The sequence below is a fragment of the Halobiforma lacisalsi AJ5 genome (assembly GCF_000226975.2).
GTDB classification, from domain to species: domain Archaea; phylum Halobacteriota; class Halobacteria; order Halobacteriales; family Natrialbaceae; genus Natronobacterium; species Natronobacterium lacisalsi.
In genome coordinates this window covers 1-216,196 of record NZ_CP019286.1, presented here as the reverse complement: position 1 = coordinate 216,196, position 216,196 = coordinate 1, and the positions used below count along the sequence as shown (strand labels likewise).

General features: G+C 56.4%; 160 protein-coding genes, 17 pseudogenes and 2 CRISPR repeat arrays. Of the genes and pseudogenes, 103 read left to right on the top strand and 74 right to left on the bottom strand.

Translation table 11 applies throughout. The features are described from left to right. The first annotated feature begins 97 nt into the window (after window positions 1–97). Window positions 98–403, top strand: a complete 306-nt coding sequence (locus tag CHINAEXTREME_RS22585; RefSeq protein WP_394329788.1) for an IS66 family transposase — start codon at window positions 98–100, stop codon at window positions 401–403. Here CHINAEXTREME_RS22585 and CHINAEXTREME_RS22580 read toward each other — a convergent pair. The 4 genes from CHINAEXTREME_RS22580 to CHINAEXTREME_RS21195 form a co-directional block, all read right to left on the bottom strand. After that, complete coding sequence (locus tag CHINAEXTREME_RS22580; protein WP_152423907.1) at window positions 362–496, bottom strand: zinc-ribbon domain-containing protein; 135 nt, start codon at window positions 494–496, stop codon at window positions 362–364. The two genes, CHINAEXTREME_RS22585 and CHINAEXTREME_RS22580, sit on opposite strands and share 42 nt — an antisense overlap. A gap of 221 nt (window positions 497–717) precedes the next feature. Then, window positions 718–1,155 (bottom strand): hypothetical protein, encoded by a 438-nt coding sequence (locus tag CHINAEXTREME_RS21205; protein ID WP_007143119.1) that lies wholly within the window; start codon window positions 1,153–1,155, stop codon window positions 718–720. Window positions 1,156–1,169: 14 nt separating this feature from the next. After that, complete coding sequence (locus CHINAEXTREME_RS21200; protein ID WP_007143120.1) at window positions 1,170–2,081, bottom strand: ParA family protein; 912 nt, start codon at window positions 2,079–2,081, stop codon at window positions 1,170–1,172. A gap of 452 nt (window positions 2,082–2,533) precedes the next feature. After that, window positions 2,534–3,841 (bottom strand): tyrosine-type recombinase/integrase, encoded by a 1,308-nt coding sequence (locus CHINAEXTREME_RS21195; RefSeq protein ID WP_007143121.1) that lies wholly within the window; start codon window positions 3,839–3,841, stop codon window positions 2,534–2,536. A 320-nt stretch (window positions 3,842–4,161) separates the two neighbouring features. Here CHINAEXTREME_RS21195 and CHINAEXTREME_RS22055 point away from each other — a divergent pair, with 320 nt between their 5' ends. Next, on the top strand, window positions 4,162–5,178 hold the full coding sequence (locus tag CHINAEXTREME_RS22055; RefSeq protein ID WP_193790386.1) for a hypothetical protein: 1,017 nt from the start codon (window positions 4,162–4,164) through the stop codon (window positions 5,176–5,178). A gap of 29 nt (window positions 5,179–5,207) precedes the next feature. Here the strand turns inward: CHINAEXTREME_RS22055 and CHINAEXTREME_RS21670 are convergent, their stop codons facing one another. Then, a complete protein-coding gene (locus tag CHINAEXTREME_RS21670; RefSeq protein ID WP_152423908.1) occupies window positions 5,208–5,498 on the bottom strand; it encodes a hypothetical protein in 291 nt (96 codons plus the stop codon). A gap of 52 nt (window positions 5,499–5,550) precedes the next feature. Further along, the gene (gene tnpC / locus CHINAEXTREME_RS21185) at window positions 5,551–6,987 is read right to left on the bottom strand and encodes an IS66 family transposase (protein WP_029601814.1); all 1,437 of its coding nucleotides are present in this window, start codon (window positions 6,985–6,987) and stop codon (window positions 5,551–5,553) included. Between the two features lie 191 nt (window positions 6,988–7,178). Between tnpC (CHINAEXTREME_RS21185) and CHINAEXTREME_RS21180 the strand changes: the two genes are divergently transcribed. The 5 genes and pseudogenes from CHINAEXTREME_RS21180 (at window position 7,179) to CHINAEXTREME_RS21160 (ending at window position 12,507) form a co-directional block, all read left to right on the top strand. Further along, window positions 7,179–7,568: a hypothetical protein gene (locus CHINAEXTREME_RS21180; protein ID WP_007143118.1), complete on the top strand. Its 390-nt coding sequence runs from the start codon at window positions 7,179–7,181 to the stop codon at window positions 7,566–7,568. A gap of 183 nt (window positions 7,569–7,751) precedes the next feature. After that, complete coding sequence (locus CHINAEXTREME_RS21175) at window positions 7,752–9,686, top strand: hypothetical protein (protein ID WP_007143117.1); 1,935 nt, start codon at window positions 7,752–7,754, stop codon at window positions 9,684–9,686. Window positions 9,687–10,130: 444 nt separating this feature from the next. After that, complete coding sequence (locus CHINAEXTREME_RS21170) at window positions 10,131–10,505, top strand: hypothetical protein (RefSeq protein ID WP_007143116.1); 375 nt, start codon at window positions 10,131–10,133, stop codon at window positions 10,503–10,505. Window positions 10,506–10,602: 97 nt separating this feature from the next. Further along, a pseudogene (locus tag CHINAEXTREME_RS22380) lies at window positions 10,603–10,907 on the top strand (type B DNA-directed DNA polymerase); the annotation flags it as partial. Between the two features lie 382 nt (window positions 10,908–11,289). Beyond that, the gene (locus tag CHINAEXTREME_RS21160) at window positions 11,290–12,507 is read left to right on the top strand and encodes an orc1/cdc6 family replication initiation protein (protein WP_007143115.1); all 1,218 of its coding nucleotides are present in this window, start codon (window positions 11,290–11,292) and stop codon (window positions 12,505–12,507) included. A gap of 327 nt (window positions 12,508–12,834) precedes the next feature. On the opposite strand, the gene CHINAEXTREME_RS21155 is transcribed toward CHINAEXTREME_RS21160, so the two are convergent. Next, a complete protein-coding gene (locus tag CHINAEXTREME_RS21155) occupies window positions 12,835–13,158 on the bottom strand; it encodes a hypothetical protein (protein ID WP_007143114.1) in 324 nt (107 codons plus the stop codon). Window positions 13,159–13,298: 140 nt separating this feature from the next. Here CHINAEXTREME_RS21155 and CHINAEXTREME_RS21150 point away from each other — a divergent pair, with 140 nt between their 5' ends. Together CHINAEXTREME_RS21150 and CHINAEXTREME_RS21145 are read left to right on the top strand one after the other, a co-directional pair. Then, window positions 13,299–14,225: a MarR family transcriptional regulator gene (locus CHINAEXTREME_RS21150; RefSeq protein WP_007143113.1), complete on the top strand. Its 927-nt coding sequence runs from the start codon at window positions 13,299–13,301 to the stop codon at window positions 14,223–14,225. Next, a pseudogene (locus CHINAEXTREME_RS21145) lies at window positions 14,222–14,892 on the top strand (DUF6036 family nucleotidyltransferase); the annotation flags it as partial. The gene CHINAEXTREME_RS21150 and the pseudogene CHINAEXTREME_RS21145, both read left to right, overlap by 4 nt. 78 nt (window positions 14,893–14,970) lie before the next feature. Here CHINAEXTREME_RS21145 and CHINAEXTREME_RS21140 read toward each other — a convergent pair. From CHINAEXTREME_RS21140 to CHINAEXTREME_RS21130, 3 genes are all read right to left on the bottom strand, one after another. Further along, window positions 14,971–16,659, bottom strand: coding sequence for a DUF4143 domain-containing protein (locus tag CHINAEXTREME_RS21140; RefSeq protein WP_007143112.1), 1,689 nt, complete (start codon window positions 16,657–16,659; stop codon window positions 14,971–14,973). Between the two features lie 90 nt (window positions 16,660–16,749). Continuing rightward, on the bottom strand, window positions 16,750–19,029 hold the full coding sequence (locus CHINAEXTREME_RS21135; protein WP_007143111.1) for an MBL fold metallo-hydrolase: 2,280 nt from the start codon (window positions 19,027–19,029) through the stop codon (window positions 16,750–16,752). A gap of 135 nt (window positions 19,030–19,164) precedes the next feature. Next, a complete protein-coding gene (locus CHINAEXTREME_RS21130) occupies window positions 19,165–20,157 on the bottom strand; it encodes a transposase (protein ID WP_076738695.1) in 993 nt (330 codons plus the stop codon). 155 nt (window positions 20,158–20,312) lie between these two features. Here CHINAEXTREME_RS21130 and CHINAEXTREME_RS21125 point away from each other — a divergent pair, with 155 nt between their 5' ends. Further along, on the top strand, window positions 20,313–24,488 hold the full coding sequence (locus CHINAEXTREME_RS21125; RefSeq protein WP_007143110.1) for an ATP-binding protein: 4,176 nt from the start codon (window positions 20,313–20,315) through the stop codon (window positions 24,486–24,488). 157 nt (window positions 24,489–24,645) lie between these two features. On the opposite strand, the gene CHINAEXTREME_RS21120 is transcribed toward CHINAEXTREME_RS21125, so the two are convergent. The 3 genes from CHINAEXTREME_RS21120 to CHINAEXTREME_RS21110 form a co-directional block, all read right to left on the bottom strand. Continuing rightward, a complete protein-coding gene (locus tag CHINAEXTREME_RS21120) occupies window positions 24,646–24,834 on the bottom strand; it encodes a hypothetical protein (RefSeq protein ID WP_029601792.1) in 189 nt (62 codons plus the stop codon). A 138-nt stretch (window positions 24,835–24,972) separates the two neighbouring features. Then, window positions 24,973–25,854: a biosurfactant protein 1 gene (locus CHINAEXTREME_RS21115; protein WP_029601793.1), complete on the bottom strand. Its 882-nt coding sequence runs from the start codon at window positions 25,852–25,854 to the stop codon at window positions 24,973–24,975. A gap of 94 nt (window positions 25,855–25,948) precedes the next feature. After that, window positions 25,949–26,875, bottom strand: coding sequence for a transcription initiation factor IIB (locus CHINAEXTREME_RS21110; protein WP_007143107.1), 927 nt, complete (start codon window positions 26,873–26,875; stop codon window positions 25,949–25,951). Between the two features lie 245 nt (window positions 26,876–27,120). Between CHINAEXTREME_RS21110 and CHINAEXTREME_RS21665 the strand changes: the two genes are divergently transcribed. From CHINAEXTREME_RS21665 to CHINAEXTREME_RS21660, 6 genes are all read left to right on the top strand, one after another. After that, window positions 27,121–27,582 carry a hypothetical protein gene (locus CHINAEXTREME_RS21665; protein WP_152423906.1) on the top strand — a complete coding sequence of 154 codons (462 nt, stop codon included), beginning with the start codon at window positions 27,121–27,123 and terminating at the stop codon, window positions 27,580–27,582. Then, window positions 27,551–27,961, top strand: a complete 411-nt coding sequence (locus CHINAEXTREME_RS21105) for a hypothetical protein (protein ID WP_007143106.1) — start codon at window positions 27,551–27,553, stop codon at window positions 27,959–27,961. The genes CHINAEXTREME_RS21665 and CHINAEXTREME_RS21105 overlap by 32 nt, the downstream gene beginning before the upstream one ends. Then, complete coding sequence (locus tag CHINAEXTREME_RS22375; RefSeq protein ID WP_238593407.1) at window positions 27,948–29,390, top strand: adenine nucleotide alpha hydrolase family protein; 1,443 nt, start codon at window positions 27,948–27,950, stop codon at window positions 29,388–29,390. The genes CHINAEXTREME_RS21105 and CHINAEXTREME_RS22375 overlap by 14 nt, the downstream gene beginning before the upstream one ends. Before the next feature lie 135 nt (window positions 29,391–29,525). After that, the gene (locus tag CHINAEXTREME_RS21095) at window positions 29,526–30,713 is read left to right on the top strand and encodes a restriction endonuclease (RefSeq protein ID WP_007143104.1); all 1,188 of its coding nucleotides are present in this window, start codon (window positions 29,526–29,528) and stop codon (window positions 30,711–30,713) included. A gap of 198 nt (window positions 30,714–30,911) precedes the next feature. Continuing rightward, on the top strand, window positions 30,912–31,538 hold the full coding sequence (locus tag CHINAEXTREME_RS22050; protein ID WP_193791291.1) for a hypothetical protein: 627 nt from the start codon (window positions 30,912–30,914) through the stop codon (window positions 31,536–31,538). Window positions 31,539–31,611: 73 nt separating this feature from the next. Further along, window positions 31,612–31,848 carry a hypothetical protein gene (locus CHINAEXTREME_RS21660; RefSeq protein WP_152423905.1) on the top strand — a complete coding sequence of 79 codons (237 nt, stop codon included), beginning with the start codon at window positions 31,612–31,614 and terminating at the stop codon, window positions 31,846–31,848. 424 nt (window positions 31,849–32,272) lie between these two features. On the opposite strand, the gene CHINAEXTREME_RS21085 is transcribed toward CHINAEXTREME_RS21660, so the two are convergent. From CHINAEXTREME_RS21085 to CHINAEXTREME_RS21065, 4 genes are all read right to left on the bottom strand, one after another. Beyond that, a complete protein-coding gene (locus tag CHINAEXTREME_RS21085) occupies window positions 32,273–32,653 on the bottom strand; it encodes a TFIIB-type zinc ribbon-containing protein (protein WP_238593406.1) in 381 nt (126 codons plus the stop codon). An 809-nt stretch (window positions 32,654–33,462) separates the two neighbouring features. Beyond that, a complete protein-coding gene (locus CHINAEXTREME_RS21075) occupies window positions 33,463–34,797 on the bottom strand; it encodes an IS4 family transposase (RefSeq protein ID WP_076738684.1) in 1,335 nt (444 codons plus the stop codon). Between the two features lie 151 nt (window positions 34,798–34,948). Beyond that, window positions 34,949–35,452 carry a winged helix-turn-helix domain-containing protein gene (locus tag CHINAEXTREME_RS22045; RefSeq protein WP_238593405.1) on the bottom strand — a complete coding sequence of 168 codons (504 nt, stop codon included), beginning with the start codon at window positions 35,450–35,452 and terminating at the stop codon, window positions 34,949–34,951. Between the two features lie 188 nt (window positions 35,453–35,640). Next, on the bottom strand, window positions 35,641–36,204 hold the full coding sequence (locus CHINAEXTREME_RS21065) for a hypothetical protein (RefSeq protein ID WP_007143101.1): 564 nt from the start codon (window positions 36,202–36,204) through the stop codon (window positions 35,641–35,643). Between the two features lie 1,036 nt (window positions 36,205–37,240). Between CHINAEXTREME_RS21065 and CHINAEXTREME_RS21655 the strand changes: the two genes are divergently transcribed. Continuing rightward, window positions 37,241–37,825, top strand: a complete 585-nt coding sequence (locus CHINAEXTREME_RS21655) for a hypothetical protein (protein ID WP_152423904.1) — start codon at window positions 37,241–37,243, stop codon at window positions 37,823–37,825. A gap of 251 nt (window positions 37,826–38,076) precedes the next feature. Further along, window positions 38,077–38,904, top strand: a complete 828-nt coding sequence (locus CHINAEXTREME_RS21650; protein ID WP_152423903.1) for a hypothetical protein — start codon at window positions 38,077–38,079, stop codon at window positions 38,902–38,904. 390 nt (window positions 38,905–39,294) lie between these two features. Here CHINAEXTREME_RS21650 and CHINAEXTREME_RS21055 read toward each other — a convergent pair whose 3' ends face one another. Both CHINAEXTREME_RS21055 and CHINAEXTREME_RS21040 read right to left on the bottom strand, forming a co-directional pair. Beyond that, window positions 39,295–40,155 (bottom strand): SOSS complex subunit B family protein, encoded by an 861-nt coding sequence (locus tag CHINAEXTREME_RS21055; protein WP_007143100.1) that lies wholly within the window; start codon window positions 40,153–40,155, stop codon window positions 39,295–39,297. Window positions 40,156–41,038: 883 nt separating this feature from the next. Continuing rightward, window positions 41,039–41,293 carry a HalOD1 output domain-containing protein gene (locus CHINAEXTREME_RS21040; RefSeq protein WP_007143098.1) on the bottom strand — a complete coding sequence of 85 codons (255 nt, stop codon included), beginning with the start codon at window positions 41,291–41,293 and terminating at the stop codon, window positions 41,039–41,041. A gap of 120 nt (window positions 41,294–41,413) precedes the next feature. Between CHINAEXTREME_RS21040 and CHINAEXTREME_RS21035 the strand changes: the two genes are divergently transcribed. After that, window positions 41,414–41,674, top strand: coding sequence for a MarR family transcriptional regulator (locus CHINAEXTREME_RS21035; protein ID WP_007143097.1), 261 nt, complete (start codon window positions 41,414–41,416; stop codon window positions 41,672–41,674). A 2-nt stretch (window positions 41,675–41,676) separates the two neighbouring features. On the opposite strand, the gene CHINAEXTREME_RS21030 is transcribed toward CHINAEXTREME_RS21035, so the two are convergent. From CHINAEXTREME_RS21030 to CHINAEXTREME_RS20980, 11 genes and pseudogenes are all read right to left on the bottom strand, one after another. Beyond that, window positions 41,677–42,186 carry a hypothetical protein gene (locus CHINAEXTREME_RS21030; protein WP_007143096.1) on the bottom strand — a complete coding sequence of 170 codons (510 nt, stop codon included), beginning with the start codon at window positions 42,184–42,186 and terminating at the stop codon, window positions 41,677–41,679. Then, entirely contained in the window at window positions 42,183–42,782 is a 600-nt protein-coding gene (locus CHINAEXTREME_RS21025) for a DUF7437 domain-containing protein (protein ID WP_007143095.1), read from the bottom strand. The genes CHINAEXTREME_RS21030 and CHINAEXTREME_RS21025 overlap by 4 nt, the downstream gene beginning before the upstream one ends. A 49-nt stretch (window positions 42,783–42,831) precedes the next feature. Further along, on the bottom strand, window positions 42,832–43,167 hold the full coding sequence (locus tag CHINAEXTREME_RS21020) for a DUF7558 family protein (RefSeq protein WP_007143094.1): 336 nt from the start codon (window positions 43,165–43,167) through the stop codon (window positions 42,832–42,834). Next, window positions 43,167–43,457: a hypothetical protein gene (locus CHINAEXTREME_RS21015; protein ID WP_007143093.1), complete on the bottom strand. Its 291-nt coding sequence runs from the start codon at window positions 43,455–43,457 to the stop codon at window positions 43,167–43,169. Before CHINAEXTREME_RS21015 ends, CHINAEXTREME_RS21020 begins: the two co-directional genes overlap by 1 nt. A 129-nt stretch (window positions 43,458–43,586) precedes the next feature. Further along, entirely contained in the window at window positions 43,587–44,132 is a 546-nt protein-coding gene (locus tag CHINAEXTREME_RS21010; RefSeq protein ID WP_007143092.1) for a hypothetical protein, read from the bottom strand. A gap of 181 nt (window positions 44,133–44,313) precedes the next feature. Next, window positions 44,314–44,754: a hypothetical protein gene (locus CHINAEXTREME_RS21005; protein ID WP_007143091.1), complete on the bottom strand. Its 441-nt coding sequence runs from the start codon at window positions 44,752–44,754 to the stop codon at window positions 44,314–44,316. Window positions 44,755–45,296: 542 nt separating this feature from the next. Next, on the bottom strand, window positions 45,297–46,823 hold the full coding sequence (locus CHINAEXTREME_RS21000; protein WP_007143090.1) for a primase-associated protein: 1,527 nt from the start codon (window positions 46,821–46,823) through the stop codon (window positions 45,297–45,299). Next, a complete protein-coding gene (locus CHINAEXTREME_RS20995; RefSeq protein ID WP_007143089.1) occupies window positions 46,820–47,704 on the bottom strand; it encodes a bifunctional DNA primase/polymerase in 885 nt (294 codons plus the stop codon). Before CHINAEXTREME_RS20995 ends, CHINAEXTREME_RS21000 begins: the two co-directional genes overlap by 4 nt. Beyond that, window positions 47,701–51,525 carry an ATP-binding protein gene (locus tag CHINAEXTREME_RS20990; RefSeq protein WP_007143088.1) on the bottom strand — a complete coding sequence of 1,275 codons (3,825 nt, stop codon included), beginning with the start codon at window positions 51,523–51,525 and terminating at the stop codon, window positions 47,701–47,703. The genes CHINAEXTREME_RS20995 and CHINAEXTREME_RS20990 overlap by 4 nt, the downstream gene beginning before the upstream one ends. After that, window positions 51,518–53,752, bottom strand: a complete 2,235-nt coding sequence (locus tag CHINAEXTREME_RS20985; protein ID WP_193790383.1) for a VirB4 family type IV secretion system protein — start codon at window positions 53,750–53,752, stop codon at window positions 51,518–51,520. The genes CHINAEXTREME_RS20990 and CHINAEXTREME_RS20985 overlap by 8 nt, the downstream gene beginning before the upstream one ends. Continuing rightward, window positions 53,736–54,200 (bottom strand): annotated as a pseudogene (locus tag CHINAEXTREME_RS20980) (hypothetical protein); the annotation flags it as partial. The pseudogene CHINAEXTREME_RS20980 and the gene CHINAEXTREME_RS20985, both read right to left, overlap by 17 nt. Window positions 54,201–54,357: 157 nt before the next feature. Between CHINAEXTREME_RS20980 and tnpC (CHINAEXTREME_RS20975) the strand changes: the two are divergent. Next, window positions 54,358–55,794, top strand: a complete 1,437-nt coding sequence (gene tnpC / locus CHINAEXTREME_RS20975) for an IS66 family transposase (RefSeq protein ID WP_076738807.1) — start codon at window positions 54,358–54,360, stop codon at window positions 55,792–55,794. Between the two features lie 222 nt (window positions 55,795–56,016). Here the strand turns inward: tnpC (CHINAEXTREME_RS20975) and CHINAEXTREME_RS20970 are convergent, their stop codons facing one another. The 4 genes from CHINAEXTREME_RS20970 to CHINAEXTREME_RS20955 form a co-directional block, all read right to left on the bottom strand. Further along, on the bottom strand, window positions 56,017–57,750 hold the full coding sequence (locus tag CHINAEXTREME_RS20970; RefSeq protein ID WP_029601801.1) for a hypothetical protein: 1,734 nt from the start codon (window positions 57,748–57,750) through the stop codon (window positions 56,017–56,019). A 27-nt stretch (window positions 57,751–57,777) separates the two neighbouring features. Next, on the bottom strand, window positions 57,778–58,191 hold the full coding sequence (locus tag CHINAEXTREME_RS20965; RefSeq protein ID WP_010546890.1) for a hypothetical protein: 414 nt from the start codon (window positions 58,189–58,191) through the stop codon (window positions 57,778–57,780). A 6-nt stretch (window positions 58,192–58,197) separates the two neighbouring features. Then, on the bottom strand, window positions 58,198–58,476 hold the full coding sequence (locus CHINAEXTREME_RS20960) for a hypothetical protein (protein WP_007143083.1): 279 nt from the start codon (window positions 58,474–58,476) through the stop codon (window positions 58,198–58,200). Between the two features lie 353 nt (window positions 58,477–58,829). Beyond that, complete coding sequence (locus tag CHINAEXTREME_RS20955; RefSeq protein ID WP_238593404.1) at window positions 58,830–59,762, bottom strand: hypothetical protein; 933 nt, start codon at window positions 59,760–59,762, stop codon at window positions 58,830–58,832. Between the two features lie 177 nt (window positions 59,763–59,939). Here CHINAEXTREME_RS20955 and CHINAEXTREME_RS20950 point away from each other — a divergent pair, with 177 nt between their 5' ends. The 3 genes from CHINAEXTREME_RS20950 (at window position 59,940) to CHINAEXTREME_RS20940 (ending at window position 66,939) form a co-directional block, all read left to right on the top strand. Beyond that, window positions 59,940–62,528 (top strand): protein NO VEIN domain-containing protein, encoded by a 2,589-nt coding sequence (locus tag CHINAEXTREME_RS20950; RefSeq protein ID WP_007143081.1) that lies wholly within the window; start codon window positions 59,940–59,942, stop codon window positions 62,526–62,528. A gap of 74 nt (window positions 62,529–62,602) precedes the next feature. Further along, window positions 62,603–63,937 (top strand): IS4 family transposase, encoded by a 1,335-nt coding sequence (locus tag CHINAEXTREME_RS20945; protein WP_076738801.1) that lies wholly within the window; start codon window positions 62,603–62,605, stop codon window positions 63,935–63,937. A gap of 341 nt (window positions 63,938–64,278) precedes the next feature. Continuing rightward, window positions 64,279–66,939, top strand: a complete 2,661-nt coding sequence (locus CHINAEXTREME_RS20940; RefSeq protein ID WP_076738806.1) for a DUF1156 domain-containing protein — start codon at window positions 64,279–64,281, stop codon at window positions 66,937–66,939. Here the strand turns inward: CHINAEXTREME_RS20940 and CHINAEXTREME_RS20935 are convergent. Together CHINAEXTREME_RS20935 and CHINAEXTREME_RS20930 are read right to left on the bottom strand one after the other, a co-directional pair. After that, window positions 66,936–67,310 (bottom strand): hypothetical protein, encoded by a 375-nt coding sequence (locus CHINAEXTREME_RS20935; RefSeq protein ID WP_029601778.1) that lies wholly within the window; start codon window positions 67,308–67,310, stop codon window positions 66,936–66,938. The two genes, CHINAEXTREME_RS20940 and CHINAEXTREME_RS20935, sit on opposite strands and share 4 nt — an antisense overlap. Window positions 67,311–67,312: 2 nt before the next feature. Beyond that, window positions 67,313–67,906, bottom strand: coding sequence for a hypothetical protein (locus CHINAEXTREME_RS20930; protein WP_007143077.1), 594 nt, complete (start codon window positions 67,904–67,906; stop codon window positions 67,313–67,315). Window positions 67,907–68,231: 325 nt separating this feature from the next. Between CHINAEXTREME_RS20930 and CHINAEXTREME_RS20925 the strand changes: the two genes are divergently transcribed. The 3 genes from CHINAEXTREME_RS20925 to CHINAEXTREME_RS20915 are packed head-to-tail and all read left to right on the top strand — an operon-like array spanning window position 68,232 to window position 74,563. Next, window positions 68,232–71,465: a DUF499 domain-containing protein gene (locus CHINAEXTREME_RS20925; RefSeq protein ID WP_029601777.1), complete on the top strand. Its 3,234-nt coding sequence runs from the start codon at window positions 68,232–68,234 to the stop codon at window positions 71,463–71,465. A 39-nt stretch (window positions 71,466–71,504) separates the two neighbouring features. Continuing rightward, window positions 71,505–74,132 carry a DUF1156 domain-containing protein gene (locus CHINAEXTREME_RS20920; RefSeq protein ID WP_007143074.1) on the top strand — a complete coding sequence of 876 codons (2,628 nt, stop codon included), beginning with the start codon at window positions 71,505–71,507 and terminating at the stop codon, window positions 74,130–74,132. A gap of 35 nt (window positions 74,133–74,167) precedes the next feature. Continuing rightward, window positions 74,168–74,563, top strand: a complete 396-nt coding sequence (locus CHINAEXTREME_RS20915) for a hypothetical protein (protein ID WP_007143073.1) — start codon at window positions 74,168–74,170, stop codon at window positions 74,561–74,563. A 13-nt stretch (window positions 74,564–74,576) separates the two neighbouring features. Here the strand turns inward: CHINAEXTREME_RS20915 and CHINAEXTREME_RS20910 are convergent, their stop codons facing one another. Further along, window positions 74,577–76,376 carry a hypothetical protein gene (locus tag CHINAEXTREME_RS20910; protein WP_007143072.1) on the bottom strand — a complete coding sequence of 600 codons (1,800 nt, stop codon included), beginning with the start codon at window positions 76,374–76,376 and terminating at the stop codon, window positions 74,577–74,579. Continuing rightward, window positions 76,369–77,604 (bottom strand): AAA family ATPase, encoded by a 1,236-nt coding sequence (locus tag CHINAEXTREME_RS20905; RefSeq protein WP_010546867.1) that lies wholly within the window; start codon window positions 77,602–77,604, stop codon window positions 76,369–76,371. The genes CHINAEXTREME_RS20910 and CHINAEXTREME_RS20905 overlap by 8 nt, the downstream gene beginning before the upstream one ends. Before the next feature lie 117 nt (window positions 77,605–77,721). Here CHINAEXTREME_RS20905 and CHINAEXTREME_RS20900 point away from each other — a divergent pair, with 117 nt between their 5' ends. The 9 genes from CHINAEXTREME_RS20900 to CHINAEXTREME_RS20850 all read left to right on the top strand — a co-directional run bounded on the left by CHINAEXTREME_RS20900 (window position 77,722) and on the right by CHINAEXTREME_RS20850 (window position 96,946). Then, entirely contained in the window at window positions 77,722–79,578 is a 1,857-nt protein-coding gene (locus tag CHINAEXTREME_RS20900; protein WP_007143070.1) for a DUF4143 domain-containing protein, read from the top strand. A gap of 832 nt (window positions 79,579–80,410) precedes the next feature. Continuing rightward, window positions 80,411–81,277, top strand: a complete 867-nt coding sequence (locus tag CHINAEXTREME_RS20890; protein ID WP_007143068.1) for a hypothetical protein — start codon at window positions 80,411–80,413, stop codon at window positions 81,275–81,277. A gap of 69 nt (window positions 81,278–81,346) precedes the next feature. After that, window positions 81,347–84,016, top strand: a complete 2,670-nt coding sequence (locus tag CHINAEXTREME_RS20885; protein WP_085946403.1) for a DUF1156 domain-containing protein — start codon at window positions 81,347–81,349, stop codon at window positions 84,014–84,016. Between the two features lie 1,180 nt (window positions 84,017–85,196). Continuing rightward, the gene (locus CHINAEXTREME_RS20875) at window positions 85,197–86,954 is read left to right on the top strand and encodes a DEAD/DEAH box helicase (protein WP_007143065.1); all 1,758 of its coding nucleotides are present in this window, start codon (window positions 85,197–85,199) and stop codon (window positions 86,952–86,954) included. Then, window positions 86,947–88,140 (top strand): hypothetical protein, encoded by a 1,194-nt coding sequence (locus tag CHINAEXTREME_RS20870; RefSeq protein ID WP_007143064.1) that lies wholly within the window; start codon window positions 86,947–86,949, stop codon window positions 88,138–88,140. Before CHINAEXTREME_RS20875 ends, CHINAEXTREME_RS20870 begins: the two co-directional genes overlap by 8 nt. A gap of 201 nt (window positions 88,141–88,341) precedes the next feature. After that, the gene (locus CHINAEXTREME_RS20865; protein ID WP_007143063.1) at window positions 88,342–89,619 is read left to right on the top strand and encodes a sacsin N-terminal ATP-binding-like domain-containing protein; all 1,278 of its coding nucleotides are present in this window, start codon (window positions 88,342–88,344) and stop codon (window positions 89,617–89,619) included. 148 nt (window positions 89,620–89,767) lie between these two features. Continuing rightward, on the top strand, window positions 89,768–91,204 hold the full coding sequence (gene tnpC, locus CHINAEXTREME_RS20860; RefSeq protein WP_029601814.1) for an IS66 family transposase: 1,437 nt from the start codon (window positions 89,768–89,770) through the stop codon (window positions 91,202–91,204). Then, on the top strand, window positions 91,188–95,927 hold the full coding sequence (locus CHINAEXTREME_RS20855) for a hypothetical protein (RefSeq protein ID WP_238593403.1): 4,740 nt from the start codon (window positions 91,188–91,190) through the stop codon (window positions 95,925–95,927). Before tnpC (CHINAEXTREME_RS20860) ends, CHINAEXTREME_RS20855 begins: the two co-directional genes overlap by 17 nt. Window positions 95,928–96,070: 143 nt before the next feature. Next, on the top strand, window positions 96,071–96,946 hold the full coding sequence (locus tag CHINAEXTREME_RS20850; RefSeq protein WP_007143061.1) for a hypothetical protein: 876 nt from the start codon (window positions 96,071–96,073) through the stop codon (window positions 96,944–96,946). 324 nt (window positions 96,947–97,270) lie between these two features. Here the strand turns inward: CHINAEXTREME_RS20850 and CHINAEXTREME_RS20845 are convergent, their stop codons facing one another. Genes CHINAEXTREME_RS20845 through CHINAEXTREME_RS22365 form a run of 3 tightly spaced genes read right to left on the bottom strand, consistent with a single transcriptional unit; the run spans window position 97,271 to window position 104,424 of the window. Beyond that, the gene (locus CHINAEXTREME_RS20845; protein ID WP_007143060.1) at window positions 97,271–100,132 is read right to left on the bottom strand and encodes a UvrD-helicase domain-containing protein; all 2,862 of its coding nucleotides are present in this window, start codon (window positions 100,130–100,132) and stop codon (window positions 97,271–97,273) included. After that, entirely contained in the window at window positions 100,129–102,717 is a 2,589-nt protein-coding gene (locus tag CHINAEXTREME_RS20840; protein ID WP_029601773.1) for a PD-(D/E)XK nuclease family protein, read from the bottom strand. Before CHINAEXTREME_RS20840 ends, CHINAEXTREME_RS20845 begins: the two co-directional genes overlap by 4 nt. Window positions 102,718–102,768: 51 nt before the next feature. Then, window positions 102,769–104,424: a hypothetical protein gene (locus tag CHINAEXTREME_RS22365; RefSeq protein ID WP_238593402.1), complete on the bottom strand. Its 1,656-nt coding sequence runs from the start codon at window positions 104,422–104,424 to the stop codon at window positions 102,769–102,771. A 271-nt stretch (window positions 104,425–104,695) separates the two neighbouring features. On the opposite strand from CHINAEXTREME_RS22365, the gene CHINAEXTREME_RS20830 reads away from it, so the two are divergent. From CHINAEXTREME_RS20830 to CHINAEXTREME_RS22660, 3 genes are all read left to right on the top strand, one after another. Further along, window positions 104,696–105,352 (top strand): hypothetical protein, encoded by a 657-nt coding sequence (locus CHINAEXTREME_RS20830; RefSeq protein ID WP_007143057.1) that lies wholly within the window; start codon window positions 104,696–104,698, stop codon window positions 105,350–105,352. A 78-nt stretch (window positions 105,353–105,430) separates the two neighbouring features. Beyond that, entirely contained in the window at window positions 105,431–106,657 is a 1,227-nt protein-coding gene (locus tag CHINAEXTREME_RS20825) for an IS701-like element ISHala4 family transposase (RefSeq protein ID WP_007143056.1), read from the top strand. A 189-nt stretch (window positions 106,658–106,846) separates the two neighbouring features. Then, window positions 106,847–107,014, top strand: a complete 168-nt coding sequence (locus CHINAEXTREME_RS22660; protein WP_449289601.1) for a DUF7563 family protein — start codon at window positions 106,847–106,849, stop codon at window positions 107,012–107,014. 15 nt (window positions 107,015–107,029) lie between these two features. Here the strand turns inward: CHINAEXTREME_RS22660 and CHINAEXTREME_RS22360 are convergent, their stop codons facing one another. The 8 genes and pseudogenes from CHINAEXTREME_RS22360 to CHINAEXTREME_RS20770 form a co-directional block, all read right to left on the bottom strand. Beyond that, on the bottom strand, window positions 107,030–108,262 hold the full coding sequence (locus tag CHINAEXTREME_RS22360) for a DsbA family oxidoreductase (protein WP_238593417.1): 1,233 nt from the start codon (window positions 108,260–108,262) through the stop codon (window positions 107,030–107,032). A 3-nt stretch (window positions 108,263–108,265) separates the two neighbouring features. Beyond that, window positions 108,266–108,826 carry a hypothetical protein gene (locus CHINAEXTREME_RS20810; RefSeq protein WP_007143052.1) on the bottom strand — a complete coding sequence of 187 codons (561 nt, stop codon included), beginning with the start codon at window positions 108,824–108,826 and terminating at the stop codon, window positions 108,266–108,268. A gap of 31 nt (window positions 108,827–108,857) precedes the next feature. Continuing rightward, window positions 108,858–110,160, bottom strand: a pseudogene (locus tag CHINAEXTREME_RS21320) (ISH6 family transposase). Between the two features lie 1,107 nt (window positions 110,161–111,267). Then, on the bottom strand, window positions 111,268–112,050 hold the full coding sequence (locus tag CHINAEXTREME_RS20790) for a hypothetical protein (RefSeq protein WP_007143051.1): 783 nt from the start codon (window positions 112,048–112,050) through the stop codon (window positions 111,268–111,270). Window positions 112,051–112,118: 68 nt separating this feature from the next. Then, window positions 112,119–113,165 (bottom strand): ABC transporter ATP-binding protein, encoded by a 1,047-nt coding sequence (locus tag CHINAEXTREME_RS20785; protein ID WP_007143050.1) that lies wholly within the window; start codon window positions 113,163–113,165, stop codon window positions 112,119–112,121. Window positions 113,166–113,328: 163 nt separating this feature from the next. Further along, the gene (locus CHINAEXTREME_RS20780; protein WP_007143049.1) at window positions 113,329–116,589 is read right to left on the bottom strand and encodes a type 2 lanthipeptide synthetase LanM family protein; all 3,261 of its coding nucleotides are present in this window, start codon (window positions 116,587–116,589) and stop codon (window positions 113,329–113,331) included. Between the two features lie 136 nt (window positions 116,590–116,725). Next, complete coding sequence (locus CHINAEXTREME_RS20775) at window positions 116,726–117,568, bottom strand: ABC transporter permease (protein ID WP_007143048.1); 843 nt, start codon at window positions 117,566–117,568, stop codon at window positions 116,726–116,728. Next, window positions 117,565–118,497 (bottom strand): ABC transporter ATP-binding protein, encoded by a 933-nt coding sequence (locus CHINAEXTREME_RS20770; protein ID WP_029601771.1) that lies wholly within the window; start codon window positions 118,495–118,497, stop codon window positions 117,565–117,567. Before CHINAEXTREME_RS20770 ends, CHINAEXTREME_RS20775 begins: the two co-directional genes overlap by 4 nt. A gap of 1,264 nt (window positions 118,498–119,761) precedes the next feature. Between CHINAEXTREME_RS20770 and CHINAEXTREME_RS20750 the strand changes: the two genes are divergently transcribed. From CHINAEXTREME_RS20750 to CHINAEXTREME_RS20695, 12 genes and pseudogenes are all read left to right on the top strand, one after another. Beyond that, window positions 119,762–120,613 (top strand): DUF4097 family beta strand repeat-containing protein, encoded by an 852-nt coding sequence (locus CHINAEXTREME_RS20750; RefSeq protein ID WP_007143045.1) that lies wholly within the window; start codon window positions 119,762–119,764, stop codon window positions 120,611–120,613. 304 nt (window positions 120,614–120,917) lie between these two features. Further along, a pseudogene (locus CHINAEXTREME_RS20745) lies at window positions 120,918–122,029 on the top strand (ISH3 family transposase); the annotation flags it as partial. 63 nt (window positions 122,030–122,092) lie between these two features. Then, window positions 122,093–122,535: pseudogene (locus CHINAEXTREME_RS20740) on the top strand (IS1/IS1595 family N-terminal zinc-binding domain-containing protein). A gap of 106 nt (window positions 122,536–122,641) precedes the next feature. Beyond that, window positions 122,642–126,212: a CRISPR direct-repeat array (repeat unit 30 nt; unit sequence GTTTCAGACGAACCCTTGTGGGATTGAAGC). A gap of 112 nt (window positions 126,213–126,324) precedes the next feature. Further along, window positions 126,325–127,146 (top strand): CRISPR-associated endoribonuclease Cas6, encoded by an 822-nt coding sequence (locus CHINAEXTREME_RS20735; RefSeq protein WP_007143043.1) that lies wholly within the window; start codon window positions 126,325–126,327, stop codon window positions 127,144–127,146. Further along, window positions 127,143–129,278 carry a type I-B CRISPR-associated protein Cas8b/Csh1 gene (gene cas8b / locus CHINAEXTREME_RS20730; RefSeq protein WP_238593416.1) on the top strand — a complete coding sequence of 712 codons (2,136 nt, stop codon included), beginning with the start codon at window positions 127,143–127,145 and terminating at the stop codon, window positions 129,276–129,278. The genes CHINAEXTREME_RS20735 and cas8b overlap by 4 nt, the downstream gene beginning before the upstream one ends. Window positions 129,279–129,298: 20 nt before the next feature. Then, window positions 129,299–130,324, top strand: a complete 1,026-nt coding sequence (gene cas7b, locus CHINAEXTREME_RS20725; protein ID WP_007143041.1) for a type I-B CRISPR-associated protein Cas7/Csh2 — start codon at window positions 129,299–129,301, stop codon at window positions 130,322–130,324. A gap of 21 nt (window positions 130,325–130,345) precedes the next feature. After that, window positions 130,346–131,146: a type I-B CRISPR-associated protein Cas5b gene (gene cas5b / locus CHINAEXTREME_RS20720; protein WP_007143040.1), complete on the top strand. Its 801-nt coding sequence runs from the start codon at window positions 130,346–130,348 to the stop codon at window positions 131,144–131,146. A gap of 14 nt (window positions 131,147–131,160) precedes the next feature. Then, entirely contained in the window at window positions 131,161–133,989 is a 2,829-nt protein-coding gene (locus CHINAEXTREME_RS20715; RefSeq protein ID WP_076738796.1) for a CRISPR-associated endonuclease Cas3'', read from the top strand. A 108-nt stretch (window positions 133,990–134,097) separates the two neighbouring features. Beyond that, a complete protein-coding gene (cas4, locus tag CHINAEXTREME_RS20710) occupies window positions 134,098–134,646 on the top strand; it encodes a CRISPR-associated protein Cas4 (RefSeq protein WP_007143038.1) in 549 nt (182 codons plus the stop codon). Between the two features lie 2 nt (window positions 134,647–134,648). Next, window positions 134,649–135,644 carry a type I-B CRISPR-associated endonuclease Cas1b gene (gene cas1b, locus CHINAEXTREME_RS20705; protein WP_007143037.1) on the top strand — a complete coding sequence of 332 codons (996 nt, stop codon included), beginning with the start codon at window positions 134,649–134,651 and terminating at the stop codon, window positions 135,642–135,644. Then, on the top strand, window positions 135,610–135,906 hold the full coding sequence (gene cas2, locus CHINAEXTREME_RS20700; RefSeq protein WP_238593415.1) for a CRISPR-associated endonuclease Cas2: 297 nt from the start codon (window positions 135,610–135,612) through the stop codon (window positions 135,904–135,906). The genes cas1b and cas2 overlap by 35 nt, the downstream gene beginning before the upstream one ends. A gap of 127 nt (window positions 135,907–136,033) precedes the next feature. Then, window positions 136,034–137,564: direct repeats of the CRISPR family, unit length 30 nt; unit sequence GTTTCAGACGAACCCTTGTGGGATTGAAGC. 182 nt (window positions 137,565–137,746) lie between these two features. After that, window positions 137,747–138,442, top strand: a complete 696-nt coding sequence (locus tag CHINAEXTREME_RS20695; protein WP_007143035.1) for a hypothetical protein — start codon at window positions 137,747–137,749, stop codon at window positions 138,440–138,442. A 43-nt stretch (window positions 138,443–138,485) separates the two neighbouring features. On the opposite strand, the gene CHINAEXTREME_RS20690 is transcribed toward CHINAEXTREME_RS20695, so the two are convergent. Next, on the bottom strand, window positions 138,486–138,935 hold the full coding sequence (locus CHINAEXTREME_RS20690) for a hypothetical protein (RefSeq protein WP_007143034.1): 450 nt from the start codon (window positions 138,933–138,935) through the stop codon (window positions 138,486–138,488). A gap of 112 nt (window positions 138,936–139,047) precedes the next feature. Then, complete coding sequence (locus tag CHINAEXTREME_RS20685; RefSeq protein ID WP_007143033.1) at window positions 139,048–139,374, bottom strand: hypothetical protein; 327 nt, start codon at window positions 139,372–139,374, stop codon at window positions 139,048–139,050. A 526-nt stretch (window positions 139,375–139,900) separates the two neighbouring features. On the opposite strand from CHINAEXTREME_RS20685, the gene CHINAEXTREME_RS20680 reads away from it, so the two are divergent. The 11 genes and pseudogenes from CHINAEXTREME_RS20680 (at window position 139,901) to CHINAEXTREME_RS20635 (ending at window position 148,322) form a co-directional block, all read left to right on the top strand. Then, complete coding sequence (locus CHINAEXTREME_RS20680) at window positions 139,901–140,161, top strand: 4Fe-4S ferredoxin N-terminal domain-containing protein (RefSeq protein ID WP_010546869.1); 261 nt, start codon at window positions 139,901–139,903, stop codon at window positions 140,159–140,161. Beyond that, on the top strand, window positions 140,154–142,643 hold the full coding sequence (locus CHINAEXTREME_RS20675; RefSeq protein ID WP_029601779.1) for a molybdopterin-dependent oxidoreductase: 2,490 nt from the start codon (window positions 140,154–140,156) through the stop codon (window positions 142,641–142,643). The genes CHINAEXTREME_RS20680 and CHINAEXTREME_RS20675 overlap by 8 nt, the downstream gene beginning before the upstream one ends. Further along, on the top strand, window positions 142,640–143,377 hold the full coding sequence (dsrO, locus tag CHINAEXTREME_RS20670; RefSeq protein WP_007139893.1) for a sulfate reduction electron transfer complex DsrMKJOP subunit DsrO: 738 nt from the start codon (window positions 142,640–142,642) through the stop codon (window positions 143,375–143,377). Before CHINAEXTREME_RS20675 ends, dsrO begins: the two co-directional genes overlap by 4 nt. Continuing rightward, window positions 143,374–144,750 (top strand): NrfD/PsrC family molybdoenzyme membrane anchor subunit, encoded by a 1,377-nt coding sequence (gene nrfD / locus CHINAEXTREME_RS20665; RefSeq protein ID WP_076738795.1) that lies wholly within the window; start codon window positions 143,374–143,376, stop codon window positions 144,748–144,750. Before dsrO ends, nrfD begins: the two co-directional genes overlap by 4 nt. After that, a complete protein-coding gene (locus CHINAEXTREME_RS20660; protein ID WP_007139895.1) occupies window positions 144,747–145,295 on the top strand; it encodes a TorD/DmsD family molecular chaperone in 549 nt (182 codons plus the stop codon). Before nrfD ends, CHINAEXTREME_RS20660 begins: the two co-directional genes overlap by 4 nt. 339 nt (window positions 145,296–145,634) lie before the next feature. Then, window positions 145,635–145,856: pseudogene (locus CHINAEXTREME_RS22575) on the top strand (SPL family radical SAM protein); the annotation flags it as partial. Further along, window positions 145,842–145,985, top strand: a pseudogene (locus CHINAEXTREME_RS22520) (radical SAM protein); the annotation flags it as partial. The pseudogenes CHINAEXTREME_RS22575 and CHINAEXTREME_RS22520, both read left to right, overlap by 15 nt. Before the next feature lie 95 nt (window positions 145,986–146,080). After that, window positions 146,081–146,332 carry an AbrB/MazE/SpoVT family DNA-binding domain-containing protein gene (locus CHINAEXTREME_RS20650; RefSeq protein WP_007139897.1) on the top strand — a complete coding sequence of 84 codons (252 nt, stop codon included), beginning with the start codon at window positions 146,081–146,083 and terminating at the stop codon, window positions 146,330–146,332. After that, entirely contained in the window at window positions 146,333–146,767 is a 435-nt protein-coding gene (locus CHINAEXTREME_RS20645) for a PIN domain-containing protein (protein WP_007139898.1), read from the top strand. 209 nt (window positions 146,768–146,976) lie between these two features. Next, window positions 146,977–147,732 carry a hypothetical protein gene (locus CHINAEXTREME_RS20640; protein WP_010546899.1) on the top strand — a complete coding sequence of 252 codons (756 nt, stop codon included), beginning with the start codon at window positions 146,977–146,979 and terminating at the stop codon, window positions 147,730–147,732. Between the two features lie 149 nt (window positions 147,733–147,881). Beyond that, complete coding sequence (locus CHINAEXTREME_RS20635; protein WP_007139900.1) at window positions 147,882–148,322, top strand: helix-turn-helix transcriptional regulator; 441 nt, start codon at window positions 147,882–147,884, stop codon at window positions 148,320–148,322. Here CHINAEXTREME_RS20635 and CHINAEXTREME_RS21645 read toward each other — a convergent pair. From CHINAEXTREME_RS21645 to CHINAEXTREME_RS21640, 3 genes are all read right to left on the bottom strand, one after another. After that, window positions 148,319–149,068 carry a DUF6338 family protein gene (locus tag CHINAEXTREME_RS21645; RefSeq protein WP_152423872.1) on the bottom strand — a complete coding sequence of 250 codons (750 nt, stop codon included), beginning with the start codon at window positions 149,066–149,068 and terminating at the stop codon, window positions 148,319–148,321. The two genes, CHINAEXTREME_RS20635 and CHINAEXTREME_RS21645, sit on opposite strands and share 4 nt — an antisense overlap. Beyond that, complete coding sequence (gene tnpC, locus CHINAEXTREME_RS20630) at window positions 149,052–150,488, bottom strand: IS66 family transposase (protein WP_029601814.1); 1,437 nt, start codon at window positions 150,486–150,488, stop codon at window positions 149,052–149,054. The genes CHINAEXTREME_RS21645 and tnpC (CHINAEXTREME_RS20630) overlap by 17 nt, the downstream gene beginning before the upstream one ends. A 582-nt stretch (window positions 150,489–151,070) precedes the next feature. Next, window positions 151,071–151,466, bottom strand: coding sequence for a hypothetical protein (locus CHINAEXTREME_RS21640; RefSeq protein ID WP_076738794.1), 396 nt, complete (start codon window positions 151,464–151,466; stop codon window positions 151,071–151,073). A gap of 263 nt (window positions 151,467–151,729) precedes the next feature. Here CHINAEXTREME_RS21640 and CHINAEXTREME_RS20615 point away from each other — a divergent pair, with 263 nt between their 5' ends. Then, a complete protein-coding gene (locus CHINAEXTREME_RS20615) occupies window positions 151,730–152,758 on the top strand; it encodes a PAS domain-containing sensor histidine kinase (RefSeq protein ID WP_238593414.1) in 1,029 nt (342 codons plus the stop codon). Window positions 152,759–153,205: 447 nt separating this feature from the next. Continuing rightward, a complete protein-coding gene (locus CHINAEXTREME_RS20610; RefSeq protein ID WP_076738793.1) occupies window positions 153,206–153,763 on the top strand; it encodes a DoxX family protein in 558 nt (185 codons plus the stop codon). Window positions 153,764–153,985: 222 nt separating this feature from the next. Here the strand turns inward: CHINAEXTREME_RS20610 and CHINAEXTREME_RS20605 are convergent, their stop codons facing one another. The 5 genes from CHINAEXTREME_RS20605 to CHINAEXTREME_RS20585 all read right to left on the bottom strand — a co-directional run bounded on the left by CHINAEXTREME_RS20605 (window position 153,986) and on the right by CHINAEXTREME_RS20585 (window position 158,891). Next, entirely contained in the window at window positions 153,986–154,564 is a 579-nt protein-coding gene (locus tag CHINAEXTREME_RS20605; protein WP_238593413.1) for a hypothetical protein, read from the bottom strand. A 69-nt stretch (window positions 154,565–154,633) separates the two neighbouring features. Beyond that, window positions 154,634–155,806 carry an RNA-guided endonuclease InsQ/TnpB family protein gene (locus tag CHINAEXTREME_RS20600; RefSeq protein WP_007139907.1) on the bottom strand — a complete coding sequence of 391 codons (1,173 nt, stop codon included), beginning with the start codon at window positions 155,804–155,806 and terminating at the stop codon, window positions 154,634–154,636. 2 nt (window positions 155,807–155,808) lie between these two features. Next, on the bottom strand, window positions 155,809–156,198 hold the full coding sequence (tnpA, locus tag CHINAEXTREME_RS20595) for an IS200/IS605 family transposase (protein WP_007139908.1): 390 nt from the start codon (window positions 156,196–156,198) through the stop codon (window positions 155,809–155,811). 143 nt (window positions 156,199–156,341) lie between these two features. Further along, window positions 156,342–157,562 (bottom strand): site-specific integrase, encoded by a 1,221-nt coding sequence (locus CHINAEXTREME_RS20590; protein ID WP_238593412.1) that lies wholly within the window; start codon window positions 157,560–157,562, stop codon window positions 156,342–156,344. 294 nt (window positions 157,563–157,856) lie between these two features. Continuing rightward, window positions 157,857–158,891, bottom strand: a complete 1,035-nt coding sequence (locus tag CHINAEXTREME_RS20585; RefSeq protein WP_007139910.1) for a Cdc6/Cdc18 family protein — start codon at window positions 158,889–158,891, stop codon at window positions 157,857–157,859. 452 nt (window positions 158,892–159,343) lie between these two features. Here CHINAEXTREME_RS20585 and CHINAEXTREME_RS20580 point away from each other — a divergent pair, with 452 nt between their 5' ends. Further along, the gene (locus CHINAEXTREME_RS20580; RefSeq protein WP_007139911.1) at window positions 159,344–159,637 is read left to right on the top strand and encodes a PadR family transcriptional regulator; all 294 of its coding nucleotides are present in this window, start codon (window positions 159,344–159,346) and stop codon (window positions 159,635–159,637) included. 307 nt (window positions 159,638–159,944) lie between these two features. Here the strand turns inward: CHINAEXTREME_RS20580 and CHINAEXTREME_RS22355 are convergent. From CHINAEXTREME_RS22355 to CHINAEXTREME_RS20560, 4 genes and pseudogenes are all read right to left on the bottom strand, one after another. Next, window positions 159,945–160,133 (bottom strand): annotated as a pseudogene (locus tag CHINAEXTREME_RS22355) (IS110 family transposase); the annotation flags it as partial. A 237-nt stretch (window positions 160,134–160,370) separates the two neighbouring features. Further along, entirely contained in the window at window positions 160,371–161,429 is a 1,059-nt protein-coding gene (locus CHINAEXTREME_RS20570; RefSeq protein WP_007139913.1) for an RNA-guided endonuclease TnpB family protein, read from the bottom strand. 31 nt (window positions 161,430–161,460) lie between these two features. Further along, window positions 161,461–161,667 (bottom strand): hypothetical protein, encoded by a 207-nt coding sequence (locus CHINAEXTREME_RS20565; RefSeq protein ID WP_007139914.1) that lies wholly within the window; start codon window positions 161,665–161,667, stop codon window positions 161,461–161,463. 283 nt (window positions 161,668–161,950) lie between these two features. Next, window positions 161,951–162,148: a hypothetical protein gene (locus tag CHINAEXTREME_RS20560; protein ID WP_007139915.1), complete on the bottom strand. Its 198-nt coding sequence runs from the start codon at window positions 162,146–162,148 to the stop codon at window positions 161,951–161,953. A 305-nt stretch (window positions 162,149–162,453) separates the two neighbouring features. Between CHINAEXTREME_RS20560 and CHINAEXTREME_RS20555 the strand changes: the two genes are divergently transcribed. From CHINAEXTREME_RS20555 to CHINAEXTREME_RS20435, 26 genes and pseudogenes are all read left to right on the top strand, one after another. Beyond that, window positions 162,454–163,116 (top strand): hypothetical protein, encoded by a 663-nt coding sequence (locus tag CHINAEXTREME_RS20555; protein ID WP_007139916.1) that lies wholly within the window; start codon window positions 162,454–162,456, stop codon window positions 163,114–163,116. Between the two features lie 103 nt (window positions 163,117–163,219). Then, complete coding sequence (locus CHINAEXTREME_RS20550) at window positions 163,220–165,127, top strand: FG-GAP repeat domain-containing protein (RefSeq protein WP_010546854.1); 1,908 nt, start codon at window positions 163,220–163,222, stop codon at window positions 165,125–165,127. 2 nt (window positions 165,128–165,129) lie between these two features. Continuing rightward, entirely contained in the window at window positions 165,130–165,732 is a 603-nt protein-coding gene (locus tag CHINAEXTREME_RS21635) for a hypothetical protein (RefSeq protein WP_152423875.1), read from the top strand. Beyond that, window positions 165,641–166,762 (top strand): annotated as a pseudogene (locus CHINAEXTREME_RS22570) (WD40 repeat domain-containing protein); the annotation flags it as partial. The gene CHINAEXTREME_RS21635 and the pseudogene CHINAEXTREME_RS22570, both read left to right, overlap by 92 nt. 27 nt (window positions 166,763–166,789) lie before the next feature. Further along, the gene (locus tag CHINAEXTREME_RS20545; protein WP_007139918.1) at window positions 166,790–169,426 is read left to right on the top strand and encodes a hypothetical protein; all 2,637 of its coding nucleotides are present in this window, start codon (window positions 166,790–166,792) and stop codon (window positions 169,424–169,426) included. 12 nt (window positions 169,427–169,438) lie between these two features. After that, on the top strand, window positions 169,439–171,016 hold the full coding sequence (locus CHINAEXTREME_RS20540) for a S8 family peptidase (protein ID WP_238593411.1): 1,578 nt from the start codon (window positions 169,439–169,441) through the stop codon (window positions 171,014–171,016). Window positions 171,017–171,021: 5 nt separating this feature from the next. Beyond that, entirely contained in the window at window positions 171,022–171,834 is an 813-nt protein-coding gene (locus tag CHINAEXTREME_RS20535) for a hypothetical protein (RefSeq protein WP_007139920.1), read from the top strand. A gap of 117 nt (window positions 171,835–171,951) precedes the next feature. Next, window positions 171,952–173,373 (top strand): DUF2808 domain-containing protein, encoded by a 1,422-nt coding sequence (locus tag CHINAEXTREME_RS20530; protein ID WP_007139921.1) that lies wholly within the window; start codon window positions 171,952–171,954, stop codon window positions 173,371–173,373. A 192-nt stretch (window positions 173,374–173,565) separates the two neighbouring features. Beyond that, the gene (locus CHINAEXTREME_RS20525) at window positions 173,566–174,276 is read left to right on the top strand and encodes a hypothetical protein (protein WP_238593410.1); all 711 of its coding nucleotides are present in this window, start codon (window positions 173,566–173,568) and stop codon (window positions 174,274–174,276) included. 4 nt (window positions 174,277–174,280) lie between these two features. After that, complete coding sequence (locus CHINAEXTREME_RS20520; RefSeq protein WP_007139923.1) at window positions 174,281–174,472, top strand: hypothetical protein; 192 nt, start codon at window positions 174,281–174,283, stop codon at window positions 174,470–174,472. A 59-nt stretch (window positions 174,473–174,531) separates the two neighbouring features. After that, window positions 174,532–174,789: a hypothetical protein gene (locus CHINAEXTREME_RS20515; protein ID WP_007139924.1), complete on the top strand. Its 258-nt coding sequence runs from the start codon at window positions 174,532–174,534 to the stop codon at window positions 174,787–174,789. Window positions 174,790–175,057: 268 nt separating this feature from the next. Next, window positions 175,058–176,326, top strand: a complete 1,269-nt coding sequence (locus CHINAEXTREME_RS20505; RefSeq protein WP_010546856.1) for a hypothetical protein — start codon at window positions 175,058–175,060, stop codon at window positions 176,324–176,326. Then, entirely contained in the window at window positions 176,323–176,634 is a 312-nt protein-coding gene (locus tag CHINAEXTREME_RS20500) for a hypothetical protein (protein ID WP_007139926.1), read from the top strand. The genes CHINAEXTREME_RS20505 and CHINAEXTREME_RS20500 overlap by 4 nt, the downstream gene beginning before the upstream one ends. Then, window positions 176,631–176,936, top strand: a complete 306-nt coding sequence (locus CHINAEXTREME_RS20495; RefSeq protein ID WP_007139927.1) for a hypothetical protein — start codon at window positions 176,631–176,633, stop codon at window positions 176,934–176,936. Before CHINAEXTREME_RS20500 ends, CHINAEXTREME_RS20495 begins: the two co-directional genes overlap by 4 nt. A 46-nt stretch (window positions 176,937–176,982) precedes the next feature. Further along, the gene (locus tag CHINAEXTREME_RS20490; protein WP_007139928.1) at window positions 176,983–177,222 is read left to right on the top strand and encodes a hypothetical protein; all 240 of its coding nucleotides are present in this window, start codon (window positions 176,983–176,985) and stop codon (window positions 177,220–177,222) included. Continuing rightward, on the top strand, window positions 177,219–177,887 hold the full coding sequence (locus CHINAEXTREME_RS20485) for a hypothetical protein (protein ID WP_007139929.1): 669 nt from the start codon (window positions 177,219–177,221) through the stop codon (window positions 177,885–177,887). The genes CHINAEXTREME_RS20490 and CHINAEXTREME_RS20485 overlap by 4 nt, the downstream gene beginning before the upstream one ends. After that, complete coding sequence (locus CHINAEXTREME_RS20480; RefSeq protein WP_007139930.1) at window positions 177,884–178,879, top strand: hypothetical protein; 996 nt, start codon at window positions 177,884–177,886, stop codon at window positions 178,877–178,879. The genes CHINAEXTREME_RS20485 and CHINAEXTREME_RS20480 overlap by 4 nt, the downstream gene beginning before the upstream one ends. 134 nt (window positions 178,880–179,013) lie before the next feature. Further along, complete coding sequence (locus CHINAEXTREME_RS20475; protein ID WP_007139931.1) at window positions 179,014–180,240, top strand: hypothetical protein; 1,227 nt, start codon at window positions 179,014–179,016, stop codon at window positions 180,238–180,240. A gap of 3 nt (window positions 180,241–180,243) precedes the next feature. Next, window positions 180,244–182,265 carry a hypothetical protein gene (locus CHINAEXTREME_RS20470; RefSeq protein ID WP_238593409.1) on the top strand — a complete coding sequence of 674 codons (2,022 nt, stop codon included), beginning with the start codon at window positions 180,244–180,246 and terminating at the stop codon, window positions 182,263–182,265. Window positions 182,266–182,270: 5 nt separating this feature from the next. Beyond that, on the top strand, window positions 182,271–184,751 hold the full coding sequence (locus tag CHINAEXTREME_RS20465; RefSeq protein ID WP_007139933.1) for a hypothetical protein: 2,481 nt from the start codon (window positions 182,271–182,273) through the stop codon (window positions 184,749–184,751). A 2-nt stretch (window positions 184,752–184,753) separates the two neighbouring features. Then, entirely contained in the window at window positions 184,754–185,692 is a 939-nt protein-coding gene (locus CHINAEXTREME_RS20460; RefSeq protein WP_010546857.1) for a minichromosome maintenance protein MCM, read from the top strand. Between the two features lie 386 nt (window positions 185,693–186,078). Continuing rightward, window positions 186,079–186,888 carry a hypothetical protein gene (locus tag CHINAEXTREME_RS20455; RefSeq protein ID WP_007139935.1) on the top strand — a complete coding sequence of 270 codons (810 nt, stop codon included), beginning with the start codon at window positions 186,079–186,081 and terminating at the stop codon, window positions 186,886–186,888. Beyond that, window positions 186,885–187,124: a hypothetical protein gene (locus CHINAEXTREME_RS20450; protein WP_007139936.1), complete on the top strand. Its 240-nt coding sequence runs from the start codon at window positions 186,885–186,887 to the stop codon at window positions 187,122–187,124. The genes CHINAEXTREME_RS20455 and CHINAEXTREME_RS20450 overlap by 4 nt, the downstream gene beginning before the upstream one ends. A gap of 3 nt (window positions 187,125–187,127) precedes the next feature. Beyond that, complete coding sequence (locus tag CHINAEXTREME_RS20445; RefSeq protein WP_007139937.1) at window positions 187,128–187,628, top strand: hypothetical protein; 501 nt, start codon at window positions 187,128–187,130, stop codon at window positions 187,626–187,628. Then, window positions 187,625–187,807 (top strand): hypothetical protein, encoded by a 183-nt coding sequence (locus CHINAEXTREME_RS20440; RefSeq protein WP_007139938.1) that lies wholly within the window; start codon window positions 187,625–187,627, stop codon window positions 187,805–187,807. Before CHINAEXTREME_RS20445 ends, CHINAEXTREME_RS20440 begins: the two co-directional genes overlap by 4 nt. 2 nt (window positions 187,808–187,809) lie before the next feature. Continuing rightward, window positions 187,810–188,172: a helix-hairpin-helix domain-containing protein gene (locus CHINAEXTREME_RS20435; protein WP_007139939.1), complete on the top strand. Its 363-nt coding sequence runs from the start codon at window positions 187,810–187,812 to the stop codon at window positions 188,170–188,172. 8 nt (window positions 188,173–188,180) lie between these two features. Here CHINAEXTREME_RS20435 and CHINAEXTREME_RS20430 read toward each other — a convergent pair whose 3' ends face one another. After that, a complete protein-coding gene (locus tag CHINAEXTREME_RS20430) occupies window positions 188,181–189,173 on the bottom strand; it encodes a HEAT repeat domain-containing protein (RefSeq protein WP_081605832.1) in 993 nt (330 codons plus the stop codon). Between the two features lie 136 nt (window positions 189,174–189,309). Between CHINAEXTREME_RS20430 and CHINAEXTREME_RS21630 the strand changes: the two genes are divergently transcribed. Further along, the gene (locus CHINAEXTREME_RS21630) at window positions 189,310–189,465 is read left to right on the top strand and encodes a hypothetical protein (protein ID WP_156875553.1); all 156 of its coding nucleotides are present in this window, start codon (window positions 189,310–189,312) and stop codon (window positions 189,463–189,465) included. A gap of 152 nt (window positions 189,466–189,617) precedes the next feature. On the opposite strand, the gene CHINAEXTREME_RS21625 is transcribed toward CHINAEXTREME_RS21630, so the two are convergent. The 4 genes and pseudogenes from CHINAEXTREME_RS21625 to CHINAEXTREME_RS22350 form a co-directional block, all read right to left on the bottom strand. Then, window positions 189,618–189,794 (bottom strand): eukaryotic translation initiation factor eIF-2-beta/eIF-5 family protein, encoded by a 177-nt coding sequence (locus CHINAEXTREME_RS21625; protein WP_156875552.1) that lies wholly within the window; start codon window positions 189,792–189,794, stop codon window positions 189,618–189,620. A 62-nt stretch (window positions 189,795–189,856) separates the two neighbouring features. Continuing rightward, window positions 189,857–190,903 (bottom strand): tyrosine-type recombinase/integrase, encoded by a 1,047-nt coding sequence (locus CHINAEXTREME_RS20425; protein ID WP_007139940.1) that lies wholly within the window; start codon window positions 190,901–190,903, stop codon window positions 189,857–189,859. Window positions 190,904–191,875: 972 nt separating this feature from the next. Beyond that, a complete protein-coding gene (locus tag CHINAEXTREME_RS20415; protein ID WP_007139942.1) occupies window positions 191,876–192,121 on the bottom strand; it encodes a hypothetical protein in 246 nt (81 codons plus the stop codon). A 97-nt stretch (window positions 192,122–192,218) separates the two neighbouring features. Beyond that, window positions 192,219–192,683: pseudogene (locus tag CHINAEXTREME_RS22350) on the bottom strand (hypothetical protein); the annotation flags it as partial. Between the two features lie 362 nt (window positions 192,684–193,045). Between CHINAEXTREME_RS22350 and CHINAEXTREME_RS22345 the strand changes: the two are divergent. Beyond that, window positions 193,046–193,843 (top strand): annotated as a pseudogene (locus tag CHINAEXTREME_RS22345) (ABC transporter permease); the annotation flags it as partial. A 196-nt stretch (window positions 193,844–194,039) separates the two neighbouring features. Then, complete coding sequence (locus CHINAEXTREME_RS22340; protein ID WP_238593408.1) at window positions 194,040–194,855, top strand: ABC transporter permease; 816 nt, start codon at window positions 194,040–194,042, stop codon at window positions 194,853–194,855. On the opposite strand, the gene CHINAEXTREME_RS20400 is transcribed toward CHINAEXTREME_RS22340, so the two are convergent. Continuing rightward, the gene (locus CHINAEXTREME_RS20400) at window positions 194,852–195,760 is read right to left on the bottom strand and encodes an ABC transporter ATP-binding protein (RefSeq protein WP_007139945.1); all 909 of its coding nucleotides are present in this window, start codon (window positions 195,758–195,760) and stop codon (window positions 194,852–194,854) included. The two genes, CHINAEXTREME_RS22340 and CHINAEXTREME_RS20400, sit on opposite strands and share 4 nt — an antisense overlap. Window positions 195,761–196,010: 250 nt before the next feature. Here CHINAEXTREME_RS20400 and CHINAEXTREME_RS20395 point away from each other — a divergent pair, with 250 nt between their 5' ends. Beyond that, on the top strand, window positions 196,011–197,351 hold the full coding sequence (locus CHINAEXTREME_RS20395) for an ISH6-like element ISHala2 family transposase (RefSeq protein ID WP_007139946.1): 1,341 nt from the start codon (window positions 196,011–196,013) through the stop codon (window positions 197,349–197,351). A 292-nt stretch (window positions 197,352–197,643) separates the two neighbouring features. On the opposite strand, the pseudogene CHINAEXTREME_RS21615 reads toward CHINAEXTREME_RS20395, so the two are convergent. Beyond that, a pseudogene (locus tag CHINAEXTREME_RS21615) lies at window positions 197,644–197,775 on the bottom strand (ISH3 family transposase); the annotation flags it as partial. Between the two features lie 225 nt (window positions 197,776–198,000). Here CHINAEXTREME_RS21615 and CHINAEXTREME_RS20385 point away from each other — a divergent pair. From CHINAEXTREME_RS20385 to CHINAEXTREME_RS20370, 4 genes and pseudogenes are all read left to right on the top strand, one after another. Next, window positions 198,001–198,969, top strand: coding sequence for a DUF2800 domain-containing protein (locus CHINAEXTREME_RS20385; RefSeq protein WP_007143133.1), 969 nt, complete (start codon window positions 198,001–198,003; stop codon window positions 198,967–198,969). A gap of 864 nt (window positions 198,970–199,833) precedes the next feature. Further along, window positions 199,834–201,114 (top strand): Cdc6/Cdc18 family protein, encoded by a 1,281-nt coding sequence (locus tag CHINAEXTREME_RS20380; protein ID WP_010546873.1) that lies wholly within the window; start codon window positions 199,834–199,836, stop codon window positions 201,112–201,114. 243 nt (window positions 201,115–201,357) lie between these two features. Then, window positions 201,358–201,615 (top strand): annotated as a pseudogene (locus CHINAEXTREME_RS20375) (transposase); the annotation flags it as partial. A gap of 162 nt (window positions 201,616–201,777) precedes the next feature. Beyond that, window positions 201,778–202,092, top strand: coding sequence for a hypothetical protein (locus tag CHINAEXTREME_RS20370; protein ID WP_007143130.1), 315 nt, complete (start codon window positions 201,778–201,780; stop codon window positions 202,090–202,092). A 495-nt stretch (window positions 202,093–202,587) separates the two neighbouring features. Here CHINAEXTREME_RS20370 and CHINAEXTREME_RS20365 read toward each other — a convergent pair whose 3' ends face one another. From CHINAEXTREME_RS20365 to CHINAEXTREME_RS20355, 3 genes are all read right to left on the bottom strand, one after another. Continuing rightward, window positions 202,588–206,256 carry a UvrD-helicase domain-containing protein gene (locus tag CHINAEXTREME_RS20365; protein WP_007143128.1) on the bottom strand — a complete coding sequence of 1,223 codons (3,669 nt, stop codon included), beginning with the start codon at window positions 206,254–206,256 and terminating at the stop codon, window positions 202,588–202,590. After that, the gene (locus CHINAEXTREME_RS20360) at window positions 206,249–209,437 is read right to left on the bottom strand and encodes a PD-(D/E)XK nuclease family protein (protein ID WP_007143127.1); all 3,189 of its coding nucleotides are present in this window, start codon (window positions 209,435–209,437) and stop codon (window positions 206,249–206,251) included. The genes CHINAEXTREME_RS20365 and CHINAEXTREME_RS20360 overlap by 8 nt, the downstream gene beginning before the upstream one ends. A gap of 326 nt (window positions 209,438–209,763) precedes the next feature. After that, on the bottom strand, window positions 209,764–210,510 hold the full coding sequence (locus tag CHINAEXTREME_RS20355) for a hypothetical protein (RefSeq protein ID WP_007143126.1): 747 nt from the start codon (window positions 210,508–210,510) through the stop codon (window positions 209,764–209,766). 100 nt (window positions 210,511–210,610) lie between these two features. Between CHINAEXTREME_RS20355 and CHINAEXTREME_RS20350 the strand changes: the two genes are divergently transcribed. Then, window positions 210,611–211,084, top strand: coding sequence for a hypothetical protein (locus CHINAEXTREME_RS20350; protein ID WP_007143125.1), 474 nt, complete (start codon window positions 210,611–210,613; stop codon window positions 211,082–211,084). A gap of 151 nt (window positions 211,085–211,235) precedes the next feature. Here CHINAEXTREME_RS20350 and CHINAEXTREME_RS20345 read toward each other — a convergent pair whose 3' ends face one another. Beyond that, a complete protein-coding gene (locus tag CHINAEXTREME_RS20345) occupies window positions 211,236–211,817 on the bottom strand; it encodes a hypothetical protein (protein WP_007143124.1) in 582 nt (193 codons plus the stop codon). Window positions 211,818–212,061: 244 nt separating this feature from the next. Here CHINAEXTREME_RS20345 and CHINAEXTREME_RS20340 point away from each other — a divergent pair, with 244 nt between their 5' ends. The 4 genes and pseudogenes from CHINAEXTREME_RS20340 to tnpC (CHINAEXTREME_RS20325) all read left to right on the top strand — a co-directional run. Then, a complete protein-coding gene (locus tag CHINAEXTREME_RS20340; protein ID WP_029601789.1) occupies window positions 212,062–212,970 on the top strand; it encodes an ADP-ribosylglycohydrolase family protein in 909 nt (302 codons plus the stop codon). A gap of 328 nt (window positions 212,971–213,298) precedes the next feature. Beyond that, window positions 213,299–214,459 (top strand): annotated as a pseudogene (tnpC, locus tag CHINAEXTREME_RS20335) (IS66 family transposase); the annotation flags it as partial. Continuing rightward, window positions 214,458–214,832: pseudogene (locus tag CHINAEXTREME_RS20330) on the top strand (ADP-ribosylglycohydrolase family protein); the annotation flags it as partial. The pseudogenes tnpC (CHINAEXTREME_RS20335) and CHINAEXTREME_RS20330, both read left to right, overlap by 2 nt. A 328-nt stretch (window positions 214,833–215,160) precedes the next feature. Next, a pseudogene (tnpC, locus tag CHINAEXTREME_RS20325) lies at window positions 215,161–216,195 on the top strand (IS66 family transposase); the annotation flags it as partial. Window position 216,196 lies beyond the last annotated feature (1 nt).

The following is a 216,196-nucleotide window of genomic DNA, read 5'->3' as shown; positions in this document are numbered from 1 at the left end:
AGACCGACCCCGAGTCTTCGTGAGAGAGCACAGATGCACCGCTCATGCCAGAACGGGCTTAGATCGCTCGTGGGGGCGGTCAGTAACCGACGAACCAGTGGCAACACTACTCGGGAAAATCGAAGGAGGGATCGACCACTGGCTCACCTTCGTCGGTGAGCCAGCGGTCTCCCCGACGAACAACGCAGCTGAGAACGCACTTCGTGAACCAGTCGTTCTCCGGAAAATCATCGGGACACTCCGTAACGATCGAGGTATGTTCGTTCACGAGACGATCTTGTCCCTGCTGGCGACATGGCGCCAGCAGGGACGCAATCCCTACGAAGAACTTCGCCGAGTCGTCAACAACAATGAGATGATATCACGGGCTCACACTGAACCGGCTGTTGAGACTTCGGGGTAAACACGTACCAATATCTGAAAGCGCCTGACCACATGACCCACAGTAGTGATGAATGTCTTTGACTTGGTCTCCGCAATTCGGGCAGTAGGGCATACAGACTACTGCAACTTGCGGCTACACAGACTTTGCTAAGGGTCTCTTTTCAGGACGGATCATCGATAGGGGGTCGGTCTGACCTTTTCCACCAACGACTCGATAGTATAGTGAATGACGATTTATTTTGGCCTTCAAAAGAACAGGAGAGGGCCGATTCTGAGATCCTCGTTCGATGCCGGGCCACCCTCATATCATTCCAGATTCAATGAATCACTGATTCACTGATCGACGTCTTCCTTGGCGAGTTCGCGAATCTTCTCCTTCGTTTCTTCCTGGTGCTCGCCGAACGCTACCTCGAAAACACCGCGGTAGAAGTGCTTGTTTTTCTCCAGCGTGATGTCCTCGCGTTTGAGCTGCTTTTTCAGGCGAGTGAACGTGATCTCGATGTCCTCGCTTTGCTCCGGTTCAACGTATATCGTGGCTGAATCCCAATCTTCGCGGATGTTCAGCGGTTCGTCATCTGTCTCTCCTGCCTCACTGGTCGACGAATCAGTATCGGTCGTGGATGCGGTTCTCTGTTGATCTGATCGATCCTCGGTCGCTGCCGCAGTTTTACGACCTTGTTCTTCCGATTCCTCCGACGTCTCTGTGGTCTCCTCGTCTGTGACCGCGTCCTCTTCCCCTTCGTCTGAAGGATCCTCGAATCGCTCATCCATTCCTCGAGGCATACTTACACCTCCACCTGCGTTTTGTCGAACGCCCGTTCCATCGTTTCTGCAACCTCGAAGAAGATATCGCGCTCTACTTGCTGGTCGTTCGCGTCCTCCCATTCGAAAATATCTCGTCCGTTGTCCCACGCACGCTGGATCGCAACCCGCATCGGGAGTTTGAAAATCGGCGCCATCGACGCGAAGGACTCGTCGAATGCGTTGAGGAATTTTTCTGACTGACCGTCGTCCCGGTACATGTTCGCCAGGAGTCCAACGATTGCGATCTCGATCTGCTGGTTGTCCTCGATGGACTCCAGCTGGTCCCACAGGTCGTCAAGTGCATCCCGTGATGTTGCTTGGGTCTGTGCAGCCAGGAAGACGTTCTGAGCCGCGATGAAGGCCGCGTCCGTCAGGACTGAGAGGTCGGGAGGGCAATCGACTACGATAAAATCGTAGTTGTATCCGTCGTCAACCATCTCTTCAAGGGCGAATTTCAGCGAGAGACGAGCATTCGCATCGTCCATCCAATCTCGAGCAAGGCCCATGTCCTTGTGACTGGGAATCAGGTCGAAGTTCAGATGGTCGTACTCGTCGGCTTCGATCACGATCTCTGAAAGACTAGTATCGTGCGTACGCGGATTGTCGACGAGTACGTCGAGCAGATTCTCGTCATCGGTGACTAGTGTGTTGGGGAGGTCGTTCTTCGGGCTTGACGGATCGTTGTCGTCGCCCGGACCCAGTCCAAGCCCTTTCGTCATGTCGGCTTGTGGGTCCATATCGATTGCAAGAACATCGTGGTTGCGAGTGGCCAGTGCCGCGGCACTGTTGATCGTCGCGGTTGTCTTTCCCGTCCCGCCTTTCTGGTTGCCGAAGGCGATCGTAGGGATGCCAGTCGATGGTGTGACGCCCCATCCACGAGGTGATTCGGTCATAGTTCGATCATTGAATCAATGACTCATAAATCCATGTCAGACACTCAGTTGTATCTCTCTCAATACGATTCCGTCGTATATCGGCGTTTGAGGGGATGAAGGTTATGATTCTCTCTTTTTCGAGAACTGTCTTTGAATCATTGACTCACAGATTCATTGATTCACAACGTCAGGATTTCACTGATTCATTGACTCAATAATTTCGTGATGTGGGTCTGGTGTTTCTGAGTCCTCTATTCAATGATTCATGTACTCACTGATTCAGTGACTCAATGATTCTATGAGTCGATGAATCGACTCTCTCCATGGTGGCAAATGACACTATGGATCATGGATTCTTTGACTCATAACTTCCAGAAGTCAATACTTCATTGAATCTGCGACTCTGTGACTCATTGATTTAATCACCACCGAGAACAGACATCTGGAATGGGTTGACAGATGGGTTGATGTTACGTTCTCTCTCCGAAGGCTGCGTTAAGTTGGTCTCGCATGAACTCTCGTCGAACTCGACGAGAACGCGAGTCAGACAGGTAATTTTGCATCACTACCTGAGGATCGCTACTGCCTTGCTCTGCAGCGATTTCGTCGACACCTTCGAGAACGCCCTCAAGGACTGCTGTATAGGTATCGTACCAGAATCGACGACAGAGCTGTGGACTTGGTCGTTCACCCTCGATTCGCTCGGGGAGATCTGCTTTCAAGGCAAGATTTTGGAACCAATTCCGGATTGTATCTCGGGTCACGTACGGCGTTTCTCCCTGAGAGGAGGGGAACAGGTATCCAGTCCATGTATCGTCTTCGGTTAGCTCGTCGATTCGAGAGTCGAGCACGTCCATTCCGTACAGGAGAGACACCTCACCGGGCCCGTTCTTGCGGCTCTCGAACGTGATGAAGGGGATGTCGTCTTCGGGAACGTCACGGTGGAACTGCGATACATGGAGTGCGGCAACCTCACTCGCACGAAGTCCCCAGCCAGCCAACGCCACCACGAGCAGTTGTTCTCGCGTTGTCTCCGACGCCTGCATCAGTTTCCGAATCTGATTCGCTGAAAGCGAAGGAGTGGGTGAATCTTCGACTTCCCACTTGAATTCGTCGTAGAGGCCGCTCGCAGGGTTCATCGAGGCGACCCGTCGACCGACCAGATGCTGATACCAAGCGTCGACGACGCGCCGCACACGCTGGAGAGTCTGGGCGCTGTATTCGCGTTTAGTTCCCTCATTCAACCAGTCGAATGCTGCATAGCACGCGTCAACGGCTTCGTAGTCTGGATTCTCTTGATCTCGTTGAATCGGTGTAAGGAGGTCATCTGTCCCGTTAGCCTCTCGATAAGCACGGACGTAGAGGTTCAATCGCGTACGGAGCGCGTCGACGGACGACGTCGCAAGGCTGTATCGTGATTTCCGCCGGTTGAGGAACTGTTCAAGGGCGTCGATTGTTGCATCATCCGTTGTTGCCCATGTGTAGCCCTCTTCATCATCACCGAGATCGAGGTCCTCGTTCCAGAACTCCCCGAATGAGCGATCGTGATGGCGACGAAGAGCCGCGAGGAATGACCGCGCATCGTGATCCCGAAACCACTGGTAGGTCGGCTTCTCGCTTCTCGGATCGATACCCTCTGCTTCGAGGCAGGGGGCAATCTCGTCCCAGTACAGGTCCTTGAAGTCCTCAAGCGAGTACGAGGTCCATCGGACACCATCGAATGATGGTACCCGCTCAGCGTCGGTCTTACCATCCTGCTCGGCATCCGATCGACTCATTGTAGCGATCTCTGAGGGACTTGACCGTCCGAAATTGGATTGGTGCAGAATTCGGTTAGAAACCTAGTCGCGGCCCAGTATAGCGATTCTAAGAGTGGCATATTCGAGTCGTTCAGCGTTTCAATCGGATTCCTTATCAGTTTGTGGGTTGGGCAGACCAATTCAGTCTGCTAAACCCACGACAAATTGCGCGATAAAATGAGTCATGGGAATAAACTGTATACCGCGATACGAATGTCTTAGAGGAATTTAGATTGAGGTCATAATATGTCATCTTTTCCGATAGGCATTTGACCACGGCTATTATTGAATTACAAAATATGGTGGATGTTGAGTCTGTTGCCGTATTCAGTTGCGAAATGGGTGAGGAAATCGAAAATCCGTCCCCAGATCTTGTTGGCACGCTTGATGAGGACGATCTAGTTACCGACGCTGGTGCAGAAGCCGAGCGAATTGTCGCAAGCATGCTGCGGGACACACTCGGGCGACGTTACAATAGTGACGACACGAAGAATGCTCGCAACCACATCTTCACGGATGCTGCTCGTAGTGCATCGGTAAACCTTGAGGATGAGGACCGTACAACTGTAGAATTACTCGAAAGAGTTCGAGATGGGAGTGACATCGAAAGTGTTGGAGAGTCTCTTTCCCAGCTTTATCTTAATGAAGCACGCTCTGTATCGGACCTTCTCATCTATACTCAATTTAGCGAGTACGACGAAACCTTCGCCGCGATTCTAAAAACCCCCTACTTAGAAGGCGCTCACGAAATCGACCTCGACCACGAAGACACAGAAGCAGTATTCACCGAAAACGAGCGCGTTATCCAAGAAGAGACGGACAAAAGCGTCGTCTATCCTAAGTACGACAAATACGAGGAGGTAATCGACGAAAATAGTGCACAGCTGTATCAGGAGGGAGGGGCACAACACTACGCCAAGTATTGGTACGGGTTCCTGAATCTCAAAGCAGCTCCGCATCCGGACGAACTAGTTGAGTCTGCAATCAAGCAACGTGCCAGCGAAAATGAAACCTCGGCTGCTTATCCCACGTATGAGGACTTCACTGATGGGGGCCCAATTACGTTGGATGATGCCGATGGAACGGAGGTAGACGTTGATCAGGGAGACGTTAGTGTTCGAATTGCAGGGAAATCGATCCGTGTATCAATAAGTGAGTTGCGTGAAAGTGATAACGTCCAACTCGCACGAGACGGTGATCAGTTCTATTTGCTACTGTCTGACCTTCAGCCAGAACTCACAGTTGGAAGTGGGAATGGAAAACGCTCATTAGTAGATGACTTGTCCAGTGTTCCTGACATCCGCGATCTGTTCTAAACTATTCATATGACGCCTCGTGAGTTCATTCAAAGGATAGTCGCAGTTTCGAGTACTGGATCAGTCAATGATGAAGCCATCTCTAATCTCTCGGTCCAATCAAGAAGTACATGAGTAGATTGAGGATCAAAATTAGATTTTGCCTCAAAGAATGCACTATCTGATGCTGTTTCATTAGCAGGAAGGGGACCCCCTTCGCTTAGCAATCGTACGGTAGTTGCTGGCTCCTCGAGGAAGCTTACACCTAGGCTTTCCCCTCCTACAGTTTCAACCCCTTCTGTTTCTTCAATTGCATTTCCGCTTGCGCTGAGCTGAAACATCTTGCGGTAGAGGAGGCGATCTGTTTCAGTGGTATTAGAGAATGGTACGTGTTTACCCCGAAGTCTCAACAGCCGGTTCAGTGTGAGCCCGTGATATCATCTCATTGTTGTTGACGACTCGGCGAAGTTCTTCGTAGGGATTGCGTCCCTGCTGGCGCCATGTCGCCAGCAGGGACAAGATCGTCTCGTGAACGAACATACCTCGATCGTTACGGAGTGTCCCGATGATTTTCCGGAGAACGACTGGTTCACGAAGTGCGTTCTCAGCTGCGTTGTTCGTCGGGGAGACCGCTGGCTCACCGACGAAGGTGAGCCAGTGGTCGATCCCTCCTTCGATTTTCCCGAGTAGTGTTGCCACTGGTTCGTCGGTTACTGACCGCCCCACGAGCGATCTAAGCCCGTTCTGGCATGAGCGGTGCATCTGTGCTCTCTCACGAAGACTCGGGTCGGTCTCCAGCCACGACTGGAGACCGACGAACATCTGCTTGAGATACCGGTAAACGGGTTCTGCCTCCTCGTGGTCACTAGCAGCGTCTTCAGCTTCTCGGAGAAGATGTGCCCAGCACCGCTGAAGGTTACTGCTGAACGCTGGATACGCCGTCCACCCATCGCAGATGACCGTTCCCGGGAAGTCCTCGCCGAGGACTTCCGCGGGAACATCACTTCCACGACTCTCCCTTACGGCGTATAGCGTGTGCTCGCTCGTCCGAAACGTCCAAATCCACGCCTGCTCACCCTCGCGTTTGATACCGGTTTCGTCAACGTGAACGATCTCTGCTTGCTGAATCTGTCTTCGAATCTGTTCGTATTCGCAGCGACCGGCGCGCGCAGCGCGCTCGGTCGCGTGCCACGCGGACGCGCCCGAGAGTTCTAATCCATGCAGTTGCTCGAACCGGTCAGCGATTTTCCGGTAGGGGAGGCGGTGATCGTACCGAGAAAGTGCTGCTTGAGAGATGACGTTCACCCCGAACTGCCCCTCATCGGGGCAGTCGGGGTGTGTAGCAACGGTTTCTGTTCCACAAGAGCTGCACTGGTAGTAGTGACGGTTGTACCGGGTGATTTCTGGTGGCTGTGGATCGGGAACCTCCTCGACGAGTCGGGGGCTGACGCCCACCGACTCGTCGAAGTGTTCGCCACACTCGGGACAACAGTCACAGGTGACATCGATCTCTTTGTCGGGATCTGCTGTTGCACGCCACTCAGGGTCGTGACCGTCCTTCCGTCCGGGAGTACCGCCATCGGTTCGAACATTCTCGTCTTCGTCGTCCTGCGAGGTCGGGGACTCGTCAGTCCCCGACCGTCGCTTACTGGGCGGTGTATGCGGATTTTCGTATTTGCGAAGGCGTGTTTCGAGTTCTTCTATCCGCTCGTCCTTCTGATCGATTTTCTTGTCCTTTCGCTTGTTCTCCCGTTCGAGTTCTTCGACTCGTTGCTCAAGTTGGAGAAGCCGAGAAAGGAGCTCTTCTTTGGTGAAATCGTCTGCGTTCACAGACTCCACCAACCAGTAGTGACAGCAGAAGTAACGGGATGGGCTCCGGTGCGGAGCCCATCCCTGAGAATCGTATCCGAGGTCTGCTGCCTGTTCATATCGCGTCCGTTGAACGCTTCCTACGAGAGAGTACCGAAATCAGCCCGGGCTAAACACATACAGATATTGCAGAGTCAGAAAACGAGCCTCCGATGGCCGTCGATCGTGAAGGCTTCCTCTCGTTGCGCTCACTCTCGTACGTCAACAACCTACTGAACGGAGAGCAAGAGCTGGACAGAGACTCAGTATCGTATACCCAATTGTCGCGAGAAGTGAGTGCTGCTTTCGCAGATTTAGCCCGTCTGGCGATGGTGAAGGAGTTAGATCTGCTCCAACTCTGGGCGGCTGGTTCCAGCTCTACAGCCTTGGACACGCCAGTTGAAGACATGAGTAGCAACCAGTTCCGCGACTGGCTGGCCGCTATTGGCCTTTCTCGGACTCTACGGATGTACGACGAATCTCTCCACACGGAGTTCGAGGACGACTTCAACGAGCGACTTCAGAAGCTCCTCGAGATTGCCGGGGAGGAACTCGATAGTTAGGGGTGTGCCCAGCGAGAATCCTTGCCTATGCACGCACTTGTATCGAGGGATAACGTACGGCGAACGTCCTGAATCAAACACTCTAACGCTGTACGTACATGCTCCACCCTCGAAGGAGTGATCAGTTTCTAACCAGTCGATCAATCGAGACGATTAACTCGTCACCACCCCATAATCAGATAGATGGCTGGTGCTGATCATGATGACTGCTGCCGGGGTGCTCACGCAGCTTCCCAACAGGGCGAGTTCACTCAAGCAACCGTCTGGGATGCGTGCCGAGATGGGATTCAAGAGGCAATCGAGACACAGCTCGACGACGAGCAGGCACCACCAGTAATCATCGACGGCCTCCCCACGATCGGAAAAACGCGACACGCAAAAGAGATCGCGTTCGACCTAGATGTCTCGGCCGCAATCCTCACGCACCGGTATGAGACGCGGGACCAACACCTCGGCCTCGCTGCCGAGCATCAGAAAACGGTAGTTGAAGTTCCAACGCTCGACCGGGACTGTCCAACCCGCCGAGGAGAGTACGGATCCGATTGGGCCGAGCGAATCAACGACTATCGGTTGCGGGGCGCCTCACCGACGTATCTTCACCACTATTTGCAGGATGTGCTGCCCTGTATGCAAGATGGTGACTGTCCATACCTCGCACGCTGGGACGCGGTCGAAGAAGCGGACGTCATCGTCGGCGGGCCAGCCCACGCCGCCCTTGACCGCGTCGTAGACGACCGCGTCGTCATCTTCGACGAAGACCCAGGAACCGCCTATCGAACGGAATTTGACGCAAATCAACTCTCAACAGCGATTTCAACCTTTCTCAGCAAGAACGAAGACTTGCCGATAGACGACCACTTTGGGTTGATTGGGGCTGCAACAAATGAGGGGATGGAGGCAATACGAGATGCGATTCGTGACGAACTCTCAGACAACACCTCTATTGCCCGTCCAACGGAGGCAGTCGACGATGATGACGGCCATGCCGAGGCCCCGACTGCAGTGCTCGCTATGCTCGAACTCGGCGGACCGATTATTGGTGATACCGCACCGACGGAGTATGACTGGGACGATCAGCTTCGGGAGGAAGCAGGACTTGATTATGTCGAGCTTCCAGACGGGTCACAGGTTGTCTACGATCACGCCGAATCACGGGTCGTCATCCGACGGCCGCCGACTCTTGATGCTGCCCGCGCAGTAGTTGGACTCGACGGAACGCCGGTCGAAGAACTCTGGCGCGGACGGCTTGGCGTCGACGAGATAGTGAGTTGGCGGATCCTCTGCGATGACTGTCGGGCCCGGTATCTCCGTGACGTCATCGGCTACGAGTTCGTACAAACGACCTCGCACGTCAAGCCATACAGCAGTGGTGAATACGTCAATCGACGGGGCGACTTCGGGGTGATCGAGGCGGTCGCAAATCGCCACGATACAACACCAGGCGTCATCACGACCAAGAGTGCAGCTGAGCGTCTCTTCGAAGAGCCATCCAGTGAGCCATTTATCGACATCGAACGAGTGACTGACCAAATTGCGGACGTCAAACACTACGGCGCGCTCCGGAGTAGCAACGACTTCACAGGGACGGAGGTGGGGGTCGTACTCGGTTCCCCCCATCCGGGAGACCGTCCGCTTCAGATTACGGCCGCACTGGAAGGCTTCACGGCGGTGAGAGGTGACGAGGGGAAGGGAACAGACCTCGACTACGGGATTCCTGAACGGCCGTTCCTCCGACACTATCGCGAACACAAGATTGCCCAAGCTGTCCTCCGGTTCGGCCGAACGACGGCTGCGACGGTCTACATCCACACAGGGATACTCCCTGAGTGGTTATCCGAGATGGTCACGGTCGGACCAGAGGCTGTCACGATCGAAGAACGCTCCGAGGGGCAACGTGGTGTGATTCGCGCGCTCCTGGACGAGGGCCCAGGGACAGCCGCCGAGATCGCGAATCGAGAGGGAGTCTCTATCGGTGAGAAGCAAACCCGGGACTGGCTGAAGCGACTCCGGTCGGAAGGGTATGTCTCCCGTGATGACTCCCAGCCATACACGTGGGGTGCCAACGGACTGGCTGACGCTCCGCATACCGCCCACGTGCGGCTACCTGAACTCGAGTAGTGGCGAAAGTATTATCACCCCCACCAATACGCTATCGTTTGATTCTCCGTGAAATCACAAGCAGCTCGCGGCGGCCCGCCTCGCGTCGGTTTCACGCCATCCGAATCCCCATCTCTAACGCTGAATCAGACCCTTCCTACGTCTGGAGTGTACTGACTTCCCTTCGCTAAACTGAGCCACTACGTATAGAGTTCTATACGTCCTACCTCAGACTTCCTGACCTTCCCTCTCTTTTCAATCGGAACTGGTCCAAAGCGACTCACTGTGACCTGTCCCTTTCTGAACGATGCCTGAACTTCCACCGTTGAATCGAGACATGCATGTCCATCGTTGAATTTCCCTGGGTGATTGGGCCATCGCGAGGCGGGCCGGCGCGGGGGCGCGCCTCACCGGAGGTGGAGCGCGCCCGTCGCGAGGTTGCGACGGGGCGCGCGGCCACCAACTATGAGCTCGAAACGCGACATCCGATCGACGGACACAACCGATGCACAGACGAACGATCCGACGCCCCGGTTCGAACAACCACTCAGTGACAACCAGATCTGGACGATGCTCCAGACGGCCGCGAACAGCGCCCGGATCATGCCGATCGTGAAGGGTGACTGGGAGTCGTCGACGCGCTCGTACGAGACGCGTGAGGATGCAGCCCGCGCCCTGATCTTCGACCTGAGCTTCTACTCCGACTATCGGCTTAGCCAGGTTCGCCGGCTGTTCCAGCAGACCGCAATGCGGGACGTCCTCACCAAGACGGAGATCGACGACATCGTTGAGGAGGCCTATGTCCAGCAGAACGGACGGAGCTATCCAACGTTCGCATAACGTTGAGGTAGGCCGGTTACGAAGTGCTTCTCACGGGGCGGGGCCTGCGGAGATTCCTAGAAGTCCGGGACTGAAGCAGGAGATCCGCTGACACCGAAAAGGCCACACACAGAAGACGCAAAACGTGGCGGCGCTCAAACGAGCTCGCGATCAGGATCTCACTGTCCATCCAGAACAAGACATCGAATATGTGGTCGTTGACAACGAGAAGGACTTGAGAGAGCGGATTGCATTGGCCCACGAAGAACTTCAGGCGTACGATCCAACTATGAGACGAAACTCGTTCGAGCCGTTGAAAGTGTACTGTCGCCGCTAGGCTGGGGTAGTACGGATATTCAACGGGAACTCTGCGAGACTCGTGAACTGGACCTAACGGTCTTCACAAGAACCAACAAGGATTAACCAACAGACCCTGAAGACACCCTGTTTGTTGGTTAAAACAAGTTGGTCAGAGATCGAAAAGGAACTAGCAAAGACACACCCCCCAGTGTGTCCAGTGTCTTTGACCATAGACAGAGTGAGAAGCTATTACCGTGCAGCTCTAGCTCTCAGCTACCTCAACAACGTGTTTTCTAGATATCGTTCGGACTAGTCTAGCGTTATCGGACTTAAATCTTTCCCGCGTTTAGAGTTCTTCGTGAAATAGAATACATCGTACTTTCCGTGAGACACTGGACATACTGGGGTGGGAGAGAACGGGTTTCGGCAGGACACTAGACACACTGGACACACTCGACGCGATGGTTTTATGTAGGTTCACAAATAGTCCCAAACAACGATCACTATGGGGTTGTTCCAACCTGACACAGACATCTTTCGTAACCGGGATGCTCTTCGGGAAGATTATCAGCCTGAGGAGATTGTCGGTCGGGATGACGAACTCCAGCAGTATATTTCCGCACTTCAGCCGGTCATCAACGGTGATCAGCCGCCAAACGTATTCTTATATGGGAAGGCTGGTGTCGGCAAGACTGCTTGTACCCGCTATCTTCTTAGCGAACTTAAAGCAGATGCCGCCGAGTACGATATTGATCTCACTACGATTCGGACTAACTGCGAGGATCTGAGTACGAGCTATCAGGTTGCGATTCAACTAATCAACAAACTTCGTGATCCTGACGATCAATTGAAGCCGACTGGGTATCCTCGACGTCAAGTGAACGAATGGCTATGGGAAGAACTCGATTCGATCGGCGGAACGATCATCATTGTCTTTGACGAAGTCGATCATATTGAAGACGATTCGATTCTCTATCAAATTCCCCGTGCTCGAGCGAACGGCAACCTAACGGAGTCTAAGGTCGGAATTATTGGGATCTCAAATGACTTCAAATTCCGCGAAAGTCTGAGTTCGAAGGTTCAATCAAGTCTGTGTGAAAAGGAACTTCAGTTCCCGGCTTACAACGCGAACGAACTTCGCGATATCCTCCGTCAACGTGCTGATATCGCCTTTTACGATGGTGTTGTACCGAAGGAAGTGATTGCGAAGTGTGCAGCGTTTGGTGCAAAAGATGCTGGTGACGCCCGCCAGAGCCTCGATTTGCTCATGGAAGCTGGTGATATTGCTGTTGAGCAAGGTGCTGAAGAAGTTACCGAGACGCACGTCGACGAAGCGCGGGCATCGCTTGAGCGCAGTCGCATCGTTGACGGCGTTGCAGGACTCACTCAGCAAGGGCATCTTGTCCTCTATGCGTTAGTGATGCTCCACGAAGAAGGTGAAACGCCGACTCGAGCACGCACGATTCAGGATCGGTACGAGATCGTCTGTGAACGAGCGGCGATTGATCCGCTTGTTCCCCGACGGATGCGGGATCACTTGAACGAACTCGCCATGTTGGGGATCGCGAGTCGAGTAGAGCGAAACAAGGGCGAGGTTGGTGGGCGGTACTACGAATATTCGCTCGATACGAGTCCTGATCTGTTGCTCGAGGCCCTTGATGAGACAGTGGACATGGTAGGGGTCACTGAGGCAATTCAGAAGCGGCTCAATCAGAGCTACTAGCCGTTAGACACTGGACACAGTGGGGTGTCTCCAAGGCTCGGTCAGTTGCAATCCAAACTGAAGTCAGACACTGGACGCACTGGGGTGTGATAAAATCGTCTCTGAAGACACTGGACATGGTGGGGTGTTCAGAGTTCTGCCGAACTGAGACACTGGACGCACTGGGGTATGTTTAATCGACACTGAACATACCGGGGCGCGTTGACAAGCAGTACGACCCACTAGGATACGAAGACACTGGACATACTGGGGTGGTCTCTCTCGAGTCCTGAGGTGCTTCTCTTCGCACACGGAGTGTGGTGAAATCGAAATCTCTCCAGTTGCCCCCTACTCGTCGGAATTGACTGGTCCTTTGTATTTGGACTTGATCTGATCCCCTTCTCGCCACTGCCAGTAGTAGTAGCGGTTGTCGTTGATCTCTTTGATCGTGATTGTCGCCTTTGACGGGACGTCATCTGGGAGATCATCCGGTCGTTCTTTGACCTCGTCTTCGCTGTCTTGCTCAGCGAGACGGGCTTCACGCTCGCGGTACTCGGCCAGTTTCTCAGCGTAGTTGGCGACGTGCTGAAGACGTTCGGGTGAATATTCGTCAAGCGTATCGACGATGTCGTTGGGGAGCTCCGATGGGGGCGTCGGTGGCTCGTAGGACATTGAGACCAATCCGTATTAACCAACACTAGACATCAGTATAGTTTTGTTGGTTAAACCCTCCGAGCTACCTATCAAAATTTCCACTGGTCGTAACACTACTTGAACCTTCCTTATAAAGAGGTTTCGTACTATGTTACACCATGCTCCGGCGCATCGAACTCGAGGTCCTCGCCACGGTCGACCGCGGCGACACGATCTCCGAACTCGCGACGAAGCTCGACCACAGCGAGAGCTACCTCTCTCGGGCCGTCAGCGACCTCGTCGAGAAGGGGCTCGTCTACACGGAACGCGACGGGCGGCGAAAACGAGTCATCCCGTCGGATGCTTGCACCGTCGAACTCTATCAGGACCTCGTCCGCCAGCACTCCCACATCGACTTCCCCGAACTGCTGACCGGCAAGGCACTCGAAGTGCTGTACTACCTTGACCAGCCGCAAACCGTCTCCGAGATCGCCGACCGGAGCGACAACTACCGCAACACGGTCAACCGCGTCCTCAAGCGGTTTCGCGACCGTGGGCTCGTCGGGACCGTCGACGGCCACTACGAGTTCAACGCCGATTTCGACCGCCTCCACGAGTTCGCCCGTGAACTCGCACATCATCTACATCGCCAGCGCCTCGAAGCCGTTGCCCCGAAGGGTACGATTCTCTGGGAGGACTACGACGAATTCCTCGCCCAGACCGAGACGGAGATCGACGCAGAGGCGTTCCACGAAACCGGCCTCACTCGGTTCGCAGCCTTCGACCTCCAGTTCCTGCTCACCGGCCACCGCTACTACGTCTCCTCCGAGGAACTTGACGAAGTCTCGCCGGCGGAGCTCTGCTGTCACACGCTGCTGATCGACGACGGCAGCCGCCACCGCTCGTACTGTCTCCTCCTGCTCAGCCACGTCGACGTCGACGAGGCGGACCTCCGAGAGCAAGCGGCGAAGTATGGCCTCGAAGACGAAATCGACGCCTTGCTCCACTACCTCGAGACGCACGGCGAGGTCGACGACGACCGGCTCCCGGAGTGGGACGAGTTCCAGGAGCTGGCGGCTGATTACGAGGTGGATCTACCACAATAAGACCAACATTCGGGCGCAAGTACATTGAGAACGAGTTCCAGCGAATCGCGGATGGCCTCTCAGCCCCGCTCACGGTCTACCTGATCGGTGGTGGCGCGATGTCGCTTCGCGACCTCAAGGGGGCGACGAAAGATATCGACCTGGTCGTCCCGAATGGCGACGCGTACGGCCAGCTGTGGGCCGTCCTGATGGATCTCGGGTATGCGGAGGTTCAGTCGTTGGATCCAGATTACCAAGCGCTGGGGCGACGAGCTGCGTCGAGAACGACGATGGGTGTCGGCTCGACATTTTCAATCAGCAGGTCGTGAACAAGCTCGTCCTCACCGATGGGATGCAAGAGCACGGAGAGCCGTTCCTCAACCCGGACCGACTGACGGTCCGGCTGGTCAGCAATGAGGATATCTTTCTGTTCAAACTGATCGCCGGCCGCGACGACGATATCGAGGACATGAATATGCTCGTACAGGCCGGTCTCGATTACGATGTCGCCCGGGATGAACTCGAAGCCCAGATCGAACGCCTGGGGGACGATCAGTTCGCCACGTTCGCGAATGAGGCCTTGGTCGAACTCGAGGAGCGGTACGGGGTGACCATGCCGATCGAGGGCCGCGTCCAAGAGCTCACGAATAGGTACTACCGGGGTTCGTACCTGTTGCCGGACGCGGACTGTACCTCGTAGCGGCCACCTTTCGAGAGGAGTGAGACGTCCATCGCTTCGAGTCGCCAGCGAAAATGAATTCAAGATTCAACAGATCAGTAAGAATAGCCAATATGGAAGATAGCAGACATCGCTATCGTCATAGGAAATACGCAGCGAACCCTGCTCGAGTATGTCTTTCGGAAGACTATCTGTGATGATGAACCGGCAGGGTGCTTTGTAGTTGTAGTCTTGTAGCTCCTCGCTACCGGGTTTCGTGTGTTGGCCGACCGCAGGATCGAATTCGATCGCAGTTTGTTCGGCAGCGTCCGTATTGGGATGGTAAGAGAGTACGAACGGCAGAACGTTTCCCTCGCACTGTAGGACGTAATCCACGAGTCCAGAGTTCGTCTCGCAGTATTCAACGTCGTAGGCGCCGACGGTGAATGCGAGACGCTTTGCGTGGTCGAACGCGACCGTTCTGGCCAATTTATACTCGAATTCGTGATTGAGTGTACCTTCGTGACTGTACTCCTCGAATCCATAGTGTTCTTGACGCTGTGATAGCAGAACAACGTGCCGGGGATTGCGGAGATACAGACGAGTTCGTCGATATCGACGAAGCGAGTAATCGTGGGACTCGGACACTGCAATTCCCTCATCCAATGCCTCGAGATAACTGTCGACAGTCCGACGATCGACACCGATTCGATCACTGATATCCGTGTATCGAAGTTCCTCGCCGGCTTGACTCGCCGCAATCGAACTGAGTTTGTGCAGATTTTCAGGCTTTTGAATGGATTCGTGCTTCGCTAACTCCTTGTACAGATACAGCAAGAAGTATGATTTAGTGAGTTCATTTCGTACTGACGCGTCACTGGCACGGTGTACCGTCCCGCCGATTTGCAAGTACTCACGAGACGCATCGTGGAGGTCATCTCGCTGACTCGGTGAGAGGTGTTCAAAATAGAGCTCATTGAGGGACGCGATCGCGTCATCGATACTAGCACCACCGTCTCTCAAATCGAGCGACCGTCGAACCGCTTTGATCGGTGCTGGTCCGGGTAATCCGTCTGACTGATATGCTTCAAGTTGCTCCCGGAATTCGGAGCCGAGGTCCACTTGGAGGCCACCCTCGCCGGAGCGATGTTGAACCGTATCAACGAATTTCATCGGGAGCACTGGTGTGGGGCCTTCGAATGCGTCTATTTCGTCGGCATCTGATCGAGTCTTGAGATCGACTTGCGAAGCGACGATTCCAGTGAGAAACAGATATGTTCGCTGGTCGACTAGATCGAGAAGCTCATTGTGTTCGTCTTCCTTGAGATTGAGCGCACCGATGTCGTCCAGAAATATGTACTTTTGACCTCGCCGCGGAGCAACGTGTGAGTCGAAGTAGTCTACGACTTGCTTCAACCGCGTAATCGCATCTTCTGGCCGCTCTAAGTGATAGAGCGACGCTTCGAGTGGGACATATAGTATCTGGCGTGGCGATACTGATCCTGCGATTTCGTGATCGCGTCCTCCTCCCGGAAAATCGGTTGTATCCAGCAGTGCCGCGATGAGCTGCTGGAAGAGAGTCGTCTTTCCCATTCCGGTCTGTCCGTAGATCTGGTAGACGAGATTTTCCGTGCCGTTTTGTCGCGCTTGGTCGACCGTTTTGAGAAGTTGGTGAAAGTCGGAACGCGGTGTGAGTGAGGCAGCTTCCAAGGCTGTCGCCGGTCGCTCCTCCCTCCACCACTCATTGTGGCGCTTAGCGTCGGCGATAAACTTCTCTTCACTACCTGCGTCGGTCATTGTCTCTCCTTTTTAGCGGTCAGCATAAATATTCGTGCATCTCAATTGCGCTATTTCGATTTTCTCGTAGATAGACTGTACTACTACCGATTACAAGACTTGTCGCACAAGAGCCGCTTGAACGACTTCGTCCTTCGTTTCGTGAGGGCAGTTCTCGTTCTCGGTCGTCGCAACGATGAGTTCGTCCATCTCCTCGAGGGTACTGACCGGTAGCTCGCGATCATCGACATCGAGACCGATCGCATCGCAGAGTGTCTGAACGACGAAGGACTCCGCGTCCGAGGCGTCATCGTTCGCAGCAGTAGTTGCGATGAGCTTCTCGAGTGCCGGATCGGCATCGATCGTGAGTTTTCGTTCTATGATTCCTTCCCATTCGGACCACGGCTGGTTGCCCCGTAGCACTTCCGTGAGGTACGTTTTGACTGCCGACTCGACGAACGCTGCGGTCGATTCGCCCTCGGTACTGGCCCGGCGTTCGGCGAGTGTTCGAATTGCGGGATCGATCCGAACTGTTTCGTCGGTCACCGTCCCTGTTGTCTCTTCAGCTATAGTTTTGCTCATTGTCGAATCCGAATCTTCCGTATTCTTGTCCTCGGTCTCGCTCTCAGTTTGCTCCGTGTACGAGACTGCAGTCGATTCATCAGTGGTTTCCGTCTCGGTAGCCGATTCGTCCTCTCCGAGGCTATCAGCATCTTTTCCGCTGGCTTCCTTCGATTCAGCTTTCGATGTCCGCTCGGCAGTAGTATCATCCGAGGAGGTATTGCTCTCCGTTGACGCCGACTCGCACAGCACGTTGACGACCGTCGGATTCACGATCTCGTCAGGCACCTTCGACGGATTCGGCGTCACATACTTGGTGTCGTTCGATGGCTGATCGACAGTTCGATACAATCCGCCATCGGTCGCATGAGTTGGAGCGACGTGTGCGTTCTGCGTGGTAGTTGTCTCCGTTTCGGGCTCTACGGATTGAGTCGCCACTGCCTCCTCGGGCTGAGATCGACCGATATGGAGTTCTTCGCGGAGCCGAGCGACGTCTACGCCTTCTTGTTCGAGGGTGGCCGTCCCTCGGCGCTCGAGTACCGGAACGCTCGCTGCCGCTTGCAGGATCCCGTCTCCGACGTCGATCGTGCTCCGTTGCTCGTCGCAATTACGCACACGTCGCTTCGCGGCATCACCGATCCAGTCCGGTGCACAGAAGTTTCCGTCCTGATACAACTGCTCCGTTCCGGAACTGCCGGTTGCCCACGTATATGCGTCCCACTTGTCTTTATACCGCTTCAGGGATCGGCCACGCTGGTGCGTGATGACGACGTGGGTCGGAGCGATCGTTTCGACGACCTCGTCGAGAACCGCTTCGGTCGGATGGTTCGAAAACGTGAACGACGAAACGGTGCCAGCGAAGTCGCCGGCGTCTTTCGCAGTCGTGGTTCCGCCCTGAACCTGTATCAGCGTCGCATTCCCGTCGTCACGTATCGCCTCGAAGAGCCGTTCGCTGCTTCCCTCGGTCGGAACCTCCGGCCCGGCGATAGTTACGGTCCCTTCCTCGAGGCAGTCGTGAGGAATCGCGAACTCTGGGATGGTCTCCACGTTCGGATAGTCATATTCCAATGCATCGTAGAGTTTCGCGACTTGTCCGACGAGAGTAACTGGAACTGAATAGCCGAGTTCGTGTTCGATCGAACCGAGAAGCGTTGCGAGGTGAACGCCAGTCAGTCCACTTGCCGTACAGAGCGTCTTCGAGCCAGCGTTGGCACGAGCGGCGAGCGTCTCGACGATATCAGTGATCGTCTCGTCGACGCCATCGTTCGTCGCGGCCGTGAGGAATAGTGCATCGACCTCGAGGAACTGTTCCGGATCGAATCCGATGTATCCGCCAGCGTCGCGTCGTGTGAAGTCCCCGGTAGCGAGCGCACGGAAACTCTCCTGTCCGTCGCGGGCTCGAATCAGGAATCCGCACGCCCCTGGCGTATGCCCCGCTGGCACGGGGGCTACACTGATGTCATCACCGACGACATCGGCCCAGTCGTCGATCGCTTCGACTCGTTCGAGTATCGAGTCAGGATCTGACATCGAATGGTGCCGTACACCTTCTGCTAAGACGTCCTCGAGGATCGCCGCTGTCCCGGGGGACGTGAAAATCGGTGCCCCGTCACGATGGGCCTCGTCCAACGATTGGTAGTGATCGAGGTGCGCGTGGGTGAGGAGTATCGCTGCCAAGTATTCGTCGTCACCGAGTAGTGTCGATGTGTCGACGCCGTCCCCCGCATCGACGAGAATGCAGGGAGTCTGCCGTTCGTACTCTCGTTGAACCCGAAGAAGAAACGACTCGTTGCCCGCCCTCGGATTCGCATGTTCGTAAGAAACCTCCATATTATGGATAACAGGACCTAGTCATATAGTTGTTTCTATTAGGGACATTTGAAACACGCTAAATACACAATAACCTCTCGAATAGGATACAGAGTCCACTCTGTAAGCTATAATGAGGGTGTCATAGAACTCTTCTCACACCGTGATGATGGTGCTTCCCGGATTGTCTCCGCGTTCATAGTTGGTGATGGCGACCACGAGGCGCAGACAGAGTGCGAGGAACACCTGCGCTCGTGCGTGGACGCGGCCTCGGGCGTGCGTTCGCCCGAGGCCGCAGTCCTTGACTGATTCGTTGGTTCGTTCAACCCCCGTACGGCGGTTGTACGTCTCATCCAACGTGGATTGCTTCAGTTGAACGTCTTCGCTGTGTTCGTCGATGCGGTCTTCGACTCTGTACTCGATATCTTTCGGCTCGTCGGTGTTTCGCGCGTTGTACGGAGCGACTGGCACGACCCCTGCGGCCAGCAGGTGGTCGTGCCAGTCGAGCGTGTCGTAGGCGCTGTCTCCAAGCATCCAGATCGGTGTGGAGACGGCGAGCGCGTCACGCGTGACGCGCATCGCCGTCTCCTCTGGCGCTTGCTTACTCTCTGTGAACTCCGCCGCAATCGGGATCTTTTGTCCGGTCGAGACGATCGTACAGCCGTAGCCGTGGTAGTACTCGTCGTCGGTTGGATCGTAGCACTTCGACGCGTCTTGATCGGCAGGCATCGCCCTCACGTCAGTTGAATCGATGCAGTAAGTCAAGTCGAGCAGGCCGCGGCGGGCGGCCTGCTCGACGAGTCGGCCAAAGACCTCGTCAACGACGTGTTCGAGGTCGGTGAGAAAGCGATCGACCGCGTCTCTGGACGGCGGTCGATCGAACCCACAGCTGAGCCAAACAACCGTGTTCCGAAGCTCTCGCTCAACCGGACGAATCCCGTAGATGTCCTTGTAGTAGCAGTGGAGGAAGCCACGCATCAACTCTGGTGGTTCATGCTCTCGTGTTCGCCCCGTCTGCGCCGGGGCGAACACGTCGAACTCTTCGAGAAACTCGAAGGAGAGGTGCTCGAACAACGCTAGCGTCTCGGTCTCCGCGACATTGAAGAACGACTCTACCGAAGGATCATCTTGCAGGGTCGCTGAGGCCATACCATCTCAGCATTCACCCTGCTCTTTGGTGTGGTAATCGTTCTATGACACCCTCGTAAAAAGTAGAATTCAGGTTTGAGGTCAGAAACGGCTAGCCTCCCCTTCCTATTTGTATCAGCTGTGCTAAACGGGAAGTATCTGGTGAGGTAGAGTATATGGGATCGTTCATCATGAGAGCTGGGAGGAAATTCAAGAACCTCATCGGGCGTGATCAGGAGGAAGAAGAGATCGATCCGTCTCCGTTGGCAGAAAGTTATGTTCCTCGAGAAGACGTTCAGGAACAGATAGCTCAGCGGTTAGACGGAGATGATACGCTGTTCCATGTTGCGGGGGAGCCAGGTGTTGGGAAGACTTATCTTCTTGATTGGGTTGAGGACGAGTTCGGTGACGAGTACTCCATCGAACGAGTCGAATTAGGCTCTCACCACAGTGTCCCAACAGTGGCACAGAAAATCTACCGAACAATCCTAAGCGATATCCCGAAATCAGTGAAGAAAGGCGACCGAGAAGTCACCGGTGTCTCTGGAAGTGCAGGCCCTGTCGGAGGCGGTCTCTCATGGACACGAAATCCTCCCGATTGGGCTGAAGACAGGTTTGAGTATATTGAGGCACTTGACCAGATGGCTGACCATGTTCCAGACGGTCACACGCGTCTCATCTGTCTTGACGACGTACACAATGTCGACGATGATGAGGAGAAAATCAAGGATGCCCTCGTCGAGATAGCCGAAGTTCTCGGACCGGAGGTCACCTTGCTTTCAGCAGGGCGACTGCAGTTTGCAGGCCAAGTCCCGGTGACTCGTCTTTCCACGTTCAGTGAGGCACAGTCTGTTAAACTTCTGACGAACGAAGTACCGGAGATGGAGCCAACCACAGCACGGGAATTGCATGACCGGCTGGGTGGCCATCCGTACTATTTGGGACTCTTAGCGGATATCGAGGACCCTGCATCCGCCATCGAAGTTCCTGAAGGGGAGATCCGTGATTATATCGAGGTGGAGTATCTGGATGCGTTGACCCGGGACGAAGAGCGGTTCCTCCAAGCGACATCCCCGCTCACCGAACTGAATGAACATGTGTGTAGCTCTGTGTTGGCGGACGAGGACCGGTTTGATCAGGTCGGTGTCCGCCGGTTGTTACGTGGCCTCAATAGGCGGGTGATTGTCCAAGATAGGGGGGATGGTTCCGACGGGACGACACGGTACGCGATCCACGACAAATTCCGGGAATTCTTGCTTCGTCAAGAGTCGGATCCTGGCGAAATCCATGCGGCAGCATTCAATTTTTACGCAGATCAGCTTCAAAGCCAGCTAGCTTCCGATGGAATTGATTTCGAACAGGGAACCCATTCCACCACGCTCTGTACCCATCATCTGTCAGCCCTGATTGAGTTGCAGGATCAACAGCAGACAGTAGCTGATTTTCTGAAAACAGCGTTAGGTGAGGATGGGTTGCCGTTCTATACGGCGACTGTCCTGCTTGATGAGCTCAAAGTATGGTCGACAGATGATGTGTCGGACACTGTCGTGTCGACGGTGCTGTCTGTCTTGGATGGACGGGAGCCGCTTGCAGGGTACTTTTTCGATGAGGAGGTTGATCGATCGTGGGCTGAACAACTCTACGATCAAGGGGTCTTCGCTGATCCGGATGTCCCTCACATGCAGTACCTGAACAGTATCGTTGACGTTCACCCGGACTTTGTGGTCAAGGTCATCACTAATCTCGACACCGATGATTCGAATACACGACGTTGGTTGATCAGTATCGCGGGCGATCTGCCGGCGGATGCAGCAGCCGAGACATCTGATGTTATTGAGTCATGGGTCTCTGAGTCAGAGTCATTCCAACAACTGGATTTCTATGCTATACAGCTCATCCAGCACTTGATCGAACACAACGAGACAGATGCCGCACTTACTATATTGAGAGGAGTGCTTCAGTCACCACAGCGTAGTACTGACGTTAACTGGCAACAGGATCGGCAGTCCGAACAGTACCAACTCCATGAATTGTTCCAAGAAACACGTGAGACCTTTGTCGAGGCGTGTGGCCGTGACTTCCTTGATGCATTAGAAGAGGCGTTACGACAGACGTTGGATACTGAAACTGATCCTGAAGGCGACTCAATTTATGAATCGGTGGCTAGCCGAACCCCAATCTCGGAACTTGATTATGGTGATGAAAATACCGGTGAGCGGAAGCATATTCTGTTCACGTATCTGAGCCGCGCAGCTAAGCAGTGGGTTAGTGCTGATCCGACTGGGAATGACCGGGAAGCTCTCATCATCTCCTATCTGGATGACACCATTCCTGCGTTCCGTCGGATCGGCTTGTTCCTCCTTAGCCAGCATCCAGATGTCTACCGAGAGATCATCGCAGACGAACTGGGCGAGGAATCGAACTACGACGATGACAGCATCCAGTATGATTTCTACAGGTTAGTGGAGATTGGGTATCCATACCTCGATACAGACCAGCAGGACCATGTCTATGAGGTTCTCCGCAACGGTCCGGGAGAGAGGAAATGGATTGAGGACCGGGCTGCCCAGGTAGCGCCTGACCGTGAGCAATCGAAAGAAGAGATTGTACAGGAACGTGTTGAGCGTTGGCGGCTCAAACGCCTGTACCTTCTCGACGGAGAGGTGTCAGACGATCAGCAGGAGTACATCGACGAATTGGTTGACAAGTATGGCGTTCCCGAACAGACTGCGTCCGAACCATACACGCCATCAGTTCGAGGAGGTGTTGTGAACGAGCGAGGGCCAGAGGAACTTGACACACTTCGTGATCGAGATGCTGAAACGGTCCTACAGAAGTGTGTGGATTGGGACCCGCCTGAGTATGGGAGACGGTTCTTCGTAGATGGTGAACGGGAAGATATCAGCCATTGGGGGTTCGCAAAGCAGCTCCAACAACTGGTCGAAGAACAACCGGCCGCGTATGCAGAGGCGATCCAGATCCTCGAGAAGGGGAAACCCCAGTACGCGGATGTCGTCCTCGATTCGTTTGTCGATGTACTCCAGGATGATGGACAGTTCCCTTGGCCACCGATCTTGGCATTCTGTGAGACCGTCGTTGATGAACCTGGTCGGTGGAGTTCTCGGTGCCGCACCTCGATCGCTCGGCTGGTCGGGCAGGGAATCCAAGCAGACCAGGCTGACTTCCCCATCCAGTATATCGAACGCGTTGAAGATCTGTTGATCGCATTAACATCTCCCGTTGACTTGGATCCTGATCAGGAGCAACCGCATAGCTGGATCGGTGGCGTCGGTACGACTGAACCGGAGGTCCGACAGCACGGGATCAGGACAATCGTCAGCTATCTCATCTGGCAGGATCAAAACGGCCGTTTAGAGAAGGACCAGTTAGACGCTCCGCTTCGCCAGGTGATTGAAGCGAAAATCAGTGAAGATACTGCTACCTCAGTACGGACCGCATTGGGCCGCCATTTCAGAACGTTCTGGGCAGCAGACGAAGAACTGATACGGACACATTTGGACGACCTCTTTCCAACACCCGAAACGGACGAGACGAAGGAGTTGTTCGCGGCGACATGGAACGGATATAGTCGGGGCAACCCGTTTCTTCTTTCAGCGTATCCCCATCTCAGACCGTACTACCAGTATGCGTTGGACCTGTTAGCGGAAGACGAGTCCGATGAAGGATGGATCACTGCCAAGTCAACAGCATCTCATGTCGCTATGGCATACATCTTCGAGGATGAGCCGCTTGAGGATGAGGACAGTCTGATAACCCGGTTCTACGAGATGATGAGTCCTGAAACCGCTGCGAACATTTCGCAAGCGTTGGCAAACGGTCTTGATAACGAGGACAGTGACTTCCACCAGCACTGGGATGCGATCCGGGAGCTTTGGGAGTGGCGTCTTGACCAAGTTGAAACACAGATTGATGGCATTGAGGACGGTGCTGCGTACCACCGTGAGTTCAGGTACTTCCTTCGGTGTCTCAAACATACCGATGCGAGTAACCTGGAAGACGAGCAGGTGCTTGTCGAACGCACTGCGCCCTTCCTTATCCATCAGGCCCCGCATGTACGGCTCCTTGAGGAATGGTTAGCCGAACAGTCAGCTACCTACCCGGCTGCAGCGATATCTGTTTACTACGTTATCGTTGAGGCGGTCCCTGACGACGAATGGTATAATGTCGCCCGTTCAAGTAAGGACGAAATGCGTGAGACGCTGTATACCAACGCGGTCCGGGCAGGGGATGAACCAGGATCCCACGCATACAGGGTCGCAAACCGGTTCGCAGCAGCCGGATACGAGATAGATAAGGAGTTTCTTGACAGCTACCTTAGTGACGACCCTTGATACCACTATCTCGCACCCTTCTTCCTCAACCTTGGTCACCACGAGTCCAATCCGGCCGAGGATGGCCACGTTGGACTTCGCGGGATTGCCTCCGCACGCCTGTCGCGGACGATAAACAGATGCGTGAAACCTCTGGAGGCGTGGCCGGCGCCTCCAGTTAGGGGTCTGTGTGGACGTCCGCCGCGGCTCCGTCGCCCGGCCACGTGAGAAGGCTCACCTTTTCCAGGAGGTCTCTCGCGGTCTCGACTCGCTCTCGATCCGCGCTATCCAACCGGTCGACGTCGAGTCGGTTGAGATTGCTGAGTACACGATGCATCCGGTAGCCCTGTTTGAACTCTTGCTCCATCGGAAGCACCTCACCGCTCGCCAGCGCGGAAAGACTCCCCATCGAGACTGGTGTCGGGCTTGCAGGTGATCACGGTCTTAACCAACGAACCTCGACGCTACGCGCAGGATGTTGGTTAATCGACGTCCAGCACTGGCCCTACTCGAGACTGGGTCCGTAGCGAGCCAAGCCACACACCCGGCACTTCCAGATTGGTTGCCCCGTCCACGCCTCATCCGGGACCGACTCGTGGGTATTGAACTGATGGTTGGTCGCCCGTCCACAGTTTTGACAGTCGAGTTCCTGCGTCGCCGGTACTGACGACACCTGGCGATCAGCCGCGGCCTCGCCAGTGGATTCGGTCAGCGCCATCGCTGGAACCAGCCACACCGCGTCGTCGGCGTCGTCGAGGACCGCGTCGAGACGCGACGCGTCGCGGATGCCGTCCCCACGCTGGTCGTAGAGCCGCGTCGGGGCCTGCTCCTGACGCTCCGACGCTCCCTGCCCGTGCCACCCAGTCCGGTCACGGGCGGCACTGAGAAGCTGCTCTCCCTCCTCTGACGACACCTGTACCGCGTCGGGGAGTGAGGGCCATTGCTCGGCCAGCTGGCGCGCCGGCGCCTCGTCGAGATCGTAGATGAGCGTGTAGTCGTCGACGGCCGGCTCCGCGTCGTTGGCGGTGAGGAGGTTCGCCGCGGCGCCGCCCTTCGCCACGGCGCCGTAGAACGTGGTTGACTCGACGACCAGGTAGATGATGCCGAGGAACGTCGTCGACTCTGACTCGTCCGTGTTGGTGGTGTCACTTCCGAGATGGTTGGTTAGACAGAACCGGCATTTCGTCTGGCCGTCTGGGACTGACGCCCTACACGACTGGCACTCGCCGTCGGTTACCGTCGGCGCATCGGGGTAGCCACCAGAGCTCGTCGCGACACGTTGCCGCCGGGGGGCACCCTCACAGCCGTCGTCCAGCCTCGTGTCCGGAATGTGGGACGCCTCGCCGGTCACCCGCAGTTCCTCAAAGTCGGAGTAACGACCGTTCATAGAGTAGTCTACAGAGAACATGGCTCGTCTTCGTGTTTAAATCGTAGCGTGGATAGAACGATGTGCAGTACAGACGGAGAGACAGTGGACTGCGTCAGGCGACCTGTTCCTCCAACGTATCCCGGTGTGCCCGAACAGTCGCCTTCGAGGCGTTCGCCACGTCCGCGGCTTCAGATTGCGTCAGCCATCGCCCCTCTTCGCGACCGGCCTTGTAGAGGCAGGCCGCTGCGAACCCGGCCGGATGGACGCCCGTCGTGACGCCGCTCTCTTCGGCCTGCTCTGCGAGGGTTCGGGCCCGCTGTCGGATCTCGTCCGGGCACTCGAGGTCCGAGGCGAGTCGCGGCACGAACATGCTGGGGGAGATGGGTTCAGCGGGGAGGCCCAGCTCTTCGTTCAGCGTTTTGTACGCGTTCGTGACCCGTGACTCCGCGACGCGGGCCATCTCGCTGATGTCGTCTACTAACCGCGAGAGGCCGTTGCACCGGCAGGCCCCGTACACGCTAGCCGCGGCGATGGCTTCGATGGATCTGCCACGAAGCAGATCCTCGTTCTGGGCGCTCCGGAAGAGATGACATGCCTGGTTGCGGACCGAAACGGAGAGCTCGAGCGCACTCGCCAACCGACGCACCTCGCTCAGTCCGTGGGCGAGATTCCGTTCCGCTTTCGACCGCCAACGACTACGGGTCTGCTCACGGCGCATCCGCGCGAGTCGCCGTCGCTTCTTCGCGGAGAGTTCGTTCCCCTTCGCGTCGGTGCCGCGACCGATTTCCGTCGACAGGCCGCGATCGTGGCGGGCCGCAGTGAGTGGGGCGCCCGTTCGTTCGCACTCCTCGCCGTCGTACGCCCGCCACTCCGGCCCGTGATCGATGCGCTGTTCATCGATGACCTGGCCACAGTCCTCGCAGACCGTTTCGACCGCGTTCGTCGTGACTTGGCCGTCGCACTCGGGGCATTGGTTCGCACTCGATTCCGTTCGGACGTCTTCGTCGAATCCGCTCTCGTAGATGTCTCTGGTTGTCATTGTTCTCACCGTGTTCAGGGAACCCGCCAGTACAGCGAGCCCCTCGCCCATTGAGGGGCCAAAAGACTCTCGCTCTACACGCTGAGTACGAAATCCAAGGTTGAACTATTGCTACAGCAACTAACGAATCGAGAATGCGTTGCTGATGTTCGGGTCTGTGTCTTCCCTAGACATTTCATACTGTTCTGATGACGACGAGACTATCCAATAATTAGAATTATAATACACAATGGCAATAATGTGGTATGGGAACGGCAACCCGGGGACGATCTGGGGCATCCAACGCTGGTTATGAGGATGCGAAACACGAATTAGCTGATGCTGCAGGTGATAAAGATGCTGCTAGGGCGAGTGAAATTTATTTCAAGATGATTCTGGCTGCTCAACCGAACGGTGCAGCCAAAGTTCCAGCATACCTAGCGGTCCGATATGGTTCGGAATTCATCATAAAAAGCCACCAGAACGGAGTTGAGTCCGCTACCAAAGATGTCGGTGCCTCTGTGACAAAAGAGGTCGTTGCAGCTGGTGCCTCTGAAGCCGTCGTTGAGCAGGCTTCGAAAGAGGCCGCTACTCGGGGCCTCGCAGAGGGGTCTCAAGGTACGGATCGAGCCTTTTCAGAGTCTGCAGAACGAGCAATGGAGAGTGCGATGGGTGACATCATGACCGAAGGAGCTGATGCTCTTGAACGACACCAAAATTCAAAATAATATTGACGAGTTCGTAGAGACACATGGCATTGAGGGATTCTTCCGGGTATACTTTCGGGAGTATCTATTTCAGTTGCTCAACGAGGAGATCGAGGCAGCTACAAATGATCCTGAGTCAGACTCTGCCCTTCAGCTTCACTTCAGCCAGAACGTCAATACAGATCAAGAGCTAGAAGAATTTGAAGAGCAGCTGCGAGACCAGTGTGCCAGTCGGGCAGATGAACTCGTCGAAAAGATCCAAGACCAGCCCGAACTCGCTCCAATTTTCGAAGATGCCAACGTAGAGCTACTAGAGCATGAGGATGTAGAGGAAATGATCCGAGATACTATGCACGAGATGATTGAAGCATGGGAGGACGAGGACTTTGAAGGGAACTAAGCGATTCTTGATCAAGTCCGGGACTGGCTCAAATCTTAGCGAAGCTGACTCGGACTACACAATCGTCGTTGACGATTATCGTACCGAGACTGAAACGGAGGATAGTCGTCTGATAAAGTACAAGAGGGGGGTTCTAAATGACCTGTTCGGACAGAGTCCCCCTCCAACAGTCACGGCATTAGTTGAGCTCGCACTCGGTACATACGCTGCAGATCGTTTGGTGAAGCGGGGTCCTAGTGGCGCGAAGGATGATGGGGAGGAAATGCTGAAATCACGGCAGATACAGATTTTGCACCCTGTTGCTGACGTGGAGAAATGGCGACCAATAGAGCCTGAATTGAACCACGCTATTAGCTTCATCTCGCGTGATAATTTCCAGTATCGGTTCATTGATGCGATCGACGAAAACCAGTCTATTGACGATGGTGCTGATGGATATCGTGATCAGCTGCCTGAGGCTGATTCTATCGCCCTTTTTTCTGGCGGGTTAGATAGTTTGGGTGGCCGATTTCACCTCGCTGAGGACGGGTACAATCCACACTTTGTCAGTGTAGATCATGGTCGAAACGTCGGTCATCTAGTGCGGAATTTTGACCATCTCTTTGATGGTGATCTGACCTCAATAGGTGTCGACGAAGAATTCTATGCATATGAGGATACGCAGTTCACTCGTTCGTTCATGTACTTCGCTTTCGCCGCCGCTGTCGCGGTGGCCCTCGATGTTGATGATATCTTTGTTCCCGAGAATGGCGTCCTATCGCGGTTCTCATCGCTAGAATCTGGCTGGACGACGACTCGCACAGTTCATCCGCTATTCGTAAAGAGCTTGAACCGCATTTTTGACGATCTATTCCCGGACCGTAAGCTGGAAATCAGCAATCCGTTCCTTGATTACACGAAGAAAGAGGTTGTCGACCGTATCCCAAACAAGGCGGATATTTTCTTCACTCGAACATGTCCGCATCCGCGTGAATTGTCACAGGGAAAGGACGCTTCCGGACACCCTTACAACTGTGGTGAGTGTATCCCTTGTCTTATCCGTATCATTGGTCTGGTAAACAGCGAACACAAAATACAGCCAGACGGATTGATGTTAGACAAGAATCATCTATTAGACTTCGATTTCTCAAAAGTGAATGCTGAGAATATTGCTCAACCCAACCAGAGTCGACAGTCTAGTTTGTCAGTGTTTTTGTTAGGCTTGAATGCTCATCTCTCGTTCGCGTACCGTATCCAGACTTCGACCCAAAGGGAGCTGGTGTCATCTAACCCCGAGCTTCTTGACCCCGATATATTGGGGCTCTATGAGCGATTTAGTAGAGAGATCTTCCAAACCGTGGAATTCTTCGCAGCTGATAACCCAACGCTGGAAAACTACGTTACAGAGTTTCTTTCATTAGAGGACGAAGAGCTCGCCAACTTATGTTAGTTTACGGATGATGTCTGATTGACATCCGTTACCCTTACGACTTTTGTGCTATCTCCGGGCCGTGTATTGGTGTCTACAGATGGATTCCGTCATTCCGACACCAATTCTAACATAACTGGAGTATACAGTAGCAATATGGCAACTGCACGCGATGTCCAGGTAAACCCGGATACGAATGAGGTCTCAGTCCAGTTTACCGTCCACGACGAAGACCTCGCCAACTATCTTGCAGAGTACGACGATTCAGAACAGGTCGACGTCGTCGAGCGCACACTCCGAGTGGGGATGATGACGCTCCAACTGAGCGAAACAACGAAAGACGTTGAGCACGTCAAGCGAGAGTTCGAGTCACTACAGTCGAACTTCGAGGAAGAAATCGAGCAGGTTCGCGACGAACTCGAGGAGACGTTCGGCGAGGACGGTGAGCTCGACGAATCTCTCACTGAGCACCTCGGAGAGGATGGAACACTCCGAGATCATATTGAGGACGCATTCGGCGAAGACGGTGAACTCACCGAGCGGTTAGAATCCGTCTTGGGTGAGGACGGCAGCAAAATTCAGGACGCATTAGATCCGGACGTGGAGGGAACCCCCACGTATCGACTGAAACAGGAGATCCGCGACATTCGCCAAGCACTGGAGCGGGAGGCAGGTCGTGAGGAGGAGCGTCAGCAAAGCTGGAAGAAAGGCGAGAGTTTCGAGGAGACGCTCGGTAATCTGCTTGATACGCTGGTCTACAACACTACCCACGAAGTCGAGCATACTGGTGACAAGGAAGGCGAAATTCCAGGGAGAGACGTCGGAGACTACGTGCTGACACTCGGAGAGACGGGCCAAGACATCGTCGTCGAAGCGAAGAGCGAGAAGGACTACTACGCTCAAGACATCAAAGATGAGATGGCGGAAGCTATCGAGAACCGGGACGCTGAGTACGGGATTTTCGTCACGGAATGCGAGTCGTATGTTCCAGACAAGGTCGGCTATTTCCAAGAATACGATCAGGAAATTCTATGTGTCGCTCTCTCCGCCGACGAAGATGATGACATCGATCCCGGCTTTCTCAACATCGCTTGGAACTGGGCGCGAATGCGAACGATCCAGTCCCATGTAGACACTGGGGAATCAGTCGATACAGAGACGATTCAGGCACAGGTCGAGGAAGTTCGTGACTCTATCGACCGATTCAGCAGTGTGAAAACGAAGTGTTCAGATATCGAGGAAACGGCCGGCGAAATCAAAACCCTGCTGGACGAAATCCGCGATGACGTACGGGCTGATCTCGATACGATTACGTCCGAATTAAGCAAGGCTGCAGACTCATGAGCCACCGCAACCGATCCGTGTGGCGAGAATGTCGCGAGTGTGGAGAGAATCAGAAAGTGAAGAAAGGAGGATGGGCGACGTGCCGGAACTGTGGCGAGAACTTCCGTGCATAAGAGCCCGTGGCTTGTGTAGGTATGAATTCGGTTGATCTTCTCTGAGAGTGACTAATTTAATCTTCTATCCTTGACTACCGCTTGTATGGAAACTGCATGGAAACCTCCGAAAACGAGGTGGGTAGGCGGAGCTGTGGTTCTACTAGGACTGCCCGTATGCCTATTTGCAGTCCGCACAACGTATCCTCAACGGAATCTAATATTAGTCGGACTCGGTCTTGACGTGCTGGGCGCTTTGGTCCTCGCAATTCCTGATGTCCATCTCGTCTCCCAATACTTCTACACAGGGCGGCTTCGTCATGGGTTGCTTACGGCAAACGACAGAGAATCGGGGTATAGTGGTTTATCAGACCCAAACTCTAGCGGTTTTGCGGGAGCCGCTAATTCTGAGGGATTCTTTGAGGTTATTGAGACTATGAGCGATCTCTATGATGATAAGGCTCTAGGCGAAGATGAGGAGTGGAAAGACATCTCGCTTCTAATGCCTATTTCAAAAACCAAGCAAGAGATAGATGGGGACTCCAGTGAAGTGGCTGAACGGAAATTTGTCGCATTTGATGACGATAATAACCGTCTGATCACCGTCGATGCGGTAGTCTTGCTCTCTGCTATTAGGCGACGAATCGAAAGAATAGAGGGCCGATTCCGACGTGGTGGACTTTTCATCTTGGTTAGCGGATTCGTAGTTCAGATCCTCGCCCAACTCCTGTAGAGTCAACGCTGTATCTTTCCTAGTTTAATATCCAGAGGTGGGTTATTTCTGCCTGTTTAGTTTCTAATACCGTATGGACGAACGTGAGTATCGAGAGCAGCCTGTTGCTCAGCCCACCGGTCAATGGATGGTGCCCTCTGACCGAATGATTCTCCATCGGTACAAGTCAATGGAACATTTTGATAGTGTTCTGGAAAATGGCTTTCGCGCTGCAAGAGCAGAAGATCACGAGCGGAGAGAAGGACGTGCCTCGAAACCAACTCGCGAATATGAGATGGAAGAGATGCAGCTAGAGGTATTGAAGGCCTGAAAGACGGAGGTGAGACGGATTTTCCACAGGGTATGTCAGAAGCTCGGAAAGCATCGCGTCACCATTACTTTCTCAATTGTTGGCGAATCGGGATCCGAGAACTCCCGAAGGTCCGGAAGACTCCCACAACATTACTGAAATACTATTTGTATGTTTTCACTCGAGGGCTGGACCACGGCGAGGAGTGCTACATCGGTTGCATTCCCAGACGGATGCTGATGAGACTGAGGCATTTGAAGCAGTATCACGGCTGTCGAAGACGTGAATTGTCTCTTCGTCGCAGTGGCGACAACTGAGTCGGGTCTTACGTGGAATGCTCGGTTCTGGTTGCGTAGTTTGATTCGATCGGGAGGATTCGTGTAGCGCAAGTGCGGGGACGAACCACTGATGTGGATCCTCGAGTCCAGATAATTCCTCGCGGTCGTCAATAGCGTCTCTCCCACTCGTCGTACAGAATCGGAAACTTGCTACCGACTGCTGACCATCTTGCACTATCCGCGTCCATGACGTCCTCGAGTTGCTCGAGCAACTGCTCCCCTGGTTCAGAGTTAAGACTTCCGCGATCGTGTCGCCCTGCGGTCAGTGGGGCACCCGTTCGACGCCGGCTCGAGTCTTTATCCGAGGCGAACCATTCGGGGCCGTGGTCGAACTGGTTTTCGTCGGCGATCAAGCCACACTCTCGACAGTACGCCTCGCGATTCGCTGTGACGAGTTTGCTACTACACTCGGGACACGACAGTGTCGATTGCGATTGTTGCGATGCATCTCGAGTAGAGCGACTGCGGACGGTCTGATCCGTAGCCATCATGTCTCTGACGAGGCACCTAACTGGTCGCCCCGTCACCCCACCTCGGGGCAACAAACCGTCTCGAGGATACGACTGATGTGACTGTTTGCGGAACCTACCTGAAGGCAAAATCCAGGCAGCAACTGGTCCGTCTATTCAATAACAGAAGCAGATGAATCGAATCCAATGGGGGTATGATCATCCCACTCGACAGCGTGGACGGCACTAGGGAGTTCTCCTAACCGTTGTTCGATAACATCGAGTGGATGTGAGTCGATGAACCGGGCTGGCTGATGATCAACCGCTAAGGATCCCCTATTTACTTGTAAATGAACTTGTCCGAGATCGGTGTGCATATCGTCTTGGTGCCAGCCAACTAGCAGACTTCGTTCGGGCTCGATCCAATTGAACCAGTAGTGCTCATATGGGTCACTTGTCTGGATCTGAAATCCGATTTCGATTCGAGCCGTCGTTGTAGGGTACGTCTCATCGTCGAGGAATTGACATGGGTCCACCTCTCCGACAACGCGATATGGGCCTGCCTCGCGTGGCTCGGCACGCCGCCGTCGAACGTTGTCGAATTCAGCAGTGAGTCGATTCTGGATACGATCCATCTGTTCTAGTTTAGCGACGGGGTGAAGCAGGATCTCAGCAGAGACTATACCAAATTGGAGTGGACTGGCTCAGGAGAGTGGGTCGCTGGAACAGGCAGTCACGGATTCGTCGTGTGATACCTTTGAGGCGGCGCACTCACGGCTGTGAGTGCGTCGCCGTTCCAGAGCTGCCGCTATTGAGACAGGGGGTTCCCCGGTCGTCAGGCGAGTTCGTTACCAGAACTCGCCTGACTTAACCTGATCACGTAATCTCGGACGATGCGGATTTGGATCACGTGACGCCCATAACAACAACTCATCTAAATCCGGGAGTTCGTACCCTAAATCGAGCATCACATACAACTGGATCAGGTGTGCGTGGCGTTCGACAGCGTGAGAACATCGCCGACGAGGGAGTTGCGGCGACGACGCTGCGGCGTCGTCGGCGCTTTCCTGTTGTTTTCTGTCTAGTTTCTGGAGTTCATCGACGATAACACGGCTCATCAGCAGTGAGATCGCGGCCATGATGACCAGCGCCTCGATGATGTACGGATCGGTCGTGTTGATCTCGTCAAGTCCGAAGCGCGATTTCAGTTCCTTGAATAGCAATTCGATCTCCCAGCGCGCCCGATAGAGCTGTGCGATATCGGGCGCGCTATAGTCGTCTTTCGAGAGATTCGTCAGATAGAGGTGGTACTCCTCAGTGTCCTCGTTCCAAACACCAACCAACCGGAACGTTCGGGGCGGGCTGGTGGACGACCCTCGCTTTCGCTCGAACGAGAGGGTAATGCGAACATCGATTTCCTGTCGCTGCAGGTCGTCAAGGACGTCCTGCAGCGACTCTCCTTCGAGCGGGATACTGTTGCCCCGCCACGTCCGGAGCTCTTCGACGATCTCGAAGTTTGCGTCGTCCTTCACACGGGAGACGAACCAGCCGTTATTCTGGTCAATGCGGTCGAACAACCAGAAGTCGTAGAAGCCGAGATCAAGCAGGATAAGTGCGCCAGCTACCCACTCGCCGGTGGGTAGCTGGCTCCGTTCTTGGGTTTTAGCGTCAGTTGTCTGGTACCGTGCCGGAAGGCCAGTTGAGAGTGATTCTGTTAGGTGAAGTTTCAGACCAGCCTGATCGTCACCGGTTGCAGCGTACACATCTGCAGCATCTTGATAGAGAGACACAATGCTCCCATCGACGATGAGGACGTCTCGAAACCGTTCGAGACGTCCGCTAAGGTCGGCACTTCTGGTATCGAGATTCTCGATGGCGTCATCGAGAATCTCTCGAAGGAGTGCAACGAACGGTGGAGAGAACCACCCGTGGAAGGTTGCATAGGAGAGTTCGTCACAGTCAGCCATCTCGACGAATCGTTCGAGAAAGGCCTGAATAGATCGGTCTGATCCAGCAGCGAAGCCGAGTGAAAGCGTGTAGAACAGCGCAACAGCGTCGAATTTCCGTTCACGCTCTACGAGATTCGTTGCGCGAGCGCGCTCGCGCAACTCATCGGAGGGAAACGCTCTTTGAATCCGATCAACAATCACTGAATCCGGTGGGGAGTAGGTCACACTATCCACCGGATTTCTCTGACTGGTAGTCACAACGATATCTAGTCAGACGGCGCTACACTCTGCTAAACTAGAACGAATGGCTAAACTAGAACGAATGGGATACGATCATGCAGGCGCTTGCTCTGCAAGTTAGCCCGGTTAGCGAGAAAAACGACCATTAGGCGAATGTCGAGTGAGAGCCACTTTCGGGTGAGGAAAGGCCAACAACGTCATCGTATAACTGGAGAGCGTGCTTTACGAGCCTGAGTTCCGTGTTGATTGCCTCCCAGGTTTCGACGACGTTGCGACGCTCACGAAGCTCCGCAGCCGATAGATCTTCTCCAGCGAGTTGTTCTCGAAACTCTGTGAGTGAACTGACGTCGTATTCTGCAGCCAACTCCTCTTGTTCCGTCTTCAACTCTGTAAGCTGGCTCTCGAGTTCGTCGCGCGAATACTCGTCGATCAGGTCAGTCACTTCGTCGAAGAGCATTCGAACAGGGTTCAAGTCGTACGCTTTCGTCCCATCAATCGTCGTTTCTCTGACCCAGTCGTCACTCTGCAGTCGCTGGAGTTCATCATCCGCTGTCGTGCGAGAGACATCTGCTCGGTCGGCAATCTCTTGGACTGGTGCTGGTTCGTCAAGTAACTCTACGACATGGCGGACGCGTTCACGTCCGTTCATGCTGTCTGTCCACGATCGCTGATCTGAGTCACCCATTCGTACTCGCTCTTGGATCCGCAATCTCAAATAATTTGGCTCGAGTCAATTATTCAAACCGCGGTCTCCGGGGAACCGTATCCTGCGATGAAGCGATTAGTTATGGTAGCGTGGTATCGTAGCTGAGTGCCGCGTCAAAATTTTTGAGAGTCTCATCGTTGGAAGGTTCCATCTGGACTGGGAACGAGTCCAGTCCGAATTTCGAGGTCGACACGTCGCAGATGCTTACAGCCGTCGTCTGGCCGGCGCTGTTCGAAATCGGGGCAGGTACACGTCTCCTCGTCGACATCGACCTCGTACGTGCTCTCGCTTTCGCTGACGACCTTGTAGATCGGCCCCGGCTGAGCAAAGTGGACATCGATTGCTTCGGTGAGTGCCCGTCGGGTTCGTGGCTCGTCAATCGAGTAGCCGCCGGCCTCGAGGGGAGTTGCTGATCGTGGTTCCTCACAATGGGTCATGAACTCGTCGCGATGGCTGCGTTCTTGGCCGCACTTCCTGCAGCGCCAGTAGCGGGTCCGATACTCATAGCTGTCCGTGAGATCGATGTCGTAGGGTGATGGCGCTTTGCCAGGAAGCCACTCGTCGATTGCGACGAGTTCGTGTCCGTTTAGACGGGCGGTATCGCCAGGATAGCTCTGGGATCGGTCGTTGGTGACGTCGTCGTCAGTCGAATGCTCTCGATGCGTCTCGCTCTGAATCGGTCGGTCAGTACTCATCACTGATCTCGAGGCGGACGGAGTCGCGCCTCACACCTCCTGGCGCACAAAAACCCTCACGTGGGGCCAGCAGAGAAATTAGTAATTCAGCCGCATTCTCGACCGACCAGAGCGCTAACGGGAACCTCCCGCAGTTACGGTTGAAGATATGGTTTGACTGCCTCCCAGATCGTCGCTACCTGAAAGCGAGAAAAGGGTTGAATGGATCGGTCAGGCTCCTCTGAACCACTGTCCAATTCCGTTACCTCTGTTCTTATCGTCGTGATTCCGTAACCGATACTCTTGGATGATGCTACGAAGCTGGCGGCAAGCATCAGTCGCTCGCTGTGCGCGTTCGTCTTCGCTCGAGGGGCAAAGCACTCGAGTATACCAGTCACAGGCGTCGGCGGCAAGTTCAAGCCATGCAATGCGAGTGGTGACGTAGCCATGATGGCGGCCAGCCATCCAGATCGTCGCGATCGTCTCGAGTCGGTCACCGACTGTCTCGTCGCCAGACTTTGTGAACCACTCACTGCGCAGTTCGCACGCTGATACGACTGTGTTGCAGAGTTCGGTATCCACTTCGAGGACGCTGAATGGTTCGCTCTTTCTGTCTAGATGCGTGTCGCCAAGGCGACAGCGCCAAAAAATTACAGCGCCTTACCCCTTCCTCCGCGCAAAAATTTCCAGTTGAAGCTCACGAAACGTAGGTCGATATTTCACGGAGTCAATTATCCGTAGAACTCAAATGATCTAGTTAGTACATATTCTGTACACTAGTGAAATTGCTGCCTCCACAAACTGGGCAATCAAATGATGGTTCCTCTACATCATCTTCAGTGGTCATAATGATATTACAGCTATCACATTCGTGAAATCTCCTACGTTCTATTGCCATATGATGATCTCTATGTTAACCGGGTTGTTAAATCAAATCCTGACTTAAGTAGGAAGGAGGTTTATTGCTGGTACGCTTCCTATAGAGATTCCAAATAATAGACGTGGATTAAAGAATATATTTATACTAATGTAGCCGTGACCGTCAATTTAGACAATAATGACCGATCAGACAGTGGCGATTCTTATACCATTGTTCTTGGCAGTAATGGTTGAGCTTTGTGGGTTTTCAAGAAATGATGTTGATCTACAAGGGGCTGCCAAGGAAAAGAGGATTTCTTTCCCACTTCCATTTTCAGCTGTACCCCTTGGAAGATTTGCAACGATTCATATTGTCAATGTGTTTTTCATTTTTTGGGGCATCTTTCTTGTGAGAACGGTTGGTGAAACGTTCCACGTAACATTTTTTGGCTTTATTACGTTAGCAATATTTCTATTGATGTTACCAGTATTGGAAGTTAATGAATATCATAAAATAGTCGACTCATCTGGATACCCTACCTCATATAAATTTCACGTACTTTCATCATTACTTCTGCCAATATATACATTCACCGGGACTGAAATAGAGATTTGGTTAATTGATATTCTAGTTCGGGAAGGATTTACATTATCCGGTTCAGTTGTTGCTTTTATCAACATCTTGTTTTATATCATTCCGATATTTGTTGGTGCACTCACGCTGTTGTTCATACACTTATTCTTAGTTAATCTCAGGAATGAACTATTAGAGATAGAGTCCTAGAAGTAACCTCTTGAGGTTGCATGTTGTCGGAATCCGTTTCCCGAATATATACACGAGATCGTGAAGGCGGTGTGCATATTGAGACACTTGTCGCAATGAATTCAGTTTGAGTAGGGAAGGTATGTGGCTAAGCCCAAGGTCCCAAACTAATCGTCCCGCCTCCACACATTCTCCCTACCTAGCGATCAGCGTTACTGAGTTATTCCATAATGCCCCATCACTTTTAGAGGATTTCCGCACTGAACAATGATATGGGAGAACGAGATGGATCCGACTCAGGAAAGTCTAATCAAGAGATAAAAGAGTGGTTCTCGCATGGTCATCTGGGAACTGCAGAATTTTTCAAAGATTGTGCTAAACTCCTTGAACAGGATGAGTTTGAAGATCCATTTGAATCCATAGTAGAGGGAGAGCCCATTGAAGTACGACATCGAATATTTGTCATATACTCAATAATCGCCTCAAATGCATTCCTCGAGGCACGTATCAACGAATTTCACGATGCTGCTTTAGATGCGGTTGAGCACTGGCCATATCATTATGACCAAGAGATGGGGTATGGACCAGTTGATGACGGACGGTTCATGAGACTTGTTAAGAATTTAAATCAGGTTGAGCAGCGTGATTTCTCGTATAAACCGACATTAAAGAAATATCAGGTAATTCTCACATATGCGGACGAAGAAACGTTTGACCCTGGTCAAAACCCCTATCAGGATGTTAAACTTGTTAGAGAACTCAGAAACTATTTTGTGCATTATCAACCGGAATGGCGGGGGATAGGGACTGATCAGGACACACATCGACTTGAATCAGGTCTCCAAGGGAAATACCAACAGAACCCATTGGCTGGGGAAGATGCATTACTCTTCCCTGACAAACTTCTTAGCGCAGATTCTGCTCGCTGGGCGAGAGAGTCGTGCCAAGAATTCGTGAGTGAATTCCTCGAGAGGATTAATGGAAGAGAAACCCACACGTTCAGAAAGATGCGGACACGAGGCCCAGATGGGCCACTCTCTGTTAACAGCGTGAAGAGTGCGGGATTCTATTCAGAAGATTCCACATCAGACTCTAACTGATAACTTCTATCAGATAGTGCCACCGCGGAGATGTGTAAAGGCACGTTCCACCCCCTGGGCAGACACTCTCTGAATACTACTCTCTAAGATATGCACACGAACTCCAGAAATCTGTGTTCATATTCATCTTTCACCCTTAGTCCGCAATTCAGAGCTAAGCAATCCATTATTTTATCTTAATACCTACTGATATAAATCTAATAAATACTAGAAAAACTGTATGTGTTCACATAGCAGCTAACAAGTGATCTACTAGTTACTCAAATCTAGCTTGGGAGAGGTCGTTGCTGCGCGCGCAGCGACCGTGGAGAGCGAGCACGGAGCGGAGGGTGGGGTGGCGGGGTTCGGGTTGGTCCGGCACACAGCAAAAATGAAGGGGAGACACAATGGCTACGCGTTCCACCAGCGGCCGCGCTCTGGGAAGTGGATCGTAGTCCACCCGGTGATTGCTAATGAGACGCGTCCCTCGTACCAGTTTTTCGCTGCCCCGCGAATGCGCACGCGCTCACTATCTTTGATCCACGGTGCCCGAGAGGCCTCCCAACTCGTCAGCTTCGTTCTCCCGCTATCGTCTTCGATCAACCCGACCTGCTGCTGGCTGGGACAGGCAGGCTCCCACAGTTCGATGATACGCCCTTCGACGCTGACCTCGCCACGGTCGATCTCCTCAAGTTTCCCGATCGGAACGATCATTCCGGCTTCGTTCAGCATCTCGTCTTTCGTGTCCAGAACAGCGTCGACCAGCTCGGCACCCTCGAGGATCCGACTGGCGATGCGCTTCGCGATGACGGCTCGTGTGTAGCTACTGTCGACGTCGTCGGCCAACCGCTGCGCGTATTGATTAACCTCCGCCAGCGTTTCCTGGTCGAGTTTTGCACGGGGATCGACCTGTGTGCCTGTCCGCTCGTCGCGACGCATCTCTTCCACCTTCTGGCGGGTGCGCCACGCACGACCATCCTGCTGCCCGAGCTCGGCCTGGGCACTGATTCGCTCGAGTTCCTCTTCTCGAGCCCGAATGCGCTCCTCCTGGGCTAGGGTTGCGCCATGGATCCGATCTCCACTGGTGTCTGCAATCCCCTCTGGGTGGTTCGCATCGACCTTTGCCTGTGTCTCCTGCTCGACCGTCGCCTCAAACTCCGGCGTCTCGTCGACGACCGGGAAGCGGCCTTCATCGACCGCCTGCTCGCCCGCTTGTTCGAATGCCTGTTCATCGACCGTAACGACCTTGCTACTCGAGTTGTTACTTGACATTGGATCTCACTGATCCGAAGGCGCTCACGCGCCGCCACCGCGATGCCCAAACATCGCGGTTTTCCGACGACTACGACCGACAGTCACATCTGCGCGCTCTCGCTCGCGCCTTCGCGAGCGCCCTACTGGGCGCGAGCGAGAGCGCGCCTAGTTGAGGTGTCCCCAACCAGCACCGCGCGCCGACCCGCCCGGAGCGAGCGGCCAGCGGAGTAAGCCCGCTCGTGTCCGGCCCAGACGGCGGGTCCGTGTCCAGCGCGACTGTCGCCGAGCACCCGCGCCGTCATATGGCGCGGGAAGCGCAGGCGGCACCAAGCGCTGGAACGCGAAAGCTCGCGAGGGGCGCAACCGACGGGCTTACCCGCTGGCGTCGAGGGCACATCCATTTTAGCCCGGCAGCCCGCCCGCTATGCAGGCAGGCAGCCCGGAATGGTCGGTCGCGAAACGGCGAACGAAGTGAGCCGTGCGCGACGCGGAGGGCGGCAGCGGCGAGCGGGGCGTGCCGGTTACGAGAGCTAACTACCGGCTACACTGTAGCCGACTAATCCTTCCACACGGGTGGGACTGAAAGGGGCTGGCGGGCTCGAGGAACCCCGCCGACGCAAGCACCGAAATTCCTGAGGAGCGCAGCGAGGCGCGGGACTCGAGCCCGTCAGGGGCTTTCAAGATGTTACCTTCCAGTACTAGCCAGAAGCACAATGACCTACTGACGATCCTCGCACTCATTGAACGATCGGTTCACCACGAGAAACCTGACTCAGAACTTAGGAACAGAGCCAGGCAACTCGCAGCTGATCGCCTCGTTAGCTACGATATCGACCTGCCTGAGGTCACTGCTGAACTCGAGATCAGCCAGAAGTGACCTAACGATGGGACATATAGACTTCTACTCTAATGTGCTGGCGGAGCCATCTTGGAGAACATCGACACCAGTTGACGTCACCGCAATTCGAACGCCGGCGATGGTGACACGAACTTCGACATCGGAATTTGAACCGGTGAGCAACTGCTCGAGCGCCTCAACATCGACGTAATCGTAGAGTCGGTACTCGTCACGATCAAGACCAGCCGCTTCGAGCGTCTCGACGAGTTCGACAACGAGATCAATCGAGGGGTCGTGCCCAGTTGGAGCGGAACTCATTAATTGGCTAATACTTCTGATTACAGGCTGTTAAAAGATTTGAAGTCAACTATAGAAGCGCATCGATCTTAGAGTTGACTTTTCGAGTATAGGATGATCGCAGCGCAAGCAGAGTAGAATATGCGCTTTGACGCCGACTGGATGTCTCGCGCTGATGACCGCATTCTAGAGCATCTCTCTGAAGCCGGCCCCGATACCCCAAAGGAAATGGCGGACAGTGATCGGGTTCGCTTCTCCCGCCAACACATCAATGCCCGCTGCAAGACGCTGGTTGAATACGGCCTCCTCGTCCACCTCGGGAACGGGGTCTACGATATCACGCGGACGGGAGAGCAGTATCTCGCCGGCGACCTCGACGCTCGTGACCTCGACCCCGAATAGCGTCAGCTGTCGCCGGCGACCAGGTCCTCGATGAACCGGAAGCCATTCACGAACGTCACCGAGTCACCGTACCCCTCGCTCGCGAGGACGGTTTCGGCTCCCTCGCCGGCCGCGATATCGGTCGTGTAGATGTACACATCGGTCGCCGTCCCCGCACTGAGGTGCTGGGCAGCTAAGGCGGCGAGGGCGGCATCGGCCCGCTCGACCTCGTCGGCGGGTCGGTCGTCGGCGTTCGCGATGTACCGCTGGACACCATCCATCACCCACGAGACGACCGGCTCGGAGAACTCGAGCGGCGCCGCAACCGTCGTCCAGCCCTCGTCGATAGCAGCGTCGATAGGTGGTGCCTCGACGTCGGGCTCGTCGATGGTCAGCTCCTCGTACACCCGTTCGGGCAGGACGAAGGTGATGTCGTTCCGGCGAGCGAACCGCCGAACGGCCTGGTACCGATGGTTCGACGGCTGCCCCATCGCAACGAACAGGCCGGTGTCGGCGATGTGGTGCCAGCTCACGCGTCGTCAGCCGCGTCGCCGTCGTCGATATCCAACTCGTCGAGTCCCGCCCCAGACTCCTCGATGTCGTAGTGTTCGTGGACGACGGGCCGGAGCGCCTGGAGGATCATCTCCGCAGCTAGCGGCGAGATGTCCAGATCCTCAGCCATCAGCCGGTGGGTCACCTCACCGCGTTCACGGGCGACGGCGTAGGTGAGTGCCGTTGCGAGGCCGGCGACGCCGTGGCGGTCGATGTAGGTGTCGATGTCGGCGTCTGTCTCTCGGTGGCCGACGGCGTCGATGAGCGCCGGCGTGATCGTGTACTCGCGGTCGCCCGCGGCCGTCGTCACGGTTAGGTCGATCTCCCGAGCAGCGTACCAGCGTGGCTGTTCGTCGTCGGTGATGTCGACGACGCCGGCGTCGACGAGCCGGTTGACGTAGCTGTAGGCCGTCCCCTGGGCGAGCTCGAGGTCGTCCATCACGTTCTGGACGGTCGCCTCCCCCTCCCGAGCGAGGTACGCGTACAGCTGGGCGAGCTGTGGTTCCTCGAGGAGATCGGCGACCGAGAGGAAGTCCTGGACGATGTCGCCGTCGGCGCGGTTTGAGGTGCGTGACACGATTCGGTCTTAATTACAGTTTACAGCGAAACAGTAAAGAGTGTTTGGGTCACTCCGCCGGCGTCGAGACGAGATGCTCCTCGAGGTCGCGCGTCCAGTACGTCGCGAGCCCGCCCGGGCTACAGCGGGCGCACAGCTGCAACGGGCCTTCCAGATGCCCGAGTTCCACCCGGAACCGCGTGAGCGCTGCGAGCGTGTCGACGACCAGCCCACAGCCGTCACAGGCGACATGATCGCGCCCGTCGGGATCCGGCTCGGTCTGGATGGCACAGTCGACGCAGATTGGGTGGGTGACCCGTTCATCCTGCCCCCAGGTGTGAGCCTCACCAGTTTCGGTGCCGGGCGGGGCATCACAGAACGCACAGCCAGTGAGCGTCTGCTGCATCACTCGCCCTCCGCGTCAGCGTCGCGGCCGGCCGTCCAGCCGCGATGGAAGACGGCCAGCTGCGTCGTCGAGTCGAACGCGGCGCCGCTCGGTTCGTGAACCAGAACTTGGTCTTCAGGAACCGGAGTGACGACGTCCGCGTCGACGAGGTCGTTGACCAGGCGCTGGGCCGTCGCGTCGTCGATGTCCACCGTGTCAACCCGGGCGGCGTCTCGGTCCTGGGCGAGCTGTTCCTTCTCGAACTGTTCGTAGTCAGCACTCGTGTCGTCGTGCGGATCGGGACCAGCCATAATGGGTCACGCAGCGCACACTGTCGCGCGCTGCACGCCTCCCGGCGTGCACGAGAAACAGCGTTCTCGTGCGCACACCAGAACGCGGAGCGTTCTGGGGACGCCGATAAACAGTCAGGAGTGCCAGCGTCAGTCAGGTCGCGGATCGCGATAGCCGATGACGGCGACGTCGTCGATGAACAGGACGCCCTTCATGAAGTCGAGCTTGGTCAGGCTGTGCCGGTAGAGGTTATGACGACCAAGGTAGTTTACTGGCACCACCAGACAGCCGAACTCGATTTTTGGCCGGCCGTCTTTCTGGGTGCGGTACCCCTTCTGGAACTTGAGGAGGTCGTCGCTGACGTTCTTCCGCTCGCTCTTCTCGACCTCGATGGCGATGCGGGCGTCGGCGTCGTAGAGGTCGACGCTGTAGTGAAACCCCTGATGCGACCAGAGCTTACAGTTCGGGTTGTAGCCGCCGGCGGCGTCCCCCTCGTACTCGTATTGCGAGAGCCCGTCGGCGATCGCGGCATCGAACCCACCGACCTCCGTGTGTTTCGTCGAGCCGTCGAAGACGCTGGCCGGGACGGCATCGACGGCTGCCCGAATCGACGCCAGCGCATCGTCCGGAAACGCCTCGGACGAGGTTTGGGCGCGGCGCTCGCTCAGTTTGGTGACCTCCTCGACAACGACCATACTCGCTCTCGAGGAGTAGCGGCCCGATAAAACCCGTCACGACGGCTGTTCGAGCCGACCGGCCGCCAGGATACACTCACTCGAGGTACTGGGCGGTGGGTGAGGGGAGGGGGTGGATCCAGCCCCAGAATTAACCAACACTGTGTCGGTATCGGTTCGGAATGTTGGTTAAGCCTAACCGCTACGGTGTTCGGAGCTCTCGAACTGGCTTCACGACGAAGGTATCTGGCTCGCTGGCTGCTCCTTCACCTGACCGCTTCGCCGGCGTCGAAGGCGACCGCGTGAGCTGGGTGATGAGCTCGTCGCGAACGGTTCGTCGAGGGACGGTGGTCTCGTGCCAGCCCAGTCGGTCGTCGAAGTGCCGTTTCTGGAACTGCTCGCCGACGTCGTCGGCGGCGACGTACTGCGTCCGCGTCGACCGCCCGACCTGGCGGGAGATGAAGACGGCCCCCACGGTTTCGTGCGTGAGTTCGACGAGAGCACACTCCACGAGGGCGACGACCGACGCGTGATCCCGGTCGGTCGGAACCGTCATCTCAAGGTCTCCCCACGGCGCCTTATCGTCAGGGGTGGTTTCTGCGTGATGCGCTGTCCGTGTCTTGCTGCGTCGTTCCGAAGCCATCGTCTATCGGGGGCACGTGATGCGCCCCGCCACCCCCTCGCGGGGGCGATAGACACCACCGAAACGCACGCCGTCAACCTATGCGCTAAATCTGATACGTCTGTGATTCCACTACCCCCGTGATGGCCCCTCGGCCTGAGAGAGCCGGCGGCCTTCGCACACTGCATATCGCCTCTTTCTTTGGACGAAAACCGCGTTATGCAAGACACTATAACGGCCTCAAATCGAAGAAAAACCCCGTCGGGCCGATTTGAAGCCGTAGAAAGTACCTCGACAAGTTCCGGGATAACCCTGTGGTTTCAAAAATTGCTCGACGGCGGGGTAACAAAGGTGATATCGGCTATATCTGACTTCCTTGGGGTCGCTGCTTCACCTATTCTGAGCCCCTCGAGGTTGTCCGTCTCGGCACTTCGAATTGTGGATCACCCCCGATTCTCTCGATTCTGGCCGTGTTAGCTGCTGAAAATTGCTCGACGGGGATTCAGAAGGGGGTATCTTTGGTCTACAAAACAATTCTCGACAATCTGAGAGAAGACTATGATTTAGAATTTCTCAGCGGGACCGGCGGACTGCTCGTCCACTTGCTCGTACATCTCATCCGGGAACGGGAGACTGCCCCAGATCGAGTAGGGACACTGGTCTTGGCCGATGCAGTAGCGTTGTAAATCGTCGTTATCGCAGTTCATCGGCAACGGCGTGTCGCCGTCGATGGTGTTCGAGAATTCGTAGCGGACCTGGTACTCGGTCTCCTGCTCGTCGTACCACGGCCACCGGGAGAAGATGTCCTTGAGGTCCGCGACGATCTCGTCGAGGCTGCTATCCTGGTACTGCGGGAGCCACATCACCATCCGCGCGAAGTTATAGAGGTCCTTCCGAACTGGCTTCTTCTCGTGTAGCCGCTCCTCCATATTCGCCATACAGGGGAGTTCGAAGAGATCCTCGATCTCTCGCACTTCGATCTGTTCAGCACCGGTCCCGGATCGCCCGATTCGGTACGTATTGACGCGCCCGTCGCGGTCGATCGTGACAGCCGAGTGGGATTCGTGGTCGGCCAAGTGCTTCGCGAGACTGCTTGGACTCGAGATCCAATCCCTCATAGAGGATTCCCACTCATCCTCGGCCTCATACGCCTCGACCGCTCGGTAGAGCTCCTTCGCCGTGTGGAACTCGCCCGTTTGCGCGACGTCATCGGAGGCATCACTCAGGGCCCGCCTGAGGACGCGGATCATCCGTTCCCCACGGTCCCAGTTCCGCCAGATTCGCTCGTGATGGCCAGCCTCGAGGAAGCGGTCGATCCGCTCCGTAATCGCCGACTCGTTCGTGGTCAGCCACGTCAGCTGGTCGTCGGAGAGCCCGTCTTCTTGCACCCGCAGGAGCTTCTTGAACGCCCGCTCAGCGTAGTCACGATACTTGCTATCGAAATCACCGACTGGGACGTACAGGTTGTTGTCTTTCACTCGCGTCAGTATCTCCCCGCCCTCGTCGGTCTCCGTCGACGACTTGCCCTCTGCTCGAACGAGACATTTGCGTGACGCTGCCGCCATCGGGATTTCGAGGTAGAGACCGTCCCCGAACTCTGGCATCTCCGTGATGCCCGTACAGACCCGCCCGGGATGTGGGCCATCCTCACCGGGCTCCTTGCTGTACAGCACGTCGGCGATGTCCTGCTGGAGTGCCCCATCGCCGTGGACGCGGATAAGGGAAGCGAGATTGTTGACGTACAGCTCTCGGATATTGTAGAGCACCTGGATGTTCCGTGGTGACGCGTGTTCGAACTTCGGGTGCTCTTTCACACAGATTGCACTCAACGTCGCGAGTACGGCAAGCGTCCCCGGCTCGTCGACGAACGGCTCTTCGGCGGCGTCGGCACGAACCTGCTCTTTGAACGCCGCCGTCCCGAACCGCTCGACGTCGTTCACGAGGTCCTCGGGTTGGTCCTCGCCGTCGACGACGTATCGATTGTAGCCACGCGTAAACAGCTGGTTGATGCGGGTCTCACCGTACTCTAGCGGGAGTGCCGCAACCCGATACGCCATGTCCTCGTCGTCGGTGGGCGTACTCGGACTCATTCGTCAATCACCTCCGGCGTCGCCGACCGAACGTCGAACGCCGGGCTCTCGATTGGTTGAACGATGCTACAGACGTCGGCGTGCAGCGAGTAGGGCAGGCGAGCGACACGCCGGCGGTCGGCCGTCACGACGGGGTCGATCGGGATGTCGTACGTCTCAAGGAGGAGGTCGTTCAACACCTCGCGACTCTGCTCGTCGTATCGGTGCGCCGGGTCGGTATCCAGCAGGTAGACGTGGACCCCCTGCCCGCTGTAGACAACCATCGTCTCCTCGGCGTCGAAATCGTCCTCGAAGATGTCGCGCACCTCGAACCCGTACTCGATGGCGCGGTCGATGTCTTCGAAGGCGTACGGATACCCCTCGGGAGCGGCGTCGAGGATCCCCGCAGCGTCGAGAAACGCATCGTCGTCCCGCTCGTCGACGTCCGCCGACACCAGCTCCTCCGCTCGGTCTCGGGCGATCTCTTTCGCGTCGATGTCGACGAGGAGGACCCAGGGTCGTTCCCAGTGATCCAGCGCGTAGTAGACGGCGTCGGGCCGTGGGTCCGGTTTCTCCAGCACTTCCGGATCAGCAAGCGCGAACTCGCTCCGCCCCAGCGGGTCGTTGCGCGCTGGATGCCGAATGAACGCAACGACATCCTCGAAGTCGTCGAACTCGGGCGTCGTTCGGTCGCCCGACGCATCTGTCTGCCATGTATCCCGCCGGATGAAGTCCTTGTTCGGTACCTCGTCTTTGCGAACCGGATGGGACTCTCGGAAGGCGACGGCGTACTGTTTCGGGCCGGTCGCCGTGATGAACTCGGGGAGGTTGTCGATGTAGCGCGGGAACTCCTCGGCGTAGTAGGCGTAGATCTCCTCACGAGTCGCCTGTCGCCACGTCATTGATTGACCTCCTGATCGAGATTTTTGAACCCTCGAACGGTGGTCATTCCCGCAGCATCGAAGTCCGCTACAGCGTCTTGGATCGTCGAGAACGACCGTGCATCCCGCCCGCTGACGCTCTCCTGGATCCGATCCGCGTCGGACAGCTTGTCCAGGACTTCGATGGCCGTCTCGCGGTTGTTGAATGCCCAGATTGCGTCTGCGTCTACCGAACGCAGCTTATCGTAATCGTCGACCGGCGCGTGGGTGTTGTTGCTCGGGAGTTCTGCTTCTCCGACCCAGACGAGTTCGCCACCCGCGTTAAAGCCGGCGACGTCGAACACGGTGTCGTCATCGTGTTCGTAGTACGGCTCGACACAGGTGACGTCGTCCCGCTGCTGAAGCCATAACTCGAGGAGCCTGACCCCAACCTTGTGCGGCGTTTTCTCGCCAATATCGCCCAGTCCGGGGCCCACCTGCAGCTTTTCGCCGAGGAGTTCACGCCCCGCTGGAAGGACAGTGTAGTATTTGCGACCACAGGCCGAGGCTTCCTCAACGAGGTTCTGGTCGATAAGGCGTTGGAAATTGAGCTCCTCGAACTCGTCTCGAAGCGCACGCATCGAGTCAAGAAGAGTGTACTCGCCGTCGTCCCTGTTCATCACGTCGAGGACCCGATTCAGGAACCGGACATCGTCACGGCTGAGCCCGCGTTGGCGGAGTTCGTCATCGGGAACGGGCACGCTGCTTTCCTGGATGGGCGTTGCCCCATTCTCCGGCTGCGCTGCTTGGTCGTCAGCTGGTTCCTCGTCCGTCTCGGTGGCCTGCCCGAACAGGGGGCTTATCTCTGTCTCGTCTGCATCAGGGTCGCTGTCAGTCTCGAGCTGCGTAGTCGACGTTGACGCGTCCTCGGTCGTCGATTCGCTGATGAACGCGGATTGCATTGGGTCGGTCGCTGCATCGTCGTCAGCAGCCGAGCCCGTCGTGTCGGCCCCCGAACTTCCCCAGCCAGTCTCCTCCGAGTTCGTGTTTGACCCAGCCGGCTCTGTAAGTCCGTACTGGGCCTGTGTACGCTCCATCATCCGTGGCCGGGACACGGACTCGAAATGGTCTTCCTGGGGCTCTGTGAGCGGCTGGTCGCTTTCTGGATGCCCCGGCGCAATCGGGAGCGGCTTCAGCGAAAACGGCGGCGGACCAGTCTCTCCGAACGACGGGCTCGGGAGCTGTGCGATCCACTCGCCACTTGGGAGCGTGTTGATTCGGTTGCGGAGTTCGGTCGGGCTGAGGTCCTCGTGCGCAAGCGACTCCGCGAGATCACGCTCGATCGAGATGTTGCCGATGAGCTTCGTCTTGATGTTATTCAGCACCTCGTCATAGGCCCGCTCGTTCCGGTTCCGCACCTGTTCGGGGAACTGCATCACGAGCCCCATACTCAGGCCGAACGATCGGCCCTGCGGCAGTAGCTGTTCGGAGACGAGCTTCGTCGACGCGACTGGGGCCGCCTCCTCGATGATGAGGTTCGTGAGCTTCTCGTAGTCGGTCTGGCCGTCGCGCCGGCGTACCTGGGCGGCGTCCCAGAGGTTGCTCAACAGCAGAAGGGTGATCGCCCGCTGGGCCTCTGGGCGGAGGTCGCCCAGGTCGAAGATGATGGTCGCATCTTCATCGAGGAACTCTCGGAAGTCAAAGCGGTTGTCGACGTACTCGCCGGCGTCGTTCTGCTCGGGAACGTGGCTGAAGATCCGCCGGAGATGCGCGTCCTCTTTGAGCTTGTCGAGGCGGTTCCCGACCGCGTCCATCGAGACCTGGAACTGACGGTCGTCCTTTGCGAAGTGGCGCGTCAGCGATTCCTCGATGTTCTGGTTGTCCGCTGAGACTGGGGGAATCGTCTGGTCGCGCTGCATCCGGAGGGCAGCAGCGAAGAGATCGTCCAGGCCAAACACGTCATTCCCGTACTCCTCGTCGAACAGTGCCTTGATCAGATAGCTGAGGATCTCGTTCGCGACGAACGCCTGGCCGTACTGCTCGCGGCCCATAATCATCCGGAGGATGTCGTGAAAGTGGTCGACTTTGTCCTGAATCGCGTCTTCCCGGTTGCGACCTGCTTCGAGCGCAGGGCGGATGTCGAAGAAGGAGAACGCGGGGATGGTCTCCGGGACGCGGAACTGGTAGACGTCGTCTAGGCCCCCGAACCGTTCGTAGTGGCAGCGCAGGTAGTTCTCGCACATCCCGTCGCCCTTAGGATCGACGAGGACAACGGGGCCACCAGTCGTCTCGCGGAGCGAGAGGGCGTCGTTGATGATGGCCTTCGACTTTCCACCGCCCGTTGACGCGAATCGGCCGTAATGCGTCGGCAACAGGTCCGGCGGGATCTGGATTGGGTCGGGTCGTGGCTCGCCGTTTTCGTCGAGCGCGTAGCCGATGGCCATCCCGTCTTGGAACTGCTGGATCAGATCCGGGTTCGGCCACGGTAGCGGGTTCCGACTCTGCTGTTCGGCCCTGGTCCCCCGCGACCCTTCGACGGTCAACTGTTCGGAGGAGGGGACGAGGACGAAGTTCGCGAGCTCCGTCCCACAGAGGACCAGCTCGGGGCGGGTCTTCCCCCTCCCCGTCGTCAGCTCGCGGTTGAGGAGGCGCTGAAGAGCGGCTTGTGCCTTCTTCTCCTTCGTTTTCTCACGGAAGCCGCTGTCCCGGAGGCGTTGCCCCTCGACCTCGTAGAACGGCCCATCAAGCGGGTCGAACACGGGGAGGAGCGAGTCCATCCGGCCATCGAGGTCGTCGCGGGTGTCGTCGGTAGGGACGCTGACGGCCCGAATGTTGACCGTGAACGACCGTTTGGCGTTCTTCGCGTCGATGTACTCGATCCGCTTCTCGACGGATTCACTAATCTGCCGTTCGTTTTGGTCGGTCCGCTGGTCCTCGACCTCGAGCAACGACCCGACGACCTCCTGGAAGAACGTGTCGCGGCCGTCGACGAGATCCTCTTTCCGCACCTCCGCGTCGGACTGCCAGCTGGCACGCCGTTGGAAGACGACCTGGAACGCGGTCGGCGCTGTCGCCTCCATCAGGTGGTCGATCAACGACGCCAGCGCCGCGCCCGGTTCGTCGACGGATGCGAGGTCGCCGTTCGTTTCCTCTGCCGTGAACGGCGTCAGCGAGGTCATCCAGTCCTGCTTTCGCGACGCGGAGCCACACCACCGGACACCGAGCGGCGAGACAGCGTCTTGTGCCGGGCGAGCCAGAATCGTTCCCGCCGGTGTCATCGTCGGCTTCTCGATGGCCCGTCGCTCTTCTTTGTCGTCTGGAAGTACATCGGGCGGCGCTAGTTCGAGGGCAGAGTCCCCGACAGTCACGTGATAATCAGGGACTCTGTTGGATGCCGTACCGCCGTCGACAACGGGGTCTGCGTCGGCTGACTCGGAGTCCACTGGTTCCTCGTCGACGATGTCGTACTGTTCTGCCGGGGCAAACTCGTACTGCAGCTGTCCGGCCTCGTAGTGGTCGACAAATTCCTGCGGTGTGAACTCGACTGGCTGAATGAGCCGAGCGGCGACATCGACGTCGACGCGCTCGATGTCGAACGTGGCCGGATAGATGGAACGGAGGCGCTTTTCGAGCGTATCGAGGTGCGCATCGGCCCCGTAGAAGAACTCCACCGGGTCGTCCGGGCCATCACTGATCGCGAGGAACTCAAATCGGGGTGGTGTCTCACTGTGGAGCGGGTTCAGCTTCGCCCCGAGGCCCGGCGAGCCGGGCGTGGTCAGTTTGTGGAGGCTGTCGAGGACTCGGGAGATACTCTCCAGATCGAGTCGCTCGGACGTCGGCGTAACGCGCAGGTACTCAGCCATCGTTCGTCTCCTCCGTAGATCCGCCATCTGGCTCAGCTTCGACGGCGTCTGGTTCCTCGTTCGGTGCGCTCGTTTCGTTCGTTCCGTTCGTTCCTCGGTGTTCGAGCTCTTCCTGGAACTCCAACATCTCAGTATCGACGGCGCTGTCCCCCGCTCCGGGTAGCGAGGAGCGAACTTGGGAGGTCGGGTCGAAGTCGATGACCTGCTTCTCCTTGGGCATCGCTTTGACCTGGATGCCGCGCCATTCGCCGTCGACGCCAACGAGCGCCTCGGAGAAGCCGGCGTCCTCGTTGCCTGGCACAGCATCTTGGACGAACCGCATCTGTGCGTAGTTCAGTCCGAACTCGTCAGCCCACTCCTCGTCCATCCCGTCGAGGCGGTGGAACTGCTTGACCGCACACTGGTCCAGAATCGCCTCGGATTCGGCGTGCTCGAAGAACTCGTCGACGGTCTGTGTGACCAGCCGGATCGAGAGGTCGTGATGCCGGTGATGGCGGAACACCGTCTCGAGGAATGCCAGACTCGCGGCATCCTGCATAATGTAGCGCGCTTCGTCAATGTAGAACACGACCTCCTTCTCCGAAACTTTCGCCCGCTCGTAGACCAACGAGATGAGTAGCTGCATCGTCAGCGCCGTGCTACTGTCGACGCTCCCTTCCTGCTGGGCGAGATCGAGGTAGATGACTTTCTCGTCCCGGATGTCGAAATCGGATTCCTGGCCAAGATTGGCGTGACGGCCACCTTCCTCGAAGGGGCGGAGCTGATCGAGAAGCCACGTCGCGTCCTTCTTGATCTTCCCGGCTTCCTCGTCGGACCGCACAACGAACTCTTCGGGGTTGTCGATCATATCCTCGAAGACATCCATCATATCACGAATCGTCGGGCTCAAGTTGCTGTGCGTCGAGATATCATCGGTGATCCCGTTGCGCTTGTATGCTCGCTTGAGTCCGAGTTCGAGCGTCGTCCGACGGTCGCCAAGCGAGATGCCGCGGAGCGCGAAGAAGTTCGTCAGGAAGCTCATCGCGTCGTCGAGCTTCTCGTTGAACGGGCTCGCGTCCTCGCCCATCGCCCGCTGGACGTGCTCGGGCGTCTCCCGAATCTCCAAGGGGTTCAGTCCGAGCGTCCCGCCGACGGTGATGCGTTTGGCGTCGAGGGCTTCGGCGACGCCGGCCCAGTTGTTCAGCGGCTCGAGGATGATGCCGATTCGGTCCTTGCTTTGCTCGATAGAGCGGATGAAGTTCTGCTTCGAACTGAACGATTTCCCCGACCCCGTATCGCCGACGGTGAACATCGCGTAACCGTTGTCCCGCGCGAACGGGTCGATGACCACCGGGCTCTGGTTGTCCTTGTGAATCCCGAACTCGACGCCGCCCTCCTCGAGGATCGTCGCGTTGTGCGGCGAGGAGAGCAACGCGCCGACGGCGCCGCCGAGCGCAATCGACGTCCGGCCGAATTCGTTGTCACCGATGGGCGCGGCGGACTGAAGGGCGAGATCCTGTCGACAGATCGCCGTCTTCGGCGTGAGGTTGGCCGGGTCGTCACGGAGCGCACTCTTGACCTTCTGGACGGCGTCCCTGAGCTCGTCCTTCTCGTCGGCCCGGACCGTGATGAACATTCCCTGGTCGAAGACGCTCGCGCCATTCTCGACGGCCGTGTACGTCGCTGCGGCTTCATTGGCACGCTCTTGTAGATAGGCACTCCGGACGCTTTGTTCGAGATCGGCGTCAACCTGGAGATCGTCGGCGATATCCTGCAGTTCGTTCCGTGCCCGTTCCTGATTCTTCGGGGTGATGTGGGCCGTCAGATCGAACTGGACGTCGGTCATCTCGAAAAGATCGCTCAGATAGCCATCGTTGGGATAGTCAGGATAGTCCGCGATGTACAGCGTCGTTGTCCACTGCTCGCCAACACGTGCGGCTCGTGTTTCCCACTCGATAGCGGCCGGGGCGGTGACCGTCTTGTGCGACTCGGCGATGTCGTCGAGTAACCGACGTTCGGCCCCGCCTTCCTCCAGCGTCTCTTCGTCAAGCAGATCCGAGAACTCGACCTCTTTTTCATCGTCCTCGGTATACCGGTCCCAGAGAAGTTTTCCACCGACGGTGAGAACGACTACGAGCCCGACGTAGAGGGCCGTACCTTCGGCTGAGGTCGGGTTCGATAGCCACTCCACAAGCTCGGCGACAGCACCGCTGCTCGTCTGGAGGATCACGTTACCCATCGTGGGCATCCTCCCGGCACGAGTGGCCGATAATCGGTTGTTCACGAACGACCCGTTCAGCCTCGTCATAGTCGTGTTCGCGGCCGTTCCAGAAGTCCATATTCATCACGAACAGCTCAACCGTGCTGAGCCGACGTGCCGACCACCCCGATGCCTGCTGAATGAATTCGGACCGCACATCGTTGACGCGGCTGTCGAGTTTCTCGAACATCTGGGCGCGACGCTCAACGTCGGTGAGATTCTCGCGTCGAGTAACGAACGGGTTAAACAGGAAACCGATGACGGGGAACTGAGTCAGCTTCTCGGCAGGGGTTCCCTCGTCGCGGAAGCGGTCGTAGACCTCCAGCGGCGTGACCTGAACGCCGATGTAATAGCGAACCTGCTGGATCCCCCGTTCACGCATCTCTTTCGGCCGCGTCTCCCGATACTCCTCGAGGAGTTCTTTGAAGATCGGGTATGTGTTTAGCCCGGGCTGATTTCGGTACTCTCTCGTAGGAAGCGTTCAACGGACGCGATATGAACAGGCAGCAGACCTCGGATACGATTCTCAGGGATGGGCTCCGCACCGGAGCCCATCCCGTTACTTCTGCTGTCACTACTGGTTGGTGGAGTCTGTGAACGCAGACGATTTCACCAAAGAAGAGCTCCTTTCTCGGCTTCTCCAACTTGAGCAACGAGTCGAAGAACTCGAACGGGAGAACAAGCGAAAGGACAAGAAAATCGATCAGAAGGACGAGCGGATAGAAGAACTCGAAACACGCCTTCGCAAATACGAAAATCCGCATACACCGCCCAGTAAGCGACGGTCGGGGACTGACGAGTCCCCGACCTCGCAGGACGACGAAGACGAGAATGTTCGAACCGATGGCGGTACTCCCGGACGGAAGGACGGTCACGACCCTGAGTGGCGTGCAACAGCAGATCCCGACAAAGAGATCGATGTCACCTGTGACTGTTGTCCCGAGTGTGGCGAACACTTCGACGAGTCGGTGGGCGTCAGCCCCCGACTCGTCGAGGAGGTTCCCGATCCACAGCCACCAGAAATCACCCGGTACAACCGTCACTACTACCAGTGCAGCTCTTGTGGAACAGAAACCGTTGCTACACACCCCGACTGCCCCGATGAGGGGCAGTTCGGGGTGAACGTCATCTCTCAAGCAGCACTTTCTCGGTACGATCACCGCCTCCCCTACCGGAAAATCGCTGACCGGTTCGAGCAACTGCATGGATTAGAACTCTCGGGCGCGTCCGCGTGGCACGCGACCGAGCGCGCTGCGCGCGCCGGTCGCTGCGAATACGAACAGATTCGAAGACAGATTCAGCAAGCAGAGATCGTTCACGTTGACGAAACCGGTATCAAACGCGAGGGTGAGCAGGCGTGGATTTGGACGTTTCGGACGAGCGAGCACACGCTATACGCCGTAAGGGAGAGTCGTGGAAGTGATGTTCCCGCGGAAGTCCTCGGCGAGGACTTCCCGGGAACGGTCATCTGCGATGGGTGGACGGCGTATCCAGCGTTCAGCAGTAACCTTCAGCGGTGCTGGGCACATCTTCTCCGAGAAGCTGAAGACGCTGCTAGTGACCACGAGGAGGCAGAACCCGTTTACCGGTATCTCAAGCAGATGTTCGTCGGTCTCCAGTCGTGGCTGGGGACCGACCCGAGTCTTCGTGAGAGAGCACAGATGCACCGCTCATGCCAGAACGGGCTTAGATCGCTCGTGGGGCGGTCAGTAACCGACGAACCAGTGGCAACACTACTCGGGAAAATCGAAGGAGGGATCGACCACTGGCTCACCTTCGTCGGTGAGCCAGCGGTCTCCCCGACGAACAACGCAGCTGAGAACGCACTTCGTGAACCAGTCGTTCTCCGGAAAATCATCGGGACACTCCGTAACGATCGAGGTATGTTCGTTCACGAGACGATCTTGTCCCTGCTGGCGACATGGCGCCAGCAGGGACGCAATCCCTACGAAGAACTTCGCCGAGTCGTCAACAACAATGAGATGATATCACGGGCTCACACTGAACCGGCTGTTGAGACTTCGGGGTAAACACGTACATTTGATCTATTTCCACCTCTGAGGAATATTCAACTACGAGATCCGTTCCTTCTACGGTGACTTGCTGGATGGTCTCTTCTCCACCTGACGGAGTTGAGTTTCCTTCACTGGTGGAATCTACGTTTGTATTCAGACAGCCGGCTACACTAGCGATAGTGGTGCCAGCGATTGTTCGGAGAGCGGTTCGTCTATTGGGATGTGACTTGTTTCGAGTCATGGTTCTTGTTGGAAAATGTCTTCTGGGCCAAGCATCCGCAGGAGTCGCTTGCCGGCGTAGAACATCACGAAAAACGGCAGGAGCTGCCAGCCAACTTCGAACACGAGGGCGAACCAGCCCTCAATGGTTCCGAGTGGGTGCCAGCGGGCCGTCGCGGAATCGCTCACATATGCGGGATCATGTCCGAGCCACGAGCCCGGATGGTAGTTGGCCGTGTAGATCCCCGGCTCGTCGATCGTCACGATTGCCACACCCGATTCGTTGGTCTCGACACGCTGATCTGCGACGGTGATGTATCCATTTCGAGTCGTTCCACGAATCGGATATTGGCGGGTATCGTCGAGCGTGATTGAGGCGCCGGTCTGATTGTCTTGCAGTTCGATCCGGAGTGTCGCCTGTGACTGGTTCTGCTCGAGGAGCTTCACGGTGAGGTTACTCCGCCGGAGCTGTCGCTCGGAGCCCCCGTCCGGTTCGGCGATCGAGGCATTCACGCCACGGACGATCCCTGCGACGTGGAGCGCCTCGCGGTCGACGGTCTCCGCCCGAACGGCGACGCCATACGTCGTCGTGTACGATTGGTTGACGATGTCGATGTTGACGTTATCCCCGATGGAATCGACCGGTGACGGGCGGTCAGTCCCCCACGTCTCAATGAGTTCGGGGCCGTCTCGAACCGGCTCGGCGCGCGGACCGATGCGTGAGGGATACGCGTGGACGTACACGGGAATCGCGTCAGACTCGACCGTGGTCCTATCCGTCTGATTAGACTGAACGAGCGTGTCCCAGTTGGTGTTCCGAACGGTGTAGAACCGCCAGACACCGCGGACCCGGGCATCGCCATCCTCAGTGAGAGTATAGCCTTGCCACGGGCGGGACTGGAAGATCGCTACGCCGGCATCGCCGTTGGGGTACTCAGCGTAGTAAGGATACGCCGAGAGGTCGTAGATCTCAACGGCGATCGCGTCCGAGACGTTGCGTGATTCCGTTCGGTAGGTGACGTCGACGTCCGTCCGGTTGCCTTGGTCGAACCGAGTGGTCTTCTTCAGACGGGCACTGATCTCCGCTTCGAGCGTGAGATTCGCGCTCCAGTCATCCTCGATCTGGTAGTCGAGGGCTGGCGTATGGGTCCCATCCTCCGTCGCGATGGTCTCACCGTCTTTCTTCAGCCGGACTTCCTCAATTTCGTGCTCCGTAAGCGACCACTCGATGGTCGTGTTCCCGGACGAACTCCCGTTCGGAACCCGAACTCGATAGTCGACGAATCCCCGCATAGTCCCGTTCGGCGCGATGTAGAGTGGGGTTTCACCGGACTCGAGGTGTCCACGAGTAGAAGGCTGGACCGCGAAGATCGTAGCGTGGGCATCATCAATGAAGACACCGTCCTCGAGGTCCGCGTGCGACGGATGCACGGACGTGTCTGCTCCGCCGGCGTCGAGGTCCTCGAAGTCGTTCCGAGTCCACGTCGCTGCGGTCGCCGGCGGTCGTTTGAACGTGACGTCGGCCCCATTCGCAACCTGGTGGACGGCGGAGCGATTCTCGCCGTACCGCTGGCGGTACTCTTCCTGGCTGATGTAGTTATCCGAATCACGTGACCAGAGTGTCGCAGACTCGTTCTCGGTAAGGCCGTTCTCCTCCGTACCTGGCTGCGGCGGGTCAGCGGCGACGATACCCGTGACTATGCTCGTCACGAGCAATCCGGCCATGAGTACGGAGTGCACTCGGTGGTTCATTGGCTCACGTCGCGGACAGTAGACAGCTTACCAGGGGACGAGATCAACGCACTGCGCCAGCGGGAGGCTCATCATTGACCCAGCGACCGTATACAGCGGGCCAAGGACGACGAGGACGACCGCGGACTTCATCGCTGAGCGCTTGTGGCGCTTGAGGCCTTTCTTCTGCTCGGGATGGAGGGTGAACATCTCGATGAGGGAGTCTGCCTGCCAGACGATGGCGAGGCCAACGATTCCTAGGGCGGTGGTGAGTTGGAAGAATCCCTCAATCATGCTCGGAAGGTTGTCCGCGCTACAGACCGCGTTACTCTGCGCAGTGACCGACTGGACGGCGAACAAACCCAAGAAGACGATCGTGAGCACGGCCTGTCGAGTGATTCTGCCGGTCAGGGGCGACCCGGTGCGATGCTCAAGGTCGGAAGGAGCCTTGTCTTGTGACATAACGGATTAACCATCAGTAGCGTCTTCAGCCGTTGGCCGGCTCTGCTGATCTTCAACGAGCGACTGGAGGTCGTCGAATCGGTTCGTATCCGCTGCGATCTCTTCAAGCGTATAGCCCTGCTCACGGGCCCGCTCTAGAAGATCGCGGAGTTCATTGGGGTCAACACCGCGGACTTCCATTTCCTTACGGAGGGCGCGGCGATAGAGAGCGGAGGCATTGATATGGTCGTTCCACATCAGGTACAGGTCATCAATCTCTTCGACGGTTACTGACCTCGTTATCATGTATGCGGGTATAGGTCTGCATTGGCTGAGTTCCGGTACATGTTTGCTGACTATCTTGAAATAGATAAATATTCTGTATTTCTGGGGTTGATATTATCTCTAATAGCTATCTGAAGATGGTTCGAGAGCATCCCGAGTAGAGCTTAACCAACACCTAGGGTAACGGTATCCAATCGTTGGTTAAACGCTCAAAATAGAGCCGGTTTGGAGTATTGCCGTGCAAATCTGAAAGACACCGCTTAGTTAGAGTCAAGGGAATGGACTTGGTGAGCTTCTGACTCGAGCTTCGTTGAGGGGATTGAACTCGATTAGAGTCCTATCGTGTATAGCAGGGACCTGATCTTGAATCGCTCTCAGAGCGAGTCTCGGATTAAATCGTCGAACTTAATCAGTATCTGCTCGGGGACAAACTGTTCGAAGGTCACCCACCCATCCGGAAATCCAATTGTTACTCGCGGATGCAGCGGTTCGCCGTGCTCCATTGAACGGACGTCAGTCGGGACTGTGACGAGTCCCGTCGCCGCGTTGAGTTCCGTGTCACCACGCCGGAGGAGGTCCTCGACGATCGCGTCAGTACGAACATCGGCTACGTTCCCAGCTTCTGGGTCCTTTGACCGGATCTCGATCTCCCGTGAACTGTCTCGAGAGTTCGTATTCCTTAGACGGAGTGTTGAATACCCATCCACGCATGCATCCTCGAACCGTCCACGGAACCCGGTATCGAGGAAGGAGATTCGGGTTGCATCGTCCAGTTCGAGATAACTCAGTACGGCCTGTACGGTTGCGTCCGCGGTGCCGTCGTCGGATGCCCGAACGGCGAGGAGCTGTGTTCTCGGTTTGAACGTCGCGACGGTCGTCGGCCGGTTTTCCTTCGAGATCGTCAGTTGCGTCTGTGACCCGGTATCGGGGACGTTGCAAACGACGTAGATACGGTTGTGGTCCCTGACGGCGGTCTGGACTTCGGGTCCGTACGCGCCCGGGGAGCCCATATCCCCGACTCGACCGGTCGCACCGTCGGGTGAGACCTGGCGCAGTCCATCGACTCGGTAGTAGTAGACTGTCCGGGCGCCCGCAAAGCGGAGCTGTGACGCTGCCCGCCGGAGTTCGATCTGAGAGAGTTCATCGAGTGTGTCAGCGAAGCTTCGATCGTCGACGTTGATGGAGATATCGGCTGCCTGGAGGACGCGACGGCGGGCGGCCTGCGAGGGGAGATTGCGAATGAGTTCTTGTGGTGACGCGTCGTTTTGTGTTGGGTCAATCGGGAAGTCCATATTGGGATCAGACACGTACTACCTGTCGTAGTGTCCCTGTTGGAATTTATATGTTAAGAACTTCTGATTTATCACCAATCAATGGAAGCTAGCAATCCAGACCAATTAGTACGGAGAATTCGAGAGCAATATCTGGCCGATTCGCCTGATCTTGTGAGAACAAGTCTCCACGGTCACTCGAATGTCGTTCAGATGAACTTTGCTTCGACATATTTCCCACTTGAATTCATCCAAAACGCAGACGATGAGGGTGCCAGTGCAGTCCGTTTTCAAGTCCGGCAGATCGGCGGCGACTGGTGCTTAGAAATTCTTAACAACGGGCGTAAGTTCACCGACAGCGCACTCGAAGGCCAGGATAGAGATACTGACGATGTCAAGGACGACGTAACTGGACTGTGTGCAGCTGGCGTCTCACCGAAACATCCCCGTGATCACATTGGCTTCATCGGAGTAGGATTCAAATCGATCTTCGAGATCAGTCAATGCGTCGAGGTCCACTCCGGTCAATTCCACTTCTCGTTCGATAGAGAACGTGCGGAAAAACACGGTGATGAGATCCCCTGGAGAGTCGTTCCCTGGGAATGTAACGCTACGAAGGAAACAGAGGTCCCTACGGAGATCGATGGAACTGAGTATACTACCCGGTTTGTTGTTAGACTGGACGAACGGGGCCAGGAATTGCTTTCGAAGGACGAACTCTTCGAACCCCTCCATTCTGAGAACATCGACCGGCGTGTATTTCTTTTCTTGAAAGATGTGCGTGAGTTATCTATCGAAGATCATTACTCGGACAACTCACGGCATATTAGCCGGACAGACAACGTTCATGATGATGGGTTAGCGTCGTCTGTTGAGAGAGCGAGACAGCAATTCCCCAGCTCAAAGCAAGAGACAATCAGAGACGAGGCAGACGCGGAGTTCGATCCTATCGAAGTTGTAGAACTCGAGGAGTCGTTAGCAGATGGGACGAAGGAGGCGGATACATGGGTACTGTTCAAACATCTTTGGAAGGTGCCGGACAGCATTCAGGAAGACCCAAAGACGGAGCAGTATATGCGTGGGGGTGTAGATTATCGCGAGGTGTTCATCGCCTGTATCGTAGACGATGATGGGGGATTCGCCCGGCCGGAAAGCGGGACTCTGCACACAGGCGTATTCAGCTATCTTCCTCTCAAAGAACTCGAGACTGACTTCGACTTTCTCGTTCACGCAGACTTCCTCACGCCTGCTGATCGACAGACGATCAAGCAAGAGCTCCCCTGGAACCGCGAGATCGCACAGGGCGTAGTTGAGTGTGCGAAGGATGTCCTCGATGTTGTTGCTGGTCACGACGATTGGTGGACTGACCTTGGAGTATTCGTACCAGAAGGGCAGGGAGACACATTCGTAACAACGGAGATCGTTAACAGAATTCACGAGTATGTCGAGAGCTCAAGTTTAGTCCGAGATCAAGCGGGGCAACGAATCAAATTAGACGACTGCCAAGTGGTTGACGAACACATCCGCGAAGCTTTCGACGCTGATCAAGTAGAGGAAGCGGGTGCTAACCGTCCCATTCACGAGGAACACGAGGAGATCTACCAAACGATCGAGGGCAGAAAATCGCTCGGCATCCATCAGTTTCTCCAAAACTATGATGTCACGACGACGCTCGAGGGTGTCGACGGTGTGGAGAGAATGAACACCTTCGAGCGAGTGTTCGAGGGGATTTCAAGCAAAGCTTCGTTTAGACAATCAAATATCCTCAGCACAACCGCTGTGCCATTAGAAGATGGGCGAGTAGTTGGAACTGATGACGTAGAGCAGGTCTACCTTCCACCTACTGGGATAGACTTAGATGAGTTCGAGACTGCGCGCCCGCTACAAGAGGCCCGGTCCTCTCTCAATATCGTAGATAGTGACCTTGCCGAAAAGGAGGAGATTCGGTCGGTGCTGGATGGGAACGATGTAGAAGAGTTGACCGAAGGAGCACTGATCGAAGAATGGCTTCATACCGTCGACTGGGGATCACTCTCGACGAACGACCGATACCTCGTAGCGGCAATCCTCTGTCGAGCATCGAGTGATGGCGAGTGGGAAGTCGGTGAGGATCCGCCAACTCTCCGACTACAAACAGAAGATGGCTCCTGGCTCTCGCCATCTCAACTTCTCCTCGGTGAAGCCTACGATCCGGCTGTGGCAGACGATACAGATGCTCCGAGTCAAGATCTCCAAGCCGCTCCCTGGTTTACCACGAACACGGTGATCGAAAATCGCGGTATCTTCGCTGAAGCAGGTGCTGACGCCCTCAGAACTGGACCTCGATACGTGAGTGAAGCGTACCTGGAGACGTTCGACGAACTCGACGTCGACGACTGGAGGCCGTTCCTTCGGAAACTTGGGGTCGACTCGATGCTCGATGAGAAACACACTATCGGAGCACTGGGTGAGCTCTTCGTGAAGCTGCAACTGGAGGCGAAGCAAGACGTCGACGTCAGGCAGGCAAAAATCGGCCGGGATTTGGATGTCGGCTCTATCAATGACCCCGATGGACAGATTGTCGAGGTCAAATCAACAAAAGAGTCGAAACAGAATTTCGATCTGAATACCACGCAAACGCAACTGCTCGAAGCAGAGTCGGAGCGATATCGTGTGTACAGGGTGACCGAGGTTCTGTCGACGGATCCGATTGTTCGCTATGCAGATGCGGAGACAGCCCGTAGTACAGGAACGTTCAAATTGGAGTTCTCAAGTAGCGACTGGCAGCGGGACTCTATTACAATGGCATTCGTTCTAGTTTAGCCATTCGTTCTAGTTTAGCAGAGTGTAGCGCCGTCTGACTAGATATCGTTGTGACTACCAGTCAGAGAAATCCGGTGGATAGTGTGACCTACTCCCCACCGGATTCAGTGATTGTTGATCGGATTCAAAGAGCGTTTCCCTCCGATGAGTTGCGCGAGCGCGCTCGCGCAACGAATCTCGTAGAGCGTGAACGGAAATTCGACGCTGTTGCGCTGTTCTACACGCTTTCACTCGGCTTCGCTGCTGGATCAGACCGATCTATTCAGGCCTTTCTCGAACGATTCGTCGAGATGGCTGACTGTGACGAACTCTCCTATGCAACCTTCCACGGGTGGTTCTCTCCACCGTTCGTTGCACTCCTTCGAGAGATTCTCGATGACGCCATCGAGAATCTCGATACCAGAAGTGCCGACCTTAGCGGACGTCTCGAACGGTTTCGAGACGTCCTCATCGTCGATGGGAGCATTGTGTCTCTCTATCAAGATGCTGCAGATGTGTACGCTGCAACCGGTGACGATCAGGCTGGTCTGAAACTTCACCTAACAGAATCACTCTCAACTGGCCTTCCGGCACGGTACCAGACAACTGACGCTAAAACCCAAGAACGGAGCCAGCTACCCACCGGCGAGTGGGTAGCTGGCGCACTTATCCTGCTTGATCTCGGCTTCTACGACTTCTGGTTGTTCGACCGCATTGACCAGAATAACGGCTGGTTCGTCTCCCGTGTGAAGGACGACGCAAACTTCGAGATCGTCGAAGAGCTCCGGACGTGGCGGGGCAACAGTATCCCGCTCGAAGGAGAGTCGCTGCAGGACGTCCTTGACGACCTGCAGCGACAGGAAATCGATGTTCGCATTACCCTCTCGTTCGAGCGAAAGCGAGGGTCGTGCACCAGCACGACCCGAACGTTCCGGTTGGTTGGTGTTTGGAACGAGGACACTGAGGAGTACCACCTCTATCTGACGAATCTCTCGAAAGACGACTATAGCGCGCCCGATATCGCACAGCTCTATCGGGCGCGCTGGGAGATCGAATTGCTATTCAAGGAACTGAAATCGCGCTTCGGACTTGACGAGATCAACACGACCGATCCGTACATCATCGAGGCGCTGGTCATCATGGCCGCGATCTCACTGCTGATGAGCCGTGTTATCGTCGATGAACTCCAGAAACTAGACAGAAAACAACAGGAAAGCGCCGACGACGCCGCAGCGTCGTCGCCGCAACTCCCTCGTCGGCGATGTTCTCACGCTGTCGAACGCCACGCACACCTGATCCAGTTGTATGTGATGCTCGATTTAGGGTACGAACTCCCGGATTTAGATGAGTTGTTGTTATGGGCGTCACGTGATCCAAATCCGCATCGTCCGAGATTACGTGATCAGGTTAAGTCAGGCGAGTTCTGGTAACGAACTCGCCTGACGACCGGGGAACCCCCTGTCTCAATAGCGGCAGCTCTGGAACGGCGACGCACTCACAGCCGTGAGTGCGCCGCCTCAAAGGTATCACACGACGAATCCGTGACTGCCTGTTCCAGCGACCCACTCTCCTGAGCCAGTCCACTCCAATTTGGTATAGTCTCTGCTGAGATCCTGCTTCACCCCGTCGCTAAACTAGAACAGATGATTACAATGGAGACGAGGACCTCTTACTGACAGCAATACCACCACTGTCGAATTCCAACTTCGTCTGTGACAGGCAAGCGTAGTACCAGATTTATATGTCTCTCGTGAAAATGGAAGGATATCAAATGTCTGAGCAGCAACCACGAGAGGAAGGTCGTTCTGAACTCCCTATCGAACGTGGCTTCCCGATTGAGCGGGTGAACGAAATCGCTGAGAAAGAGGGGCTGGCCAAGCAGCATTACCGGCCTATATACACGATGCATAAATGGTGGGCACGTCGCCCAGGATGCCTTTTTCGTGCTATTACACTCTACACGCTCCTCAACGACCGGACTTCCTCTGAGGGGATAGATGTGTATGATCCAGGTGAAAATCAAACGCTCGGTAACAATGGTCTCGGCAAGGATGACCTCATTGAGGCAATATCGCAGATATCTATGGATGATCCCGAATCGCTCTGGGATTTTTACACTAAAGATGTCCGGATTAAGAATCAGAAAATTCTCGACCCCTTTATGGGAGGAGGAACCTCTCTGGTTGAAGCATCTCGATTCGGCGTGGAATCTGTCGGTATAGACCTGAATCCTGTCGCATGGTTTGTCACGAAAATGCAACTTGAAGCCGGACAGACTAATGTAGACCAGCTTGAAGAAGCATTTGAAGAAATAAAAGAGGAGGTTGCCAACGAAATTCAAAAATACTATCGAACATCTTGTCCTCACGGCGACCACGATGCTGATGTGATATACAACTTCTGGTATAAAGAACTAGATTGTGTTTCATGTGGTCACACAGTCCCGTTGTTCAAAGATTATCGCGTAGCCAAAGGTCGGTATGGCGAAAATAAAGACAAATATTATGTATCCTGTCCTGATTGTGAAGGAGTTACGCTAGTGGATGATTGGCAGGATAAAAGTGAATGCGATCACTGTAACAACCAATTCGTCCCGAAAAACGGTCATGTTACTCGGGGGGGTTACTACACCTGTCCCAAATGTGGCCAAAAGGAATCTATAACCGATGCTATAGCCTCTCAGGGGAAACCCAACCAACGTCTCTATGCTGTGGAGTATTATTGTTCTGAGTGTGATACACAGGGCCATTCGAAGAGCGAGTACAAAAGCTACAAAGGGGCTGATGGGCGTGATAAGAATCTGTTCGAAGATGCTAAACGCGAATGGCAAACTCGTACTGATCTACATGAATTTGTTCCACATGAACCGATCCCTGAGGGAGCGATTACAGCGGCCTCTTCGGTAAGTGGAAATGATGTCTTTCAACATGGTCTGGAAGACTGGACAGATATGTTTAATGAGAGGCAGCTGCTTTGCCTCTCAAAGCTGATGAAGTCTATTGATGATATAGAAAATCCTGCTAGAGAATATTTACTACTAGCTCTATCTGAAGCACTAAACTATAATACCATAATGACTTCGTATAATCCTGGCAAAAATCTCATTTCTAATCTATTTAATAAAAACTCGTTTGTCTCCCCCCAACTTCCCGTGGAGAATAATGTTTGGGGTACTAAATTCGGGACAGGAACGTTCACCGCAATGTGGGATATGGTAAAGAACGGTGTCGAATATGCTGGTTCCCCCACTGAACGATATAGGGAAGATGGAGAAACTCTCGAAACAGAAGAATTCTCTCAACCGATAGGTTTGAACGCCCAAATATATCAGGATGATATGCGTAATATTACTGCTGAATCTGAATTTGATGCTGTTATCACTGATCCTCCGTACTATGATAATATAATCTACTCGGAGGTTGCTGATTATTTTTATGTCTGGCAAAAGATCCTTCTGGAAGATGTTTATCCCGGATTTGATCGGGATCAGACTCCGAGAACCGAATCTATCGTAACTAATCCACATCTTGATAAGACCGCTGATGATTTTGAACACGAGATGGGAGAAGCACTGAATGTCATAAATAAGGCCCTCAAGGAAAACGGTGTTCTCGCGTTCACATATCATCACAGTGACGAAGAGTCTTGGGGTGAACTTCTGAAATCGCTTTGTGAGAACGGCTTTGAAGTGACAGCCACTTACCCAATAAATTCTGATCTGAACAAGTTCAATAAAGACGAAGCTGTAGCTTTTGATATCGTAATTGTAGCTCGTCCTATTGATTCTACTACTCCGATTTCTTGGAATTCTTTGCGTCGTCAAATCGTAAGAACGGCTCAAGAAACACGTGAAACACTTGAGAAAAATAGGGATCTTACCGGAGGGGATATCGGTGTGATCGAGATGGGGAAGTGCTTCCAAGAATATTCTAAGCATCATAATCAAATCAGAGGAGCTAGAGAAGGTATGACGGCGAAAGAAGTCGTCGATGAAATTTACGGAATCATACAGAAGGGGGAACGTGGTGAGCAGGATGTGTATCTGGATCTTCTTGAGGAACGACAGCCTACATATGATAGTCTGAATAAGCACCTCAAACGCTCTGACGCCGCTGAAAAATCCATGAGAGAGATGGTGCTATTCGATGTGGACGGTGGTGACTTCAATCTCTGTGATTGGGCTGACAAAAAACGCCAGGCCTACGTCCAGAGCAAGGTCCAGGAGGACAATGGTGATCTCACTGCTCTCGATAAAGCACACTTCCTCCGGTACCGCTTCGAACAGGACAAGTCGACGAGTGAATATCTCGAGCAGTGGGATACTGACGAACTCCAAGACGTCTGTGAGGGACTTGCCGAGGCTACGGGTGACGACACATACCTGAAGATGCTCGGTGTCGATACGTCTCTGCTCGAGTTCACTGAGGACTAGGGCTGGTCGTCGAGGACCTCGAGGGCGATCGCGTTTGCGGAACTTTCTCGAACGTCAGTCAGCTTTGCCTGGACGGTAGCACCACTCGGCAGATCCTGCCCCGCCGGGTCGACGAATGTGGCGACTCCCTCTATTTTCGCGAACGCGTCCGGCCCTTCCTCGCCAGGCGGACTCTGAATGACGATCGTCCGTACCTCGCCAGTCTCAAGCTTTTCGCGGGCATCGCGACGTTTGGCTTCCTCGTGGCCCTGCTGTTTCCGCCGTGCCCACTCGAGTATCTGGTCGTCGTGGAGGCGTTCAAGTGTAGCTACTCGTTGCTCGAGTTCTGCGATTCGTTGCTGTTCATCTTGGTGCTCGATTTGCGATGACATCGTTATTCCAGTTCACCGACCCGCTCTGCGAGTTCCTTGATCTTCTTGCAGATGTCTTTTCGACTATACTTCGTCTCGAGATAGACCCCATCAGTGACCTCGACGTCCTCTGCCATCGATCCTCCCTTCTGATGAAGCGGTTCCGTATTGATCAGGTACCGCTTCCAGCCGCTTTTGATCGGGAGATCGCCTTCCGTGAGGTATCCGTTGACGAGCAGGAAGTCGACAAACGCGACCAGGTTATCCTTGGCGTTCTTATTCCCACTGAGTGTGATCTCTCCGTCCTCGTATGTGATTCCCGTCTGTTCGTACACCTGCTCCCAGAAGTCGTCCGACGTCGACGCTTCGGTTTGGGCATCGGATCGCTCCAGACGTTCTACTTCGAACTCCAGGGCTTCTAGCGCGGTATCGTCTTCGTCACTCAATTGCGGCCAAATATTCGTAACCTCCATCGTGAGGTTCTCGATCGGGAAATCGTCCCACTCGAGCTCGTCGATAGTGACGTACTTCGTATCGTTCGAAAGCGGTGCTTTGCGCTCTTCCTTGACGGTAATCCCCTCGCTGGTGAACACGACGGATCGTTTCTCTGTCGTCATACCTCTACCAATACACTACTAAGTAATAGTTTTTACTAACCAGTTTAGAGTCTACTCAGTAGAGATTTGGAAAACTAATTGACAGCTGTCTACGGTGGACCCTGAATAGACACACAATAGGCCTCAACTTGGTAGAGTTCCTTTCTTCTGTGTCGATCGTATGGTGTTCTCCACGATAACTGCCCTGAGAATGGTCTAATAGACATTATAATGTTGAATATATTCTTTTAGGCTAATCTGAAATCGGTAACAGCTGGATAGCTGAAGTTGACAGCGGTAAAGATACATACTTTCATAAGATGGTCGGCCATTGTGTCAGACAGATATGAGCGCAGAAGGAACTCTCAACACAAAAATCGATGACGTGCTGACGCTCAGCCCAGAACTTACTGAGGGCGGCAGCCTGATCAAAGGTCAGATTCGCCTCTACGATGTCGACAGTGATGCCGACACGCTGGAATCTGATGCGGAGAGATTTTTTGATCGCACGCTTCTGACTGGTGGGTTGGAGGACTCGATGAAGCGCCTCCGTGACACCCTTGAGGGAGAGGACAACACGCGCATACACGAGATGTACGGTCCGTACGGGACCGGTAAATCTCACCAGATGGTGGCGATGTACCACTGTTTCCAATCCCCCGATGTCGTCAGCGATTGGGCCGATGGCCGAATCGAGGGCCTCGGTGATGCGCTTCCTGACGACGCTGTTCCGATCGTCGTCTCGCTCCAGAAAAAACAATACCAGTACCTCTGGGAGCCGCTGTTCGACGCACTTGACTACGAACCAGATGAAAGCGAATACGACGACGAGGGAGGCTACCCTACGATAGACGTCATCAAGGACGCGGTGGGTGACCGTACGGTTGCGTTCTTCATGGATGAGCTCGAGGACTTTTTCCAGGCGCTCAAAGGCCAGCGCAAGGGTGCAAACAAGGGCTTTCTCCAGGCTCTACTCGAAACGTCCACGAGCCCCGATACTGAACTCTATTCGTTCGTTTCCGTCCTTCGCGAGGGGTCGGACGTCCATGATATCCTGTCGCGCCAGCAGCGCGTCGAGGTCAACATGTCCAATCAGGTCGACATCCGGGAGGTCCTCCGTCACCGACTCGTTGACTCTATCAACGACCGGTCGGCGATGCGCACGCTCGTCGACCAGTACATCGAAGCCTACGCGGATACGGACTACGTCGATCTTCCGGACGGCCTCCGCGAGGAAATGTACGATACCTACCCGTTCCACCCGATCCTCATCGACTCGCTGAAAACCCGCTACTTCGCGGAAACCGAGTCAGGGGCAACCCGGGGGATGCTCTATCTCTTCGCGAAGGTACTCGTTGACCAGTACCAGGACACTGACCTCATCACGCACGGCGCAGTCGACGCCGTCGAGTACAATGACGAACTCACCCGGATCAACGTCGAACATTCCCGGCCGGATCGGTGTTACGACGACATCCGAGAGCGCCTCGCGGACGCGGACATCTCCTACGGCCGGCCTATCCTCAGTACCGTTCTCATCTACTCGCTCACGCCGGGACTCGCGGAAGGCGCGACCACTTCCGACATCGTCATCGGAACCTATCACGCTGGCGACCGCATCAACGACATCATCGTCGACCTCGAGCGCCTCCAAGGCGAGGTCTACCACCTCTGGCGCTCCGACGACCGCTACGTCATCCGCGAGGATGAGAACCCGCGCTCGCTTGTGAAAAACGCCGCCCGTGACGTTGACGACGAAGACGCGATCGAACTCGTCGGCGACAAGGTCGAAACGCTGTTTGGCTCGGGCGCACACGCGGTCGGGTTCAACGTCGACGGCGAACTCGAGAACGTTCCCGACAGTCAGAACATAAAAACCGTCGTGAAAAACGGTCCTTGGGATGAGGATAGCGTCGGTGAGATCATCAAGAATCAGCCTGCTGGTCGGCAGTGGCGGAACACGCTCGTATTCGTCCAGCCGAAAAACGGCAAGACGATCTCGCCCACCTCGCAGCAGGAGAAGTTCCTTGGGAAAGCCAAGGAGGTCATCGGTGCGGAGATCCGAAAGCAGGACGAAAACTTGGCCGATGAGATCCGCGAGGAGATTGCAAAGCTTCACGACGAGTACGAGGACGACCTCCTAGAGCGCCTGGAGAGCGCCTACGGAGAAATCATCGACGGTGACGACCTTCTCAATGAGTTCGACTACGCGGCCGAGATGTCGCTGGAGAACTTCGTCGCTACCGAGCCCGTCCTCAACGCCAGTAACATCGCTGCAGCGGCGGAAGCGGACCCCTTCGACCTCCAGCGCCACGTCTGGGATATCGTCCGCGATCGCCTCGATAGCCGTTCCGAGACGACCATCGACGACATCTACGAGCAGTTCCTAATGGACCCAACGTATCCCATCCCGGGGAGCGTCCAAGCGGTTGTCAACGCCGTCGAAGACGGGCTAGAGGATAAACCGATTCTGGCCCACGACGGCAGCGGCTTCAAGGACGAACTCCGTGGTCTGACTCAGGACACGGTGCTCGTTCTGGAGAACGACGTCGAGAAGTGGTCGACCGAAGAAGTCGAATCCGAACTCCGTGGTCGATTCGGTGCGGGAAAGAAGGAGGTCGACCTAGAGCAGTTCGAACTCGACCTTCGCAAGCGTACTGATGTATGGATCCACGATCAGGACCCGAAAGACGCCGTCATGATGGCTGCTGGGCGGCTGACAAACGAGGACCACTACGTCCTCGTCAGTGGGAATGAAATCCTTGACAAGGTGCGCTGGGACGCAACGCTCCGCGACGTCTCGGACGCTGAGACGATCGGCCCGAACGAGGTTCGTGATCGCTTCGAGGAGACGGTTGATGCCGCCGGAGAAGCTGACACCAGCCAGGTGCTGACGACCATTCGCAACGACACGGAAGTGTATCTCCCGCAGGACAACACCGAGTCTGCGTTCCGCAGCGCAGTAAGTACGCTCCTCTCCGAAGGATACAAACTCAAAACCGGAGGTGACTATGTCAGTACCCTCGGCGATCGTGATCCGACCTCTGTTGTCGTTGCTCCGATGGTTCCCGATGACATCGGTGAGCGCATCCTGAACTATATCGGCGACCTCGAGGAGGAAGCTACTTTCCAGGTGCAGTCGATCCAGAGTGACTGCGCGGCAGGGGAACCCGAAGCTGCAGTCAAGCACTTCCTGCTCTCCAACCTTGGGAAAGAGGACCCGCACTACGTCGTCGGCGCGACGGGTTCGGAGGATCCAGCAGACTGGTTCCCCGGCGCTGGCTTCCGTATCCCTCCGGAAGAGGGCTGGACCTTCGAATATCAGGGCGACAGTCCAGCTGAGATGCGCCAGGAGTGGAACGAATCACACGAGTCTGGCTCTGTCTCCTACGGATCGCTCTCGTTCAACACTGAGGGCGAAGACGCAGCACCAGGCGGACTCCAAGGTGTCGCTGAGTTCCAGCAGGCACACACGGATCTTCAGCTCGAACTCGGACAATCTCACGAGATCGTCGCCGACATTCTGGAGAACATCCCCGAGTCTGCCACGAGCATCGACATCACCATCCAGTTCGAATGACGCCAATCTTCAAATACGAAAGCGGGGCCACCATCAATCATGTCTGACCCGGATGCGAACTCGCGGGATACGCTCCCTATCGAACGGGGATTCCCTATCGAGCAGGTGAACGATCTCGCTGATCGAGAGGGACGCGCCAAGATGTACTATCGGCCGCTGTCCACCATGCACAAGTGGTGGGCCAGACGGCTCGGGAGCGTGTTCAGGGCGATCTCTCTGTACTCGTTAGTCGATGATCCCAGCGCCGTTGAAATCCACACTGCAGATCAGGAAAATCTGAATCTATCCGATTTCGGCGACGGAGATTCAGAAGACATCGCCGCTGAGGATCTCTCTGATCTCATCGAGGCGGTCAGTCTCACTAATCCAGACGCGCTCTGGGAGCTGTATCCGAAAGACATTCGCGTCGACGGGAAAACCGTCCTCGATCCGTTCATGGGTGGCGGAACGAGTCTCATGGAGGCCATCCGCTTTGGGGCTGACGTCACCGGTGTCGACCTGAATCCGGTTGCATGGCTCATCTCCAAGAAGGAACTCGAAGCTCATGAGGTCGATATTGACGAGCTTCAACGGGCCTTCGAGGATGTCAGAACAGCTGTCGCTGACGAACTCCAGTCCCACTACAAGACAGCCTGCCCTCACGATGAAGATCACGTTGCAGACATCGTCTATGCGTTCTGGGTACGGAAACTAGACTGCACGTCCTGTGGGGAGACGATTCCACTATTCAAAGATTACCGTGTCGCAAACGGTCGCTACGAGAATGATGACAAGTACAACGTCTACTGTCCTGAGTGTGAATCGGTCTTCCTGACCGATGATTATCGTAGTGAGTCTATCTGCACCGAGTGCGGACACGAGTTCGTTCCAGCGAACGGCCCAGTGACGCGAGGCGGTAATTACGGTTGTTCGTCGTGTGGCTTGCAGTACCCCATTGTTGACGCGATTGCCGACGGACAATCGTATACTGAAGAGCTCTATGCGATCGAATACTACTGTCGGTCATGTGAGGATGAAGGCAAAGAGCGGTCTACCTACAAGGGTTACAAAGCGGCGACCGAGGAAGACCGTACCAAGTTCGATCGCACCAGCGAGGCGTGGCACTCTGCAGAGGACCTGAAGGCGTATGTCCCACAGGGCGAAATCCCCGAAGGCGCGATCACAGCAGCATCTCGAATAAATGGAAACGATGTCTTCCGCCACGGCTACGAGACGTGGTCGGACATGTTCAATGATCGCCAGCTCTACTGTCTTTCGACGCTGCTCTCTGCAATCGATGACGTCGACGATCAGACTATCAAGGAGTATCTCCTCCTCGCCTTCAGCGATTCCTTGATGTTCCAGAATAACTTTTCCATCTATAATATCTCCGGAACGAAAATCGAGGGGATCTTCAGACAGAACACCTACCAACCCCAGGTTGAGTATGCGGAAAACAACGTCTGGGGAACCAGAGCTGGCCGAGGCACGTTCAAGAATACATGGGAGAAAATCGTCAATGCCGTCGAGTTCGCCCACCATCCGACGGAACGCTACCTCGAGGACGGAGAGCTTAAAGAGACGGCTTCGTTTGAGAACCCAGTCGGAGGCGAGTACACACTCCACCAAGGCGACGTCCGGGACGTCGAGCTCGAATCGGAGTACGACGCTATCATCACTGATCCCCCATACTACGACAATGTCGTCTATTCAGAGGTCTCAGACTTCTTTTACGTCTGGCAACGGCTGCTTCTAGCCGACGAGTATCCCTGCTTCAACCCCGAAACGACGCCTCGCGAAGAGAGTATCGTCGCGAATCCGGCTATCGACAAAGACGGAGCTACCTTCGAGAGGGAGCTCAAGCAGTCGTTCTCGCGGATGGGTGACGTGCTAAAAGACGATGGCATCCTCGCCTTCACGTATCGTCACAGCGGGAAAGAGTCCTGGGGGATGCTCCTAGAATCACTGTGCGACGAAGGATTTGACGTAACTGCGACGTATCCAATTTCGGCCAATCTCAGCGAGTTCGTAATGGGTGACGGGCTCAGCTTCAGCGTGATCGTGGTCGCACGACCTGCGTCGGATCGCGACCCGATCAGTTGGTCTGCACTCCGACGGCAGATGCACAGGACTGCTCAACGGACACGGGAGGAGATTCGGGAAGGACAAACCATCTCCGAAGGCGATATCAACGTCGTCGAACTTGGACGGTGTTTCCGTGAGTATTCAAACCATCACGGAAAGGTCCACCGCGACGGAACGGTCATGTCCGCTAGTGATGTTGTCGCCGAGATCTATGACATCATCGCCGGTGACGTTTCTCCCGACGAAATCTATCTGAGTCTCTTAGCAATGAAGAACCCCACACTTAACGATGTGAACCGCCTGTGCAGAGGAACACAGATTAGCCCAAATGACCTCCAGGAACGGGCGCTTTTCGACACCGCAGACGGCTTCACGCTGTTACGATGGCACGATGAGCAACGGCTTTCCTACCTCCAAGCTAAGGACCCTGACGAACTCTCTGCTCTTGGACAAGTACAGCTCCTCAGATACGACGCTGATGACGAAACCAAACTGAGGGATGGTCGCCGTGAACTGGAGGTTACTGGCGAAATGATGGACGTTGCATCTGAACTTGCGGACATCACTGGGGACGAGACGTTCCGTCAGCTCCTCAGAGACTAACATATTTTACACCCCTGTGAGACGTTGGTGGTGGCATGAGCAATATCGACGCAGTGGCGGGGATGTACAATATCATCGTTAGCGGTGAGCGAGAGTCTGCCGAATACCGAGTTCCTGTCGAAGAGTTCGTAACGAAGCTCGAGAATCGAGATCTCCCTGACGAGATCTGCGTAGCGGGACTCGAGGACGTCCTTACAGACGACGATGATCTTCGTGACCAGCTGGTTTCCACGATGCGACAAGAGATGGATTATCTCAACAGCCAGCGTCCGTTACCAGCGATTCAGTTCGTTGTCGACGGTGATGTCCAGGGTGCCGGTGACTCGTTCGACGTAGAAATCGATGATGAGTTCTACTCCTTGGAGCCAATTTTTGGTCGGCAAATCAAGAAGCGGGATTCGGGATGGCTCGTTGCACCGTTTCGCGTGTAACACCATCAACGACTTACATCAGGGGAAATGGCCCTTCTGTGCTTACTGAGGTTCCCTCTTGGTCTGACTTGAGGAAGTGCAAAGTCACAGTCCCATGGTCGTCATTCCCGCCAGGATCGTATATCGGAACGCACGTCGTCTCATGTTGCGGGTATTTTGGATGGTCTTCCTCATCGGTCTTTGCACATGCCTCTTTGATTCGGGACTTTGTCCACCGGCCCTGATTCTCTAGTTCCGGTTTGTTTGGTCCATAGGACGCAAATGCAATCGCCGCGATGACCCGGTCAGCGAACGTGGCGGGATTGCTGATACTAAACGGGCCGTTCGTATCGTGGACCTCCGAGAGGGCCTCCTCTGAAACGCCACTGAGACTGAGGTGCGCATCGGTCGTCGCCTCGAAAACGTGGAGCTCAGGATAGCTGATCGCCAGCGTCTCCAAAATATACTTTCGGATCCCATCCTCGTAGTCCTCACAAGTGAAGTCACCGTCAGGCGAAACGACCTCTATCTCTGCCCCAGTGTGTTGTACGGGTAGCCGAACATTGCGATACTGGGGGCAGAGGAATGCCATCCGGTCGGTCTCTGTGAGATAGGCGTACGCAAACATCCTCGATCGGGACCCAGAATCGTTAGCTGGATTCTTGCCCTCCCGATAATACTTGGAGTCCAGTACCGCGAGCGTTTCTTCCCCGTCCGTGAGGAGGTGATCAGGTTGATGTCGGGCGTCGGCGTTTCCAGCAAAGGGATAGATCAACGGCTCAGGTTTACATTTGACTCCCGACAGCTGGTCCAGATAGTCGATCCGGCGTAGGGCTTCGATTTTCCGGTTGAGAATTCGATTGGAATAATCCTGGAACAGTATATTCATGCTCAGCGCATAATCGACGAGGAGTTCCTCTGGGCCACCGCCAGCCTGACCAAGCAACGTCGAGGAGAGAATTGATTGGGCAGTGTGGAAGGCTCGTCGGTAGTAATGGCGCTGTCGGGGGAGATCTTGGAGGGAGAGCCGGCGATAGCCGCCGATTTGCTTCTGACTACTCTGAATTCCCAACTCTTCCATCCGTTCCACCTCCTGATGAACCATGGAAAGAAGCACATCCTGACGGGGGTGCTGATGACCGTCTTGGTCTTGCTGGAGCAGTCTGAGGAGGAGTTTCCCGGCCATATGAATCGCCGAATTCACAGGGTTAGCGTACTCGACCTGTGTTTCGACCCAGGTCGGGGCCGGATTCCCGGTAGCGTGATTCATAAGCGTCTGCTCGACATCGATTGAGCCCAGTCCCTCGAATCCGTTTCGACGATGAATATTGAGGTCCCGAATGAACCCCTCGCGTCGGATCGTTCGGACGCCACGAACATAGTTGATCGCCAGGATGGCGATAATGCGAGCGGATTCAATGCCGCTGGACACCAGTTCGTCGAGTGGAACCCCATAATACGACTGCGTCCTGTCGATGTCGTAGACCGTAAGGAGCATCTGGATGACGTGCTCCCAATCGACTTTGGGTTCGACCTGAACACTCATCCCCGGGACGAGCCTCACGATGCCGACGATGTCTGAGGGCTTGACATGGAGTGTGTCACCTACGAGGCGTACCGAAAGAACCTGAAGCGCATCCGTATCGGTATTTCGCCCGGATCGAGTCCGTAGTCGAGGCCGCTTCTTGACGAATTTGCTTCCTTCTCGAACAAAGTTCGCCGCCCGAAGTTCGGTATTGATCGTATCCGGATCGCAGTCCTCGATGATGAGCTTTCGATTCTCCTGGACGGAGCAGAGCGACGTTCCGTAGTCGTAGCGGACAGCCTTACTCATAGGCGCTGACGCCCATCTCGCGTTCCTCAGCCTCTGCTTGCTGGTTCGCGAGGTTCATAGCGGGACTGAGGTCGAATGCTTCAAACTGGTTGTCGAGCGTCTCGTAGTGACTCGCAAGGCGATTGATCTGGGGCAAGGCCGCTGTGTTCAGGAGACGGGGCGCAATATAGGTCGCAAATGCCTGCCCGACCGCGACGTCTTCTTCACCTGTGTACGGTCCACCGTTCCCACAGGCGTGCTTGAGGAACTGGGTGACGTCTTCGTAGTGCATCGGCCCGAACTCCATAATTCCGTCCTCACCGCTCGTGGTTGTCCCCTCATTGATCCCTTGGTGGTGGCTCTCGAAGAGTTCCTGTAGTTTGTCGCGATCAATGTCCACATCGGATCCGAGTTCTCCGATCCAGCGGTCAAACAGGGAGGCCCGTTCCTCGTCACCGTAGCGACTGAGTTCTATCATCGCGAAGCGACGGGTGATTGCATTGTCGAGCTCGTTCACCGTCCGGTCCGACATATTCATTGTACAGATGATCTTGACGTCATCGGTGAGCGTGAGCGGGTCTCCGTCGTCATTACGGAATATCACCTGGTCTTCGTCCTCGATGGCGGTATACAGCGGACCGAACACCTGGGAGATATCAGCCCGAGTGATTTCGTCGATAATGACTCCCCAGTTGTCTTGATACTCGTTTGCTTTCTCGATGCCCTGTGAGACGCAACCAGCCTGACGACGGTACTTGATATCCCCATCCTTGTCCGTCTCCGGTTGGATGCTACCGGTGATATCTGCAGGCGTCCACGTTGGCGTCGCAGTGTGGATAGAGTAGTCGATGCACGCCTCCAGTGCAAGCTGCTTAGCGAAGTATGTCTTTCCGGTGCCGGTCGGGCCGTAGAGAACGATCGGCTTCCCGACTTCGATAGCTGTGAGCGCGTTCTTCTTGACTGTATCCGGGACGAGTGTCTCACCCAGGTTGTAGTTCCGTTGTGCGACAGTCTGTTTAACTTCAAATGGTGTATCCGTCGAGGTTAGTAATGCTTTCCTGACCTCATTATTATCACCAGAAACGTTTCGATCAACCGTGAGTTCTTCAACCACATATCTCAATGCTTTCGGATCAGAAGATTTATTGATGAAATTTGTCGCCGTTGAGGCTGACCCAAGTATGAAGCCGCTATACTTCTCCGCTTCCTCGCGGTCATAATTTTCCCATCGAGGCTTCTCGCTACTCATTGGCTTACGAATACTGGGGAGGTATTATAAAACAACATGTATAGCGGAAAGGACCTGAGATAGTGGGATGCGAAGAAACATAGCTATGTGGATTAATGGTAGAATTGAGACTGAATTATGGAATTTGACTCGGAGTCCTTCACTTCTGGGCAGATTCTCATCCAGCGACTTGAGGAATACAACCCGTGGTGGGAGCGTAGCCGAGAGGCGAGCCTAACGGGGGAATATTCATCGCTCCAGAATATTTTTCACCAGACATACGACGACCTCCATCAGCAGCAACGGCGGTTGATTCCCATTACCGGGCCTGACGGGGCTGGGAAAAGCGCCCTCCTCAAGCAACTAGTCTCTGCGCATATTGATCCGGATTTCGTAGAGAAGTTCGTTCGAGATGCAGATAGGCGTGAACAGGCTCAAGACCACCTCGTACCCCCATCGAACGTTCTGTACATTCCTCTTCGAGATGATCCGGTATTCCAACTTCAGCCGGAAGACCAGCTCCGAGCAGCCGTGGACCACTTCGAGACGCACGTCCTGCGGCGCCCTCGGTCGTCGCCCCACTACATACTGTTAGATGATCTCCATACGATTGAACGTCCGAACAAACGCGGAAATCAAGATATCGGTCGCTGGGAACGTCTTCTTACAGACTTGATTGCTGAGCACGATGAACGCCGGATCGTGTTCACGGCGCTTTCGAGAGGAGCCGTACGGGAACGATTCGAGGAGACCGACGTTGCAGAAGTGAACGAGGGGCCACTCGGGGAGACACGCGAGCTGTATCCCATGGGCTTCTCCGATTTCCTCAAGATGCGATACCGGGATATCGAACTCGCACCATCAACTGAACGATTCGATGAGAACGCAGTTCGAAAGGCGTTGCGAGAGGCTGTCGAAACGGGGGACGCTGACCGATTCGTAGCCGAAATTGAAGCCCAGAACGGCGACGCCATTACTGACTCATCGACAGTCCGGCGGGAGATCGCGAATTACTGTACGAGCGGGGGAACGCTGACGCTCCGGATCGCCGGAGACGACGTCTCGATTGACGAGGAGCAGTTTGTCGACATAATCCGTGGACGAGACGACGTCGATTTCGAATCCCATCAGCGAGAGCTACTCACGGACTTCAGAAACGACCTCCTTCATGCTACGACGAATCTTGGAGGGGTAAAGGACGCGCTCGGCTTGGAGCGGTTTTGTGCCCTCACCGCTCACGAACACCCGACCGGGGATGTACGCTTCGACGAGCTAACCGACGTTCTCGATGTCGATCGCCGAACCCTCCGAGATAAGTATCTCCGTGTACTTTCACGCCTTCACCTGCTATCGGCAGCACAAGAGTACGATAATCAGCGTCCGCGGAAACTCCGATTTTACCTGCGGGATCCAGGAATCACGAACGCGTTCTGTCGGAATGATCTCAATGACGTGCTCCGGCGTGAGCCCGGACTAGACGAGGCACTGGCGAAGGCGGTCGCGTTCGATCACACGATCCGGCTGTCGAACGAACTCAATCATCCACATGATCCGAAACGCGGTGTAGTCAAGTTCTGGGCCGGATCGAAGGAATCCGTCGACTTTGTATTCAAACTGAATGGTACCCCAATTCCAATGCTCTGGTCCTACAATCGAGGTCTCGACGAACTCCAGCGGAGTGTAGATACCCCTGAATTCGATGCGCTTCAGGAGTTCCTTGAGGGGGACGCCTGGGAGAGCGAGCAGGATCGCGTCGATGAACTCTTGTACAGTTCCGTGCCGGACTCATTTGCGAAGCAGCGCCGGGAGTACGTACAGGATGAGCAGTATGCCGGAACACTCGACGATGGCGGAACGTCTGTGCTTGATGGCGAACCAGCGTTTGGCGTGGTACTGACGAACGCTCGAGAATCGCTAGACGATGGAATTTCTGTCGTTGATGACGGAGCCAAACCAATCATTCAGATTCCGCTCTGGGTGTATCTCAGGTTATAGACGATCTCGGGAAAACATTCTTGTCAGCTGCCAATGTGTGAGGACTAATCGGGCTGCTATTTCTCGGTGAATTCCGTCTCGTCCAGGCTTTGTGCGATATCTCTGAGTGACTTCTCCGAATTCGATCTCGAGGATCGCTTCGACTTGGGCGGCGTGTAGTCTTTTCCGAGTTCGGGCGCGCCGTGAGTTTTCGGATCGAATTCTCGGTCCTCGAGTGAGGCAAACGCGTCGTTCACACTCCGAGTCTGTCCCGCGCCTGCACCGTCGTGATGCAGCGGGGGTGCGCTCGCGCCAGCTTCCTCGTACATCGGAACTGCGGTGTACGTACTACCGTTCTTCGAGGAAATCTTTACTGCCACTGTATCGCCTTCGTCCCAGGACCCTGACCTGAGTAAGGCAAATGAGCCCTTCGAGTCACCTTCGATGACAGCGTTCCCAGAATTACTGATTCGATCGATGCCTCGAAAATCGCACCAACTTTCAATTGAGGCATTCATAGCGATATTGATACTACACCCATATGAATGTTAACCACAAACAAGATTGAGAAATCTGTCTCAAAGTCTAGTTTCGCTTTCTGTATATCGGAACTAGAGACATATCTCTAAGACATCAGTGGATTGATTGTATAGGCTTCAAACGACAGAACATGGGTCGGAGTCACGATGTTCGAACGATGTTTGCTCGGCACAAGCTCGGTGGAACGACAGATCACGTTCGATGGGTCCGGGAGAATCACTACGTTGCGATCAATTGGGACGACTCTCCGAGTACTGACGAGACCGACTACGGGAATGATGGACGATCTCGAGCGTACCAAGAAGTTCGACGAATGCGGAAAGTCGCTCGTGACGAGGAGCGACCAGTTGTCGTCAGTGCGTATTACGGGAATCGAGTAGACCAGTACGGGAATTCGATACTCATCGGACGAGTCGATCCCGAGGCCGACGTCCACATTATCTACTGTCAGAAGGGGGAGGCTCCAGTTGTCTACGAATCAGAGACGGCCGCACGAGAGGCCGGTGTACCCGATGAGAACGACGGTGATGAACTCGAGGACGAATGGGTATTCAAAGCGCTCCCACTGATTGGATGCGATGCGTATGACGAACCGAAGTCGTTTTCATTTACCGACTATCCGCTGCTTTCGGCGGTAAGACCACGACATCACTCGTTTTGCAACTGGTACGCCGCTAAGGAACACTTGCGAGCAATCGATATGGGTGCTGACTCGCTTCGGGATATCGAAGACGACGTCGATGATCCGAGTTCACTTCTCGCACCGGCGCAACTCGAGGTCCTCTGCAACGAATACCTACGTCTCGAAGAAGCGTACGATGAGTACACGCAGACTCTACCAGTAGGCCGTACGATGCGAGACGTAGATATTGTAGGCCAGTATGACGGTGGGACGCTCTTCGCGCAGGTAACGCAGGCAACCGGATCGGATCTCGAGGAGAAAGCCGAAAAGCTGGCAGCGTATGCTGACGAGAACACGGTCTGTATCTTATTCGGGCCAAGTGGAGAGGTAACTGAAATCGATGTAGAAGGCTACGAAATCCTTCAAGAGCCGAACCCGACTGCGCTCAGCGCGACAGAAATAGCATACGAGCCAGTGTCGAAAGTAGTCTCGACAGTAGATACGGAACGTGCCGATCTACTCGAGACGATGTATGAATTACCGGACCCAGCACAATAGTGGATCGCCAACCGGCGACGACTCGAGTAGATTTATATCACCGCACTGTCTGTGACGTACACATCAACGATGTCGCAGGATCACCAGTCCGGTGACCGGACCGAACTCCCTATTGAACGCGGATTCCCGATCGAACGGGTCAATGAGATCGCATCAAAAGAAACGACCGGTGGGGCACGCGAGTACTATCGGCCGATCTATTGTATGCACAAATGGTGGGCTCGACGTGCAGGATCCGTTTTTCGAGCAATCTCTCTATACACCTTGCTCGATGAGGAAACGGAGTTCGAAGTTCGAGATCCTGGTTCGAACGGTACGCTCGATATGTTCACTGAAAGCGACGATATCCGAGAATCAATTCGTGATATCGATCTCTCGAATCCAGAGGGAATCTGGGATCTCTATTCAAAGGACGTTCGAGTGAGTGACAAGAAGGTCCTTGACCCATTCATGGGTGGTGGGACATCGCTCGGAGAGTCATCTCGATTTGGTGTTGAAGCAACGGGATACGACATTAATCCTGTTGCGTGGTTCATAACAAAGAAAGAGATGGAAGCTCATTCAACGGATCCTGAAGAGTTGGAAGAAGCCTTCCAAGGTATCAAAGAGGCGGTCGAAGATGAAGTAAAGCAGTACTACAAGACATCATGTCCGAACGGTGATCACGAAGCTGACGTGATGTATTATCTATGGGTAAAAGAATTAGACTGTATCTCTTGTGGTGAAACCGTTCCACTGTTTGAAGATTACCGTGTTGGCCGTGGTCGATACGAAAACAAGGGTAAATACAATGTCTACTGCCCTAAATGCGAATCAATTACACTCGTCGAGGATTGGCAAAATGACTGCGAATGTAACCATTGCAACCACAAGTTCGTCCCTAAGGATGGTAATGTGACTCGGGGAGGTAACTATACGTGTGAAGAGTGTGGTCAGAAGTATGGTATCAGAGATGCAATAAACGAACAAGGCGATTATGATCTACGTCTTTATGCTCTTGAGTACTATTGTTCCAGTTGCGATGATAAATCAAATGTAGATAGATCAAATATAAAGGGATATAAAGCGGTTGATTTGCGTGATCACGAACTCTTTGAATCGGCACAGGATTCATGGAAACAGCAGGAGAATCTCCATAACTATATTCCAACTGAAAAAATCGCTGATGGTTGGTATACTGCATCCACAAAATTTGAGGGATCTGCCCCAGGAGCCCACGATATCAAAGAGTTTGGATATGAAAATTGGGCAGATATGTTTAATGAACGCCAACTCTTATGTCTTAGTACTATATTACGAGAAATTGATAAAATAGAAGACCAGAATATTAAAGAATATCTTCTATTAGCATTCACTGGATGCCTTAACAGAAATAATATGATGGTTGGATATAATTATGTCCATAATCAAATTACTAACATCTTCAAATCTAACTCGTTTGATCCACCCCAGCGACCTGCAGAAAATAACGTCTGGGGTCTAAAGCACGGAACTGGACCGTTCTACCGGAAGTTTGAATTGATAAAACGAGCTGTCGAATACGCACACGCTCCGACTGATAGGTACATTGAGGATGGAGAAACCATTGAAACCCCAGGTTTTGATACTCCACTCGGAGAAAATACGAATGTCATCTGTGACGATCTGAGGAATATCGACGCCGAAAACGAGTACGATGCGGTGATCACTGATCCGCCGTACTACGACAACGTGCTGTATTCCGAACTCTCAGACTTCTTCTACGTGTGGCAGAAGATTGTCCTCGAGGACGAGTATGACTGCTTTAGTTCGGACAAGACTTCGAGGTCCGAAATCGTCGCTAACCCTGCTCAAGATAAGGGGGTCGAAGAGTTCGAAGCTGAGCTGCGAGAGGCCTTCGAAGTCGTTCACAAGGCATTGAAGGAAGATGGTGTTCTAACGTTTACGTATCATCACAGTGACTCTGAGTCTTGGGGTGAACTCCTCGAAGCGCTATGCGATTCGGGATTCGTAGTCACCGCAACGTATCCTGTTACTGCAGATCTTCAGAAGCTAACTAAGGGAGAAGCAGTTTCATTCGATATTATTGTCGTAGCCAGACCAGCAATAGAAAGAGAACCAATCAGTTGGACATCCCTTCGACGAAACATCGTTCGAACTGCAGGAGTCACGCGAGAGCAACTAGAGGCGGAACGTGACCTTTCGGCAGGAGATATCGGCGTCGTTGAAATGGGAGAATGTTTCGCGGAGTATTCGAACCACCACGGCGAAGTCCGTCGGGATGGTGAGACCATGTCCGCAAAGGAGGTTGTCGACGAAATCTATGGAATTATCCAAGAAGAAAGTGACCTTGGTGAGATTGATGTTTTCCTTGATCTTCTTGAGGAGTGGAAACCGACGTACAACGACCTAAACAAGCTCTGCCGTGGGACCAACGCTACCCCTGATGGGCTCAAGGAGATGCGACTCTTCTTTATGGACGGGAATGACCTCATCTTAGGTACGTGGGACAACCAAAAACGCCAAGCGTATATTCAGGACAAGGTCAGTGATGAAGACCGTGATCTCAACAATCTCGATAAAGCACAATATCTCCGCTACCTGTTCGAAGAGGGTAAATCCTCGACAAAGTATCTGGAGCGCTGGGAAACAGACGATCTCGAGGAACTCTGCGAAGGACTTGCTGAGGCAACTGGAGACGAGACGTACCTAAAGATGCTTGGTGTCGATACGTCGCTGCCTGAGTACACTACCGAATAGAACTTCACTGTCTCTTCTCTACGAACAGCCTATTATTCCACCCAATCGAGTGTTTCCATACTTCTCTACCAGAGCACGCGGGATTTTAGATCGGAAAGTTTCCGTCGAATCGATGTTCGCGGGTACGACGTTTCCGGATCCCATACGACGATTGGCTGATCGCCACGATCGATAACAGCAGCGTTGTACGAATCGTCCCCGAACGTCAATCTAACATAGATCGATTCGCTTGAGCGAGTTCGAATCGTGAACCTGTGTTCTGCGGTTTCCTGGATGTGGATGTCGTCTTCACTCCAGTCAATTTCGTTCGCAAACTCGCGGTTCGACTCGCCCCACCAAGAGGGGGTCTCCGATAGCTGAATGTTACGCGTCAGGTCGAAATAGACGGCTTCGAACTGCCAAAGGAATCCGTTCCCGTCACAGTTCTCACAGTCAGTCACTCCGGTTCCGCTACATCCATGACATCTGGTGTGGCCCTTTGCATCACAGTGCGAGCATGGGACCTCGCTCGTAAGCTGTCCACTGCCATCGCATTTGGAACAGTCCCTGTTCCCCGAATCTCCGTCACAGATCGGGCAGCGTTGTGACTCCGTCCGAAATTTAGTCCCACCACATTTTCGGCACTTCTCCCTTCCGTTCCCGTTACAATCGTAACACTGGACCTGCCCCGATTTCGCGCACGCGTTACAGGGGATCTCTTCCTCTGTCGCGGGGTCAGGGACCCTATGTGACGTTTTACCCGAAAACGGATCATCAAGAAGCCAATCTTGAAGGCGCTGAATCGGTTTTCGGTTGCCGGTTTGGTGCCACCTACGCGACTCCCTTTCGACGGATCTAGAACTGGAAACGGTCACTGTAGCACGCACGAATAATTGTTGTCGGATGCATTCACGGATCTCTCCATGTCGCTCAAAGGCGCTGCTCGAGACCATCCATCGTGAAGAATCGAGATGATCTTTGATCACTGTCTCCGCATCTTCCACTGGGATACTCACGGTGACCGGAGGTAACCAATAGTCAATCATAATGATTATGCTAATGTAATTTCCAAGAGTTGTAGATGGCATACTTCTGATTGTAGGACTGGACGATCGATACATGCTGATAGACGGATAGTAGAAACCAATCAGAAGAGGGCAACTGGGAAATCTATTTGTGGATAACCCGTCCCTTTGATATCATGAACGAGCAGGACCTCGTCGACATCGAGGTCACACACGATGACCCGGACGATCTTGTTGACTCCTATTCCTCGGGAATCTCTGATTTTCCCTTTCACCGGCAGACCGTCGTGGCGAATCGCCTTCTTGCGGGACAGCCGGACACCGAATTACGATCGCTCTCTCGCGTCGACGAAGAGGAGGTCAAACTCCTCGAACACCAGGTCGACGCTGCTCACAGGGCCCTCTTCGAGATGGATGGGAAGGCACTCCTCGCTGACGAAGTTGGCCTCGGAAAGACGATCGAAGTCGGCATGATCCTGAAGGAGATGCACTACCGCGAGACTGACGATTCGGTGCTAATCCTCACTCCGGCGCAGCTGGCCAAGCAGTGGCAAGGCGAACTCCTCGAGAAGTTCGGACTCGAGTTCGTCTGCAACTACGACGACGAGTTCCAGGGGTTCGACGCACACAATCGCATCATCGCCAGCATCGACACCGCGAAGAGCGACCGACACCGGGCCATGGTCCTCGCTCGAGACTGGGACGTCCTCGTGATGGACGAGGCTCACTATGTGAAAAACGAGGAGACAGATCGCTATGACCTCATCGATAAACTCACCTACGACTACGCGTTCTTCCTTACGGCAACGCCTATCCAGAATGAGCTCACTGACCTCTACAATATCGTGTCCTTGCTCCGCCCCGGATTATTCGGCAGTCGGGATACGTTCCATCAATACTTCATAAACAGCAATCAGGAGACGTTAGTGAACCGGGACGAGTTACAGCGGCGGTTGGGCCAAGTGATGATCCGAAACCGCCGTGAGGACACGGACATCGACTTTACAGACCGTATTATCGATACACGAACCTTCGAGCCGAGCGAGGCGGAGCAAGAACTCTACGACGAAGTGACAGAGTATGTCCGCGGCGCCTACAGCCAGGACAGCGGCCAGAAGTTGGTGTTGATGCTGCTCCAGAAAGAGGTCGTCAGTAGCCCAGCTGCACTCGAACAAACGATTCTCAAACAGCTCAACGAACAGAACGAGCTGACTCATCGGAACGAACTCGAGACCATCCTCGACAAGATCGACGCGATTGACACCATCACAAAGCAGGAGCGACTGTTCGATATCGTGGAAGAAGTCCGTGAGAACGTCGAGATGGGACGCGTTATTGTATTTACCCAGTTCCGACCAACCCAGCGTCAGGTTCTCCAAGCGTTGGACGAGCAAGGATACACCACTCACGCGTTCCACGGCGGACACTCGAGCCAGGAAAAGGAGGACATCGTAAACCAGTTCCGGGAAGAGGGTGGCGTTCTCGTCTCTACCGACGCGATGAACGAGGGTCGCAACCTTCAGTTTTGCAATATCATGGTGAACTACGACCTCCCATGGAATCCAATGAAGGTCGAACAACGGATCGGGCGGATTCACCGGATTGGCCAGAAGCGAAAGGTCTACGTGTTCAATATGGGGCTGAAAGGCACTATCGAGGAGTACGTACTAGAACGGCTCTATCACAAGATCGATCTCTTCCAGCAGACGGTCGGCGAGCTGAGCACGATTCTCACTCGGCTCGAGGACTCCGGGCGGAGCTTCGAAGACGAAATCTTCGAGCGGCTAACCAACGCAGACTCCGAGGTTGATCTCGAGAACGACTTCGACTCGATGGCGATCGATCTTGAGGAACAACAGGACCTCTCACAGAAGGTCGAGGAGTTCAATAGCGGCGTCTTCGAGAGCTTCGATCTGGGAGCAGACGATGACTGATGTGACTCATGCGGTGACGCAATCTGCGTTGGAAGCCTTCACTCGGGAGTACTTGAACAATCTCGGTGCGGCTATCCGTGAGGACGGAAACCGATGGCAGGTGCGATTACCTACGCACGTAGACGTCGATTTTAGTGACCGCCGCGAGTTCGAAATCACCCTGGATGGTGAAAAACGAGACCAGGGAGAGGACTCTGTTTGCGTGCTCACGCCAGAGAGCGAATTTACCCAACAGCTACTCGATGAAGCGGCAGCGATGGCCACCGTTGGACAACTTGCCCTGACGGACACGATGATTGATGACGACTATCGGTATCCTCTGTGGATTGTAGAGAGTGATGTAGAAGTTGTAGACGCGGCGTTCAGTCCATACTATGACCGGACAGCCATCTGCGTGTTCGTCCGTATTGACGTCGAGACAGTTAGCGAGTACCAGACCCAATTCTTGGAAGCTGTGACGATCGACGTTGAGTCGAACGATCAACTCCCTGGTGTTACAGAGATACTTGTCGACGAGTTTTTCAGCCCAAAATCGGACTGGCGTGACGATGTGACTGTAGGGAGTGACCAGAGCGACGTGACGATTGCTCCGGATAAGCTGGCAAACGCAATCACTACTGGACAGAAAGCCGCTGTAGAAGGGGTTCAGGAGGAGATCGACGAAATTCGTCAGTCGGCATCTCATGCTGCTGATTCAGAGTTTGAAGAGTACCGGCAGCTTCAGGAACAGCGAATTAACGACCATCGCAGCGAGATAGATGCTCTCTCGAACCGTCTTCAGAACTTATCCACGGACGTCGACGACGCAGACTCTCAGCAACAACGTGTAGAAGCACTTGAGAAGCGGCGTGAACTCAAAGCCGAGAAAGAAGACCTCGAAACTGAGCTAGAGGAACTCCTACAAAAGAAGGAACAAGGATATGCTCAGAAACAGCGGGAAATTTATCGCCGACACGCGATAGAGGTGAATACCAAACCTTCTGCCTTCACGCTTGTGACATACGAACGCGGGGAAATCGAATTCACAGTAGGTAATAGTGATCGAACCGACACTGTCCGTGCACCGTATGCGATCGGTGCTGGTGTAACCGACGAAGTTCACTGTGAGAGTTGTAATACGCAGCTCTCAGAGGAGAATTCGATCAGCATGGTTGCGGGAAGACTTGGCTGTCAGAGTTGTTGGTGACTCCGATGAGAACACATCTTCAGGTAGAGATCGAACAGAGATTCTCCAGGAACTCGCCGAAACACGGGAGTTGAATCTGACGGAGTTCACAGCTGTTGAACCCGGATAACCAGCCATCGGTAGAGGATCAAACCCCTCACTTCACGATTATCGGCAACGTCTCCATGGAATTTATTAACTATTTGCGCATCTGTCGATAGCATGGCAAGTCAATCAGCGGTCGTAGACCACCTTTCGGAAGCGGAACTCTTCGAGCGGTGGAGCGATCGTTGGGACCATTTCCTCGATGACTTTTCTGCGGCGTCGTCCTCAGGCACGGTTTCTGAACGCCTCCGAGACAAGGTGAAAAGCGGGAACGCAGAGCGAGCAATCGCCGGCGGTCACGAAGGGCGAGAAATTCTGGAACTCCTCCAGAACGCCCGTGACGCAATCCCTGGAGACACTGATGGTGGCCGCGTCTACGTTGGAGTGTACGACGAAGGCGTTCTCGTCGCGAACACCGGCCACCCCTTCGATATGTTCGACCCGGATGTCGAGGATGCCGTCACGATGATTGGCGAATCCTCGAAGGGGAACAGCGACCAAGAAATCGGACATAAGGGGGTTGGGCTGAAGTCAATACTCGCTACTGGGGATGCATTCGAGATCTGGACACGCCACGAGAGTGCTACAAATGAAACGCTTCGCGTCAGGCTCAGTCGGTCGTACGTCACTGCTGCGTTGCTCTCGTCGTTAGGGTACGATACGTCTGCGTTCGATCTTCGTGGTGCTGTCTCGAACGAAGCGATCCAGGCACTCACCACGGCTTCGAATGCTGATCAGCGAACCGAGGAGCTGACCCAGGCCGCTCGGGAGGACATCGGTAAACTCCCGCTCTTCGATTTTCCGGTCCCCTTGACAACAGCCTCTGGGGCAGACGATCCTGTTGCAGACCGAGCATCGGCGCTCCTCACTGGCGATGTCGACGAATGGTACGGTGACCCCTTCCGCACAGCTGTTTTCGTTGAGTTCGAGGACACGGAGTGGCGAGACCTCCTCGAGGAGTTCGATATTCCACTGCCTGAATCGTCCGACAGAGGTAGTGCTGGTCGGGCCGAACGGCTCTGGTCGTATCTCTCGAAGGAGGCTGACGGTGAAGGCACGACGAGTGAAACGCTGACACCCGAGACGCTCATCCAGTTTGGCGGGATCGAGTCATTGCTGCTCGAACGCGTCGACGGCACGGAGCAACCAAGCCGGGAGCGGTGGGATGTCGACCGTACCCCTGGGCCACTCGATAGCGAGACAGTGCGTCATGAGACAGTTACGGTGGCTGTCAGGGGAACGGACACATCGTTCGCGGACGAGCAGTTCGACCAGTTCGGGTTTGCTGACGACGACGCACCCACGCAGTTGCTCGTTCCGCAGACGAGAACTGAACGAGAGCGGCCACAGGAATATCCGCTATACCTCTACTATCCGATCGAGGTATGTGTTTAGCCCGGGCTGATTTCGGTACTCTCTCGTAGGAAGCGTTCAACGGACGCGATATGAACAGGCAGCAGACCTCGGATACGATTCTCAGGGATGGGCTCCGCACCGGAGCCCATCCCGTTACTTCTGCTGTCACTACTGGTTGGTGGAGTCTGTGAACGCAGACGATTTCACCAAAGAAGAGCTCCTTTCTCGGCTTCTCCAACTTGAGCAACGAGTCGAAGAACTCGAACGGGAGAACAAGCGAAAGGACAAGAAAATCGATCAGAAGGACGAGCGGATAGAAGAACTCGAAACACGCCTTCGCAAATACGAAAATCCGCATACACCGCCCAGTAAGCGACGGTCGGGGACTGACGAGTCCCCGACCTCGCAGGACGACGAAGACGAGAATGTTCGAACCGATGGCGGTACTCCCGGACGGAAGGACGGTCACGACCCTGAGTGGCGTGCAACAGCAGATCCCGACAAAGAGATCGATGTCACCTGTGACTGTTGTCCCGAGTGTGGCGAACACTTCGACGAGTCGGTGGGCGTCAGCCCCCGACTCGTCGAGGAGGTTCCCGATCCACAGCCACCAGAAATCACCCGGTACAACCGTCACTACTACCAGTGCAGCTCTTGTGGAACAGAAACCGTTGCTACACACCCCGACTGCCCCGATGAGGGGCAGTTCGGGGTGAACGTCATCTCTCAAGCAGCACTTTCTCGGTACGATCACCGCCTCCCCTACCGGAAAATCGCTGACCGGTTCGAGCAACTGCATGGATTAGAACTCTCGGGCGCGTCCGCGTGGCACGCGACCGAGCGCGCTGCGCGCGCCGGTCGCTGCGAATACGAACAGATTCGAAGACAGATTCAGCAAGCAGAGATCGTTCACGTTGACGAAACCGGTATCAAACGCGAGGGTGAGCAGGCGTGGATTTGGACGTTTCGGACGAGCGAGCACACGCTATACGCCGTAAGGGAGAGTCGTGGAAGTGATGTTCCCGCGGAAGTCCTCGGCGAGGACTTCCCGGGAACGGTCATCTGCGATGGGTGGACGGCGTATCCAGCGTTCAGCAGTAACCTTCAGCGGTGCTGGGCACATCTTCTCCGAGAAGCTGAAGACGCTGCTAGTGACCACGAGGAGGCAGAACCCGTTTACCGGTATCTCAAGCAGATGTTCGTCGGTCTCCAGTCGTGGCTGGAGACCGACCCGAGTCTTCGTGAGAGAGCACAGATGCACCGCTCATGCCAGAACGGGCTTAGATCGCTCGTGGGGCGGTCAGTAACCGACGAACCAGTGGCAACACTACTCGGGAAAATCGAAGGAGGGATCGACCACTGGCTCACCTTCGTCGGTGAGCCAGCGGTCTCCCCGACGAACAACGCAGCTGAGAACGCACTTCGTGAACCAGTCGTTCTCCGGAAAATCATCGGGACACTCCGTAACGATCGAGGTATGTTCGTTCACGAGACGATCTTGTCCCTGCTGGCGACATGGCGCCAGCAGGGACGCAATCCCTACGAAGAACTTCGCCGAGTCGTCAACAACAATGAGATGATATCACGGGCTCACACTGAACCGGCTGTTGAGACTTCGGGGTAAACACGTACCGATCGAGAATACACGGGACGTTTCGCTCCCGTTCTGTCTCCATGGGCACTTCACGGTCGAGACGAATCGGAAGGATCTCAGTCTCAACAGCCTCGATGAGAATCAGGCAGTCCTCGAACGAGGAGTGGAGCTCGTAGCTCGAGTTGCCGAAGCAGCTGGCGGGAGCAACTTTGGCGACCGCTATCCGTGGATCCTCCTCCCGCCACCACCGAAGAGCTACCCGGACAACCCGAGTTCACAGGCGAGCTTGCTCACATGGTTCCGTGCCGCAGTCTATGAAGAACTCCGTGAGCGGCCGTGCGTTCCCACAGTTAGCGATGAAGACGGGATATCGACACCTGTTGTACCCGGGGAGTCGCTTCTGCACTGGGACGGCACCGTGCGCGATGGCTTCCTCGCACTGTTCGAGGTGACCGACTCGCTTGATGAATCAGTTTCCGACGCTGTCGTTGACCGCCACTTCCCGACGAAGAAAACACTCGAAGGTTGTCGTTCCGTCCCGGCCACATGGGAGGAGAGGATCGAGGCGCTCCTCTGGGTTGACGATGCAGAACAGTTCTCAACCGAGATTGCCCGTTCATGGGGGGCTATCCTTGGCAGCCATCTCGACCGGCAAATGGTCGGCCAGGATACGTCACATCTCGTCTGTAACTCTAGTACTGCTCGGGCATTATTTGTCGGTACTATCGAGACGATACTCCGCTCTGGCTCGAACGACGATGAGCTGTCAGCAACGCTCGACATGCTCTCCTCGCACCTGGAGGGAGTATACCTCCTCCCCTGCCGTCGCACGAGCGAGAACGGAGTAGTCGGTGACGACTCCGATGGAACGCACTCTGAGAGTGGTGCGGCGGATAGTACCCTGCTCGTTCCCATCGAAGCACGATCGGGACCAAATCCGAACGAGCGTGGGACGAGCCGCACACGGTCAGTCATCTGGGATGTCAACTCACCGGAACGAGACACCCAACCGCCTGAAGTACCGCGTGAGAAGTCGAGTTTCCGAGTCTACTTCTTGGATCGAGCGGTCGAACAGAACGAACGGGCCCGTCGCGTTCTTGACCTCGCTGGTCGACCGTGGGGGGTCCGTGTCTACGATGGCACGCCGAGCTACTTCCGCGAACTCCTGGACACATTCGCAATGGATGACTCGGCGCGTGTGAAGGCACTAGACTTCTACTTCCTTGCGAAGCAGATCAATAAACTTGGGAGCGAATCGACGGACCTTCAGACGGACGAGGGCTCGTTTGTTCCGACTGAATACGTGAAATCCGCGGTTGCACGATCAGATGGTGACCAGCGGCAAAACCTCCGCCGACGTCTGAACCTCCGAAATAATCGTCTCACCCTCCCGCGAGATGGAGGCACCCATACTATCCGGGAAACGATACTTGGCGACGATTGGCAGCGTATCCGGGCACTAGCCCACGGAGAGGATGCGACTGAAGACTGGGACACGTTCGATGGAGATGCAAGTACGACATGGCCAGCACCGACTGAAGAGGCGTGGGTTCCTATTGCCGGTGCGCTTGAGACTGACGACGCTCACGAGCGAATCGCGAAAACACTCTCGTTGTTCGGTGTCTCGGTGCTTCCCGATATCCGGACGGTGTGGATGTATGGACCCGGACATCCACGAACACGAGGCGACGCATCCTGGGATCCCGTCAAGTGGTCTGCAGACGACTTTCTGGCGGGTGACGGTGTCCCAGAGAGTGCTGGCGCACTCCAGCGTTCTCTAGCAGACGCAGGAAATGTCTATCAACAGTGGATCACGGCGCCAGGAAGACATCCGCAGACGACTGCCGAGCACTCGAACAAATGTAACGTCAAGACAGATGGCGTCCTCAGAGACGTCTTCCTCGCAACGTGGATCTGGTTCGACGACCTAGACGCAGTTCAACAGCTCGGCGAAGAGAATCTGCTCGAACTCCTTCACCGGTACGAAGGCCAGTTCACCAAGTCGATACTTGAGACGGGATGGACCTGCTCGCATGGTCATCAGCGTGACGGCTACGGATGGTCGAAATCAGTTCCGACACTCCTGAACTGGCAGCTTCGCCAGATGACAGTCTGGGACACAACTGTAACAGTGAATCCAGAACTCCAAGGCCGCTGGGGAGATGACGCTGCCCGATTTGCCTATACAGTCGTAAAGACGGGGTCGCGTGGTGCCCGGGCCTCACGACTCTTCCCGCACATCGATCCTGATGATCTTGATCTCTCTGAAGAACTCCTCCGAAAGCTGGGGGTGAAACCAGTCGGTTCGTTCGATGCAACTGAAGCTGCGTGGCACCTGCACCGGCTCCTCGAAGTCCTCGCCGTCGACGGCCTACGCGAGGAACCGGTCGCTCTCGATATCCCTGACGACCGGGATAATGATTGGAACGCGGCCTATACGGCGCTCCTGGAACCGATTCTACGTCAGCTGCCTGCAGAGGACCCAGCAGCGAAGGACGTCGACATACCGTTTCTCTCTCACCTCCCGATTAAGCGTAGCGGTGAGTGGCAAGTCACGTCGCTAGAGTGGCTGGCAGAGAACGCCGACAAGGGTCGCTACTACGAGGATCAGTCACCGAAGCCGTGGGAACGCCGTGCCGTCGAACAGGGCGGTCACTGGCTCCTCCCCCGAACTGCGTCAGGGCCGTTTACCCGTCTCACCAACGCTCTCGGGATTGCTCGGGTCGACGCGTCGAAGCCTATCTTCGAAGCGGACGAGCTGACATTCACGGACGAGTCAGTCGCCGAATTCCGTTCGGCGCTCCGTGATCGGATGGTGCTCCTCGTTGCATCACTCGAACAGCGGAGTGAGGACCGTATCCGCGAGTTTGCAGATGATTTAGACGCCGCAATCGCAGAACTTCGAGTGGCTGAACAGTTCCCCGAGGTGATCGAGGACGATCTTGACACCCCGAAATCGGGCCTCTACGCGCCTCGAGACGGTGAAGAAGCCTTCGTGTTCAATTCAGCAGCCTTCGACGACGGGCTCACCCTCGACGGGCTTGCGAACGCTGTCTCGCTCCTTGCCGAACAACCGACGACGATCGCGACGTTCCGAGAGGCACTCGACGATGATCTCTCTCCGGCAGAGCTCACGAAGCGTTGGCAGCGGCGAACCTTCCCCGTCGACGACGTCGCACGCATTCTGGGTACGAGACGGCGTCGAGACCTCCGGCAACGGCTTGACGCCATTGTCGCCTTGGTTGAGCGCTTCGACGGCGTGGTCGCTCCGACAGTCGACGAAGTCGTTGAAGCAATCGAGCGCGAGGAGGACATCGCTGTTCAAGACTTCAAGCGGGCCTTGTGCGGCGATGAAGCCACTACTCTGGACGGGACATCGCCCCAAGGAATGTTCGTTCGCGACGTTCGAGAGAGTCTTCCTCACGAGCTTAGATTCGTTCTCGATCGGCTCTTTGGCGAGGATCGGCGACCGTGGCGGGAGATAATCTTGGAGTCCGAAAGCGGCCGCGAATCGGACGTGATTGATTGGCTGGCGAAGAACGCGAGAGCGCTCGACGCGACAGCATGTTTCCCACAGTCAGTTCCGTCCGCCTACGTCCGTGTGCTCGCTGTGATGAACGTCTGGGATCGGACGGAGACGACGGATCTCAACGACGTCGATGTGTGGCGGTCGCGGCTTCGCGCCTTATCGACGGAGTCAAACGTTCAGTGGGTGGACCGACTCCCTGACCGATTACAGAATGAGGACGCAGACGGCGAGCTGTTATTCTACTATTCACCCGAAGACCGGTTCCGGTCGCAGGTCGTCACTCCCTTCCTCGAGGGACTTTCCGGAGCTATCGCGAACGAAACAGGGGATCTGAAGACAATGCTGCGACGGTATATCCTTGAGGGAGAGTTACCGGAAAATGAAGCGACGGTCTCCGCTGCTGACCACCAGGACGGCGCACTTGCTGACCTCCAGTCTGCGGCCATAAGTGGACAGCAATTCTCAACCGAGAGCCTTCTCGATGCAGGGTTCGAGGTGCAAAGCGCCTCAACGCGGACGACCGGGAGTGGCGGCGGTGGCGGTAGTACGCAGTATCGTGGTCGCGGTCAGCAAGGCGAGGCTGCGACGCTCGTCGCGATACTGGATGATGCTGCAGTCTGGCTTGACGACCAACCCATCGGAATGATTCGGACGATTCGCTCGACGTTCCGTGCGCTGCACGACGATCAGCAGAATGGGAATCACATCTGGCACCTCGACCGAGTCTGGGAACAGGAACTACTGCCGCTATTGTCGGGCGGTGGGTTAACGCGGGAATCTATCGTCGACTGGCGTGATCACCTTGAAGATGGACGGCTTCGGGACCACCCATTGGTCAGGCTCTGTAACGTCACGCTTGAACAGGGCCCCGGGTTCGACGTGATCGACCCGTTCGGTCCATTGTCAGGTCCACGTGGAGAATTCGGTATCGACCAGTTCGTTCCCGTGGAGGTGAAAGCAGTCGGCGGCCGAACCCCACCGTTCCACTTCCGACTAACGACCAACGAATACCGTCGCTGCAAGGCATTCCTCCGAGAAGATCGCTCGTATGTGATTCGGCTTGTTCACGTTCCTGAGCCAGGGACACCCAACTGGGCGTCAGAGACGCGGTTCGTCTCTGAGATAGTACTCGAAGATGTGTCGGACGCTGAATCCCTGGTTCGTGGAGATCCCTTCGAGGAAGTCGTTAAAGGCGGCTACATGAATATGAGCATAGATCAGTGACTCACCCCATTATTGTTGGTTGCGAATAGATTTTCACCTCCAAAATCACGCAGAACACAATCGCCAGCACAACGCTTTACATATAAACCCCCTGTTCGACAAACTGGGTTAATAAGTACTGACGAAAGAGTATAGCATACCAGATGGGCCACGTCTACTACCACCATCCCGGTGACAAGCAATTCTCTCTTGACTTCGTCCATCCGGACCCTGGTGAAATCGTCTCGCAGATCGTCGGTTACGATGACGACGTCGCAGTGAAGGTTCAGGAATACGATATCGACGAAGAATTCTACGTCGTCTATACGTCCCGCGTCGGCGGTGAGCCTGTTCGTGAGATCGATTTTAACCTGAATGAGTCACTCGCGAAGATGAGCGAGGACAACAGCACCATCGTCGTTCGTCTACTCGAGATCTACCGCGCCCTCATCGCTCAAAACGAGAAAGAAGAAGGTGTTCCTGTCGAGGCGTACAAGAAAATTGACGTCGACGCGCTGCCGGACGTGCTTGATCGGACGTCGTGGGAGGGCCCAGCAACAGCCGTTGCAGGCCGACTCGCCTCGAACCTGATTCTGAAACACGCACTTCCGAACGCCAACCACCGGACGGCTGTCGCACTGATCCAGTTCTACCTCCGACGTCTGAATCCGAATTTCTCCATGCCGGAAACGTCTATAGAAGTCGATCCAGAGACGTACGACTGGCGGGAATGGGTTAATGAGTACATCAACGAATCGAAGCGGCTGTTGACCGTTCGACGGAAGAATGTCCTCTTCAAGCACCTGTACCGCTTCGGCGCGAGAACACTTGAACGGAAACACGCCGTCGAAATCGACTTGACCGCATACGAGCTGGATATGTACCCGAGTGAGGCGAAGATCGTCTATGCGGAGCAGCACGAAGACCTCTGGATCGAGTTCGTCGAGGAGGCCGTCGAACGCGCAGGCTATCCGGAGCTGAAGGAAACGCCAGGGCTATCGAAAGCAGAGTTCGCTGAAAAGATTCGGAACCTCGACTAAGAAGTGCCGTTAGTCTTGGAGTGTGGCGACTGTTCGGCCCGTTTCTTCGGCCTCTTGGCTGCGCGACATATTGTACGTCGCGAGCGCTTCGTCAACCGCCTCATCAAGACTCATTGGTCAACCTAATCTTGACTCTTCTACCGTATAAACGCTTGCATGGCTCCAGACGAGTATCAAACAGCCTCAGTTCACCTCGATCAGTGCTGAGTGCGCAGATGTTCTTCCCACTCTGAAGGCTCCGTTGCCGTCGAACAATTTGTCCCCGAACAAAGTCCAACTATGTTCGAAGACGTTGTGTAGGAAACATCTGGATTTGCGGTACGACTACTCGAGAACGCTGGCTTCCGAACGCTGTTCTTGACTAATCAGCACGACTAGGTCCGCTTTCGAGAGTGGATCAATATCAACACGGACCCCTTGTGCAGTATAGAAGATCCCTGTGGTCACCTCTCGACCAGGGAACCATTCATTCAGCACGTGATAGTACACGCTGAGTTGCTTCCGATACTCATTCTCGGCGTGCCGCCCGAGGTCAGTTTTGAAGTCGATGATTTCAACGGCATCGGGACGAAGGTGAACGAGGTCGACGATTCCTGAGATGGTGACCTGCTCTCCGTCGACAGTGAGTGGCAGATACGTATCCTCCTCAACTCGAAGCTCACCATCGAGCGAGTCTATGAACGACTTGATGTGACGTTCGTCGTCGTTCGAGGGCTCGATGTCTCCTTCCAGTACGTACCGCTCAGCGAACTCGTGGGTCTGCGTTCCGAACGCTGTCCCTCTCCCGCCATCGACATCCTCGAACACATCGTCACGCATCAGCGTATGCGGCGAGTGACCGACTGGACCATCCGGCGTCGGCACAGCAATCTGCAAGTGTGCCTGTGTCGTCTCGTCGATATCATCTTCCTGAACGTTGGGTTCTAGTTCCTCGAGGTCGACCGGGAGCTCTTCAATGAACGTGTTCGGGCTCTCGCCTGCAGCGAACACGAGGTGGCTCTCAGCCCGCGTCATCGCGACATAGAGCAAGCGTCGTTCCTCATCGTATCCACGCGGCAGGCACTTTCGAAGGACGTCGGCTCGCCAGTTGTCGTGGATGTGAGGATACCCGTGATCGTCGGCGTAGAGTTTCCGCTGGCGTATCCCGATCGGATCGTCGAACGTGATCGCGTTACTGTTCCCACCTGACGGTGGGAAACAATGGGAGTTCATGTTCGCGAGCACGACAATGGGGTGCTCGAGTCCCTTGGCCGCGTGGATGGTCTGGACCGTCACCGAATTCATACCGGCGCTCGCGTGGACCTCGTGGGTGCTTCCGTCCTCGATGCCGCGTTCGATGAATCGAATGAGGTCACCTCGTGTCAATGTCGTCGCGCTGTGGACGGACTGAATCGTCGTCAGCAGCACGTCGGCATAGGCCCCGTCGTAGTCGTACTGGGAGAACACGCGCTGGGCAACCCCACCGACCGTCTCCAGCGACGCAAGCTCCGACTTGAACGCCTGCATGTTGGTGGGGTACTCCTCACTATCGAGCACGTGTTTGACTTCGTCGAGCGGGTAGCCAGCTTCCTCAAGCACGACTGCCCATCCTCGCTCCGCGTCGGATTCGAGGATTCGCAGCCACGCCAGGAGAAGCTTCGCCGGGTCAGACCGGAACAACTCGATGCCTCCTTCGTATGCCATCGGCAACCCATACGCCTCGGCGACAGAGAGGAGTTCTCGGCCGAAGTCACGAGTCCGGGTGAGGACGGCGATGTCACCGTACTCTGGCAAACGAAGTTCCCCATCCTCCTCGACCTGATACGCGTCGTTCCCGACGATCTCCTGAATCTTGGTCAGAATGGCTTCGTGTTCGTCTTCGTGTTGAATCGCCTCTATCTGAGAATTCTCGTGCGAGGCGTTCGAGGAGAGCGACACAACTCTATCTCGCACAGCCGTCTCGTCGACGTCGTCCGTGCTCGCCGCGGGTGTCACCAGGCTGTGCTCGGAGAAGTCGAGAATGTCCTGCGTCGACCGGTAGTTCTCGACGAGCTCGATATCGATGATCGGGCGGGTTGGCCACGACACTCGTTCGTGGTCCTCGTTGAGCTCGTCGACGAACCGATCCAGGCGGGACTCGAACTCGGTGATGTTCTCGACGGCGGCGTACTGGAACGAGTAGATGCTCTGTTTCCAGTCGCCGACGACACAGACATTGTTCGTGTCCGCGAGCAGGAGTGCGAGTTTGAACTGGATCTCGCTAGAATCCTGGAACTCGTCGATCATCACGTACTCGAACGCGACGTCGTCGCGGAGTCGATGGTCGTCACAGAGCAGGACGAACGCAAATAGTTGAAGAAAGCTGAAGTTGAGGTAGTTCCGACTGAGTGCGAACTCAAGGTATTCGTGGTAGACGTCGTGAACGAAGTTCTTGAGGGCCTCTCGCTGTTCGTCAAACACCAGCTGTGCGACGCCATCAGGAACCTGCTTCTCACCCCATCCACCACGGATCTCGTCCTCCTCGGGCGCGTCTGGGAGATAACACTTGTCATCCCCATAGCCTCCGAGTTTCGAGCGAAGCTTCGACTGCTTGTTCCCGTCGTTTCGGGGCTGGTTCAATTCGTCGAAGATCTCGCGGAACGCCTCGAAATCACCGTCCAAATACCGCTCGCCGTTGCGATACCAGCCTTGAGCCGTCGGGAAGACACCTTTCGCTGCAAGCTGATTAATTAACCCGAGGAGTTCGACTGGTTCCTCGACGGCGCGGAAGAAGTCGTCGTACTCGGGATGGTCGTCGCTGAACCGACGGATGAACTCGCGGAACTGCGCCTTCTCGACGTTCTCGTCTTCGAGGACACGTGTGGACCCCGTGATGCGGTCGTCGATGCCGAGGAGCGTCGGTGCCTCGAAGCCGTGCTCCATGAGGATGTCGTGACAGAGGCTGTGGAACGTCTGGATCGGTGCGTCCGAGAGTTCACGCATCCCGTAGTCACAGTGGGCGACGATTCGGTCCTTCATCTCCGTCGCCGCGTTGTTGGTGAACGTCACGAGGAGGACGTCCTCAGGTTCGACATCGTCTTGGTCGACGATTTCGGCGTAGCGACGGGTGACGGTGAACGTCTTTCCAGTCCCTGCGCCGGCGTCGACGACGTGGATGCCCTGTTTGCTGTCGATGAGGTCTTGCTGTTGGTCGTTTGGTGCAGTCATCGCGACTCACCCTCCAGGATGCAATCGCGGTTGTCCACGTACCGATAGTTTGGATCGCCACCGAGTCCCTGAACCGGGAAGCGCTCATCACCGGCACGACGGTCGTTCAACTCCGAAAGGCGATCTTGGACGAACTGCTCGAATGCATCCACATCGCCGGTGAAATAGTTCTGGTTGCGAATACGGAGCAGGTGTCTCAGGGCCTGCTTACAGCCGTTTTTCACGTACTTGTAGTCCCCAACATCAGCAATCAATCGCTCTGTGAGCGCGTCTCCGAACTCGGATCCGATGAGTTCGTCACTGTCGTTGGTGTCCGGGAACTCGTACGCATCCAACACCGCTCGGTAGACTTCAAATGTCGACTTCGAGAAGGTCTTGTTACAGTCGTTCGCGGCGTCTTCCTGCAGTTCCATGAAGACAGCTGGGCTCGCGATGTATTCCTCGAAGGTGACTGGATAGTAGGTCACCGTAGTGAGGCAGTCCTCGAGAGATCCATCCCCAGTCACCACATCGTCAAGCGTTTCGAGGAAGTGGAAGAACGTGAATCGCAGTTCCTCATCCGGGTGCTCAGTCCGCTGGTGAGCGAGATACAGCAACGCCTGGAAGTTCGGTTTATCGCTCGGTGGATCAATCGCCGAATGCTTTACAATCGAGTATGCTGACTTCTTTGAGCCACTCTTATAGTCGAGGAGTCGGGTCGGGCTGTGAACGAGGTCGATCTTGCCCTTCAACCCGAGATCAGTGTTCTCGAACCAGCGTTCGGTGTGCGACGCATCGATGGGGCGGTCGTAATACTCGGCGAAGAAGTTCTCTCCCCGACCACCGTCAGGCGTCACCAGGGTGTCACCGTGAGGAGAGTTTGCATTCAGGTATTCAACGATGGTCTGGAGACCGACACGGTACTTAGTGAGTCGGACTTCCTGGTCGACGCCCCGGAGGAACGGGTCGACTTCGTCGAGAATGGTTGCGGCTACATCGTCGAGTGTATCAGACGTGATGGCGTCCGGATGCGAGACATAGAACTCCGCGAAGTCGTGGAACAGGTTCCCTTCCCTGAAGTGATCCTTATCCGGATTGTCGACGAGTCGGCTGAAGAAGTAATCGCGGGGTGAATTGACGTAGGAGTTCAGGCTCGACTGGCTGAGTGCGGTGACTTCCTCGGGGGAGACATCGAGTGGTTCTTTTTCGAATCCGTCCTGTGTCGTTCGAGACGCCCGTGAATGCTGCAGTGAGTCCAAATCACTGAATCGGTCGAACTCCTCATCGAACAGTTCCTCAAAGTATAGGCACGGGGTGACGGGCGTTCCACCGGCGGTGTCCTGCACGAGGTAGTACTGGTCGACGCCGTTCTGCAGGAGGAGCTGGAACTGCCGGATGTTCCGCTCGAACTCCTGATTTCGGTCGACCCACGGGCGGCGGGGCGACGAATGTGTCCAACCTTCGTCAAGGGCGAGATAGAACACGACAGCGCGGTCGACGTGAGCAGCCGATTTTGCATCTGCCAATAGGACACCTTCGTTCTCCCGATCCACAGGAACTTCGTACGACTGTAGATAGAACTCGAGACGGTCAACTGCCGGTTCGATGACAGCGTCGTCAAGGAGGCCGAGCGTCGCGAGTTCCTCTCTGAAGGCGTCAATAGAGGCGTCCGTGACTGCTTCGTATTCGTCGATGACCTCCTCGAATGTGCGGGACCGAATCTCATCACGGAACTCAAGGAGCCAGTCTACTTCCGGGCGGTCAAGGTCGTAGAGACGCTTCTCGTCGTGCTCGATGTCGACGGGCATCCCGAGCTGGGTGAGGAGTGGTCGAACGTCGCCTACTCGCGTATCCCGGCCAGCGTGGGCACTTCGAAGGAGCTGTAGGAATGCGCGGTGACGAGCATCGTCATTGAACCCCGGACCACCGTAATATGGAATCTCTGCAGCTTCCAGCGCCGACTCAATGAGCGAGGAATACTGACTAGCTGCATCGAGGACGACAGCCACGTCGTCGGCGTTCTCCGGTGTGACCGTATCGAGGACCGCGTCGACGATTGCGGCCGGTGAGTCGAGAATGCGGAAGGGTGGATGATCGAATGACTCGTCGGTGAACGGGTCGACCGTCTCGTAGTCTGGGGGAAGGATCGAGCGTTCGAGTTCGGTAAGTTGCTTGAAGCCGACGACAGCGACCGACGTGTCGGCTTCGATACTGTACTCAGTGAGACGGTTAGACGTCGTGTCCATCTCTGTGATACAGTCGACAGCAGTGTGCGTTGCCGTCGTCGCGAACTGCTCGTAGTCCAGAATAGCGTCAGCCGTCCCCTGATACTCCCAGCACTGGAGGATGTTCCCGACCGCATAGGACGTCTCCTTCCAGTTGAGGTCAGTCGTCTGAATGATTTCGAGGAACGCGAGTCGATCTTCGGCCTGTTCTCGACGTCGGGCAGCCAGGCGCCGTGGTGTGATCGCGAATGGTCCGAAGTGAGGTTGGTCAAGACGCCGGTTCAGGGCGCTCGCCATCGGCGCATCCGGCACAAGCACAAGGTCGAAATCCTTGCATTCTTCATAGAGAGAATCGATAGACTTCGCTCGTATAATTGACACAGACTATCAGACTCAGGTGGGTTTCAAAAATGTGTCGTCGGAACAGTCCAATCAGAAGTTCTGGATGCTTCCGATAGACAGCGGAAGTAGGGGGTAAGCGAACGAAAGGAAGATGATGACAAGAGTGACTACCGCCGCACTTCTGCTGAAATAGTCGTAACCGCCGTGACCGAACGGCCCATCAGTGGGGGCAAAAGAAAGGATGGCAAGCACTACACCAGAGAACGCTAACGCAAGCGACTGCGGTTGTCCGAACGAATATGCGAACCCAGACCAGATGGCCAATCCGCACCAAACGGTGAGTAGAGCGTAGAAGACTCTTCGAAGCTGGGTTTGTGCCCGCTGGCGTTGCTTTTCAGCTAACTTCACGTATGCTGATTTCCGATCTTCAAGATCACCAAACCGGAATAGGTCCTTGTTGAACCGGCGAATATGCTTCTCGTAGAATTCATAGTCGTTCTTCACTTCTGTGATTGTGTGGTTCAGATCCTCAATTCTTCCTTGAATGAGGGGGAGGTAGAATCCAACAATCACAATAAGAACAAAAAGCGAAAATGGTGGCACTAGACTTCGGTCGCTCCATCGAAGTACCAAGAAGATGTTCGCGACGATTGCACCAAGGAGTGTAAACGTCAATCGTTGAATATCTTGAGAAGTTTCATTGGCTGCCGATGAAAGCCGATCAGTTAATCCAGCCATTAAAGTCTGCGTGTCTTCAAGTACGTCACTCAGAGCTTCGAAGTTTTCTTCGACAGCAGATACCTGGAGGTCTTGGTAACTCGATTTAACATCCTCAATGACCTCTGGAAGCATTTCGATACCACGCTCTGTACCTCGACAGTGTTCAGTTATAGCTAACTGCCAGAGATCTCGAAATGCATCTTTTTTCTCTTCAGCTTCAAACGATTGGTGGAGATCTCGAATTGCACATATTCCGTCATTGCCCCACTCTACACATTGCTCAGACAAGTCAAGCCGAGGATTGAATTCAGGTTCATTAGAGAATTGGAACTGCATCATCTGGCCGTCATGGTCAACAGCTGCGGAGAGAACACCTAACAGAGAGTATGAATAGAGAGGAGAAACTTGTTCGCTATCGCAGGTTTCCCAAAGACCCTCAACTATCGAAGGGTGGATTGGTGAAAGGTCTCCACGCCAGTGAGTGAACTTTCGGGAAGCAGACATACAGTCAAAGTACTGGTCGGCAGCCTCCTCAAGTTCCTCTTTTGGGAGTGCTTCAACGCTACTCGCAGTCCACATTGTAACAGGAAAGACCTCATCAGGAGCATCCTGAAGAAAGAGAAATACAGGGAAGGACTCGTATTCGAATAGCTCAGCTGCAACTTCATGTGGGCTGTGACTTCCGATCCATCTGAACAGATCCGATGGCGCCCACCAAAGGAGAGGATTCAAATTTAAATCGGAGGAGAACTCCTCGCTGAGGAGCTCCGAGGCAATTCGCCCCTTCTGAAGGCCAAGTTCGATGGTGACGGTAGTGTTCGCATCGTTGAGTTCTGATGCAAATCCATAAAGCAAACCAGCAGCGTTCCGGATCTCGTCTGGATAGTACCGGTCGAACCCGCCACGATAATAATCGATGTCGACTGCAGGGTCCAGATCGCGTTCAACGAGGGCTTCTAACCCCTCATCGTTTACGCTGAGTTCTCTTCCGGACAATTCGAACAACCGCTGATCATCAGCTATCAAGCGAAAACCGCTAAAATACGCAGGAAACGAATCCCAAGCCTCGAATAGATTTTTGAATGTATCCTCGGACAGAGTGCTAACCTCAGTATTAATCGAGAGGGAAAAACGAGAACATGATGAGTATGGCTAATTGAATCGGAGATTCTCAATACAAGTCAGATTGTATTCGACTGAGTCTGAAACGTCAATACACCAATATCAAACGTTCCAATTGATTGGAATATTTTGAATGACCAACAGAAATATAGTATTTCGTTAACCAGTTGATTGCATGAGCGAACAAACGATCGCTTATATGAACGAACGCGGGAGTGTCACAATCGACTCCGAGATCCGGGATTTACTTGATATCACAGATGGTGATCTCGTTAGACTCTCTGAAATCAAGGTCGTGAAAGTCGAAGACGAAGGAATCGACGTCAAACAGTTGCCGGACGAAACTTGTAGCACTATTTCGCGTATCAACGACCGGGGAGTCGTCAGGATTGACAAGGAGGTGCGAGAGGTACTGGGAATCGACGACAAGAAAGTGAAGCTCAAAATCAGCGGGATCGAAGTGGCCAAGATAGTTAACGAGTCGACCAAGACTCGCAGTGCTATCTCGCTGGTTGCTGTTGCTTCCTGGTACGCGACTGTAGCGGCCTCATGGAGCCGTGCGAAGTCTGTCTTCATGAAGGCTCACCCGGAGATCAAGTATCCGCCAAACAGGTCCACCGCGACAATGATCATCGGAAGCTGGGCACTGATCGCAGCGGTTGCCACTATACTGCTGAGCCAGAACGGCGCAATCGAGAGGCTTGCAGCTGGCGATCCGGTCGAGTGGGCCGGTCTGATCACTGCCCTTGCCTTCGGCGCGATCGTGATGATCCTCTTACTCCCGGATCGCAAGGAAACAGTCCGCAAACTGGCCAACATGCCATCAGAGTAGAGTAACCTCGATTCTTTCCTAACCAACTCAGCTTTGCACGTTGAAGTAGGAGCGTGACGTAGGAAGTGCCAAAGACAGATGATGCCGATCACGGATTTCCTGTCGTGTACGCGCGTGTTCGACGAGTTCGACTCGCTGTCACCGGCACAACGCCGTCATGCCAAAACCTACGCCACAGGTCTTGTTGCGGCCAGCAACAAGACCGTGGCGGGCATCGCACGCGAAGTTCTTCCAGCCAGCGGCAAACGCGCTCTCAACAAGTTCCTCACCGAGTACGACTGGGACGAACAGCAATTTAACCACGAACGCCTCGAAGAACTCCAAAAACACGGCGAAACACGTTGGTCGAAGGATGGCTACATCATCCTCGACGACACGATCACCGAGAAAGCCGGGGACGAAGTCCCCGGCGTCGGACACTTCTATGATCACGCCGAAGGTGACACTTTCTGGGGCCAAGACCTCATCTACGCCTTCTACGCTGACGACAAAACTGCCTACCCACTCACTTTCCGCCTCTACGAAAAACAGGACGAAGATGACCAAAACCACGACACCAAGTACGATCTCGCCCGTGAGATCGTCACCGAACTCGAAGACGAGGTAGGTGTCCCGGCGGACACCTACCTCTTCGACTCGTGGTTCGCTCACGATTCTGCCCTCGTCGAACACATCGAATCCTACGGTAACGACTGGATCGGCCCGCTCCGGAGCAACCGACAGGTAACCTACGCCGGCGAAGAGATCAGCGTCGATGCGCTGGCAGAGCGCATCGACACCGTCGAGCGTAACGTTGAGGACGAGACCTACCACATCTGGACGAAGAAGCTTCCCGTCTCCCAACTGGGAGACGTGAAGCTGGTCATCGCCGAGAAAGAAACTGACGAAGACGACGAAGAGAACCCGGTCAAGTACCTCGCCACGAACAAAATCGACGCACCGACCCAGCACGTGATCCGCTCCTACGGGATGCGGTGGCGCATCGAGACGTTCTTCGAGGACTCGAAGCAGGATCTCGGCCTAGGAGACTGCGAGATGCAGACCGACGAAGGTGCCAGTCGGCACTGGCACCTTCTGATGGCTGCCTACAGTCTCGTTCGTCTTGATCCTGAGTCGAGCGCCTTGGGGACGGTTCGCTCGAAAGCGTCATCGCTTCGAGCGAACCTCGAACATTCGCTGAAGGAAGCCGTCTACAACCTTCTCTCGTGGGTTCGGGACAACGATGATCGTGGCGTCGATGACCTCATGGAAGAGATCGACCACCTCTTCGTTCACTCAACCACCGACGCTAACGTGCAAAGCTGAGTAACCAACACAAAAGAGGCTCGGAGCTACTGTCTAGTCATCTGGCAGAGAGTCGTGCTTTAGCACCTGTCGCAGTGCCTCAGATACAATAGAAGATCATCAGTAATAACACAAAGCCCTTTCCGAGAACCTCAATACACACCGGTATCTACCCCTCCACAGTTTCCGAAGATTTCACTGGCGAACTGACTGGCCTTACCAAACCTGCGTTGTGATAACTGCGGCCACCACGTCACTGACCAATACAAGCGAGTATTCGCTGACAACGACGGCACCCTGCACGCCTGCTCACACTGCCGATCACAGAAAGAAAATGTTCAGAGAAGCAGGAATCGACGAATAAATCTCACCTGCTAAAGGATTGACTCCAAGCTACTCGAGATACCAGAAGCGCTCGCCGCCGGCCTTGAACGACGAAACACTATCCAGATCCTGGAGACGTTGCACCGCCTCCTGACGCTGGATTCCGTAGACCTCCATGACCTCGGGCGTGGCTACAGGACCATGCTCCTCTACGAAGCCCTGCAAGTCCTGAGGACTTTGCTCGTCGATACCCTGGAACGTGAACTGAGTCTTGAAATCCGTGTACCGGACACGGCCATTCTTCGGCACCGGCTTCCCCTGGATCTCCATAAACGTGAACGGAAGCTCGTCACGCTCACCAGACTCCAGTTCCACCTCATCTAAATCGTCCTCGAAACGCTCCCGATCCATCCCGAGATCTGACGCCAGGTCGATCAGGACCTCCCTGTCGTTGATGTCATGGCCAGTTGCAACACCTTGCTGCCACAACGCCCGGATATAATCCTCTCCACGGTACTGCTGGATAGCTGCCTCGAACGCCTTGTTGACCAGGTCCGTGGACTCCGGTGGATCCTCGTCGCAGAACGAAGGATCAACAGGCATACCCAGCTGCTGACCGACGTCTCTCCACTTCTGTTTCTCCTGCTCAGGATCGATCTCTCGGACAGGAGCAGGTTTGTAGAAGACCTCAACGTCTTCGCCGTAGCACTCCTCAACACGTTTCATCACAGGCTGGACGCCCCAGGACATCGCGCTCAACGCATCGACTTCCTGGACCACGACTACTGTCTTATCTTCGTCCTCGTCTTCATCCTCTTCGTCTTCTTTGTCGGCGTCTTCCTCTTCTTCCGTATCCTCTTCAACGTCGTCAGACTCGTCAAAATCGTACTCTTCTTCCGTGTCTTCCTCTGTCTCAGGCTCATTGATGTCGTCTTCCGGCTCCGTTTCCGACTCTTCGAGATCTGGTTCTTCTATCTCCGGTGATTCAGGCTCTGACTCCTCTTCGTCCTCACCCTCTTCAGGATCTTCTTCTTCCGGTGGTTCGACAACAGTACCAGCACCCGTACCGGCACCTGAAGCAGCACCACTAGCGGCACCAGCACCAGCTGCAGCACCTGCGGCACCGGCCGCACCTGCAGCAGCCGCACCGCTATCAGAATCATCGACTTCTTCACCATCTCCGCCGAAATCATCAATACCTGTCTGAGACTGGTCATCTGTCGATCCTCCATCCTGCGAATCATCGTCATCCGACGAACCTCCTCCGCCGCCTCCGCTGTACGAACCAAGGAATACAAACATTGTTCAGTTGTCCTCTTTCTTGTCGCTGAACTCGTTTACAGGCCGCTGCTCCTGACCGTCATTAACTGCAAGCTTGGCCTCCCGATTCTCCTGGAACTCCGGCCACGGATCCTGCGAAAGCCCGTCCCCCGTAGAACAGGCATCTTTCCACTGCCGAAGTCCGGTAGCCCCACGAACACGCGGAGCAAAATCAAACAGGTCGTCCCCCGCAAGCCGTCCAATCAGGAAAATATCCTTCATGTCTATGGCGGCGATGGAGTTCCTGACATGGCTATGTAACACGTTGATCGCGTTCCCGGCATCACCGCCGGTGTATTGGACAGCGTAGAACGCGAACTCCTCGTAATCGAACTCGTTGTATAATTCCCGGTACTCTACGAAGTGCTCGTACTTCCAGCCCTTGTTTGTCGGAATCAATCGGACATCGAAGTCCTGCTCGATAATCTCCTTCTGGAGATCTCTGACATGGCCGATGTATGCCTCGATAGCATTGTCTTGAATCTCCTCGTCCATCCAGTTGTAGCTGTAGACCACGTCGGGAACGTAGATCGCCGGCTGAACCACCTCCAATAAATCGGTCGCGTCGCAAAGCGGTCTAGAGTTTGCCTCTGGTGCTCTCAATTGAGAGGACACAGCTCATTGCTGTTTTGGTCGATCGCTGGAGCAGTTCATCGAGGAACGACTGGTAGTGCTCTGGATCAGCGTACTTCACCAGCCGAAGCTGGAGTATCGCCTCTAATCCCTCTGTTGTCCATCGCATCCACTGGTTCTTGCACCGCTTGCTGACTTCGCCCATCAACCGTTCGACGGGGTTCGAGGTCCACGGCACCTCGAACCCCTCGACAGCCTGCTCGGCAAACGTCACGATCGAGGGCAGCCACCGCCGAAGATACCCCGCTGCCTTCTCGGACCCGTACTGATTCAACTGCCACGCTGTCTTCTCGATACGCTCGGTCGTTCGCGCGATCCGCTCGCGGATCGCCGCGAACTCCTCGTCTGGCCGGTGCTTGGCGACCGAGTTCTTCAGATGGAACACCTCGTCGATCACCTCCGAGACAATCTCGTTTCGCCGGTCCAAGGAGAACACACCGTCGTCCCAAAGGTTGTAATCAAGCGTCCGACCGACGTGGACAAGATCCAGTTGGTGAGTGCGATTTTCGTCGGTAAATGCCGTGACGATACCCTCCTCAGCGTCACTGACGACCGTCGCGTCGTCAGTGACTGCGTCGATGTCATCGAGGTCGGCGGCTGTCTCGTCCCAATCAGCGTTCACCGAGAGATCCAGCAGAGAGCGTGACTCTTCGGCAATGTCTTCGCCGAGCGTGGCCTGGACAGAGTGGTACGCACGGTCGTCGTCTTGACTGTGACACTTCGTGCCGTCAGGAATAACCGCATCAGCATCTGTGTCAGCGACACACTCTGGAAGGAACTGCTTGAGCTTGCTGCCGTACTCTTTAGCGCGGCGATTGATGGTGGTCGGCAGCGTCACGATAGCTGAGCGAGGTGGCGAGATCGACGCTTTTCGCGGCGATGTCCTGCTGATAGCGGTTTTCCCCGTCGAAGCTGAGAATGCCTTCGACGGGGCGAAAGTAGCTGGATTCGTCGTGGCCAGCGGCGGTATCTTCGACGTAGTGAAGGTCGAATTCGTGTTCACCGGCGGTTGTAACGGCTGTGCGGGTGTCGGTACCAGCGCGTTGGAAGCGACGATCACCGTTGCCAGTCGCGTGTTTCTGGCCACAGAGCGCCTCGACGCGGCTCGCGTCGAGGCTCTCGACCATCGATTCGAGCAGTACAGATTCGATGTTCTGCTCGGTAACGAACTCGGCAAGGGTGGCGAGCGGTACCGTTTTGTCCTCGTCGATGCTAATCGTGAACCGCACGTCGATTGTGGCGTGCATGGGACACCTCTTGGGTGGACACCAGAGGCGTCCCGTTCCTCACGGGAACCAGTTGCTACTGAACTCTAGAGGGCTTTGGGACGGGACCAAGATTTCGCGTCCCGACGGCCTCGACCGCGCAGTCCCGGTTCGCCGTCCGCTCGAACGCGTTCCGGGTCGCACTGTCGATGTTCTCTGCGAGCTTATCGATCTCGCGTCGAAGATCGGTACCCTTCTCCGCTATGTTAGAAAAAATTAAGTATTTCAAATACAATTACCATTCTGATGTCGGTCAACGAAATAACATTTGGGATGAAATACGGCACGTCGGGACGAATCGACGAGCGAATTCGATCGATATTCGACGAAAAGTTCGAGACGAATTACCTCAGCATTCTCGGACTAACGATAACCCCGGGCCCTTGCAGCACCGGCGCTCCAACCCTTCTTTGTCCGGACACCTGCTCGTGCGGTTGTTCGATCACCTGCGAAGGGTCGACCTACGGGTGCGACTGTTAATCGCCCGTCTGTTACGTTGACGGACGACGCGACTCGGCGAACCCGCACTGACGTCTCGCGCGTCGGCGACGCCGGGTACGTGTTTTCTACCGCTTTTAAATAAATATTTTGATAGATAATATTAAGTATAACAAATATCTAACGATACGTGATGTCGGCTACCCAACAGTCGTTCGGAATGTCGTACGACGTCACAGATACGAGCCTCAAAACCGCCTTTGACGAGCGGTTCGGTGCGGAAGACGTGACCGATCTGCCGTTGTCGCTGACGATCGATTGGAGTTGTTCGTGCGGGTGTTCGATCGGTTGTAACTGTAATTCCTGCGGGTGCGGGTGTTAACGGATCGTCCCGCTTTTCGTCCCCTCGCTCGCGTCGGGGTCGGGTCGAGTCGTGAGACGGGTCCACTCGGGCGAGGATTCGTCCCGACGGTACCGGCCTCGAAGACCCGACGCCGACCGGGCGACCACTCACGACCGTCAAGCGGTCGGGATGAAATCGGTCGAGACCGTGTTCGTTGCTTGTAGCAGTTGATTCGGCCTCGAGATCCGGCCGGTTCCGACCGGACTTGGAGTCCGCCTCGAACGACGCCCGCACCGATGCGGTTCGGATCAGTAGTGCGCCATCACGCCGCGTCTCCGAGCGACACGCGAACAGAACATGAATAGTACGTATCCTGCGGCCCAGTATACGAGCGCCGTTACGACGAGCACCCCGATCTCGGGCATCGGGAACTGCCAGAACCGAACGCCGTCCCGCATCGTCTCCTGTAACATCGCCGACCCCTGTACGAGCGGTAAGACCCGTAGCAACGGAACGTCGACGGCGGGTGCCGCGATGAGACCGACCAGCCCGAACTGCGCGATCTGCCTCACGCTCGAAATCTTCTTGTAGATGAGCGTCAGGCCGGCGAACACGTATCCGAGCCCGATTGTCGTCATTAACGTCAGTATGACGACCGGAACGACCGACAGGAGATCGATTGTGAGCGTCCGGCCCGTCGTCACGATCATCAGCGATAGCATGATGCCGCCCATCAGTAGACTCGTGAGAACGTTTACGACGACCTTCGTCGTCAAAACGACTCCGAACCCGTGGGGCGACATGAACAATTGCTCGAGCGTTCCCCATCGTGACTCTTGTGTCACCTCGCTCGACAGACTCGAGTACGAACTTACGGCCATCGTCCAGAGAAACCAGCCGACGATGATCGCGTCGAGCGTATCGCCGATTACTCCTGTACCGCCCCCGCCGATGCTCCCGACGGCGGCCCTCCCGCCAAAGAAGAGGACGACAAAAAAGAGGTACATCGTAATGATCTGCGCCACGAAATCCACCCGATATCGGATCATCAACAGAACCTTCATGCGGAGCATCGTCCACAGCAGCAACATCGGGCCTGCGTCACGATCGGAAGTGAACTGCGGTTTCAACCGATCGATCGTCTCATGAGCGCGGTTGCTCACGAGTGTTTCACCCCCTCCGCGTGCGATCGGTCAGTAGATAGCCGTAAAAAGATCTCGTCGAAATCCGGTTCGAGGTCGGTGATCGAGTCGATAGTCACCCCGGCCCGTTCCAGAGTCCCCACCAGATTATAGAACTCCTCGCCGGTAATCTGCGCTTCGAACTTCGTCGTCTCTGGACGCTCTTCGACGTTTTTGAGGACAAAATTCGATTCGAGTTGCCGTCTACTCCCCGCGTCGAGTCGCCCTTCGATCACCACCTCGTACATTTGCGTATTGAATAGTTCGATCAGGTTATCGACTGTATCGTCCGCAATGATTCGGCCCTGGTTCATGATGATAACCCGATCACAAACGTCTTCGATGACGTCCATATCGTGGCTGGATAACAACACCGTTCGGCCGTCGTGATCGGCCAGCCGCCGAAGTTCGCGCCGGAGTTTCCGAGAACTCTCGACGTCGAGTCCCAGTGTCGGTTCGTCGAGGAACACGACGTCGGTGTCCCGAACCATCGTGCAGGCCAGCGATACTTTCTGCTTCTGGCCGCGAGAGAGCTCTCGAACGGGCGTGTCTTCTTTCTCGCCGAGTTTGAATTGTGCGATGAGCTCGTCGATCCGCGCGGAATTTTTTCGGTAATCGTTTCCGGCGATCACGGAAAAGATCTCGAGGTTCTCGCGGACGGTGAGCCGCCAGTACGTGTTCCGTGCGCCTTCGAGCATCGCCCCCATCTTCTCGTACGCGGCGCTGGTGTTTTCGTGAACGTCGATGCCGTCGACCGTAACCGTCCCCGACGTCGGAACGATCAGCGCGAGTATCGATTTGATGACCGTCGTTTTCCCGGCGCCGTTGTGCCCGAGAATACCCACCACCGTCTCGGGCTGAATATCGAAGTCGACCCCCTTGACGGCCTCAACCGCGTCGTCCCCCTTACCGTATACCTTTTCGAGGCCGCTTACGGTCACGATGGGATCGTCGGATTGCTCCCTGACGGGACGTTGCAGGGAGTCCTGGGAGTGATCCGAAAGGAGTTGTTCCTCTGTAACCATTGTAGTACTGGTTAAATTATGAACAGGATGGTAATAGGTTTACGGTATTGTTGACACTTTTTGATGGTACGCGTCGCTCGAGCGCAATCGTCGAACCGACGGAGCGACTCGTCGGACGTGCGAAGGAACCCGGTGCGACGACGGCACCCGAAATCCTCGGGAGTTACTCCCAGAGGAGGACCGACGGAAGTGCGTCCGGCTCCAGTATCCGCAGTAAGGTGTATCCGATACCGGAGACGCCGTGGAAGAACGTCGGATTCGGGATCTGTCTGGTGTGTGCTGTCGTTCGGTACGTCCCGTTCCGTCGTTTCCGCTCGAGTACCGTCCCGATGGCTGCCCGCGCTTCGCCGCGCCGCTTTCCAAGTCGTCGTTCGACCTCCAACAGGAACTCGGCTCGGCCGGCCTCCCCGCAGCAGAGGTGATCCAGTTCGTCTATCTCGCCCGCCGGCATTCCGTCGACCGCGCGTTCGATGCCGCGCGTAACCCGATCGTCAGTAACGTATTCCGACATTCCGAGCCGTGCGAGCCCGATACCGCTTCGGCCGTAACACCACTGATCGAGGAAGTCGTTGTTCGTCCAACTCCGGAGATCCGGCCAGTTTCCGGCCGCCTCCGAGTAGGTCTCCGACTCGTATTCGAGCGCTTCTAGTGCGGCGTCCGCGTATGCCTCGGTTCCGGTTACATCGGCGAGCCGAATCAACGCATACGCAATTCCGCTCGCGCCGTGGGCGTACCCGGTCAACGGCGGCGAGTCGTCGAACGATTTCCAGGTGCGGACGTTCCCTTCGGTCTCGACGCGCGACTCGAGGAGGTGGTCACCGCACTTTTCGGCTGCCGAGAGCAGTTCCCCGTCGCCAGTTCGTTCGTAGAGTTTCAGCGTTCCGAGGATTGTTCCGGCGGAGCCGGCGGCGACGTCGTACATCGTGTCGTCCTGGTACTGTTCGTCGGGGAAGTTCTCGACGAGTCGCACCGAATTCTCGAGTACTGATTCGTCCGAGAGGAGGTCGCTGATGGTGCTGAGTCCGTATGCTACCGATCCGATCCCGCTGCAGGCTCCGTGGTTGTAAAGCGTCGCAGTCCCGGTTTTCGACGTTATCGCGTCGTAAATGGGATCGATAGTGTCCAACACGAACTCGCGATACCGTTGCTCGTCGGTGACGCGGTAGAGAGCGGCTCCGAACAGTGCGATACCGATCCGTCCCGAGTACAGCGATTCGTTCGCAGGACGAACCGTGAGACGCTCCGTCTCGTTTTTCGGAGCGATCGATCCCCAGTGGTATACCCCGCTGGTGGCCTCGAACGCAGCGTCTTTCGTCTGTTCGAACAGATCCGTCGCCTCGGTCAACAGTTGGTCGTCGTTCGCTTGCGCCGCCTCCGTCACCGACACGACGGAGTCCCGCCGCGTCGGGTCCGGCGATTTCCCGAAGCACCCCCGGATGAACTCGATCTGTTTCCGCATATCCGCTCGTGTTGCGGCTTCGATCCGCTTTCGACTGCGATCCATTCCGGACGCGTCCACTTTGACGCCGAGATTCTCTCCGTTTCGTTGAATCTCGGTCGCGTCCGGTTGACTCGTGATTCGGGGCGGATCGAGGCGTTTTATCGCCGCTCGTTCCGCTTCGTACAGGTGCCACGGGCGCGGCTTGCTGACCTGCTCCGTACAGAGCGGCACCGAGAGGGCGTCGATCGTGGCGCCGAAGTTCGCACCGTTGTGGAGATTCTTCCTCGACGAGAGGGACTTAATAACGGCCGTATAACGCATGGTCGGCCGGTAGACGAGGCGGTTCTCGATCGTTTCGAACGCGTTCGGCATTCCGATCTCGTCCGAGAGCCGGCCGTCGTCCCGAAGTTCTAGTACCGTTTCGTAGGTCGTCTCGAATCCGTCGACGATCTCGTCGATATACTCTTCGGGGGGGTGATCAGTGCTGTCAACTTTCGGGATGTTCTCACTTCGATCGGCGGACGCCGTCTCCCGCTCGACCGACATCACGTCAGTGTTCGGCCACTTGATCACGGAGTACTCGACCCCCTCGAGGTCCGTCGGATCGGACGCCACGCTGAATCCGGAAATCCGCGACGGCATATCTCCTGGTGCGTCCTCACTGGCGAGGTTCTCGATGCTGTACGGCAACAGCAGCGTCAAGAGAACGCTGTCGTCGGTCACCGCACTCGTACCGGTCGCCGTCGGTTTCCGATCGGGGATGATGTAGGGGTGCAGTATCGTTTCGGCATCGACCAGAACTGGATATTCGCCCGAAACGATGAGATTCTCGAACTGGCAGTCCGTGAATTCGAGGAAATAGCCGATACAGAGCAGCGAGCCGGCCCGTTTGTAGTATCGCTCAACGGCACTCTCGTCGGGACACTCCGCCGATTCGATCCACTCCATCCATCCGTACCCGTCGCGACAGAGATAGTTCGGGCGTTTGAAGTCCGGCAGCGGTAGGTGGTCCTCGATCCGGTCGAGGACTCGATAGAACGTCTCCCCGGCGTCGACGCTCCTCGGTTTGTAGACGACCGTAACCCCGGAATCGAACTCGACACGCATAATCGCACGTCCGTCACCGTGCGTGTCGTCGGCGAGCGGTTTGAGATCCGTTACGGGACCGAGCGAGTGTCCGTCGCTGAATCGCTCCCGGAGTCGCTCCCGATCTGCCTCTAAGCGCTCGCAAAACTCCTCAAGGTGGGCGACCCACTGCTGGATCTGTACCGCCACCAGGCGCGCGAACATCGGGTACTCCTGACACAAGTCGACGAATCCGCCCGTAAAGAGATACTCGATGAACCGTTCGTAGTACTCCGTCGGGAGTTCCTCGAAGTCGTCGGCGTCGGCGAACGCTCGGTCCTCGTCGTGTGCCGCGGTGAACGTCTTGAATTCGACGAAGAGGATCCGGATGAACCGTTCCTCGAACCGGATCTGGAACCACGACGTCATCTCCTCGATCGCCGTTTCGGAGAGGATCTTGCCGACGCGTTCGTCCGCGAGTCGAGTGCGGGTGTACGCTCCCACTGCTGCCGACAGTTCCGGAAACGGACGTTCGTCCGTGTCACCGGAGTCCGGCTCGTCCGCAGCGGTCGACGGTGCCCGGTAGTCGTCGGGGTCGCCAGCGAGGATCCAGGCGGCTAAGTTCTCGACTTGCTCTATCCACTCGGGTAGCGGTTCGTCCTCTGCGAGCTTGTCGGAGGCGATGGCGTCCTCGCATTCCGCTTTCGTAATACCTTCCCGTTCTAACCGTCGTTCGAACGCTTCCTCGCTGGGAAACAACTCTTCCCACTCCTCGAAGATCTCCTCGTTCTCGTCCTCACTCAGCCCGCTCGGCTCCAGCGAGTCTCCCGCATCGATCCGCTCGAGGAGCGTTTGTGCACGACCGACGATCAACCGCTTGTGCTCGTCGGAGAATACGCCAGATTCCGTCTTCGACATAAATTCAGGTAAATATACAAATTTTGAATATAAAACATTTTCTTAATTGTAGCCTGTATAAGATGTTCTCGCCGACGTGTCGCTCTCGCGCACCGCTCGAGCGGGTAACGATCAGCGGCGGGGCGCGTTTCGTTTTTCACACGGAATCGGCGCTCCGGAACCGAAGGTAGCCGATGCTGAGCGGCACCACCAGCCAGACGAGCAGCAGGACGAGCATGAACCAATCCTGGAGGTACACCGGATGGCCGTCGGTGTAGTGTCCCGCGTAAATCTCCGGATTGTCGTCCCTGATTCCGAGTGCGAGGCCGTTGGTGGCGATGATGTACGTAAACGACGGACTGAGGTGCAAGACGAAATCGTACAGTTGCGGTGCGGGATCGAGTCCAAGGACGGTTTCCACGAGGTAGGCGAAACTGGCCTGCGGAGTGAGCTGGGGGACAGCCCACAGGATACCGCCGCCCAGGTAAATCCCCAACATCGCGGCGAGCGCCCGTCCGCGGGCGGCACACATCGCCGAAACGCCGACGCTGATCCCAATCCAAATGACCGTAAAGTACAGCGTCAAAAGTGCAAAACCGGCGTACTCGAGCATCGGAAAGCTACCGTGCCAGACCCGAAGGACGACCGCGCTGACGGTGAGGAGGATCGAAACCGCGACTATCGCGATCACTGTTCGTCCGATAACCTTGCCGGCGAACACCTCCAGCCGCGTGTTCGGAAGTCCGAGCAAGTATTTGATGCTCCCCGACTCCCGTTCACCGGTGATCGCGGGATAACCGATCGCCAGGATCATGAGTGGTAAGAAAAACGAGAGGATTCCGACGAGACTGGAAAGAGCCGCCGTGTCGGGCGCCGTTCGTCCCTGCCCGCTCACGAGTATGAAACCGAGGAAGACCGCGAATCCCCCAACTGCCCCCCACAACGCTTTCGACCGTCGGACGTCCCGAAACTCCCTTCGAGCGATGACGACCCAGTTCATGATTCCACCTCCCGTGCGCGCCGATTGCCGTCCATATACGCGGTAAAGAGATCCTCTAACGAGGCTTCGTCGACCGAAAAGTCGTCAACGGTGATGCCGTCGTTCTCGAGGGCCGCCAAGACGCTCGCCTTTTCGCCGCGGTCGACCGACGCACAGAAACGGTCGTCGTCCTTCCAGACATCGGAAACGGCCTCATGGGCTGCTAGCACGTCGAGAGGGTCGCAGTCGGCGTTTCCGACTACGATCGAGAGCGTCGTTTCGGGTGCTGCGACGGCACGGAGTTCATCGATCGTGTCGACGGCTACCAATTGGCCGTCGTTGAGGATCCCGATGCGGTCACAGAGCTCCTCGACCTCGGACAGGATGTGGCTCGAAAAGAACACGGTGGCTCCGGCCGCCGCTCGCTCTCGGAGTAACTCTCGCATTTCGGAGATGCCCGTCGGATCGAGTCCCGACGAGGGTTCGTCGAGGATCAGCACGTCCGGGTCGCCGACCAGGGCCATCCCCAGCCGGAGTCGTTGGGTCATCCCCTTCGAAAACTCGCCTACTTTTCGATCTGCAGCCGGCACGAGGCCGATATCTGCGAGGAGTTCGTCGATATCTTCCTCGACACCCTTACAGTCGGCGACGAACTCGAGGTGCTCGCGCGCAGTTAATCGAGCGTACGGGGGCACACCTTCGGGAAGGATTCCGACTCGTTTCCGTACTCGAACGGATCGTGCGCTCACCTCGCGCCCGAGCAGGTACGCTTCGCCCGATGTCGGTGTGAGAAAGCCAAGTAAGAGATCGATAGTCGTCGACTTTCCCGCCCCGTTCGGACCCAAAAATCCGAATATTTCCCCCCGTTCGACCTCGAAACTCACGTTCTCGACTGCGACTATCGATCGTCCAAACCGTTTCGTCAGTCCGTCTGTTCTAATCGCGGGCATCGTTACTATTGATGGTAGTGGTCTTAATATTATGATCGTGTCTATCGTATACTGTCTATAATCGGCTTCCTATTTCCAAACCTGACTTTCATTATTGTTAATATTCTATCGTGTAATAAAATTGGTTGAATTTGGGAGGGTCGCAGCGGCTCTTAATTGCATTCTCCGCCGCACGTCTCGCAGTCGCAACTAAGCGAACAGAGACACGAGCCGGTACAATCCAGCGTCGCGATTCCGGCCTTCTTGGTCCAGTTTTCGAACTGGTCGTCGAAAATCGCCTTCAGTTCGCTGTCTCGCTGCTTGTGCGCCATTCCGAAGGATGCCTGCTGAGTAGACATCGGCCGATAGTTGTACGATAATTAACTTTAGTTTTTCTATAATTATTCTCAATACACATGTAGCTGGTACTGCGAACGCAAAGCGCGACGGATTTAAAAATGGATTAGGGCTCTCGATGGCGGTGCGGTTCAGTCAGCACTCGCCGCCGCACGTCTCGCAGTCACAACTAAGTGAACAGAGACACGAGCCGGTACAATCCAGCGATGCGATTCCGGCTTTCTTGGTCCAGTTTTCGAACTGATCGTCGAAGATCACCTTCAGTTCGCTGTCTCGCTGCTTGTGCGCCATTCCGAAGGATGCCTGCTGAGTAGACATCAGCCGATAGTTGTACGATAATTAACTTTAATTTTTCTACCATTATGCGACCGCAGTTTCGCACGGTTCCGCTGTCAGGTCTGAAACGTCAACAGCCGGCGGTTCGCCGGCGGAAGGATCGGTCGCGCTCGTCGGGTCTATCTTCGGTCGAAGCGGGGCCGACGGGCTCCAGAGCGACGCTCCGATCGCTAGCCGGTACACTCGTTGCAGGACGGTTCGCAGTCACAATCAAACACCGTACAGAGACACGATCCGGTACAGCCGTTCGAGATAATCGGCCCCGCCTCTTTCGAGGGGAATGCTCCGAATCGCTCGTCGAATATCGCTCGTAGCGCATCGTCGCGTTCGTTGTACGTCATACCGAACGAGGACTGTATTCCTGACATCGATCAAACGTTAGTATCACAATACTTTATTCGTTTCTATCATCAGTAATCGAACGAACAGGAGCGGCGGACCGAGTGTGTGCTGGCGGAGCGATCCGTCGGCAGGTGCGGGAACAGTTCCGAGTGAAGTTGTTTCAGTTACTGTCACCGGACTTTTGTTGTCTGACTATAAAGTTATTTGACCGAGGGCGTCTACTGTTAGCCTACGAAGGTGATCTCCCCGTATGAATTTCGATATCACTCGTCGACGAGCCGTTATTGCAGGTGCTGCCGTCTCAGTCGGCGGACTCGCGATCGGCGGGATCGCGTCCCGGCAACTGGCTGACGAGAAAAGCGAGGAACACACGACGGAAACGTTCAACGAAACCTATGATGCCGCCGAAATCGACATAGCTACTGACGTTGGTTCCGTTTCGGTAATCGGTGCTGACCGCGAAACGGTCGAACTCGAAGTCGAACAGTCCGGTTCGGTACGTTCTCTAGACCGGACGACGTTAACGGTTGACGGGAGTACCAACACCCTTGATGTGACGGTCGACTACGAGCAAACGATCACGGAGCGACTCGGGCTGACGCCCGACTCCAGACCGGACTCCGAAATCGTACTTACTGTGCCACACGAACTCGAGCGGGCGGTACTCGAGACGGTAAACGGGGCTATCGACGCGCGGGATATCGAAGCGACCGTAACCGCGAGTACTACCAACGGAACGATCGACGTGGATAGCTCGAATATCGCGGGTCTCAACTCTACGAACGGTGATATCGACGCCGTCGTCGAGGCCCTCGCTGCTGAGACAGTGATCGAGACGACGAACGGCGACGTCGCTCTCGAGACGGACGAACTCGACGGCGACGTGACATTCGAGTCGACGAACGGAGAGATCGACTGCACGCTCGGTGATGCCGTCGATACGACCGTCACCGTCTCGACGACCAACGGCGAGATCGAGTTCGAGAGCGACCGGGCGAGCGTCGCAACCCGAACCGACGAGGAACTCGAAGCGGTTATCGGCGAGGGGACAAACGATTTGCACTTTGAGACGACCAACGGAGATATTACGATCGTCGACTGAGATCCGCTACAGGGGCGTCATTGGTCCAGCAATTGTCCCCGGTCAGATTTTCCAACCGACTGAAGCATGGTTCGAGTCGGCTCTATTCACGGAACTGTTCGGGATTTCCGTCCAGTCATCCCCAGATATCCGACCTGCGTTCGAGCCGTTCAGTGCGCAGTGATCACCGACGACAGTGCTTCATGCTCTGACACAAATTCGCTAGTTGTCCACTCTGGCTAAGCGGCCAGTTGGCTAACACGTAGTGATGAGGGAAGCGGGTGAATCAGAAATCTGATTCATCCGCTGTCCGGATCCGCACCTGATGAACATTCCAAAACTCAAGCAGGTACTTACTGATCCAGACGAGTTCATTTCGAACCGGCAACTCAAGGCTCTTTCTCTGGAGCTGCTCCTGTTGATTCCGATGCCGGGGATCGAGGGTTCGCCCCTCGATCCCGGCGATATCATGGAAGTCGTTCTTCGAGCCGCTGCTGGGACAACCTCTGTCAACGGCGTCACGACCAACACAGAGGAAACGCCCAATAGAGAGCCCGTCATGGATTGGCTCCACACGATCCAGAAAGACCCGATGCTAGACTCCGTCAACGATATTCTCGCTACGCTGGCGATGACGGTTCTCGACCGCCACAGGTCGAGAACCGTCTGCATCGACTTCATGGACAACCCGTTCCACGGAACTCCCAGCAGTGACGGCGAGACCAGACGGATGGCTGCTCGGGACGGGACTACCCAGTGTCATCGTTACTGCACAGCGTTCGTGATTGCGCAGGGAAAGCCGCTGACACTCGCGGTTGAACCGGTTGCTGGCGAAGATAGCAAGGCCGACGCGGTCGAGCGCCTGCTCGCCCGCGTCGAGACGTATCCATTCGAGATCGACCGCATTCTCATGGATCGAGACGCCTACGTTGGGAAGCTGATTGGCGTCCTTCGGGAGAGTGCACCGCCAGTCTTCCCGGTCAAGACCGGGAAGGCGTCGATCCGAAAGAAGCTCTCCGTAACAGCGTCATACATGACCGAGGAGACGATTTGTGAGGGGAAAGAGCACGAACAGACGTTTCCGATGGCAGTGAACGTTACCTACCAGAACGGTGACCGTGGAAAGTCTGGCGTGAAGGCGACCGGATACGCGGCGTACGGTCTGAAAGACCGGACGCCGGCGCAGGTTGCGACGATCTACAACAAGCGATCACGGATCGAAAAGAGCTACGAGAAGTTCCGTGAGGCGCGTGCAGTGACGACAACACCGTCAACGACGATTCGTCTCTTCTACGTGGGGGTCGGCTTCTTGTTAGAGCAGTTGTGGCTGGTCTTACAGTGGCCGTGCTCGCCCGGCCACGCCGTGGCGGGCGAGCACTCCCCGTTGAGTTCACGTTCGGAGATGCGTTTCTCCACGGGGTCGTCCGGGAGTTAAACCGCGATCCGCTCATCCCGACCAGTCGTAACTTCCAGTAGCGAGGAGTTCGTTGGTTGCTGTTGATGGACAGGGACTCGGTAGAAGTGTTCCTTCCCAATCCGGACGACTGCTACGAGCGACTCCGTCGCGCCCGATTCGGCGCGACGGTGTCGTGTGTCTACTGCGGGGAGAGCAACCCAGTCATCAAGAAGGGGACGACGGGGAAAGGCGCTCAACAGTACCGTTGCAAGGGGTGTGAGACATATTTCAACGACCTCACGAATTCGGTCTTCGAGCATCGGAAGTTCCCCATCGAGGAGATGTTCTACATGATCAAGGAGATGCGATCTGTGCCGACGACACAGATCGCGGCGAGACCCGCCATAGCTTCCTTCGCCAGTGGCTGGCGAAGTTCAGAGGTGTCTCGAAGCATCATCTTCAGGGCTATCTCAACTTTCTCGGCCTCTTGCTGAACGATGACACCGACTGGTTCAGCAAAATCCTGAGTTACGAGTCATCGGGATGAGCGAATTTCCATCGACCCCTCGGGGGTAGAAGGGGAATTGAGGGTCGATGGAAATGACTTTGTGAGACCGCCCGTATTATCCGCTTATCCGCCGGAATGTTGGCGGGTTTCAGACGAACCCTTGTGGGATTGAAGCTGGTACGAGCGCTTCGAGGCCGACGGCGAGCACGGTTTCAGACGAACCCTTGTGGGATTGAAGCACCTAAAAGGGGCAGGGTGGGGTGGGGCAGTCACCGTTTCAGACGAACCCTTGTGGGATTGAAGCGGCTTCGAGCAGGAGTTCCTCGGTGAGCTCGTCGTGTTTCAGACGAACCCTTGTGGGATTGAAGCACGCGCCGCGGAAATCGACCGTGTTACCGTCGTTGGGTTTCAGACGAACCCTTGTGGGATTGAAGCTCGCTCGAGGAGTTGCGCGACGGCGGTCGGGAGATCCGTTTCAGACGAACCCTTGTGGGATTGAAGCGATCTCGAGCCGGGAACGCTCGAGTTGGTCGCGGAGTTTCAGACGAACCCTTGTGGGATTGAAGCTCAAAGAACTCCCCTAACACACTATCATACTATCGTTTCAGACGAACCCTTGTGGGATTGAAGCACCGTTACGGCCGTCTCTACGTCCGCAGGTGGAAACGTTTCAGACGAACCCTTGTGGGATTGAAGCTACTCTTGCCTTGGTGAGACGGCCCTAACGAACGGGGTTTCAGACGAACCCTTGTGGGATTGAAGCTGTCAGTGTCGAAGCGATTAAGCCCAGCCCAGTCAGCGTTTCAGACGAACCCTTGTGGGATTGAAGCTCAATCACCTCGTAACCTCGTGCACAAGCGCGCGGGTTTCAGACGAACCCTTGTGGGATTGAAGCTCGGTGTACGCCGCCTTTCCGGTGAAACCCTCCAGTTTCAGACGAACCCTTGTGGGATTGAAGCGAAATAGAAACGTCGGTTAGCGACTACTAATCAGTGTTTCAGACGAACCCTTGTGGGATTGAAGCTGGATCAGTGCCGGCGATGCAACGAGGCGAAGGTCCGTTTCAGACGAACCCTTGTGGGATTGAAGCGAGAACCGTGAGGGCGTCTCGTGGCGAGTCTATGAGAGTTTCAGACGAACCCTTGTGGGATTGAAGCGGACTCCGAGGGACTGACCATCGGGTCGTCGCGATGGTTTCAGACGAACCCTTGTGGGATTGAAGCTGGGTCTGCCTGCCGCTCTCCCTCCGGAACGCAGGTTTCAGACGAACCCTTGTGGGATTGAAGCGGCGTCACGGACCTCGCGAGTACACTGCTTTTCCTCGTTTCAGACGAACCCTTGTGGGATTGAAGCGAACCGTACCAGTGCGAGATGTGGGGCCGCGTGATGGTTTCAGACGAACCCTTGTGGGATTGAAGCCTGCCGTGCGAGTCGACCGCGAAGTCGAGGGAAGCGGTTTCAGACGAACCCTTGTGGGATTGAAGCGGCCGTTCGGGTAGGACCCTCGTGTATGAAACGACGTTTCAGACGAACCCTTGTGGGATTGAAGCTGCCCCCACTCGTCGGTGAACCGCTGGTAGACGTCGTTTCAGACGAACCCTTGTGGGATTGAAGCGGGACGTCGGCTTGCTCGAGGCGCTGCTGGAGAGTTTCAGACGAACCCTTGTGGGATTGAAGCTCTGACCCGCGCGGGATTGGGGGTCCACTCTGACCACCGTTTCAGACGAACCCTTGTGGGATTGAAGCTTGAGCTCGAGGCCGCCGGTGCCGCCCTCGTCGCGGTTTCAGACGAACCCTTGTGGGATTGAAGCGGACTTAACGGTAGTCCCACGGACGAACCGGACGGTTTCAGACGAACCCTTGTGGGATTGAAGCGCACCGAAGGCTGGCGACTGGGGCGTGTACGAGAGTGGTTTCAGACGAACCCTTGTGGGATTGAAGCACAGGCGCGGCTAGGGGACGTTTCCGAAGGCACTCGAGTTTCAGACGAACCCTTGTGGGATTGAAGCAGCCCGCGGTCGACCTTCTCAACGAGGTCGTCGTCGGTTTCAGACGAACCCTTGTGGGATTGAAGCCACTACTCGGATTGCATCGTCAAATGCGAGTGTGGTGTTTCAGACGAACCCTTGTGGGATTGAAGCTCGCTGCCGACCTGCGTGACGAGGTGTTCAGTCCCGTCGTTTCAGACGAACCCTTGTGGGATTGAAGCACGCAGACGGATAGCTAACCGATCAACCACGCACGAGTTTCAGACGAACCCTTGTGGGATTGAAGCGAAGGACGACCTCTCGGTCACCGTCGACGAAGGCATTTCAGACGAACCCTTGTGGGATTGAAGCAACCTGACGTCGTCGACGTCGGTCGCGAGGTCGTTTCAGACGAACCCTTGTGGGATTGAAGCGCAACCGAACCGATCGACTCGAGTGATAGTCGTCGGGTTTCAGACGAACCCTTGTGGGATTGAAGCTGAGCGAAACTGGCTACGAGGATTCGGGGCTCTATCGGTTTCAGACGAACCCTTGTGGGATTGAAGCAACGTCAGTAAGACGTACGCGAGCGACCGCACGGGTGTTTCAGACGAACCCTTGTGGGATTGAAGCGCGGGGTGGTCGCCGTGACGCCGTCAGACGTGACTTGTTTCAGACGAACCCTTGTGGGATTGAAGCACGTTCGATCAATTCCTTAGAGGGACGAAGGTGAGTGTTTCAGACGAACCCTTGTGGGATTGAAGCAATTCCCGCTGATGATGTTATAACCAACATCCGAGTTTCAGACGAACCCTTGTGGGATTGAAGCGCATGAGCGACGAGAACATCGACGATATCGACACGGTTTCAGACGAACCCTTGTGGGATTGAAGCTTGCCTCGATCGACCTGCTCCACGAGGCCGTGGTCGGTTTCAGACGAACCCTTGTGGGATTGAAGCAACCTGAGCGAAGACGTTGACGAAGGAACGATCAAGGTTTCAGACGAACCCTTGTGGGATTGAAGCTCCGGTTTCGAAGGACGGACCATCGAACGGGGCTCGTTTCAGACGAACCCTTGTGGGATTGAAGCGGCGACGAACCGGAGGACACGCTTGTCGGCATCATGTTTCAGACGAACCCTTGTGGGATTGAAGCTCGTGATTCGGGTCCAGGCCGGCTGCCTCGAGTGCGGTTTCAGACGAACCCTTGTGGGATTGAAGCATGTTCGTGCACGACGAGTCGGAGTGCAACGCCAAGAGTTTCAGACGAACCCTTGTGGGATTGAAGCGTCTATGAAGGCTATTCTATAGAGGAAACGTATAGGTTTCAGACGAACCCTTGTGGGATTGAAGCAGCCTCGAGCGGGCGATCGACAAAGACCTCGTCGGTTTCAGACGAACCCTTGTGGGATTGAAGCGGCGAGTGGCCACAGGAGGTCTACCGGCTGTACGTCGTTTCAGACGAACCCTTGTGGGATTGAAGCATGTTCGTGCACGACGAGTCGGAGTGCAACGCCAAGAGTTTCAGACGAACCCTTGTGGGATTGAAGCGAGTGGCCGGTCCACATCACCACCTGGTCAGGGACCGTTTCAGACGAACCCTTGTGGGATTGAAGCGAGTTCTTCCTCGGGGACAAGGTCGAACGGCCGCTGTTTCAGACGAACCCTTGTGGGATTGAAGCCTCGCGGTCGCCGGTATCAGCGCCACCTCGAGAATAGGTTTCAGACGAACCCTTGTGGGATTGAAATGCAGTCGCGGCGATGAAATCGATTCCAACCTCGGCCCAATAGTTTCATATGTTAGTAATTTAGTGATATCAACGTGGCATTAAACAGTAGGAATAATCAGGTGGTCTGACGGATGCGTATCGAACTCGCACTGGATGCGGTCGCGGATGCAGCCTACGATACTGCTGCACATCACAAAATCCGGGGCCGCATTTGGCGTGCACTCGAGAACACGGATGAATACGCTGAGGTCCATGACACACACCATGGGGTCGGCTTTTCGTTCTCGAATATCTTTCCGTGGGGCCCAATTGAAGAGGGTGATCGTCGGTATATCCGAATCGCTTCCCCGCGTCGCGACCTCTTGGATGAACTCATTGCCCATTTTAGCCGGAACCGTGAGTTCGAGGTCGGGCAGATGCGTTTTGAAGTGGCGGATATCACCGGCCATGCACCCCAAGTTGGTGAAGCAGGCTCGACTGGCCGTATGGATACTGGGACGGGCGTATTCTGTGCACTCACCCGCCAGCTAGCGGAAGAACATGGGTTGGATACCACGGAAATAGAGTCCGGCGAGTCAGAGACCAAGCTCTTCTGGAGACCAAAGCACGGAATGGAACCCCTCCAAGCGACAATCCGCCGATCGCTCCAGCGAACTCACGAGCAATTTGGTGATGAATACTACGATGGTCCGACTGAAGTAGACGAACCCCTGTTTAACCAAATCGAGCCGATCAAAGACGACGTCACATACTCGATTCACTTCCAACCGGCCACAGCTGTTGATCGGACAGTCATCCTCTCGAAGTGGCGGCTTGGCTATCGAGTCCGGGACGAAACACATCGGTATCACCTAAATCTAGCGCTAGATGCAGGGATCGGACAACGTCGTGAACACGGGTTTGGGTTCCTCAACCTCCGGGAACAGAATCCACCACGGGCAGATACATCATGAGTGATAATCCAACCCCCGGAGATTTCCAAGCGGCTCTCGACGAATATTGGCATGATCGTCCGCCCGCGAGTCTCGAGGACGTCATGGCCCTGTATGGAGTCCTCGCGGTAGTCGAAAGCGGCGGGGGCCTCTATACGACGCCCAGTAAGCTTGAGCCGTTCATAGACGATGGTCGTCTCGTGACGATCTCGATAGACCTAACTGAGGATTCACCAGCAGTGGTCGGTCTGGACCAAGATGTACTCCGTGAGGAAGACGTTCCTAAGCTTGGTTACTCGCACAAATCCTCTGGGCGTGGTGCCAAGTACAGCCTGACGCAGATCGGCTCAAAGAACGGTAATGACGCAGAGGGCGTCAGCAGTACAATCTTGGGACGAATCCGCTCGTGGACTGAACAGGACAGTGTCCAGAGCCTTACTGGCGAGAATGGGCATCCTGATGGGTGGCTCATCGAAACGCTCGCAGAGGTCTTTGAGAAAGACTCGAAAACGCTTGAAGCCCTGGAAGAGAATATTATCGACCTCCTGCCGGCTGATGAGTCCCTTCCCTACGTAATGACAATTCGGCTCAAACTCGATTCTAGGGACGTTGAGTCAGCAAACGCAACCAACCAGCAGTGGTTCTATCCTGCTGAAATCGGTGTTCTCGAAGAGGCCATGAAGCGATATGCAACCGCCAATGCCGCCGACAAAAACATCGACAAAGGCTCCTCTGAGGGACAAGGCGTAGGCGTGGTCACTGGCGAAGAGGGCCGTGTCGTTGGGACACCGGAGAGCCCACTGGGTGTCTTTTCTGTGAAACACCCTGATGCACAGCCGGGTCTTCTCCAGACTGAATCTTGGCGGCACTATCCAGTCAGCGATGACGTGGCCATGCTGTTCGCCAAGGGACAGGATCTGATCGAGCGCTGTGTCTATCGAAATGGCGGAATGGAAACATATGCGCTCCCGTACTTCGCCGGTGAAATGACTGGAGAGAAGGCCCATGCCCTCTACCTGGCTATCGCTTCTGTAGATGCTGATCGTGAGGTTGACGAGTCTGCTGATCCACCGATGTCCCAGGTTACATTCCACCTCACCGAGAACGAGGACGAAGCCATTCGGGAACTGGCTGAGCAAGAACTCCGGTTCTATACCGTTTCGATGCCGATTAGCGATGATAAGAACGTTGTCGCTGAAGAACCAGCGGCATCGATCTACTGGCCAAACGTCCTTTCAGAGGCGTTCCGGGAAACGGTCGAAGGTCCGACACTGGATCTATCGAAGGGTGGCTTCCAGGCGTTCGATAAGTGGCCACTGCTGACCCTTGACGGGACAGATACAATGCAGAAACGTCGGTTGGCGTTCATGCGGATTACGAATCACGAGTTTACGGACGCTGTGTTCGCCTATCGAGATGACGAAGAAGGTGATGACTTCCGTCGTATTGTCGATCATCGACTCCTCTCGGGAACACCAATCAACGTGAAGGTACTATTCGAAGAGTATCTGCAGCGGTATGCCGATGCTGCAGAGGACGGTGAGCTTCCACCACACCAGATCGTTGTCCAGCAGCTCGTTCACCTCGAGACACTCTCACGAGCGGGGCTGCTGGAGGGAATCGATACGCCAATCGAACCAACAGAGACCATGACTTCAGAACCCATCGACACGAGCGATATCGCAGCGATACGCGAACAACGCCTCGAGGCCTTCCTCGAACGGCCACTGTTCGACGAGACAACGCGGAAAGCAGCTGCCCTTGCAGGTGTTCTTGTTGGGCAGATTAGCTGGCACCAAGATTCAGTTCGTGGTGTCGGCCGTCCACTTGATGCCGGGACGAAGGGCGATCAGCTCACGAAACATGGGCTAGAGAATGCACTCACAACTGCACTAGAGAAGGCAAAAGTCTACGCCCAAGACTCTGACCGGTCGTTTGACCGCGACTTGCTCTTCCCAGAAACCGTCGACCAACTGCTGGAAGAAACTGAGGCACTCCCTACGGAGTGGGATATCGATAAGCGTGAACTCCAGTTCTGCTATGTGCTGGGCCATGCACATGGTCGACGGTCGATGCCGGTTGCCTTCGAAATGTACGACGGCGATGAGACGGAGAGTCCTGAGGCCGCCACTGTAGAATCAACTGCCAACTAAACTCATCCACCTGAATACCAATGACGACACCAAATCGTTCCGAACTGCTGTTCGTTTACGACGCACAGGACTGCAACCCCAATGGCAACCCGATCGGCGACAATCGCCCTCGACGTGATCCGGATACCGGTCAGGGGATTATCACTGACGTTCGACTCAAGCGTTACCTTCGAGATCAGCTGCTTGATGACGGATACGATATCTACGTCAAGAAAGTCGACGGCGAATCAAAGACCAGGACGACTCTGATCAAGGATGTCCTGAATATGGTCGGTGATGCTGAAGAGATCGAGGAAGTCGAAGATCTCGGGACTGACTTCCTACAGGCCGCAACTGACGTTCGGTACTTTGGAGCAACTCTCAGCTTCGAGGCTAGTGATGATGAGGAAGACGAAGCTTTCCGAGAAGGGCTGAATAGTGCACTGCCGAATCACTATCAGGGCCCAGTCCAGTTCCTCCCTTCGAAGTCCCTGAACGAGGTCGAAGTCAACGAAGAGTACGACTCGCTCACGAGCGTCATCTCGACCGGAGAAGAGAACCGACAGGGCGGCTTCGATCTGGACGATAAGCGGATCAAGTACGGCATCTTCCCGTTCTGGGGGCTCGTCGACAACAATGGGGCCGAAACAACGCAGTTGAGCCAAGAAGACGTCGAACGGCTCGACACACTCTGTTGGCGGGCGCTGAAGAATCAGACGACATCTCGCTCCAAGCTAGGCCAGGAACCACGGCTCTATCTCCGTGTTGAGTACGAGGAGGGGAACTATCACGTCGGTGGCCTTCATGAGATGCTCGAACTCGGGGAGGAGAGCGCTGAGTCGCTCCGCTCGGTGCGTGATGTGGTCGTAGATGCGACGGACCTAGTGGCCGCACTCGAGTCCGTAAGTGACCGTATCAAGACGATCCATACTGTCGGCGACGACCGTCTCACCATCAAGATTGATGGCGAGACGATACAAGGCGATGCATTCGCTGACTACCTCGAGTCGGACGGACACCATGTCCACCGGATCGATGTGATCGAAGAACGAGATCTCGTGGCCTGAATACTGGACGTGAGTCAGCAGATGTCACCACAGATCGACGACGATGGGGTCCCTGATCGCTGCCTGTCGTTCACCGTTAGGTCCACCTGGGGTCATTTCAAGCGCGTTGGCCGAAGCGTTACCAAGCAAACGTACCGGGTCCCACCACGGACGACCGTCGCAGGTATGCTGGCAGCCATCGTTGGCGCCGAGCGAAATTCATACTACGATGTCTTCGGCGCTGATAATGCTGCCATCGCAATTACACCGCTGTCCGACATCCGGACCGTAAACATCCCAACGGTCGGCCTCGGAACTGATCCCGGGCAAGATGTAACGACGACTGTCGGAAACTACTACAGTGAGTACAACCTCACCTACCAAGATACGACCAAAGATCGGCAACTCCACGCATACGAGGTGCTGGCCGATCCAGCGTATCGAATCGATGTAGCACTGGAGGACGAAGCGTTCTATGACGAGCTTCGAGACCATCTCGAGAGTGGGACCGCTGTTTATCCACCTAGTTTAGGGAAATCAGAATACCTCGCAACGATTGAGGATATCGAGATCGATCGCCCCCCGAGTAGAGTAGATACTGACGGCGTCGTCGAGATAGATTCTGTCGTTCCTGGATCGCTCTCGGATGCCATCCCACAAGGCGGTGTAACCTACGGTACCGAACGGTCTCCGGCCGTAATGGAACGGGTTGATGGCGGTCGACGAACAACGAGATTCGACGACTACGTTTACACGAATCAAGCCGATGATGTGGTCCAGATCCGGGCTGATGCAGATCCCGTTCCTGTTTCGGTTGGATCACGAACCGTCGTATTCCGCTGATCTGACCCCCATTTATGCGGCTTCCACTCATTTCACACCCGGCCCGAGACGAAGAGACGAACACCTACGCTGATGCCCACCTCACTGACCAAGGGGATCTTCGACTCACTGCCCACGCTCAGGTCGTAGCGGATCGAGCAGTCCAGTTGTTCGGAGAGAGTGATGATACGGCGGAATACCTCCGTGCAGCTGCTGTGCTACACGACTTCGGCAAAGCTACTCCACAGTTCCAGGCTTATGTGCGTCCTGACGAAACGGTCGACTGTCCCGACGAGGAAACGACACATGCCCGCCTTGGGGCGTTAGCAACATGGTACGTGCTGGGCGAGCTAGATGCACCTGATCGTGACCGTCTTGCAGCCACTCTCGCGGTTGCTCGGCACCACCAAGCCCTTCCTAACGCTGCCCAGTATACTGCCGAACCGTTGGCCCGTGCGTTCGAAGAACAAGACGGCGTGATCCAGGCCCAACTGGACGCCATCGACGAGAAATGGCCTGAAGCAGCGTTGGAACTACTCTCAGAAACACAGCTATCTGATGCCGAGTGGGAGTCCTTCTATTCGTGGGCCGTCACCGGCAATGTGGCCTCGGAGCTACGAGAGATAAGTGCACAGCAAACGCTCGGTGGCTATACCCCAGATTCAGGGGCACTTCCCAGAAAGCTCTATGACCGGACTCTTCGGTACTGGTCGGCCATCACGTTAGCAGATAAGAGCCATGCGATGGACATTCCTGAGGACTGGTTATTCGATCTGGATACTCTGGACCGTGAAACCATCGAGAACTACATTAGGGATATCCGGGACGACCCCTCAGAAAGTGAGTTAGAAGCCCGGTTGAACGATGAACGTGAGCGTGCTCGACGACAGGCTATTCGAGGCGTACACGAGTGGGTGCACAACGGTGACTCGCAGATCGCGACGCTCACTCTTCCGACGGGGCTGGGGAAGACATTCACCGGCTTGTCAGCGGCTTTTGAGGCTCGGAATCTCCTTACCGCTGATGATGGTTCCACACCGAGGCCAATCATCTATGCACTCCCCTATACGAGTATCATCGAACAGACACGGGAACTCTTCGAGGATCCAGATCTCTGGGGTGCTGATCCAAAGCGATCAGCTCTGACAGTCCATCATTATCTCAGTGAAACCGTTGTTCATCGCGACGAGTACGCGAACAAGGACACAACAGTGACCGATGACGATGAGACTGCTGAACTACTCGGGGAGGCGTGGCGCGATGGGACGATTCTGACGACATTCGTCCAACTCTTTGAGAGTCTCACTGGCCCGACAAACAGGCAAGGATTGAAGCTTTCAGCACTCAACTCGAGCCTTATCATCTTAGACGAACCCCAGGCACTACCAAAGGATTGGTGGGATGGAGTCGAGCGACTGCTGGGGGTCCTCACCGACGAATTCGATGCTCGAGTCATCGCCATGACCGCAACTCAGCCTAGTTTGGTTCGTAATCTGCAGACGGAATCACTGTTGACAGCTGGACAGAACCACAACCTCACTACTTGTCCAGCATGTCGAGAAGGGCCCGCTTACGAGGTGACTCTGCCGCCGGCTCCCCGTGACGAGTACTTTGCAGAAGCTGAGCGCGTTCGGTACACGATTGACCCAACGGCATTAAGTCGTCAAATCGGGGTTTCTGAGACTCATGTTGGATATGATACGGCTGCCAATCGGATTCTCGAAGCCACTGGCGCCGGTGGATCGACCCTAGCAGTGTGCAACACGATTAGCAGCTCGAGAGAACTCACAGATGAGCTTCAAAATCGTCCTGGTGTCGCCCACTTGGGCAGCGAAATTGAGTCCGTACTAGAAGAGACTGGCGTGAATGCGATCAATCCAGACCTCACACCGAAGCAAGTCGTCAATGAGGTGGTGGGACGCCTCAGTCTCGATAGTGGAATTTCCCCGAGAGACGATCTGGCTACCCCAAATCAAACACAGGAATCAACTAACGACCCTACGGCATACCTGCTCACGTTGAATTCTCGGTATCGGCCGTTCGACAGACGGATCCTGATCGAACTCGCCGACCGCTTTTCGACCGGTGAGACGCCGTTCATCCTCGTATCAACCCAGGCTATCGAAGCAGGTGTTGATCTCAGTTTCGAGACCGTCTTTCGAGATCTCGCTCCATTAGATAGTATCGTTCAGGCTGCGGGCCGATGTAATCGGTCGTATGAATGGGGACAGAACGGCGGTCGAGTAATCGTCTGGATGTTGGCTGATCCAGACGAGGAAACGCCACACGATCCTTCGAAGAAACCGCCCGCCTATTACGTCTACGAACGGGGGGCAACCGATGCTGGCGTCCCAGATCATCTCAGGATTATCTCTAGGGTGCTCAGCGAAATTCCGAATCCCGATGATGTGGCTGACGTGACGCTGTCTCGAGACGCCGTAACTGCATATTTTGACGCGCTTGACAGCAGATCGCTCTGGAGCGGTGAACTCCGAGACGCCATTGATACGGCTAAAGCTCGTTGGCTCGGTCGCCAATCCTTGATCAGTGGGGCCCAAACGTTAGACGTCTTAGTCGCACTCACAGATGCTGAAAGAGCAGAAATTGAGCAGATGTCTAATCTTCTCATGAATGGTGATCCTGATGGCTATGCTCGACTTCAAAACGCGTCTGCTCTTCGGGTCTCTCTTCCAAAATCCATTATCGAAGAATCACCACGACTCTCTAGAATCGACCATCAAGAGCGCGATAGTGATGGTGTTCAGGTCTTCCGATACTCTGGAGATGGCGATCTCGAGTATGGCTTCGCTGCAGGAGGATTGGAGCAAGCAACTGAATCGGTATCAAATCGATTTACGCTTTAATATACTCAATTTCCTCTGTGGGTAGAGCAAGTAATAAGTATTAGAAAGTGAATATCATATCAGGTAATAATTGATGGCCTTGAACTCAAATTGTCATTTTATCTTCTCATGACAAGTGAATTAGCTGAAAAATACGCTAGGGATGAACGACAACCTGAGAGGGAACCAGAAGTCAGGATTACGGGCTTGATGGTCCAGTATTACCATGTTTGTAAACGCGAACTCTGGTTTATGTCTCGAGGAATCGATATTGACCGTGAAACTACCAACATCCAACGTGGAACACATATAGACGAAACTAGTTACCAAAATGAACGCCATTCCTTTATGATCAACAATCGGATTCAATTAGATGTCCTCGGCTCAGGAGATATAATGGAAGTCAAAGCATCCTCAAGATTAGAAGAACCAGCCCGCATGCAGTTATTATTTTATCTATGGTTTTTACAGGAAATATATGGCATCGAAAAAGATGGTATCTTAGCATATCCCACAGAACGGAAACGAGAAACGATCACACTCAACTCTTCAACCATAGAAAAGGTTGAATCGACTATCACTGGAATTCTGAAGGTAGTGGATCTGGATACTCCCCCAGAATTGGAGAAGAAAGCATACTGCGACTCTTGTCTGTACCAAGATATTTGTTGGATGTGACTATGACAAAACCAAATCACCATATTTTCGCTGATGGAGAGTTATCGCGGAATGAAGGGACACTACGGATCGATACATTAGACGGGGAGACAGAATACCTCCCCATTGAATCCATTGATACATTGTATTTGCACGGACAGATCGATTTCAATACGCGTGCACTTGGTCTGTTGAATGAGCACAACGTACCTCTACACATATTTGGATGGAAAGACTACTATCGTGGTTCCTACCTCCCGAAACGAGGACAGGTGTCGGGGAATACCGTCGTTGAACAAGTTCGAGCATATGATAATCTAGACCGGCGACTTCAGATCGGTCAGACCATTATCGAAGCTAGTATCCACAATATGCGAGCGAATCTCCGATATTACAATGACCGACAAGGCAATTTCTCAACTGAACTTGAGGATCTCGAGGAATTGAAAAATTCTGCTGCTGGGACAACAGATATTAACGAACTTCGTTCGGTCGAAGGACGTGCCCGAAAGACCTACTACGGATGTTTTGACCGGATTCTTCGTAGCCCATTTACGCTAACTCAGCGAAAATATAATCCTCCTACAAATGAAGCAAATGCAGTAATATCGTTCCTGAATGGAATGGTATATACTACCAGTGTTTCGGCCATTCGGAAGACAGCGCTCGATCCGACGGTGGGTTTTGTTCATGAACCTGGAGAACGCCGATTCACACTCTCCCTCGACATTGCAGACATATTCAAGCCGATTCTAGCTGATCGGCTACTATTCCGGTTAGTCAATCGAAAACAATTGTCTATTGATGACTTTGAAGAAGAACTCGAGGGCTGTCTGTTAGATGAAAAGGGACGAATGACCGTCCTTGAAGAGTTTGAGGAAACTCTTGATAAGACTATTGATCACCCTCGTTTGAATAGAAAGGTAAGTTTCAAAACGCTGGTCCAGACTGATGTTTACAGTCTGAAAAAGCATGTATTAACGGATGAACCTTACCACGCAACTGAACGGTGGTGGTGAAATGCACGTAATAGTTGTCTATGATGTCTCTAGCGACCGAACTCATATCTTTCGAAAATTATTGCGGCGAAGGTTGGAGCATGTTCAGCAGTCGGTATTCTTTGGAGAACTTACGGAAGGACAGGTCACATCAATGAAAAATGAAATTGAAGAGAAACTAGTACCGGAAGATTCAGTGGTTGTTTTTGAGTCAACGAGCCCTGCTGCTTTTGATTTTACCACGTTCGGTGCGAGTCAAGAACCAGGCAGTCGGTTCACCTGATGGAAATTAGCTTGTAGTACATGCAAATTCCATCGACCCCCTGGGGGTAGAAGGGGAATTGAGGGTCGATGGAAATGACTTTGTGAAATCGCCCGTATTATTCGCTCGTCCACCAGAATGTCGGTGGGTTTCAGACGAACCCTTGTGGGATTGAAGCTCGCCATTAGGCGGTCACCTCCTCGTCGTCGGGAGTTTCAGACGAACCCTTGTGGGATTGAAGCTCGTTGTGCGTCGGATGGATGACGGCGACGGCCTGTTTCAGACGAACCCTTGTGGGATTGAAGCGACGCCGATCCTTGTCTCGTGCTCATGTGCCTGTGTTTCAGACGAACCCTTGTGGGATTGAAGCCTCGAAGACGGCGCGCACGTCCTGATTTCGGGGGCGGGTTTCAGACGAACCCTTGTGGGATTGAAGCCCCTCTTCGACGATGCGTGCGCTCAGTTGGCCGTGCGTTTCAGACGAACCCTTGTGGGATTGAAGCGCACGCCGGTCGTAGTGCGCGTTCGACTCCATGAACGTTTCAGACGAACCCTTGTGGGATTGAAGCTCGGAAGTAGCGTACTGGATGCGCCAGATTGTCGTTGTTTCAGACGAACCCTTGTGGGATTGAAGCGTTCTCTCCCACTGCGCGGTCGACACCAGGGGCGGTTTCAGACGAACCCTTGTGGGATTGAAGCACGTCTCCGCCGGGGTAAGTCGGATTGAACGTTTTGTTTCAGACGAACCCTTGTGGGATTGAAGCATCGACGACGATGAACACTCGCAGATAGATCCGCGTGTTTCAGACGAACCCTTGTGGGATTGAAGCGAGCCCGCGCACGGCCTCGCCACCCTCGACGCCTGCGTTTCAGACGAACCCTTGTGGGATTGAAGCGCGCAAGTCCCCCGGCACCCGTCGGGGCGTGCTCGTTTCAGACGAACCCTTGTGGGATTGAAGCGTCGACGACGGCGACGGGCCGGGAGAGTCGGAGCAGTTTCAGACGAACCCTTGTGGGATTGAAGCAGTTCGACGCCGATGTACTGGGCGACCAACAGCGCGCGTTTCAGACGAACCCTTGTGGGATTGAAGCTCGAGTACGCCGTACACGGCGGATGGAGAACGGCGTTTCAGACGAACCCTTGTGGGATTGAAGCGACCTTTACCTCTACGACTCCGGAGCCCCCGAGCAGGGTTTCAGACGAACCCTTGTGGGATTGAAGCGAGCCGCGAAGCGACGGCGGCTGGATCCTGATCGTTTCAGACGAACCCTTGTGGGATTGAAGCCCTGACGAGGCCCCGCTCGAGGAACTCCCCGAGACCTGTTTCAGACGAACCCTTGTGGGATTGAAGTACCTCGATCGACGTCCACTCCAGCGGAACCTCCGCGTTTCAGACGAACCCTTGTGGGATTGAAGCTCGGCCCCCTGGAACCTCGTTTTCGTGAGTAATTGTTTCAGACGAACCCTTGTGGGATTGAAGCCAAGAAGGGCGACGTTCCGATTAGCCAAGACGACCAGAGTTTCAGACGAACCCTTGTGGGATTGAAGCTCGGCGTCGCGGTACTCGAGTTGCAGTTGCTCGGTTTCAGACGAACCCTTGTGGGATTGAAGCGAAGACCCGATTCGGGACCTTCAGGGCGTGAACGCGGTTTCAGACGAACCCTTGTGGGATTGAAACCGATCGCCGGATTGAGATCACTATGTCGACCCTCAGTTTAGTCAGGCTTTCTGGAATTGAAGAATAGACCAGAGCCATTTCTCTGTTTTTCTTCTGAAAATATACTTCGACCCATCTCAAGACAGTCCTGCCCACCCCATTCCGACACCTACTTTTTCCAACCACAACCACCCACAACCAAGATGCCTCGAGCGGGCCCACTCAAACAGATCCTCCGGACACTGACGGTCGCCGAACTCCGCTCTCTGCGCCGCACCCACTGCCCACAGGTCACCGAGTACGACGGCAACAAAACCGCCTTCGTCGACCGCCTCCGCAACTCACTGAAACGCTCGATCGATGACGGCGAGCTCACCTACGAGGACCTCGTCGAGTTCCTCCGCGACGAGTTCGAATCCAACGGGCCCGAACGAGCGACGACCTGCATTCGCCACACTTTAGAAGACCTCACGATCTCTCCCTGTGCCGGCTACAGGGACGGCCGCGCCGTCAGGGAACGCTGGATCAGCTCAGAATGCTACCAGGCGCTCCAGTACGAACTCGCGGACCTCCCGTACGAGATCACGCAAGAAGCCACGTTCGGCCGCAGTAGTATCGACCTGCTCGTCAGCCACGCCCACGACGATCGCAACTACCTCACCGAGGTCAAACTCGCGGGCAACTACAACAGCCGCGAACGCTTGCTCTCCCAACTGCGCAAGTACCGAAAGAAGGTGCCGTACCTCCGCCGCTCGTTCGTATTCATGGTCGCCGAACGCGAGCGCGATCTCCCCGCGAACAAGGAGTCCGTCGAGCACGTGATCCAGGAGGCCGAAGACGAACCCCAAACCGAGATCGTCGTGAAGCCGCCCGCTGGACTCGAGTACAGCGCCGGATAACCTCCCCAATCCCCACACAGACCTTCTCTGTGGGTACCAGCCGTCACTTCTCACCAGGCAGTGCTCCATCAGGAATGTCCTTTTTGGCGATCTCTAGAACTTCGTAGAGGCACTGGAGGGCAAGTTCTGCATCCTCCTTCACAATCCGCTTGGGGCGTTCGTTAGCTCCCGTCGAGCGCTCGAGCATACTCTCTGCGGGGTCACTCGGCCCTTTCTCACCGCGATAGTGGACGTGGGCGTTTCGAAGCTCGTGGAGATCTGAAAACCGAGCAGCAGCCTCCGAGCCGAGAAGGTCCTGTTCCTCTGCTTCAGTAACGATTGTAGAGAAGTAATAGTAGTCGGAACTGTCCGGGAGTTGCTCGCGAAGGATTTGCTCAATAGTGGCTGTTGCCGCCAAGAACGATGCAAAGTAGTGCCCATCTATGAACGCACCTTCCGCGTTTTCGACGCCAACTAGCGACCCACTAGTCAGGGCTCTGACCTCGGGTCGCATTTCTTCGATCCAATTTGCTCGGGATATACGATGGGGGAGTCTGTCGAGTAATCTTTTCTCGATATCGGTTGTCTCAAACATATAGGCTAGATATCGTCGACGTTGATTCCTTCTATTTCGTCACTCCAGTTGATCGCAGCTCGACGAACGGCAACACGCCGTTCAGCAATATCCCGATTCGGCGGTCAATGCTACTGATTTCCTCTTCGAGTTCGTCTTGATCCTCGATCACGTAGTACCCGTTGCTGCCGGAAGCAACTGGAATCTCCTCTTCGTAGAGTACCTGACGGACATATTTTCGCGTTTTCGGAAACGAGCCGACACTATCGACTTCGATTACCTCATTGATCTCTCTGGAGGAGATTGGATTGTCTCGGCCGCGGTGTTCCAGAAGTAGTTCTTTCACGGTCTCGAGCTTCTCTGGATCCAAACCCGTCATGAAAGCTACTTGTTAGTGAATACACAAAAAGATTGGCGACTGATCGACGTATTAGACTCCGAGTTTTTGTTCGTAATAGAGTGACGAGAGTTCGCATTCCAATAGGTGAGTCAAGTACTCGTGATCTGCATTTTCGGCAGCTTCGAGGGCCTCCTCGAGCGCTTGGTCTAATTCTTTAATCGCTTCCTCATCGTAGGATCGACTTTCGGGAATATCACGTGTATCTGACTCTCTGATCGTGTTGCTTGGAGTATTCGAACTGGTGGCCATAGGAACAAAATTGTAGTCGGGCCTACTAGTCCTTTCGGTCGTTCCCGAATCTAGTACCGTTCCAACCGTCGACTGATGGGTCGAACCGGCCCACACGAGCGGATTCGACCCATCAGTTCAGGCTTGGACCGCCACTAGCTGTGATTACAACCAACTCTGATATCCAGTTCCGATACCGACCCTCATATAAAAGTGTGAACTGTTTGCCGCCGGGGGTTCCGGCCGAGGACCGCTATCCACGAACGGTGAGCCGACGATGGGAACATCAGACGACGAGCAACCGATCGAAGAGGACGCCGCCGGCGTCGATCCCGCGGTCTGGGAGGAGACGGCCGATGACCTCCTCGAGGAGAGTCCGTACGATACGGACCTCGGCAAGGAGATGAGCAGGGACGCCGTGCGGGTCAGCGCGGGTCGCATGTCGGAAGCGGAGTTCCACGAGAAATATCACGACGCCGTCCTCGAGGAGTTCGGCGTCGACGACCGGCCGCTCGAGGGGGGTGACGACGATGAGTAAGCAGGAAGAGCGGACTGAATCAGGAGTGAGCAGACGGTCCGTATTGCTCTCGGCTGGAGCAGCCGCCGGGGTGCTGGGGATCGGCGGCAAGCAAACGCTCGACTCGCTCACTCGAGACGCAACGAGCGGATCCGTCGACGGGTTGTTCGACGAAACGCAGGTCCTCAATACGGCGTGTGCACCGAACTGTCGCGGGAAGTGCCCGCTCAACGTCCACGTCAGGGATGGTCAGATCAAGTTCGTCGAACCCCAGATGACCGACGACGAGCAGTACCGGCGTGGATGTCTTCTGGGTCAGTCCCACGTCCAGCGGGTCTACAGCCCGAAACGGCTGAAGTACCCGATGGTGCGTAGCGACTGGTCGCCAGGCGATCCGAACCCCGAGGGTCGGGGCGAGGGTGCCGAGTTCGAACAGGTGTCCTGGGACGAGGCACTCGACTACGTCGCGGAGGAGATGCTCCGGGTTCGTGAGGAATACGGCCCCGAGAGCGTTTTCTTCCACACGGGGTCCGGCGATAACGGAATGGGGACGACGATCTTCGGCCGACTTGCGTCGATGTTCGGCGGCACCCAGCAGGGGTGGTCGATCGACTCCAACGTCGGTATCGGATTCAACCGCGTTACCGGGTACGGGTACTTCCTGCCCCCGACGAACGAGTCCGAGGACTGGGTCAATGCGAACACGATCATCGTCTGGGGCTCCGACCTGCTGGCGAGCCAGTTCCAGAACGACGCTTCGAAGGTTCTGGATGCGATGGAAAGCGGGGCCAAACTCGTCGTCGTGGATCCCGTCTACACGACGACGGCCGCGAAAGCCGACCTCTGGCTGCCGATCAAGCCCGGGAAGGACACGCACCTCGCGCTCGCAATGATCAACGAGGTGCTCACCGAGGGGATCTACGACGCGGAGTTCCTCCGGGAGCGAACGACCGCCGGCGCGCTCGTCCGGGACGATACCGGGGAACTGCTCCGGATGGGCGATATCGACGGTAGCGACGACGATCGCGTCGTCGGCGTCCACTCCGAAACCGGCGAGCCGGTTCCGCTCGAGCCCGATACCTACGCCGACGTCGAACTGTTCGGCCAGTACGAGGTCGACGGCATCGAAGCGACGACGGGGCTGACGCTGCTCGAGGACCACGTCCAGGAGTATTCACCCGAAGCCGTCGCCGACGTCGCGGAACTCGATGCGGAGGACATTCGAACCGCCGCTCGGTGGTTAGCAACTCGAGGTCCCGGCGGAATCGCCTCGAGCTACGCGCTTGGCCGGTACAAGTACGGTCACGTGTTCGGGCAGACGTACGCGATCCTGCTCGCGCTGACCGGCGACTACGGGAAATCCGGCACTATTCACGCCCAGCACCCGTTGGGCGCTTCGCTCTCGAGCGGGGACTACGGGAGCCCCGAGGGTGCCGAAGGCGCTCAATCCTTGCGGATGCACGAGGTTCCGGACGCGCTCGAGAACGGGGAGCCGTACCCGATCAAGGCGATCTACGGGATGGAGTCGAACATGCTGGTCAACCAGTTCCCGGATCGCCAGCGCTGGATGGACCTGCTCGAGAACGTCGACATGTTCGCGATGGCCGACATCCACCGGACCCCGACGGTCCAGCACGCGGACATTCTCCTGCCAGCGGCCCACTGGTTCGAGCGAGAGGACATCACCGACGCCTGGGGGTCGCATCCGCACATCTCGTATCGGACCAAGGCCCACGATCCGCTGTGGGATGCCCGTGACGACTACTACATCATCAACGACCTCGGGGAAAAGCTGGGATACGACGACCTGTTCCTGAACGATAAGCGCGCCGAACTGGAGGAGATCGCGTCGAACGACGACCGGTTCGATTTCGACGAACTGCGCGAGAAGGGGAACGTCAGAATCGACGTGGACGTCATCAAGTACCAGGATCCGTTCCCGACGGACACCGGCCGCATCGAGATCTACGACGAGGACCAGCCCGTCGAAGACGAGGGAACGGTCCTCGATCTCCCACGTCCGATCGAGGACCGGACCACCGACGACCACGAACTCGCCGACGAGTATCCGCTGATGTTCATGCAGAAGCACTCGAAGTGGCGGATTCACTCCCAGTGGGCCGACAACGCGATGGTCCGGAAGATGAACCCCGAGCCGACCCTCGACGTCCACCCGTCCGATGCCCGGGAACGCGGGATCGACGAGGGCGACTACGTCCGCGTCTACAACGATCGCGGCGAGGTCGTCGTGCGCGCCGAGTACAACGAGGGCATGCAGCCGGGCCTGATCAACATCGATCAGGGCTGGTGGGCCGAGGACTTCGTCGAGGGAAGCTTGCAGGACCTCACCCACATGGAAGTCAACGATCTCGCGCCGACGTTTGCGTTCTACGACGTCCGTGCGGAGATCGAACCCGCGCCCGACGTGGACACGAGCATGTACACCGATCCCGAGTCAGCCGACTGGCTCGGCGACTACCCCAGCGAAGGTGATGCACAATGACGAACTACGGAATGGTAATCGATCTGGAGCGGTGTATCGGCTGTCACGCCTGTGCCGTGAGCTGTAGCCAGGAGAACAACGTCTCGCTTGACCAGCAGTGGAACCGGATCCTCACCGAGGGCGGGGATTCGATGGATACGCCGGAGGGCAAGTACCCCGAAGACGGCCGGGACGGAACACTCTCGATGAACCACCTGCCGATGGCGTGCCAGCACTGTGAGAACGCACCCTGCGTAAAGGTGTGCCCGGTCAACGCGACCTACAAGCGCGACGACGGCATCGTCGCGATCGACTACGACAAGTGCATGGGCTGTCGCTACTGCATGAGCGCCTGTCCGTACAACGCGCGGGTGTTCAACTACGACGAGCCGGAGACGCTCCCTGCCGAGGGCACGGGCAACGTCGAGCAGCGCGAACAGGGCGTCGTCGAGAAGTGTACGTTCTGTAGCCACCGGGTCGAGGAGGACCTCGATCCAGCCTGTACCGTCGCTTGCCCAGCCGACGCCCGGATCTTCGGCGACCTCGACGACGAGGAAAGCACCGTCTCGCGGTACATCAACAAGTACGAAACGGATCAACTCCTCGAGGAGCTAGAGACCGACCCCAACACCTACTACGTTCGTGGCGACATGACCCCCGGTCGGAAGCGACACGGAAACGAACTCGAGGGGACCGAGAAGAAGGAAGTCGGCAACCCTGACGGTGTCGCAACCGACGGAGGTGAGAGCGAATGAGCACCCAACGGGATTCCGGTGTCGTCGTCCCGCAGTTCGGCACCCGAGGGAAAGCGTGGCTCGCTCTGCTGGGGATCGTCATCGTCGCGGGCCTCGCCGCTTGGGGCTACCAGCTTAGCCGCGGACTCGCCGTCACCGGCATGGACAACGTCTTCTCCTGGGGGCTATACATCATGCTGTTCGTCTTCTTCATCGGCCTCTCGGCCGGCGGCCTGATCATCTCGAGTGCGCCGAAGTTCTTCCACTCGAAGCGCTACGACAGTCTGGCGGCGCTGGGCGTGTTGGTGAGCCTGGGCTGTATCGTCGTCGCCGGGCTGTTGATCCTGCCGGACCTGGGCAAGCCGAGTCGCGTCACCGGGTTCCTGACCTCGCCGGACTTCCGGTCACCGATGGTCTGGGACTTCGGGATCGTGCTCCTCTATGGGCTGTTCAACGTGGGCTACCTCTGGCTGTTGACCCGGCGCGACCTCGCGAAGATGGGGTCGCAACTGGCGTTCGGCGTCGAGGATACTCCCGCAGGCCGCGAGCGCGACCGAAAGCTCGCCTTCTGGGCGGCCGCCGTCGCGATGCCGCTGGCGATCGCGTTGCACTCGGTGACGGGCTGGATCTTCGCGACCCAGATCGGCCGCGGCGACTGGTTCAACCCGCTGGTCGCGCCGATGTTCATCATGAAGGCGCTGGTGTCTGGACTGGCGCTGTTGCTGGTGACGGCGATCGTCGTCGACCGAGTCACGCGGTTCCGGATGCCTCGCGAACTGGTGCCGGAACTCGGGAAGGTGCTCGGCATCTTCGTCGCAGTCCACGTCGTCTACCTGGTGGCTGCCGAGCGGCTGCCCCACGCGTGGGCCGCGAACTTCGAGTTCTGGTCGATCACGAGCGCCTTTTTGGTCGGCGACACGGTCCACTTCTGGCTGTGGACGGTCGTCGGCGGCGCGGTGCCGATCGCCCTGCTTGCGGTGCCGTCCTGGCGGCGGAAGGTGGGCGTCGTCTTCGCGGCCAGCGTCGCGGCGATCGTGGGCATCCTCTTCGAGGGGGTGTACCTGATCTTCACGGGCTACCGTGACCTGAACATCGACGCCTCCCCCGGTGTTACGACCGGTACTGACTACACGGGCATCGGCTCCGACGTCTGGGCGACGGTCGGCAGCTACACGCCGACGCTGATCGAGTTGCTGGTGACGCTCGGCATCGTCGCTGTCGGTGCGCTGATCGTCACGCTCGGCCTGCGGTTCCTGCCCGTCCAGCCCGGCGGCCGCAAGCCCATGCCCGCCGCGCGAGACGAGGCGAGCGACCCCGACGCGGAAACACCGCCAGACGCGGCCGTCGCGGACGGCGGCTACGTCGCCGACGGAACGGACGGTGATCGCCGATGAGTGGCGTGCGTTCCGAACGGGCGGAAACGGAACCCGCGGCCGCGGAACTGGCCACCGGCTACGCGATGCTGGCCCGCTGCTGGCGGCAACCGACCGCTGACGTGGTCGACGCGGTGACGACCGAACTGCTCGAGGAGGTCGACTCCTCGACCGCAACTACGGACGTTACGGGCCTTCGGACGGAACACGCACGGCTGTTCGTCGGTCCCGGTGACCCACCGTGTCCGCCCTACGAGAGCGTCTATCGCGACGACGGCGACGTGCTGGGGCCGACGACCCGCGCGGCCGTCGAGTGGTATCGCGCCTACGATCTGGGCCTCGAGCCGGACTGGCCCGACCTGCCCGACCACATCGCGACCGAACTCGAGTTCGCCGCGCACCTGCTCGAGCGCGGGGAGGTCGACGCCTGCGAACAGTTCCTCGACGAACACCTCCGCCAGTGGACCGGGGAGTTCCTCGAGGCTGTCAGGGTGGAGACACACGAGCCCTACTACGAGGCGCTGGCGACGGCGACCGAGGCCGCGATCAGTGCTGAGCAGCGCTGATCCAGCCTGTCGTTGGGACCGTCACTCGTCTTCAGGACTAATTTCACTATCTCGTTCTCGGCTATACAGGCCCATGAATAGTGATCACGCCGATTAGTGGCCATCCACGCTGGCGCAGTACTATTCGGATTATACCTCGTATAGAACGGTATGAGTGCTGAGAGCCGCGAGAAGGCCAAAGAAAAGGGACAAAAAAGCGGAAAGGGCTCCCAGCTCGTTTCCAGGGTCATTGACAGGGCGATCGGATGCGACGACCGGGACTGCCACTGAGCACAAAGGACTCCTGTGGACATGGATCCTCGACAGACTAACGAGTAAGACCACCACCTCAATATCTGAGACCACGTCGTCACCGTCGCGACGGACTGTCGTCACGGCTGTGAGTTCTGTTACGTGCCGACCACGCCAGCGATCGACAACCGGGACGAAATGCTCGCCGATCAAGCCGACGTCGACGATCCTCAGAGTGACTGGGGCAGGTACCTGCTCTACCGCGACGACCTCCCGGAACGACTTGCAGGCATCCTCGAGGACCGCGACCCGAGCGACCAAAAACAGACTGCTCTCAACAGCCTTCCCGTTGTTCGGAAGGTGCGACGGCAGGCATCGGGGGCCGTGAACGCCCCGACCGTGACCCACGACGCCGTTCGAGGCTATCAGACCGATGGTGTCGCGGGAGTATCTGACTAATCCACGGGAAGCCACGGGCCACCGTGCCCGTGGCGGTTCACTGAGCAGTGTGGCTGCACACTAGACTTTTCCGGGCTGGTCACCTATCAGGGGATATGAGCAGCGACCGAATCGACGCCGAAAGCAAGGTCTCAGGGAATCAAGCAAACATCCCTGCCCGCATTCGACGTGAACTCGATATCGACGACGGCGACCACCTCCGCTGGCACCTCGAGGAGGATGGAAGCATTCGAGTTCAGGTTATTCAACAGGAAACAGGTACGTTCTCCGATTTCGACGGCTACGCCGGTGAGGAGACGACCGATGTAACAAGAGACCATGACGCCTGGGGCATCGACGTCGAGTAAATGCCCCGCGCACTCATCGATACGTCGGTCCTGTTTGCAGCCACGTACAAGCGAGACAGTTCACATGACGCCGCACTCCCGGTGCTCCACGGCATCGACGATGGAACACTTCCAGAAGCAGTCGTCGTCGACTACGTACTCGCCGAGACGCTCAATGGCCTCACGACCCATGCCGGTCCAGGCGCAGCTGTTGATCTCCTCGATCGAATCGAAGAAAACGCCCGCTTCCATATCGATTCACTCACTAGCGACGCCTTCGCAACAGGGAAGGCCCACTTCCGTCAACACGAACCTCTCTCCTTCGTCGATGCCTGTATTATCGCATACATGCAAACCGAGGGGCTTGGATACCTGTATGCATTCGACGATGACTTCGACGCAGTCGAGGACGTCTATCGACTTGACACAGCGACGAACCCCTACGATCCAAACTAGCGGCTCTGCCGAAACCTTAGAACAGAATGGGATTAGCCCCCCTTTGCGGTAAGTACAGAGGATAAAACTCCGTCCAAGACGCCGAAGACGAACTCCAGAGGTCGTCGTGAAGTCGCCCGCTGACTCGAGTACACCGCGAGATAGCTTACAACGGCAGTTCCGACTAGTAGCATCCGAAGACACTTATCGCTCGCCTCTCAGGCCTCCGTATGAATCGACGGGCGCTGCTCGCCGCGACGACGGCCACTCTGGCGGGGGCTGCCGGCTGTCTCGCAAATATGGGCGACTCGTATGAACCGTGTCACGAGAATGTTCTCGTCTACGACCGGCTCCCTGACCCGGTGAAAGCTGAGGTCGATACAGCGCTCGAGGAGGGCGCATATGAGACCACGAGTTTCCTCGTAGAAGACGAACTACGGTACGAGCGGGTCGCGGGCCGATCCGTGGACGCGCTCCGGAAGGACGGCACCTACTACGAGGCTCGCGTCGAGTCGTCTACCTCGTGGGCGGGGCTGGGACGGACGCGAACGCTTTCGTTCGAGGAAACAGCATTCACAAGCGACACTCCGGCGGAACTCCTTGTTCGAAACGTTACTACTGACCTGTGGACTGGCGTCATTGCAATCGACGATCCGGCTGATGAGCGTCTGCTCGAGGAGCGACTGACGATCGAATCCTATCCGCGCGAGGAGACCCCAGACCACTACACGGAAGCCGATCGGGACCGGATCGTCCAGCTCCCAGTGACGAACGAATACGGCCGCTACGAGGCGACGTTTGATCCCGATAACGGCGAGCCAGAACGCGTCGACGTCTGGTTCACGATGGGCTACCCGCCGCGACGAAATCGATACGCGATCACCGACAACGGACCCGAATACGACGAAACGCTGTACGGCGCCATCGGGCGTCCCGGCCACCCGTCCACACCGTGTTCCTGGGACGACGAGGGCAATCTCATCTAGTCCTGCAGGTGATCACTTAGTGAGGATGTCGGACACAGACTGCCCACGATCTTGTCGACAATTATTCCAAGATATCAGTACATTTTATTACACACAAACGAAGTGTCTTTTCCATAAGAGCCGTATATGCGTGGAGGAAAGATAGAAGCATGAACCCGACGCTCCTCCCACTGGCGCTATTGGAAGCCAATGATGAGGAGCCGGTAGAAGGAATCACGCGATTCCAGAAACTCGTCTTCCTCTTCGACCGCGAAATACACGAAGAGGAGGACATTTACCAATTCCGACCGGACAAATACGGTCCGTTTTCGAAGCGGTTATACGACGATCTCGACTGGCTCGTCGAAGAAGGACTCGTCGAGAGGGATACGACGAAGTCGCCGTTCGGGAACGATACGCAACGATACAAGCTAACGAGCAAAGGCAAACGCGCTCTACAGCGGGCACGCGACGAAGGCCAACTTGAGTTCGACGAGCAGCAACTTTCGAACATCAAAGACGATTACAACGATCAGAATCTGTGGAATCTCCTCGAGACAGTCTACGAAAAATACCCCAGAATGGCCAAGAACAGCAAGCTAAATATTTAATTCCGCGGTTGAGTCGACTTCTCCTCTCGCGTCGTATCACCCTCACTCGAATCATCCGACCGAGAGCCTTGGTGAGCGTGACCGTCAGTCTCTGTTTCTGTTGATCGGCCATCGGTTTGCCCCTCTGATGAGGATGTACTAAATGGACGAAGCTTATCCCCGAGTCGGGACAGAAATCCGTTTTCACCAGACTCTTCGACGGCAAATGCCGCGACTTCGTTCCGGTCACTTTTGATATCTTCTTCCGAAGGGCCCTGTTCATCAAATTGAATCTCTTCACCATCTTTGCCGTCTTCTTCGTCGTCAAGAACCTCCTCAGCGTCCGGCAACTCATCAATTTTCACGTATGAGATATCTTGATTGTGGATATAGACTGCCCCAGTCCACTTTTCAATAGTCTGAACCTCCCCGTCCTCGGTAATAGAGACAGTGCGAGGTTTCCGTAATGTGATATCTCGTTTTCCGGCAGACTCTCCGTACTTATCGATCCGACCCTCGATCTTGGTGCCATCAGATGTTACAACACGCAATTGGAATTCATCGTCTTCGACCTTATTGAAATAGTTCTCCCAGATACGGTTTTCTGCCCATAGTGGTGATTTCCGACGTCGACTGATGATGCCAAGAGCGATCCCAAGTAAAACACAGATAGTGACTACAAGAAGGTACAGACCACCAATAACGTGGATTTCGCCACTACTGAGAAATGATTCTATATCGGGTACGTGTTTACCCCGAAGTCTCAACAGCCGGTTCAGTGTGAGCCCGTGATATCATCTCATTGTTGTTGACGACTCGGCGAAGTTCTTCGTAGGGATTGCGTCCCTGCTGGCGCCATGTCGCCAGCAGGGACAAGATCGTCTCGTGAACGAACATACCTCGATCGTTACGGAGTGTCCCGATGATTTTCCGGAGAACGACTGGTTCACGAAGTGCGTTCTCAGCTGCGTTGTTCGTCGGGGAGACCGCTGGCTCACCGACGAAGGTGAGCCAGTGGTCGATCCCTCCTTCGATTTTCCCGAGTAGTGTTGCCACTGGTTCGTCGGTTACTGACCGCCCCACGAGCGATCTAAGCCCGTTCTGGCATGAGCGGTGCATCTGTGCTCTCTCACGAAGACTCGGGTCGGTCTCCAGCCACGACTGGAGACCGACGAACATCTGCTTGAGATACCGGTAAACGGGTTCTGCCTCCTCGTGGTCACTAGCAGCGTCTTCAGCTTCTCGGAGAAGATGTGCCCAGCACCGCTGAAGGTTACTGCTGAACGCTGGATACGCCGTCCACCCATCGCAGATGACCGTTCCCGGGAAGTCCTCGCCGAGGACTTCCGCGGGAACATCACTTCCACGACTCTCCCTTACGGCGTATAGCGTGTGCTCGCTCGTCCGAAACGTCCAAATCCACGCCTGCTCACCCTCGCGTTTGATACCGGTTTCGTCAACGTGAACGATCTCTGCTTGCTGAATCTGTCTTCGAATCTGTTCGTATTCGCAGCGACCGGCGCGCGCAGCGCGCTCGGTCGCGTGCCACGCGGACGCGCCCGAGAGTTCTAATCCATGCAGTTGCTCGAACCGGTCAGCGATTTTCCGGTAGGGGAGGCGGTGATCGTACCGAGAAAGTGCTGCTTGAGAGATGACGTTCACCCCGAACTGCCCCTCATCGGGGCAGTCGGGGTGTGTAGCAACGGTTTCTGTTCCACAAGAGCTGCACTGGTAGTAGTGACGGTTGTACCGGGTGATTTCTGGTGGCTGTGGATCGGGAACCTCCTCGACGAGTCGGGGGCTGACGCCCACCGACTCGTCGAAGTGTTCGCCACACTCGGGACAACAGTCACAGGTGACATCGATCTCTTTGTCGGGATCTGCTGTTGCACGCCACTCAGGGTCGTGACCGTCCTTCCGTCCGGGAGTACCGCCATCGGTTCGAACATTCTCGTCTTCGTCGTCCTGCGAGGTCGGGGACTCGTCAGTCCCCGACCGTCGCTTACTGGGCGGTGTATGCGGATTTTCGTATTTGCGAAGGCGTGTTTCGAGTTCTTCTATCCGCTCGTCCTTCTGATCGATTTTCTTGTCCTTTCGCTTGTTCTCCCGTTCGAGTTCTTCGACTCGTTGCTCAAGTTGGAGAAGCCGAGAAAGGAGCTCTTCTTTGGTGAAATCGTCTGCGTTCACAGACTCCACCAACCAGTAGTGACAGCAGAAGTAACGGGATGGGCTCCGGTGCGGAGCCCATCCCTGAGAATCGTATCCGAGGTCTGCTGCCTGTTCATATCGCGTCCGTTGAACGCTTCCTACGAGAGAGTACCGAAATCAGCCCGGGCTAAACACATACTATATCGGTAATCTCTAAAAAGTCAGTAGGAAGGTAGCCCTCGCGCCCTTTCTGCTGATAGCTAAACGCTACATACAGAATGCCCATCGAAACGAGACTGAGGCCAAAACTGATGCCAATCGTATCTAATTGATTGAATCGATCAGACTGGTTAGTTATCCATAACAAGACTTTGATACCGGCAAGTCCGGGGATAAGGAAGAGAACGACTTCGAGGAGACCTAATTGGCTAATCTCCCCAAATACCATCAGTGGTGAGTGATACTAACTCGTCGTATATAATTCGTTCCGATTGAACTCTATGCTCTTCTGAAAATACTGATCCCGGCTCCTCTGAGTTCTTTAAGACGAGGTAGGGCTACCAGAGAGGGGAGTCCACAGTGGCGGGCAAAAATCGACAACTGGTGCAACCGACCCTGACCCTACTCGCGTTCAGCTACCCACTGGCCATCTGGTTCCCCGTGGCGAACGATCTTTGCCCGGGAAGTGAACTCCTGATCTCCGTAAAACGGAGAGCTTGTGGTGAATGGGAGTGCAATGGTGCGCTCAGTAAGATCTGCAGGCACAACGAATGTTTGCGTACTCACGTGATCATACGCTTCGTCAATCAGAAGTTCTGCCCTCACCGTCACCTCTCCTCGTCTGCCTTCTTGTTTTTCAACGACTCCAACTACGAGAGCCATCCCCTCGTCTGTTATATATGACCGAATATTCCGAAGGGTAAACTGTGGGTTCTGCTGTCTCTCTGAGAAAAGGCAACCAGCAGTACCCATACAAGCTATCGCCCCCATTATGGATAGCGCGGAGCGACGGTTCATATTGCTTATTGGCCGCTTCTATGCCGTAAACGGCGTGGAATCCCACTATGGAGTTTTAAGCACAGTTGCGGATGTCTCCTCTGGCCTGGTGGTTGGAACGTTCGTGAACCGCCTCGGGGTCAAGCCCCGAGGCACTCGCCTTGCTTTCTCTGTAGAAAGCGACAAGATGTTCGATAACTGATGTTATGTTATGTTATGTTATAAAGTCGCCTCCCACTATTTTTATCCGATAGCTACGGCTATTGGCAACATACTAGATTACCGTGACTACCCACATGTTGCCCCCATTTCTCGATAGTCTCGAGACAGGTATTTCGATCCACGACCCGGAAACGGGCACTATCCTCGATGTGAATGACCAGTTTGAAGAAATCTTCGGATACTCTCTTACGGCCTTGCGCGAACAGCCGATGGCGACGTTTACTGCCCCATCAATGCAAATGACATCGGAGGAGGTCCACCAGCACGTTCGGTCAGCAGCAACTGGCGAACCGCAGTCGTTCGAACTGCAGATCGAACGGCCAAACGGAGAGTATCGCTGGGTGGATATCCAACTGACCCAGACAGCGATTAGTTCAGAAAAGTACGTTCTCGGCCAGGTCTCCGACGTTACTGAGTATAAGGTTCGTGAACAACTGCTGCGACTCCTCCACCGGGTACTTCGGCACAACCTCCGCAACGACATGAACATCCTCATCGGGTACGCCGACCGGGTCAAAACCTCGGTCGAAAGCGAGCAACTCGAGGACCAGATCGAGACGATTTTGGATATTGCATCGGAGGTCGGAGCGTTGAGCGATTCACTTGATCAGATCGAACAGATCGTCCAATCCGATGCGACAGAACGTGAAGCGATTAATCTCCACAGGATGGTCACAAACCGTGTACAGGAGTTTCAGTCAGCCCACTCATCCGTGACGTTTACTGTTGAGGGAGCGTCGGATGTCTGGGTCACTGCAGATTCTGGGCTGCAATACGCGATCGATAACGCGATCGAAAATGCAATCGTCCACAACGATCAGGAGACGCCGGAGGTGGCGGTGACCGTCACCGAGGATACCGAAACCGATCAGGGAGTGGTTCGAATCGCTGATAACGGGCCTTCGATACCGGACATCGAAATCGAGGTACTGCAGGATAATACCGATATCCACAGTACGTTTCACGGCTCCGGAATCGGACTTTGGCTCATGAAGTGGTCGGTCGATTCACTCGGTGGTGAACTCTCGTTTGGAGCAAACGACCCTCGAGGGAACGTCGTTGAGATCGCGATCCCGAACACAAAACAGTGACTCGAGACGGCTACCCAACTTGATCTTCCGGCGGTAGCAGCCTACGTGTTGGCACTGACGCCGTTTTGAGAGAAAATCGGAATCAGTCATCAGCCGAGCCACAATTGGGACAACGGCTGTTGACGAATTCGTTGTACATCCGGCCACAATGCAAACATTTCTGTATGTTGTCCCCAATTCTTTCCCCCATACTGGTTGTTTATAAGACGATTCTCCTTCACTAATATAGTCTTTGAAGTCATTCAGCGGTTGAGAGATTCACCAGATTTTGGACCCGAAAAATTGGCTCGAGGTCGAACCCAGTGATACTCGATCCGCCCTCTCTGGAAACCGCCGTCTCGACACCGAAAATGGTCGGCGATAGAACTCTCCGGCAACCCATCAAATAAAGGGTATTCGATCATCTCCGTTCAGCTCGTCTCTTCAAATACAAGAGGTCACCCGATCATGTCCACTACCACTCGAAATAAGCTCGAAAGCCGGTACGGAGGAATCACACTCGAAGGACGACCCCACGCGCTGAGCGCGTGGTTCGTCGTAGCGCTGCGGTTCGTAATGGGCGGAATGATCCTGTTTGCGGGCCTGGGGAAGGTCCTGGACTGGCCGTTCGACGCCAGCGGCTTTCTGGTCCACGGCGTCGACCCGGCAAGTCCCGTCAGCGGTCTCTACGCCGCGATGGCAGCCAACCCCGCGCTGATGGAGGTCATCAACGTCGTCGTGCCCGCAACGCAGGTGCTGATCGGCGTCGCGCTGCTCGCCGGCGCGTTCGTCCGCCTGGCAGCCCTGGGCGGGGCCATACAGATGGTCCTGTTCTACCTCGGCGGCTGGGAGGGACAGTGGCTCGCGCTGTTCGACTCGACGCTGATCTACGCCGTCGCGTTCCTCGCGCTCGGCGCCTTCGCAGCGGGCCGCATCGCCGGTCTCGACCGCTACATCGAAGGAATCAACGTCGGTGGCCAACCGCTCCTCGAGCGGTTCCCCAGGCTCCGGTACGTCCTGGGCTAATCGGTTCGACCACCGTTCGACGACTGGATGGGTAGCGGTTCCGATGAGCGTGCGCTTACACAGCGGGACGTTGAACGTGAACGTGAACGGAGGCCATTCTCTTGCCGAGGTCGTTCGAGACCGCGAAGCCGTCTCGTGATGACGAGAGACCCCCGGTCTCTCGAACCAAATTGGCCAGAACGGGAGTCCACGCTGAATCCCACCGCTAAAGCGGTGGGTAGCTTACAGGTCAGTCCAATCTGTGATACCCGTGACCGTCTCTGTTTCAAGATTCACTGTGATGGAGTAGTGCGTCTCATCGCTACTGGGATCTAATACCCTGACACTCACTTCATCCTCGAGGTAGGTGGGTTCACGGTCGATAGTCACACTCTTGTTCTGCCCTTCAGTCGAGACGGAGAAGGTTGTTGTCTCCGTGCTGTTATTCGTCGACGTTTCGTTGAGGCCGGAGATCGTCGTTGTCTGCATCGCGTCAGCTGAGATTTTTTGAATCGGGTTGACGCTCATCTTGTACTGCTCAACATCCGCCAGTGCTTGTTGAACGGTCTCGTTGTTTCGAGCGATCGCCTGTGCGTCTCGGCGGTCACTTTCGGTCAGAGGCTGCTCTGTAGTCGTATTGACGTGGAACGTACCGCCGTCTTGGCGTTCGATCTCGATCTGGTTGACATGACTCATATCCTCGACGACGGCCGCCCGTTCGTCACCGTGCTCGAGTGTGACGTTCTCCTCTGAGACAACGAATGTTGAATTCGGCTGAGAATCGGCGAGGGGGGTGGAGACACCCACTGCAGTTCCAACCACAGCGAGTCCAACACCGAGGAGGGCCAACCCACCGAGAAGAATAATTCTGGACTGTGACTTCTCCCACGACTACAGTCGTGGGCTTCCCTCACGGAGGGTTAGGCCCACGTTGTCTGGGGAGTTCGCAGGTTCCATCTCACCATTGGTTCCTTTGGGTACGACCTGCGTTTCGGGCTGAGCCACAACAGCCCCCACCGTCGATAGCGGACTCTGAATGTTCTTACCGACGGCTCGTTTGCCGATGTTCGTCGCGCCATTCTTGTCGCCGTTGTCGTCCAGTCCACAGTCGTGGCATTCAACACGCCCCTGTACTTCCCGCGATGTGTTCTGTGACCCACACCGCCAACACGTCACGGACGTGTCGTACTCCTTGACCGGAACGCACTCTCGTCCGTCGAGGTGGGCTTTGTACGTGAGGATGTTCGTCATCTTCGCATACGGCATCTTGTGGGTCTTGTCATTCACGTACCGTCCCTTGTCGTTGTCGAAGCGCAACCCGGTCATATCACCGAACACGATGACGGCGTTGCGTTCGCGGGCGCGAGCGACGAGTTCGTTCGCCACTTGGTGCAGTTCGTGTTCGACCGTTCGGGATTCCTTGTCACCGAGGCGTTCGATGACCTGCGCTCCCGAGCGAACCTTCGCCTTCCCGATGCTCTTGCGGAGTTGCTTGTAGTGTTCACGGACGCGACGGACTTCCGCGCCGTGGAACTGCGTGTCGCGGTCAGAGAGGAACGTGCTGACGGCTATCCACTTCGCACCCATGTCAACAGCAAGAACATCGTCGTACTCGTCTGAGACGGCCACAGACCGCTTGCAGACGAGATGGATATACCACTCACCGTCCCGGTGGACGAGTTCCGAGTCGCGGATGTACTCGTCGGTGAGCAGGTGCGTATCCTTCTCGGGGACGCGGACGGGAACCCAGATGCTATCTCCGCGTTCTTTCTCGGGGTTGTAGACGGGGAGTTTGAACCACCACGACGAGAGAACCGTGTCCTCGTCGTGTTCGATGGTGATGCAGTCGTTGCGGAGGACGACAGGCTGTTCGGTGTCCTCTCGCGGGTTCTTGTTCGACCGGACTTTGTCCGCCTGTTGCTTGGTGGCGGAGTAGAGGTTCGCGTCGTCGTCACCGTGAACGGCGTCTTGGAACGCGGAGTATTCGCGTTCGACGAATCGGGTTTTCCGCTCGGTGAGTGAGTGGAGTTTGACCCGTACCGTGGTGGTGACTTCTCGGCGCATCGTTATCGTCCAGTCTGTGCTTCGATGTACTCCTCGATGGTCTGACTCGACACCTCGCCTGCTGAGGAGACGAAGTACGAGCGCGTCCATAGCGAGGGGAGGCCGAAGTCGAACTCATCACGGAGGTTCCGCGAGGTGTAGCCCTTGACCTGTTGGACGATTTTGTTCGGGGCGAGTTTCGGGTCGCCCGTGATGAAAAGGTGTACGTGGTCGGGCTGGATTGCCAGTCGGAGGATGTCGAGGTTGAGTTCGTCGGCTTTCTCCTCGATGAGTTGTTCGAGGCGGTCGGCAACCTCGTCTGTGAGTACCGGCTTGCGGTACTTCGGGCACCACACGAAGTGGTAGTGGAGGTTGTGTACCGACGTTCGCTCTCGACTGTACCCGCGTGGCATACGATTAGATAGACGCCAATCTATATTAGATGCTACCACTACATCAACTCTCGGTCGGCTATCGAGGATGGTTTGTGTCGTGTGTGGTCGGATTCATCCCACGACTGAAGTCGTGAGCTTTCTCCTCGATTTTGTGTAACCGACTACTGCGACGATTCAGTCGGCACCTCGAGATCGCCGATACTGCAGTATGCGATCCAACATGATCCCACCACCAGCACAAATACTAGCTCCGGCGCGACCGAGACGCTGCCCGTAATCGGATCGATGGTGAGTGCATCCAGGTGATTCAACAACCCCCCGTAGGCGAGTAGCCAGGGTACAAACAGCGCGCTTGCGATCACCGGATCGCCTTCCGTTCGTGCCTGTTCGAGCGCACGGGGCCCATAGTATCGAACAGCTCTGATCTCATCCCGAAGTTGGGTGATGCCAAGCCGGGCCCACGTTGTGATCGCGCCAAGCCCCGTGTCCGCAAGAAAGTCAGTGACTCGTTTTTGATCACTGTCATCGAGCTGCTCCTGCCAGTGTTTGAACTGTCCCCAGTCGTCTTTATCGAGTGCGGCGACCTCCCGATAGTTCACGTCGTACTTGCTGATCTTCCGGTCGGCCTCGACTAGCTTCCGCAGCCGGCGCACTTCCTCGTGGAGCCGCTGCAGCTCGGTTTCCCGAGGTGGGGCTGGCGCATCGACCTCGAGGATCCCCGCGCGTGCGAGTTCGTCCTGGATCTCTCGGGGTTGGTAGACGTCGAGATAGGGTTTCATCGCCTTTCGACTCTCCCAGCCGCCGAGGTCCATTACGATCTCGAGTTTGACGTCGTACCGCCGCAACATCGTCGTGGCGTAGTAGCGACGTCCATCCTGTGGCGTGATGTGTTTGTACGCCTCGATCCCGAACTGGTCGGCAGCCTCCTGCCCGGCAGCCTTGATGAGGCCCCGCAGTCGTTCAGCACCGATCTCGAAAAGGGGCTCGTCCGATCCAATATCATTTCGATCACAGTACTGCTCGATGGCCTCGTACAGAGAGCGCGGGACCCACGTCGTCCGCGCTTTCCCGTCCTCTGTGTCGCCGCTGGTGTCTTTCGTGTTCGTCAGTTTCAGCAGGATGATTTCGACATCCGGGTCAGTCGGCTCGACGAAGTCCCCGCGTTTGATTTCGACGATCCGCCCGACTCGGGGCGAACACTCACCAGCAATGCGGAAGCCGAGGTAGGCTCGTTCATCCTGGTCTTTTGCCACCTCGAGGAACTGTTCGTACTCGTCTGGATCGAGATAGACCGCTGGTGAACGGCCTATCAGAGGGCGCAGTCGCATTGCACAGGATTTGCCAACCGCCGCTATTGAAAGTATGTCAGACGCTGTGTACAACAAAAGAACATATCATATATTGATAATTCCCCTGTGAGATCGGATGCTCTGTCGTTTGGGAGAAGAGACGGACTCCCAAATAGCCTGACGACAGTACAACCCCGACATTGTCGTTTGGGAGTCCTTCGTTTCTGTGAGTTTTGCAAAACCGCGGGAAAGAAGTCAGCTGCTGCTCGAAATACTATTGGTGACTTAGATGATGCCCCCCCTCTCAGCCGAAGAGGATAATCAGGTATAGTTTACATAAAATCCAGCTGCAATCGTTGAATCAGTGGCGTGTGTCCCCCGAGTCGGCTAAGCGGATATCCCCAGTTCCTCGAGGACGATTTCCCGGACCTCGTACTTGGGTACGTGCTCCGGCCCGGTATTGGTCACGAGTTCGTATTTTTCGAACTTCGAGAGCCAGTCTCGCAGTGCGCGATCGGTGACCGGATCGTCACTAGCGCCCTCATAGGCGTCGTACAGCGTTCCGCTTGTCACCGGCCCACTCTCTGCTAGCACCTCGAGTGCCAGTCGTTGCTCTCGAGAGAGCGCGGACAGCCGCGATCGGGTGACGTGACTGCGGGCATCGCCTTTCGATCGATCGACCAGCGTCGGGGTCACGTCGCGGTTATTCAGTTGCGCGTTGCGAACAGTGTGGTACAGCAGGGCGATCGCCTGCCGGGCGTCACTGTCGGACTCGCGAGCGATATATTCGAGAACCGCATCGTTGACGACGCCACGTTTGACGCCGACCTGCCGCCGCTGCTCGAGAATCGAGACGAGCTGGGCGTCGGTGTAGCTCTCGAAGCAAATTTCTTGCAGTGAAGTCATCCGCGAGTTGAGTTGTGGGTTCTCTGCTCCACATTCGGCCCACGGCTCATTCGAAATGAGAATTAGCGTCAGATCGGAGGTGCCGTACAATTCTTGGACGACCTGCATATCATCGAGCTGGTCTGCCTCGTCCAGCACCAGGACCGTCGGCTTATCGATCGCCGCTCGAATCTGTGGCACGAAATCGTCGGTTGCGACCGATCGATACTCGAGAGTGGTCCGATTCTCGAACGTCGCGAGGATACGCTTCAGGACGGTCCGCCGCGAGTGTGTCGAGAAACAGTTGACCCACGCGGTCGCGACACCCGCTTCCTCCTCAAGGTCGTCGACAGCGAGTTGCGTGACGAGCGTCTTCCCCACACCTGGTGGCCCGGAGAGGAAAGCCCCGCCCGGCGCGACACCGTGGGTCAACGGTTCGAGGACGCCGGTCAGGTAGTCAATTTCGGTGTCCCGATGAACGACGACCTCCCGATCGGGTTGGACGTCGGGTTGGAGGACCTCGTAGTCACTGATCATGGCTAATGGTAGACGTGATACTCATATAATCTGAGCGGCCAGCTGCTTTGCCTCGTGACCGTGTCGGAAGACACTCGGCTTGTGCTTACTGTGGGAGATATTCGAGGCAAGGCGAGATGATTTTCTGTTTCAGATACTCGAGTCTTGTCGTCTGGCGCGATCTCAGAGGAACCGCTCCACGGCGAGTTTTGGCGACGAGTCTATTAGAAGCACCCCACGAAAGGAGTGTCAGTCACAGGCCGTGGGGCGGACAGGGGTGGTTTTTTGTGTCCAATCTGGCAACGACTGGTCCCCCCATCCCCTGTCACGCTATACTATAACATTCTTTGTTGAATACTTGTTGGCCGACTAACTTTTACTATCAGGGGGTATTGGCCACTTAAACTGTTGATGATCCCATCTGATTATTCGATACAATACACTTTTATCATCCAACACAACAACGGGAAGATATGTACGATCTCACTGGCTTTCAGCGCGACCTGCTGTACACGATCGCTGGGCAAGACGAACCACACGGACTCGCGCTCAAAGAAGAACTCGAGGACTACTACGAAGGCGAGATCCACCACGGGCGGCTCTACCCGAACCTCGACACCCTTGTCGACAAAGGCCTTGTCGAAAAGGGGCAAGCCGATCGGCGGACGAACATCTACATGGTTACTCGGCGTGGTCGCCGAGAACTCGAGGCACGCCGAGAGTGGGAAAACCAGTACGTCGGTGAACTGCTCGATTCGGGCGGATAGGGATTGACATCCTCCTCCGCGTGAACGCGGAGAAATCCCGAGCGGATGGAAATCAAAGATTTCCGAGCATCGCGGAATCTTCGATTCCGCTCAGCGGTGGGAGTTTCACCTATGGAAACGCTGCTGTCCGAACAAACCACCGCTGGCGACAAAATGATTACGCCGTCCAAGAATCTGCTACTTTCCCAGCCGATATGCGGTCCCCATCGTGATGCGGTGCGGTCGCTGTCTGACGAAAGCAGTCGCTCTTGGAGGGCCTCGGCCGACCACTGAGGGCCGCCGGCCCGGCGGCCCTCAGATCCCTCGTCTATGCGCTCACTCCTGGCGGATCGTACACTTCGCCTCGGTCGAGCATGTGATAGATAGACACCAACATCTTCCGTGCTGTCGCCACGATTGCTTTTTGTGAGTTCTTCCACCGTGCTAACCGGTCGTAAAACCGACTCAAATACTCGTCATTACTGTTGTGGACTGCGTTATGGGCAGCTTGGACGATTGACCTCCTCCCACCCCTAAAGGGGTGGGATTCCCCGAAGGGGATATTCAGGTTGTGCGTTTCCTCGGCGGTGAAGTACGCTTTCGCGTCCCGCGTCAGCGGTCGCCGTCCGGTTACGACCCCGGACGTACTTTTCAGCGCGTACAGCCGGGTCAAAGCGGCCTTCCTCCCCGGTCACGCCGGGCGTCTGCGAAGCAGACGGTGGAGTGTTCAGTCCACGAGGCCGCACGGGTCGCGTCACCCGAAGTGCTGCGCCGTGCATGGTTCTCCCTCCCGTTGACGGATGTTCTCGGCGGCGTTCAGGTCGGCGTGGCGGCCACGGTCGCAGTCGGAACACGAGAAGTAGTCGCCGTCACGCGACCCTTCAGCACCGCAGGCCGAACAGCGTTGACTCGTCTCGAACGGGTCAACTTGTTCGACGCGAATCCCGGCTTGCTCGGCCTTGTAGACGATGAACTCCTGCAACTGATGGAAGTGCCACGAGTGAACGCCACGCCAGTCGCTTCCCTCTCTGATACCTTCCAAGTCCTCGATTTTCACCACGGGATTCTCGAACTGTTTGGCCCAATCGATGAGGCGACGGGAGGCTTTGTGGTTGAGATCGCGAATCCGCCGCTCCTCTTTGTTACCCACGCGGTTCCGTGCGCGAAGCGCACCCGCTTCTTGAAGCGACTCGCGTAGGGAACGATATTTGCGGCGGACGTATTTCGCCTCATGACCGGACACCAGCATCGACTCGCCCGTTTCAGCGTCGGCGGCGAGCAGGTGGTTGTGGCCGATGTCCACGCCGATTGCCGTCTCCTCGCCTGTCTCGGCGTCGTACTCGACGGTGAACGTACAGAACCAGTCGTCTCCTCGGCGGTACACCTGCAATCGGGACTTGTCGGCTTCACCGTCCACGAGCCGGGCTACGTCGTCGGCTATGTCGTCGTACACGTCGATAGGCGTGTACCACCAACCTGAGATACAGGGGAACCCAACGACAACGGAACCGTTCTCGGTGCGGTCAATCTCCCAGTTCTGGTTGTTGACCGCGAACGGCTGGCTGGCGTGGTATTCCACGATGCCGTCCTTTTTGTAGTCAGACTTGGCTTCGCGGATGGCCTGGTTCTGGATGGCTGAGTAGAGTGGATTATCGATGCTGGCCGTGGTCACGTTCATCCCAAACCTGTCGGATTCCCACCCATTGATGCAGAATTGCTTGGTGTCGCGGTACAAGTGGGTGGCGCGTTGCCACTCCCTGCGGCGGTCGCGGGATGGGTTGTGGAACGTCGTGGTGACGGTCGTCGTGACCACGGTTACAATTGTAATGTATGCCTGGATGACCTTAAAACGTGGGAATATCGGGCGGGCTGATGCCCGTGGTTTGCTTCCCAGTTGTCGGCTTCATCCCACCCCTGAAGGGGTGGGCTTTCGCCTCGCTACCGCTGTAATGACTTGTCGCAAATGAGAGTTCGTTTTCCATGAACGTCAGAATTGCGTCGAACGCATCGGCCGGCGTCGTTGTTTCCGCCGTCCCGTCCCGTCTTTTCATGGGTCTTGATTCCTTCCTGTTAGCTTATTATTTTCCCCTATTCCAATGACCTTGGAGCTAAGACAATTGGTGTTGTATGGGGTGTTTCCCCGTCTGACTGATTATGGGAACCAGAATGTGAGAATGGTGGTACGTTTCCCAGAGTGACGGCGCGTATCCACGCTGTGAACGGCGTGGTATTGCGCCTGCTCAACCCATAACGACCGACCGAACGCTTTTCCACGATCGACGGCGTAGCCACTCACGAACCCCGACTCCCGGCCAAGGACTTCGGGGCTCCAGCTTACTCCTCGGTTTCGTCGGCTGACGAGTCGCCAGTCTCGAGTGCGTCGTGAATCGCTGCTCGAACTCGTTCCGGGTCGTCGAGCGCGTGCGGATACTCTTCCTCGAGCGCCCGGAGCGTCCGCCGTTTGAGCGTCACGTTTCGCGATTCAGTTTCATCAAGCGACTCGTCGTCATCGCCGACGGGCTCATCGCCCATACCCGTGTGTGTCACAACCCGTGACTGTTAAGCTATGGCTTCCCGCCGATTGGATCGGATCTATCTCGAAATGGATTGCTGTCGATCAACGTCGATGAGAGTGTAGTAAGCGGTAGTTTCTTTATGTTTGGCCTGTTTGATTCAGATATCTGCGTACGTCGGAGCGGCCCCGAACGGGGATACGGTACTCAGCGGTGAGGTACCAACCAACCGGGCTCGTCGAGTCACGGAGGTAATCGGCCACGCGGCCGACCGATTCCGGCGGCGATCTCACAGCCGAATCTATCCTCAACCGATCCACACCCATGAGTTCCAACAGTGACAACACCGTCGCGCTCGGCGCACGCACGAACATTTTCGACAGCGAAACCGGCGAGTTCGACCTCGAGCGGTCGCCGAAAGACGAAACGCAACCCACACACGACGAACCCGAAGGCGACCCCGAGGACGACCCGGATATCCCGTCGATCGACGAGATGCTTGGCCGCGGGGACACCCACACGCAGGTCCAGGGCGTCAATCGGGACGCATGGGTGGCCGGATCAATTCTCCGGAGCTACGGCAACCCGCCGCTGTTCTGCCCGGAGTGTTGGTACGAGTACGACGCGGCCTGCGAACTAACCGAACCGGAACATCACCTCCCGCGGGTTGAGGTCGACTTCGAGTACGATCCGACGAGCCTCGAGTCGGCACTCGAGATTACGAAACACGACCACCGCCGCCACCGGCACTGTCCCGAGTGTGGAACGATCTCATTCGGCGGCGTCCTCGGCGATCGTGGCCGCGAGGAGTTCACCGAGGTCGTCGACTTCGTGCTCGAGGCCGTCGACGAAGTGATCCCGAGCCGGCGGCGGCGACTGCGGGAGAACGCCCTCGAGCGGAAGGCGGCCGGCGAATCGGACGAATCGAACATGGAAGAACTGGTGCGGGAACTCCGGACGTCGGAGTTCGACGACTCCTGGGGCTGATTTTCATGACAGGAACAAGACGTTCAGAGAAGTCGCATAGCGACCGCAGTGGCCTGCGGGCAGTGATCAACTTATCCGTGCTGTTGGCCGGGAGGTGTCCGCGATGACGTGGGATTTCACTCGAAACACGATTCAAAGCGGTCAAGCATATGACGGCATGGTCATGGCAGACATGACCAACGACGGAAACCTCGATATTGTTGTTGGTGGCGACGAGTCGGGGTACGTTTTCTGGTACGAAAATCCAGGCGATCCGTCCGGTACATGGAGCGAGTATGAAATTGATTATCAGAGTACTGGCGAAATCGAAGGCACCGAAGCAGGTGATATCGACGGGGACGAAATTGTGGAAGTATTTTCTCTTAATCAAAATGATGGGGTTCTGACGATCTATAAACCGTCGGGCGGTGATCCGACCGATGAAGCCAGTTGGGAATCGACAATTCTCGACGATAATGCACCATACCTCCAGGATGCGTATATCTGCGATCTGACTGGCGACGGTGAAGAAAACGACCTAATCTACACACACGACGGATCACAGGCCGATGAGGGGGCTCTCAGATGGCTCGAGTTTACTGGAAGCGACCCGATGGACCCCTCTGATTGGGCGCTGCATGAACTCGTCCAACAGGAGGGGGCACATGGTCTCGTTCGAGACCAACTCGACGTATCTAGGAATGGTCGCGGTGATCTCGTGTTTTCTGCCCGAACTGGATGGAACAGTGATGCAGACGGTGGGCTGTGGTGGGTCGAAAAACCATCTGACCCGTATGACACCCCGTGGACTGACCATCAAATAGGTCCGCTTGGAAAACGGAAAGGGATAACAAATGCGGATCTGTCAGGGCACGGCGAGCCGCTTGACATTCTGTGTGATAACCTGATCGATCAACCCGGGGAAAATGCTGGCGATGGGATGGGCTTCTACCGCTACCCTGGCCCGTCGGATGTAACCGACCCAAATGCATGGCTCGAGGTTGAAGTCGATTCTGGAAGCAACTGGCGCAACGTAGCCGCTCACGATTGGAAGGGGTCGCCTCGAGATCAGCTAATTACGCTGGAGGGATCGGAGGATCAGTTCTACCTCTGGGAATATGATGAAGATACTGGGACTTGGGTCGATTCCCTCCAGGGTTCAATTGGAAAGGCGGACGACAATATCTGGTTTGTCGATCTTGACGGCGATGGCGACGCCGAGATGGTCACAGCTGGCGAGTCGAACGAAAATGAAGTTGCGTGGTGGGATGTCCAGTATCCTGAGCCGAGCTACGTGGCGTCACTAATGACGACTCCTACTACGGTATCCACCTCTCCGTTAACGCTGTCTTCACAAGATGATTGGCAGGACTATGAGAGCAAAGATGATCAAATAGAGATCACTGATGGAGGTATTGTCAGACGTGTATTCGAAGAGACTGGAGGTATAGTTGATGACTTCGAAACGGCCAACCTCGATAGCTACTCTGTTGGGACTAGCTATTGGGAACTCGAAACTTCAGAAGTCGTCGAAGGCGACCAAGCTCTCACTGCATCGTCCCCAGAATATCGGCTTATCTCACGCCCTGGCGACGGTCTTCAAAACTATCCCTCTCCGGGCGACGTGTATTCCGTAAAGACCTACACAGGAAGTTCTCGGCCGACTATTTGCTACGGTGTTGATGCCAACGACAACGATCATTACGGAATTTTCTTCAAATCTGCTGATGGCGTCATTCGAATCTCTCGGTATGATTCTGGTGCCCGGACTGATATCGTTGATACAGCAGCGTCTGTCAATATCAATACTTGGTATGACGTCGAGATCGCGTGGGGGTCCGATGGTAGCCATGAGATAACGGTCTACGAACTTGACGCGGATGGAAACAGAGCTGATCAAATATTCGCGGAGGCTATCCAAGATAGTACGTATCCGACAGACGGGACTGATCCGGGAATTGGCTTTTACTCAGAAAATTCGGATTCTAGTCTCGTTTTTGATCATGCGCGGATCACGGAGGGGATGAAGTAACCATGTCAACGACGGAATCAGCCACCTGTATAGAGCGCCGTGCCGTTCTGCAAGCAGGTGCCGCGGTAGGTGTTGCCGGATTACTCGGGTCGGTTCCGACATTGTCCGTTGCGGATACCGGGTATCATGAACTTTCGGCTACAGCCACGGTGCCAACCAATACTGGTCTTGCGATTACCGTTCATGAGTCTGTCAATGGGGCCGAGAATTCTGAGACGATATATGTCAAAGACGGAACTCAGACGTATCTATTAGCAGATTTGGAACGTTCGGTCGACGATGCCGCGGATTACTGGTTTGATATTACTTTAACATCGTCAGAATATGGATCAACGCCCGAACTTGACTCATTAGAGCTTGCGATCCCTGATGGTTCAGGGACTGACAGCGACGATAAGGATGAAGATGGGAGTGATGCGGAGTTAGTAGATGAGTCTTCAGAAGGCGGGTTCTTCATTTTCGGCGGTGGAGATAGTCTGTTCTCGTTTGATTTTGATTGGTGGCCGTTCGGTGATGATGGAGATAATCGCGACGATGACGATGGTCTGTTCTCGTTTGATTTTGATTGGTGGCCGTTCAGTGACGATAAAGATGGTAATAATTAGATCCATGAAACCAGAAATCAAACCCACACGACTGACGTACTGGCGGGAAAGAGCAAGCAACCGTGTTCAGATCCGATCCGTTCTGATCGCGTGCATTCTCATCTTTAGTCTTGTTGCGGTTCCTTTCAGTGTTGGTGCTGCTGACACGAATTCTAATTTGGAAAGATTAGACCCGGCCTCTGATCCCACAAACACACTCGCCACGGAATTAAATCTCGACTCTGTTGGTGGTGAAACAATTTATACAGCGTCCGCAGATGGCTCTGTAAAGGCTTTTAACGCAGGAAACCAGGAAGAACAATGGAAGTCGACAGATCCGTTTGGCTCTGCTCCTCGGTCCTTAACGCCAGCTCCTGATGATCAGTATGTGTATGTTGGTGATGACTCCGGAACCGTTACACAACTCAGTGCGGACTCAGGTGATTCTGGGTGGACGTGGGATTCAGGCTCAAGTCGGGTAGAGGGCCTTGCCACATCCCCTGACGGAGAGATGATCGTGGCAGGGACTCACGGAAATGAGGTCGTTGCTCTTGATGCAGACACCGGTGACGTGATTTGGTCCGATGGGGACGAGCATACGGACCGCGTGTATGAAACGTCGTTCTCTCCGGAGGGTGACATAGTATTCTCATCAAGTAGTTCTGGTGATGTAATCGCATATGATGCGGATTCAGGCGACCATCTCTGGACTAATAGTGACGCAACTGTCTCAGTTCGAGCGTTAGCGGCGGGACCAAACGGTGACTACGTCTATGCTGGTGACAGTAATGATCAGGTAAGGGCTCTTCACGTGACCACTGGTAGCCAGGAATGGGTGAATGGAGGCCACACAGACCGGCTGTTCACTATTTCACCGTCTGTTGACGGCACGAAAATATTTACGGGCAGTAGGGATTCGACTGTTCGATCTATTAAAACCGGCGGTGGAGACGAGATGTGGTCTACCGACGAGCCCACTGGCGATGTTTGGGGTGTCGCGACTTCAGTAGATTCCGAGACGGTATTCGCTGGTGGTGATGATAGTATCCTCAGAGCATATAACACAGATAGCGGTGATTTGACCTGGGATATCGAAGCTCATGACGATCAAATCCGGGATGTAACTACATTAGGAACGATCTACACTGACGTTTCCTCGATCACCGGCCAAGTCGTTGATCAACACGGCGATCCTGTCGAGCAAGACAACATCACCGTCGAAGCCTGGGGCGTTGACGAACCCGCACTCGACGAGGCTGACCTCGGCGAGCTCGAGGACGACATCAACTCGGCCCGCGACCTCGCCGACGAACTCGAGAACTCGGTCCCCGAGGACTACGACGAGTTCACCGACGACTTCGAAGCCGACGACGGCCGCCTCGACACCCGTGAATGGGATCAAGCAATCGACGGCACGTACCCGCTTGTCCACCAATCGGACGACTGGAGCGTCGGCACCGCGACCGTCATTTCCTCGAGCGTCGACGACCCCCGCGTCCGGATCGACGAGGGCGAACGGGTCACGATCTCGCTGTGGGACCCCGATGAGGGTGGCTGGGTCGAAAACCAAGTGGACAACTCGTTCCCCGGCGCGGTCACCGAGGGCACGATCGTCGTCGAGCAGATGGACCCGCTCGGGGAGACGATCGACACGCGCACGCTCGAGACGACGCCGAAATACGAGACGACCGGCGCGAATCCGCTCTCGACGAACGAGCATCACGTCGCCGAAGCCCGACTCCCGGTCGGTATCTATCAGGCCTACCCAGAGGGGGAGCGGGCAAAGGCCTACACGTTCGTGGTCGGCGATCCGGATGATATCGCCGCCGACTACGCCCAGGATCTTTGGGATCGGGCCGATCGCCTCGAGCAACGCTACGACATGGCCGAGAACGCTCTCGACGACGTGGTCGTTCGCGAACGCACGACGACGAACGCGACCGGCCACTTCGAAGTCAACGCACCCGCAGGCCCGGACGAGTACTCCATCCAGGCGTACAAGGGCGACGAAGAGGTCATCACCGCGCTCAACGACCTCCGGGACGAAAACCTCGAGGATCCGAGCTTCGACGACCTTCGACTCGAGGATATCCGAGAGTACTCACTTGACGGCGCGAACCAGTCCTGGCTCTTGCCCGCCGAGACGGGCACGGTCTACCCGGAACAGCAAGACGCCGAGGTCCAGGTCATCCGCTCGGATGAGATTCCGTGGGACGACATGGAGGCCTACGACGACTGGCGAAGTTGGCTCGAGGACGAGCTCCTGAACGAGTCGGTCGCCGACCTCGAGGGCTTCGACGAACTCCCCGAGGAGTGGACCGACGAGAATCTCACCGAGATCCACGACAACTACACAGACCTGCTCGAGGAGAACGATCACCTCCAAGACGAACTCGAGGATGCGCTCGATCGCGAGGTCGACGTCGACGTCGACTACGACGACCCCGATCTCAACAACGACGAGTTGGTCGACGAAATCGAAACGCTCGAGGAAACGTTACGGACGCTCGAGGACCGGATCGATGCCGGCGACGGCGAGACGGAGATCGGCGAGGAGACGATTCGAGCGACGTTCCCGTTCGCCAGCGACCTCGAGCCCGACGGCGTGACCGTGCTCAAACACCCGGCCGACGGTGGCGACCCCACAGCCGTCGCCGATGAACACTGGCACATCGAGTCCTCGGGCGTGCTCGCGGGCGACCAAGTCGTCGTGGAGTACCCGACCGAGGAGCTAGACACCGCTGTCGGCCAGTTCGAGGTCGTCGTCGCCAACGATGAGGGGGTCGGTCGCAGCGATCAGGTTATCCAGAACCCGGCGTTCGAGGGGCTGGTCCCCGACATTCAGGCGATTAGCCTGAACACCCATTCGCCCGGCCCGTCCGAACAGGTGGCCATGACGGTGCGGCCCGCGGACGGCGAATCGATCGACGGCATCACCGACGTGACCGCCTACGATCCCGACGGCAACACGATCGCCGGCGAGGTTCGGGCCGACGACCGAGCGACGTTCACCACGAACGGCGCGGGCGTGCATCACGTCAAACTGACCGTTGCAAGCGGCAGTGGTGACGAGTTCGTCCAGGCGTTCAAAGTCCGTGCCCTTGAGGACGGCCGTTCGGACGACCCGACGATTCGGGTTGCCGACTCCGCGTCGGGGTCGTTCGCACTCGCGGGCGAGGGCCTGCGAAACGCGGCGATCGAGCGCGAGGACGACCGCCTCGCGGTCCGGGGCGTCGTGCCGGCCGATGAGGTGCCGGGATCGATCCACGTCAAACCCGGCGAGGCCATGACTGGCGCGGACGGGCTGACCGTCCGTGTGCTCGAGGGCACGGATCAACGCCAGGTCTCGAGCAACATCGAGACGGTCGTGCATCTCGACCGGTCGCTCGACGCGGACGCGGCCGTCTGGCGCGGTGATCCGGCGTGGTTCGGCGCGAATCCGCTGGCCGTCGACGACACGACCCGCCACGGTGAAGTGCAACTTCGGGGCGAGGACGGCGAGAAAACGGTGATTCGGACCTACACGGATTCGGACGGCACGATCGATCTGACCATCGATCCCGATCCCGGAATCGTCGCCGGCCTCCAGCACTCACTGGCCATGTCGCTCCCGAGTCCGTCACTGCCGATTCTCTCGGTCGGCGCGATCCATGCCGCGACGGCCGGACTGACTGTCGGCCTCGGACTGTTCACGCGCCGTCGGGTGGCCGCCTAAGAGGTGATCTTCATGCAACGACGCACATTCCTCACGACGGTTGGAGCTACAGCAGCCGCAACCACGACGCCCGCCGTCCTCGGCGGCCTCGCCGTGGGGTCGCCGGAGGCGTTCACGCCGGCCACCCTCGAGAGCGACGTCGACGTGGACACGTTCCGTGACGGCTATCCCGGGTTCGTCCTTCGGTACGAGGACGCCGACCACCGCGAGTCACTCGAGGAGTGGCTCGAGACCACCGAGACGGCCAGCATCCACCGGGACCTCTCGGGAGTCAACATGCTCGCCGTGAGCATGTCGTGGTCGGACGCGGGCCGATCGACGACGTTCGGGATCGACCGCTACAGCGGCGGGCTCACCGATCTCGACTACCTCGAGTACGCCGCGCCCGACGCGTTCCTCGATCGACCGGACGTGCTCGAGCCTGCCGACCTCGCGGCGCAAGGCGACGTCGACCACGATCTCGGACTGTTCGATCGCCTGTCGCTGACGACCGCGCTCGGCACCGACCCGACGCCCGATGACGACGGCCTCGCGTTCGACGAGGACGCGCCGGAAGCGACGCTCCGGGAGGCCCGCCGACTCGTCCGCGCCGACGACGATTTCCTCGCGGGCGTGGACACCTCGAGCGTCACGGTCGCCGTGATCGACACCGGAGCGGACGATCGGGCGCTGTTCGAGGACGCGGACGGGACCAACCGGTTCCACCCCGAGTCGACTGATTTCACCGGCGGGGAAGACGAGACCGTCGATGCGAACGGCCCGCGGGCGGTTGCCGACGGCGACGGTCACGGGAGCTGGGTCGCGGCGGCGATCGCCTCGAACCACGACGATCCGGCCTACCAGGGCTTCGCGCCGGACGCCGAGATCCTAGTCGCCAAATCACTGGCCGACGACGGCTCGGGGTCGGTAGCCGATATCGTCGCCGGGGTCGAACTCGCCGTCGACGCGGGCGCGGACGTGGCCTGCCTCTCTTTGGGCTCGCCCCAGTGGTCTGAGCCGCTGGCCGACGCGCTGGCCGACGCCTGGGACGCGGGCGTGTTCCCCGCCGTGGCGGTCGGGAATGACCGCTACGCGACCACGTTCGTGGCTCATCCGTCATCTGTTGACGAGGCCGTCGGCGTCAACGCGACGAACGTCCCCGAGAGCGGCGACCGTGATGACACACAGATCGCCTATTTCGGTAACGTCGGCCCCGCACCCGGCACCCAAGACCTCTCGGAGGGCGCGTCGGAGGGCGCGAGGCCGCAACTGGCCGCGCCGGGGATGAACGTCACCGCCGATCCGTTCGGCACACTGAGCGGAACGAGCATGGCCGCGCCGATGGTTACTGGCGCGGCGGCTGTCCTCGCAGGCGTCGGGCACGACAACGAGACGATCCTCGAGCGGCTGACCAAGTACGCCTACCCGGTGCCAAATTTCGGGACGACCGAGGCCGAACACGGCTTGCTGGACGTCCAGGCCGCACTCGAGGGCACCGACTACGAGGATGATCAAGAAGCCGTCCGCGACGACGACGCAAAGGCTCGCGACGCGTTCAACGAGGCGCTGGCGGCCACACGCGGCCGGACAATCGCCGGGTTCCTCGGGTGACTCTCATGCAGCGACGTACATTCCTCGCGACCGCGGCGACACCGTCCTTTTTCGGCCCCTTCGGTGGGTCCGACGGCCGGCAGGACGACCTCGAGCGCGACGACGCCGGCAACCCTGCCCCACCGGACCACATCGAGGTTCGGGACGATCGTGAGGAACTGCTCGAGTTCCAGCCGCAGTTGAGCTACGACCACCTCCCGTGGGACGAAGCTCGAGAGGCCAAAAGCGACGTCCGCGGCATGTACGGCTGGACGGCCGAGAGCACCGAGCACGACGTAATCGCCCACTACTACTGGGTCCGGAGCAACACGCAGCGAAGCGTGCTCTGGTATCTGGGGTGGGATATCGACTTCAAGGACGCTCATTTCACCGACCACGAGCCGATCATCGTGTTCCGGCAGCCGGACAAGACCATCGAGGAGGTGTGGTGTTCGGGCGGGCATCACTACGGGCTGCGGATCGACGGCGACGCGTCGAATTTCGTCGAGGACCGGGTCGCCGGTGAACAGACCCACGTCGTGCTCGCGGTTGCCCGGCCGCACAACCACTTCTTTACCCCGGCGTTGAGCGCCGACGGCGAGTACGTGCAGGACTTTGCGGAGTACGGCAGTTGGCTCGAGACACGCGAGACGTGGTACGACAACGGCCGGTACTCGAGTACCAGCTACGAGGCTGTCGAGAACCCGTTCGTGTTCTACGACGGCGACCGCGAGCACTGGTGGCGCGAGGACACCCGTGATGCGTGGCTCGCCCGCAACGTCTGGATCCCGCTCGGCCTCTCGCAGGGAACCGATCGCGACGAACTCGCCTACGAGTAACCATGATTCGCTACAGCACTGGAGGCATTCCGCCACCGATCCGAGGGATTCCCCCGCCGACAGCCGTTCTCGAGACGCACAGCCCGCTAACTAACCCCTTCCTACAACACAATTCCAATGACGAACCTCAAACGAGTTGCAACGCTGTTCATGACGGCCATGCTGGCCCTTTCGGTGGTCGGCGTGGCCTTCACGGGCGGCGCGGCAGCGATCACGGCACCGACAGTGACGGCAACCGACGACGGTACCGGCGCGACGACTGACCATACGATCTCGACCGACTACGACAACACGGATTCACCGAGCCTGCAAGAGATCCAGATCGACTACGAGGCCGGTGACGTCTCGGGCCTGGGGGCCGATGACGTGACGGTCTCGATTGCGGGCACCGACGAGACCGTTAGCGCGGTCGAGGCCGCCGACGACACGACGTTGACGGTGACGCTCGATGCAACCGTCACCCTGAGTGACACCGACACGATCGAGGTCACGCTCTCGGGCGTCGAGAACCCGCACAACGCGGGCAGCTACGACGTCGGCGTCGAACTGTTCGACGACACCGGCACGTCGGTCGACAGTGACGCGGGGACGGACGCTCTGTCGATCGTCGTCGGCGACACGCCGTCGGTCACGTCGAACTCCGCGCTCAGTGAAGGCGCGACGGTGTCGAACTACAACGGCTCGAGCACGGCCGCCGAAACGCTCGAGGTCGAAGCCTACACGGACAATCTCGAGGCCACGATCATGTCCGCTGACGGCCACGAGATCGGCACGGTCTCGGACGTGACGGTCGTCTCGCAGGCTGACTCGAGTACCGACACGCCCGGCACCTACGAGATCGACATCTCGCACGCCGACCTCCGCGGACTCGACGTCGGGATCAACGAGAACGCCGACTTCCAGGTCGCCGTCGCGAACAACGACGCCGACGCGCCGGCCAACGAGTTCACCAGCACGCTCGAGAACGGCGACGAAGTCTCGCAGATCCACATCTTCGACGCCGAGAGCGACGCTCGCGCCGACTACACGAACAATTCGGTCACCGTCTTCGATCGGACGATTTGGGACCGCACCGACGCCGAAATCGATCCCGCACCGGACGTCTCGAGCAACACGGACGAGATCTATGTCTCGAGTTCCGACGAGAACGTCAGCGACGAGATCGACGCGGCGATCCCCGACGACGCCGAGTCGGGCGACCGCCTCGCGTACATGATGAACAGTGACCTCGACGGGTCGATCACGTACGTCTTCTACGACGAGCCCGGTGAGAAAATTGACGGGAACAGCGTCGACGCCGCCGAGGACGACTACATCGTGCTCAACGACGAGGGGCCACACGTCGTCAACCTCGCCGACGACACGGTTGCGGACGACAGCACGGTCGACATGACGATGGCTGCGAACGACCTGCCGAGTCCGGGCGACCTGCGTGAGGACCTCGATTACAGCCTGACGCAGTCGTTCGGCGTGCTGACCTACGGCATCCCGCTGCTCGGAGCGACACTGCTCGTCTCGCGCCGCCGAATTGGCGAGTAAGCGGACCTGCTACCCCGATCGTTCTTTCGCGCACCCGCGACGGCGTCACCGCGGTTCGATCCCGCGGGCGGGCTTGCCCGGTCGCCATGCCGGGCACTGACGAGCGAGACAGGAGAGGGCACGCGGACTCGCTTTCCTCGAGTCCGCGCTCCAGTCGTCGACCGTCACCCACACCCATCCATTTCTGTGCACATGACACCCAAACCAGACGACTACTCGAGACGACGGTTCGTCAAAGCGACCGGTACGGCGGCGACAGTCGGTACTGTCGGCCTGACGACGAGCGCCAGCGCCACAGAAGACAACACCCCGCCACAGGGGTTGATCGCGACCGAACTTCAGGTCGAACCCGGTGACCGTGGCGCACTCATTGCTGGGTTCTTGTCCCGATATAATAGCGTCGGGGCATCGCCGCCAGTACAGACGCTTGCGGACCGGATGCGAAACGAGTTCACGGCCAACACCGACGCGTGGCTCGGCTACGGCAACTGGCTGATCGACGAGTACGACGACGTCTCACCACTCGGCACGGTTACCCTCGGTGTTGACGTTGTTTCAACGAACTGGCTATTTGCCGATGATCGCGTCGAGACGACGCTCGAGGCCGTCTACGATGACGAGACCGAGTCGTACACCGACCTCGAGTGGCGACTCGAGGAGCCGGAGGAGCCGGATTACAAGGTCGAGATCCGGAACAAGGCGGCCGAACACGCCGCCGACGAACTCCAGACGTTCCGCACTCGGTTCATTGCCGAGGATGAGGACGAAGCCCACGAGCTGCCCGAGCCCGATTACGTTGAAGAACTCAAGGGCCGGTACCTCCCGTCGCTTCGGTTCGGCGAGGAGTCGAAACACGTTCTCGAGATCCTGATTGGCGAGTTAGACAGCAAGCAATCAGCATAGACCCATGATTCGACGCAAGGACGACCGCAAACGCGATCGAAACGGACGGTTCGCGAAGTACGATTCCGAAAAGCAACGCGACCGCGGGAAACAGGCCCACGAAAACTGGTTCCAGACCCAGTTCCGGCGACTCTGGTGGGCAGTCAAGAAACTCATTCCTGGCCGCGGGCGGAACCGCTCCGGGCCACGAAAATAACGATCCACAATGTCACGACACCAATACACGACGACGGACCTGCTCGAGGTGACCCGCAGATGGGACTGATTAGCCGCCTTCTCGATTCGGTCGACAATGCAGTTGACTCGAGCGGCGAAGCAGCCGCATCGGTCACCGAGACGAAGTTCGACACGATCCTCAAGGGCGTCGCGATCGCGGTCGCGGCGATCCTGTTGTTGATCTTCTTCGCGCTGAACGCACGGCTGACGATCATCCTGATTGCGGTCCTCGTCGCAGGGGCCTACCTGCTCGGTCTCGGCGACCGTGGCCGCAACGCCGACGGCCCACGGAGGTAACCATGACTCGAGAGATTCCAAACCCGATTACGGCCGTTGTCAGTACGATCGGCAACTTCGTACTGTTCGTGTGGGTGGCCTTCCGAGCGGGAATTCGGAAGCTGTTCACTCCGGCTCGGTGGGATTTCGGCGACCAACTCCGCCGAGCCCCAGAGGATGTCCGAACAGCGGGGCAAGCGACACCCCACGTTCTTCGAAACGCACTCGAGAACGTCGTCGAGTTCATCGATGTGCGGGACCGCGGTAACGATGGCCCACGGAGGTGACCATGCCCTGGAAACGAGGTGATGACGGCCCGCGCGGTCGTGGCCGTCGCACGGATTTCTGGAACGGGCTTCGCCGCCTCGAGCGCGGAGTCTTCCTCACGATCTCGAAGGCGATCGTTCCGGTGCTGTTCGTGTTTTTCGCTGCGTTCTCGCACGCGGCCGATCTGGCGATCGTCGCCGGGCTCGCAGCGGTCGGGGCGTTCGTCACGGCCGCGGTCATGCTCCCGGTCGATGAGATGCGCGGGGCACTCAAGTGGTTCCGCGACGGCGGCTTCGGCAACTGGCTGTACGGGATCTATCTTCGGCTGGTCCCGGGCCGGTCGAAACACGAACGACGCAACGGGCGGGGCACGCTCGAACCGGCGCGCCTCCTCGTGCTCGCGGTTGCCGTCTGTCTGGTTGCAAGCCTATTCGCGACCGGGTTTGCAGTTGCGGCGACCGAAAGCGATGACGAGGACGACGCTGTCGAGGTCGTTCACGACGACTACCTCACCGACGACGCCTACGCAGAGACGTTCAACGAGACGCAGGCAGTCGAGTCGACGGATCGCAACGTCCGTACACAGATCGAAAAGACGGACGTCTTCGTCCGACTCGAGGCCGAGAATCCCAACTCCTACCCCGTCGAGATGACCGTCAAGATCCATCCCGATATGGTGCGGCCGGCCGACGTCGGCGACGTGTCGGCGGCCGACGGGGACACCGAATCAACGTGGCGAAACACCCACGACTTCGACCGAGATATGAGCTACACTGAGGTCACGTTCCGCCTTGATGCCAATTCCGAGGTCACGTTTGCACCGAACCGCGTGCGCGTGTTCGGTGTCGCCTGGAAGGACGAGGCGACGGACACCGACCGGTGGCTCGATCGGCTTCCATCACTGACCGACGAGCCCGACCTCGAGCAACGAGTCTACGAAATCAACTCCTCGCAGGGGGCGATCGTCACGGTGCCACTCGAGAACGATGGCAAGTCGATCGACGACTGGAACGCCGTCTATCGAACGAGTCCCGACGAGAACTGGAAGCCGATCTCGACCGATAGCTCGGCCCCAGCGTTCTACCGGACTGTCGACGACGGCGAGTCCTTGCAACTGCATTTCGACACGGACGATTACGCTCCCGGCGAGGTCGAAGTCGAGTTTACGGCGAACCCGAACACACGCGATACGATCCGCCACGACGTGCGGTCGATCCGGGCGGGGCTCTCCGATATGGTGAACTTCAACTTCGACCTGTTCATGGCCGGTCCAGCGGGGGTGATCGCATGAACCTCTCGCAGATCGTCGTCGGGTCGTTGATCGGTCTGTTCCTGCTGGCAAACCTCCTCCATCCGGGCGGCTGGGCACTCACGCTGTTGATTATCACCGTGCTGGTAGTGTTTTACGCCCTCCTCGAGTTCGTCCCAGAGTACATCTTGGTGACGAACCAGGGGAAGAACGCTCGGAAGCAGAACCGCCGCAAGCGCCGTGCCCGTGGTCTCAACCCCTTCAGTCGCACGTCGAAACGCGACGGGAACGGTGGCCAAAGTCGTGATACGACCAACCAGTCCAACTCGAGCGGAGGGGAGAATCAGTGATTGCTGCAATCGTCCTGATCGTTGCCGGCGTCGTCGGGGGCTATTTCTTGAGCCTCCGATTTCATGACCAATCCCGCACGCTCGAGAGTATCGCCCGCATTCCGTTCAACTTGCTGTGGATTCTTGCAGGCGTGTTCTCGATCGTCGGTGGCTACTACGTGACCGGTGTCGCTATTCTCGCGCTGTGGTCGTACTTCCTGTTCAGTAACACCCGCCGGGTTCGCAACGGCGATCTCAACGCCAGTCCGGGCGGGTGGCGACGACGGGTCGCCAACTGGACGCCCTACAACCGCTCAAAGTGACGATTTTCGTTTCGCTCGCGGTTATAACTCCAACCACACCGATGACATGACGAAATCCAGAGCCTACACGACCGGCACAGTCACGACGAACAAAGAGGCGATCCAACTGTATTTCGACGTCCTGTTTTCGCGCTCGTCGCGGAACCCGTTACGAGGCTGTCGCGAGTACGCGGCGTTTTGCGATCGCGGCGTCGTGGTCGTCTTCCCGACCGACGAGCCACCCGAGTTCCCGCTCGAGGTGCAGCCACCGACCGACCTCCTCAGCGATCTTCAACCGAACCCATGAGCACGAACATTACCACATCGAGACGGAACGGTGATGCGTCACCGACCGACGAGGAACGGACCGAACTCTCTGAACTGCGACGGACGCTCGCGAACAAATACGAGTACGTCCGTGATGACGATCCCGAGCTGTACCGCGAGATAGACGAGTGGCTCCGTGAGTCAGTCTCGCTCCCCGACGGCAGTGTCGGCAGTGCGGTCAAATCTCGGCTTCGAGAGTTGAAACGCGGGAATAAGATGCGTGACCACCGTCGGATCGACGACCCGGAAGAGGCGTTTCCGGACGCCTGCGAAGGCTGTCCCCACTACGGCGTCGCCTGCCCGATGGTCAAACGCTACTCCGTGACGAAAACGATGGAGCGGATTCTCCGGACAGCAGAGTCCGACGAGGACGTTATCGAGAAGCTCACCGACCTCGCAATCGAGTGGGACTGTCACGTTGTCCTCGATGAACTCGAGGCCTACCAGGACTCCTACGGCGACTTCCTCGAACGCGGGTACGAACTCAACGCCCGTGCTGTCGACACCCTCTCGGCGGGAACTGGCTCGGAGACCACCGACGGCGTGACCACGCAGTTCGACGAACAGCCGTCGCCGGAAGACCGCGAAGCGATCGAACAGACGATCGACGCTGTGATGGGCGACGAGGAGGGTGATGCACCGTGATCGACTGGCAATCAGCGGTCATCGGCGGTGTCGCGTTCCTCTTCGGGCTGTACGTTCTCTACCGGCTCGTGTTGCTCACGACGTCGCTGGGCGACGACGAGCACGATACGGAGAGTACCGGGGATCGGCTGGCCGTCGACGGGACTGAACGCCACCGACGCGTCGGCTTCCGGCACCGTGTCTCGAGACAGACGCCGATGACGAAGGCGTTTCTCGGGGCCGTTATCGTCCTCGTGCTGTATCTGGCGATTGCCATGTACCAAGTAGCTGCTACCGGCGCACCGAGCGAAGCCGTCTACGCCGACTACGTGGAGTACGCAGTCTTCGGCGCGGTCTGTGTCGGCGGCGGCGTCTGGTTCAAAGCAAAACAGAACGCCAAGGCCGGGGAGCTACAGATCATGCTCGAGACGGAGAAGGGCAATCAACGCCAGACGGTCAGATTCGATCGGAGCAAGGTCCGTATCACCGAGGATGGGACGAAACTCCTCCCCCAACTGAAAGCCAACCCGTTCCTCGGGCTGTTCTGGCGGCCGCTGCTCGTGGCTGACGACCCGGAGCTTCGGGATTCGGACCACCGTCTCCCGGACGACCTCGTGCTGTGGGAGATCCCGTATGAGGACGACTCTGCGGTCTGGGACGAACGCCGCGGCGAGGTTACGGTCCGCGCGAAGGACAAGAACACGATCGATAACCCGAACCGCGTCGCCGATTACGAGATCGTCCCATCGGATCGGAAGAGCAAGTCCGAACTCCAGGCACTCGAGAACGAGAAAAGCGAACTCGAGGACGAACTCCGGGCCGAGCGGATTCAGGTCTCGATTCTCTCCGAACAGCTCGCCGAAATCGAGAACATCCTTACGAACGAGGAAGACGCGGGGATGCGCCGGCTCCGTGAGGCGAAAGACGTTCTCGAGCCCGACCGGCCGTCCCGAAGCCGGGAGTACCGCCATGACGACCGTGAGGCCGACCGTCAATCGGCCTCGAGCGACTGACCACGAGACCACTCATGCTTAGTCACACTCACCGCCGAGTAACAACTCGGCTCGCTCTGCTGTGCATCGCCCTACTGTGCGTCGGGGCTGTGATCGGGGCCGTTGCACCTGCCGCGGCCGCCGGTGATGCCCCGATGCCGAACGTTGATGAATCGAATACCACGGCGGTCGACCCGACAGCGGACGGCCCGACGATCGCCGATTCGGTCCGGGTCACGCCGGAGACGACCGACGAAGACTACCTCGAGATCGACACCGAGTCGTCCGATGAAGTGTACAACACGTCCGGCCCGTTCGCGACGTTTTCGCTGTCCGATCCCGTGGAATCGGCTCGGATCGAACAGTCAAACGCCGACGTCCGGGTGATGGGCGACGGCACCGTGATCCGCGTCGAGTACGACGACGAAGCGGCCGGCGAATCGCCGACGCTGTTCACGGCGGAGTTGTTCTTCGCCGACGACTCGAGTCACTCGATCGACCTGTATGCGACAGACACCGACGTCTCGGTTGAGGCCGCGGAGTACGCCGCCTACGCCGATTTCATCGACTACACGAAGAACCAGGCCGAGGCTGAAGGCTTCGAGCGAACGCCCAGCGGAGCGATGGAGTACCTCCAGCACACCGAGGAGCGTGCCGAACTGTTCGACCAACTGTTCACCGAGCATGTCCTCATGTTCATCTCGCTGCTGATTGCAGCGAGCCAGAACTTCGTCTCGTGGGTCGTTGCCATCGGGATCATTGCCGGCCTTGCGATCTTCCTCGAGCGCAAACACGGCTGGATTCTCCGTCTCCAGCAGATGGCCGAGAGTCGCGCCGAACTCATGCGGGAAGCGGTCCGCCAGGACTACGAGGACCGGCGCAACGCCGCGGCGAAGCATCCACTCGAGGACGTAACCGAAATCGGGCCAAACGCGGCCCGCTACTGGAAGGAACTCGGAATCGAAACCGTCGACGACATGGTCGAAGTCGCCTGCAAGGGCGTCGTCAAGACGACCGAGAACGGGCGAATCGAGTACGACGATGACGGCAACCCCGTCTTTGCTCACCACGGCGTTGACGACCTACGAGACGTCGATCCGCTGACGCAAGACCAACTCCGTGAACAGACGTGGCTCGCTCCGCTCGTGCTCGAGGGGCGGCTCGCACCGACGACCGCACTGTCGAACATCGAAGCGGCGCTGTTGGTCGCGGAGAAAGAGTACAACCGGGGCAACGAGGTGCGTGACGCCCGTCGCACCGTCGAAGAACTGAACGCCCGACTCGCCGGCCGCCGAGACCACGAAGAACGAGAAACGTCCTCGAACGCCGCTCGAACAGATCACCGACCGACTGGCGGGCCGTCGCCCGCTGGAGGTGACTAATCCGTGTCGCTGTCTTTGATCGACGAAGGCGATCCCGAACGTGAGTCGTCACCGTCACCGCTGACGCGACTCAGTCACCGCGTGTTCGGCGATCCGCGGAAGGCACCGAAGCGACTCGCGACGTTGCTGGTCTTTGCCCTGTTCGGGTTCATCGGTGTCGGCGTGTGGCTATTCATGAACGCTCGAATCGACACCTCCGGCTCGTCGGCTCCGATCGTCGGCCCGTTGCTGACGATCCTTACGCACCCGTTCATTGCGGTCGTTATCGCAGCGTGGCTCACGCGCCGGTGGCTGTTCTTCCGCCGCGGTCGTAATGCCGGACTCGCGGCCGACGTCTCCGGGTGGGCCGTCGAGACGGTCGAACAGTTGCGTGACGAGATCAAGACGACCGACGGCTGTACTCGAATTATCGCGTCAACGGGCGACAGTCGCGAGGAAATCGCGGCGAAGATCGATGCCGCCCTCGAGGGCGAGTACGACGACGACACAGTCGAGTTCTGGGATGCCGACGACGGTGATGATACTGAGGGCGTGCATTGGCCTGACCTCGAGATTACGCGTCTCGACGCGCTGTATGCCCGCGAGGACGAACTCGTCGCCGAGTATATACAACGGGCCGACCGTGTCGAAGAACTGCTGGACAACGCGCTCGAGGCCGACCTGACGTTTAATGACCTCCTCGGTGACAGCCGCGCGTCGCTGTACGAGCTGATGGACGGCGACTCGCAGGCATCCGTCGACGAAGCGTCCCGTCTGCTTGAGCACTGTGACCAGATCGAAGCCGAACTCGAGACCGTCCGCGACGAGATCGACGACCTCGAGTACCAGGACCCGTTCGCCGCGGTCGCCGACGGCATCGAAGACGGGGCCGCACTCGAGGCCGAACTCGCCGAGGCCGGCTACGATCGGGACGAGTTCGAACCGACTCACTGGGAGCGTGTGAAAGACTTCGTGTCGGCTCGAACTCCCTCCCTCGAGTCGATCATAGACCGACTTTCCCGGCCTGATTCGGAGGTCGAACCCGACGAGACCGGCGAAATCGGCGAACCGACCGTCCCGTGGCGCGTCCGATTCTTCGAGGAGGTCAAACACCTCTGGCTCGACCTCCAGAGTGGCTTTCGCACTGGCGACGCTGCGGTCAAGTTCGGCGTCCCCTTCGGCGTGACCTTCGGGTTGCAGTTGTTCGCGGTCGGCCTGTGGACAACGGTCCCGATGTATCTCCTCATGCTGGCCTCGAGCACGGCTGTCGGCCTCGGGTGGTTCTGGATTGTGAAACGCCGCCGCCAACGCCGCCTGCGACGCTACCGTGCCGAGTCCGGCGAGGAGTACTGGCTCGACTGTGCCGGCCAGTTCAAGACCGTCGAGACCGCGGACGTGACGGCATACATGGGCTTCATCGCTGGACGGCGGTACGCTTCCTACGACCGCGAGGAGTTCGTCCGCAAGACCGCTCGCACGATGCACCAGCACGTCTCCGACGAGTGTGTCGCTCCATCGGACCTCCAGCGGTACGCCCGCTGTCTCGCCCAAATGAAGCCGAATCTCGAGGGACACCGCGAGAACGTCATTCGGCCCCTGATCCTGCGGGACCTGAAACAGCGCGTCCAGGCCGCCGAGGACGATCTCATTCCAAAGGCCGAACTCGCGTGGCTCGTGATCGAACAGCCGACCTCCTCGAAGATCGAACGTCGCCTCGGCCACGATCCCGAACTCGTCCGCGAGGAGTACCAGTGGCTCGTCGAGGACGCCCACGTGCTCGATGAACGCGACGTCGAGTTCCGGGACGCCTCCGGCGAGACTCAGACCTTGACGCTCGTCTTCCCCGCTGAAAAGAACCGGCTCCCGGACGTGTCCGAACGGCATTCGCAGTTCTCCGATCGGTTCACGCACAAGAAGGGCGAGCCGGTGTACGAACTCCCGACCGTCGATCCGCGAGACAGCCTCCGCGGGTTCATCCCGACTCCGGAAGCCGCACAGTTGTTCGACGGCGAACAGCCGGCCGTTGCGACCGCTCGAGGTGACTGATTGCGATGAGCCAGCCCCACCCACCTGAACCGACAGACGACGATGAGAAAGCGGTTCTCGAGACGGACGACGCCGTCCAATACGAGGCAATCCAGGCGAAAGACGAGACCGACGTTGGGACGGCACTCGAGAACCTCCAGCAGCAAAGCGCCGAACAGACCGAGAAACAGTCGCGGGCCGAACACGAGGCGCTTGTCCGGAAACTGATCGCCGAGACGCGGTGGTCACTGTCCGGTGACGGCGCGTATCCAGCCGACGATTTGTTGCGAACGCTCCACTGGATTCTCAAACGCGACGACGACCTCGAGTCGATCCTGCAACCGGCCTACGACGGCGAGTTCGTCGACAGCGGGACGAAAGCCCGGTTTCGGGACCACATGGCCGCCCGTGCGAACGGCTACTCGCCGCCGAGCCCGGAACGCGAACTCGAGACGTTGACCAAGATCGCGAAGGAACTCAACCACCTCACCTCGTTAACTGACCCCTCGCAGTACGCGCCGGTCTACCTCGAAAAACTCGATCCGGAGGAGGTTCCGCACGCGCCGGATATCGACGAGGTGACGCCGATCGGGCGGCGTCGTGTCTCGAAAGACGAAGCCGCCGATCTCGAGGACAAAGAGGTCGCGATTCCCCACGACGATTGCGACCACATCCTCGCGATCGCCAAGCCCCGCGAGGGGAAAGACTCGACACTCACGTCGATCGGGATGAACCTCTGGCGAGAGCACGGCTACAAGTACATCTCGTTACACGATGACGGCCGCATGGAGACGCCGATGCTTGCGATTCCGAATGATGAAGAGGTGATTCGGAACAACCTCGAGCGGTTCAACCAGCAGCCGCGGGCAATGGACACGACGGTCTACGTCCCGCGGATGGAGGGCACACCGGACGTCCTCCCGGCGAACTTCGAGCCGTTCACGCTGGGGATCGATATGCTCACGCCGAAGGATATCCTCCGGCTGGCCGGCGTCACCGACTCCGATCCATCCCTCGAGTTACGGATCAAAGAAGCCCTGGAGATTACACTCAACCGGTCGAAACAGGTCGATCAACTCATCAACCTGCTGTTCGACTTCGCCGAAGGGCTCGAGGCCACGATCGAATGGACCGAGAAACAGGACCGGCACAAAAGCGACGGCTCGGTCGAAACCTACGAGGCCTCGTTCTCGCTGTCGGCCGAACAGGCCGTTGAAAAGGCGGCGCAACGACTCGCACGACTCGCCGGCGAGGGGTTCATTGCGTCGCCGGATGCATCGACGAACCTGGATTTCCGCGAGATGCTGTCGGATAACGAGACGGCGGCGGTGCTGTGTTGTAACTTCATCGACGCGAGTGACGGGTTCAAGTACACGATCATGGACCTTTGGCTTCAGAAGATCATGGACGCTCGCGACGAGTGGCCGCGCCTGCCGCGGGTCTGTCTCGAGGTTCGGGAGCTGAAAAACGTCGCGCCATCACAGATTCAACACGCCCGGTACAAGGACCAAATTCGAGCCCTCCAGCAGACGTTCCGTATTATCGCCACGCAGGGGGGCTCGAGACGAGTGTTGTTGCTTGGCTCGACCCAGAAGTTCAACGACGTCCTCCGACCCGTGCGGAACAACATGGACACCAAGATCCTGCTTCGGCAGGGGCAGGAACAGGTTCGTGAACTCGACAAGAAGTTCGATTTCACCCCGGAACAGTTCACGCAACTGCGAACCTTCGAAACCGGAACCGGTATGATCTACGCCGACGGGGAACCGTTCTGGCCGATCGAATGGCGGGGCGCACCGTGTGGTCTCGGCCTCGGCGACAAGGTCTGGCGCGACCGCTACGGGAAAGCCTGGGGCGCTCGCGTCCGCGAGTCGCCGACGCCGCCGTGGTCGGAGGATACCGCTCCCGAATGGTGGGTCGACGTAATCAGCGGCGATGTTGTGTCTCCAGATCGATACCCGGCGATCGGTGGCTGGTACCTCCGTGACGAGGATTTCCCCGCCGAACTGGCCGTCCTCGAGTACGACGACGCCGAGACAGCGGTGACGGATCGGCTCACGCAGTGGGTACTCCGCAACCGGCGGGACTACGCCGTCCCGTCGGAATTAGTCCTCGAGCCCGTCGACGGCCAGGATCGACAGCAGGATATCACGCTCGAGCAGGTCGGGCAGGAAACGACCTACGAGGATATCGCAACGCGGTACGACGTGCCGCGGGCGATCTCGGCGTGGCTCCGGAAAGATGCCTCGCTCCGGCAGGAGTTCATCCAGACGTGCGAACTCGTCGAAGCGAACGACTACGGAAGCTACGGGGAACTGTACACCGCACTCGACCCGAGTTTTGCTGAAGCCACGTTGCGAGACCATGCATCGAAGGACAACGGGCTTGGTCCGTGTCTCGAGAAAGACGGCCGGAACGACGTGTGGTCGTTGACGCCGGTCGGCCAGCAGGTGCTCGAGGTCGACTGGGGCGCGGTCGAAACCGCACTCGAGGAGGTGGACCGATAACGATGGACTGGGAAGCGGCCTTCGAGGGACCACTGTCGCGGTACCTCGAGTCGGACGGCCGCCCCGACTCGGTCCGGGTGCCGTGGCCAGCGATCGAGGATGCCGACCGTGACCTTGCGGATCTCGTGCTCGAGGACCCGGACAACGGGCTGAAAGGCGCTCGGAGCGCACTCTCCTCGCTTGGCTACATTAACACGCCCGTCCGCGTGTACGAGCTTCCCGAACGGCGTACCTATCGCGTCGGGAAGTACGGCTCGTCGGCGCTCGGCGAGTTGATCGGCGTCACGGGCGAAGTGGTCGACGTCGGCATGGTCAAACCGTGCGCTCGCGAGGCCGCGTTCGAATGTCAGTTGTGCGGCACACTGACGCGCGTGCCACAATCGGGAGGCGACCTCCTCGAGCCAGGGCAGTGCCAGGGCTGCGAGCAAAGCTCCGCGTTCCGATTTCATCTCGGGCAGTCCGAGGTCGTCGATTTTCAGCGGATTGAACTCCAACGAACCGACTCGTCGATGGACGACCCGCCTGTCGAAGTCGTGTTCCTGTGGGAAGACCTCTGTGAGACCGTTAGTGCCGGTGATGTGGTGACGATCGTCGGAACATACGATATCTTGCCCGACCAGGACGAGGCTGTTCTCGAGACGTATCTCGACGCCGTCTCGATCAACAAGAGCGAACAGCCCGCGACGGTCGACGAGGTCGCGGATTGGAAAGTTCGGAAGTGGACCTTCGACGCCGTCGATCGGTTAAGCACTGCTGGCTCGAGCTACGATACGGCGACGCGAGAGGTGATCGACACGGTAAGTGACGAACATGGTGTCGCCGAGGGGGAGATCCAGGCCGCACTCGACGATCTCGAGGGGGGCAGCCTGATTTCGGAACACCGAGACGGTCGGGTACATATCACAACGAGTTCGACACCGACGTTCGAACCAGACTGTTGAGCGGCTGTGGACAAAGACGAATCACGCTATCCACAGCTAATCGCTGGCCTTAGAGACGCTATTCCAACTGTAAGAGGAGAGAGGATGACTGTGGGTCTGTTGCTGGGGTTGCAGGGGTACGGGCGTACGTATCTAGAGTACGGTCTTGTAATTGGAAGTTGGTGTCGATCACTTTTGCGTTGAATTAACCCTCAGACGGCAGATTCGGCCGCTCGCTGAAGCGTTTAAGTCATTATGAGAGAGAAGGACGGATCTCCACGCTCGAGGCATGGGTATCGGAAGCGAAACCAGTGGATCGCCGGCTTTCGATATCGAATACATCCGCGTACGTGCGAGAGCAAGATTGTCGGCGAAACGTACTAGGAACCACTCACCAACTGTCAGCTATGGACACGCACACCTGCTCAGATTGCGGTGAACCGTTCGACACGCGAGCGAACTACCTCGCACGGAACGCAGTCTGTCCCGACTGTTTCGAATTTCCCGACGTTCACCACGACGAGACGCCCGACAACGACCACACTGTGTATCTCGTGGCATCGGTTTCGGCTGGGATGCACGGCGCGTTTCACGCGGCGTACTTCCGCGTGGCCGCACAGTCCGAAGCCGACGCCCGGTTCTTCGCGATCGCATACCAGCGGCTCGAGGATACGGTCAACGAGCCGTCGCTGGCCGATATCGCGTTTGACGGGGAGGAACTCGTACTCATCCGGCCCGGCGCTGCGCCGACCACCGTCCGCGTCGTCGAACTCCCGGTCGTCGAGCGTCACGACGGCTACGCCGTGACGAAACTCGATACCCGGAACGGCGACGACTACGAGGACCAACTCGATTTTGGCCCGAACACGACCGACAAGCTCCCAGACCCGGATATGACGCCCAAAGACGTACTCGTACACGCGACCGACGAACAGATCGAACACAAACTCGAGAAAAACGTTCCTGACGACCACCAGTGCTACTGGACGGTCAACGGAACGCCTCAACAGACACGCTTCGGCCAGCGGATTTGGTTCGAACAAGACGGTCAACTCGTTGCCTGTGGACAGATACGCGGGACCGAGAGCGGACGCATCTGGTTCTCCCCGCTGTGGGAGGTCGACCTCGAGTGTCCGACGACCGTCCCGAATCAGGGGTACAAGTACGTCGAGCCGATCGATACCGGCCAGCGGACACCGGAGCGAGCGCGCGCATGAATCTCCTCGAGACCTTCGCCGGAACCGTTCGCGACAAACACTGTGCCGTCTCACGGTGCCAGACCAATCCAATCGGTCGGCTCGAGGGTCGGTACCTCTGCGCGAAACACTACGAACGCCGGGCACGACTCATGCCCGAATCCCGGCTCGAGGCTGAGATCGAGGCTGAATCAGACCCGTTCAACCAGCAGAAACTCGAGACCGCACTCGCGGAGGTCCGCGAGTGGGAGGCCTAAACTATGTCAAATCCAGAGTTCGCCTTCCGCGTCGACGACGACACCGAGTCCTGGGCGTTGTATCGACAGACAGCGACCCAAGAGCGACCGATCGCCGTTCGGACACGTGACCGAACACTGTGGTTCGGCCTCGATCGTGAGGACGGCAACGGCGACCGTGAGCCCGTCCGGGACGATTTTCTCGACGCTGTCGGGGCGCTGTTCCTTCGTGGGCCAGCAGGACGAGACTGGACGCTCACGCCGATCTTCGACGCGCTGACGTGGTACGAATCGGAGTGTATCGAGGAGCTTCGTGAGCTGCGAAACGAGACGATGGCGAGTCGGTCGCCCGACGTCGACGGCCGGTCGATGCCATCGGAGGCATGGGATCTGGTTGAAGCCGCCCGGTCGCACTTTACGCTGTCCGACTCGCGAGCGTACAAGCCCGGCGATCGGAGTACGAAAGACCACGAACGCGGCGAGCATCCCGACGACTCGAGTCTCGGGGACTTTGGGAGTGCATGATCGAACCGGCGATCATTTTCACGATCGGGTCGCTCTGGACGCTGTTGATCCTCCAGATCGGCTACCGGCAAGGCTACCAGAAAGGCCAGGACGACGCCGAACTCGAGGTCGCGAGCATCATGCTCGACCGCGAATACGAGAGCGTGCGGCGGGAACGGGAACGACTCGAGAGTGAGTAGCCATGTCCGGCGATCCGTTGCCGCTGTGGTTTGTCCTCGCCGTCGCGGTCGTCCTCGCGTCCTACGCCAAGGACTACTTCGAGTCCGACCCGGACCCGGTCGCACAAGCCCGACAGGCCTACGCCGCGGGTGAGATCGACCACGCGGAGTACGAACGCCGCCTCGAGTTCCACCTGGACGACCGCAACGAGCGGATTCGGGCCGTCGTCGAAGACGTCAGCGGCGTCGGCGAGGAGATTAGCGAGGCGATCGCCCGCGAGTACGACTCGCTGGATGACCTGCGAGAAAGCGATCGGGAGCGACTCGAGGGCGTGCCCGGTGTCGGCGCACAGCGGGCCGAGGCCGTGCTCGAGCGAATAGAGTAATTATTGAGTCACCGAATGTGTTGCAATGCTTCATTTGCTGTGTGACGAACGTTCCGATCTGAGTCTTTCGCCAAGTGATTCAAGAGTTTGAGTGATACGTCACACGGCAAATTCCCAAGTGCGGTTGCAGCAGCTTTCCGAACTTCGGCATCTGGATCCTGCACGACTGGTTTAATGGCCTTAGCACATGCTTTGTACTGGCTTTGGTCTTCTAGTTTGATGTTGCCCAGAATCAGCGTTGAATAGATCTGGATCGGAGAATGAGTTACTTGAAGGAGATTACTGTATAGTTTTGCATGTTGGTATGGAAGGTGACCGTGATCTCGAGAGATCCAGAGCAGTGATTTGAGGGCTAACTCTTTGGTTTCCTCGTCGCCACTCTGTACCTGCCGTACAAGTTCAGTGTATATCGATTCAGCACTTGTAGAGCTGTACTTGATCGCTTTTCCCGGGGAGTCTTCCAAAATATCTGCGGCAGCCCTCAAAGCGGCTTTATTCACCCGCTCTTGGCGGTGGGCCAGATTTTCAATCGCAGTATCGATTTCTCCAGCGGCAGGGTTGGCTATCAACCCCTCGAGCTTTTTTGCTTCCTTAGCATCTTTCTTGGCTAAATATCGGCCATGGAGGTTTGGAACTCCTGCCAAGACCATTACAGACAGTGCAATGGTCGGAGGAAGCGTAATTTCGAGCGTCAATTCAAACAACGCCAACACCAGGGAAAGAAGGAGGAACAGCACACCTACTAAGAGGATATAGCTAATTGGGCCGTATAGTCGCATCAATCTTCCTTTCCAGCCTAGTTCCTTCGATTGGGCATAGCCACGCCCGAGTAGTCTCCCATAAAAATATCCAAAGATGGCGGGCCCATTTCCAATAACCACATTTGAGCCGCCAGATCGTTTTTTCTTTATATCATGCGCTGCCATTTTTTCATTATATATGTGGTCTCTAACATTCCCCACGTGCCAGTAATAAACCCGCTGCAACTTCGATATAGTCATTCTCAGTAACACGATTTCATCGTAGCAAACACATTATAATTTTGGTAGACAGGGTGTGGTATGTCTCCACCCCGATGACTACTACTGCTTTTGGACCGCCTCAGGAATGCCCCGACAGACCGGGCCTGGCGCGAGTGTGCTATTCACCGACGGCGACCGCGTCTACGCCCGTGGCGAGATTCGTGAGGTCGCCGAGGGTGAGCTTGGGTTCGACCCGCTCGAGCGCGTCGACGAACCGCTTCCCTGCGAGACCGTCGCGTATCAGGGGTTCAAGTACGTCGACTCGGGCTAATATTGACTACTGTCCCTTGTGGACGTGGACGTAGTCGCCGTGTCGACACGTCCTGTCAGTCGCTTCGGTTTTGTCGGGGGTGAACGCTCGTTTTGGATACTTGATATCGTACTTTGAGCCACACTCTGGGCAATACGCAACGCCTGTATCGCTCATAGAACCCCTCCGAACCTGCTTCCGCCGTCCGATTGATCCGCCACTTCACCGACAGTCGTTTCGTGGCCGCAGGCCTTACACTTGATTTGGTCGTGGACGTTTTCGTACGTTTTGCTTGAGCCGCATTCGGGGCACGGATACTCCGATTCGTCAGCGTTGATGAACGACGCCATATGCGCCGCTCGAGTGGCATCCGTATTAAGTGGTAGCCCAGTACGGAATTTGACTTAAAGGGCTACTCTCGCACCTCGTCGATCGACTCGGCCACGTCTTCGGCTTTGATATCGGAGTACGCTTCGTGTGTTGTTTCGATCGATTGGTGCCGCAACGCTGCCTGTGCAAGCTCCGAGTGGCCTTGTTCGTACAACTCCGCTCCCAGCGCCCGTCGTGCGCCGTGGGGTTTCAGATACCCGCCCTCAACGTCGATGCCGGCTTCCTCGGTCAGTTGTTTCAGTACTTGTCGGCCCGCTTCCTTGGTGATCGACGGCGGGGCGATCGCCTGCTCCCGCAAGAGTGTATCGATATCCGTCCCCGAGTCGGGACGCTCGCCGATCGCGTCTTCGACCGCCTGGTACTTCGACGCCGCGTGGCCGGTCGGGAACAGCGGCCAGTCCTCGGTCGGTGGGTCGTGGACGTGCTCGAGGCGCGAGAGGGCGTTGTGAGCGGCGTCGGTGAGCCCGACGGTCTCGTACTCACGGGACTTCCCGAAGACTTCCAGGCGGCCGTTCTCGAGGTCGACGTCGCCCCATCGAAGGCCGTCGCGTCGGTCGTCGTTCGGGTCGCGAAAGAGTTCGGCCCCACGGAGGCCGAGTTCGGCCAGCAGCACGACGATCGTGCGGTCGCGGTAGGCACGGGCGACCGGCACGTCGATCCGATCCTCACGGGCCATGGTAACGCGTTCGTCGGCGTACTCGAGGAGTCGCTGCCGTTGTTCAGGCTCCCAGAACTGTGTGTCTCGAGTCGGCGTGTCTTCGGGCAAGAACTCCTCGGCGGCCTCCGTGTCGGCCGGATTCGTATCGAGGCGGCCGTCGCGGACACAGAACGAGAGGAACGCCCGGACGTACCGGAAGTACGTATTCGCCGTCGACCCGCCGATCTCGCCGTCGATGTACTTCTCGCGGAGGACTGCCAGCCCGTAGTCGCGCACGTCGTCGCTCGTCAGCTCGTCGACGCTGTCGATTCCATGGTCGTCGCAGTACTCGGCGAAGTCCTCGAGCGGCCGTCGCATGGCCTCCCGGCTGCCGCCGGCCTCGAGTTTCTTTGTGAGGTAGCGGTCGACCATGTTCTCGACGGTCGTATCCGTGGGGTTGCGGCTTCGAGAACCAGTCGTAACCTCGGAATTTCGTTCAGGCACGGTTGTCACTGTGGGGTACAGCATCGACCCTCGTAAATCTACTTGGTCAAACTGGTATTTGACAAAGTAAATTGTGGATCGGCTCTCGAGCGCGTTCGTGCTTATCTCGAGCCTTCTACTCGCAGAATCGTACCCAATATACTGTATAACGCTATATGGAACCGAACATCTATAGCTAGCACACAGATTCTGCGTCTGGATCTCTACAAACCAACAACTCAACAACATTTATCGGCAATGTCGAGCGAATCAGCACCTTAGGAGGGGCGCACAACCTTGGAGGATGGATTTGCTGTGCAACTTATACTGTTGGACAGAACTACGTGAAGCCGATCGTTCCCCTGAAGTCGTCACCGGTGGCGACGACGCCGAATTCACGATCGGCTTCGTATTGACTTCTGTCCGACAGTATTATTTACAGCGTTGAAGGAGGAGGATCAGCCGATCAGTAGGTGTGCGAACTGATCATTGTCTGTCCCTATACGACGTTTGTTATTGAAGGACATGCATCAAGTGTTTTCACCCATTTTATTGTAGAAAACATACCAGACAGGCCCTACCAATAACATTCCTATATACATTTCAACGAGATAGTTTTGAACATTGATGGGTGATAAGAGAAAGACGGTGATGACTGTCATCCAAGAGAAAAATAACCAGAAAATGATTAGGGTAATGAAGTCCAAAGTACTCCGCTGTACCATGGTTTCTTTAGAAGATCTTACATACATAGTAATAGTCTTTGTCGTTCAATCATATCCTCTTCTAGGGTAGAACGCTTATAAAATCACCTGTACTGAGCGATCGCCACCTTCGAAAATCATGTTGACTTTCGTGCTACATTCGCGCCCTAAGTCTACCAATCTGGATTCGACTCTGCTGGCTCCTGAGCAGTCAGCGTTAGCCAGCAATTCCGGCTGTTTGGAGGTACGTGCCAACCATCATTCCCAGCGTGCTACTTCCGCCGATGAGGAGGGCAGAGCGTCTTGAAATGCCTGTCACACCAAAAAGGAGCAGTGTGAGGGGAATTCCGATCAGGCCGGTCGCAACTACGTCTGATGTGAATTCAAATGGATTCACGAGCAGCAAGCAGGCACCGAGTGTAATCGCTGCAATCCGGTCGCCGTAAGCGGAGAACACGCCCATATCCAAAATTACAGTGATAATCGTATTAGCCTTTCGACGGAACTAGCTGAGAATTTATCGCTAAACTCGCGTGTAGTTAGCGTTCAGGAGTTTGTCTTCACTCACTATTCTCTTCGGATAGGTCGTCTGTGATGAGCTCGAGGGATTCTTCCATCCGTTCGAAATGAGCTTCACGGAGCGCTTCCTCTGACGGCTCTTTCTGCACGATAGACGTACTCTCAGGCAGATCTACGTCTTCATCCACCGATGAATCTACGTCGACTACCATTTTGCGAATCTCCATATCCCGATTGATTTTTCCGACTAGCTGCTCGAACGCAGTCTCACGTTCCTGCCGAACCCGGCGGAGTTCTCGGACCTTCCGCTCGAACTCCGTCTGCACAGCCCAATCATACACGCGCCGCCCGAGGATCGTGAGCTCATACCGCTTCTCTGTCCCATGCTCGGTTGGCCTGTGACTCACCGTAAACACGTCACGCTCAACGCCTTCTGAAAGCCGCGAGGACACTGTTGATCCACTTATTGAAACCGCGTCCACGAGCGCGTTGAACGTCGCTGTTCCACCGATTCTGCGTTTGGTTTTCTACAAAGCACCAACTAAAGAATACTTATCGACGATATTAGGTTGATCCAGAACTTGGACCCTAATTTGATAGATGAAATACTGCCATGAGGGAAAAATTCACGTCTAACTATATACCTGTCAGCACACTAAACCCAGCAACTTTTTGTACTCATAGACTGGACCTGAATATATGGCCAGAATCTACTCTGAGACACGCTCAGGGCAGGTGATGAACTTTCTGTGTCCCCACGTAGATCACCGCTACAAAAAGCAGCCGCCAGTCAAAAAGACTGACTCTCCGCTTGAGCGGCACAGATTAGACAAGTCCAATTAGACATATTCGAGATAAATACCTAAACATGCCCTCCACCACAATCGCACGAACTGAATGCCGACGATATCTTCGCGGGAAGATTCCGTGGATCGTCGCCTTGTGTTTCGTCGTCCTCAGTCGATCAACAGCCCAACCGGAACCAGCAGCCACTCGAATCATCGGCAACGCGATTTCGCTGATACATGCACAGCCCCCGACCGTGCTAATCGTTCCCTTCGCTGCTGCCGTCATCAATTTCCGGTCCATTACTCGAGAACGCGAATCCGGGACCGCTCGAATACTTCTCGGTACCAAAACAACCCGCCCCCGCCTCGTTCTGGGAATGGTCCTCGGACGCGCCACCGCACTCCTCGTTCCAATCCTGGCCGCCACCATACTCGTCGTCGGATACGACACCTTCCGATACGGCCAGTTCTCCCCGCTGTTACTCCTCGGATTTCTCGCGCTCTCGGCGGCGTACGTGTTCGCTTGGACTGGATTGATCGTCGGTATCTCGGCCGCCAGCTCGTCGACGACTCGCGCTATCATCCTCGGGAGTATCGCGACCATCGGCTTCACACTCTGGAACGACGTCACGCTCCCATTCGTGTGGCAACTCACGACCGGCACCACTCCCGGAACCGAACTCGCGTACCCGGATGCGTTCGCGGTAGCAGGCTGGTTCTCACCCGTAAGCGCCTTCCAGGTCCTCGTGAACTGGCTGTTCGGCGTACCCATCGGCCCCGATAGCACCGTCACACAGGTTGCCGACGCGATGCGTCAAACTGGCGAGTTCGCCCCAACACCCCCACCGCTTTCCGCGTGGTGGGCGTTGGTGTTCCTGCTAGCGTGGCCGGCGCTCACACTCGTCACCGGCATCACGATATTCCAGCGTGGCGACCTCGCCCCGCGTAGTCAACCCGAGATACTCCGCCGACTCATCGACGTCGTGCCTTCGCTGCCTCCGCTCAGCGAGCGACAATTCGACTGGTTACCCGGACACGGTAGCGGCATCGATTCGCTGCCCGGCTCCCGGGCTCGTGTTCGTCCCCGCCATCCTCAGTCTCTCACCAGCCACGTACATCCAGCAGGCACTCGGCTCACGTGTCCCGCTAGCCGCCCTTCAGCAACCGCTCAGATTCATCGGTGGGATTGGTGTACTCTTCGGGACGTTCCGGTCCGTAATTCACGAGCGGGACACGGGTGCGATTCGCTTCACTGCCGGAACTGCAGTTTCACGCACGGAAACCCTCGTTGGCTTCACCCTTGGTCGCGCAGTCGCATTCGCTATTCCGATCGTCCTTGCGGTCGTCCTCACCTGCCTCGTCGCTGTTCCACAACATGGTATTGTTCCCCTTAGCACGCTTGCTGTCTTCCTCTCGTACACCGTTCTGTTCGTCGTCGTGATTGCTGGAATTGGCGTCTCGTTGTCGACGATTCTGCGGAGCCAAGCGGTCGCCGGATTCGCAGTTCTCGTCTTCGCCGCCGTTCATATCATGTGGTACCAGATCTCAAACACAATCTATGGGGTAGTCTCAGGTGCGAGTGTCTCCGGGTTTACTCCACCAAGTAATCCACTCTACTTGGTCATTCGCTGGCTCCCACCGCTACAACTTTCGAACGTCGTGATGAATGCGATCATCGGCGTTCCAAATTCCTCAGCCCCCGCCACCGGCGTCATCAGTAACCTTCAGCCAAACCAGCTCTCGAATGAGGTAGTCGTACGGTTACACTACAGCTCCGACGTGCCCGTCTGGTACCTTCATCCATCTGTCGCCCTCGTCGAGTTAATCCTATGGGTGTTCGTTCCGTTCGCGATCGCCCTCGCTCTCTACCGCACTCGAAGCATCGATTAATCCGCTCGAGCGTCGGCCAGTTCGACAAAAGCGTCCTCGATTGTTCCTTGCTCGACATCGAACGACCGAATGCTCACCCCAGCACCTTCCAGTCTCCGTAAGACTCGGTAACAGGCGGTCCGTGGACATGTAACCACGATCTCGCCGGCCTCGCAAGTGGCGTCCTTGACGTCATCGAAATCACGAATAGCTTCCACTGCCGGGTCCTCGTCGGCCGTTTCGATGCAGAGGCGTGTTTGCACGCCTGCTACGTCGCGGAGTTCTGTCGGCGTTCCTTCAGAAATTAGGTGGCCGTTGGCGAGCAAGCCAACCTGGTCACAGACTCGTTCGACTTGATCGAGAACGTGGCTGGAGAAGAAGACGGTCGCGCCCCGGTCACGTTCAGCCTCAACGACGTCTCTCACGAGACGGACGCCGTACGGGTCGAGGCCGGAGAACGGTTCGTCAAGGATGAGAAGCTCCGGCTCGCCAGCGATCGCCATCGCAAGTCCCAGCCGTTGCTGCATTCCCTTCGAGTAGCCGCCGGCACGCTGATCGATCGCATCTCCGAGGCCGACGCGATCGAGGACCGCTTCGGGGTCTCCGGTTGCGTCGTTGGCGTCGAGGACGTATCTGACGTGCTCGCGGCCGGTGAGAGTACTGTAGACGCCAAACTGGTCGGGTAGGATACCAGTTCGGGCGTGAATCTCACTAGCGTCCTCTTGAGCGTCCAAGCCGAGTACGGTAATACTGCCCGTCGACGGGCGCGTATAGTTCATTAGCATGTCGATGGTCGTAGACTTCCCTGCACCATTCGGCCCGAGAAAGCCGTACACAACACCGTCTTCGACTGTGAGGTCGAGGTCCACGACGGCTGGCTCGCCGCCGTAGCGTTTCGTAACCCCAGTTGTCTGAATCGCGGTCATCGGGATACCTCCTGTGGAGTTCTGATACCGCCAATCGAGTATGAGGACTTCGTTTGGAGGACCATATTCTCATTACGCTGAATCCGTGTAAAAAATTTGCCATTTGGGTGAGCTACCGGTAATAGACGCTATCAGGGAACCGACCCGGCTTCAGGCAGCAAAAATAATGGTCGTGTCCCAAACTCGTCTAGAGTCGTAACTGACTCCTGTGGAAACGGGGTCACCTCTGGTACCTACCCCGAAGTGACCCATGCACGCCACAATCGACGCGCAATTCACAGTTAGTCTCGACCCAGACAAAACGCTACCGCTTGCCACGCTCGCTGAATCTCTTACCGAGATTCAGCTTGAGGCCACTATCCTCGAGGAGATCGTCAGAAGCCTCGACGAGCGTCTCGTCGAGGCGTATTGCGGGGAGAAACACGCGCGCGGAAACGGCGACCGCCGTTTCCAGCGCGCTGGCACCACGACACGTACAGCCGTTACAACTGCTGGAGAACACGAATTCACGCTCCACCACGTCAAAGATACCGCTGCCACTGAGGACGATCCAACCTACTTCCGGCCACTCGAGGACCTCGTCGAATTCGACGGACAACGCATCTATCAAGAGGATGTTTCGCTCCAGAGTACCGACCTCGCTACGTCGCTCAGCTTTCGTGATGCCGTCGCCCACGGCGACGGCTTCACTCCGATGCCTTCGAAAACGACGATCAACCGGCGAGTCCGCGAGTACGGCAGCAAACTCGGTGACTTCGTTCGTGGTCGGCTTCCTGGGACGAACGCAGACACTGTCGTTCCTGACGGAACGAAGTGTCATAGCCAGGACGATCACTGCACGTACCACGACGTCAACGTCACCCTCGGACAGACCACCGAGGAAGACACGGAAACGACGCTTCTAGACGTCAATCTCAACGATTCTTGGGATGAGACAGCAGCGACTCTCGAGGAGACCGAGGCGATCACTGACGACGCGACGGTCGTCAGTGACGCCGAGAATGCGCTCGTCGATGCGTTCGAGAATGGTGACCGATCTCACCAGCTCGATCTCGTTCACGTCGGTCGAACGCTCGGGTACAAGCTCTGGAAAGACGATGCGTTTTCGCTCTCCGAGCGGAAAGCGATCGTCTCTGGCGTTACGAATGATCTGTTCCATCTGAAGAACTCTGTCGCACTTCATGCACCGAGGAATGAGCGTTTGGCGATCCGCGAGCGGATCGACCAAACGCTCGAGAACCTTCGGAAAGAATCCTGGAGGTTAGAGCGTCAAGACTCCCCGAAAGCAGCGGCGTACCTCCGGGAATGGGCGGACGCAACCGTGACGTTCGCGAAACTCGCGCTTGACCAACAGCAGGTTCCGTGGACGTCAAACGTGGTTGAACGAGCCATGGGTGAAATCTCGAAGCGGTGTAAGAATCAATGGATGCGGTGGTCAGAAGCGGGGCTAGAGTCGCTTCTCTGGCTGAATCTAGTGCAGTATGCCGATCCCGAGCAGTTCGCGGCGTTCGCCGACGAACTGCTCGAGCGCTCAGCCAAAACAGCCATCACAATGGAGGTGTCAACTGAAGCTACCAGAGGCAAACTCTAGACGGCTTTGGGACCGGACCAACATCTTGGCTGCGCCGCATTAGCGTATGGTATCAGTGGAGCGGTATTAATGGTTCCGCGACCGAAGTGAAAGTGGTCTCTCAGAGCGAGTTCTAAGACGTGCCCTCCCTAAGTTTCAGTCGATCACATCGAGAGACTCATGATCTTCACCAGTAGGCATTGACTCCGCGTCTGTGATGACGGGATAGCCTTCGGGACGATGATGACGATGAAATCTGGTGTTGGACAGTCGCTGTCGGCGGCTGACCGCCGCCCCAATTCAGGGACAGCTACTAGAAGAACCGGTCATTGAGTGATTGATTCGCTGGGACAACTCTGCGCACACCGAGGGCTGTCCAGGCAGCACGAACCAACATCTCACAGAACCCCCTGAACGACTCCCAGAGGTGGCGTCCCCGTTTGGGTCACCCTCACTACTAAGTGAGGTGACTGGCTAAGTCAGTTCAATTCCTATTGAGTTGACTTAGAGATGAAATAAACATCATTAAGTCAACTTCATACGGCTTAAATTCACATCTAGATCATTGATAGTATCACCACAGAAGAGTTCTTCCGCTACTCATATCCGGCTCTGAATCAATTACGTCTCGTGGATCAGTGTTTTACGCTCGGTCTCCATTTCACCAGATATGCCGTTCACCGTCAGCTGGCACACGCTTCTCGAGGAACTCGAAGACCTCCCCGACGATGCAGAGCTCGTTACGCCGCTGTCACACAAGCGGTTTCAGATCGGCGATGTCCAAGAGCACCGTGTCATCATCGAATTCGCTGAAACCGACGAGAAACGACCACTCCAACGAGAACAGTTCGAGACACTGTTCCAGCGGATCAAAGGCAGCGACGGACGATTCAATCTCGACCGTCTTCCGCCCGATGGGGATCCATACCCTGCGGTACTCAGCCTTCACCCCCGCTTCGAGATCAACGAAGACGCCGGCGTGATCATCGAAACCGCCGAGCCGACTACCAGCTCCCGAGTTGATGCTGACTCGACTCCAGCGTCCAACGACCGTACCGAACCGGATCTGGATGTTTACGCTGATACGCTCCTCCTCGTTGATGCACTCGAGCGCTACGACGTAACGACCCCTGAAGAACTGGAGACAGAGACGCTCGTCAACCTTTATACGCTGCTGTCAGACGTCCAGCACAACGCGAACGACCTCCGCCAGACGGTCGCCGATGTGCTGCTGGGACGGCTCCATCACGATCGGCCTGTCAGCGGTCCCTACGGCACCGTTCAACGGACGACACGTCGAAATCGGACACTCAAAGACGACGACGAGGTTCTCAAGACGCTCGAAGACGCAGGCATCGATCGCGAGCGGGTGATGGGACTCGATCGCAGCAAAGTCGATGACGCCCTGGAGGTCACAGAGCTGTCCGAGTCCGATGTCTACGAGGTCGACGAAAGTGAGTACGTTCGGAAGGCCGACGTCGACGAAGAAGTAAAAGAGACGCGACTCCAGGGACTGAAAGACCAACTCGCCGCAACCGACGGTAACGAGGCCGAGGAACTTCGCGAAGAGATCGAAGATCTTGAAGATCGCATCGACGAACTCACGAGCTTCCGAACTGGCGCAGAAGTTGGGGATTGACACTCACGGACTTGAAGCTCATCCGTCAGAAAAGTCCACCGCTGAACACTGTCATGTAATGATACGGTGGACCCGAAATCGTGATGGACGTTGTCGGGAAAGAGGATGATCAGTTCAGATTATATCCAAAAAAGAGCTCTTCGTGACATAGAGGGCAATGTATCGGGATGAACGTTCACATTGATGGGGGGACAGGGACGGGGGGTGGTACAGTGAAAGACCTACGAAAGTGGTTGGAAGACTCCACGTCAGCGAAGGTTAGGATTGATTGTATACCCTCTGGAGATCGATTCTGGGACTGGTCTATGAGCCGATTTCGGGTAGAGAGAGGAGTGATCTAATCGTGTTATTATATATTTTACTATATACACTAGTATAGTAGTAGGAAGAAACAAATCTGGTCTTCTAATTTTCGGCGGTTTGAGTCATTTGTGACTGGGAAAACAAACAATTATAACTTAATATCTTCTGCTAGTCACTTCAGCTGTGTATCCTAATTTAAGTATTGGTAAGGGCGTTCGTCAAGGGTGTATCACCGTCGTGGATTTACACTGTATCCACCCCCGTCCCTCTCCTTGAACTTCTGATCGTTGTGGTGGTCTTCAACTTAATCGGCACTTCTGAGAGTTTTCACTGTAGCACCCCCCGTTGGGATCCGAATACTTATCATCCGACTATACTTTCCGTAGGATACACTGTAGCACCCCCGGTTGTCAGACGTCCGTCTGACTCGTCGACTCCCTCATTCTCGCTATCGCCAAACGAGACGGGGACGGATACACTGTACCCACCCCCGCACACTGTAGCCACCCCCCTACACTGTAGCGGGGGGTTTATTATATCTCAATTCTATGTTCAGTTCAAATGGGGATATTCGACAATACGGATCCGCTGGTTCAGGATTTTGACGTTCTGAACCCTTCGATTGAGGAGTATACGCCGGAGGACCTTCCTGAGCGTCGTGAACAACTGTCTGAGATCGAAAGCTTGTACCAGCCAGTAGTCACTGGAGGGGCTCCGTTTAACTGCTTCGTCTACGGGCCGACGGGCCAAGGGAAAACGGTAGCGGTCCGACTAAAGACCTCAGAGGTTGCCAGGGATGCCAGAGAAGAGGGGATTGACTTTCACTACGTCCACGTGGGCTGCAAAGGCTGCGATAAGTCCTACCACGTGCTAGTGCAACTGGTACGGGAATTGAAGATCATTCTCGAGGGGCCGGGAGTCGATAAGCCGAAGGGATACAACCAGAAGGATCTGTTCGACATGGCGATGGAGAAGATCGAAGAAATCGGGGGGTACGTAATCATCGTCCTCGATGAGATTGACGCGATTGGGGATGATCAATATGTTCTCTACGAACTAGCAGAGGCCACACCTTCCAATGCGAAGCTGGGGCTGATCTGCATCACGAATGACACTCAGTTTCGGCAGAACCTGGATGCAGACGTTCGCTCGAGGATCGGCAGTCGGAAAATCCAGTTTGCCCCATACAACGCACACCATCTGATCAATATCCTCTCCCGGCGTGCTGTGATGGCGCTTCGAGATACGGAGTTCGTTGGTCTCGACGAACGATCCGAGAACGAGTCGTTGCGACACTACTTCGAGAGCGATGTTCTGACAGAGGAAGTCATCCCTCGAGTTGCTGCAATCGCGGCAAACGAGACTGGGGACGCCAGACACGCTATCGAGATTTTTCAACGGACGTGCGAGCTCGCGATGAGAGAACAAGCGGAGGTCATCACGGAGGAGCATGTTGAGCTAGCCAAGCAGAAAATTGAGCAAGATGCAATTCGCAATTCAATCGAGTCAGAGTCTCAACAGCGGAAACTGGCGCTGTTGTCCGTAATCAAAGCCGAACTCAAAGATGAGACCCCCGCCGAAACTCGAGAACTCCACAGTATATACCGAACCCTCACCACTCAAGGAGACTTCAATCAACTTGTTCAACCAGTCTTCCGTGAGAAACTCAACGATCTCTATCACAGTAATATTTTGGCCAAGGATAAGTATGGACGAGGACGCGGAGATGGATATACGAACAGCTACGAACTGGTAGTTGATCTGGATTTAGCCTTAGAAACGCTGGCGGCAGATGAAACCCAAATCGCCGAGTTTGCAAAAATGCTAGACGACTATCGGTAATCGTGATGATCTGCAACTCCTTAGCAGTAGTTCTGAATTCGGCTGCTATCTTCTTACAGCGAGAGAATCCCGCCGTTTCACGGCGTTGACAAGAGCGAAGCTCTCGTTCGCACACCAGAACGCTCGCGTTCTGGGGACGGGCGAGAATCGCGTCACTCAACTCCACAATCCACTGCTCGATGGAAGACCGGATATTCCACGCTAATCCACACCATTAAGTTGATTTATTCACATAGGCTATGTATGGCGATTGAGGTCACGCGCACCTACGTTGGTTCCATCCAGAACCAGCGACAGATCAGCGATGGCCTCAATTCGCTCGGAGACTCCGCCTCAAAAATCTGGAACGTCGCACGATGGACAGCCGACCGTATCTGGGATGCAACCGACGAGATCCCGGACGAAGGTGTGCTGAAATCGTACATGAAGAACCAGTCGTGCTGGAAAGACCTGAACGCACAATCCAGTCAGAAAGTCATCGAAGAACGTACCAACTACTACGCCATCACCGAGTCTGGAGAGGACGCGACCGAGAATCGTCAAGAATGGGAAGGCCAGTACGTGGACGTTTGAAGGCCCATAGTTTCGATCGTCGTTCCTTCACGGGTTCCTACGATACCATCGAAAAGAAGGCTTATAACGGCAGAATCGGCTCGTCCAAGTATGTCTGCTGAGGCTGACGAGACGCTGCCACATCTCGTGACTATCGTGGGTAGCGGCGTCCCATCGAACTACGAAATCACTGTCGACGGCGAGATCGAACTGGTCGGTGCCGATCCGCTCGAGGAGGCAACTGTCGTGACAGACCACTCCGCTGAAGGTGCGGTAGAGACCGGTGTGATGCGATTTCGGTTCTCTGGAGAGATGGCGAATATCCATGTCGTTGATTGGAATGGCATCCCGGCTTCTGATTCTCCGAGTACACCAGACGTCCACATCGATTACGGCGTCTCTCGGACGGATCCCAACCGATTCTGAGAACTTTCCATCGCTCACAGCCGTTCGTAAAGTACATCGAGGATTTTTCGCTCTAACGGCAACAAGATCCCAAGGCTATCGACATCGTTATCCTCGTATGAGGCTTGCACGGCCTTCGACACTCGGTCGTGCATCGCTACCAGTTGCTCTGTATCGATTTCACGAAGATTGGTCGGTGTATCTGCTCCCCAAACATTTGTTGCTACTTCGTGTTCTCTCTCGGTAAGCTTCGTCATGTTCTACTTTCTAGACAAGATGTCATTTCTAGGGCAACTCGTGGATCTACTCCTCCTCCGTTCTAACTGTTGTTTCACACACCACTCGTACAGAGCTTCTTTACGCTATTCGGATGCCTCGCCCAATAATTTCCCGAGCCACTAACCTAGATTCTGCCACATCAACTTACTTTGGCAGGATCGCTGGGCTCATTCATCACAGTCTTTACCCCTGCTCTTTGGTGTGGTTCTCATTCTATGCTCTCTCATGTGGAGAGATTCAGGACAGTAGCTCTGTCATGGACCGGAGCTTTGACTCGACTTTAGCGTACTCTCCCGTATCCCATTCGAACCGTTCTTCGATACCGGCATCGGTGAACCGGAGTGACGCCCGAACATCACGGTCGGGATCATGTTGAAACAGAGCCAATGCGTATGCGAGCATCTGGGGACGATAGTGCTCTGCAAGTTCGGTTGACGTTGTCGACGAAAGGTCGTTCGTTTTGTAGTCGATGATATGGTAAGCATCGGGGGTGACGAGCAGTCGATCAATATCACCGACGATCCGTGTTCCGTCGATCCGAGCAACGACCGAGTATTCGTCGTACGTCGCCTCGAGTGAGCTCTCAGCTTCGATCCGATCCACAAATTCGACTGCATCAGCGGCGTGTTCGACGGCATCCTGGAGGTCCGCTTCCGTAGGCTCTTCACCAGCCATTTGGCTCAGCCGGCGAATTAGCCCCGTCCAGTCATCTCTCGGTGGACGCAGTTCGGTAAGACGGTGAACAACCGTTCCAAAGGTAGTCGGGCTCAGGCCTGTCGACTCGTCGCTATCGCTGTCGCCGTAGCTGTGGTCTGTTTCTGAAGCTGCTGCAACCTCGTTCACGAGCGTTGTCGCAGCGACTCGAGACCCCGGTGTGTGGGCAGGTGGTGACGGAATGGATATCTCTGGCAACGCTTTCTCGTCCGATTCAGCAGGTTGCCAGTCTACAGGACGGGGTGGAGTACGCACGGTGTAGCTCGCGTCACCAATCTGACTCTGTGCCCGCCCACTTTGGAGCGTCTGTTCGAGTAACTCACCGTTCTCAAGGAGGAGCGGCTGGAGCCAGTCCCGCCATCGATCGGCCTCAGCAAAGTCGGCTGGGTCACCGAGTTCGACACTCCCTGATTCATCGATTTCGAGATCGTGGGTACCACAGAGGAGCAGGTGGTCCCGTGTCCGCGTACAGGCGACGTAGAGGAGTCGCTTTGCCTCGGCTCGTTCCTGGGGTCGTGATTGGCGATCGGCGTACTCGTGCACGGCTGTCTTTTCGATCGCGAAGGCGTCGCTCGGATCGGGACCACCAACTGCTGGAATCGGCGGTGCATCGTCGGTACCGTCGACGAGCCGGACGTATCCGTGGTCGTCGACGGAGCGCCCGAAGTTGAGATCGCTACCCAGGTCTGGTACGGCAACGATTGGGAACTCGAGGCCCTTAGCGGAGTGGATCGTCAGTATCCGCACGCCTTCGGTGTCACCCGGAATATCTGCCTCCCCTTCGCGCGGGTCGAATTCGGTCTGGCGGTCGATCCGGTGGAGCAGGCCGGCTGCCGTGTGGACGCCGTTCTCGCTCCAAGTGCGGACCTGATCTCGGAACTTCTCGACGTTCGCAACGGCCTGCCGACCGCGTTCGTCGGCACTAATGCTGGCTATATATCCCGTGTCGTCGATCACACGAGTCAGCAGTTGGTCCCACGAGAGCACGCCGTCATCAGTCGGCGTCGCACAGCCACTGAGTGTCCGCCACGTCGACAGACAGTCGAACGCATCCGCAAGCTGTTGGTCGCCCGTTTCGGCGAGTGCATCCCAGACCGAGTCGGCGTCAGCGATCACAGGGGCAAGGCGGTTATCAGTGAATCCGAACAACGGCGATCGAAGCACACCGTAAAGTGAGACATCGTCTGCTGGGTCACCGAGGACTCGGAAGAGATTCGTCAGCGCCTGCACCTCGGGCGTATCGTAGAATCCGACGCCGCCGATGACAGTGTATGGAATATCGTACTCTTCGAGCGCCCGTTGATACCGATCCAGGTGCGTCCGCCGGCGAAGGAGGATTGCAACATCGTCAGGTGTCGCCTCCCGGTGGATACCCGTGTCAGGATCCTGGATCTCCGGTGGGTCATCAAAGAGGTGCGTCAACCGGGCGGCAAGCCCCTGCGCTTCGGCTTCGATCGTGTGATCCAGTGCCCCGTCTGCAACGGGATGGTCCGGACCAAAGATCGTTTCCGCAGTCTCTGCATCGTCTGGAACGGCGAGATATTCGACGCTTCCCGTCAGCCCCTCGATATCCTCGACGCGATCACGCTCCGTCGTCAGGTCCTGTGGCGGCGCTTCGAACGGTTCGTGATCGTCGCCTTCCGGCTGGAAGAGACGGTCGAAGAGTTCGTTGAGGAACGACAGCGGCTCGTCTAATGTCCGGAAGTTCCCCGAGAGTTCGAGCGCAGTCGGTTGCGCCGCTTCGCTATCGGGCACGTCATCGACGCCACGCGAGGCATTGACCGACTGGAGATCGGCCCGTGCATCACCGAAGGTTGTGACGTCTGCCCCGCGGAAGCCGTAGATGCTCTGTTTTTCGTCGCCGACGAGGAAGACGTTTGATGCGGTTCCGTCGTCGACGCCGCTGAGGAGTTTCACCAGCTCCCACTGTCGAGGATCTGTGTCCTGAAACTCGTCGACCATTACGGCGGCAAACTGGTCTTGGAGTCGCTCTCGGACGTTCTCATTGGTGCGAAGGAATTCCAAGGTGGTCTCGATTACGTCGGGGAAATCGAGTGTGTCTCGACGCTCCTTTTCCGTGGTGTACTCCGCCAGAACATCCTCGAATACTCGCATCAACGCGAGTGCATAATGGGCGCTATTCTCCTCGAGGGCACCGGGCGTGGTTTCGACCGCTTCTGCATGCGGCTCGACCGCGTCGATAACAGTATTGATGACGTCTTTCAGGTCATCGTAGACGGCGCTGTAGTGGCCCCAGTCGTCTCTGTCGCCGACGACGTAGCCGGAGCTGCTGTACAGGCCGCCGTTTTGCTTTTCACAGACGTCGTAGAGGTCGAGGATGACTCGTTGGCAGTCATGCGGATCACTCGCGTCTGGATCCGCGGGAAGCTGTTCGACGACGCTCTCGAGCGTCTGGTAGGCCTGGAGTCCATCCTCGTCCGTGATCGTCGTCTGGTCGTCGACCTGACCAGCAATCGTTTCCAACTCGTCTAAGAGCCCGTCATCGTAGAGGGTTTCGCGAGCGGCTGCAGCGTCCAGGTCACAGACGGTCTCCCAGAGCACGTCGATGTAGTCATCGACATCGGCATCCTGCCAGGCCGCCAGCACGGCCTCGCTCTGTGGGCGCTCATCGAGCAACGACGCGAGAACGTCGATCAGTTGGTCACGATTCCACAGTTGGGCGAGGAGTGCAACATCGTCGACGTCTTGGTTCTGTTCGAGGAACTCGGTCACGACCTCTCGTTGAAGAGTTGCAGCTTCGTCTTCATCGACGACGTCGAACCCGAGCGGAACCGGGGCTTCGACGGCCTGTTCTCGCAACAGGCGTGTACAAAACGCATGAATCGTGTGAACGTACCCGTCCTCGAGATCATCAAGCACGTCTCGCCAGCGGTGATACTCGTCAGCCGAGTCGACACGTTCGAGTTTCTCGTACACCTCCTCTCGGACGCGCTCGGTCAGTTCCGCGGCTGCTTTGCGGGTGAACGTGATCGTGACGATATTCTCGGGTGTGAGATCGGGATTCTCATCGAGTATCGTCACATACCGTTCGGCCAGCGTCGTCGTCTTGCCAGTGCCGGCACCGGCAGTGATCGCGACGTTTCGGTCCTGAATCAGTGCGTCCTGCTGTTCCTCCGTTAGCTGGATCGGTTCGGTCTCGGTCTCGGTCTCGGTCTCGGTTTCCTCAGTCATCGCTCATCACCGTCTGCAGATCCTCGTCGTCTCGAACACGGAGCGGCACGTATGCGACCTCGTCCTCGCGAGCGGTGTCGACGAACTCACGCTTGCGATGGTGGCGAACGTCACACGCCCGACGGTAGTCACAGAAGCGGCAGTTCGCACCTCGGGGAGAGTGCAACGTCGTGTGGAACCGCCCGTTGGCGATTGCGTCGTCGATCTGTCCGAGCCACTCGGGAACGACATCCTCGAGGAAGCGCCGGAGTTCGGTTTGCGAGTCGAACTTCGATTCGACCCCCCTGGGGACCTTGAGATCGTTCGGCGGTCGCACCTGGTAGTACGTCGCTGAGAGGGTGCCCTGGTCGAACAGATCACCATCGATGACCTCGTTCGCAGCGAGCAGATAGATGGGGAGCTGGAACGTCGTTCCGCCAGTCGTTTTCGTCATGTATGGTGCGTACCCGGTCTTGTAGTCGTAGAGCGTGATCTCCGGTTGTTCGACGTCACGATTCACGTCGATACGGTCGATATAGCCCCGAATCGCAACCGTCGATCCATCTGGCCGTTCGACTGAAAACGGCTCGCTATCGGACTCTGGAAGCCCTTCGCCGAAGGGTGGCTCGAACAGGTATGGAGCAGCAGCGCCGGCCCTGGAGAGTTCGTTGTCGAGGAACGTGGCGAATAGTCCTTGTTCGGGAGCATCGTGGGGTTGTACGCCGGCTTCGAATGGGACGGACTCCTCATCACCAAGGCCCGCAAAGAGTTCTGCCTTCCAGCGCTCGTAGAAGAGCCCATCATACTCGAAATCGGTCTCACGGAGTTCTTCGACGGCAACCGTGTGGAGATGGTCGGCAAGCGTATCTCGGTCGTAGTCGGTGAGATCGACGCTCGCTTCGGAGTCATCCTGCAGGTCTGCGTAGAAGCGCTCGAGAACGTCGTGAACGTACGATCCGGTCTCGAGAGCCGTTGGCACGACTTCGACGTCGTCAGGATCCTCGATCTCGAGAACGTTGTCGGCATAGAATTTGAACCCGCACTCGACGTACTGCTCGATTCGACTCGCACTGTAGGGTTCTCGCTCCGACGGTGGATAAACCGCGTCAACCGTTTCGGGGTCCAGCAGGCCGTCGTGTTCGGAAAGGGTTGCCGTTGCCCTGTTGTCCGCGCACTGGAGGCCACGGTCAGTGCGCTTCGTTTGCTCGGGTGAAAGATCGCCCCGGTCGCCGGCATGACTGACTGCGACACGACGGTCGGAGGCAGTCGCGACGTGACGCTGGAGGTCCTCTCGAGAGCCGATACGATCGTCAACACCGGTTTCGGGTTCGATCCCGGTGACACGCTGTAGTTCGTCGAGGACAGGGGAGCGGACGACGGCAGACTCATCACCGCCTGTCTCCGGTGTAGTGATCGTGAGCGCATCGACGTTCGCGAGCAGGGTTGCGAACAGATATCGACCACGGAGGCGCTCGTCGGCGGTGTCGAACCGGGGATGGGCCTCGGTCATCTCCTCGAAAAAGGCCGGTCGTTCCGGCGTTGTCGGGAAGTGTTCGCTCGTCAGGCCAACGAGAAAGACCTTCTCGAACGATCGCATCCGAGCATCGAGCAGCCCCATCACTTCGACGTGGCCTCCAGCAGCGGTTTGCGATGTTTGAATCGGGATGCCATCGAAGGCCCGAGTGAACAGCGCGAGTGGGGACTGGTCGGTACTGACTTTCTCCAGAGTTTCGAAGGAGGTGAGCACCTCGTCAACGACCTCGTAGGCTCGGTGTTCGAGTGCCTGCTCGGCACCGCTGGCGTAATCCCCGACAGCTGCCTCGAGGTCGAACTGATCGTCCAGCAGTCGGCGGAACGTCTCGGTTGCTTCTTCGATGTCTCCCGTTCGAAGCGTTTCCAGGCTCGCTAACAGATCCTCGAGTAATGCGTTCGTCTCGGCGTTGGTCGCCTCGAGAAGCGGTGCTGCCGAAATCGTATCGCGCCGACGAGCAGCAGCAGTGATGGTCGAGGCTTGCTCATTGTCGACGATATCGACCAGGGGATTCGCTAGCAGCGACGTGAGGTCTTCAGCCCGTGGGTCGGGCTCAGCAAGGCGCAGCAGATCGTGGACGACGCTGCCGGTGAACGTCCGTGTCAGCTGCGATGCGGCAGTCGTCACGTGTGGAATATCGAACGTCTCGAACGTGTCCTCGACGGTGCTCGAATACGCATTCGTGCCTGGAATAACGACCGCGAAGTCGTCTGGATCCCGTCCGTTCGCCAGCTCGGTTCGGAGTTCGCGGGCGACGAAGCGAATTTCGCGTTCCGGCGTCGGCAGTTCGCGCCAGTTGAGCCCATCCGGAACTGCGGTCGTCTCAGGATCCGGGCGATAGAGAGCGTTGGTGACCGCCCCAAACGCTCTTCCGGACTCGTCTTTTGGCTCGAGACTCACCGTCTCGAAATCCAGCGACTCGTAGACATCCAGGGCGTCACTCGCGACGACATCGACACCCGTTCGGCCATCCTGATGGAGTGGCAGCAGTGCAATCGTCGGGAACTCCTGAACGATACGCTCGATAATGTGGCGTTCGACGGGACGGAACTCGTAATAGCCGGAGAGAATCACGACGTCGATCTCAGGTGAGAGTGTTGATAGCGACTGGTCTGCCGTCGCGACGCCATGGAACAGTTCACCGCGGGTATTGACCCAGTCGTCGACGTGATCGGCATACAGTTCGCGGTAGTAGTGATAGGCGTCGACGGTGGCCGTTGCAATCCGGTCGTCGAGCGATGAGTTCTCGAACTCCGTCTCGAGTGTATCGGCAGTTCTGACGCCCGCCTCATCGAAGAGTGAAAAGCGGCTACTAAACGAATCCGCAAGCGCGGCAGAGGCCGGCTCGCCCGCGAGAGCGCCTGCTGTCTCCGCTGTCGTTTCGTCGAGCGCGTACTCGGTGAGTCGGCGGTTTAGCTGGCCAGACAGCGTTTCGACGGGACCGTATAGATTTTCGTACCAGTTGCGAACGACCGAATCGAGCGTCTCGGAACGAAGGCGGAGTGGTTTGTGGGAACTGGCCCAGCGGTCCTCGATTTCACTTCGACGAGCATCGTTGCGGGTAATGTAGAGGATACTCCCCAGCGAATCGGCGGCGAGATCATCGGCCCGCTGAAACGCCCGTTGTTCAAGACGAGCGTGTTGTGGACCGGTAAGGAGCGTTGGATCCATCGAACACTCTCTACCAAGACATCCCACTTACTTGATTGTTAACCAAACTGATGGCTTGGATTGTACGGGAGCGGCTATTACAAACTCCCTGGAGAATGAAATGCTACTAATGTTGTTTTCGTTCATCCTTTCGGAACTAGTCAATAAGTGGGTATGCTTATTGAACACTGACTATATTGTCGGATATTAAAGAGAATCAGAATATTGTGCTGGATACAGCGCGAATGTAATGGGGGTCTTTTTAAGCGGGCTTTGGTATTGGCGTTCGAAGAATTGGAGACGGGAGTGCCAAAGACACGGTAGGAGTGTCGCGTTTTCGAGATTGGTCACGGTACGTTCGACAGTTGTTCTTCGAGTTCCGCTGTCGTCGTCCACGAAAAACACTGGTCTAGTGATTCCAGGTGGACGAGTGAGTCAGTGATCACGCCGCTATACGAGGGGGTGCGACCGCCGAGTTCGGTATCCAGGTACGATTCGAGATCCTGCGTCGAGATGTCTAGACCGTGGTCACGGGCCTGGTCAGCGAGTGTACTCAGTTCCTCGGTGAGGTCATCAGCATGGTACGCTAACTCTACTGCTCGAGCACGTATCGCGTCTTCTGTTGTGAGCAGCGACTCATCTTCGTAGTGTTCCTCCTGCGCCCGAGGGAAGAGATACGTGCGGTCCAGTAGCGTTGGACGTTCGATGCGTCCAAACTCTGCGACTGCCCCACCAGTGTCGTGTTCGAGAATTAGTGGGATCGAATCCGCATAGAGGGCGTGGATGAAAAACTTCACTTTGAGGTTGGGGATGTCGTCCGAGACGTCGAGATCGGGCTGCGTGGCGAGTAGGTACGCGTAGGCATCGTGCCGATGGTTTAGTACATCGAGCGCTTCGTCGAGACGGTATTTGAACGGTGGTTCGTAACTCCCCAGAACGAAATACGTCGAGTGCGGCCCGAAGAGGTGTTCGTGTCGGTGTCGCATGTAGGAGAGGAGTCGTTCGCTATCTACCGGGTCGAGTTCTAGGCCGTAGAGGACGTCGTCCAGGATGTAGTCGGTGAGTTCTTCAGTATTCTCCGGTATCTTCGGCATACCAACCAATGAGGAAATATAGCCTGATAACCATACTGGTCTGACTTAGGGAAGTTAACCCCGAGTGCTTATGTGACCTGGCATCGTACGTTCGGGTAACATGGCCGATATCTCCCCACACTCCAAACCTGATCACGAGGAAAACCCCTTGGAGCGGCAGCGAGAGTTGATGGAGTTGCTGTCGCAGGAAACCCGCCACAGTATCATTCAGACGCTTCTCGGCCACCCGGAACTCCTCGCGTCAGCGGACGAACTCAATCATTTCACCCCAAGTAAATCGAAAAAGACTGTGCAAGAGCAACTGGACGTGCTCGTCGACGCAGAGATCCTTGCAATCTACGAGCACTCGCCTAACAAGGAAAAACGCGGGTTGCCCTGGAAATTCTACGGCTTTACCGAGTACGGTGTCGATATCCTCGGCGATTTTAACTACCTCAAGGGTGTTCCAATGGCGCGAGCTGTCCATCAGAAAACGCGGAAGCCTGAGAAGATCGAGCGCCACGAAACAGCCCCACGACCACTGCTCCCAGAACCAGTCCGGGCAGCATTCCGACTCAACGACCAAGAGGATTGACATCCTTCTCCGCCTTTGATCGAAGACGAGATCAAACGCCAAGTCAATCTCTTGGGAGGAAAGCAATTGTCACAGTGATCTCCGAATCGCTGGAACGGCTCGACCAGAACGAAGGTATCCAAACAGCTCTCGACGATGTCATTCGGAAGTACTACCTTTCCAGCGAATCGCCGAATTCGTTCTGAAAGCCTTCGAGAAGCCGTCCGAACCCGGATTGGAGGAAAAACTCGGCGTCTTCTTTCGCCTCGAGGAGGTGTTTGCGGCGTTTGTCAGAGTACTCCGCTGCCATCTCGTCTAATTCGCCGGCGAGGGCTTTGATCGTCTCCTCGTCCTCGAGGGAATCGTAGGTTCTGAACACATCTTTTAGCCCGCGCTTGGCAGATTGTCTAACGCGACCGTCTTCGTCTGTCAGTGCCTCCAGCAGGAAGCCGCCAATCGCGTCAGTCTGTTCCCGAACAGTCTCGATATCTGCCTCGATCGATCGGTCGCTCTCGGCGACGGCGAACACCAGTGCGATCCCTGGCGTCAGTCGCTCTGCAACACGGACGGTCGACTGTCGAACGTATCCATCCTCGCTGTCGGCATAGATAGCGGTCAACTCGTCAAAACAGGTCTCGTACAACTGAATCCGTTCCTCGAGATCCAACTCCTCAATGTCGTCGATTGTCTTGTTGACTTGCTCGGAATCGCCTGAGCGAATGTCGTCCGCAAATTCGTCCCACCGCTGTTCCATATCGATCTATTGGGACAGCCAGTGCATAATACCCGGTCAAGCAGCCGACCACGTTGAGAGCGTGCCAACCAACGCAAAAACGCGAGCAGCTCACGACGAAAATGACCAAGGGACGATGACGAATGCTGCACAGATGGAGATGCACGAGGCATGGGACGGGTCGTCAGGAGAATCTTCGGGAGAACGAAGCCCGATGCGTGATTACGACCTCACACTTTTCTTGAATGTGTTCGTTGTGGAGGGCATGGATCTTGATCGTGCCCGCGGTGTTCTGGTAGGGTTAGCGTGTGGGGATGCGCTTGGACGACCGGTCGAGTTCGACACAGCGTCTACGATCACTGCTGAGCACGGAGAACTCGACGAGATGGTCGGGTACGGAACGTGGAATCAATCGGCAGGAACGATTACTGACGACACTGAGCAGGCACTCCGTATTGCGCGGAGTCTCGTCGAGCAACAGGAGTTTGATCCGGCTGATATCGCGGATCGGTTCGTCGCATGGTACGAGAGCGATCCGTTCGACATTGGGCGGATGACGCTCCGTTCGCTCAGTTGTCTCGAGAACGGAGCAGCGTGGGACGAAGCAGGACAACAGGTCTGGGAGGACAGTCCGGAAGGGTCAAACGCTGGGAACGGGAGTGTAATGCGGTGTCCGCCGCTTGCTATCCCCTACGCGACCGATTGGGAGCGGCTGGTGGACGTGAGCCGCCAGTCCTCCCAGATTACGCATGCGGATCCGCGGTGTACGTACGGGTGTGCCGTGCTCAATCTCACGGTGGCTGGGTTGCTCGAAGACGTCGACACGCCGCTGCAGGACGCCCTTGATTACGTCGCAGACGATGCTCCGAACGAGCTCGTGACCGCACTCGAGCCCCTCGCCGACGGAACCTCGCCAGGAACGCTCGAAACGTCCGGGTACGTCGTCCACTCGCTACAAACGGCCCTCCACGACGGACTACTCGCCACCAGTGCTGAAGAAGCGATTGTGACCGCAGTTAATCGTGGCGGGGACACTGATACGATCGGAGCGATTGCGGGCGCAGTTGCTGGTGCGCGGTTCGGTGCGTCACAGCTTCCGGATCGTTGGATTGACGCCATCGCTGAAACAGACGAACTCGAGTCACTGGCGGTTGATCTCATAGAGGTGGTGTGATGTACGTACTTGCGTTCGACTGAGATCGAATAGCTATTTAGTGGTGTTCAGCGCGAGAGCAATCCCCTTGTGGAGAGTCTTATGATGCCTTCGGTCGGTCATCCAGACTTTGAATCCGTCTTCTTTCGCAGTCGCCTCCAGTCGTATGTAGGTTCCTAAACTAGATTGGTATGTGTTTAGCCCGGGCTGATTTCGGTACTCTCTCGTAGGAAGCGTTCAACGGACGCGATATGAACAGGCAGCAGACCTCGGATACGATTCTCAGGGATGGGCTCCGCACCGGAGCCCATCCCGTTACTTCTGCTGTCACTACTGGTTGGTGGAGTCTGTGAACGCAGACGATTTCACCAAAGAAGAGCTCCTTTCTCGGCTTCTCCAACTTGAGCAACGAGTCGAAGAACTCGAACGGGAGAACAAGCGAAAGGACAAGAAAATCGATCAGAAGGACGAGCGGATAGAAGAACTCGAAACACGCCTTCGCAAATACGAAAATCCGCATACACCGCCCAGTAAGCGACGGTCGGGGACTGACGAGTCCCCGACCTCGCAGGACGACGAAGACGAGAATGTTCGAACCGATGGCGGTACTCCCGGACGGAAGGACGGTCACGACCCTGAGTGGCGTGCAACAGCAGATCCCGACAAAGAGATCGATGTCACCTGTGACTGTTGTCCCGAGTGTGGCGAACACTTCGACGAGTCGGTGGGCGTCAGCCCCCGACTCGTCGAGGAGGTTCCCGATCCACAGCCACCAGAAATCACCCGGTACAACCGTCACTACTACCAGTGCAGCTCTTGTGGAACAGAAACCGTTGCTACACACCCCGACTGCCCCGATGAGGGGCAGTTCGGGGTGAACGTCATCTCTCAAGCAGCACTTTCTCGGTACGATCACCGCCTCCCCTACCGGAAAATCGCTGACCGGTTCGAGCAACTGCATGGATTAGAACTCTCGGGCGCGTCCGCGTGGCACGCGACCGAGCGCGCTGCGCGCGCCGGTCGCTGCGAATACGAACAGATTCGAAGACAGATTCAGCAAGCAGAGATCGTTCACGTTGACGAAACCGGTATCAAACGCGAGGGTGAGCAGGCGTGGATTTGGACGTTTCGGACGAGCGAGCACACGCTATACGCCGTAAGGGAGAGTCGTGGAAGTGATGTTCCCGCGGAAGTCCTCGGCGAGGACTTCCCGGGAACGGTCATCTGCGATGGGTGGACGGCGTATCCAGCGTTCAGCAGTAACCTTCAGCGGTGCTGGGCACATCTTCTCCGAGAAGCTGAAGACGCTGCTAGTGACCACGAGGAGGCAGAACCCGTTTACCGGTATCTCAAGCAGATGTTCGTCGGTCTCCAGTCGTGGCTGGAGACCGACCCGAGTCTTCGTGAGAGAGCACAGATGCACCGCTCATGCCAGAACGGGCTTAGATCGCTCGTGGGGCGGTCAGTAACCGACGAACCAGTGGCAACACTACTCGGGAAAATCGAAGGCTGGGTTGCTCGAAGACGTCGACACGCCGCTGCAGGACGCCCTTGATTACGTCGCAGACGATGCTCCGAACGAGCTCGTGACCGCACTCGAGCCCCTCGCCGACGGAACCTCGCCAGGAACGCTCGAAACGTCCGGGTACGTCGTCCACTCGCTACAAACGGCCCTCCACGACGGACTACTCGCCACCAGTGCTGAAGAAGCGATTGTGACCGCAGTTAATCGTGGCGGGGACACTGATACGATCGGAGCGATTGCGGGCGCAGTTGCTGGTGCGCGGTTCGGTGCGTCACAGCTTCCGGATCGTTGGATTGACGCCATCGCTGAAACAGACGAACTCGAGTCACTGGCGGTTGATCTCATAGAGGTGGTGTGATGTACGTACTTGCGTTCGACTGAGATCGAATAGCTATTTAGTGGTGTTCAGCGCGAGAGCAATCCCCTTGTGGAGAGTCTTATGATGCCTTCGGTCGGTCATCCAGACTTTGAATCCGTCTTCTTTCGCAGTCGCCTCCAGTCGTATGTAGGTTCCTAAACTAGATTGGTATGTGTTTAGCCCGGGCTGATTTCGGTACTCTCTCGTAGGAAGCGTTCAACGGACGCGATATGAACAGGCAGCAGACCTCGGATACGATTCTCAGGGATGGGCTCCGCACCGGAGCCCATCCCGTTACTTCTGCTGTCACTACTGGTTGGTGGAGTCTGTGAACGCAGACGATTTCACCAAAGAAGAGCTCCTTTCTCGGCTTCTCCAACTTGAGCAACGAGTCGAAGAACTCGAACGGGAGAACAAGCGAAAGGACAAGAAAATCGATCAGAAGGACGAGCGGATAGAAGAACTCGAAACACGCCTTCGCAAATACGAAAATCCGCATACACCGCCCAGTAAGCGACGGTCGGGGACTGACGAGTCCCCGACCTCGCAGGACGACGAAGACGAGAATGTTCGAACCGATGGCGGTACTCCCGGACGGAAGGACGGTCACGACCCTGAGTGGCGTGCAACAGCAGATCCCGACAAAGAGATCGATGTCACCTGTGACTGTTGTCCCGAGTGTGGCGAACACTTCGACGAGTCGGTGGGCGTCAGCCCCCGACTCGTCGAGGAGGTTCCCGATCCACAGCCACCAGAAATCACCCGGTACAACCGTCACTACTACCAGTGCAGCTCTTGTGGAACAGAAACCGTTGCTACACACCCCGACTGCCCCGATGAGGGGCAGTTCGGGGTGAACGTCATCTCTCAAGCAGCACTTTCTCGGTACGATCACCGCCTCCCCTACCGGAAAATCGCTGACCGGTTCGAGCAACTGCATGGATTAGAACTCTCGGGCGCGTCCGCGTGGCACGCGACCGAGCGCGCTGCGCGCGCCGGTCGCTGCGAATACGAACAGATTCGAAGACAGATTCAGCAAGCAGAGATCGTTCACGTTGACGAAACCGGTATCAAACGCGAGGGTGAGCAGGCGTGGATTTGGACGTTTCGGACGAGCGAGCACACGCTATACGCCGTAAGGGAGAGTCGTGGAAGTGATGTTCCCGCGGAAGTCCTCGGCGAGGACTTCCCGGGAACGGTCATCTGCGATGGGTGGACGGCGTATCCAGCGTTCAGCAGTAACCTTCAGCGGTGCTGGGCACATCTTCTCCGAGAAGCTGAAGACGCTGCTAGTGACCACGAGGAGGCAGAACCCGTTTACCGGTATCTCAAGCAGATGTTCGTCGGTCTCCAGTCGTGGCTGG

What these genes read in the sequence shown, in the direction of transcription:
- CHINAEXTREME_RS20990 (WP_007143088.1), bottom strand. Translation starts at nt 51,525, where the DNA reads ATGGCTGAGTACCTGCGCGTTACGCCGACGTCCGAGCGACTCGATCTG.
- CHINAEXTREME_RS20520 (WP_007139923.1), top strand. Translation starts at nt 174,281, where the DNA reads ATGATTCGACGCAAGGACGACCGCAAACGCGATCGAAACGGACGGTTC.
- CHINAEXTREME_RS20935 (WP_029601778.1), bottom strand. Translation starts at nt 67,310, where the DNA reads ATGTCATCGCAAATCGAGCACCAAGATGAACAGCAACGAATCGCAGAA.
- CHINAEXTREME_RS21065 (WP_007143101.1), bottom strand. Translation starts at nt 36,204, where the DNA reads ATGAGTACTGACCGACCGATTCAGAGCGAGACGCATCGAGAGCATTCG.
- CHINAEXTREME_RS21665 (WP_152423906.1), top strand. Translation starts at nt 27,121, where the DNA reads ATGGGAACGGCAACCCGGGGACGATCTGGGGCATCCAACGCTGGTTAT.
- CHINAEXTREME_RS20915 (WP_007143073.1), top strand. Translation starts at nt 74,168, where the DNA reads ATGAGCAATATCGACGCAGTGGCGGGGATGTACAATATCATCGTTAGC.
- cas5b (WP_007143040.1), top strand. Translation starts at nt 130,346, where the DNA reads ATGTCACCACAGATCGACGACGATGGGGTCCCTGATCGCTGCCTGTCG.
- CHINAEXTREME_RS20965 (WP_010546890.1), bottom strand. Translation starts at nt 58,191, where the DNA reads ATGTCACAAGACAAGGCTCCTTCCGACCTTGAGCATCGCACCGGGTCG.
- CHINAEXTREME_RS20460 (WP_010546857.1), top strand. Translation starts at nt 184,754, where the DNA reads ATGGACTGGGAAGCGGCCTTCGAGGGACCACTGTCGCGGTACCTCGAG.
- CHINAEXTREME_RS20550 (WP_010546854.1), top strand. Translation starts at nt 163,220, where the DNA reads ATGACGTGGGATTTCACTCGAAACACGATTCAAAGCGGTCAAGCATAT.
- CHINAEXTREME_RS20425 (WP_007139940.1), bottom strand. Translation starts at nt 190,903, where the DNA reads ATGGTCGACCGCTACCTCACAAAGAAACTCGAGGCCGGCGGCAGCCGG.
- CHINAEXTREME_RS20565 (WP_007139914.1), bottom strand. Translation starts at nt 161,667, where the DNA reads ATGAAAAGACGGGACGGGACGGCGGAAACAACGACGCCGGCCGATGCG.
- CHINAEXTREME_RS20940 (WP_076738806.1), top strand. Translation starts at nt 64,279, where the DNA reads ATGTCTGAGCAGCAACCACGAGAGGAAGGTCGTTCTGAACTCCCTATC.
- CHINAEXTREME_RS20890 (WP_007143068.1), top strand. Translation starts at nt 80,411, where the DNA reads ATGCGGAAAGTCGCTCGTGACGAGGAGCGACCAGTTGTCGTCAGTGCG.
- CHINAEXTREME_RS22050 (WP_193791291.1), top strand. Translation starts at nt 30,912, where the DNA reads ATGGAAACTGCATGGAAACCTCCGAAAACGAGGTGGGTAGGCGGAGCT.
- CHINAEXTREME_RS20770 (WP_029601771.1), bottom strand. Translation starts at nt 118,497, where the DNA reads ATGCCCGCGATTAGAACAGACGGACTGACGAAACGGTTTGGACGATCG.
- CHINAEXTREME_RS20920 (WP_007143074.1), top strand. Translation starts at nt 71,505, where the DNA reads ATGTCTGACCCGGATGCGAACTCGCGGGATACGCTCCCTATCGAACGG.
- CHINAEXTREME_RS20645 (WP_007139898.1), top strand. Translation starts at nt 146,333, where the DNA reads ATGCCCCGCGCACTCATCGATACGTCGGTCCTGTTTGCAGCCACGTAC.
- CHINAEXTREME_RS20580 (WP_007139911.1), top strand. Translation starts at nt 159,344, where the DNA reads ATGTACGATCTCACTGGCTTTCAGCGCGACCTGCTGTACACGATCGCT.
- CHINAEXTREME_RS21155 (WP_007143114.1), bottom strand. Translation starts at nt 13,158, where the DNA reads ATGTCCTACGAGCCACCGACGCCCCCATCGGAGCTCCCCAACGACATC.
- cas2 (WP_238593415.1), top strand. Translation starts at nt 135,610, where the DNA reads ATGAACCTTACCACGCAACTGAACGGTGGTGGTGAAATGCACGTAATA.
- CHINAEXTREME_RS20365 (WP_007143128.1), bottom strand. Translation starts at nt 206,256, where the DNA reads ATGACTGAGGAAACCGAGACCGAGACCGAGACCGAGACCGAACCGATC.
- CHINAEXTREME_RS20825 (WP_007143056.1), top strand. Translation starts at nt 105,431, where the DNA reads ATGATGCCGATCACGGATTTCCTGTCGTGTACGCGCGTGTTCGACGAG.
- CHINAEXTREME_RS22360 (WP_238593417.1), bottom strand. Translation starts at nt 108,262, where the DNA reads ATGTTTGTATTCCTTGGTTCGTACAGCGGAGGCGGCGGAGGAGGTTCG.
- CHINAEXTREME_RS20695 (WP_007143035.1), top strand. Translation starts at nt 137,747, where the DNA reads ATGCCTCGAGCGGGCCCACTCAAACAGATCCTCCGGACACTGACGGTC.
- CHINAEXTREME_RS21105 (WP_007143106.1), top strand. Translation starts at nt 27,551, where the DNA reads ATGCTCTTGAACGACACCAAAATTCAAAATAATATTGACGAGTTCGTA.
- CHINAEXTREME_RS21635 (WP_152423875.1), top strand. Translation starts at nt 165,130, where the DNA reads ATGTCAACGACGGAATCAGCCACCTGTATAGAGCGCCGTGCCGTTCTG.
- CHINAEXTREME_RS21670 (WP_152423908.1), bottom strand. Translation starts at nt 5,498, where the DNA reads ATGTTTCAGCTCAGCGCAAGCGGAAATGCAATTGAAGAAACAGAAGGG.
- CHINAEXTREME_RS21650 (WP_152423903.1), top strand. Translation starts at nt 38,077, where the DNA reads ATGGGAGAACGAGATGGATCCGACTCAGGAAAGTCTAATCAAGAGATA.
- CHINAEXTREME_RS20370 (WP_007143130.1), top strand. Translation starts at nt 201,778, where the DNA reads ATGTCTGCTGAGGCTGACGAGACGCTGCCACATCTCGTGACTATCGTG.
- CHINAEXTREME_RS20475 (WP_007139931.1), top strand. Translation starts at nt 179,014, where the DNA reads ATGCCGAACGTTGATGAATCGAATACCACGGCGGTCGACCCGACAGCG.
- CHINAEXTREME_RS20500 (WP_007139926.1), top strand. Translation starts at nt 176,323, where the DNA reads ATGAACCTCTCGCAGATCGTCGTCGGGTCGTTGATCGGTCTGTTCCTG.
- CHINAEXTREME_RS22045 (WP_238593405.1), bottom strand. Translation starts at nt 35,452, where the DNA reads ATGAACGGACGTGAACGCGTCCGCCATGTCGTAGAGTTACTTGACGAA.
- CHINAEXTREME_RS21135 (WP_007143111.1), bottom strand. Translation starts at nt 19,029, where the DNA reads ATGGAGGTTTCTTACGAACATGCGAATCCGAGGGCGGGCAACGAGTCG.
- CHINAEXTREME_RS21040 (WP_007143098.1), bottom strand. Translation starts at nt 41,293, where the DNA reads ATGAGTTCCGCTCCAACTGGGCACGACCCCTCGATTGATCTCGTTGTC.
- CHINAEXTREME_RS21010 (WP_007143092.1), bottom strand. Translation starts at nt 44,132, where the DNA reads ATGGTCGTTGTCGAGGAGGTCACCAAACTGAGCGAGCGCCGCGCCCAA.
- CHINAEXTREME_RS20585 (WP_007139910.1), bottom strand. Translation starts at nt 158,891, where the DNA reads ATGATCAGTGACTACGAGGTCCTCCAACCCGACGTCCAACCCGATCGG.
- CHINAEXTREME_RS20600 (WP_007139907.1), bottom strand. Translation starts at nt 155,806, where the DNA reads ATGCGCCGAGAAGTCACCACCACGGTACGGGTCAAACTCCACTCACTC.
- dsrO (WP_007139893.1), top strand. Translation starts at nt 142,640, where the DNA reads ATGACGAACTACGGAATGGTAATCGATCTGGAGCGGTGTATCGGCTGT.
- CHINAEXTREME_RS20790 (WP_007143051.1), bottom strand. Translation starts at nt 112,050, where the DNA reads ATGTTGCTGCTGTGGACGATGCTCCGCATGAAGGTTCTGTTGATGATC.
- CHINAEXTREME_RS20775 (WP_007143048.1), bottom strand. Translation starts at nt 117,568, where the DNA reads ATGAACTGGGTCGTCATCGCTCGAAGGGAGTTTCGGGACGTCCGACGG.
- CHINAEXTREME_RS20395 (WP_007139946.1), top strand. Translation starts at nt 196,011, where the DNA reads ATGCACGCCACAATCGACGCGCAATTCACAGTTAGTCTCGACCCAGAC.
- CHINAEXTREME_RS20960 (WP_007143083.1), bottom strand. Translation starts at nt 58,476, where the DNA reads ATGATAACGAGGTCAGTAACCGTCGAAGAGATTGATGACCTGTACCTG.
- CHINAEXTREME_RS20385 (WP_007143133.1), top strand. Translation starts at nt 198,001, where the DNA reads ATGCCGTTCACCGTCAGCTGGCACACGCTTCTCGAGGAACTCGAAGAC.
- CHINAEXTREME_RS20715 (WP_076738796.1), top strand. Translation starts at nt 131,161, where the DNA reads ATGCGGCTTCCACTCATTTCACACCCGGCCCGAGACGAAGAGACGAAC.
- CHINAEXTREME_RS20455 (WP_007139935.1), top strand. Translation starts at nt 186,079, where the DNA reads ATGGACACGCACACCTGCTCAGATTGCGGTGAACCGTTCGACACGCGA.
- CHINAEXTREME_RS20530 (WP_007139921.1), top strand. Translation starts at nt 171,952, where the DNA reads ATGACGAACCTCAAACGAGTTGCAACGCTGTTCATGACGGCCATGCTG.
- CHINAEXTREME_RS21205 (WP_007143119.1), bottom strand. Translation starts at nt 1,155, where the DNA reads ATGGATGAGCGATTCGAGGATCCTTCAGACGAAGGGGAAGAGGACGCG.
- CHINAEXTREME_RS21180 (WP_007143118.1), top strand. Translation starts at nt 7,179, where the DNA reads ATGGCCGTCGATCGTGAAGGCTTCCTCTCGTTGCGCTCACTCTCGTAC.
- CHINAEXTREME_RS20640 (WP_010546899.1), top strand. Translation starts at nt 146,977, where the DNA reads ATGAATCGACGGGCGCTGCTCGCCGCGACGACGGCCACTCTGGCGGGG.
- CHINAEXTREME_RS21175 (WP_007143117.1), top strand. Translation starts at nt 7,752, where the DNA reads ATGGCTGGTGCTGATCATGATGACTGCTGCCGGGGTGCTCACGCAGCT.
- CHINAEXTREME_RS20525 (WP_238593410.1), top strand. Translation starts at nt 173,566, where the DNA reads ATGACACCCAAACCAGACGACTACTCGAGACGACGGTTCGTCAAAGCG.
- nrfD (WP_076738795.1), top strand. Translation starts at nt 143,374, where the DNA reads ATGAGCACCCAACGGGATTCCGGTGTCGTCGTCCCGCAGTTCGGCACC.
- CHINAEXTREME_RS20360 (WP_007143127.1), bottom strand. Translation starts at nt 209,437, where the DNA reads ATGGATCCAACGCTCCTTACCGGTCCACAACACGCTCGTCTTGAACAA.
- CHINAEXTREME_RS21055 (WP_007143100.1), bottom strand. Translation starts at nt 40,155, where the DNA reads ATGTCAAGTAACAACTCGAGTAGCAAGGTCGTTACGGTCGATGAACAG.
- CHINAEXTREME_RS20970 (WP_029601801.1), bottom strand. Translation starts at nt 57,750, where the DNA reads ATGAACCACCGAGTGCACTCCGTACTCATGGCCGGATTGCTCGTGACG.
- CHINAEXTREME_RS21660 (WP_152423905.1), top strand. Translation starts at nt 31,612, where the DNA reads ATGGACGAACGTGAGTATCGAGAGCAGCCTGTTGCTCAGCCCACCGGT.
- CHINAEXTREME_RS20650 (WP_007139897.1), top strand. Translation starts at nt 146,081, where the DNA reads ATGAGCAGCGACCGAATCGACGCCGAAAGCAAGGTCTCAGGGAATCAA.
- CHINAEXTREME_RS21640 (WP_076738794.1), bottom strand. Translation starts at nt 151,466, where the DNA reads ATGAACCGTCGCTCCGCGCTATCCATAATGGGGGCGATAGCTTGTATG.
- CHINAEXTREME_RS21095 (WP_007143104.1), top strand. Translation starts at nt 29,526, where the DNA reads ATGGCAACTGCACGCGATGTCCAGGTAAACCCGGATACGAATGAGGTC.
- cas7b (WP_007143041.1), top strand. Translation starts at nt 129,299, where the DNA reads ATGACGACACCAAATCGTTCCGAACTGCTGTTCGTTTACGACGCACAG.
- CHINAEXTREME_RS20445 (WP_007139937.1), top strand. Translation starts at nt 187,128, where the DNA reads ATGTCAAATCCAGAGTTCGCCTTCCGCGTCGACGACGACACCGAGTCC.
- CHINAEXTREME_RS20560 (WP_007139915.1), bottom strand. Translation starts at nt 162,148, where the DNA reads ATGGGCGATGAGCCCGTCGGCGATGACGACGAGTCGCTTGATGAAACT.
- CHINAEXTREME_RS21085 (WP_238593406.1), bottom strand. Translation starts at nt 32,653, where the DNA reads ATGGCTACGGATCAGACCGTCCGCAGTCGCTCTACTCGAGATGCATCG.
- CHINAEXTREME_RS21200 (WP_007143120.1), bottom strand. Translation starts at nt 2,081, where the DNA reads ATGACCGAATCACCTCGTGGATGGGGCGTCACACCATCGACTGGCATC.
- CHINAEXTREME_RS20610 (WP_076738793.1), top strand. Translation starts at nt 153,206, where the DNA reads ATGTCCACTACCACTCGAAATAAGCTCGAAAGCCGGTACGGAGGAATC.
- CHINAEXTREME_RS20735 (WP_007143043.1), top strand. Translation starts at nt 126,325, where the DNA reads ATGCGTATCGAACTCGCACTGGATGCGGTCGCGGATGCAGCCTACGAT.
- CHINAEXTREME_RS20995 (WP_007143089.1), bottom strand. Translation starts at nt 47,704, where the DNA reads ATGACGTGGCGACAGGCGACTCGTGAGGAGATCTACGCCTACTACGCC.
- CHINAEXTREME_RS21035 (WP_007143097.1), top strand. Translation starts at nt 41,414, where the DNA reads ATGCGCTTTGACGCCGACTGGATGTCTCGCGCTGATGACCGCATTCTA.
- CHINAEXTREME_RS20380 (WP_010546873.1), top strand. Translation starts at nt 199,834, where the DNA reads ATGGGGATATTCGACAATACGGATCCGCTGGTTCAGGATTTTGACGTT.
- CHINAEXTREME_RS20465 (WP_007139933.1), top strand. Translation starts at nt 182,271, where the DNA reads ATGAGCCAGCCCCACCCACCTGAACCGACAGACGACGATGAGAAAGCG.
- CHINAEXTREME_RS20870 (WP_007143064.1), top strand. Translation starts at nt 86,947, where the DNA reads ATGACTGATGTGACTCATGCGGTGACGCAATCTGCGTTGGAAGCCTTC.
- CHINAEXTREME_RS21140 (WP_007143112.1), bottom strand. Translation starts at nt 16,659, where the DNA reads ATGACCGACGCAGGTAGTGAAGAGAAGTTTATCGCCGACGCTAAGCGC.
- CHINAEXTREME_RS22580 (WP_152423907.1), bottom strand. Translation starts at nt 496, where the DNA reads ATGCCCTACTGCCCGAATTGCGGAGACCAAGTCAAAGACATTCATCAC.
- CHINAEXTREME_RS20675 (WP_029601779.1), top strand. Translation starts at nt 140,154, where the DNA reads ATGAGTAAGCAGGAAGAGCGGACTGAATCAGGAGTGAGCAGACGGTCC.
- CHINAEXTREME_RS20780 (WP_007143049.1), bottom strand. Translation starts at nt 116,589, where the DNA reads ATGTCGAAGACGGAATCTGGCGTATTCTCCGACGAGCACAAGCGGTTG.
- cas4 (WP_007143038.1), top strand. Translation starts at nt 134,098, where the DNA reads ATGACAAGTGAATTAGCTGAAAAATACGCTAGGGATGAACGACAACCT.
- CHINAEXTREME_RS20910 (WP_007143072.1), bottom strand. Translation starts at nt 76,376, where the DNA reads ATGAGTAAGGCTGTCCGCTACGACTACGGAACGTCGCTCTGCTCCGTC.
- CHINAEXTREME_RS20485 (WP_007139929.1), top strand. Translation starts at nt 177,219, where the DNA reads ATGAGCACGAACATTACCACATCGAGACGGAACGGTGATGCGTCACCG.
- CHINAEXTREME_RS21115 (WP_029601793.1), bottom strand. Translation starts at nt 25,854, where the DNA reads ATGAACGGTCGTTACTCCGACTTTGAGGAACTGCGGGTGACCGGCGAG.
- CHINAEXTREME_RS21110 (WP_007143107.1), bottom strand. Translation starts at nt 26,875, where the DNA reads ATGACAACCAGAGACATCTACGAGAGCGGATTCGACGAAGACGTCCGA.
- CHINAEXTREME_RS20350 (WP_007143125.1), top strand. Translation starts at nt 210,611, where the DNA reads ATGGCCGATATCTCCCCACACTCCAAACCTGATCACGAGGAAAACCCC.
- CHINAEXTREME_RS21120 (WP_029601792.1), bottom strand. Translation starts at nt 24,834, where the DNA reads ATGGAGCAAGAGTTCAAACAGGGCTACCGGATGCATCGTGTACTCAGC.
- CHINAEXTREME_RS21130 (WP_076738695.1), bottom strand. Translation starts at nt 20,157, where the DNA reads ATGGCCTCAGCGACCCTGCAAGATGATCCTTCGGTAGAGTCGTTCTTC.
- CHINAEXTREME_RS21015 (WP_007143093.1), bottom strand. Translation starts at nt 43,457, where the DNA reads ATGGCTGGTCCCGATCCGCACGACGACACGAGTGCTGACTACGAACAG.
- CHINAEXTREME_RS21655 (WP_152423904.1), top strand. Translation starts at nt 37,241, where the DNA reads ATGACCGATCAGACAGTGGCGATTCTTATACCATTGTTCTTGGCAGTA.
- CHINAEXTREME_RS20415 (WP_007139942.1), bottom strand. Translation starts at nt 192,121, where the DNA reads ATGGGCGTGTTCTCCGCTTACGGCGACCGGATTGCAGCGATTACACTC.
- CHINAEXTREME_RS20925 (WP_029601777.1), top strand. Translation starts at nt 68,232, where the DNA reads ATGAGCGCAGAAGGAACTCTCAACACAAAAATCGATGACGTGCTGACG.
- CHINAEXTREME_RS20985 (WP_193790383.1), bottom strand. Translation starts at nt 53,752, where the DNA reads ATGCCCACGATGGGTAACGTGATCCTCCAGACGAGCAGCGGTGCTGTC.
- CHINAEXTREME_RS21170 (WP_007143116.1), top strand. Translation starts at nt 10,131, where the DNA reads ATGAGCTCGAAACGCGACATCCGATCGACGGACACAACCGATGCACAG.
- CHINAEXTREME_RS20690 (WP_007143034.1), bottom strand. Translation starts at nt 138,935, where the DNA reads ATGCGACCCGAGGTCAGAGCCCTGACTAGTGGGTCGCTAGTTGGCGTC.
- CHINAEXTREME_RS20685 (WP_007143033.1), bottom strand. Translation starts at nt 139,374, where the DNA reads ATGACGGGTTTGGATCCAGAGAAGCTCGAGACCGTGAAAGAACTACTT.
- CHINAEXTREME_RS20435 (WP_007139939.1), top strand. Translation starts at nt 187,810, where the DNA reads ATGTCCGGCGATCCGTTGCCGCTGTGGTTTGTCCTCGCCGTCGCGGTC.
- CHINAEXTREME_RS20355 (WP_007143126.1), bottom strand. Translation starts at nt 210,510, where the DNA reads ATGCCGAAGATACCGGAGAATACTGAAGAACTCACCGACTACATCCTG.
- CHINAEXTREME_RS20340 (WP_029601789.1), top strand. Translation starts at nt 212,062, where the DNA reads ATGGATCTTGATCGTGCCCGCGGTGTTCTGGTAGGGTTAGCGTGTGGG.
- CHINAEXTREME_RS21195 (WP_007143121.1), bottom strand. Translation starts at nt 3,841, where the DNA reads ATGAGTCGATCGGATGCCGAGCAGGATGGTAAGACCGACGCTGAGCGG.
- CHINAEXTREME_RS20750 (WP_007143045.1), top strand. Translation starts at nt 119,762, where the DNA reads ATGAATTTCGATATCACTCGTCGACGAGCCGTTATTGCAGGTGCTGCC.
- CHINAEXTREME_RS20785 (WP_007143050.1), bottom strand. Translation starts at nt 113,165, where the DNA reads ATGGTTACAGAGGAACAACTCCTTTCGGATCACTCCCAGGACTCCCTG.
- CHINAEXTREME_RS20875 (WP_007143065.1), top strand. Translation starts at nt 85,197, where the DNA reads ATGAACGAGCAGGACCTCGTCGACATCGAGGTCACACACGATGACCCG.
- CHINAEXTREME_RS20490 (WP_007139928.1), top strand. Translation starts at nt 176,983, where the DNA reads ATGACGAAATCCAGAGCCTACACGACCGGCACAGTCACGACGAACAAA.
- CHINAEXTREME_RS21020 (WP_007143094.1), bottom strand. Translation starts at nt 43,167, where the DNA reads ATGCAGCAGACGCTCACTGGCTGTGCGTTCTGTGATGCCCCGCCCGGC.
- CHINAEXTREME_RS21150 (WP_007143113.1), top strand. Translation starts at nt 13,299, where the DNA reads ATGCTCCGGCGCATCGAACTCGAGGTCCTCGCCACGGTCGACCGCGGC.
- CHINAEXTREME_RS20930 (WP_007143077.1), bottom strand. Translation starts at nt 67,906, where the DNA reads ATGACGACAGAGAAACGATCCGTCGTGTTCACCAGCGAGGGGATTACC.
- CHINAEXTREME_RS21625 (WP_156875552.1), bottom strand. Translation starts at nt 189,794, where the DNA reads ATGGCGTCGTTCATCAACGCTGACGAATCGGAGTATCCGTGCCCCGAA.
- CHINAEXTREME_RS21000 (WP_007143090.1), bottom strand. Translation starts at nt 46,823, where the DNA reads ATGAGTCCGAGTACGCCCACCGACGACGAGGACATGGCGTATCGGGTT.
- CHINAEXTREME_RS20660 (WP_007139895.1), top strand. Translation starts at nt 144,747, where the DNA reads ATGAGTGGCGTGCGTTCCGAACGGGCGGAAACGGAACCCGCGGCCGCG.
- CHINAEXTREME_RS20555 (WP_007139916.1), top strand. Translation starts at nt 162,454, where the DNA reads ATGAGTTCCAACAGTGACAACACCGTCGCGCTCGGCGCACGCACGAAC.
- CHINAEXTREME_RS20450 (WP_007139936.1), top strand. Translation starts at nt 186,885, where the DNA reads ATGAATCTCCTCGAGACCTTCGCCGGAACCGTTCGCGACAAACACTGT.
- CHINAEXTREME_RS20845 (WP_007143060.1), bottom strand. Translation starts at nt 100,132, where the DNA reads ATGACTGCACCAAACGACCAACAGCAAGACCTCATCGACAGCAAACAG.
- CHINAEXTREME_RS20400 (WP_007139945.1), bottom strand. Translation starts at nt 195,760, where the DNA reads ATGACCGCGATTCAGACAACTGGGGTTACGAAACGCTACGGCGGCGAG.
- CHINAEXTREME_RS21005 (WP_007143091.1), bottom strand. Translation starts at nt 44,754, where the DNA reads ATGGCTTCGGAACGACGCAGCAAGACACGGACAGCGCATCACGCAGAA.
- CHINAEXTREME_RS20885 (WP_085946403.1), top strand. Translation starts at nt 81,347, where the DNA reads ATGTCGCAGGATCACCAGTCCGGTGACCGGACCGAACTCCCTATTGAA.
- CHINAEXTREME_RS21125 (WP_007143110.1), top strand. Translation starts at nt 20,313, where the DNA reads ATGGGATCGTTCATCATGAGAGCTGGGAGGAAATTCAAGAACCTCATC.
- CHINAEXTREME_RS20430 (WP_081605832.1), bottom strand. Translation starts at nt 189,173, where the DNA reads ATGACTATATCGAAGTTGCAGCGGGTTTATTACTGGCACGTGGGGAAT.
- CHINAEXTREME_RS20950 (WP_007143081.1), top strand. Translation starts at nt 59,940, where the DNA reads ATGAACTTTGCTTCGACATATTTCCCACTTGAATTCATCCAAAACGCA.
- CHINAEXTREME_RS20345 (WP_007143124.1), bottom strand. Translation starts at nt 211,817, where the DNA reads ATGGAACAGCGGTGGGACGAATTTGCGGACGACATTCGCTCAGGCGAT.
- CHINAEXTREME_RS20850 (WP_007143061.1), top strand. Translation starts at nt 96,071, where the DNA reads ATGGGCCACGTCTACTACCACCATCCCGGTGACAAGCAATTCTCTCTT.
- CHINAEXTREME_RS20900 (WP_007143070.1), top strand. Translation starts at nt 77,722, where the DNA reads ATGGAATTTGACTCGGAGTCCTTCACTTCTGGGCAGATTCTCATCCAG.
- cas1b (WP_007143037.1), top strand. Translation starts at nt 134,649, where the DNA reads ATGACAAAACCAAATCACCATATTTTCGCTGATGGAGAGTTATCGCGG.
- tnpA (WP_007139908.1), bottom strand. Translation starts at nt 156,198, where the DNA reads ATGCCACGCGGGTACAGTCGAGAGCGAACGTCGGTACACAACCTCCAC.
- CHINAEXTREME_RS20680 (WP_010546869.1), top strand. Translation starts at nt 139,901, where the DNA reads ATGGGAACATCAGACGACGAGCAACCGATCGAAGAGGACGCCGCCGGC.
- CHINAEXTREME_RS20635 (WP_007139900.1), top strand. Translation starts at nt 147,882, where the DNA reads ATGAACCCGACGCTCCTCCCACTGGCGCTATTGGAAGCCAATGATGAG.
- CHINAEXTREME_RS20515 (WP_007139924.1), top strand. Translation starts at nt 174,532, where the DNA reads ATGGGACTGATTAGCCGCCTTCTCGATTCGGTCGACAATGCAGTTGAC.
- CHINAEXTREME_RS20505 (WP_010546856.1), top strand. Translation starts at nt 175,058, where the DNA reads ATGCCCTGGAAACGAGGTGATGACGGCCCGCGCGGTCGTGGCCGTCGC.
- CHINAEXTREME_RS20830 (WP_007143057.1), top strand. Translation starts at nt 104,696, where the DNA reads ATGAGCGAACAAACGATCGCTTATATGAACGAACGCGGGAGTGTCACA.
- CHINAEXTREME_RS22055 (WP_193790386.1), top strand. Translation starts at nt 4,162, where the DNA reads ATGGTGGATGTTGAGTCTGTTGCCGTATTCAGTTGCGAAATGGGTGAG.
- cas8b (WP_238593416.1), top strand. Translation starts at nt 127,143, where the DNA reads ATGAGTGATAATCCAACCCCCGGAGATTTCCAAGCGGCTCTCGACGAA.
- CHINAEXTREME_RS20535 (WP_007139920.1), top strand. Translation starts at nt 171,022, where the DNA reads ATGCAGCGACGTACATTCCTCGCGACCGCGGCGACACCGTCCTTTTTC.
- CHINAEXTREME_RS20440 (WP_007139938.1), top strand. Translation starts at nt 187,625, where the DNA reads ATGATCGAACCGGCGATCATTTTCACGATCGGGTCGCTCTGGACGCTG.
- CHINAEXTREME_RS20540 (WP_238593411.1), top strand. Translation starts at nt 169,439, where the DNA reads ATGCAACGACGCACATTCCTCACGACGGTTGGAGCTACAGCAGCCGCA.
- CHINAEXTREME_RS20865 (WP_007143063.1), top strand. Translation starts at nt 88,342, where the DNA reads ATGGCAAGTCAATCAGCGGTCGTAGACCACCTTTCGGAAGCGGAACTC.
- CHINAEXTREME_RS20905 (WP_010546867.1), bottom strand. Translation starts at nt 77,604, where the DNA reads ATGAGTAGCGAGAAGCCTCGATGGGAAAATTATGACCGCGAGGAAGCG.
- CHINAEXTREME_RS21160 (WP_007143115.1), top strand. Translation starts at nt 11,290, where the DNA reads ATGGGGTTGTTCCAACCTGACACAGACATCTTTCGTAACCGGGATGCT.